The organism is Sulfurovum sp. TSL1, from assembly GCF_019972135.1.
GTDB lineage: Bacteria > Campylobacterota > Campylobacteria > Campylobacterales > Sulfurovaceae > Sulfurovum.
In genome coordinates, this window is record NZ_BPFI01000001.1 from 1 (window position 1) to 230,686 (window position 230,686).

A 230,686-nucleotide genomic window follows, 5' to 3' on the forward strand; every position below is an offset into this window, starting at 1 on the left:
TTTGAAATCAGAATCAGCTTTTTTTCTTCGTGTTAACCCTTAATATCCCTCTTTTTTTGGTAATTTGCAAGTGGCTCTATTTTATAAGGTTTTAAGAATAAATCAATTCGGATATACTCTTAACACTAAAATATATCTATAGTGGAAAAATAAGAATGAAAAAATACTCAGTTTCTATTTATGCATTTTGCATTAATTTATCTGCTTTTTATATTGCTAGTGGACTAACACAAATATTCATAGAAATAATTAATGGCAATGATTTTAATATTATAGAGGCTTTTATTTTTGGTGGTTTAGGAGGATTACTTTTTAATCTTTATACTTTTATACCTATCTTGATAGCTTTGGGTTTAGTTGATTATTATATTTATAAAAAGAAGAATTTACAGCTTTTCATTCCACTTCAAACTATTGTATTTTTGGGTTTGTTAATTTACATGATATATTTTTCAGAACCATTTTGTGTAGTAGAAGAATTTAGAGATCAATGTATTAAAATTAGCGTAGCTGGTATATTGACCTTTATTTCAATATTTAGCATTGCACAATATTTTAAATATTTGTTTTTTGTATTCTCATATCAGAAGTGATCGTATTTATCATACATAATTTACCTAAATTGACCAAAACCTTATAATTTAACATAGTTTATAGCAGTGAAGAAGTCCTTATAAAGTTATATATTTTATAAGGTTTTGAGAATTAGAAATTTTGATATACTCTTTAACGGAGATTATTAATGAATGAAACTGAAATTATCAAAATCATTACTATAATTACTGCACTTATGATTGCCATTATTGGTCATGAAATCATGCATGGTTTGGTTGCTTACAAATACGGTGATAGCACAGCTAAAAATAGAGGTCGTCTCAAAATGAATCCTCTTGTACATATTGATCCTGTAGGAAGCATTTTGGTTCCAGGTATGCTGTTTTTCTCAGGTGCTCCTTTTATATTTGGTTGGGCAAAACCTGTACCAATCAATATTTCAACCGTTATGAGAGATGGTGGTACCAATGCCGCAGTAGCAGTCTCATTAGCGGGGATTACCTACAACTTTGTATTGGCAGCCTTTTGTGCAGCCATCCTTCAACTATTTTCTAATCCAACTTCTGCTACTGAAGTCTTCATCGCACTATTTTTATACCAAAGTGTTGTTATCAATGTATTGCTTGGGGTATTTAACCTGTGGCCAATTCCACCGCTAGATGGAGCAAATGCGATAAGATACATAGCTCAGGGTTTGAAATGGAGAAAATTTGCTATATTCTATGATAAAATATACCCCTATGGAATGCTCATACTGGTAGCCGTACTCTTTACCCCTCTATCAAAGATGATATTTGAACCAGTACAATGGATCGTGAAGTGGTTACTTTAAACTACATAACATCAACAGTTGGTAAATCTTACAAATAGACAAACGCAGAAATCTTATAAATTTATATATTTTATAAGGTTTTTATAGTTTGTTCATTGTTTCTATTTTTTAACATCGTTTTGACATCAAAATCACAAGCTTCTGCATTCCAATTTGATGGGCTGCTTCCATATACACCACCACTTAATGCTTTATTGTATTCAAAATATTTTTTAGTACGTTCTTTCGTATTATAAGTATAATTTTCACTATTTCTAACGCCATTCATAACTTTTATACCCTGATGTTTAAGATACATTCTACAGTCAATTACTCTTGATCCTTTTCGCTCTAGTTTCAATGCATCTGATAAAGAACTAGCTAGTATTTCTTGATCAACTCTAGCAAAAGCCAACATCAATTCAATCTCAATAGGTTTTATATACTTCTTAATTATTTTTCTCTCCACATCATCTCTAACGCCATTATTATTACTATCAATACCAAGAAGTGTAGAGTTATTGATTATAGGGTCTGGTTCAGGTGGTAGAGTGTGTCCATTTATGGTTTCGGAATAAATGTTTGAAGTTAAAAGTAGTAATACTAGTGCAAGTCTTTTCATAGCTGAACCTTTAAGTTTCCATTTTCATCAAAAATGCAATTCATTTTATCCGGTACTATTACATTATCAAAAACCTTACCACTGAATGATGCATTATATCTTTCATAAGCTACACGTCTTTTAATAGTATTAAATTGAATTTTCTTAATTTCTTTTGATGTGGAGGTGTAATAATATTTCACTTTAAACCACTCATAAGTTTTTTCCAAATAATACTCACAGGATAAAGATTTATCAGATAATTTTACATATTTATGTGCTTGACTAATATCTGATATTTGAGTTTGAAGCCTATTAGCCTCTTGTAACATCATCCCTCTTTCAATAGGATGCTTGTATGTCTTATATATCCAACGCTCCACATCATCTCTCACACCATTGTTGTTCGAGTCTATTCCTAACAATGTAGAATTATTGATTTTAGGATCTGGTTCAGGTGGGAGGATGTGTCCGTTTATGGTTTCGGAATAAATGTTTGAAGTTAAGAGTAGTACGAGTGCAAGTCTTTTCATTATCTATCCTCTATTTTATACACTCAATTATATAGAATATTATTCCTTCAAAACTGAAAACCTTATAATCTAACATATTTTATAAGGTTATTCGCTATAGCGATGTTTGCAAGGTATAATTTTGTACCCTTCAATAGAAAACCTTATAAAATGTCCTATATAGGTCTATTTTATGTGGTTATTTGTTTTTTGAAATTACTTTACTACTTTCCATTTATGATTGAGTTTGTTACGTGGATTTATATTGCTTATGGCATAAGTGAGGAGCATTAAATGTAAAGAGTTAAAAAAAAGGGCCCGCACACTCTCGGAAGAGAGTGGTGTATTCAAAACGGGTTTTTGGAGATTACAATGTTTGATTAAAATTTGTATGTTGCGATAAGCTCAAGTGCTTGATTGTCACCTGATCCGTCACCATAATCAGTGTTAGAGTAGATAGCATCCAGAGAGATACAGTTAGTCAGTCCATATCCTAAGATCAAGTCGAACTCAGAACCTTCTTCCCCTGCTACAGTTTCTTCATAGTTTACATAATCTGCAGTCACTGCAAACCCACTAAATTCTGTTGAAGCTTCCACTTTGAAAGCATCACCAATTGCATTAGAACCTAAACTGTTCCACATAGTAGTATAGATAGCATCATTATCTATAAACCCTGCAGGCGCATCTGCAGTATGTACATATGCACCCATGAGGTCAAATCCACCTACTGAACCTGATGCTTTGATACCGTATACATTTGACGCATCACCTACATCCCAATCAGTATTTACATACTGAGCAGCAACATCGATACCTGCAATTTTCATACCTGCATCAGCATAAACCTGAGTATAACTCAAATCATAAGCATCATCTACATTATAGTACCAGATACTGGCATCAAATGCATCGCTATACGCTGCACCGACTGTCCAGTTGTCTCCTTCAAGTTCTTCAAAGTCTACACCGGAGTTCACTCCTCTAAATTCTGTAATGTATGAAGCCGTTAAAGTAACATTAGGGATCGATTTGTTCATCACAGTATATGCTTCATACGAACCTGAAGCTAACAACCAGTCAAATCCGCTTATCTGTGGTGTGAAAAGTAGTTGACGACCGAGTACGAAAGTCGTATCACCATAGGTTGCAGTAATGTTAGCAACGTTCAAGAAAGCACCCGTGTCTTTAGGATTATCTGTCCAATATTCAAAACCACCAAAAGAGATACTTTCATTCATGAGGTTTGAATATCCAACGCCTGATAGGTTACCTATGATACCATCCATGATCTTATGTGACACATCTACAGTGACGGCTGCTGCCAATGAGCTGGTTTCTTTATCAAAAACGCTATTTGCGCCAAAGTTATCATCAGTGTAATAATAAAGTACAGCTTTACTATCGATCGTTGTGTTACTGTTACACGCTGCTGCTTCAACAACCGGTGCTTCTACTACTGGCTCTGCTGGAGCGATGTCTCCACCTGCAAATGCCGAGCTCATAGCTAACGCTGCGACTAAACTCAATTTTGTCCATTTCATATTCATATTATTTCCTTGTGTTATATTTTGGATAATAAAGTGTAACATAGTGTTAACAAAAAATGAACGGGTATGTGATTATTTTTTAATCATTTGAATATATTTTTCCAAACTAAGTAGATAGATCGAATTGATTAAAAATAAGTAGCACTGATGAAAATATATCAAAGAGGATGTTCTTTGAATGAAAGTGTTTTTATTGCTTGATCTATCAGGTTATCTATTGGTTCATTCATACAATCTTTCAAATTATTATGAGGAGATAGTCTAAAGCTATTTAAGGGAGTGACCCGAACACTCTCCGAAGAGAGTGGCGTATTCAAACGGGTTTTTGGAGATTACAATGTTTGATTAAAACTTGTAGTTTACATATAGTTCAAGCTGATTTACATCTTCGTTAGGATCCCAAACAGTACTTTGAGTGTTCGTATAAACAATTCCAGCATCAATAGCATCTGTGAAGTCATATCCTAGAACTACATCGAATTCGTAGCTGTCATTGTCATAATCTGCATAAGAAACTTCAGCAGCGATATCCATGATCGTTGTTGCAGCAGCCACTTTAAATGAATCTATGTCATCACCAAGATATTGGTTAGCTACTGTAGTATTCCATTGGTTAGTGTAAAGGCTGTTCCAACCAACAAATCCTGTACTGTTATCACTTAAGTTGACATATGCTGCACTAAGATCAAATCCTGAGATTGATGTAGATGCCATAATACCGTATGCTGTTGAATCTTCAAAAGTATCAAAGTCCGTATCTACATATTGACCTTCTAGTTTGAACGAACCAAAGTTGTAACCAAGATCAGCATAAACCTGAGTATAAGCACCAGCATCTATGTTATAGTACCATACGCTACCATTGATAGTCTTGTCATCATATGCTGCACCAATGGTCCAGTTGTCTCCATCAAGAGAATCACCGAATTCACCACTGTTGTTAGCTCTGTGTTTAGTTACATATGATCCAACAAGTGCCACGTTCTCTATAGAACTGTTCACTACAGTATAAGCTTCAAATGCACCCGGTGCAAGTAACCAATCATACCCTTGGAGCATTGGTGTACCGAGTAATTGACGACCTGCTACTAAAGTAGTGTCTGCATAGGTTGCTGTTAAGTTCGCTATTTGGAAGAAAGCACCTCTTTTATCACCTCCTTCAAAATATCCCCATGTATCTTGGTTCATCGTATTGATGTATCCAACAGCTGAGAAGTTTGCTGTCAACCAATCAGTAAATGAGTGAGATACATCCAGTGTTGCACCAAAAGCCAATTGTGCTTGGTCCCCGAACATGTCATCCGCTGGAAGGCTATCATCAGTGATATAGTATCCAGTTAATTTACCAGCAATAGTTGTAGCTGAGGCAGCCTTAACGACCGGTGCTTCAACAACTGGTTCTACCGGAGCAATGTCTCCTCCTGCAAAAGATGCGCTAACAGCTAACGCTGCTGCCAAACTTAATTTTGTCCATTTCATGTTTTTCCCCTTGTTTTGAATTTTGGATAAACAAGTGTAACATAAGGATTAACAGAAAATAAATGAGATAGTGATTAATTTTTAACCAATTTATGAGATAGATAGAGAGGCTAAAAGAAAATAAATAGAAATATGATTAATATTTGGTTGATTTGCTAGATAGAGGTATGTTTAAAGAAATCCCTGACATATTCATAGCCGGAATAGAGGGTCAATGCAACAGCAGACCATAAGAGAAGTTCAGCACCGGGCCATTGCATCAGTAAAAAACCTATGGCAACCATTTGGGCGACTGTTTTGACCTTCCCCATCCATGATGCGGCAATATCAAGCCCCTGGCTGACGGCTGACACTCTAAGTCCGGTAATAAAGAGTTCCCGTGTGAGTATAAGGAAGATGGCCCATGGTGAGGCAGACCCAAGCATCATGAGTCCTAAAAAGCCTGCCAGTGTCAGCATCTTGTCTGCCAAAGGGTCAAGGATCTTTCCCATGGTGGTGATCTGGTTAAAGGTACGTGCGATATAGCCATCAAAAAAGTCAGTTGCTGAGGCTACCACAAAGATAAAGGCTGCAAAGTAGTTGAGCCATGAAGGGTGTATACCATGAAAGAGAGAGGCATCCTGGTTGACCAGAAAAAGGAACATCACCGGAGCCAGAAGAAGACGTATGAATGCTAAGATATTTGGAATGTTCAATATTTGTTGTTTTGCCATCATCTTACTCCTGATAATATATGAATCCTCTCGTCACTTTTTTCTTTTTGTACTGCGACAAAAAAGAAAGGAAAGTAACCAAAAAAGAAAAAACGCAAGCGACAAAGACTGATTCAAGTTATTAAAGTACTGACTAGCCTAAATGTATCTTGGACATAAAAGTGTACATTGGATTTTTCTTTTAAGTCTGTATTTCCTATTTTAGCGGAATGTTGTTCCACCATCGACAACAAGTGTTTGACCCGTGATCCATGATGCTTCATCCGTACAGAGGAAATAGACAGAACCGGCAAGGTCTTCTGGACTTCCCATTCTGTTCACTGCTGAGCGTTTAATGGTTTCGGCTTTGACCTCTTCATAGTTTGTAAAGGCTTTTAGTGCATCTGTATCGATTGGTCCGCCGGATACAGCATTGACTCTGATCCCCATTTCTCCCAGTTCAACCGCAGCGTAACGGCTCATCGCTTCAACTGCTGCTTTATTGGTACCGTGACCTGCATAGTTTTCGATGTAGATAAGGTTACCGGTTGAAGAGAGTGTAACGATGGCACCACCGCCTACTTTTTCCATACGTACGGCAGCTTCTTGTGAACCGCGTACAAATGCACCTACAGTTGCAGTATAGATGTTGGTTAAACCTTTACTAGGTCTGAGTTTCATGAATTTCCCATAACCACCTACGACTGAGCGACCGTAGATCATAGCATTAGAGACAAAGAAATCGACTCTGTCAAAATCCTTATCGATCGCTTCAAACAGTGGTTTGAATTCATCAAGTTCTAATATGTTCAGCGGGTATGCTCTTGCCTTAACGCCGTATTTACTCTCCAGGTCCGCAGCAATTGTATCGGCCGCTTCTTTGTTGGAGTTATATGTAAATGCGATATTGACACCGTTTTGAGCAAATTTTTCGGCTACGGCTTTACCGATACCTTTGGTTGCTCCTGTGATGACAAGTGTTTTACCTTTCATTTCTGACATATTACGCTCCTACTATAGTGTATTTTTTCATAATTTCTTCGATCTTTTTCATATTCTTACTGCTTGGGGGAACAAGTGGCAATCTGTATTCGAGTGTATCGATCAGTCCTGCGATGTACATCGCAGCTTTGATGGGGATAGGATTGCTTTCACAGAAAAGCACTTTGTTGATCTCAAAGAGTTTATCATTGATGGTTTTGGCTTTTACAAAGTCACCTTCAAGCGCTGCATGAGCAAGCTCTGCTTTCATATCTGGTAAAAGGTTGGAAGTCACGGAAGTAATTCCCTTTCCTCCGCTTGCCAAAATAGGAAAATCAATAGCATCATCACCTGAGAATACATAGAGATCAGGTATTTTTGCCAAAAGTTCAACCGTTCTTTCTATAGACCCTGTCGCTTCTTTGATACCCATAATGTTCTCAACATCATCATAGAGTCTTTTGACTGTGTCAGGCAAGATATCTACCCCTGTACGTCCTGGTACATTGTAAAGCATGAAAGGTACTTTTACAGCAGAAGCGATCGCTTTATAGTGCTGGTACAGTCCTTCCTGGCTTGGTTTGTTGTAGTAAGGACTCACCGAGAAGATCGCATCAGCACCACACTCTTCTGCATGTTTAGCGATATCAATGGCTTCATGTGTAGCATTGCTGCCTGCACCTGCGAGGACTTTGGTTTCAGTACCCTTACAGACTTCAACAGCTATCTCAATACATCTTTTGTGTTCATCATGACTCAGCGTTGCACTCTCACCTGTCGTTCCTACAGGGCATACCGCATCGATCCCATGGGCTATTTGTCTTTTGATCAGTGTTGCAAAAGTTGCTTCATCCAATGTACCATTTTTAAATGGAGTAATCAGTGCTGTGGTCGCACCCGTAATATAGTTACTCATATCTACTATCCTAGTTTTTTTTCAAGATCACAGTCGTTGAATAATTGTGATCAAAATACTTTTTAGCGGCATCGCTAATATCTTTGAGCGTAATTTTATCTAATTTCTCTTCATATTCAAGTAAAGGCTGTATATTTCCCTTGACAAGGTAGTCTCCGTAGAGCCCTGCCACTGAACTTGAACTCTCCAAAGAGTAGATAAATTCTGCTTTTGTATTGATCTTGACCTTATCAAGTTCGGCTTGTGTGACATCACCGTTTTTGATCTTTTCAAGTTCGGCAAGTATCTCTTTTTCCAACGTTTCCAAAGATGCCTGAGGTGAACACATCGCCATAATGAGGAAAACACCGGGGTCCGCAAGTTCCATGTTGTAGCCATAGACCTGGTTTGCCAGCTGCTTTTCATTCACCAGTGTTTTTTCGAAACGTGAACTCTTTCCGGCACTGAGTATATGGCTGATGGCAGAAAGTACTACCTGATCATCATGTTCATAGTTAGGGATAGCATAGGTGATCGCAAGTGTATCCACCTGATTGCTCTCTTTATGCAGTACGGCCCTTTTGGCACCATCTATTTTAGGTTCGACAGCGGTGACCACCGGGATCTCATGTTTATTTTTAATGTGTCCAAAATATTTTTCTGATTCTTTGAACACTTCTTCCGGTGTGATATCTCCGGCCACGACTAAAATGGCATTGCTTGGCTGATAATAACGATGATAGAAATCTCTGATATCTTCTATTTTCCATGAAAGGATATCTCCCATAAACCCGATAGGAAGCCAATGGTAAGGATGGTAGACAAAATGTGTATTAAAGACCCTGAAGTAAAGGTAACCCATAGGATTGTTATCGGTTCTCAGACGTCTCTCTTCAGCGACCACATCACGCTCTTTTTGGAACTCTTCATCGGTGAGTTTGAGGTTATGCATCAGTTCAGAGAACAAGTCAAGGCTCAGTCCGAGATTCTTACTGGCAGTTTTAATATAATAGTGTGTTTTGTCAAAACCGGTGGCTGCATTATTGACACCTCCGCGACTTTTTACGATCGTGTCAAATTCACCCTCTTTGAGTTTATCTGTAGATTTGAAAGAGAGATGCTCAAGCATATGTGCCATACCGCTTTTACCCATCACTTCGTTTCTGCTTCCTACTTTATAGTAGATATCTGTAGTGATAACACCCGAATCGTTATCCATAGGGATGACAACGATCTGCATCCCGTTGTCCAATGTTTTTGTAAAATGTTCTGGCAATGAATTGGCCATTGATACTCCTGTTGTGATCATAAATCCGATGATAAATGTATAGATAAAGTGCCTGAGGCTTTTGAGGTTCATTTGTAATCTGCTCCGATAGCTTCGCTGATATGTTTATAACCATCTTTTTGTAAGAGTTTAATTAAACCTTCATTGATCTCTTTGATCAGTGCCGGACCTCTGTAGACAAGCATACTGTAAACCTGTATTAAAGATGCACCGGCTTTGATACGTCTGTAAGCTTCTTCTGCAGAATCTATACCTCCTACAGAGATGAGCAGGGTCTTGCCATAGAGTTCTTGACCTATGGCTTTGAAGAGCTGGTACGATTTTTCTGTAAGCAGTGCCCCGGAAATACCGCCGAAGTCTTTGGCATGCGGTGTTAAAGAGTAATCTATCGTTGTATTGGTAGCGATGATCCCAGCAGCACCTGCCTCTACCGCTGCTTTACACAGAAGAATGGCATCTTCAGGTTCCATATCCGGAGCGATTTTAAGCAGCACAGGCTGGGTGGTGATCTCTTTTGACATTTTAAAGATCGCATTGATGAATGCCTCATTTTGCAGATCTCTCAGACCCGGTGTGTTTGGAGATGAGATGTTGATCACGATGTAGTCACCGTAATTTTTAAATGCTTTGAAAAGTATTTCATAGTCATCTAGAGCATCCTCTTCAGAGGTGAGTTTATTCTTCCCGATATTGATGCCCATAGGGTAGTCAAAAAAGTAGAGTTCTTTGAGACGCTGCAGCATATAGTGGCTGCCTTTGTTGTTAAATCCCATGGCATTTTGTATGGAGTTGTCTTCTATGAGTCTGAAGAGCCTTGGTTTAGGGTTTCCGTCTTGCGGTTTTGGTGTCACCGTACCTATCTCAGTAAACCCGAAACCCATGGTAGGCATGGCGGTGATGTATTGGCCGTTTTTGTCAAATCCTGCCCCTAATCCCACAGGATTCTGAAATGTACGTCCGAAGATCTCCTGTTGGAGCATAGGGTGGGTCACAAAGTTCCGGTTTTTCACATAGCGCAGAAGTGCAGGGCAGTGGGCAATAGCTCTAAGCCCAAAACCGGCAAGACTGTGTGCTGTCTCAGGGTCAAGTTTAAAAAGGATTTTTTTGAGATTTTGGTAAGAAAAAAGTGACAAAGGAGACTCCATAGTTATAGTGGGCTTATTATAGCAAAATAATCAAAAAAAGTAATGTAAAGAGAGGCTGGCACCCTGCATCGTATCGAGTGGATCAAGACCTGATACTTTATAGTAATGATAGGAAAGATCTACATCGATCGTTGCTGTGGCATAGATCAGGAATCCGAAATTCCCTCCATAATAAACCCCGTCATTATCTAAAGAAGCGTCCTCATCATAGTGAAGGTATCCGACAGTGGCACCAAGATAAGGTCTCAGTTTTGGGGTTTCAAAGAGTTCATCAAGCAGTATTTTATCTATTTCTATTGCAAAAGTTTGAAGATCATTATTGCCAGAGAGTGTAAACACAGTACGCCAATCCATGGTTTGTTTACCATAGCGAAAGCCTACAAGCGTTTCATTCTGGCTGGATGTCCGGTCCAGTGATTTCACATCTATGGAATGCGTGGCCAGGGTGGCTCCTATGAAAGGAAATTGTTCACTCTCCTGCTGTGCAGACAGGAAAGTACATAAAAAAGTAAAGAGGAGGGTGAATCGTAGCATATTATAAACTCCTGGATAATTTTTGATAGGTCGAACACTCTTGCAGCAAGCTTTGATGTGAACCCCTGCAGATGATCTCTCCCTTTTGAAATACCAAGATGGTATCGGCATCTTCTATGGTGCTTAATCTATGTGCGACAGTAAAGGTGATCATCTCTGATTTTAGTTCATGTAAGGCTTGTTGTATCAGGGCTTCACTTTTGTTATCCAGTGCAGAGGTCGCCTCATCCAGTATGAGGATATCCGGGTTCTTATAGAGTGCACGTGCCAGAGCGATACGCTGTCTTTGCCCTCCGGAAAGGTTGTCTCCGCTTTCAGATAAAAGTGTGTGTATCCCGTCATCTAATTTGCTGATGAACTCCATAGCATGTGCTTTCTCCAGTGCCTCGACCACACGCGCTTCATCTATCTCTTCACCGTAAGCCACATTGGCAGCGATGGAGTCGTTAAAGATGTAGATACGCTGTGTCACATAGGCTATCTTTTTATGTAACGAAGTGAGTGTGAAATCTTTGTTCTCTGTGCCGTTGATAAAGATCTTTCCTGAACTTGGGTCATAAAAACGTACCAACAGGTTGACCAGTGAACTTTTACCCGCACCACTGTCACCTACCAATGCAATGGATTCACCTTTTTGGGCTTGAAGGGTGATATCCTTTAATGCCGGAATATCATCGTAATGGAGTGAAACATTTTCTAACGTGATCGTTTCAATAGGGTCTAAAAGTTCATTCCCCCCTGATGTGATGTAAGGTTTTGTATCAAGCAGTTCCTGCATACGTGTATTGGCAGTGATGGCATCTTGAGCTTGATTGTAAAGGCTTGAAATACGTTTTATGGGATTGTAAAGCATAAAAAGTGCCGTAGCAAAAGCAAAGAAAGCACCCACCGTCATATGTCCATCAATCACCTCTTTCCCTCCGATATAAATCACAGCACCGATGGCGACAGAACCTAAAATTTCCATGACTGGAGAAGTGAGAGCATTGGTCCTGATCTGTTTCATAATAAACTTAAAAACATTTTGGTTCTCAATAGAAAAACGTGCATGTTCATATGGTTGAGATGAATGAGATTTAATCACCTCAATGTTAGATAAGATCTCTCCCAATCGCGAAGTCATATCTGCAGTACTCTCTTGAGAAAGTTTGGAGTATTTACGCATTTTTTTAGCAAGTTTTGATAGTGGGAAAAGGGCGATTGGCATGATGACCAGAAAATAAAAGGCAAGCTTGGGACTTTGATAAATAACATACCCTGTGAGCGCGACAATGGTTAAACCTTCCCTTATGAGATCAGGAATAATTTGAGCCACTAAGGATTGTATACGTGATATATCATTGGTTACACGAGAGAGTATCTCTCCAGTATGAATCTTTTTAAAAAATGTCATATCCAGATAGGTGAGATGTAATACCAGTGTATCCCGCAGTTTCCTTACGACATCCTGGCCGATATATGACGTATAGTAGGTTTGTATATATTTACCTATACCCTGAAGCATAAAAACACCAACCAAAAGAAAAGGCATGAGGGTAAGCATTTCTACATCTTTGTTAATGAAGACATCATCCAGTACAGGCTTGATAAGGTGTGCACTCCCTGCAGTTCCCGCTGCAACGGCGATCATCCCCAGTATGGCAAAGAAAAATTGTCTTTTGTAGCCTGAAAGATAGGGGAGATACTGTCTGAGAAGGTCTCTCATTACGCTTTTTCCCAAAGTGTGCCATCAGGCGTATCCATGATCGATATTCCCAAGGCTGTCAGTGCATCACGGATGGCATCGGAACGTTCAAAGTTCTTCTCTTTTTTTGCTTCACTACGTTCAGAGAGCAGTGTTTCTATCTGTGTTTTAAGGGCTTCATCCACACCGATCTGGAAGTAAGAGAAAGGCTCTTTGCTACCAAAACCAAGCAGTGTATCGATAAATTCAATGTTCGCCAGTGTCTCTTTTTTAAGGGCTTTATTTTGCGGGTTTGTATCAAGGTCTTCATTGGCAGCAGCCACCATTTCATCTATCACGGCTAGAGCGATGGAGATATTCAGGTCATCGCCCATCGCATCAAGCAGTGCCTTTTTGAAGCTTTTGTTGACTGCAGAAGCTTTGCCCGGACTGACACGTTTTTTCAGTCTGTAGAGCTTGTCAAGTCTTTTTTTTGCGGTCAGTAGATCTTCTTCGTTAAAATTAAAGTCATTTCTGTAGTGTACCGAGTTGAGATAGTAGCGCAGGACTTCTCCGTCATAGACTTTGAGTGCATCCTTGAGAAAAAAACTGTTTCCTAACGACTTACTCATCTTTTCTCCGTCGATCTGTACAAAACCGTTATGCATCCAGTATTTTGCCAGTTCATGTCCTGTGGCACAGCGGCTCTGGGCAGCTTCATTTTCATGGTGGGGGAAAAGCAGGTCAGCACCGCCAGCATGAATGTCTAGACTGAACTCCTGTGTCCCATGTGCATGCGCAAAGTGTTTTTCTATCATCGCTGAACACTCTATATGCCAGCCCGGACGGCCTGAAGAGAAAGGTGCATCAAAACAGATGTCTTCGTCTCCTTTACATGCTTTCCAAAGGGCAAAGTCTTTGGGGTTTCTTTTTTCAGATGTATGTGCTACACGGCTCTGGTTGTCTTCATCTTCACCTACCTGGTGTGATATCTCTCCATAGTGCGCATCTTTACTGGTATCAAAGTAGACATCACCCGAGGAGATGACATAGGCGATATCTTTGTCGATAAGGGTTTGTATCATGTTCTCTATCGCCTGCAGGGACTCTGTGGCTTTTGGTTCGATATCAGGACGCTGTATACCGAGTGCTGCCATCTCTTCAAGGTAACGGTCAATGTAAAAAGCGGTAAGCTCTTCCATACTTTTACCCGTCTCTTCTACCTTTTTGATGATCTTGTCATCGATGTCGGTAAAGTTCTTCCCCAGAGTGACGTTGTAGCCAAGTGCTTTGAGTGTACGGGAAAGAAGGTCAAAGGAGAGGCTGCTTCGCGCGTGGCCTAAATGCGCATCATCATATACCGTAGGTCCGCAGACATAAATGCTTGCTTCACCTTTACGGATGGGTTCAAAAGGAAGTTTGGTTTTTTGTACGCTGTCATAGATGTGCATAATAATCGATGGGCCTTTAATATATGTAGTGTTGTGATTATAGCTAAAAGTTAATTAGAAGAGATTACGAGCATGATTTTGTACCGAATGATTCATGTATATTATTTTGTGGCAGTTGTAAAGGTTAACACATAATTAACACAACACCTATAAACTCTCATCATTAAAAAGAACAAGGGAAGATATGAAAATCAAATATTCACTCATGACACTACTGGCTTTATCGTCAATCAATGCGGAAGAGATAAGTCTAGAAGCGGTAAGTGTTACAGCAACAAAGATCGCAACACCAACAAAGGATGTATCGCAGTCGATTGCTGTTGTAGATGAACAAACGATAGAAGACAAGAATATACTCAATATCCAAGAAGCTATAGAAAATATACCAGGGGTGAATGCTGAATCATCAACGAATTCACCAAGTCCTAGACTGATCATCAGGGGAGCAGGACTCAAGGCGAGGTATGGTGTGAGAGAGATCATGGTGATGAAAGATGGTGTGCCACTCACAGATCCGGATTCATTTACTAGATTTGACTTTATCGATATGCAGGATGTATCGAGTATAGAGGTGCAAAAAGGACCGGGTTCTATCAACGCGGCAAATACAACTGGTGGAGTCATCCAACTCATCACAAAATCTGTCTTTGAAGGTGGAGAAGACAGGATCAAAATCGGTGTGGGCGATGACGGTCAAAAAAATGTCAATCTAAAAGTCCGTGGCCAACTCGGTGAGAAGGATTTTGCTTCTTTGACTTTTTCAAAGCGCGCTATTGACAATACCTGGAGAGACCACAATGATTTTGATGCGACTCAAGTGAGTTTGAAGCATGGTCATATCTTTGAGGATGAGTCAACTTTAGAAACAGAGTTTTCCTATACAGAATCAAATATGAATATCCCAACCGATATGAACGCTTCTGAATTTGCAACTTTCCAAGAAACAGGTGAGCAGCATAATACAAGTTCCCAATGGCAGCACAGTGCCAGAGATTCTAAAATCTTTGCTATCAATACCAAATATGAAAAAGAGATCGGTAATGTATTATTGAAACCAAGATTTTATTTTAATACATGGGATCATTTTCACCCAGTAACGGGTCTGATCAATGATGCTGATGACAATAGTGTTTATGGAACTGATTTAGAACTTAATTATGGTCATGAGGCATTTGGCAGGGAAGCAACCTTGGTTGCCGGTGTAACCTATAAAGCAGATATCACTAATGATGCTAAGAAGTATCAATATGCTGATATTGATTATGAGACTTCTATGGTCTATAATCCAGCTACTCATCAAATGGAAGCAGTCAGTGTGATAGGACAGACAACTTCAAATGATAAAGGTGTTTTGGCTCAGACAGAAGACAGTACAACGATTCTTTACGGTACGTATCTGATGGAAACATTTTCGCCTACAGAAGAAATAAGGATAGACGTAAGTACAAGAATTGATAAACTCAGTTTTGATATTGATGGATTTAAAGATTCTGAATATGACTATGCTACAGGGAATTATGTTGATGTGACAGGAGAGGATAGTATTATTAATGTAGATGAAGACTATACCTTATTTTCTGCGAAGCTTGGAGCTATATATAGGTTAACAAATACGACAAATGCCTATGCAAGTATCGCAACAGCGAATCAAGCACCTACTGGAAGTGAAATCGATGCTGCATTAGAACAAGGTATTACACTTGATAAAAGTACAAATATGAACTATGAGATCGGTCTTAAGACAAGAACAGAAAATCTGTCACTAGACTTGGCAATCTATCAAAATAATGTGGATGATGAGATCGTTCAAACAGTTGTTGATGAGAGAATAGTGTATGACAATGCTGGTAAAACGAAAAAGAAAGGTATAGAGTTAAATACTGTCTACAGAGTTTCAGATATCTTGGATATAGGTGGCTCATATGCTTATAGTAATTTTAAATTTGATGAATATTCTGAAAAAGTAAGGGGAAGCTTGGTTTCAAGAAATGGTAATTATTTGCCTTATATTCCTAAAAATCAATATTCGCTTTTTGCAGCACTTAGAATGGAAAATGGATTTAAAGCAAGAGTGACGACAAAGGGTTGGGGAAGTTACTATATGGACAATGCCAATACCGAAAAGTATGAGGGGTATGACTTTGTTACTGATCTAATGTTGGGTTATGAACTCGAGGCACATAATATACAGTTGAATGTAAGAAATCTAACCAATGCATATTATGCAATGCAGGCCTCAAAAGACGTATACGATAATGTATCTTACAAAGCAGCAGCACCACGTAGTTTCATGGTGACCTATAGCTATCAATTTTAAAGGGAGTATAGATGGTAGAGTTTAAAGAAACTAGAGACAGAAACGATATCTACGGTATACCCGTATTAGGATTTTTATTTAAAAATCAAACATTTTTGATGGCTTTGAAACTCTCTGTTCTTGCTCTCTTTATCTATGGTATTTATATGGGGTTTTCTGCCCCGGGTAGAGAAAACATTTTTACGACATATCTTTTTTGGGGTTTGTTCTGGTCACTGTTTATAGTGGTTACCCTGTCTACCTTTGGTAGAATATTCTGCGGTATCTGTCCCCATGGATTTTTAGGAAAATATATCACCAAGTTCGGTCTTAAAAAAGAGATGCCAAACTTTTTGAAAAATAGATTTATAGGTATTTTCATTTTGTTTTTTGGATGGTGGGGTATTTATTATGCTGCACCGGAATTTTGGAAATTACCTCTAGCTACAGCCTGGCTTTTTACTTCACTCACATTGATCGCTTTTGTGACGTATTATCTTTATAAAGATATGAGTTACTGTAAATATATCTGTCCTATCGGGACGTTAACTAAAGCGTATGCCAAAGTTTCCTTTACAGAGTTGGGTACTTATAAAGAAGATTGTAACAGTTGTAAAACATTGGATTGTGCAGTAGCATGTACATATCATTTAAGACCGTTTGCATTTGACAATAAAAACTCTATGGATGACTGTACGTTGTGCATGGATTGCAGCAGTGCCTGTGATTCTGTGGCATTCAGGTTTACGAAACCTTCAAAAACCCTGTTTGAAAAGTTCAAATTCAGCAAAGCTGAGGTGTGGGCAATGCTACTCATCACGGCAGCCATTTCCATCACAATGAACTTTCATCATGCTTTGGGCCGTTCTGCTATCGCTGATACATTCATCTGGTCACGAACAGCAGCGTTCGCACAACACTATATAGATTTTGGAACACTGGATGCAGTGGGGATATTTGCTTTTATCTATGCAACGGTACTTTCAATCGCTATTGTAGTTATGGGTATGTTTGCAGCTTCGAAGGTGTTAAAAGCGCCATTTGAAAAAACGTTTTACACTTTAGGTTATGCATTCGCACCTATTTTCCTTATCGGTGGTCTGGCACATTTGATTCATAGTTTCTTCACGCATCACTATGCAGATATAGCCAATGGATTTATTTACGGGTTTGGTTTGAATGCTGCTGCGGTTGAAAATTTGGCTTCTAGAAGAGATGCATGGCTCAATATCTTCAATGTGATTCCTTATATCGCAGTAATTTGGGGATATTTGATCCTTGCAAAAAGAATAAAACCTTTTAAAGCAAGTAAAATAAAGAAGACCATAGCATTTGTATTTGCTTCTTCTCTGATCACTCTGTTTTTGTCAATCAATGTCTATAAGGTATACGTATTTAAAACGTATGGCATGGCAAAAACGGGTCACCATGGCGGCCATGGAACCCATAATGGCCCCAAATCTGTAAAGGCAGAAACATCTCCAATGAAATGTACAGCCGGTAAATGCGGTGCAAGCATGAAAAATCAATAGGTGTATCATTATATGATTTAAAATACCAGTGACAACAAAAATTAAAAGCTAAAGATTCTCTTCTTTGGCTTGAAAATAATCTAACGTAACAAATCAAGTAGTTGGAGATTGATACTATATAGCAAGACTGAGAATATCAGTAAGCCTACAAGCCAATAAAGTGATCTTTTTGATCGGATGATCTCCATAAACTTATCTGTGCCCACCTCTTTTACAGTCAGTATAAAAAGCACCCATCCCCCGATACTTCCTGCTAATGCAAGACCTGAAGCACCTAGATGATGCATCAGTATCAGTGAGAATGTTACAGAAGTGATAAGAGAGTAGACAGCGATCTTGGCTGCCTTGCGATGTCTATGTGAAGCATAGAGGAAAAGAGAAAAGAGTTTTGCCAGTCCGAAAGGAAGTAGACCCACCATGTACATTTGAAGTACACTGACAGTCTCCAGTGTCTGCATTTCTGTAAATTTACCTCTCTCAAAAAGCAGCCATACGATAGGTTCGGCCAGTAAGATACCGCCAATCATTGCACCACCCAATAAAAATGCAAGTAACCAAAAGGCTTGATTGAGGTTTTTATAGGCTTCTGTTTCATTGTTGTTTTTCAGTGCTTTAGAAACAGCAGGGAAAAGAACGGTAGCTGTAGCGATGGCAATAATGGCAAGCGGAAGCTGAAAAACACGGTTGGCATAAAAGAGGTAAGAGACGGAGCCCGTCATGAGGAACGTTGCCAAAAGCGTGTCTATAAAAGCAGAGATCTGAGGTGTGGAGTTCCCGAGTATTCCAGGTAAGAACAGAGATTGAAAATGTCTTTTTTCTTCATCGACATCTTTGCTGTTCCTGTATTTCCATCCGCCTAAAAGGATCTTGTGCAGATTTAGATTATGCAGGGTAAGCACATGCGCTATGATCTGTAGTCCTCCACCGATGAGTACAGCAAAACTGAGTGCATATGCCACGGTTTTTGGATCTTCTTTCATATAGATGTAGAGTGCTGCGATCATCGAGATATTGAGCAAGGCCGTTGACAGAGCAGTGGTAGCAAAATGGTTCTTGTATTGTAAGAGGGTAGCTAGAAATGTCACGATGAAGATCAGGTCCAAATACCAAAAATTAATGGCAGTCAAAGGTGCGGTTTTTGCTATAAGTTCTTCACCCCATCCTAATGCTAAAAGTTTAGTAATAGGTTCAGGGAAAAAGGTGATGAGTAGGGAGAATGCCATCAAAAAAAGAAGAAACCGCAAAAAGATAGCCGTAGCAAAAACGCCTTTATGTCTGCTCGCCACAAAAGAGGGCATAAAAGCTTGTGTAAATGCACCTTCTGCAAAGATACGGCGAAAAAGATTAGGGAGTTTGAAGGCGACAAAGAACATATCACTCCACATGGAAGCACCTAGAGCAGAAGCCATAAGGACATCACGCCCAAGACCGGTCATACGTGAAACCAGGATACCGAAACTGTTGGTGAAGATGGATTTAAGTCGCATGGGTCTCTTTAATGTTAAATTGCAGGTATTTTAGCGTAAGTAGGTATAATCTTAAGAACAAACACAGAAGAGCGGGAAGAAGATAAATGTATAGTTATTATTATGCAGATCCTTCTTTTTGAAAGTACAAAGGGTAATGATGTTGTCACTATCTCCTGATCCCTTTTATTTAAGTAAAACCATAATAACTATTCTTTATAATGCCTTCATTGTCTGGAGTTATTATGCATCTTAATTATCGTATTGTTTTTATCATCACTTTCTTGCTGTTCACACTTTCAGTCAGTATGTCCCTTATAAACTACACTGTAACACTTCAATTAACACAAAAACAATTAAGAGATAGCTCTCTGCCACTTACAGTCGATAATATATATACAGAGATTCAAAAGCATATTATTGAACCAAACCTTGTGGCATCCATGATGGCCCATGATACCTTTTTAAAAGATTGGCTTATCAATAAAGAAGATGACACAAATAAAATTACAAAATATTTAGAAACAATTAAAAACAAATATAATATGTTTACAACATTTCTGGTATCCGAAAGAACAAAAAACTATTATAGTTCAAAAGGCTTGGTTGAACAAATCAAAGAAGAAAATAGAGATAATGCCTGGTATTTTTCCTTCAAGGAAATTCCATCTGATCATGAAATAAATCTCGATTTCAATAAACATATCGGTGATTCCCTGGTCATGTTCATTAACCATAAAATATTTGATGAAGAGTATCATATAATAGGTGCTACAGGCATTGGATTAAGAATATCCTATATCAATGATATGCTGAAATATTTTCGGAAACAATACAATTTCAATGTTTATTTCATTAATGAAGAGGGCAAGGTTGTTCTCTGTGAGGATAAAGTCAACGCATTAAAACACATTAAAGATATCCCTGAGTTATATGCACTTAAAGATGACCTTACTACAAAAGAGAAGAAGATCATTGATTATACGAAAGCAGGTGAAGATTATCTGCTCAATGTAAAATATATTCCCGAACTGGACTTGTATTTGATCGTTGAGGCAAAGCTTTCCTATTTTATTGAAGATGTAACAAAAACTTTTTATTTTAATCTCATAGGTTCAATACTTGTGAGTATTTTAATTGCCTTAATGATATTGATAACCATCAGAAAGTATCATAGAAAATTAGAGTATCTTGCAGCTAAGGATACACTGACGGGTCTACCTAATCGTCGTTCTTTTAATAAAAAGTTCCATCATTTTTTCTTGTTGCATAAACGAAATTCAAATCCTATGGCTTTACTGTTTTTAGACTTAGATGACTTCAAGACTATCAACGATACACTCGGACATCAAATTGGTGATGAGGTACTGAAACGTGTTGCAGATATTATCAAACAAAATATCAGAAAAACTGATCTCGTGGCGCGATGGGGAGGTGAAGAGTTTATTATTTCGTTCATTGATTCGAATATGAAAGAAGCCGAAGCCATTGCAGAGAAACTGAGAACACAGATTGAAACAGATATCCTTTTACATCAAATAACCAATCAAACAGTTACCGCCAGCTTTGGACTAACAAATGTTAACGTAGATGATACCATTGATACAATACTTAAACGTGCAGATAATGCACTATACAAAGCCAAGGCTTCTGGAAAAAATAAAATTATATTATCTTGATTCGAATTATAGCGATCAAAGAAGATAGTATCAGCTTGACATCTTTTGAGCCATCCGCAGGTCACATTTAAACGTTTTGACCTCTGACACCGTGAAGAAAGATCTCTATGGTCTCATCGACGATCTGTTCAGCCTGACATTCTCCGTAAAGATAACTTTCAATGAAACCATCCGAAAGTTTTTTGAAAAGGATCGCCAGATGTTTATGGTTCGTGTTTTCGGAAGGGACAAGCATACGAAGCTGCCGGACCAGATACTGATAGATATCCTCAACCACACGATGGTTTGAGATCTCCAATTTATGGAAAAAATAGGGATCGTTCGTGATCGGCTCGTCGCGATGGTGCTCGGTTTGAATGAATTGGGCGTATTTGAAGGTCAGATAAATTTTGAGGTTTTCGAGCGGATCGCTGTCCTCGTGTGCTTTGAGATTGGCAAGAAATATTTCCATCTTTAAGATCAGATATTCGACATAAAGATCTTCTTTCGAACCGAAGAGATTATAAATCGTCCCTACCGATGTTTCAAGTTCTTTGGCCAAATCAGATATTTTAAAATGTTTATATCCTGTCTCGTCAAAATACCGGGCTGCCGCGTTAAGATAGAGCTCTTTTTTGACACGATTCAGCTCTTCATTGATAACCTGTTTCAAATTCTTTCCTGTTTTTTTTAGCAAATCATATCGGAAAAATGTTCTATTCTCAATTAAAAATAACTATATTTATTATTTTGAACTTAATTCAATATTAAGAATACTTCACTACAATTCCGAAACTGAAAAAAAAATTTCTGTAAAGGATGGCCCCGCTGATGCTCCGATCACTTAAAGACTCACTCGAACCCAAACTGATCACGCTATGGCGTATCAGAGGGTATTCCAGATCCGATTTTTATGCCGATCTCATCGCGGGACTTGTGGTTGCGATCGTTGCGCTTCCTCTGGCGATGGCGATCGCTATCGCATCCAACCTTCCACCGGAGAGAGGGCTGTTCACTGCTATTGTTGCCGGATTTATCATATCAGTGCATGGAGGCAGCCGTTATCAGATAGGGGGACCGACAGCTGCATTTATTGTCACGGTGGCAACAGTTGCCATGGAACACGGATATGAAGGATTGGTGTTGGCGACCATCATGGCAGGGATCATTTTGATGATCATGGCCCTGGTTCGTGCAGGAGAATTGATCAAATTTATCCCCTATCCTGTGATCGTCGGATTTACCTCCGGCATTGCTCTTCTCATCGCTTTTTCTCAACTACGGGATTTTTTTGGGCTTGAGGTAGAGAGCATACCTCCCGATTTTATCCATAAATTCATGGTGTATCTTGCACACTTAGATGAAATGAATATCTATGCGGTTATCGTTGCATTGACATCGATCGCCATCATCCTCTTAGTGAAAAAGTATATTCCGAAAATACCCGGACCGATCATCGTTGTTGTTCTTGCGGCTTTAGCCGTATGGATGTTCCATTTGCCTATTGAAACGATTGAGAGCCGTTTTGGTTCCATACCTTCCATGCTTCCTGCACCGACATGGCCGGATATATCGTTTGAAAAAGTGCGTCAACTACTGCCTGATGCGATCACCATTGCGACACTTGCTGCCATTGAATCGCTTCTTTCGGCCGTAGTTGCGGATGGTATGACAGGGACCCATCACAAATCAAATGCTGAGCTGTTCGGGCAGGGTACAGCCAACATCGCTTCAGGATTTTTTGGAGGGCTTCCGGCTACGGGAGCGATCGCCCGGACTGCTACCAATATCAAAGCGGGAGCACGCACACCTATGGCGGGGATTATGCATGCATTTTGGCTTTTTATATTTATGCTTTTTCTCGCACCGCTTATTATCAAGATTCCACTTGCTGCTTTGGCTGCAATATTGATAATCGTGGCATGGAATATGTCCGAAATAAAACATATCAAAGAGATCATGAAAGCACCGCGAAGCGATCGCATTATTTTGATCGTTACGTTTGCATTGACCGTACTGGTCGATCTGAATTTCGCCATCCAGGCCGGTATCGCGTTGGCCTCGATCCTCTTTATCGATTCAATGATGAAAACAACTCATATCCATGTAGTGGAAAATGAAGAAGAAGATCCGGATTCCATTGCACGAAAAATTCTTCCTCAAGGTGTCGAAGCGTATGAAATTGAGGGACCGCTCTTTTTCGGTGTTGCCGAAAAGTTCATTGATACCCTAAGCCTCTTTGAACACCCTCCGAAAGTGTTTATATTGCGGATGCGGCATGTTCCGCTCATCGATGCGGCAGGACTCCATGCACTTGAAATTTTGCATGAACGTCTTGCAAAACAGCAGACGGTTCTCGTCCTTTCCGGCGTACGTCCGAAAGTTCGTACCCATATTGTTGAGGCGAGTTTGAACAAGCTCATCGGAGATGAAAACATTGTTGAACATATCAATAAGGCGATCATAAGAGCCTCTCAGATCATAAAGGGATCTCAAACAGATGTTGAGGGAGGCATTCGATCAAGCGATTACTAAAATATCAAAAAAACCCATTAAGAAGGAGAGACCATGCTTGAAATTAGATGGCATAGCCGTGCCGGGCAAGGTGCAGTTACAGGCGCTAAAGGTTTAGCGGAGGTGGTAGCGACCACAGGTAAAGATGTGCAGGCATTTGCATTTTATGGTTCTGCAAAGCGGGGAGCAGCCATGACGGCATATAACCGCGTGGATGACAAAGTCATCTTAAACCACGAAAAATTTATGGAACCTGACTATGTGCTTGTCATTGATCCGGCACTGGTTTATGCAACGGATATCACTGCGAATGAAAAAGAGAATACAGTGTACATTGTAACGACACATTTAAGCACCCGGGAGCTTGTTGAATCCCAGTCAAAACTGTTAGGGAAAAAAGTCTTCACGGTGGATTGTATCAAGATCTCTCAGGAGACGATCGGAAAAGCGATCCCCAATACACCGATGCTTGGTGCATTGATGAAGATATCGGGGATGTATGATATTGAGTTTTTTAAAGAGAGCATGGCAAAGGTGCTTAAAAAACTTCCTCAGAAAATAGTCGATGCCAATATGATAGCCATTCAACGTGCATATGACGAAGTAAAATAAGGAGAAAACATGCAAGAAAATGGATGGAACACATTCGAGATCGGCACCATACTCAGACCATTTGAAGGGCCAACACCGGATGTGACGGCCATACAGCCTGAGGATCGTTCCTATTCGAAATCCAATTCGTTTAGTGTAAGTGTAGCTGATTGGCGTATCGAGAAGCCTTTGTTCAACAAAGAGCATTGTATCGATTGTCAATTTTGCTGGATCTACTGTCCTGATATGTCGATCATTTCCCGTGATAAAAAGATGATCGGTATTGACTTTGATCACTGCAAAGGATGCGGTATCTGTGTGGAGGTTTGTCCCACCACGCCTAAAGCGCTGCTGATGTTCCCGGAACAAAAAGACGAAGAGACGGCATTGTCTGAATGGCCTGAAAAAGATAAAAAAGAACCAAAGGAGATCTAATGGCTGAACTATTCGAATTACGCGATATGGAAGTATGGGATGGTAATATGGCAGCAAGCCATGCATTGCGCCAGGCACAAGTGGATGTGGTTGCGGCGTATCCCATCACCCCATCAACGCCGATCGTAGAAAATTATGCAAACTTCATGGCAAACGGTTATATTGACGGTGAATATGTCATGGCTGAATCCGAGCATGGTGCGATGTCCTGCTGTATCGGTGCATCCGCAGCCGGCGGACGTGTTGCTACAGCAACGAGTTCACAAGGATTCGCTTTAATGCTGGAAACCCTGTATTCTGCATCCGGGATGCGGCTCCCGATCGTACTCAATGTCGTCAACCGTGCTATCGGTGCGCCGCTCAACGTGAACGGAGACCACTCGGATATGTACATGGGTCGCGACAGCGGCTGGATCCAGATCGATTGCTATAATCCGCAAGATGTGTATGATATGAATCTTGTCGCGTTCCGCGTTTCAGAGGATCATGATATTCGCCTTCCGGCGATGGTGCACCAGGACGGCTTTATGACATCCCATACGGCACAGAGGGTAAAAACACTTGCAGATGATGTAGCGTATGACTTCATCGGTGAATTTAAACCGATGAACGATATGCTGGACCTGGATCATCCTGTCACGCATGGGGTTCAGACCGAAGAGGATTGGCACTTTGAGCACAAAGCCCGTCAGCATCACGCTCTGATGAGCGCTGTTCTGCCTAAGATCCAAGAGGCATTTGATGCGCTGAAAGCATTGACCGGACGTCAATACAACATCGTAGAAAGCTACAATATGGACGATGCCGAGATAGCGATCGTTTGTATGGGGACGTCCGTAGAAACTGCCGAAGAGGTTTCGAATGAGCTTCGCACCCAGGGGATCAAGGCCGGTGTCGTCGGTATCCGTGTTTTCCGTCCCTTCCCGCTTGAACAGATCGCCGATGCACTTAAAGGCTGCAAGGCGATCGCTACGCTTGACCGATCCAGTCCAAACGGTACGGTCGGCGCACTCTATAATGAACTCGCGGGGGCGTTGTTCAATACAGGTACCCAAGCGGTACTGACCAACTACATTTATGGTCTTGGAGGACGTGATTTGACAAAATCCAGTTTGCATTCAATATACCGTGACCTTCAGGAAAATGCGGAGGCCGGGTGTCCAACGACTCCATTACAGCAATTCAGTGGTCTTCGCGGACCGAAACTTTCGTTTTTTTAAGGAGTAAGTATGTTTCAAGCGAAAACAAAAAATCTCAAAAATTTTTCGACATCAGCAGAGCGTTTTGAAGGAGCGAATCTTCTTTGTCCCGGATGCGCCCACTCTATTATTGTCCGTGAAGTATTGAATGCGACCAATGACAATTTGATCCTTGGAGCATCAACAGGATGTCTTGAAGTGTGTACCGCCGTGTATCCGCATACTTCATGGGATGCTTCCTGGATCCATATCGGATTCGAAAATGGTTCCTCTGCCGTGGCAGGCGCTGAAGCGATGTACAAGGCGCTGAAGAACAAAGGGCGACTGAAACAGCCGGACCGCACTCCGAAGTTTGTCGCGTTCGGTGGAGACGGCGCAACGTATGACATCGGTTTTCAGTGGATCTCCGGATGTTTTGAACGTGGGCACGATATGATGTATATCTGTCTGGATAATGAAGTGTATGCAAACACCGGTGGACAGCGCTCCTCTTCAACACCGATCGGTGCGTCGGCAACAACGACTCCTGCCGGACGCATAAGCTACGGTGAAAAACAAAACAAAAAAGATATGATGGCGATCATGGCGGCGCACGGCGCACCGTATGTGGCACAGGTCGCTCCGAACAAATGGAAAGATATGGTCGCCAAGATCCAAAAAGGGTTTGCGACCGAGGGCCCTGTCTTCATCAATGCGATGTCTGCATGTACCACCGAGTGGAAATTTGCCCCGGAAGATACCATCGCTATCTCTGATCTGGCAACCGATTCGTTGGTTTTCCCGCTGTATGAGATCATTGAGGGAACCAAACTCAATATTACCTACCGCCCGAAAAATGTGATTCCTGTACGTGATTACCTCGGTGCGCAAGGGCGCTTCAAGCATCTTTTCACCAAGCAGTACGAGCATCTTATCGACGAGTGGCAGGCACGTGTTGATGCACAATGGGAACATCTCCAACGTCGTGAAGAAGCCTGTCTTTAATTAATCAGAGATCAAGTCGTCATCCTTCTTTACGGAGGGTGGCTATAGTGCCTTCTTCCAGGCTCTCGCAAAATGACAACTCATTTCCTACCTCTCCACCATACTATACACAGCCCGTTTTGATATGCCCGGTGTTTTAGCAATGTTGCTGTCACTCGCGGTGCTAAATGGGCATGTATGAAATACTACGAAACTGATGTCATTTAACGTATTGAAATATCCACAAAAAAAGAGTTCCGAGACCTATTCTTTTCATGATTCCACTTGCGTTCTGCATGGGCATTTTTACATATTTTTTACAGATTTTTACTATACTCAAGGAATCATGAAAAACAAGATTACAGTATTAAAACAGGAAATTTCGAAGCAGGTTATAGGCCATAAAGAGATGATAGATGCTCTGTTGATCGGTTTGTTTACGAATGGTCATATACTTTTAGAAGGTGTGCCAGGTCTTGCGAAGACAACAGCTGTCAATGCTGTATCCAAGAGCTTGAATTTGAACTTTAAAAGAGTCCAGTTCACCCCGGACCTACTTCCTTCTGATATTATCGGTGCAGAGATCTATGATGTAAGATCCGGAAATTTCAAAATCAAACACGGGCCTGTTTTTACCAACCTTCTTCTTGCAGATGAGATCAACCGAGCCCCTGCAAAAGTCCAGTCGGCACTTCTTGAAGTCATGCAGGAACGTCAAGTCACCATCGGGGATGAGAGTTTTGCGATAGAAGATCCTTTTTTAGTGCTTGCAACACAAAACCCGATCGAGCAAGAGGGTGCCTATACACTGCCAGAAGCCCAACTGGACCGATTTATGTTTAAGATCATCGTTGGCTACAATAGTGAGGCAGAAGAGTACGAGATAGCAGAAAAAGCGGCCAATGCAACTTTTGAGAAGGTCAATGCTGTATTGAGTGTGGATGAACTCAATAGTATCAAAGAAGAGGTAAAGCATGTCTATATCGATGATGAACTCAAAGCCTATATCGTCAAACTGATTTTTGCTACACGAGAGCCTCTGAAATACGGGGTAGGGTCTATTGCCGATTATATTCAGTTCGGGGCAAGTCCCAGAGCTACGATCGATATGATGAAAGCGGTTAAAGCCAGAGCCTATTTACGGGGAAACGAGTTTGTATCGCCTATTGATATTGCTTTAACGATCAAAGATGTATTGAGACACAGGATCGTTCTCAGTTATGAAGCTATGGCTGAAGGTATGAGCAGTGATGATGTCATACAAAAAGTCTTGGAAACAATTCCTGTCCCCTAAGTATGGATGCATGCATGCTCACGAAGCTTCTCTCCTCAAATAAACAGCTTGCATTAATGCTTATCAAGGCACAAAAAGAAGTCTTTAGTAAGATCGTTGGCGAGAACAATTCGAGGCATCAGGGTGCGGGGTATGACTTTGTAGAGCTGCGCGAATATGAGAGCGGTGATGACATTAAACATATGGATTGGATCATAAGCTCAAAAATGGGGAAGCCCTATGTAAAGGTATTTCATCAGCCAAGAGAGCTGAATGTTTCTATCGTCCCTATCTTGTCCGGATCGGTTCATTTTGGAACGAAATTTTTAAAACATCAGCTGATCAATGAAGTCTGTGCCCTCATTGCTTACAGCTGTGTCAGACAGAATGACCCTTTTGAGAGTTTCATCTGCAATGATGATGTGGTACTGAACACAAAAAAAACAAAACAGCTCTTTGGAGTGAGAACCTTGGCAGAAAAAATTGCCAACTATGATGTGCTCGAAAAAAATGTTGACTGGAAACTCATTTCGAAAAAACTCTTTACACAGCTGAGGCAAAGATCTCTTGTCTTTTTGATCGGAGACTTTTTTGACACGAAAGAGCTGGACCTAAGAGCCTTTTCGATGAAGCATGAGGTAGTTGTGATCATTGTTCGAGACAGATTTGAAGAAGCGCCTGCACTGCTTGGAGATATCAATATAACAGATCCTTCTACAGGGCAAAGTGCTTTACTAAACCTCAATGAAAAAGCTGTAAAGAGTATTCAGGCAAAGGTCTTTGAAGAGGATCAACTTCTGTATCAAAAACTGAAAAAGTCGGGGATCAGATTTATCAAGATCTATACAGATGAAAATCCGGCAGAAAAAATCCTGGATGTAATGAACCGCCAATGACAAATCTCGTAATTCATGATATCTTTCCTCCTGTAGATGTTCCTGACAACTCTGCATATATATTTTTTTCACTTCTGTTCGCAGGTGTTTTAAGTACAAGTTTTGTTGTATACGTCCTGTATAAAAAGTTTAAGGTACACAAAAATCGAAGAGTAAAGAAATATATAGAAATACTGCACAATTGTGATTTTAAAAATGTAAAACAGAGTGCTTACCAGATAAGCTATTACGGTCATCTCCTGGCCAAAACAGATCAAGAAAAAGCTGCACTAAAAGAGATTGTCTCGGAGCTTTCACTGCATCAATACAAAAAAGAAATGCCTGAAATTTCAGAAGAAGTGATAGAGCAGTTTCAGCTATTTTTAATAACGGTAGAGCATAGGTATGTTTGAGCATTTTTCTTTTGAGCACCCCTATTTTTTACTGTTGATATTACTGTTTATTATCGCGTCCAGATATTTTAATCCTGTGCCTACATCATATTATATGCCACACTTCTCTCAGATCTTACCTCACGCATCCACAAAGAAGTACTTGAAGCGTATCTTGAAGTGGGTCATACTGATCTTTGCGATCATAGCCCTCAGCACGCCCGTCATCAACAGGGGTACGAAGAGCATCAAAGAAGAGGGTATCGATATCGTTTTAAGCCTTGATACAAGCGGTTCCATGAGCCTCATCGGTTTAAATGAGCAAAACTATGAACAAAACAGATGGGAAGTTGTTAGCGAGGTTGTGAAAGATTTTATCTCTACACGAGAGAATGACAGGATCGGACTCGTTGTTTTTGGTGATACAACCACCGTAGCCTCTCCCTTAAGCTATGACAGTGAAGCCCAGATGCATATCATAGAAGAGACCGATATCGGGGTAGTTGGTAAAAGTACGGCATTGATCGACAGTATCGTCACCTCTATAAGCCTTTTAAAAAAGAGTCAAAGCAGATCTAAAGTGGTCATACTTTTGAGTGATGGGGATGATACGGCAAGTCAAGTGCCTCTGTCTGTAGCGCTGAAACTAGCGAAAAAATATCAGATCAAGATATACACGGTCTCCATCGGTGAAAGCAACAATAATATGCTTCAAGTCATTTCAAATGAAAATGGAGCCCAAAGCTTTGTAGCGACCAATAAAGAAGATCTGGCCCAGGTTTATGAAACGATCAACTCGCTTGAGCGCAGCAATACGGAACATAGTAAGGTGAAGATCGTCGAGCACCTCTATTTTTATTTTTTAGGTGTTTCACTGGTTTCTGGACTGCTGCTTTTACTCTTTGTACGAAAAAGTGAGGAGTTTTAAATGTTTTTTTTATATGAACATATGCTTTATGCCTTACTTCTTCCACTGCTCTTTTTGATCTTCTCCTTTAAGCATTGTCAAAACAGTATGCAAAAGCTCTTTTCAAAACCTGTTTTAGATCAATTGAGTGTAAATGCTGAGAGGCTTCAAGGCCCTGTGCGATACAGACTCTTTTTACTGGCTCTGATCTTTTTTATAGGTTCCATTGCCCGTCCGGTCATAGACGAAAAAAATACCTTCAAAACGCAGGCGCTGACTTCTGTGGTCATTGCACTGGATGTCTCCAAGTCTATGCACCTGACCGATATCTATCCAAGCCGATTCATGTTTGCAAGAGAGAAGCTCAAAAAACTCATTTCCAAGAGTAATGATATGCGTATGGGCATACTCTTCTTCGCTAGAAATGCATATATGGCTTATCCTGTAAGCGAAGATATACCGGCCCTGGAGTATATGCTTGATCATTTAAGCAAGGACCAAAAGTTTGAAGACAATTCAAATATTTTTGCAGCTATCGAAGCCGGAAACCAAATGTTACAAGATGCCAAGGCTAAAAATATGATTCTGCTAAGCGATGGGGGTAACAGCGATGATGTCTCAGAAGAGATTCACTATCTAAAAGAAAACGGTATAACCCTCTATGCCATAGGTACGGCGACTGAAAAGGGTGTTTCCCTTTCAGAAAAGAACGCTTCGAAGTCCACATTGAACCCTATACTCAAAGCGTTGGCGCTTGAAAGCAGAGGCAGCTATGAGGATTTTTCCTGGAGTGAAAATGATATAAACGCCATCCTCTCTCACATCAGAAAAGATTCCCAAAAAGAAAAGGAGAATGCCCATCAGTTCAAGCAGTATACAGAACTTTTTTCTTATCCTCTTGCTTTGGGGTTATTACTTCTCTTTTTCGTTTTTTCATCTCCCTTGAGAATGAATAAAAAGGTTCCTTTTTTGCTCACGTTTATCGTAGTGAGCCTGTGCATACCGCATACAAAACTGCAGGCGGGTGTATTGGATTTTATGACGTTACATAAGGCCAAAAATTTGTATGATGCACAACAATATGACCAGTCTGCAACACTATACAAAACAGTGGTGAAAAACGCTGAGGGGTATTATAACCTTGCCAATGCACTTTATCAGGCGCATCATTATCAAGAAGCCATTGCCATGTATCAAAAGAGTCTATCCAAAAAGAGTGCCATGAAGGCAAAGATATTGCACAATATAGGCAACTGCTATGTCCAGATGGATGCATTGGAATTGGCTAAAAGATACTATGAAGAAGCCCTTAAATCCGCACAGAACCCTTTAACCAAAGAGAATCTTGAATATGTGGATAAACTCCTGCGTGAGAAAAAGAAAAAGAAGCAAAAGAAAAAACCAAAGAGAGCATGTGTGGGTGTAAGTAAAGTCGTGGATCACCTGGAACTTGAAAGATCTTCCAGTTCAACGTATGAGATAGAGGCTGAGGATCTTGTCCTCTCAGAAGAAGAGCGCTGGATGAAACTTCTGGAGAAAAAACAGGTGCCGATCTTTTTGCACAAGATAGAAACAGAAAGGATGAGCCATCATGTTGAACAAGCTTGGTAAAACCTTCCTTTTTCTTATAGTGATGCTTCCACTCAGCGCTTCAGTAGAAATGCATGCACCTGATCATGTTATGGAGGGTGAAGCACTGCACTTTCAGATCATTGCCAGGGGGTTTAACGTCAAGATCCCTCCCATTAAAAGTATAGAAGGATACAGTGTCGAGAACACAGAAACTTCTGAAGAAACCATTATTCTCAATACGCGCAGAGCCAGCAAGGTCACTAAAACGTACAGGATCTTTCCTAAAAAAAGTATCACCATCCCTGCATTTACGATAGAGGTAGACCAAAAAGATGAAAAAACAAAAAACAAAAAGATAAGACTACAGAAGATCACCAAAACGATCTCTGATCATTTTGATCTGCAGATGCACTTGAATAAGAGAGATGCCTATAGTGGAGAAGAGGTTGTATTAACCGTGATATTTGCCTATAAAAACGTAGAAGATTACAGCTTGCCTGAGGTCACTTTCCCAGGTTTACTGCTTAAAGAATTAAGCAGTAAAACATGGATAAGAGCAGATGGATACAGTGTTGAAGAGATACGATATACTTTGAGACCACAAACAGAGGGGAAGCTGACACTGAGCCCTTTAAAGGCAGAGGCGGAAGTACGTAAAGGTGGGGATATACAAAGAGTTTCTATCTATTCCAATGAACTCTTGCTCAATGTCAAGGCGCTGCCTAAAGGCGTTTCACTATTCGGTGCGTATCAACTCGATACACGTGTCGATACACAAAGAGTGAACGCTGGTGAAGCTGTGGAACTGATACTGACTATTGAGGGGAGCGGTAATCTTGATACACTTGATGACCTGGACTTGGATATTCCCGGTACCACTCTCTATGTGAAATCGGTGCAAAAACACCAAGAGAAGAGTACCGGTGTCTATAGAAAAGTATTTGAGATTATTTCAGACAAAAACTATACGATACCTGCCATTACACTGAGTTATTTCGATCAAGAGAGCCAGAGAAAAAAAACCATACAAAGCAAAGCGTTTGACGTTGAGGTCATAGAGTCACATAGAGCTAAAAATAACTCCAAAGCTAAGCCGGCCAAAGATGAAGTTTCCAAGAAAATGGCCAATGCAACAGAGAGGATAACAGACATGGAAAGAGTCATATATTTTTTAATAGGCGTTTTAAGCAGTATAGTGTTCATGCTCGTCTATAGACAATTTAAAAACAAAACAGAGCTTAAAAAGCAACCGGAACTTGTTCATGAGCTCAAACAGATAAAAACACAGGACGCTTTATTTAAAAAAATTGTCCCTTACGTTGGTAGAGACAGGCACTTAGACAGATTGATCTATCAGTTAGAGGGGAAAGAAACAGCAAATTTCAAAGAGATTAAAAAAAAGATCATTCAAAAGGTTCAAGTGATTCTCTGCTAGACCGATCTCCCTGAAACATATAAAAACGTTCACGAACACCGTGTTAGAAACTATGTCAATTGTGCAGGTATGGATGGTGTCATATAGATTTATTGTATCAATTATATGACAAAATGACATATTTTATTATAGAAGGTAAAACACTTGATATACTTTGACAACTAAATCAACAAGGGTAAACATGATAGTAGGCATAGAAGGTACAGTAGAAAGAAAAGAACCCACTTTTGTTCATCTGAACGTGAACGGACTGATCTATGAAGTGATGGTATCTATCAATACATCAAACGCTATAACAGACAAGAAAGTCAAACTTTTTGTGACACAGGTCATCCGTGAAGATGCCAATCTTCTTTTTGGATTTATGGAGAACAATGAAAAAAAGATGTTTGACACGGTTTTGAAGATAAACGGAGTAGGGCCTAAAGTAGGACTGGCTATCTGTTCGACCTTTACACCCAGTACTTTTGCAAAAGTGGTTGCTTCCAAAGATGTCAGCATGCTCAAGCGAGTGCCAGGCATAGGACCTAAGGCAGCGGGGCGTATCCTGGTTGAATTGGCTGATTTTATAGTGGATAGTCATGAAGAGAGTGAGAACAGCGGAGCTTTTAATGAAGCAACGATGGCCCTTGAAAGTCTAGGCTTTAAAAAAGATGCCATTCAAAAGGCACTGCATGGGTGTAGCGGAGATACAAGCACACTGGTAAAAGAAGGATTGAAAAAGCTACAGAGATTGTAAAGAGATCTTTACGTTCTTTTAAATATCAAATCTTTGATATTGTGTCCTGTTTCTTCTGCTACGACAGAACATTTTATGACAAAAAGAAAATAGATCGGACGTGTGGCCACATGATAAAGACTTTCAAAGTTCCCCATACCTTTTGAGAGTACGATATCTGCACGATCAAAGATCTCTTTGGAGACACTGTTGGCTTCTTCAAGATCATAGCCCGGTGTTTGAACGCCTGTATCGACAATGTGGGCACAATCTTTAAGCAGTTGGCCCTCTTTGTAGGTGACATCATTGATGATGGGATTACCTCTGACAAAGTAATGCACAGTGATATCATACAGCTTTTTAATGGTCTCTATCAGGAGTTTATCAAAAATGTGTTCTCCGACATTATCGCCGATGAGCACCATCTCTTTGGCATGTTGTAACTCTTCCATGAACTTCAAAGTATCATCGATAGCAAAGGGTTTATGTAAATGATATTGGATCATGTCGTCCAGATCGAACCGTTCCTGTGATCCAAAATCAATGACATTTCCGATGACGGCCATTTTGAGCGCATCGGGAATGGTGTGTATGAAAGAGGTATCTATGTTTAATGCCTGTTTGGTAGCATATGCTTTTGCGAGGGCTACGGGATCTTTTTTACCCGTGACATCAGAGATAGCCTGGTAAATATCCTTCGCGATCTGTGGAGGGCTACTTGACATCGTATGCTCCATCAGAACCTGTGCGGTTCTGTCAAATACTTTTTTGCTCGTGGCATCATCAAGCTTCAAAAGTTTAGTCACTCTGAGGGCTTGATCGAACAAACAGGATAGGCAATCAGGTTTAATGTTCACGATGAATGTCCTTTCATGTAATACTTTATACTATTGTAGCATGAAAGATTTGTGATTAATAAAACTCTTCTCCCAGAGGAAAATAAAATGAGCTTGTATTGCGACTATTGGACATTTTCCTTCCATCGGTTAAGATGGTGTGAATATAAATAACTTGCACTCTGGTAATAGGCGATAGTATCCAATTCATCTTTCTCAGATATAGTCTCCATCTCTTTATATTTTACATTTTTCAGACCCTGATCAAGAATATGGTATTGATGAATGGTCTTATCCGGTTCGAGTACAAAAAGATCTTTATTTTTCACTAGACCCAATCTTTGATAATTTCCAATAAAAGCCCTTTCCTGAAAATTTGGATCCAAGATATTATTCCCATAAAATTCACTCTTGTAGTTCCACTTCATCATTGAAAAAAGTGTAGGCATGGTATCTATCTGTGAGGAGAGTTTACTAATGACCTTTGGTTTGATAATATCCGGTGCATAAACGATAAGAGGAATTTTATAGCGCCAGAGCGGTAGTGCATTTTTCCCTGCACTTCCTCCATTGTGGTCGGCAACGATGACAAAGATCGTATTGTTGAACCATGGTTTTGTTTTGGCTTTTTCCAAGAAATCATGAATAGCATAATCCGTATATTTTACACCGCCATCTCTTCCCGTATGCGAAGGTATATCTATCTTGCCGTCCGGATAGGTGTAGGGTCTATGGTTTGAAGTGGTCATGATAAAGTTAAAGAATGGTTTATTGGCTTGATAGGATTTATCGGATTCTTTCATCGCTTTGTCAAACAGATCTTCATCACAAACACCCCAAACATTCGCAAAACTGATCTCTTCTTCCTTGAAATCCATTCGATCGATCACATTAAATCCGTTATGGGAGAAGAAGTCGTTCATATTGTCAAAATACCCATGACCGGCATAGATAAATTTATTGTCATAGCCTTTTTCTTTAAAGACAAATCCTGTGGAGAACATATCATGGTTGTCCGGTCGCTTCACAATACTTCTTCCCGGTGTAGGAGGGATAGAAAGGGTAACGGCTTCCATGCCTCTTACAGTTCGTGTACCTGTGGCATAGAGATTATTGAAAAAAAGTGATTTTTGCGCTAATTTGTCTAGATGAGGCGTGAGGTTCCGATCGTCACCAAAAGCACCCATATATTCTGCACTGAGACTCTCTACCATCACTAGCATCACATTATATTTGAGTTCAGTAGTATCTGTATTGTGTACCAATTCTAGATGTTTGTCATTAAAGTGTTCCAAGCTATCCAAATCTTTCATGACAACATTGGTATCTTTGGTTTTATAGAACTCATCATAGTCCAATGTATTGTTTCTAAATGCAGAGAAGAGTGAGTAAAATCCATTTTTGGCCAGTTCATTATTGTATTGGTTGTTGGATACATTAGAGAGGTTTTGTGCTTCCAAAACATTAAAAAACAATATCGGAAGAAGTAAAAACGGTACACCTCTCTTGGCCCTTTGAAGCAAGGTATGATGCCCGCCAAATGTTTTAGTAATAAACGTACTTTTTTTAAGTATAAAGTAAAATACGATACTGTTTATCACTAAAATAACCGTGACCAAGAGCGGTATAGGATAAGATTCCAGGATATTGTGTATCACCTCATGGGTATAGACCAAATAATCAACAGCGATAAAGTTAAATCTCTTCCCAAACTCTTCCCAGAAAAACCACTCCGAAACAGCATTGAAGATCAACAGGTACATGGCTGCAAAAAAGAATGAGAGGAAAATAAGTTTATGTATTTTCGTGTTGAACACTTTATTTGGGATGACAATAAGATAGATCACCAAAGGGATTATATAATAGAAAGAAGCTGCCAGATCATAAAATAATCCTACTCCATAGAGTTTGAGCAGAGAGATGAACCCTATATCTACTTCTATAAAATCTGTCAAAAGCAGAACAGTTCTGGTAATAAAACTGACCGTAACAAATATGCTGATCATTAATAGCAGGAATGAAAAACGATTTTGATCTGTGTTGGAAAGGGGCATCGGAGACCTTCTTTAGATATATAGATGAGGTATATTAACTTAGAATAGTTAACAAATAAAGAATAAGAAACAATGAGAGATGATTTTTTGCTTGTACAGTACGTTTTTATATATTTTGGGAAGTTTCATTCACATTTTTTGATACTACCGTACAAAAATATGAATGAGTGTGGTTTAATGCACGGTTCCGCAGAAGTTTGCATCACAGCCATTGACCGCACCGGAAAATTTGGAGTTGTCAATAAAGAATTTCAAAAGACGCTTTTTACGCTTCTGGAAAAGTGAATTTTTGAGACTGGCAAGTGCTTCTGGTTTCTCTTTATGTATTTTTTCAAGTTTCCCGGGAGTCTCAAAATAGAAATCCCAGTCGTCCTCATCTATCTGTTTAGCCATATAGAATGGTGTACCGTGACAGGAGGTACACAGTTTCTGTACAGTACGGAATGCCTTTGTATCATACTTTTCTGCACTGTATGAGAGAGAAGTGATAGCGGAAATAAGAAATGTAAGAGCGACGATTTTTTGCATAAAAAGACCTTTTTTATGCGTATTGTAATATCTGTCTGTGTACTGTCTGTGTAGTTGTGAGTATATATGGTATGAATAGGATATAATACGCTCCATGGATCATAATATCATCATTATAGGGGGAGGGGCGAGTGCACTGATGCTTGCAGCTCTACTGCCTAAAAATACGGCTACCATCATAGAGTCCAACCCAAAGCCGGGCGCGAAGATACTGGTCTCCGGCGGAGGTAAATGCAACATTACCAATAGTCGTATGGGAACAGAGTATTTCCTTGGTGATACAAATTTTGTACAGGAACCCTTAAAAAAATTTAATGAAAAAGCACTGTTACGATGGCTTGAGAGACAGAACCTGTATCCCGTACTGAGAAAAGAGACACAGTATTTTTGTAAAGACTCAGCGAAAGAGTTGTTGGATATTTTTTTAAAAGAGAGCAAGAAACAGACACTTTGTATGTCTGAGAAAGTGCTGGAAGTCACAAAATGTGATGAGATCTTCTATGTCAAGACGGACAAAAGAACACATACGGCAAAAGCAGTAGTGGTCGCTTCGGGCGGATTGAGTTACCCCAAGATCGGTGCAAGCAGTATAGGGTACGAGATCGCAGAATCATTTGGACATACTATAGTAAGAACGGCACCTGCTCTGGTAGGCTTTACGGTTCAAAAGGAACAGTTCTTTTTTAAAGAACTTTCCGGAGTTTCGACCGATGTGAACATACATGTAGGGGATCATGTGTGTGAAGGGGCTCTGCTTTTTGCTCATAAAGGGTTGAGCGGTCCAGCCGTACTGGATGCTTCTCTTTATTGGGAGAAAGGGAAGATAGAGATCGATTTTTTACCTCATTTTTCCTGGAAAAAGGTACAGGGAAGTAAAAAACAGATCTCTTCATTGTTACCTATGCCAAAGCGTGTCACCAAAGCATTTTTGCTACAATTCCAGCTCGAAGATAAACCTTTCAATCAGTATACAAAAGAAGAAGTGGAAATCCTTCAAACGTTAAGTCGTTACAGTCTTGCTCCTGCAGGAACCTTCGGTTATGCCAAAGCGGAGGTGACCAGGGGCGGCGTGGAGACATCTGAAGTGGACAGCCGCACCATGATGAGTAGAAAAGAAGAGCGGCTTTACTTTATAGGTGAAGTCCTGGATGTCACAGGGAGACTTGGAGGGTACAATTTTCAATGGGCCTTTTCAAGTGCATACAGTTGTGCTAAACAACTATCTGCCGGGGTATAGTAGGATACCTAAGCATGGTTGTGACACAAATATGACACGATTATTATATATTGTTTTTTGAATGTAAATGGAGGGGATTTAGAATGAAAAAAATGATGCTGCTGATACTTTCAGGAATATCAGCGATTGTATTGACCGGATGTGGTGTGGAAGCACCGGATGCAGAGGGGTGGCGACAGGCTCAAAAAGAGGAGTTCTTGAAGATACTGGAGACGGACAAATATGCTTCCATCTGTAACCAGCAGGCGCTTTACGAGCAGGTCAAAGAGAGTGAAAACTCCAAACTGATGACCAAGTTACTTGTATCTTATACCAGAAACCTTGCCAATGGCTGTATAGATCTGGAGAGTTTCAATGCATCTCAGGAGAAAAGGGTAGAGCAGAAGGTCGCGACCTACTATGAAACATACCTGCAGGAGGTCAAAGCATCGGACATCATGAGGAAGCTTAAAGCGGGACAGAGTATAGAAGAGATATTAAAACCTTATGTGCCTGAATATGCGCAGTTTTTTGATCTTCAAAAAAGATATAGGCTTTTGGGAGGGGATAAAAACACTTCGAAAAAAACACTTCGTAAAATGCGTCTGAACCTGGAAAGATTGAAACTGATGAAGCCGGGTCTCGGAGACAATTATGCCTTGGTCAATATACCTGAGTATACGGTCCGTGTGATCGATACCAATGGTACTGCAATGACAATGGCGGTAGTGGTAGGTCAACAAAAAATGCAAACACCTGTCTTTTCTGCTGATCTCTCTTATGTGACACTGAATCCTCAATGGGGTGTTCCTGACAGTATCGCCAGAAAGGAAGTGATCCCCAAACTCTTAGAAGATCCAAACTATTTGGTAAGCCACAATATGGTCATACGTAAATCCTATGATCTCAATACGCCGGAGGTAAGTCAGGATTCTGTAGATTGGAAATCCTACCTGTTAGAGGAAAAGGATAAAAAAGAGATGACGTATAAATTCATAGAAGTCCCTTCAAAGAAAAACGGTCTGGGACGTGTGAAGTTCATTTTCCCGAACAAACACTCTGTCTATATGCATGATACACAAGCTAAAAATCTCTTTAAACGTAAAGTCCGTACCTACAGCCATGGATGTGTAAGACTTGAGAAACCGGTGGCACTCTTAGAGCATATTTCAAAGCACTATACTTCAAAAAGTACCGATGAGGTCAAAGAGTGGTATGATTCCTTGGAAACGCACCATATGAGCCTTCGTAAGAAGTTGCCTGTACACACGGCATACTTGACCACGTATGTGAACGAATGTGGGGAGCTGTTGGTATTTAACGATATATATGGCTTTGACAAGTCACAAAAACTTAACTTCTAAAAAAGAAAGGATGACAAGATATAGCTGATTTTAGCCGACATCTTTTGTCATCTCTTTCCTGCTCGTTTACATTTTAGCTTCTTCAAAGTAATCCAGAGCATTTTGGTTTATTAATATTTATCTTAATTTATTTGTCTTTTTTATTTCAATAATTTAAGTTTTTTTGATACAATGAAGAATGAGCTGGAGGTGTGATTGAGATGCAAACGATTATAGCATCTCAATCATAGTAATTTTTTGTGCTGATCATTGAAATGATGAGCGATATAATTCTAGGAGAAATAATCATGGAAAAACTATATCAAGAGAAACTGGAAGAACTTGTATTGCTTCTGAATGATCCAGATGAAACTGTACTGATAAAAGAAGTGAAAGAGAAATTGGAAAACCTTCTAGCACTAGTGAAGCATCCAGAAAAAATTGAAAAAGAAAAACAAGCAAATAACAAAAAGCTGGAAAAAGTGGTAGCACTCGTGCATAATGCAATGGCCAACCCGGACCTTGAGCTTGAATATTGCATACCTGAAGAATCAGCTACACCAGAGCCTTATAGTGTCGCTGAGGATCCTTATATACATGTGAAGTATGCGTCTGGCGGGACACATATCATGAACCAAAATGTACGTATCGGGCCACAGTATCTATCCAAGGCACCAGATGATATAGCAACCCTTGTTACTTTTCATATCAAACAGTTTATTGAAGAGATCGATGCCACTGAGTACGGTGTACAGTAAGAGTTTATTCTAGAGTACAGACTATAGGTATCTATAGTCTATCTCTTTAATACGTACAGATTTAAACAATAAGACTTCTAAAGATACCCTCCCTATAGATTAAAATCATTCAATTCAAAATGCACAATGAAACATGCTATTCCAAAGAGATACACTATAATAAACAGACATTCATACCGGCTCTTTAGTAAGAAGATATTAAGGTGCGTTTAACATGAATAAAATTAGAATCTTTAAAAGATTAAAAATTCATAGAAAGAGGATTATCATGCGTATATCAAAACTTTTTTTATCTGTCATCTTAAGTATCTTGCTGCTGACTCAGACTTCATGGGCACAGATGGCTTCCACAGAGGCACTTTTTGAGCAGCAGGTAACAGTATCTCCAAAAGAGAAAGTGATGCAGTTCACTGCACGTGACGATGTCGCCAGAATATTGGAACAGATGGATGTTGATCCGCAAATGATCCAAAAGAGAGTTGCATCAATGACGGATGAAGAGGCATCACAGATCGCCCATAAGATCGACACAATGCCGGCTGGAAGCAGTGCAGTGGGTTCATTGATCGGTGCAGTGGTTTTTGTTTTTGTGCTTTTGGTGATCACGGATATTCTAGGGTTTACAAAAGTATTTGACTTTACCCGTTCTGTCCGTTAATGTGAGATCAAACAGCTATCTCTCCTTACTGTTTGTATGCGCTGCTTGGATATTACTGAGCGGTTGTACACCCAAAGAGCCTTCGCCTTTGGGTAAGTACCATACTTCTTCAACTATAAAAGTTCCTTTTGTATCCCCGCGTTCTGATCTTTGCGGTTCTACATCCATTGAAATGGTCTCCTCATATTGGCAGACCAGAACATCTTATGTCCCCCGTCTGTCACGGAATGAACTGGATAAACGGACATTGATCCCTGCAAAAGGCGGTACGCTTCAGCTAGAACTTGTCTCTACTGCACGGGCCAATGGTCTACTTGTCTACCCTTTGGAACCGACATTGGATGCACTTCTTACAGAATTGGAAAAACAACATCCTGTCATCGTACTGGTGAACCGTGGTTACTCATGGCACCCGCTCTGGCATTATGCACCTGTGACAGGATATGATAAAGAAAAGCAAACCATTTTGATGCATTTTTCAGATCAGCCGGATGAAGCAATGCCTCTCTCTACCTTTACGGCACTCTGGAAACGGAGCGGTAACTGGGGGGTTGTGCTCCTGCCGCCCGGCCAGCTGCCTGCATCAGCTTCAGCGAAACTGTTTTTGCGTGCTGCCTATGATCTTGAAAAAACAGGCATGAGGGATGAGGCCATCATCGCTTACAGATCTGCACTGCTGCGTTGGCCAAAAAATGCCGATACCTATTTTGCACTGGCCAATGCCTATTATCATTCTCATCAGTTCACTAAAGCGGAACAGAGCTACCATAAGCTTCTGTCTCTTGAACCGACGCATACCATGGCACTGAACAATTTGTCTGACCTTCTATGCAGAATGGGCAGACCAAAAGAGGCTTTGAAAGTGATCAGAAAGGCTGAGACAGAGGATGATGGAATGCAAGCCATTCTAAGATCCACACGAAAAGAGATCTCTAAAGGGTGTGTTCCTCAAAATTAAAACAGATACTATGATCTATCTGAAGCCAATGAATAGTAGCTTTATGTTAGAATAAATCAATTTTTTAAGAACGGTGAAATATGGCATCTAAAGAGATACGCTACAAGGAACAGACTTTTAAACTGGCTTATGAATTAATGAACCCTTCACAGGATGAGGTACTGCTTGTACTTCATGGATGGGGAAGCAACAAAGAGATCATGAAACAGGCTTTTGGTACTACTTTGCCCGACTACAAACATATCTATCTGGATATGCCGGGCTTTGGGAAAAGTACCAATGAGATGATCCTGACTACCGCTGACTATGCACATATCGTACAACTTTTTTTAGATGCTTTAGGTGTGAAGGCTACCATAGCTATGGGACACTCTTTTGGAGGGAAAGTCGCTACACTATTGAACACGCCTTGCCTGGTACTTCTCTCTTCAGCAGGTATCGTAACGGTGAAGCCATGGTCTGTCAAAGTGAAGATCGCAACCTTTAAACTTCTCAAGCCATTGGGTATGAAGAAGATTCGTGAACTTTTTGTGGCCCCTGATGTACAGGGTATGAGTCATGAAATGTACGAGACCTTTAAAAATGTCGTGGATGAGGATTTTGAAGCAGAGTTTGCCAAAAGCCAAAGCAAAGCACTTTGTTTTTGGGGGAAAGAAGATACAGCTACACCGCTTTATACAGGGGAGAAGATCGCAGGACTCATAGAGAACAGTGTTTTCTACCCTTTGGATGGAGACCATTATTTCTTCTTGACACACAAAGATCTTATCGCTAAAGCGATCACTGAACACTGTAAGGAAATGACAAAATGATACTACTGAATTCTATTTTTTACGCACTTTTCATCGTAGCGATAGGCTACTATTTTATTACCAACCTGCAGTGGTACAGCTATAAGCTCAACCGTGTATTGTTCCATCATACGAAAACATGGTGGCACTTTGTTTATTTCCTGGTACCGTTCGCACTGTATGCGTTTGTGGATGGTATGGGGAATTACGGTTTTGTCGTGGTCATTGCCTATTTGGCACTGCTGTTCCGGTGGTATAGAGGACTGGACAAATCTTTGGTGTTCACAGGAAGAGTGAAGCGTTTTTATACGGCGCTGATTCTTTTTGCGCTTTTCATCGCTGTAGTATTCAAACATTTTGCCGTGATCTTGCCGCTCTTTTTGGCGTATTTTGTTTCCATGCTCATTGAAAAGATGCTTTTTAACGGATTTAAAGTGAAAGCACAGAGGAAGATAGAAGCGATGGAAGATCTTATCATCGTGGGTATTACTGCCAGTTACGGGAAGACAAGCATCAAAAACTATGTGGAACATTTACTCCAAGCCAAATACAAAACCTATGCCACACCGCGTTCTGTCAACACACTTGGCGGTATCATGAAAGATATTAATGATGATCTTCCTGCCGATACTGAGGTCTATGTGGTTGAGATGGGTGCAAGGGGTGAAGGGGATATCGGTGAGATCAGCACTTTTGTGAACCCTCATTATGTGGTAGTGGGCAAGATAGGCCCTGCACATATAGAATACTTTAAAACAATGGAAAATATCCGTAACACAAAGATGGAGATACTCAAAACTGAGAGGCTCAAAAAGGCGTGGATACATGAAAGTGCCAGAGTCAAACCGGAGTCAAATGTACATACTTTCGGTACGAAAGAGAACTTGGATATAAGAACCAAAGAGGCTGCTCCGGAGTATATCGTAGAAGATGTACAGGCAACATTGGACAGTACAAGCTTTACACTGGATGGCGTAAAATACTCTGCAAGTATTCTGGGAGCATTCAATGCGATGAATTTGGCAGCGGCAGTACTTGTGGCCAAAGAACTGGGACTTAGTGATGCACAGATACAAGAAGGCCTTGCTACACTGAAAGCTGTGGATCATAGACTGCAGCGTATCGATGCCGGGGGGAAAGTGATCCTCGATGACAGTTTCAACGGAAACATCGACGGTATGATGGCTTCCTTTGATCTGGCAAGTACCTACGAAGGGCGTAAAGTGGTGATCACCCCGGGGCTTGTGGAAGTGGATGATGATCTGAATGTACAAGTGGCGCAAAGAGCCAATGAAGTGTTTGATGTCGTAGTGGTGACAGGAGATTTGAACTATGCGATATTTAAAGCGTATGTAGAGTCTGACAAGTTAGTGAAACTTGCTACCAAGGGTGAGATGGAAGCGATGCTTGTAGAACAAACACGCCCGGGAGACCTGATACTCTTTGCAAATGATGCACCGAGTTTCGTCTAAACGATCAGGAGCTCATCCATTTTAAAAAGAGTTCATGACTTGCGCTCTTTATAAGGATGCCTTCTACACCATTTTGCTTTGCTTTGGTGACAGTAAAACCTTCTTTTACAGTCTTGTGTAATCGTGTGCGCACATAGCGGTGTATGGACTGTCTGCATTCACTGGGTGTTGTAGAAATGTTTGAAAAGATACGTGTATCAGTGCTTCTTTTTAATTCACCCGAGATAGGGTTGCATCCGTCAAAGCCGCCCAATTTCATGTGCTTTGCATCAAAATCCAAAATGGCTCTTGCTTGTCGTACCTCTTTACCATCCATGGTACGTAGGTGCCAGTTTCCATTAAGGTCATCGAGGTCAAGCGTCTTTGTTTGGGCTGTGAGATAACTGGTACATAATGATACCAATAGTGTAGACATAAGTGTTTTCTTATAAACCATTTATAACTCCCCATATTATATAGTATAATGGAATTTTACATTGAAATGATTAACGGAGTATGTATGAGAACGATTTTATATTTTATTTTAGTCTTATCGCTGGTGCAGTCGACACTTTTTGCTACAGAGATCAAGCTCACAGAGAAACAGGCCAATTATATCGCCCAAAAAGTATGGCAGAATGAAGGTGCAGGGCTTGACAAGTATCTGGTGCATTGGAATGAGGGTGAAGCGTTTGCCTCTGTAGGGATAGGACACTTTATCTGGTTCTCTAAAGGGCATACAGAACGTTTCAGAGAGGTTTTCCCTATGGTACTGTCCTTTATGGAAGAGAGGGGTGTGGAGATGCCTGATTGGCTTGATTCCAAAACACCCCTGCCGTGGGATACCAAAGAAGCATTTTACGAGGCTAAAAGGTCACAGAGTCAAACGTATGTAGAGTTGTTCACGTTCTTGAAACATACCATGCCGGAACAGGCAGCGTTTATGGCACATCGTTTAAGTGAAGCACTGCCCCAAATGCTGGAGACCATAGAAAACCCTGAAAAGAAAGAACGTATCAAAGAACGGTTTAATGAGGTGATGCACAATGAAGACGGCTCGGTCAACGAAAGAGGACTCTATGTCCTTTTGGACTATACCAACTTCAAAGGTGAAGGGACACTCAAGAGTGAACGTTACAAGGGTGAGGGATGGGGACTCCTTCAGGTGCTTGAACATATGGACCCGGATGAACCGAACAGATTGAAAGCGTTTGCCGAGTCCGCCAAAGCCATGTTAAGCAGACGTATCAAAAACTCTCCTCCTGCACGCGGTGAAGAGCGCTGGCGAAAAGGGTGGAATGTACGGCTGGATACCTATTGGAAATAGTTTAGAGTTCGATGGTATGCTTTTTGAATTTGTGCAGTTTTTTTTGGGCTTTATGCAGTAACTTCTTTTGCTTCTTTGATGTTTTACCCAGGAGTCTCTTTTCAAGTTCCCGGCTGTGCGCTATACTTTTCTTCTTAGAGTTAAAGTAATCATGTAGCAGTTTGTTCTGATTCACCATATCATTGAAATCTCCAAGTATGGTTTGCAGTTTTTTACCCTTTTCGATCATCTTTTCGATCTTTTTCTCACCAAAGATATGTTGGAACTCTTCAAGGAGATAACGAAATTTTTTGAGTGATATCCTGATCTTATGCAGTTTTTTCTCACTAAAGTTCTTTTCCAAATCATCGATTCTTTGTATGATCTTCAGGTGTAGATCTTTGATCACCTTTTTTGCGGTTTTTTTTATGGTACCGATCTCATTCTCAGAAGTACGAAGGGTTTCACTCTGCAGAGCATCTTGGTACTTATGAACAAAATCTTCAAACATTTTTCCTCTCAAGATCTCTTCTATGATATGCTGTTCATGCGTTTGCTGTGCTTTAATGTCTTCTTGAATGACATCATGGTTTGTATCTACTTCTTTTAAACGTTCTTTGATGACATCAAGATCACGTTTTCGGTTCGTCTGTGTTGCAAGATCACTTAGGTTTTGATAGAAGTATGCAAGTTGGTCTTGGGGAAATAGAAAGCTGAATTCTTTTAAAAAAGCTCTGGATTTTCTGATATTGACTCTCAGCTGATGCAGGTCTTCTTCCTCATCATGTAAGAGGATACGTTCTTTATAAAAGAGTATAGAGAGAAGAAATTTGTATAGGATGAGACGGAGTGCATCAATGGGAGATAGATTAGGAATAAAATAAGCATCAAGTTCATTCATGTTTTTTGTCTCAAGTGTTTTAAAGACGGAATCATCAAGCAGATGCTTGGTTTCTCTTGCTTTCATGTGTTTTCCTGAGTAAGCTTTTATGGTTTTAATTTAAATACAGAAGGGTCTTCAAACCCTATAAATATATTATAACTGGGCCCATGCTCTCCGGAGATCTGATATTCATGTTTACAATCCATGCCGAGGTTGTTTGCATAGGATGCTATAAGGTCAACGACCTCTTTTTTTTTCGTAATGAATTTAATCACTTTGTCACCCTCATATCCTAAGAAACTCTCAATATAATCGATATCCAGTTCGATTGCGTACTTAATCATGCTCTTCATATTTGGCTGTAACATAGCAATCCTTTTTGATCAATTGTATCATAATTTATCAGAGATACATTTTACTTTAGGGAGCGGACGAGAGAGATATATGATGTCAAGCAACCCCTCATCACAAAAAAGATAAAATTTAAAAAAATATTCAAAAGAGACACTTTATATGTACCTTCAATCTTCCTACTATCTGGATCGTATCTCTAAATATGCAGGATCTAGTGCAGCATTCCTGGTGATTCTTCTTTCTTTGCTGGTAGCTTACGATGCAGCGATGCGTTACCTCTTTTCAGAAGGTTCGATAGCGCTTCAGGAGGTAGAATGGCATCTTTTTGATATGATATTCCTACTGGGGTTGACGTATGCGCTCAAACATGACAAACATGTCAGAGTGGACATTTTTTTTGAGCGTTATTCCAAAGAGAGCAGGGATATTGTACAGATACTTTCCATGCTCTTTCTGGTGATCCCTTTTTCTCTGGTTTTTTTGTCTGATGCTGTGGAGATGCTGATACAGAGCTATCTCCAGCATGAGATATCCAGTGACCCTGGCGGGTTGACACATCGTTACCTGATCAAAGGGGTCTTGGTGCTCTCTTTTATACTGCTTATACTGCAGGCACTCAGTGAAGTACTGAAAGCCTTTGGCAGACTGGAGAGTAAAAAAACATTCCTGCGTATTTTAGGGATCGTTATGCTACTTGGCGGACTTGTCTATGCCGCGGATCACTATGATATGGCCTATTGGGTTGACCCTATAGTGTTAATGTTCGCTTTGACACTGTTCTTGCTCATGGCTGGTTTTCAGGTCGCTTTTGTATTTGCCGGGGTGGCACTGCTTTTTGCTACGATCTCCAATGAAGTAGGGTTGGGCGTACTTGAGATGCTGCCTTACAGAACCTACGGCATCATGGGTAATGCGACATTGATGGCTGTGCCGCTTTTCATCTTTATGGGATTGATACTGGAAAGATCCAAGATGGCAGAAGGCCTGTTACTCTCTATGGGTAAACTTTTTGGCTCGATCAGAGGCGGTTTGGCTATCTCTGTAGTGTTGGTGGGAGCGATACTCGCTGCCAGTACAGGGATCGTCGGTGCATCTGTGGTCATGATGAGTCTCATCGCACTTCCTTTGATGCTTAAACATCACTACTCTCCGGCATTGGCTTCCGGATCCATTGCTGCGAGCGGTACACTTGGACAGCTTATCCCCCCATCTATCATTCTCATCATTCTGGGTGATCAGATGCATTTGTCTGTGGGTGACCTGTTCCGTGCAGCTGTAGTGCCGGGGCTTTTACTGATCGGTCTGTATATCCTCTATATCCTTTTCATCTCATACCTGAACAAAGAGATCGCACCGGCGATTGTCTTAGAGGAAGCATATGGTGAAGTGTGTAGAGAAGCATTTAAAGAGATCATCCCTCCTCTATTGCTCATAGGTGTCGTGCTGGGTTCCATCTTCACCGGTATTGCATCCCCTTCCGAATCGGCTGCTATAGGTGTTTTAGGTGCAATCCTTCTGGCGTGGGGTAAAAAGAACTTCTCGTATGAAACACTTCGCTATACAGCGATAGAGACGGTCAAACTCACCGCGATGATCTTCATGATACTCATCGGAGCCACAGCTTTTTCACTGGTCTTTAACGAACTGGGCGGCGGAGATATGGCGATGGCATTTTTTTCATCTGATGGGGTATTGGGAGACATGGATGATACATGGATGTTCATTCTTATTGCCATGCTGGTTATTTTCCTACTGGGATTCTTTATCGATTTCATTGAGATCGCTTTTGTGGTGGTACCTATTTTGGTACCTATCGTGGCATCTTTGGGTATAGACCCTGTGTGGTTTGCCATACTCATAGCGATGAACCTGCAGGCATCGTTTCTGACACCTCCATTTGGGTTTGCACTTTTTTACCTTAAGGGTGCTGCTGGTAACAAAGTAAGTACCGGAGCCATATACAAGGGTGTCATACCGTTTATAGGATTACAGCTTTTGGCACTGCTGATCATCATCTTGTATCCCGATCTGATCTATCTGTTCGGGAAGTAGATCTGTGGGTGAAAATACAATATTTGGTGAAATATTGTATTTAGGGCTAGAGCCATTTTTTCTTTTTAAAGTATACCAGTGATACAACAGTAATAGTAATGAATACTATCCATAATGTAGGATAGGCCCAGTGCCATTTGAGTTCGGGCATATATTCAAAATTCATTCCATAGATGCCCGCAAGGAAAGTCAAAGGAATGAAAATGGAGGCAAATACAGTCAGTACCTTCATGACTTCATTCATTTTATTACTAACGCTGGATATGTAAATGTCTAATAATCCCGAAAGTATATCCCTGTAGGATTCGATGGATTCTGTGATACGAATGGCATGGTCAGATACATCTCTGAGGTATATATGTGTTTTTTCCTGTATCAGATCACTATCACTGCGGAGCATACTTGCCATCACCTCTCTCAAAGGAGATGTGTTTTTTCTTATATGAATGATCTCTCTTTTAATTTTCTGTATCATGTTGAGTGTATTGATGGTTGATTCGGAATTCAATAGATCATCTTCAATGGACGTAATGACATCATCTAGATCATCGATTAAAATAAAATTCTGGTCAACAATGGTATCTAAAATGGCATAGGCAAGATAATCAGACTGTGCATCTCTGAAACGGCTTTTAGTAGTTTTAATACGTTGTATGACAGGTTGAAAGATATCATCTATTTTCTCTTTAAAGATGAAAACAAAATTTTTGAGGATCAATAGACTTATTTGTTCATAATTGACAGTAAACTCCTCATCCTCTGACAATAGGCATTTGAGCACAATATACAGGTAATTATCATATTCTTCAAACTTAGGCCTTTGATGTGTGTTTAAAACATCTTCCAGAACGAGTTGGTGTATGTCAAACATGCTTCCGATCTTTTCAACAATATCTACATTTGACAGTCCTTCAATGATGACCAAAGTCATCGTATCACTCTCTTTATATTTCAGAATTTCATCGACAGATTCAATGTGTTTCTCTTCCACCTCCTCTTTACTGTAATCAACGATCGTCATTTTGGTTTCTATAGTGTGAACATTACCGACATGAATAAGTGAACCAGGAGGCAGACCTAACTTTTCTGATGCATAGTTTAAAGACTCATACATTGATTCCTACTTTCAAAAGAGATTTTAATGCTTTTACGGCCGTTATGATATATTTTACTTGGATTACTCTTAAGTGGAACTATGAAAGTGTCAGTAGTTATGGTTTTATATTTTGAATAGAAATCGATTTCGGTCATAAGTGATTTATGGGTATGATAATCGTGTAATAAATGAGAAGGGTTAATATGACACCTAGGGAATCGATTAAAATACTGGAAGATAGAATGAATGCGGCTGTGCTGGGACAGGAGCATATTGTTTCAAGACTGATCATGGGCCTGCTTGCTGATGGCAATATACTTGTAGAAGGATTGCCGGGACTGGCAAAGACCAGAGCTGTACGTGCGATGGCAGATGCAATAGAAGGTAAATTTTCACGCATTCAGTTCACGCCTGACCTTCTTCCCTCTGATGTGATAGGTACCCAACTGTTACAGGAAGAGAATGGCAAACAGACATTCCATTTTCATCCGGGGCCAATCTTTGGAAACATCATCTTGGCAGATGAGATCAACCGTGCACCGGCCAAAATCCAATCGGCCATGCTTGAAGCAATGGAAGAACGACAGGTGACCGTGGCAGGAAAAACCTATAAACTGCCTGAACTTTTTATCGTGATGGCCACACAGAATCCTTTGGAGCAGGAGGGAACCTTCCCTTTATCCGAAGCACAGAAAGACCGTTTTTTCATGCATGTGAAGATCGATTATGCGAAGATGGATGCAGAGTTTGAAATGATCAAAATGATACAAGAAGAGCGGTTTAACGCCCCTGCACCCCATGCAAAGATCTCTCAGGAGATGATCTTTGCTGCACGCCGTGAGGTGGCACAGGTGAAATTTAGTGATGCGCTTGGGCATTATATGGTAGAGTTGGTCTTTGCAACACGTTATCCGCTCAGGTACAGTAAACAACTCGAAGTGATGATCGATGTGGGGGTAAGCCCGCGTGCGACGTTGGCACTGACACAGTGCGCGCAGGCCAATGCATGGATGTATGGCAGAGATGAAATGACAGTCCAAGATGTAAAAGCTGTCATCCATGATGTCTTTCATCATCGTCTGGTCATCAGTGAACATGCCCTTCAGAATAAACGAACGCCAGAAGGGATCATAGATATTATCTTAGAACAGGTTCCGTTCCCAACGCGTTAGGTAAAGAGCCGACTGAAAAACGACCCTCTGCCTGCGGGTACCCATGCTTTCTTTGGTCAGAGACAAATATCTTATCCTGCTCTTGGTTTCCAACGGTTGGGTAGCAGTTCGTCCAGGGTCATATAGTCCTTTTCTGAGAGATAGACTTTGGTATGGATATTCTTTGCATCGACCTGAAATAACAATTCTCTGCATCGTCCACATGGCGGTCTGATAGAGTCTGAACTTACAGCAACGATCATTTCGATCTGTGTCTCTCTGTGCTTCAGCATTTCTGCAATCGCCGAGTGTTCGGCACAAAACCCGATGCCACAGGCTATATCAATATTAATACCTGTGTAGATATTCCCCTGGCTTGTCAACAGTGCAGCAGCAACGGATCCTGCAGAATAATGCTCGCTACTTAGTGTATATTCACCGAGTATTTTGTGCGCTTCTTCAATCAATTTTCTTACGCTCACACCATCCCTTTGTCTGTGTAGTTTTTATTTTGTCAGTATATCCAAATATTCGTACGATTTGAAAAAAGAAGAAAATAGAGTTCTTACAGTAAAATACAAACATGGAAAAAGATATAAAAATAGAACTTAAACATACTACGGTGGAAAATCTCAAAAGTTTTTCAGAGATACTGGGAAAAGACATCAACACCATGCTTGAAGAGGCATTGGAAGAGTACTTTGAGTCTCAGCAGCAGAAGCTTATGGAGAAAAACCTCTTTGATGAGAATGCTATGACGAACCTGGACTTCGATGAATTCTGGGATGACCTGGACATTTAGGTGAAAGAAGCACTCAGTAAAGCTTTAGGCCAGGATGTGAAACGTTTGGACCTGCTGCAGCAAGGTCAGATCGGAAGCATATACATCGCCAGTGTAGTAGATCAAAGGTATGTAGTCAAGCATTCTGAAGAGACAGAAAAGCTGGCCATAGAAGCGCGTATGCTTGAGGATCTCTATGAAGCTAAGATCCGTGTACCTCGTGTGATCATCTCCAAAGGACCTTTTTTAGTACTTGAACAGATTGAAACCATTGCTCAGGACAAATCTGCTCAGGAGGTAGAAGCTGCAAAGCTTTTAAGCAGACTGCACTCTGTCACCAATGAAAATCGTATGTATGGCTACTATTACGACACGACCATCGGCCCGTTTACCCAAAAAAATGAGCAAACCCAATACAATTGGACACTTTTCCTGGGACAGATGCGTATCATGCCCATGGCACGACACTGTTATGATATGGGGAAATTACCAAAACAGGTGGTCGACCGACTGGAAGCATTGTGTCGTGACCTCTACAAGCGGATCGATATACGTACCATTTCCCCTTCATTGCTGCATGGAGATGTCTGGAGCGGGAATGTGCTATTTGAAAGAGAGGGGGCTTGTCTGATAGACCCTGCTATCTACTATGGGGACAAAGAGATGGAACTGGCTTTCATACTGCTTTTTGGTACCTTTGGAGAGACGTTTTTTAATACCTATCGGGAACACCATCCTCTCAGCGATGATTTTTATGAAAGCAAGGTACCGCTTTATCAGATCTATCCGATTTTGGTGCATGTGGCATTGTATGGCGGCAGCTATCTAGCAGAACTTGAAGGCATACTCAAAAGGTTGAAGATATGACGAGACGGAAGATAAAATCTACCCTCAAAGAGATCACTATAGCCCTGGTACTTTTGTTTATAGTGAGTCAACTCATCAGTTATATTCGTGCACCTGATCTGGGGTCAAGCCAGTTGCCACAGATTGAAGCAACACTTGTAGATGGCAGTACTTTTATCGTTAAGAAGGGGGAACCGTTACTTATCCACTTTTGGGCTATTTCCTGTCCGGTCTGTAAACTTGAAGCACCCAATATAGAAACGGTATCCAAAGAGCATGAAGTGTTGACTATTGCTGTCAATTCAGGAAGTAATGAAAATATACAAGCGTATATGCAAGAGCATGGATTGCATTTTAAAGTGCTCAATGATACAGAGGGTTTTTGGTCAAAGGCATTTAAAATAGAGGTATTCCCAACAACATTCATTTATGATGCAAAAGGTAAGTTGAGGTTTACAGAAGTCGGCTACACGACAACTGCAGGATTGTTAGCCCGGTTGGAATGGGCAGAATAAGAGAAATACACTACATTATCTTTACTGATGAGCGTTTGTATGTACTTTAGTATAGGAGCGTTCCTCTCCCTTATCAGCGAAGGTATCCACTCTCAAAAAGCATTACCTGTTTAAGTAAATCATACTATAATTTTGACCATGATGTTATAGCCTATATAAGGAAGCAGATGGAACTTTCATCAAAACTGACACTGGAAATGTTAGGTAAACCTTTTTTGCTCGAGAAGCGTATAGAACTGCTCCATGCCATAGAAAAGTATGGCTCGATCTCTAAAGCGGCGAAGGCTGTACCGATGAGTTATAAAAGTGCATGGGAAGCAGTGGATACGATGAACTCTCTTTCCCCGCAGCCGATCGTCTGTAGAGAGACAGGCGGAAAAGATGGTGGCGGTACGACCATTACTGCCTATGGCAAAAGGCTTTTATCAAATTATGCACTGCTTAAAGAAGAACATGATCGTTTTTTAAAAAGGTTATCAGAGGCAACAGATATCCAAAGCGGTGCATTTGAGACCATTGAAAGACTTGCCCTGCAAATCTCTGCACGCAATCAAATACAAGCTGAGGTTGTGTCTGTGGAATCTGAAAATGTGAATGCAAAAATACGCCTAAAGATGAAAAGTGGGCAAGAACTGGTATCTGTCATTACCAAAGAAGCAGTAGAGAACTTGCAGATTGAAAAGCATCAAACGGTTACAGCGATATTTAAATCCAGTACAGTACTACTCTCACGGGACAACGATGCAAAGCGAGCAGAAAATAGACTGAAAGGTACGGTCACAACCATAGACAAAGATATAGAAAATGCCAAGGTAGTCATGGATATAGGCAATCATGACAGTATCGTTTCAGTGATGCCTGTAAGTGTTTTGGAAGGGATGGAAATTCATGAAGGCAGTGTCGTGACGGCTATGATAAAAGCAAATGATGTGATGTTAGGAAGATAAAAATAAGTGAGATATGATCAGTATGGACGATGCGCAGGGTTCTACTGCACCTATCATGCATAGGGAGGAGCAAGTTGTTCTTATGCAGCTCCCCGGATGATCCTCTCCTCAAAATAGGTTTGAAAGAGATGGTTCAAAGCTTCAAGGTCTATAGGTTTTGAAAGGTAACTATCCATACCGGCACTCATATATTTTTCTCTATCTCCCGCAAGTGCATTGGCAGTCAATGCAACGATCGGAATATGTGCTTTATGGTTTTTCCTTTCATAGCTGATGATCTGACCTGTTGCTTCCATACCACCCATGACAGGCATTTCGATATCCATGAATATCAAGTCATACTCATTTTTCATACGCTGTTCAAGTGCCTCTTGTCCATTATTCGCGATGGTGACCTCTATACCGAGTCGACCGAGTACATTGAGTATCAGCTTTTGGTTGATCTTATTATCTTCTGCAACCAGCACATGTACATTTTTAAAGGCAAGATTCTCTTTCTTCTCTGAACTATCCTCTTTATCATTCAGCATTCGAAGTGTTTTTGTAAAGTTCACAGGCTTATAGAGTATCTTATCTATTCGTGATGTGTATCGCTTGAGATTTTTTTTCTGGTCTCCTGTGGATATCACAATGATCTTTGTATCAAGGTCAAGGAACGGTTGAAGTTCGTCATCTCTCTGACGGAATTTATGGTCAATAAAAAGAATATCAGGGAGTTGAGAGGTACCTTTTAATGCCAAGAGTGATTCATCGGTATAACGCTTGATAGTGGCTCCGGTGTAAGCGATATAGGTTTCAAGGTTTTTATTGATATAGTACTCTGTATCGAGATGTGAATTAAGAATACCAACGGTGCAGGCACTCATATCCTCTACTTCTCTTTGTACCGCGCTCTTAGGTTTTTTCAGTGTCAGGGTGAAATAGAAGGTAGAGCCTTCATCTTTGACACTTCGAATGCTCAGTTTCCCTCCCATATGGTCTATGAATTTACCTGATATAGAGAGTCCCAGACCCGTACCTCCGTACTGTCTGCTTGTACTGACATCTGCTTGTGAAAATGCCTCAAATATTTTTCCCTGTTGCTCCTTGGTAAGACCGATACCTGTATCAGACACTTCAAAATTGACGTTTACTTTATCCTCATCCTCAAAGAGCTTTTTGATCGATACACTTACTTCACCGTTTGTAGAAGTGAATTTAATGGCATTACTGACAAGGTTCACGATGACCTGAGAGATCTTCGTAGGATCCCCTATCAGCAGTGTAGGCAGTGTCGGATCCAAAAAGATGTTAAAGTCAATATGGTTTTCAGCCGCTTTGGCCGCATAGGATTCAACCGCTGATTCAAAGGTATCTACCGGATCGAATTCTATGGCTTCGAGTTCTATTTTCTGTGCTTTGATCTTGGAGAGATCAAGAATATCATTGACGATGGTCAGAAGATTGTCGGAACTCTTCTCTATCACTGAAATAAATTCAGCTTGTTCCTCTGAAACATCTGTCTCTTTGAGTAATTGTGTAAATCCAAGAATACCGTTGAGAGGGGTACGTATCTCATGGGACATACTGGCAAGAAAGAGGTCTTTGGTCTGATTCCCGTCTTTAATGGTCTTGAGCAAAAAACGATAGATATGATCCACCTTACCGTTACGGATCAATCTATGAAGCTCATTTTGTTGGTTTTCATTCAGTACCAGTTTGATATCTCTTAAGGTCTCCTCGGAGATCTGTGTATCATTTTCTATCTTGGAAACTAAACTGAAAAGTTTAAGCAGTACAAGCAATAAGATAACTGTTGCCCCTCCATACCATGCCAGAATCTCTCCGTGTTGCGTGACGGTTTCTTTATTGATCGCTTGGATCTGATGACGCAGTAGGGATTGTACTTTGTTGAAATAATCCATTTTTATATCTATCTGGTTTGACCAACCAAGAGGGGAGACTGAGTATCTTCCTGATCTTGATTCATAGGAGATCATGTCGCGTGCTTCAGACATGATAGTGTTGAACTTTTCCACAGAAAGCAGTTCGCTGAGTTTTAAGGCTACGGCACTGTCTGCAAGGGTATAAAACTGGGGTAAGGTATCTTTGTGTATCAATTGCTCCCAAAATTCTCTCTCTTTATCACTTATGCTTCTGGATCCAAGTAAGATAGAAGAGATCAGTATATGTTCCTGTACAGTGTTCTCCTTCAGTGCCGTATACTTTTGGTACATCATCAGATAACTTTTCTTTTCCTCAGACCTTTCTGCAGCAGTAACTTCCTGCACTATCTGGAACAATGGATTAAAGACCTTATCATGGTAGATCTCGCTAGCGTTATCATGTAAATCATCTACATCTCGACGCACCAGTTCTAACGCTTCAGTAGCCTGCTTGATATAGGTACGATAGCGTGTAAACTGATCGTCCTGTTTGGTAAATGCATCAAACTCCAATAGATATTGATCGGTCTTCAACCTTGACTCTTTGAGTTTTTTTAAGTCTTCTTTGTTCTGTGTGACCAGGTAGGTAGCACTCTGTACTCTTTCCTCTATCATATGTTTCATAACTGACTCAAAATGTTTTACAAACGAAGAAACCTCCGCACTGTTCTGTGCCGTTGCATATCTTTGATAAGAGAGATAGGTATAATACGATGTCACTCCTGATATCCCTATAAGGATAAGTATAAGCAGAGTGAGTATTAATTTGTTTTTCAATATCTTCATGTTAATCCTTTTAGCAGCTTCTGCTACGATAAAGTGTTCGTGGTATGAGTATCAATAAAGAGGATTGAGATATAGGTTTGATGGTATTTCTGAGACTATGATTCATAGAAGACCCCTTTATTATTCTTTAAAAGTATTGAAGCATAAAGTGTAGATAGAATTACGTAGAATAGTCCATAGGTATATTCTATTGTGTAGTCTGGCGATCTTTTTTATAAAGACCCATGACTTTCTGCCCTTGTTTCACAACAAGTTTAGCTTTTCAATCTTTTTACCTTCATGGATTATACTCAGTAAAGATTTAAAAAGAGTTATAAGTGATCATTTTAATTTGTGATTGAAATCATTCAGTAGAGAAGATGTCAAATAAAACCATATAGTTTGTCAGTAAAGATCGGGGTTGAAATGATTTAGACCGTGTATAGTAGTGCTTTTATGGGCTACATTAAAACAAATAGAGTAAAATGTCGATACTGATAGAGCAAAGGAAAAAAATGAGCATAGATAGAGTATTGATGGATAGAAGCGGAGGGAAATGTGAGTTGTGCGGTTCTGAAGAGGGACTTACGGCTTACGTAGTGGCACCAAAAGATGAGGCTATTGTGATCTGTAGTACCTGTGCAGCCTCCATAGATGATCCGACAAAGGATGAAAAACATTGGAACTGTCTGCATGACAGTATGTGGAGTACTGAGCCTGCAGTACAGGTCGTGGCATTCAGACTTTTGACTCAACTGGGTGCACAGGACCAGCTTGACATGATGTATCTTGAGGAGGATGTAAAAGCATGGGCAGAGGAAGGTTTAGCCACTGAAGCACAAGAACCTACACGTGATGCCAATGGTACGATCTTGCAAGAGGGTGATTCTGTGAGCATCATCAAAGACCTTCCGGTAAAAGGTGCAGGTTTTACCGCTAAGCAGGGAACGACTGTGAAAAATATCCGCATGGTACCGGGTGACCCTACCCATATACAAGGTCGTGTGAACGGGACAATGATCTTTATCATTTCGGCATTTTTAAAGAAACTGTAGTATTTTTTGTTGATATCACTATAAGTTACATAACAAACCAATAATTTAAGACGTTCAATAAGGATACACCATGATGAGGATCATTAACTATTTTATAGAGAATAAAAGTCTTAATTATGTATTGCTCATTTTTATCCTTTTTTTAGGCATAAACTCTTATTACAATATCCCCAAAGAACTTTTCCCTGAAATCGCCTTGGATAAGATCGCGATCAGGGGTGCTTATGCAGGTGCCAGTGCTGACAATCTTGATAAAATGGCAGTGCGTGATATCGAAGATGAACTGGGCAACATACAGGGGATAGAGAAGATCGAGACCGTGATCAAATCAGGTACTTTTTCTATCGTTCTTGATCTCAATGATGGCGCAGACAAAATAGATGCTCTCAATAAAGCCAAAGATGCCATCGCACGCAGCCGACAATATCTTCCTTCGGATATGACCGAACCAACGGCAGAGCTGCTGATGCACAACCGGCCGCTTATCAGACTTTCTCTCTCCTCTGAGCATATGACCAAAGGCCAATTGATAGAAACGGCCAAAGAGGTAAAATCCAAAATTGCCAGAAATCCTTATGTCAGTGAAGTACAGATCTACGGTGATGCAGATCAGGAGGTTTCCGTACAGATCAATGAAGAGGCTGTAAGAGCCTATGGTTTGGACCCGGCTACGCTGATCGATGCCATCTCAAAAACCTCTTATATCTATCCCATAGGGGATATCAAGCAAAGTGGCAATTATATTTTCCTCTCTACAGTACACGGTAAAGACAACAAAGAAGAGTGGGAATCAGCACTGATTAAAATAGGAGAGAAGCAGGTGAGGCTCGGTGATGTTGCCCAGGTCGACATCACTTACCCTCAAGATACAACACTTTCGACGTTTAATGGACGGAACAACATTACCTTGGTCATCTCAAAAGGGCCTGAGGGAAATGCGATACATATTTCCAGAGACCTGCAAACCTATGCCAAAGAACAACTCTCCAAAGAGTTCCCGGATGTCTATTTTGATTTTTACCAGGACAGCTCAAAACCCGTCGAAGACCGGCTCAATACGGTCATATCCAACCTGATGTTTGGACTGGTTCTGGTATTCCTCTCTATGGCATTGCTGATCAATGTGCGTATCGCATCTATTGTGGCGATGGGTATCCCTATCTCTTTTGCCATAGGGATCATGTTCCTTTACTTTACGGGGTACTCTATCAATATTGTTTCCCTGCTTGGAGGGCTGATCGTCATCGGTATCGTGGTAGATGATGCGATCGTTGTTTCTGAGAACATCCAGCGTCATCTCAATGAGGGTATGGAGAGAAAAGAGGCTGTCTATCAAGGACTCAAAGAGATGGTATTACCTGTAACTTTGGCAACATTGACAACCATCGCTGCTTTTCTTCCTCTGTTCATGCTCACCGGAGAGATCAAAAACTTCATTATTCTTATTCCTATTACCGTGATCATGATCCTTTTGGGATCTCTTCTTGAAAGTTTTTTCTTTCTACCCTTACATGCGGACGAGTTTCTCAAAAAGCAGAAGAACTTTATCAATTGGGAACCCCTGCAGGAAAAGTATGAAGCGTTACTGCATCTTGTGATCCGTTTTAAATATATCTTTTTATTTACTTTTGTCATAGTAATACCTATTTTGACCGTACTCACGATCAAGATGCTCAATTTTCAGTTTTTCCCTGGTTTTGATGGTAACTATCTCTATATTACAGGGAAAAGCAATATGGATACGACCATTGAAGAGACAGATAAGATAGCCAAAGAGTTGGAAAAGTATGTACTTTCAAAAAAAGAGACCTACGCACTTAAATCCACTTCTACCGTTGTAGGGTACAGAAGGTCTCTTGCCGGTGCAGATGAAAATGGAGACAATATGCTCTATATCACGATGGAGCTTTATGATATGGAGCCTCAAAGTTTCATTGATGCCTATATCAATCCTATTTTGAATTTTAGTTTTATGTTCAACGATCCTGAAAAGATCAGAAAGAAACATACCTATGACCTTGCACAGGATCTGCGAAAAGAGATCGCTCCTATGATGAAAAAGTATCAGCTTGAAGAGCTTGGAGTCCTTGAAGACAAACCCGGCCTGATCAAAAATGACATAGAGATCAACCTTTCGGGCAAAGACGCTGAACAGATCGTAGACGCCATGACAAGGATTGAAGAGGAGCTTTCAGCCATTCCGTATGTGAAAGATGTAGGGAACAATGCACAGCTTGGAAAGATGGAGTACAAGTTGCGTATCAATGCCTATGGTGAACAATTGGGCATGAGTGAAGTAGGCATAGCACAGACCCTTTCGGGCTATTTTCTTGACAGCCGCAAAGCGATGACCTTTAGTCAGAACGGTGTCATGGAGATCAGAACAAAATCCATAGTGAAGGATGCTGAAAAAACCTTAATGAACTTTATGATCCCTACACCATCTGGAAGCGTGGTAAAATTGACCGATGTTGTGGATATCGAAAAGGTCCAGGCGTATGAAAAGATCGAAAAAAGAGATGGCAATACAGTCAAGTCTGTCTTTGCGAACATAGATAAGAAAAAGACGACGGCTGTGGATGTGCTTAAGAAGATCAGGCCTTTGCTTGATACGATCCGGGATGAAGGCATTGATGTCAGTCTTTTGGGAGAACAGGAAAAGAACCAGCAATTTAAAAATGATATGATACGCTCTTTGATCATCGCAGTCTTTTTGATCTTGATCACACTGCTTTTTATCTTTCCTAAGGTCCGTTATGCATTGATGGTCATGTCGGTCATACCTTTCAGTTTACTGGGTGCACTGGTAGGGCACATGCTGATCGGGATCAACCTTTCCATGCCTTCGGTCATAGGTATGTTGGGGCTCGCCGGGGTTGTGATCAATGACGGTATCATTATGCTTGATTTCCTGCATGGCACGCATAATGCAGAGACATTCTATGAAAGGGCAAAGCTAAGGCTCCGTCCCATTTTGATCACTTCGATCACTACATTCCTTGGACTCTTTACCCTGATCTTTTATGCAACAGGACAGGCAGTGATCCTTCAGCCTATTGCTATCTCGATAGGATTTGGTCTGATCTGGGGTACGGTCTTGAACCTCGTTTACCTGCCGTCATTATATGCCGTGGTCAATAAGATCCAACCGGTAAGAGAGAGTTAGAGTGTTTTTGGCTCCGTCTCTTCTTTTGTAAATTCATTTTGTTTTTTTTGGGATTCCTTGTTTTTGATATGCAGGTCCATTTGTGGGAAAGGTATCTCAATATGGTGTTTGTTGAGCGTTGCATAAATGAATTTCAAGAAATCTGATTTTGTCCCCGAAGGTTTCAGGGTTGATTGTCCTCTGACCCAGACAATAAGTTCGTAATCTACTGAACTTGATCCCATAGCGGTCATCCAGATCAGAGTAGGATATTTAGCATTTTTTTTCACATAATTGATATCACTGCTTCTCAGCTCTTCCAGGATCACTTTTTCCACTTTGTCATTGCTGGTTCCATACGCAACAGAGAAGGGGATATGTATACGTCTGATATCATTCTCCAACGTCCAGTTGATGACATTGTTTTGGATAAAAGAGGAGTTGGGGATGACGACATCAATGTTGTCATTGGTCGTAACGGTGGTTGAACGCATTCTCATATCACTGACCGTACCCCGGATGGTATCTGATATCTCTATATAATCTCCCAAACGGATAGTACGTTCAAACATCAAAATGATACCCGCCGCAAAATTGGAAACAAGTGTTTGGAGACCAAAACCGATACCGATAGAAAGTGCCCCTGCAACCAGTCCAAGATTGGAAAGATCCAATCCGATACTTTTCAGTGCAAACAATAATGTGATAAATACAAGAATATAATAGCCGGCATTGGAGATCGCTTTTGCGGATGAAATTGAGATCTTTTCACGCTGTGTAGCGAGATTAAGGATCTTCCGTTTGTAGAATGCAGCGATCATAAATCCAAAAATTATGATCAAAATGACTTTGAGAATATCGAGGGTTGAAATACCCCTTTCATTAAAGACAAAAAGGGCTTCTGTGAGCTTGCCATAGGTGAAATCATAGATACTTTCAGCACTCTGCTCTACATTGGAGAGTGCCAGTGCCACATTGCCAGCCACTTCTTGGAATACTGTTTTGAGAATAGTGCGCTTGATTGTATAGTAGTCAATGAGGTCCGGTGTGAGTCTCTGCAATGCTTCTGTATCCGAATTGAAAAGGTCGAGGGCTTTTTGGGTCTCTTTTTTTTGTAGATAAGCCAGAGAAAGCATGAGGGTTTGATCGATCTTTGTGGTGATGAGACTCATCATATCCATATCGTTGCGAAGAAATTTTTTACTTAATGCATCAGAGATCGTTTCACGAACGATCAGTTCACGTTCTTTTGACAGTTTGAGTGCAACGGCTTCCTGTTCTACGGGAGAAAATTTTGCATTGATCCGGGTGAGTTTTTTTTCGAGAGCCGGAATATCAAAGATAACCTGGTCCAGTTTCTGTTTGAAGCGCTCTTCTCCCTGGATCAGTAATTTCTCATAGGCTTGTATCGTTTGTTTCTGATGGTCTCCTTTAAGCTTATAAAATGCATACTGCAACTGGTATAGCAGCAGGTTTCTTTTATCTTCAACGGTAATGTCATTGATGCTTTTTTTCAAATAATGACGTTTGGATTGCATAGCAGATTGTTCTTTTTTTAACGTATCGATCGTTGCATACATATCGGTAAGTGCATTAAGATAGGATTCATAGTTTTCACTGCTGATATTTTCATCATCAGGCAGAAGTGAATCTGGCATAGGATCTACCTTCAGGGTAAAGGAGAGCATATTTTCAAGTTTTCCCAAGATCATACGCTCAGTAGCGATGCGTTCTGTATCTTCTTTTGTTTGATTCTGCTCTGATGTTTGTGCCGTTTCAATACGCTTTGCGATCTCTTTATAATAGTTTATGGTATTGTTGCCGTCATAGAGTTTTGTATCTATTTCAGCAGAGCACAAAGAGAGAGATAGAGACAACAGTAGTAGGAATGATTTCATGGAAATGTCACTTTTTTTCAGATTATAACATATCTGTGACGGGAAGATTCATCGAATCATCTTCTCTTTATAAATGAGATGTAAAAGGTCAAGAAGTATGCTTTATGATAGTATACTCATAGACATATCATTTTGAGGAGTTTACATGTACGACATTCTTTATATCGGCGGTGGTCTGAACTATGCAGGGGCCATTGTGGCTTCGAAAGAGGGGTTTAAAGTGGCGCTGGTCGAAACTTCACTGGGGCATTTGGGTGGTACCTGTCTGTATGAAGGGTGTATCCCTTCTAAAATGTTCTTGCATCATGCCAATACCGTACGTCAAAGTAAAGAGAGTGTGTTTACAGGGAAACTCGTACTGGATATGCCGACACTGACAGCCCAAAAAGATGAGCTCATCGCCAGTGCATCCGAATCCATAAGGGCACAATGCAAAGATGTGGAGCTGATCGAAGGTAAAGGCAAGCTCATCGCACCGCACAAAGTGGAGGTGGAAGGGAAGATCTATGAAGCAGAGCATATTGTCATAGGGACAGGGTCTTCTCCTTTCATACCAGAAGGTATAGCGTATGACGGAAAGGCGATCATCACCAGCACAGAGCTGCTTGATCTGCAGAAACTGCCTGACAATATAGCCATCTACGGGGTTGGTGCCATCGGTTTGGAGATGGCCAGTTTCTTTGCATCTGCAGGTGTAGAGGTGACACTACTCTCCCGTCATGAAAGGCTCTTGGGCCATGCACATCCGATGATACAAGAGGCCATGGCCAAAGAGCTTGAAAAGCAGGGGATCACCTATCTGACTGGCCATGCCGTTTCCAAAGCTGAAGCTACAAACAGAGGCGTACATATCACTTTTGAGAATGGCACATCGGGCGAGTATGAGCAGATGCTTGTTGCTACCGGACGTCAGCCCAATACGGATGTGGTCGCAACCGATGAGATCGCTGTAAAGAGAGGGATAGAGACAGATGATTTTTTTCAAACGAGTCTAAAAAAACATTTTGCGATCGGTGACTGTAACGGAAAAATACAACTGGCCCATGCGGCAAGAGCCCAAGCTTTGAACGTGACGATGCGGATCATGGGCAAAAAACCACAGAAACTGAACCTTGATCATGTGGTAAGGTTCATACATACCTTGCCTATGAGTTATGCAACCGTGGGACAAAACAGACAGAGACTCGAAGAAAAAGGCATAGAGTTTCAAGAGAGTAGCGTCATGCTGAGCCAATTTAAACCTGCTGCATTCCACCAGGCGGGGAACGGTGTAATGGTCGTCTATGCAGATACGTCAGGGCTCATACTGGGTGCAGAGATCTTTGCCCCTAATGCCGAAGAGCTCATTCCACCTGTGGCTATGGCCCTTGCAGGCGGGATGACGGTTTCGATGGCACAGCAGACCATTATGGCGCATCCTACGTTTTCTGAAGCACTCGAAAGGAGTTATTTCAGAATAGGATGAAAAAGCAAAGCATTACAACCCCTTCATCACAATTTCAAAGAGGTAGTCCACTTCATGATCTTCCAGGAACACTGTTTTTTTACTCTTAAAAAAGTCCAGTACTTTTTTGGTAGGCAGTGCAGGTGTGTAGATACATACCGGGTGTGCCGGGATGAACGACTGCATGAGGGCGATCTCTTCTTCTATACGGGTTTCACAGATATAGCAGTGTTCATCATGATGCAGTCTGCCTTCATGTTCGAGCAGTGTGATGTAAGATTCACAGACGATACGTTTAGGATTCTGTTTATCCCATTTTTTGGCTGCAGAGAGAAGAAGATCGAAGTAAAATGAGTCTATCTCTTCTGCATCTTTGAGATGCGGTTCAAAGCGTTTGATAAAATTGTGCCAGATCAGAAGTCTGTTTTTGTCAAAGAGCCAGGGAAAGCCCATATGTGAGAGTGAGCGCAGTCTGGGAAGAAAACTGCCCCCTTCACCTTCCACTTCGAAATCTATCAGGTTGCCAAGCTGTAAAATGGAGTGTCGTGCACCAAAAAAACGGTAATAGGTTCTTACTTCCGTAGGACTCAGCACAAGTGCTATGGTGTCTTCATTTTTTGCTTTTCTGACAGACAGTATAAAACCTTTGATGGTAATTCCTTTAATTTTTTGCCTAAATTATAGGCAAAAGCATGTTAAAATATCCAAATATCGCCCTTTGTAGGGTAGAGTTGGTAAACTAAGCTTAACAACCTTTTGGCTATAATCCCTCCAATTACGAGGAGCACTGTATGATGCTCCGATGATATTATTTTTAAGGTTGGTATTATGCAAGATTTATTTACTTCTTTTAAGGATAACTGTGGATTTGGGCTTTTAGCATCTATCGACAATACTCCGTCACACAAAAACTTAGAAGATGCCATTACTTCATTATCACGTATGATGCATAGAGGGGCTATTGCAGCAGATGGTAAGACAGGAGACGGTTCAGGTCTTTTGCTTTCTCTTCCTAAATCATTTTTCAACAAAGAAGCAGTAGCTCATGGAGTAGAATTACCTGAGACGTATGCGGTAGCGATGGTTTTTTCAAACAATGAAACAGATTTTGATGTGATCACCAGAGTATGTGAGAACAATGACCTTAAAGTGCTTTATACGCGTACAGTACCTGTAGATAGCAATGCACTGGGTGAACAGGCACTTATATCACTTCCTCGGATCAAACAAGTATTTGTTGCACCTGAATCTGCTGTGGCTGCAAATAGATTTGAGGCATTGGTCTATCTTTCCCGTAAAGAGATAGAAGCTGAGCTCATAGAAGACCCAACCTTCTACATTCCATCATTTTCAACATCAGTGATCTCTTACAAGGGACTGGTGATGCCTACGCACATTAAAGAGTTTTATAAAGATCTTGACAATAAAGATTTTGAAATTTCATTTTGTCTTTTCCACCAACGTTTCTCGACCAATACACTTCCTCAGTGGAAGCTGGCACAGCCTTTCAGAATGATAGCTCACAACGGTGAGATCAACTCTGTCACTGCCAACAGATTTAACGTGGCAGCAAAAATGGCTGCAGTCAAATCAGAGGTGTTTACGGATGAAGAGATGACAAGACTTACGAATGTCATACAAAATGATATGAGTGACTCGGCAAGTTTAGATAACTTCATGGAGTTTTTGCGTGTGAATGGTGTAGACTTTTTTAAAGCAGCACGTTCTTTGATCCCTGCACCTTGGCATAATGCACCACATATGGATTCTGATCTTAGAGCATTTTATGAGTATGCAAGTACCTGTTTTGAACCTTGGGACGGACCTGCAGCGGTCAGTATGACAGATGGACGTTATATTGGTTGTGTTTTAGACAGAAACGGATTGAGACCTTCAAAATATATCAGAACCAAAGACAACAGACTGCTTATCTCTTCTGAGTATGGTGTACTGCAGATCCCTGAAGAGGATATTGCTGAAAGAGGAAGACTTCAGTCGGGTGAAATGATGGGGATAGATCTCAAGCACGGAAAAGTACTTAAAACCGGTGACATCGATGACTATATCAAAGCGGCCTATCCTTATAACAAATGGCTGAATCAAAATATGAGTTATCTGCAGGAGCATGTACCCAATACTGAAGTGCCGAAATCTTCGATCGAGTATGGCAATATGGAAGAGAGACAGCGTTACTTTAATTATACGCTTGAAGTACTCAGAGAAGTGATCAAACCTATGATCGCTGAAGGCAAAGAGACAACAGGTGCCATGGGTGACGATACTCCTATCGCAGCTTTCTCAACAGAACAGCGAAATTTTACGGATTTCTTCAAACAAAAATTTGCACAGGTTACCAATCCTCCTATCGACCCGATCCGTGAAAAAACGGTTATGAGCCTCAATACAGGTTTTGGTGAAGTCAGAAACGTGCTTGCAGATGATGCAGAACATGCAAAGAGATTGAAAACAGTACTTCCAATGATGTCTGCGGAAAAATTTCATATTCTTCAGGAGTTTGGAGATGAGGACAATGAGAAGTACGATCCTGCTTACAAAGTAGGAAAATATGATACAACTTATACGACAGACCTCAAAGCGAGTCTGGATACCCTTGTTCAAAAGGTTATCACAGATGTCAGAGACAACGGTATAAGAACTATTATCCTGGATGACAGAAACCTTGATCAAGATACTAAAGTCATTCCAATGCTTATGGTGATAGGACGTTTGAGTCAAGAACTTTTAAATGCAAAACTCAGACACTTGACCAGTATGGTGGCTGCCACAGGTGAAGTATTTGACCCACACTCTGCAGCAACCATGATCGCATTTGGTGCAGCGGCTATCTTCCCTTATCTACTTTACTATACAGTAGCGGAGCTTCATGAAGGTGATGAAGATATTCAAGTAGTTCTTAAAAGATTCAGAAGAGCGATGGGTGCAGGACTGATGAAGATCATGTCAAAGATGGGGATCTCAACACTCTCTTCTTACCGAAACTCAAGACTCTTTGATGTGATCGGGTTGAGTCAAGAAATTGTACAAGATTGTTTTAGCGGTACAAAAGGACTTTTACCTGGTCTTGACTATGCAGATATCGATGCACGTCTTACGGCTAATCATCAACGTGCTTTTACTTCTGATTTTGAAGGTCAGAAAAATGTACTCTACAAAGGCGGATACTATAAATATAAAAAAGGTGAAGAGTTCCATGACTTCTCACGTCCGACCATCGCTGCGATGCAAAAAGCCTCAGAAAGCGGCAAAGCTGAAGATTATGCAGAGGTAAAGAAGCTTGTCAATGGTCGTGACAAAAAATTCATACGTGATTTCTATGAACTAAAAAGTGACAGGGAACCGATCAGCATCGATGAAGTAGAGCCGCTCAGTGAGATATTTAAACGTTTCTCAACCGCTGCAATGTCTATGGGGTCTATTTCTCAAGAGGCACATGAGACACTTGCTGTTGCTATGAACACTATCGGTGGTAAATCCAACTCAGGTGAGGGAGGAGAGTCCCCTTCCCGTTATGGTACAGAGAAGAACTCTGCCATTAAACAAGTGGCATCAGGACGTTTTGGTGTAACACCGGAGTACTTAAGATCTGCGACAGAACTTCAGATCAAAGTGGCACAGGGAGCAAAGCCGGGTGAAGGCGGACAGCTTCCGGGAAGCAAAGTAAGCCCGCTGATCGCGGAACTTAGATTTACAAAGCCGGGGGTGACATTGATTTCACCACCGCCTCACCATGACATTTATTCTATTGAAGATCTGGCACAGCTTATTTTTGATTTGAAACAGGTCAATCCGAATGCAAAAGTGGCAGTAAAACTTGTTTCTACTGCCGGTGTAGGGACCATTGCCGCAGGTGTTGCAAAAGCCTATGCAGATAAGATTATTATTTCTGGTAGTGATGGTGGTACAGGTGCTGCACCTATTGGTTCTATCAGGTTTGCAGGTAACCCTTGGGAGCTTGGACTGATAGAGGCGCATAATGCACTCAAAGCTAACAACCTGAGAGGTCAAGTAACAGTTGAGACAGACGGTGGACTCAAAACCGGACTGGATGTTGTAAAGGCAGCGATACTCGGTGCTGAACAGTATGCATTTGGTACAGGCGCCTTGGTCCTTGTCGGGTGTATTATGCTAAGAGTATGTCACCTTAATACCTGTGGTGTAGGTGTAGCTACACAGGATGAACACTTACGTAAACGATTTACGGGTAATGTGCAAAAGGTGATTAATTACTTTACGCTTATGGCGGAAGAAGTGAGAGAGATCCTTGCAGAACTTGGATATCGATCTCTTGAAGAGATTATTGGGCAAAATCACTTACTTGAAGTCATAGATGATGCATTTGCCAAGAAGTTTAACTTTGAAGAGTTACTATATAAACTTGATGGCGTCAATACATGCCAAGTGCCGTTTAACGAACCATATGATCAGAATGAATTTGAAAAAGAGATCATTGAAGAGCTTAGAGCAACGATCGAAGATCCATCTACGCCTATCGTGATCAATAGAAAGATCACAAACCTGAACAGAAGTTTTGCTACAAGAATTTCTGGTGAGATAGCTGCAATTCACGGAAATGCAGGATTACCTGATGGTACGATCACGCTTAATATGAAAGGTACCACAGGACAATCTCTCGGTGCATTCATGTCTAAGGGTATCAATATTAATGTTGATGGTGCCGGTAATGACTATATCGGTAAAGGTATGAACGGCGGTCAAATCGTTATTAGTGCTGATAATGCGGGTAGTGAATTTGCACTTGGCGGTAACACTTGTCTGTACGGTGCAACGGGCGGAACACTGTATGTGCATGGTAAAGTAGGTGAACGTTTTGGTGTTCGTAACTCCGGTGCTACAACAGTGGTAGAAGGTACAGGAGACCACCCTTGTGAATATATGACAGGCGGTACAGCGGTCATTCTTGGAAAAACTGGTGTGAACTTCGGTGCAGGTATGACAGGTGGTAAAGCATTTGTCTATGATACCGAAGGCGGGTTCTATGAAAAAGTGAATCTGGAGCTTGTTGAACCGCTCCGTATCGATACGGATGAATGGGATACTGAAATGTTTGAGCTGAAAGCGCTTCTTAAAGATTATGCAGAAAAAACAGGATCCAAGAGAGCAGCACACATTTTAGAGAATTTCAGAACTGAGATCAGAAAGTTCTGGATGGTTGCACCAAGAGGTGTAAAACCAACAATAGCAGCCGAAAAAAGAGGCGAGTAAAATAAAAGTATGACTGACTTTATCAAAGCCTGCATCAAAGCTAACGAAGAGATAGCAAGTGCATGCAAAGACGGCTTTGATACTTCCTGGTTTGAAAAGACCGAAGTGGGTGCAGGTGGTGACGTGAGTTCTAAACTTGATCTTTTTGCCGAAGAGATATTTGTAAAGCACTTAAGTGTTTTTGGACAGATAGAGTCTGAAGAGAGCGGTATCATAGGTGAGGGTGAAGAACAGATCATCATAGATCCCATAGACGGCTCGGCCAATGCTCTTTCCCTTTTTCCCTTTTACGGTACCTCTGTTGCAAAAGTGAACGCTGAAGGTATTTTGGATGCTGCAGTGGTCTGTAATCTTGCCAACAGGGATATCTTTTTCAAGTCTTCTACGAGTCAAGTACAACAGGGCAAACTTTTTTCAGATACATTTCATGACCCGCATAGCAGTGAAAAGGCTGAAATAGGACTTTTTGAAAAGGCATATGCCAACCCGGGGTTGGTTGCATTATTGGACCAAGAGAAGTTGAAGTTCAGATCTCCTGGGGCTATAGCCCTCTCATTGGCGTATGCCCATACGGTGAGTTATGTACTTTTTATGGGGGAGTTTCGAATTTACGATTTTGCCGCAGGTTTAGCACTTTGTGAAGGCTTAGAAGTAATTGTTGAGGCGGATTATGTTATAGTATCGAAAGAAAAAAGCATAGCCAAGAAAATAGAATCATTAATAGATCAATTATAGGCATGCAGGAGTAAGAATGTTTGGAAATATTTTTAAAAAAGCCTCAACAGGATCAACACAAGAGACACTGAACCAGTGGATCAAATGTCCAAAATGTACCTCTTTGATGTATTATAAAGAGGTAGAAGCCAAGCAAAATGTATGTCCTAAATGTAACCATCACTTCCGAATCTCTGCTGAAAAGCGTATAGCCTCTATTGTGGATGAAGGATCTTTTGTAGAATATGACGCTACTTTGGCACCTGTTGACCCCTTAAAGTTCTCAGATAAAAAGACGTACAAAAAACGTATAGAAGAAGCCAAAGCGCAAACGGGTAAAACCTCTTCTGTTATGAGCGGTTCTTGTACGATCGGCGGTCAGCCCGTTGAGATCGCTGTATTCGATTTCTCATTTATGGGCGGTAGTTTAGGTTCAGTTGAAGGTGAAAAGATCGTCCGCGGTATCAACAGAGCGATAGAAAAAGAGTGTGGATTTATCATCGTTTCTGCTTCAGGTGGTGCACGTATGCAAGAGAGTACCTACTCGCTGCTTCAAATGAGTAAAACCTCCGCAGCACTTAACAGACTGCACCAGAAAGGTTTGCCTTTTATCTCTATTTTGACAGACCCTACGATGGGTGGTGTCTCTGCATCTTTTGCTATGCTGGGTGATATCATTATGGCCGAACCGGGTGCGCTTATAGGATTTGCAGGTCAAAGGGTGATCAAACAAACTGTAGGTGTGGATCTTCCTGAAGGTTTCCAGCGTTCAGAATTCCTGCTCGAACACGGACTCATCGATATGATCGTAGATCGTCCTGACATGCATCAAACACTTTCTGACCTGTTCAAACTTTTTAACAAGAGGGCAAGTTAAAATACACGTATGATCTATGCACTGGTTGACAAAGAGACACTTAAGCAAAGGGGTGTCTCTTTACAAATACTTCTTCAACATATCTCTACCTTCCCCAATATACCTATACTGCAATACCGTAATAAATGGGCCACACTGGAAGAAAAAAAAGAAGATATGGAGATCATCCGGGCACACTATAATGGGATACTCATCATCAATGATACCATTGAACTGATCGATTATGCGGACGGCTTACATCTCGGACAAGAAGATCTTCGGGAGTACAGTCATGATCTGAAAGAAGCCGTAAAGCTGGTACGTCAAAAGATAGGGACAAAGATCCTGGGACTCTCAACACATGATAAAGAAGAGATACTGGAGGCAAATACTCTGGACCTTGACTATATAGGTTTAGGGGCCTACAGGGCCACGGCGACGAAAACTGAAGCCAATGTCGGAGGAGAAACACTCCTTGAGGCCGCTACATACTCCAAACATCCGGTGGGTATCATAGGCGGTGTACGTATGGATGATAGCTTTGAGACGCCTATCGTCTATAAAGTAATAGGAAGCGGACTCTACAACGGCTTAAAGTAATGGGCGAGAAATTTTTTTTCAAAGAGATACTTTTGGGTGTGCTTAATGTAAAGAAGAGAGCCTCCTAACCTAGTTAGTGATATAATGCATTAAAAAAAGAAGTGAGAAGTAGACTATGGCAGAAAAAGATGAGAATTATGCATTTCCATGGGGATTTCATTTAGGAGATCTACACAAAGGAAATGAGACTATTCCTTTATATACGCTCAGCAGTGACGGCGGATTTTGCCTCTTGTATGATCATGCCTCTGAAGCAAAAGCTGACAAGCTACTGGAGAGTCTTTGTTTGGAATTGCTCTCTACCATGCCCCATGAGAGTTTAAAGGTCGATCTTTTTGATTTTGGTAGAAAGAAGTTCTATAATCTTTCGCCCTTACAGTATGTTCAGCTCTATAGAACTGCATATGATACTAAGATGATGTCAGCACTTTTTGAGGAGCTTGAAGAGACCGTTATCTCCCGTCATAAAGAGTTACTGTGCTGCAACAGACCTACCATCAATGAACATAATCAAAAATCTAAACTGAAAAAGATGTATCATCTGGTATTGATCAATTTGGAAAACTTCCCTACTGAAGAACTCGAATTAAGAAGAATCAAAAATTTTGTGGAATCAGCTGTCCAGGCGGGTGTCTATATCATTGCATTTGGGAATCAAAAGATAGAAGAGAATGAAAGTCAAACCATACAGACCATTTTGGAGCATTTTAAGAAGCTAAGAGTCACAGAAGGCGAGTTTGACATTACCAAAGAGATCTTTGAATTTGTTGAACTTCTGGAAGATCATGATTTTAAGTCACTGGATCTTGATAAAGGTTCTCTCATGCAGAAAACTCTTACCAATGCAGACATTGAAGGTCTCATCAACCCCGAGAATATCAAACTAGAAGAGAATACAAAAGTCAAATAACAGGTTTCTTTGTGTCGGTTGATAGATACTGATACAAAGAGATAATAGATAAATGAGCTTTAAAACAGGAGTAGCGTAACGATGGGTGATGAAGAGCTTTTAACTATTGAAGATGACAAGAATCGAAAACTGTTTTATCGTTTCACACCTGCAGCTTTAATTTCAAATTTTGTGCCCTTGATCGTTATCCTGGATGAGGAAACAACACACTTTGAACACAAGATGTGGAATGTACTCACACCCCTGGGGCATTTCGGATCTGAAAACAAAGATCTCCTACAAACGCTTATAGAGCAAATCGCCGAAGAGTATGAATGTGAAGACCATATCTATCTATATGGAAGGGGAATGGACGGCTATGGGGCTATTTTGCACGGTATTTTATGCGGGGCCAATGCGGTCTATGCACATGCACCTCGCATAAGACTAGAAGAGACAAAGGGTGCAGATACACTCTCTCAAGAAAATGATCTAACCAATTTTTTAAATGCTACCGATACGTTTCCTGTTTTTTACCTGCGTGAGGATGAAAATGATCCGGAAGATGAAACAGCATATTTTGCAGATGCCTGTAAAAAACATGGGATCAAAGTGTATCTGGACTTTTGTCCAAAGTCAGAAGATGAAACACAGGTCATCAAAGAGGTTTTAGGTTTCTTTGAACGGATGGCTTCTGAAGGATAATGAGGACTCTTAATGAATAATGATGTAGACTTCTACAAAAAAGGATCTTTATGGATATGAGTATGCACATGGAACCGATCAATCTAGTGAAGTCATTGAACGGTACCTATAAACAGGCTGATAAAGAGATGGTCGTAGAGCTACTTAACGCCTATAAGGAAAAGAATAACTGTAGCTATAAACATGCATACGATATGATGGTTGAGGGAAATCCATCCTACTCTGCATACACCGCATGGAGACGTAAGTTAGCATCCGGCCAAGCCCTATAAACATGTCTTGACGATCTTCTCTCCAAGGCTGTTCGCCGCTTGGTGCATCTCCCACCAGTATGCAAGCTCACGTGCCTCATTTGACTCTTTGTTGTTCATTATTTTCTCGAAAGTGTCACTATCTAAACCTTCGATCTCTGCAGACAACTGTGCCACACAGTCAACAAGAAAGTCATAATCATACGAGTTTGCACACTCTTGTACCTCTTCTGGCACCTTTTTCCCTTGTGATACGAGTAGATAAACATATAGCTGACAGTTCCTGCGCAATCGTAGTTCTTTGTTAGAGGGATTCATGATCTGCTATCCTTTTTAAACATTTAAATGATCTATTTTTTGTTACTTTACCCTAGTAATGTTAAAGTTGCTTGAAGAGATTTGAAAACAGTTATTTTTTGATGATCAAGAAGAGTTCTTGAAATTCTCTTTATTACTTTAAAACCTTATGAAGTTATATATTTTATGAGGTTTCTAAACTATATGTATCTTTCAGCCTATTTCTTCTATACATTGATATAATTTGACTAAAACACTCAAATTAAATTTTTTCGTTAGAATAAAAAAACAAATATACAAGTAGGAGTAATAATGCCATTTTTTGACCCTTTAGAAAGACAGCTACGCTCAGTGATCCAATGGGATACAGATCATGAAGATGCATTGTTTTATAGGTGGAGCAGTAATGGTGATGAGATAAAGAATGCATCAAAGCTTATCGTAGGCCCCACACAAGGATGTATTCTTGTCTATGAAGGAAAGATCAGAGCTGTATTTGACAAAGAAGGGCTCTTTAATATCAAAACAGACAATATTCCCTTTATTACAACGCTTAAAAAAGTCATGCAATTCTTTGAGAGTGAGCATAAAGCAGAATTTTACTTCTATAAAAAAAATATCATTACTGATCAGAAATGGGGAACTGTAGCACCTGTTAAATACATCGATCCTGTTTATGACTTCCCTGTAGAGCTTATTGCTTTTGGTAATTACAGTATGCAGATCAAAGATCCTAGAAGTTTCTTTGTCTCTATTGTAGGAGAGCAGGAATACTTCGGCATAGAGGATCTCAGAAAGATCATCAATGCCAGAATCGTTCATCCAATGAGTGATACCTTTGCTGAATCAAAAGTGTCATATAATCATATAGATGAACAAAGAGAAGAGTTGGGTGATGCACTTAGAGAAAAATTGGATAAAGAGTTCGATAAGCTGGGTTTTCATCTTTCAGACTTCAGGATTGAGGGAACTGAATTTGATGAAAATACCAGAGATAGAGTCGGAAAGATAGCAGATACAAAAGCAACGCATTTTGCTGCAAAATCAGTGGGTGTAAGTTATCAGGATATGAGAAAACTGGATTCCCTTGAAGCAGCTTCAAAGAATGAAGGCGGGGCTGCAGGTGTATTTCTCGGAGCTGGTGCAGGTGAGGCATTGTCTCCAGAACTTAGAAAACCTTTTCAGGAATCTGAAGCAAAGCAGTCAGTAACCCAAAGACTTCAGCATCTAAAAGAGATCTTTGATAATGAGCTTATCACAGAAGAGGAGTATACAAAGAAGAAACAGTCTCTTTTGGATGAAGTATAGATGAAATGTAAATTTTGTTCAGCCCCATTACCTAAAAAAGGTCCTATCTGTGATTATTGTGGTCAACGAAACCCTCTAAACCTAAGAGCCCTTTCAAAAGTTGATATTGAAGATAAGAGTGAAGATCATAATTGTCCAGTTTGTGATGTTGCCTTTGACAATATTAATATAGGAAAAAGAGAGAGAATCGTTGTCAAAAGATGTAATGACTGTGATGGTGTATTCATTACTGAGGATATTCTAGAACACCTTATCAAAAGAGAAGCAATCTTGAGAGTTGAAGTGGATCACAGAGTCCTTCGTTTTGTACAGGATAATCCCAGACAGAAACAAGAATCGGTCATCAGATACAAACGGTGTCCTGTCTGCGAGAATATGATGCAGAGGATCAACTACAGGTCTGTGAGTGGTGTGATAGTTGATAGATGCCTTAGACATGGAGTTTGGCTTGATGGAGGCGAACTTAAGCAGCTTTTTGAGTGGAAAAAAGCAGGAGGATCTTCAAAAAAAAGTGAAGTTTCGAGAAATAATCAATCATCCAATAGGGGATATATTTATGAAGAATCTAGAATATCTTCATATTTTGATCCATTAGGTGATTTTTTTAATTGGTTACAAGGCGGGTAAATTTCTGTAGATACTATTGTCTTACAACCTTATAAAATGTGCCATAGAGGAGATTTTATAATGAAAACTGTTAAAATAAAAATCCTAACTCTATAGTATTGATAAAGTAATAATCTACTACAAGCTATGGTATCATTTATAAAGAGAAGACATTTACATTGAGGTAAAGTGACGATGAACTTTGAACAATTAGATACTTACTTACGATCAAAACAGGGTGTGACCTTTGATTACCCTTTTGATGAAAAAGTACGGGTGTATCGCATCGCTGACAAAATGTTTGCTTTAACTTCAGAAGAGAAACCTGTCTCGGTGAATCTCAAATGTGATCCGATCTATGCGTTGGAGCTTCGTTCACTCTATGAAGGTATCATCGCGGGTTACCATATGAATAAAAAGCATTGGAACACCGTGACGGTGGAGGATTCCGATGTCGATGATGAAACAGTGAAAGAACTGATAGACCACTCCTATGAGCTGGTGTATGAGAAATTGACCAAAAAACAAAAAGCTTTACTGGGGTAAAGATGAATACGATCAGCATACAATACTTTCAGACACCTGCGGGAGAAATGATCTTAGGGGCCTATGACAATAAACTCTGTATGGCTGACTGGCGATACAGAAAGGGCAGGGAGACTATAGATAAAAGGCTGCAAAAGGGCCTTGATGCCATGTTTGTCGAAGAGGAGAGTGAGGTGCTGGATTTGGCCAAAGAGGAGCTCGAAGCCTATTTTAAAGGCTTACGTCAAACATTTGATATTCCTTTGCTGTTGGTCGGTACAGCGTTTCAAAAGGCTGTCTGGCAGGAACTGCTTCAGATTCCTTTTGGCACCACTGTATTTTATAAGGAACTGTCTCAAAATATGGGCAAAACGACGGCAGTAAGAGCTGTAGCTTCCGCAGTAGGTGCCAATGCGCTCTCTTTTTTCATACCTTGTCATCGTGTTATCGGGTCTGATGCTACTTTGAGAGGTTATGCCGGTGGTTTGGAAGCAAAGAAAAAGCTATTGGGACATGAACAAAATATCTTTACGATATAATCATTTTATAGTTTAAAGTAGGTAAACATGGAAAAGAAAAACTTTTTTGAATCTGTCTATGAGAATGTAGACCATGATGATCTCTCGTCCATCCCCTGGGCGACACTTGCACCCAACGTCTATTTGGAAAAACACTTAACTCTGCAAGGGCCTGTTTCAGGTAAAAAAGCTCTGGTGATCGGCTGCGGTTTAGGCGATGATGCACTGATCCTGGAAAAGCATGGCTATGAAGTAGAAGCCTTGGATATCTCTCCCTCAGCAATAGACCTGGCGAAGAAGAGACATCCTGAAAGCAAGGTCGATTTTCATGTAGGCGATATCTATAATATGCCTGAATCTTCTGTCGGTAAATATGATTTTGTCTATGAAGGGTTGACCATTCAGTCTTTACCTCCTTCAGACAGAGAAAAATTGGTGGGTATCATCGTTTCGCTTGTGGCCAAAGAGGGAGAATTGTTCGTCTATGCACATGCACAGGATGATACAGATAATTATGGCGGACCGCCATGGCCATTGTATGCAGATGAATTTACGCTTTTTGAAAAAGAAGGGATGGAACAGGTCTATCTTGATAAAGAAACAGAAAGTAAACCCGTAGCACCCTATAAATGTTGTGCACTTTACAGAAAATAGGATAGCGTATGTCGATCCAAAAGATCATTCTCATTCTCTTAATTGCAGTGTTGAGTTTGACCACCGACAGTGCAACAAAACTCTATGATATGGTGATGCATTATGAACGTTATACTGCAGGGTTAGAGAAAAAATGTATCACTTTGGATTTTGGAAAGATGGTCTACCTTGAAAATCATGTCAAAAGTGATGAAACACTGCTGTTTGTTCACGGTTTTGGCGGGAACAAGGATACTTGGAACAGACTGATCGAAGCATTGGATGAGAAGTATCATGTCATAGTGGTCGACCTTCCCGGACATGGGGAGAGTATTTCAGAAAAGACGTTGGGATATACGATGTCGGAGCAGGCAGAAAGATTATACAAATTTGTAGAAGCTAAGGATCTGAAAGGCTTTTATCTCTTTGGACACTCTATGGGAGGGGCCATTGCATTACGCTATACGGGTAGTCACGAAGAAACGCTAAAGGCGCTCATCCTCATAGATGCTATGGGTCTTGAAAAAACAAAAAGTGATGGTGTGAAACTTGTAGAAAGATCCGATAAAAATCCACTTTATGATGTCTGTACGGAAGAGAGACTGGAAACACTTTTACGCTACTCTTTGTACAAGCCTCCCTATATTCCGGATATCATTAAAGAGGCACTGCTTCAAGAGAAGTGTCAAAGACGTGATCTGGAAAAAATACTCTATGAAGATATGTATAAAGATGTCTGCTGTTTCAATGATCTTGCAAAAAGGATCCATATCCCAACCCTTATACTATGGGGAGAGAAAGACAGGATGACACACATAGACAATGCAACCTTGTTTCATGACACCATTAAGAACAGTCAGTTGGTCACATTTAAAGAGATAGGACACGTACCGATACTTGAAGACCCTGAAAGAACGGCTGATGCGGTTGAGAGCTTCATTCAAGAAATGAAGAAGTAGTCAGGGGAAAAAGGGTGCGATAATTTTATCAAAAAGATAATACATCCTTCCTAAGAGGTAACTCTCTACATGTGTTTCTTAGTCTTAGAAGTAGCTATAGCAGTAAGTGGATCGTCTGGCCAGTAGTGTTTTTTGTATTTGCCTCTTAATTCTTTTTTTACTTCTTCGTAAGTGTTTTTCCAAAAGTTCTCCAGGTCTTGTGTGACTTGCATGGGGCGTGAGGCCGGAGAGAGCAGGTGGATCATCAGTTTAACTTTCCCACCCAGTACAGTAGGTGTGCTTTGGGTTCCAAACATTTCTTGGAGTCGTACCGCTAAGACGGGTTGTGCTATGTTAGTGTAATCTATGGCAATGTTTGAACCACTGGCTACTTTTAACTTAGTAGGTGCCAGAGTGTCCAAAAGTTGCGTCTGTTCAAAACTCATTTGGCCCAAAAGTATGTTGTAAAAGTCTAAATTTTGACATGCCCTGAGTGTAGTGATACCTGAGAGGTAAGGGGCTAACCATTTATCCATATTTGCTAAAAGATGTTCGTCTGAAAAGTCTGGAAATTCCATTTGGTGTGCATTGACAAAGTTTACTCTTTGTCTAAGCAGGAGGGCTTCTTTGCTCCAGTTTAGAGCATTTAATCCCAACGCTTCCAAGGCTTCAAGCAGTACATCCAGTATTTCTTCGTTTGAGGTGTTCATGCGTTGTGTTTCGCGTAAAAGTATGGCACCTAAACGATGCACTCTACGCACTTCAACTCTTTGCTGTTCCTCGTTCCAATCGACCTCGTCACTTTGTTGTATCTGTACTTGAAGATGTGCTTCTATTTGTGTTTGTGTGAGCTCTATGGCTTTATAGATGGTGGCATCTTTACTGCGGGCATCCAAATCAGATATCACTAAAAAACGTGCATGAAAAAGTGCATCACTTTTATGCAATGATGCACCTTTTGCATTAGAGAGCAGGTAGCTGTGGTTTTTTTCATAACGTTGTTTTGCTATGCGATCAGGGTAGGCAAAGGCCATGAGTATGCCAAGCATCTCTAGATCTATGGTTTCTTTTTGTACTTTTTCTATGCGTTTGGCATTGGCAAGTAGGTACTGGCATTGTTTGAGGTTGATACATTGCGTATCTACAGCTACTTTTTGCGCAACATCATGCAGTACAGAGACACGTTCACGCATGTCTGATGAACCAAAAGCATTACGGTAGATGTCTTTTTCTGAAACCAAAACTGCTAACAGGGAGGCTTCATACGCAAGGCCCAGTGTTTGAGCCTTCAGCATCATGTGTGCCAGTCTTGGATGGAGTCCATAACGACTCATCGCTATACCATGCGGCGTAATCTCTCCTTTTTCATCCAGTGCACCTAGCTGTTGCAGAAGCTTCTTGGCATGGTTTACAGCAGAGCTCGGAGGGTTGTCCATCCATGAAAGCGCATCTATCTCATCATTTCCCCAACGTGCCAGCTCTAAAACCATTTGGCTAAGGTCAGCCAAGAGTATCTCAGGGACATCGTGTTTTAAAAGTATCTTGGACTTGTGCCAAAGATGATAGGCTTTTCCTTCAGACAAACGCCCCGCGCGTCCTGCTCTTTGGGTGGCAGAATCTTGGGAGATAAAGTGACTTTCAAGTTTGTTCATCCCCGAAAACGGGTTGAAGATGGAGACATTTTGAAGCCCGGAGTCCACCACTACGGTAATGCCTTCTATGGTCAAAGAGGTTTGAGCAATGTTGGTACTAAGTACCACCTTTCTGAAGCCTTTAGGTGGTGCATTTATGGCTCTGTCCTGTGCTTCTTTACTAAGGTTACCATAGAGTGTTGAGACAAAAACATCTTTGGGTTTGGTTGTGTTTAGAAGCTTTTCTACAGCTTTTATCTCTCTTACACCTGCTAAAAAAACGAGTATATTCCCTTCTTCTTTTTGTAATATACTGTGTAGAAGCGAATGTACGAAAGAGGGTAGCTCTTTTTTGTTTGGTTGAGGTGTATGGGTCGGTAGATAGATGCTATCTACAGGAAAAGAACGTCCCTCACTTTGTACAATGGGGGCGTGATCCATGAGTTCTGAAATGGCAGAAGTATTCAGTGTTGCAGACATGATGAGTATCTTCAGGTCTTCTCGTAGTATGGACTGAGACTCAAGTGCTAAAGCCAAAGACAAGTCCGCATGTAAAGAACGTTCATGAAACTCATCGAAGATGATGAGAGCCACATCTTCCAAGCTGGGGTCATGTTGTAGTTTACGGGTTAATATACCCTCTGTAATGATGAGTATCTGTGTCTCTTGACTCTGTACAGATTCCATCTTTATCTGATAGCCGATGCGTTGACCTACTTTTTCACCTAGAAGTTCAGCCATACGGGCAGCAGAAGATCGCACTGCCAAACGACGAGGCTCCAACATAATGATCTTCTTACCCTTTAGCCAAGGTTCCTCTAACAGTGCTAAAGGAAGTGCCGTTGTTTTCCCTGCACCTGGTGGTGCCTGGAGTACTAAACGGTTGTTGTTTAGAAGTTTCTCTTTAACCTCGGGTATGACTTGGGTGATGGGTAGGGTTTTCATGTCAGGATTATACCTTAACCCGGGTTATGCAATAGATATACATTATTGCATCGAGGGTATTTATGAGAAAATCACTGATAGCCGGGGTATGAGTGTAGTGACATTTTCATAAGATGCTCTTGGATATTTGCACCCATGAGCTATAATACTTTTATGAAACAAAAAACAGCACTAGAGATACTAAAATCAGGCAAAAATGTATTTATCACCGGTTCAGCGGGGACAGGGAAGACCTATCTTCTTAATCTCTATACACAGTACTTAAAAGAGCGCAGGGTTTACCCCACCATTGTCGCACCCACTGGTATAGCAGCATCGCATTTGGGTGGTCAGACGATACATTCATTTTTCGCTTTGGGTATACGTGACAGTATAGATGAGGGGTATGTAGATTTTTTGTTGGAGAAAAAGTACCTCAAAACACGTTTTTCTAAACTCAAACTTCTTATCATTGATGAAGTTTCTATGATCTCACCAGAGATATTTTCTTCTATGGATCTGATACTGCGTGGTTTCAAGGGTACAGATGCTCCTTTTGGTGGGGTACAAGTAGTGATCTCTGGGGACTTTTTTCAGTTACCGCCTGTCTCAAAAGTACCTAAAGAGAAGCGTTTTGCATGGCAGTCTCCTGCATGGAAAGCACTCGACCTACATACCTGTTACCTGGAAGAAAAGTTTAGACAAGATGATGACAGACTCATCGGCATACTTGATGACATACGTTCCGGTGAAATCTCCGCCTCATCGGAAGCACTACTGGCAAGCAGACATGAAAAAGAACTGAGCACTGCTACACCTACCAAACTCTACACCCATAATGTAGATGTAGATCGTATAAATAAAGAGGAACTAGAGAAGCTGGAGGGTGAGCCTAAACTGTTTGTATGTGATCATAAAGGAAGTGAAAAGAACATAGAGAAGATCTTTAAATCCTCTTTGGTTTTAGAAGAGTTGGCGCTTAAAAAGGGTGCGGTTGTCATCTTCATAAAAAACAATGCAGAAGAGGGCTATGTCAATGGTACCACCGGAACAGTGCAAAGCTTCAGCCCCATAGATAACATGCCCATTGTACGAACGACAGAAGGGAAGAAAATTAAGTTGGAGCCAGAAGACTGGTCACTTGAGAACGATAGTGGCAAGATCACAGCGACTGTCTCACAAGTACCTTTGCGTTTGGCATGGGCCATCACCATCCATAAGTCACAAGGTATGACACTTGATGCTGCGGAGATAGACTTGAGTAAAACATTTGAGACAGGACAGGGGTATGTGGCACTTTCACGGATCAAGAACATCGAAGGTTTACGGCTTATGGGCTTAAACCCTATGGCCTTGCGGGTAGACCCTCTCATTTTGCATATAGATGAGCGCATTAAAATGGCATCGAAGAAGGCCAGTGATAGCATAGAAGCATTGACAAGAGAGAGCTTGGAAAACCTTTTTGAAAGTCATATCTCAAAGCTTGGCGGCATGGTAAGTAAAGAAAAGATAGACGAAGAGATACAAAACATCAAAGAGGGTAAACCCTCACACTCAGCCTATGTCACACCTACATATATGAAGACAAAACATCTCATAGCAAAGTCAGATACGCTCATAAAACTGGCACAAAATAGAGGTTTGGGTAAAAGTACCATCGTGCAGCATCTCGCACGTATAAAAGAAGAAACCCCTGAGATAGATCTGGACAAATACAAACCTAAAGATGGCATCTTTGAACGTGTAGATGATGCAGTGTTAAAGCTAAAAACGAAGCACTTAAAAGAGAACTTTTCAGAAGATGGCAAGCTGCGTTTAAAGCCACTATTTGAAGCACTAGATGGCGATGTGAATTATGATGACTTACGGGTTTGCATGTTGTTCTTGGCATAAATGATGACTTTTTCCAAACAGATACTGGACTTTTACTTCACGATGCGAAATGATATGCCTTTGCCTAATGGGGTAGAGACCATCTACCCGTTTGACAATGTAGAAACAAAAAGAGTGATGGAAACATTTTTTAACAAATACTATGATGATACTAGACCCCGCACCTATCTTGTCGGCATAAATCCCGGCAGACTTGGTTCTGGAATTACAGGCATTGGGTTTGCAGATGCGTACCATTTGGATAACTACTGTGACATAGCCAGCAGCTTTGACAAGCGTGTAGAGATATCTGCAGCGTTTATGTTCGAAGTGATTGAAGCATATGGCGGGGTAGAGAAATTCTATAAAGATTTTTTCTTTACAACGGTTATGCCCTTAGGACTTCTGAAAAATGACAAAAATTATAACTACTATGATGACCTACAAACACAAACGGCCTTAGAACCTTTTATAGAAGAGACCTTACTGAAGCAGCTCTCATTCCCTCAGGCAAAACCAAACATCATCTGTGTAGGACAAGGGAAAAATCTCAAATACCTCAAAGCCTTTAACGACAAGCATCACTGTTTTAACAGCATAGAAGTTGTGCCTCATCCTCGTTGGGTGATGCAGTATAGACGTAAGGAGAAACAGAAGTATATAGATACTTATTTAGAGGCTTTCGAGAGCATGATGAAAATGGGTTAATAGTGCCTAATGACCATTTAGATGAGGCTCTCAGCCCACAAACTGAGCTCAACTCTGGAAAGTTGGCTGCTTATACGGTTGACTTCCTGGCCTTTTTTAAAGGCGATGATGGTAGGAAGCGCACTCACTCCATACTCTTTGGCGACCTTCTGGTATGTATCGGCATTTATTTTGAGAAATCTCACTTTTAATCCAAAACCCAGAGCCGCATCTTCATAATCATCATACATTGCCATACAAGGGCCACAAGTGGATGAATAAAAATCAACTAGCACTGCTATGTCATTTTCAATGATATGGGTCGTACAGCTCTCATCAGTTACTTCAACCGGAAAGGGGTCATCTAGATCTACTTGACATTCTGAACAGGGAATTGACTCATTCCTAACTTCACTTTTAACGGTGTTGACACTGTTGCACTCAGGGCATACGATTTTGAGAGTTTCCATGATTGACCTTTGGATAAAATATGTAGGAAGTATACACTTTTCTTAGCAAAATCAGGGTCAGGTAACGAAAACCTACATTTAAATGTGATTATACATCTTGATTAAACCCTGTTGCAGCTTCTTTTTGCTGTTCTTGCCTAGTAGTGATGATAATAAGAAAATGATGTTATCATTCCGTAAGTTAAGGTGCTGCAAAATAGGGAGTCTTCTATATTTGGTTTTCCCTCTATTTTATGCATACCTTATAACCCTAAAGTATGATTATTTTGTTTAGATAATGTAATGATCAAAAGGAAACACTTTATGTATACCGTACAAATGGAAAAAGAATGTGAATGTTTAAAAAAAAGTGAATACTCGAATATTCATACGTTTAAAACACAGCAGGATGCATATAATTATGCCAATATCGTCGCTGAACTTATGAATGAAGAGTTTTGTGGTAAACATACTTTCTATTCACAAAGAGCTGAAGGTGATAACTTTGTCATTAGAGTGGCCATCAATGCTACTTATGTCTCTGGTTGTAGTACTGGCGTTAGTTGTGATGTGGGTTGTGGCTCTACTGATGATTGGACTCTTGAGTCTACAGATAACGTCAATAATAGCTGTGGTACTGGTTGTGGCTGCGCTTAAAAGAAAGTGTTTCAACCTCATGCAATGTTATGGCTAAAAGTAGTTTAGATTAATAGTTAAAATATATAGGAGTAAATATGGCACTCACTAAAGAAGAAAAAAACAGAGAAGCGATCAATTCTTTTTTAAAGAATAATGACATCGACCCCAACACTGCTATGGGTTATGATAATAAACTTGAAACAAGATATTATGTTGGCGATAGTAGAAAGTTTGCAGAAGAAACAAGAATAGGGTTTAACATTGTTGGTACAAGCGATATTAATGTAACTTTTTATGAGATAAATGATATTGAGTTTGAAACAGCATTTAAGATCACAGAACAGATGTTTAGTTATGACGAAGTCAATGAGACCTTAACAATTACTGGGGATACTTCTAAAAAGCATAATGGACCGTATAAAATTATTATTAGCAGTATCTATCTGGATCTCTCTTAAAAAATAAAAAGAGGATAGGCCGGATTATTCTACTATCAAAGAAAAGTTAATTCGCAAACTACTTGTGCATGATCACTTTTAAGTAAAGAACCATCTTTGTTTTCTTGCAGATGCTCATCTAGGACAGTATAGTCAGTCACCTCTGCAATCTTATTTTCATTCTTTTTATGAAAATCATTTGAGATAAAAATGTAGTCCAATACATTTCCTTTTCCCAGAAAATAACTCGTAGCCTTTCTTTTTACTTCTTTTGCTTCTGGGTGTGGGTTATACACCTCTGGTGTGTACTCATAACTTGCATCATGCAAGAGAAGAGCTTCCTTGCTTTTATCATCATAGTATTTGTGATTTGTTAATGCATCAATGGTCAGTGAAAACTCTTTATCATTTAGGTCACACATCAAAACGGTGGGTTGATTTTTGCATTTTTGTATATCATAAAAAAGTGAAGATACCTCGCATAACCTTTGTTTTAAAGATTTGGAATAGTTACCTTCTAACGCTTTTGATACCTGTTCCTTTTTATGCTCTAATGTATGGCTCTCATTAAATACGTATTCAAATTCATTGAGTCTATTTGATTTTAAATGACATACATACACTAAAAGTTCTTTTTTGTCAGGAAGTGTTATCGTTGCCTTTATGGGGACTCTGGAAAATTTGAAAGGGTCTTTATCGTCCTTTCCAAAGTGATACTTATCAATGCTGGGTTGATGTACTTCTACTGCTTGTATGTTTGATATTGGGTATTTTGAGGCAATGGCAACGGTAGTCGTAACATATTTATATCGGTTATTTGTACTTAATTTTGCCGTATCAACAATTTTAAAATATGTAAAACCCAAGTCTTTAACAAGATGTCTTAAAGCCTTTCTTGAAAATACTTCTTGAAACCCGATGATATCACAATCCATTTTTAGAATTTGATGCTTTATCCATGTGGTTTTTTCAACCCATTGCCGCGCATTGAATTTATCTTTTTTTGTATACCAGGAGTAGGGAGGCTCTACAAATTGAAAAAGGTTAAATGTACCTAGTCTTATTTTCATGACGGAAATTATAAAACTCTCTTATCTAAAATAAAATCTACTATAACATGTATAAAAGTCTGTATAGTTTGATTTGCATCAACACGGAAGGTTGCCAGCTCTTTATAGGTATCCATACGCTCGGCAAACAACGCCTTAGCCCTGGATTCATCTTGAAGTAAAGGTCGTTTATCGCGTTCCTTTGCCGGTAAGCGGTTTAATATAACATCAAAGTCAGCATCTAGATACACAATAAGTGACTTCTCTGGTATAGCACTATGTATAGGCAGTCCGCCACCTGTAGCGATCACTTGACCCTTCTGTTGTGTGAGTGCATCAATACATTTTTGTTCAAGACCGCGAAAATACGCTTCACCTTTGTTTTCAAAAATCTCAGAAACACTACTCTTTTGCTCCGCTTCAATCCTACCATCAACATCTACAAATTTTTTCTGTAGTTGCCTTGCAAGAATTTTACCCACAGCAGTTTTACCGCTTCCCATAAAGCCTATTAAAACGATGTTATCGTAGACCAATCTGTACCCCTTTTACTATTTTCATAAGCGTGACTATACTGTAATACTCTTTATGTGGTATGAGTGATTGAACCCACTTGCCATACACTCCCTCAAGATGATGGGAGTGAGAAGATGTATTCATTATTTCACTACGTGATAACCCCTTAACTCTCCACAGGTTTCGTGATCAAGTACCCACCTGCAAGTACAGGGATAATGCCTAAGACTTGACGAAGTTCTGGCACTTCATGGAGGTAGAAGTAGGCAAAGATAAGTGTCATCATAGGGACCAGTCCCAGCATGGCAGAAAGTTTGGTGATGGTTGTACGGTGTAATGCTTCTATCCACATGATCTTTGAAACGACATAGATCAAAATGCCGATAAAAAGTAAAGAAGGCAGAGCCGATACAAAGGCATCGTATTGTACCGCAGGTTCAAAAGCCCATGCCATAAGGGCTATAAAAGGCAGACCCACGAATGTTCTAAAACCTAAAATGGTCTCTGAAGAACAAAATTCGCGTGCTCTTTTTTGGTAGAGATTGGCAAAAGGTGCAATGGCAGCGGCAACCAATATCAGCAGATCACCTTTATTGAGTGTAAGTTCATCAGGAATGAGGATGATGAGCGCTCCAATCCCCATAATAAAAGCGCCCCATACATGCAAGGTATGCATCTTCTCTTTCCCCAAGATATTAAAGTAGAGGTAAGAGAAAAGCAGCTGCAGGAATATAATGACCGCCATATTCCCTGCAGTCGTGTAACGCATTCCAATGAAAACAAGTGCAAAGAGTGAAGTGATCCAAAAGCTTGTAAGCAACAGATCTTTGTAAGCTGCTCTGTTCTTAAGCTCTTTAAATCTATCTCGTTTGAACATGATCACGATAAAAAAGGCTAAAGCGATGAGAAGAGAGTAGGTATAGGTATGCAGTGCCCCTATATAAGAGATGGCGACGATAGAGAATATCGGAAACCAGGACTCAAGCAGGGAAAGACCGACCATGAGTATTTCACCTTCTCTTTCCTTTGTCATCTGTTACCTTTGCTTTTTAGTGTATTGTATCTAAAGTCTACTATACGTAATGTACAACCTATCATATTAAACGACTCTTTGGACCTCCGGGTTTTGTCTTCATTGGTCCTGATGGTAAAGAGATCAAAGATGCAAAGTTTTACGGATATCAAGAACCTGAAGAATTTTATGATACATTAGATCTGATAGCAGAGTAAAAAGGCTTCAAAAGCGTCAAATGTACACCTCTCTTTCCAAATGTTTTGGAAAGAGAGGTATTGTTGCCAAGTGACTGTGCATTTTAGTTATAATTTTTCAAATAAGAATAAAGGACAGATCATGATGGAAGAATCATTAAATGTTTTGGGTGAACCCTTGGAGCCTTGCAGTCTGAAGCCTCTAACCGGCTTTCACAGAGATGGACATTGCAATACAGGTGATCATAATCCTGCGGTACATGCAGTGTGTATCTATGCAACAGAGGAATTCTTGGAATACTCTAAAGAAGTGGGAAATGATCTCTCTACACCGATACCGGAGTACAATTTTGCAGGGGTGAAACCTGGTCAAAGCTGGTGTCTTGGCGGTCATAGTTTTGTCAAAGCGCATCTAGATGGAAAGGCACCGCATATCTTCATCCATGCGACACATAAAAAAATGCTTGAATTGATCGATCTGGAAACTTTGAAACAATATGCTATAGATCTATAGTATTCTATTCAAATTCTATGATAATGGATTTGGAGAAAAATAATATCTATCTGTCCCGTACGCTTTTCCTCTTGCTGAGAAGAATGACTTTCTGTTGAACACAAGAAAAGTTAGCGTACGGTCTTTACAGTGACAGTTACATAGTGCTTCACAGAGAAGGAAGACTAAATATAGCCGCCCACTTAAAGGAAGTTTTACTAGAAATGATTTCGTAGTTCTCTGTGTGCAAAACGTGATAAGTACGTTGGTCTATGCGTGTCACCTGGATTTCCAGATTTTCACTTAGTCGTCGCATTTCTGCGATGCCTCCGTAACTCTTACCAAGTCTGAGACATGAAGACCTCTTACCTATCTCCTAAACTTTAGGAATTTGTCACTGATTGATAGTAACAAATTTGTGTGCACTCTATGTGTAGTTCATAGTGTTAATCGATGAATAAATCCTGTTCACCTTTTTTAGGCATTCTACAACTCTCCATCTTTCCAAAGATCCTATAACGGTATGCAGCGATAAAGTCATAGATGGAGTCTCTTATAACCCTGGGAATGAGGTAAAACAGATTTGTAACTATCCATATGCCTCCCAAGGACCTGAGTATTCTAAGAATGGCAGTGGATCTGTAGTAGAGCGTACCGTTTTCATAAAAAACGATACTGTCTATGTTCGGTTCCAAGGTCAATCTCTTTGCAAATTCACCTTGCAGGGAGGTATAGTGAAATATTTTTTGCGTATCTATGCGTATCAGTGTATCTACGGATTTGTTACAGAAACCACAGACACCGTCAAAGATGATGACTCTTTGTTTCTCTTCAGTGTTAAACCATCTTGGATCAAACGTAAAGAGGTGTATCATCATGACGCCAAATGTCAGGTCCGGGAAATCAACGATGGTTAAGATACCCAGATGCATTGCCATGATCATAAACCATGCGATGATCCGTGTCTTTGAAAAAATGACTAAAAGAGCAAACCCTATCTCAAGTACAAGTGCTGACCATGTAAGTATTTGTCTAAAGAGTTCAGGTGTTGAAAGTAACAGGTCACGTATAAAATAGTCTCTGGCCAAAGGGTTATTGAGCAGGTGCGTGATCGCAGAACCGTCCATCCAGCTGGGTGCCATCGCTTTATCAATTCCGCTGATGGTGTAAGAAATACCGACGATGACCCATGCACCCCAGTAAAGCACGGGTGGCATAGCCCATGATCCATCTTCTTTCTCCACACCCCATCCTTCGCCTTTCGGGATGAGTGCAAGGGCTAAGAGCAACCAACCGACCATGGGTAGTCCGGGGTTCAGTATGAGGTTGTTCTGGTGAAAAAGACAAGCCCATCCATACCATAAAAGCAGTGCAGAGGTACGTCTGAAAAAGCCTATCATGATACAAAAAGAAAGCAGCGCCATCACAGAGACAAAAAGAGTGACTGACATTGTATCATCAAAGAGGTAGAGTATGTTCGGAAACGTTCCATAGGTCAGGTTGAACCTGACATCAGATATCAACCCTGAACTGCTCCATATCTCTGCGGCAACAGGTATGAGATAGAGAAAATGGATAAGCAGGTAAAGCCCGAAAATCACTCTAAAGATAGCAAACTGATACGCAGGATAATAGAGATCTGAAGATTTACCTGTCATTTTCTTCTCCTATGGGTAAAACGTAGTGTTTGTTCTCATCTTTTGTTTTACTGTGAAGCTCCAGAGAGGCGTTTTTGATCTCACCCAAATGAAAGGCTTTGGAGAGGACTCCGGGGTGTATAAACGCATAGTCCAACACTGAACCTACAAGTTCTTTAGGGAGTATAGGACCATAAGAGATGGCTGCTCCAAGGACATTTCTATAGTTATACGGTTTATCCAGCCGCGCATAGAGTTCAGGGGTTATCTTGATACGCTCTATCTTGTTGTCCTTTTCATAGACCAAAGTAAAATCCAGGGCAAACGTCTCCAAAAAACCTTTTTGCTGGGTAAAGACGATGGGCAGGGGCGACGCTACTGTGATGAGTCCCAGGTTCTTGATGGTTTTGTTCCCTGTGATATGTCCTAAAGATTGCAGCAGCCCTATGCCTACAAGTAAGATAGAGAGTATTTTCAGTTTCATTTTTTACCCTTTCTATAAGGGTTATTGACATTTTTAAATCCCAGGATCCTGATAAACTCTCTCTCTTTTGTATCAAAAAACCCACAGGCATCTTCTTCTCTTTCTTTAGGGTTCTCATAGGTACCAAATACCATATCCCACAAAGGCAGGTCTGAAAAGTTGTTGTAGTGTACCCCTTCTTTATGGTGTATCTTATGCATTTCGGGACGTTGAAAAATGTACCCTATCCAGTGAGGTGTTTTGATGTTCATATGGTAAACGTATTCTCCTATGGAGCTGTAGAGTATCGTCCATGCCACCGCTTCCACATTCAGTCCTAAGAGCAGGTAAGAGATGCTTCCCATCAGTAAAGAGTTGAGAATGATCTCAAGGGGATGTTTATAAAAAGAGGTGATCGTCTCCAACCTCGATGCACTGTGGTGAAGCTGATGAAACAGCACCCACAACACATAAGAGTCATGACGTACCCTGTGCCACCAGTAAAACACAAAAGTAATGACCAAATACGCCATAAATCCCAATATGAAATCAGGATAGCCCTCTATGACATAAGGTTGATGTGTCTTAAACCACACATCCCATGTAGCCATACCCAAAATGACGATCCCAAATTGCATCAGGTTGATCACAACCACCCTGGACCACCACCCTTCGACCAAAGGCAAGACTCTGTCGGGGAAGATACGTTCAAGTATGATCAGTATAAGACCCAGTATAATAATTGTTGTAAGCATTTGCATTTTCTCATCCTTTATTTTGTATCGCTAAGCGATTCCGCCAACTTCTTAGCTCCCTTAAAATCAGCCTTACCCGTACCGAGCTTAGGTAACGCTTCCACTTTGAAGTACTCTGATGGTACAAAAAGAGGGTTCATTTCAATGTCTTTGATCTTCTCTTTCAATGCGTCCAATTCCATCTCCCCCTCAAGCAAAAGCACGAGCTTCTCACCTTTCTTAGCATCAGGCAGGGCAGCAATGGCTATCTGGTCATTTTCCCCCAGTACCTTAATTATTTCACCCTCGACAAGCCCCAGGCTTACCATCTCTCCGGCGACTTTGGCAAAACGGCTGTAGCGGTCGACGATGGTGAGGAAACCGTCTTCATCCAAACGGCCTTTATCTCCCGTGACATACCAGCGTATACCGTCTATCTCTTTGATGACCGAGGCTGTTTTTTCAGGGTCACCGATGTAGCCTTTCATGATCTGTGTTCCGCCGATGAGTATCATGCCTTCTTCACCGGTTTTCAGTGTTTCAAAACTCTCAGGATCTACGATACGAAATGTGGAACCAGGCAGCGGCAGACCAACGGTACCTATTTTTTGACCGACCTGTGGTTTCCATGAGTCCAGCATGAGTACATCAGGCATATTGACTGAAGCTACAGGGGTAGTCTCTGTCGCACCGTACCCTTCATAGATGTCAAGTCCGAACTTCTTTTTAAACTCATCACGTATCTCATTGGGCAGTTTCTCTGCACCGGCAACTACCATACGTATATTTTTGAACATGAGTGGTGTAAGCTTCCGGTTCCTTGTGTAGAGTCTAAGGAATGTAGCCGTTGCCAACAGGATGGTCGCCTCATATTTCGCTGCCATTTTCCCTATGCCAAAACCATCCGTAGGATCAGGATGTGATGCTACCGGTATACCTTCGATCAACGGTAATAGGGTAGTGACGGTCAAACCAAAAGAGTGGAAGATAGGCAGTGTACCAAGCATCACATCGCTATCTGTAGGGTTCAGCAGGGTTGCTGTCTGCTTGATGTTACCCATGATGTTTCTGTGGCTTAACGCTATACCTTTTGGTGTACCTTCTGACCCTGATGAAAAGAGAATGGCTGCCGTGTCATCAAGCTTTGCATTTTTTATAAACAGCGCACTGAGCAGCCATGCAGGTAAAGTTTTCACCACTATCCACATCAAAAGACTTTTTGTTTTGCTTAGATTCCCTTTGATCTCTTCAAGATAGATGACTTCTACATGTTTAAGTACCTCGGTCATATCAAAGCCTTTGGCTTTGAGTTTAGTGATAAACTGTTTTGAAGCGACAACTTTTGTGATATCGGCGATCTTCAGTGCATGAAGCAGGCTATCCGCACCGGCTGAGTAATTGAGGTTTACGACCGTTTTCCCCAGTGTAAGCAAAGCCATATTCCCCATAGAGCCCCCTGCAGATGTAGGTAAGAGCAAACCTATGTTTTGACTTTCTTTTAGTTTTGGTTTGAGTGCAGCAGCCATCATGAGCGTTGCTGTGATGAACCTCTCTCCACTGAGTTCCACACCTGTAGAATCAGCGATACAGAGGCTTGAACCGACATTTTTAGCAGAGCGTATCCATGCTTTTTGTAATACGGGTAAAGACTCTGCATAATGCTGCCAGCTTTGAACAGAGAGATCAAATACGGATTTTTTTACTTCCGAAGCCGTGGAGTGAATATCTATAGGCTCTGCAAAACTCACAGAGATGTCTCGACTTTTGTTACGTTTCATCTTGTTGGATGCGTAAGAGAAGTTGTCTTCCCAGAGCCCTCTGAGATAAAAAGGTATGATCACTGCATCTTCTACCTCTTTGGTTGCCATTTCAAACCCTCTTTGAAATGTGCCCAAGTGTCCGTTACGCGAGAGATGCCCCTCCGGAAAAAGTGCTACAGTTTCGCCGCGGTTCAGTGCTTCGGTCACTTTCACAAGAGCACTCTTACTTCCCCTGCTGGAGATAGGTATCACCCCAAAAAAGTCTAAAAACGGTTTGAGGTACCACTTTTCATAGTAAGATCTTTCCATCACAAAACGTATCTGTTTTGGGTATGCCATCTGTAAGACAGCCCAGTCTAAAAATGAAATGTGGTTCCCTAAAAGCAGTATGCCTTTATCCGCTTTTATATGGTTCAGTCCATCCACGTGTAATGTGTACTTAAAGCTTATAAGCATACGAACCATATAACGGATGAGTGACTGCGGCAGCTTGATAAACGTATAGACCATACCCAAAAAAGCGATAGTAGAGATGATATAAAACAGCCCTATGGCAGAGAATTGGAAGTACCCAAAAACGGCAGTTAAAACCAAAAACAGGAACATACTCACATTTTGCATGAAGTTATTGCCTGCAAGTACTTTACCCAGTATTTTGTGAGGTGATGCAAACTGGATCATGGCATTGAGCGGAACAATGAAGAGGCCTGAAAAGAACCCAAAAGATAAAAGTGCCATACCTAATGCCCATAAAGAAGTAAGAGATGGGATCATATAGAGTGAAAGTGCCACGCCCAAACTGCCAAGAGGTATGATACCCGTCTCTATGTAGTTCTTACTCACACGTCCTGCAAACATGGAACCCAGTATCATACCGATACCGGCGAGTGCCAATAAACTTTGTGCCGTGATCGTATTGGTGATGCCCAGTGTGCTTTTTAGATATTCACCGAATATGGCTAAAACCACTTGCGAAACACCCCACAGAATAGAGAGCCCGATAATACTTAACCAGATCGTTTGTTTTTGTCTTAAGAGAGAAATATTACTTTTTAAATAAGAGAGGTTCTTATACTCTTTGGGTTCAAAGGTCATACTTTCATCGATATCGACAGCCTTGAACGTACGTACCAGTCGTCTGGCCAATAGGTACTCTACGGTACTGGCACCTATAAGCAAGTAGCCTACAGGTGCAATGTATCTAAGTATCTCCGAAGGGATGATACTGGCATCCTGAAGTAAACGTTCAAAGAAAATAGAATAGATCACTGCTCCAGCAAGGATAGAAGAGATAGTGACAGCCTGTACTACTGCATTTGCCTCGGCTAGATGTGCATTGCCTGTCATCTCTTTGATGAGTCCATACTTTGCCGGGGAATAGATGGCACTTTGTGCCGCCAGGATAAAAGTTAAAATAAATGCTATCCAGAACCAACCCATATAATAAGAGATCAGTATCAGTGTAGTGATACCCATGGCTGCCATGGCTGCATACTCTATGACCATCGTTTTAGGATATTTGTCAGCGATAAAACCTGCCGGGGAGAAGAGGAAGATAAAAGGCAGAAGGATCAAAGCATTGACTATGGCAGTGAGAATGATGAGTTCCGGACCTTCATAGGCTTTAAAGATGGTGTTCTGCAAGATGATCTTGTGTCCCAAGTCTGTCATGGCATTGAGCAGTATGATCAGAATATAGGGTGTAAACCCGGCTATTTTAAAAAGTGATTTCATTTGCTTGCCTTTGAGATATTTTTTTTATGTGCCTGAACGGTGTGCATGTTAAAAATGTAAGGTTTGAGTGTCAGTATCAGATCAAAAAGAAGTTCATAGCGTGCATTGTGCGATTCTTCATCTTCTTTGAGCAGGGCAGCACCTATGCCATTCTCTTTTTCGGCAAGTTCCTTGGCATGCTCTACATACGCATCAAGAAGAGCGAAGTCAAGACCGAGATCACTTGCCCTCTCTAGGATCTCAGCTATCTCTACCTCTTTGGATGAGAAACCTTTGGCTCTTTCAAACAGGTAACCTTTTTTCTGATATGCTTTGAGTTTTTTCTCATCCATGGTAACAAGTTTTAAAAAATCTTGTTTGGAATACCATTGATTCTCTTTTCCTCCGGAGATCAGTTCTAAAGAACGCACCATCATCTCAAAACTTCCATCAAAATCAAAATGGTTCTCTTTAAACAGGTTTTTGATCTCGGCTATGGAGTATGAAAAGTTGTGTTGCAAGTATTTGATGAACTTGATGATCTGTATACAGCTTTCATCATAGAGATGTACATTTGGTTTAGGTTTAGAAGGTTGAGGTAGTAACCCCTCTTTAACATAATAAAGTATGGTTGATTTACTCTCCTTCGTTTGGAGAGAAAGGTCTTTCATCTTGAGGGACATGACTGATCCTTTGGTTTGAATGAGTATAGTATAGTGTAATTTATAAAAAGTGTCAAGTGTCACTCTACACTTTTAACTATTGTATCATTTTTATGAATTACAAAGGTCTGTTTTCACTAAAGATCTTCCTGTACGATCTCTTCAAGACAAGTCAGTTCATAGACCCATTGGTGCAGGTCAAGCATATCTTCGTAGATCTTGAAATTCCTCTCGATGATCACTTCGGAGTGGAAGGTCGCATCAGGCGGGAAGGTCGTATAGGCATACATCGCACCATAGAGGTAGAGATAGGCATAGGTATCCTCTTTGACCAGCCCCACAGGGTAACGTTTGAATTGGGGTTCAGGTACCGTATAGCCTTTTCTTTTAAGTGCTTCCAAAATGTGATGCAGGCTTTCTCGCTTTGCATCGTTTTTTATGTATGCTCTGTATTTGGCAAGGAGGGGTGCTTTAAAATTACGTATACCCGTAGCGACAAAGACTTCAAAAGGGTCATAATGCATATAAAAGGAACTGCTTTGCATACGATGCGTCGCACCCTGCCAAAATATGATACCTATACGTTCTTTGATAGGGTCAAGCCTGTGAAACCTGGCATCACGATAGATACGGAAGAGGGACTTGTTGATCTTGGGTATGGCGTGGATATGGGGCACAAGTATCTGCAGATGTTCACCCATCTCTTCCACATACGCTTTATTGGGTGATACGATGTACTTCTCATACTCCTCTTTATGCGCCTCAAGCCACTCTTTGGAATTGTTGATGATGATGTTGCTGAGGAAGGTCAGTCCTTCTTTGGGAAATCCGGTAAAAGACATCATATACCTTTTATTTTTTGCCAGATGAGACCCAGTACTTCATGAAATACGATACGGGACTTTTCAAGTGCGTCAGAGGAAAATAAATCAGTATAGTTAGGGTGTTGTATCCTTCCCAAATGGTTCGTGGGTGCCGGGATAGGCTCTAATCCCTCATTTTTGAAGAACTGTACGGCTCTTGCCATATGAGAGGCTGAGGTGACCAAGATAAATGGCGTATCATCCAGTAATGCTTTTGCAGCTATGGCTTCCTCTTCTGTATCTCTTGGTTCGGGACGAAGTATGATCTTTTCTTTTTTTACACCTAAGGCCAGCGCCAATTTTTTTTGCATAGCAGCATGGGTAGTAGGATCAAATGATCCTCTTCCCCCTGAAACAATGATACTGGCTTCTTCGTGTAGTTGATGGTAAAGGCGTATACCTTCAGTTAAGCGAACAACTGATGTTTCAACGATCTGAGAGGTGATGGGCAAACTTTCATCCGTATGATGTCTCCCACCCAGCACATAAATATATTTGACATTCTCAGGTGCCTTATGAAGTGTCGGAATTTTTGACTCAAGACTATATAAAAGCGTATTGGCAAACGGTGGATAGGAAAAGAGAAAGAACCATATCATACTCAATGCAAGCATGAATTTTGCCGGTTTGGTTTTGTTTCTGTAGAGTAACAGTAAAGCCAAAACGATGAAAAACACCCCAAGCGGAAGGGGCATTAAAAACATGGAGATAAATTTTTTGAGAAAAAAATCCATTATTTACTCTACGATCCTTGTTTCATCCGCTCCAAGTTCCATGACCTTCCAAGGCAACCCCTGCTTGTTCATCTCTTCCATAAACGGATCAGGGTCAAGCTGTTCGAGGTTAAAGACACCTTTACCTTCCCACTTGCCTTCGAGCATCAGTTTCGCTCCGATCATGGCAGGTACACCCGTTGTATAGCTTACTCCCTGGCTCATTACCTCTGCATAACACTCTTCATGGTCACTGACCTGGTAAATGTAGATACTTCTCTCTTTACCGTCTTTGATACCTTTGGCAAAGATACCGATGTTCGTTTTTCCTTTGGTACGCGGTCCAAGACTTGCAGGGTCCGGAAGCAGTGTAGCAAGGAATTCCATAGGAACGATCTTCATACCTTTGTGTTCGACTTCCTTGATCCCCAGCATACCCACATTTTCCAGACACTTCATATGTGTCAGGTAACTTTGTCCGAACGTCATGAAAAATCTGATACGTTTCAGCCCTTTGATATGTTTGACCAATGACTCCATCTCTTCATGGTATAGCAGGTAACTGTCTTTTGGTCCCACTTCCGGGTAATCCCATACTTGCATGATCTCCATCGGCTCTGTCTCTATCCACTCCCCTTGTCCATTATCATTTTTTTGCCAGTAGCGACCCTTTGCTGAGACTTCGCGAAGATTGATCTCAGGGTTGAAGTTGGTAGCAAAAGGATACCCATGGTCACCTGCATTACAGTCAAGAATGTCAATGGTATGGATCTCATCGAAATAGTGTTTCTGTGCATAGGCACAAAATACATTCGTCGCTCCAGGGTCAAAACCGGAACCCAGAAGTCCCATGATGTTCGCTTTTCTAAACTCTTCATCTCTGGCCCACTGCTCTTTGTACTCAAATTTAGCCGTATCTGGATGTTCATAGTTTGCCGTATCTAGGTAATCTACCTGCATCTCCTCACAGGCATCCATAATGGTGAGGTCCTGGTAGGGAAGTGCCACATTGATGACAATACTTGCACCCGTAGCAGCAATGAGTTCTTTCAGTTCAGGTATGGAATCTGCATCGACCGCCCGTGTCTGTATCTCTACACCTGTTTTTTCTTTGACATTTGCAGCGATGGCATCACACTTGCTGAGCGTGCGGCTGGCCAACGTGATATTGCCAAAGGTATCAGCATTCATGGCACACTTGAAAGCCACAACATTTCCGACGCCACCGGCACCGATGATAAGGGTATTTTTAGACATGGGAACTCCTAGTATAGTTATTTGGTTATTTTATCACAAATAGTAGTGATTTATGACATAACTAAGCCCAAATAGCAACGGCATAAACAAAAGTGTACTCAGCAGGATAAGGGACGTGACATCTTTAGGTCTGCAGTTATAGAGTGAGGCGAGATTGATGTTGGCAACAGCCAGAGGCACCATCATTTCCATAAAGATCACACCCTGTACAAAAAGCGGTAAATCTGTCAAAGAGAGTATGAGAGCCGTCGCCAACGGAACCATAATGAATTTTTGGCCTATGGTCCCTATAAAGAGCTTTGGATGGAGTTCTTTGATACAGATACCCTGCAGGAATGTTCCCAGTAAAAAAAGTTGCAGAACGATACCGGCATAGGCACCCATTTTGAAAAATTCAATGATCTCCGTACTGAGAGGCACTTCATAAATATTGATGAGTATCGCTACGATGGAAGCCGGGATAATAGGGATCCTGATGATGTTCAAAAGTGACTCTCTGATACTGAATGAACCGCGTGAGTAGATGTAGACCCCGATGATATAGACGACAAATACATTGGCGATGTTGATCAGGGTCGTATAGATGACAGAGGCTTCTCCAAAGAGGGCGATACCCAACGGGATACCGATGTTCCCTGTATTTCCTACAAATCCGGCAATGGAAAAGATGGCCCTTTCTTTGGGATCGCTGAAAAGTACTTTTCCCAGCAGGATGGTCGGAAAGAGCAGCAGAAGGATAATGGCAAGATAGATCAGAGGGACATAAAGATGCTCACTCTGCAGTCTGGCTGTACTAAACCCCCAGATGGTGACAAAGGGCTGCAAAAAGTAGACAGACATCAAAGTGAGTGTTTTGGGATTCATCTCTTCCTTGAAGATACGTTTGGCCATATAGCCCAAAAGTATGAAGACATAGACAAAGAGTATGCTCATAAGTGTTTCAATCATGAGAAGGATTATAACTTATTTTGGGTATGATTCTTTAATAAACTATTTAGGATTTTTTATGGATTTTTCTTCTTTGGAGACCTGGGGTTACTTGGCTATTGCATTTTTTGCATTCGGCGGTTCACTCTTTATTGTTGCTGCAGCAGGTGTTTTTTCATTTATGGGCAATATGGACTTGGGCATAGCATTGTCTGTGGCTACGGTATCAAACTTTTTAGGGGATATCTTTCTTTTTTATCTGGGGAAATACCAGAAAAAAGAGATACAGCCTTACTTTGCGAAACATAAACGTAAAATAGCCCTTGCAACACTGATCATGCGCAAGTACGGCGTATGGGCCATTTTTATACAGAAGTTTCTTTATGGTATCAAAACCCTTGTACCACTCTCTATGGCGCTTGCCAAATATGACTTTAAAAAGTTTGCGTTCTATAATGTATTTGCCTCTATTGTGTTTGTGCTGACGATAGGACTGAGTGCGTATTATTCGAGTGAGGCTATCATTACTGTGTTTGAATATATTAAACTGAACCCATGGATAGCACCGGTGATCTTGTTTAGTATTATAGGTGTTTTGTGGTTTGCTATGGAGAATATGACCAAGAAGAAAAAGTAGTTTAAAGTGAAATGTAGACCAAGATATGTTCTAGGTCTACCACAGTAAAAAGCATTTTACTTTTTACTCTTTACAAACTTTTCGATACGTCTGATACCTTCACGGATCGTTGTGATGTCTGTAGCAAAGGAGAATCTAAAGTAACCTTCTGATCCGAAACCTATGCCGGGAACAACAGCAACACCGGTAGACTGAAGCAGCTCTTTACAGAACTCTATAGAGTCATTTGAGATATCTTTGATATTGACGAAGAGATAAAATGCACCTTGGGGTTTAAGGACAGAGAGACCGTCAATGTCGTTAAAGAGTTTGACTGCCTCTTCTGCTCTTCCCTCAAACGCTCTTCTCATTTGTTCTATTTCACTGTCGACTTCACCAAGCAGGGCAGGGATAGCTGCTTTTTGTGTAATAGAGTTGATGTTTGAGGTACTTTGGCTTTGAAGCTTGTTCATGGCAGCTATGAGCTCTTTGTTCGGTGTCGCCAGGTATCCAAAACGCCATCCTGTCATCGCCACAGATTTGCTCAGACCATTCACGGTCACCGTTCTTTGGTACATATCTTCACTGATACTTGCCGCGGCTACAAAGTCAATGTCATAGACAAGCTTCTCATACATTTCATCACTGACCACCATGATATCCGTACCTTCTAGTACCGCTGCAAGTGCTTCGAGTTCTTCTTTGGAATAAACTGAACCCGTAGGGTTTGACGGAGAAGTCAATATGACCATTTTTGTTTTAGGTGTAATGGCAGCGCTGAGCTGATCAGCGGTCATTTTGAATCCGCTGATCTCATTGGTCTCTGCAATGACAGGTACCGCGCTTGCATATTTGACCAATTCAGGATAGGTGACCCAATAGGGTGAAGGAATGATGACCTCGTCACCTTCATTCAGTACTGCTTGAAAAAGATTAAAAAGAGACTGTTTTGCACCATTGCTTACGATAATGTCTGAAGGTGCGTAGTCAAGGTTGTTGTCTCTTTTCAGTTTGGCTGCTACGGCTTCTAAAAGCTCTGGTATACCCGGTACTGCAGTGTATTGTGTAAACCCGTCATTGATCGCTTTGATAGCCTCATCTTTGATACGTTGCGGTGTCCCAAAATCCGGTTCACCCGCAGAGAAAGAAAGAATATCTTTTCCCTGTGCTTTTAAATCACGAGCAAGCGAAGAGATGGCTATAGTAAGAGAGGGAGAGAGTGTTTGTATACGGTCTGAAAGCATATGAAAACCTTTGATTATAAATTGGATAATTGTAGCAAAAAATGCGTTAAAAAAAGCCGTTGATTTTTCTAATCCATAGAGTGGATAAAGTTATCATAAAGTGCATCGAGCTCATGGTCTTTTTCTTTAATATGTGCATTATCCCCGGTTTCAATCGCTGTTTCAAGCACTGCAAGACGTTTGAGAAGATATTGAAATATCTCTTTATTGATATCCGGGATTTTATCGTGACTGAGCGGTGTTTTATCGAATCCGCGTTTAAGGACACGTGCAGGAATACCTACGGCAGTCGAATCGGCCGGTACATTTTTTACCACAACAGAGTTCGCACCGACCTTGGAGTTGGCCCCAATGGTGATGTTTCCGAGTACTTTGGCTCCCGCACCGATGACTGCACCATTTTCTATCGTCGGGTGTCTTTTACCTTTTGTAAGGCTGACCCCGCCAAGTGTGACCTGTTGATAGATGATGACATCATCGCCGATGACCGCTGTTTCTCCGATCACAACCCCCACACCATGGTCAATGAAAACCCTGCGGCCGATGGTTGCAGCGGGATGTATATCTATCACTGTTAAAAACTGTCCGATTGCAGAGATGAGCCGCGGAAGGAACCTTAGCCCTTTTTTGTAAAGCGGGTGTGCCAAACGATAAAAAAAAAGTGCCCATAGTCCGGGGTAGTTAAAAAAGAGTTCAAAGGTAGAGTGCAGGGCAGGGTCATTTCTTTTTACATTGAGAAAATCTTCTTTGATAAGACTAAATGGATTCAATTTTAACGCTCCTCGTCAATGGCTTGTATCGTCTTAAGATAGCTGTTTTCACTTAAATAAAGGTAAAGTTTTCCTAGAAGTTCACGTTTTTCTTCATTGTTCAAAAGAACAGATTCTTCTATATTGTATTTGAGTACTTTATCTATGAGATAGGTATCATAATCCAGATCATCTAAAACATCCATAATGTTCTGTGCTTCGATCAAATTATCAATGGTATATTTCCCCTCTGCATCAAAGTTGATCACTGCTTCAGTAGGGTGGGTAAAGAGGTTATGTTTCATACCCAGGACCTCTTGATACGCGCCTGTAAGGAAAAAAGCTAAAAAGTACTCTTCTGTATCCACATCGATATCATGCAGGTAGAGTGGAAGATCACGGTTAAAGCCTATCTCCCCATCACTGTCACAGGTGATATCCCAAATGCTTGCCGGATTGGTCGGTTTGATATCCAAACGGTCCAAAGGCATGATGGGAAAGTGCTGCGCCAGACCCCAAAAGTCAGGCAGTGACTGGAAAGCGGAGAAATTGACAAGGTACTTTTCCTGTATACGGTCCTGCAGTTTTTTGAGTTCATCACTGTCTTCATTCTTGAGCAGTGCGATAGATTTTTTGATGATAAGGTTGACAAGTATCTCTGTATTGGAACGGTCTTCAAGGTCAATGTAGCCTAGATCAAAGAGCGTCAGCAGGCTTTCCATATGATCAAGTGCATCATGCAGGTACTCTCTCGCACGTGCACGGCTTAAAGAGTTATAAAGGTCATAGAGTTCTTCTACCAGTGGAGGGTTGACCTCTTTGAGACGCAGTCCTTTCTCTGTATATTCCTGGGAGAAGAGTTCAAGTACAGGTGCAACAAGCACCGAGTGAGACGCGGCGATATATCGTCCAGACTCGGTAAAGATATCCGGTTCTTCCACACCTTTTCGTTTGGAAATATCCTGCATAAGGAACACCACATCATTGGCAAATTCCCGTAGAGAATAGTTTCTCTCCTGTTTATCCTCATGTTGGCTGTATTCAACAGCAAGGCCTCCACCGAGATTGATCGCCCCAAGTGCATCTGCCCCGCGTTTTTTGAGATCTGCATAAATATTTCCGGCTTCCCTCAATGCTTTTTTAAGTGGAGCGATGTCTCCCATCTGTGAACCTATATGAAAATGGATCATCCAGAGATAGTCTAAAAGCGCATGCTGTTTCAGCATTTCATAGGCCTCAAGAAGCTCGGTGGAAGTAAGACCGAATTTAGAACCGTATCCTCCGCTTTTTGCCCAGATACCTATGCCTGAACTGTGAAGACGTATACGTACACCGATCTTAGGTGAGATAGGTGTTTCTACATCCTCATTAAACTCTTTGTTGACCTGGATGATCGTCTCCAACTCTGTTAAACCTTCTATGGTCACGGTGATGTTGTGCCCCATCTTTGCTGCGATGAAACAGAGTGATATCATCTCTTTGTCTTTAAAACCATTCACCGTGATAGGTGCACCCAGAGGGGTTTTGGTCATAGCAATAATCAGTTCGGCTTTACTTCCCGCCTCAAGGCCGTAGTTGTAATTTTTGGAAACATCCATCAGTGCATGCACAAAATTTGGAAATTGATTGACCTTGAGAGGAAAAACAGCTTGAAAATTTCCTTTGTATTTAAATTCCTGTTTGGCTTTTTCAAAAGTTTTAAAGAGTGTAGATATCTGTTTCTCCAGGAGATGAGGAAAACGCAGAAGAAGAGGCCCTTTATAGCCTTTATCACGGATCTCCTGTGTGATGGAAAGCAATGATGGCTTAGAGGCATGATTGATATTGATAGTATCACCCTGAATGATAAAGTTGTCATCACCCCAAATGTCTAACCCAAAATTTTTCATAGTAGTGCCTTGTTGTTTTATTATGATAATTATAGCCAAACTTAATCTAATCTTACCTATAATATTTCTTATGATGAAACAATTCTTAACCTACGAAGCCGACCGGGATCACCTTACGCTTGTCTCTACAGGAGATTGGATGCTTGGCACGGTACTTCAGATAGAAAAGGAACTGCTCCAGGTCCCTACTGATAAAAAGATCGTTTGGGATGTTTCGGGTATCAGTGATTTTGACAGTGCAGGGGTACTGCTTTTTATAGACTATTATGAACGATTTCAAAAAGAGACAGAGGTGGAGATCGTAGGGTATACAGAGAATCAAAAAGATATGTATACGCTGCTTCATAGAGATATCCCGGAGATCGAAGCACCAAGAAAACAAGGTATGCTGGAAAACCTGGGTAGAAGAAGCTATGAGGTATGGGATCAAATAAAGAGTTTCATTACTTTTTTAGGGCATCTTTTTTATGCCATGTTCCATACATTCGTCAAACCTAAAGATATACGTTTTAAAGAGACCATCTACCATATCCATCAATCAGGCTTCAATGCCCTGATCATCATCGCTTTAACATCATTTTTAGTAGGGATGGTCATCTCCTATCAGGGGTCTGTTCAGTTAGCCAAGTTCGGCGCAGATATTTTTATCGTAGATACGGTCGCGATATCCATTACCAGGGAGTTGGGACCTATGATCACAGCTATTGTGATCGCAGGACGCAGCGGTTCTGCCTACACGGCTGAAATAGGGGCGATGAAAATCACAGAAGAGATAGCCGCCATGCGTACGATGGGCTTTGATCCTTATACTTTCCTGGTACTTCCGCGTATCTTTGCTTTAATGGTAGCACTGCCATTGTTGATCTTCTTCGCGGATCTTATAGGTATCCTGGGTGGTATGGTCGCTGCGAGTATGCAGCTGGATATTTCTATGGGATTGTTCACCCAAAGGCTTTATGAGGTGTTGGAAGTGAAACACTATCTACTCGGTATGATGAAGGGACCGGTCTTTGCATTTCTCATCGCTGCGGTAGGATGCTTTAGAGGATTTCAGGTCTCTTATAATACTGAGAGTGTGGGACTTCATACAACCGCGTCAGTGGTGAACTCGATCTTTTTAGTGATCGCATTTGATGCCCTTTTCTCAGTGATATTTACGGAGCTTGGGCTATGAATAACGTCATTCAGGTAAAAGATGTCATCACGAGATTTGGTGAAAGAACGGTGCATGATGGGGTGAGTCTTCATATCGATGAAAATGAGATCTATGCGATCTTGGGTCAAAGCGGTTCAGGAAAATCGGTACTCATGAAAGAGATGATCATGCTGCTGGAACCCAGTGCAGGTGAGATAACCGTTTTGGGTAAATCACTAAGCCGTATAGGTTTTAAAGAGGCACAGGCATTACGCAGTGACTGGGGTGTGCTTTTTCAGTTCGGAGCACTCTACTCCTCTTTGACGGTCGCGGAAAATATAGAGGTACAGCTTAAGGAGTATACGGATATCTCAAAAGAGATGAGAGATAAACTGGTACGATCCAAGCTGGCACTTGTGGGATTGGACCCTCATGTAGGCAGTCTGTATCCTTCCGAACTCAGTGGCGGGATGGTGAAACGTGCAGCACTTGCAAGGGCATTGGCGATGGAGCCAAAGCTCCTTTTTTTAGATGAACCGACCTCCGGTCTGGATCCCATAGGTGCACGAAATTTTGATGCACTGATCGTGGAGCTGCGTGATCTCTTAGGTATCACGGTTGTAATGATCACACATGACCTTGAGAGCATTTTCAGTATCGTGGACAGGCTGGCCGTTTTGGCAGATCAGCATGTGGTTGCAGAGGGATCACTGGAAAATGTGTTACAATCACAACATCCCTTTGTAGAAGAATTCTTTAAGAATGAATACATCAAAGAGAGATTCAAAGAGAAGGTTAAAGATGTATAGCAGAGTCAATTATACCATTGTGGGTATCTTCGTAGTACTTTTTGGTGCAGGAATGGTATGGTTTGCTTTTTGGCTTGCCAAGGTTGATCTGCAAGAAGAATTTGACATCTATAAACTCGAAATGCATGAATCTGTTGCAGGTCTCTCTATAGATTCCAATGTCAAATTACGTGGTGTGGATATCGGCAGTGTCAGTGCCATACAAATTGATCCTCAAGATATAGAAACCGTTGAAGTATTCGTCAAAATAAAAAAAGGGATACCCATCAAAGAAGATATGGTAGCGCATACAGCGATGTTCGGTGTGACCGGACTTTTGTCCATAGAGATCGAAGGTGGTACGAACGGAGCTAAAACCTTGGAGCCTACAGATGACTATATCCCGATAATTAAGACAAAAACCTCCTTTCTCACACAGTTGGCAGGTGACATTGGCGGAGCAAGCGGAAAGATCGAAGCGCTTTTAGTACAGAGCCAGAAACTGCTTTCGGATGATAACATTGAAACGTTGGGTGAGATCCTTGATAATATAGAACAAATGACAGCCAAAGGTGGAGAACTGGAAGAAAAGGTCATATTGACACTGGATGAATTCAGGGTATCTCTGGCAAATATGAATGGGGAGTTCAAAAAGATACAGCAGGATTTTGCAGAAATTAAACAGGTTTCTGTGCCTACCATCGACAAATTAATGGAAACAAGTAAGAATTTCAATCGTATGACACTCAAAGTTGAAAATACGATAGAGAGAGGGGATTATAATCTCAAACAGATCTTTGAACCTATGCTTATAGAGATACGCATATTGACAAATCAACTCACTGCGATGTCAAAGCAGCTTGAACAAAACCCTAGTGAGTTGCTTTTTAAATCCAGATCATTAAGAAAGGGACCGGGAGAATGAGAAGAAGTACACTGACCCATATCGTGGCTATGATGATAGCAACAGGATTGATAGGGTGCAGTAAAGCACCTGTCCTCAACGTCTATAGTCTTAATGTTCCTGAGGTGCATACAGAGACTGCCGGTCACTATAAAGATAAAAGCATCAAAGTGACATTCCCGCAAAGTATCAAAGAACCGTTGTCTGAAAAAATGCACTTTTCCTATACCGCCAATGATAGAGGAGCCTACCAAAATTCCCAGTGGTCCAATAACATGAGCAGGATCTTGCAAGGTACATTCATAGAAGTCTTGGATCACAGCAGACTTTTCAAAGTGGTACTTTCAGATATGTCAACCCTTGAAGAGAACTATAGACTGGAAAGTAATATTTTTGATTTTGAACACCAGGTACGAGGCAGAGACTCTTATGCCGTGGTCTCCATACAATTTACCCTCATCGATGCAGACAGGGGCAGACTGGTAAAAAGTAAAAGATTTTCTTACAAAGAACCTACACCAACGACAGATGCCAAAGGTTATGCGAACGCAACCAATAGAGTGATCGCCAAACTCAGTCAAGATCTCTTGAAATGGCTTAAATAATATTGATATATCTCATGTATTTTATTGAGGGCAAAAGTGAAAAATTTGAAAAGTATCAGGAAATTTGATTAAAAACCACTTTTTATGCAGTAAAAATTGTTTATTTAAGTAAATAGTCATTAGTATTTATGATATTAATTATTTGATAGTATTCAAAAAAAGGAAAAACAGATGAAAAAAGCATTAGTGGCAGCTGCACTTTCAGCACACCTGACAACACAACTTTTTGCCGGAGGGGATATCGCTCCTGTTGAGGTAAATGAACCCGTTTTAGAAGAAGTATCGCATGCACAAGGAGATCATGAAGAGTCGAAGTTCTATGTGGTAGTAGCGGGTATGACGCTACTGGGAGATGAGATCCGACACGGTGAGGCCCTTCTTGACGGTAATGATGAATATGGCTACGGTTTTGGTATCGATATAGGGTACAGACTGGGTAATGGATTTGCACTTGAGTATGACTATACCTATGGAAGAAATACGGTGTATGAGATCACTGCAGATGAAAAGATAAAAGCTAGATCGACATACCACACATCCGCACTGGACATTGTCTACACGTATGAAGCGACACATAAGCTGGGTATTTTCGGTAAAGTAGGATATGAGTTCGAGTGGGAAAAGATCTCAGAACTTGACATCGATGAGAGAGAAGATGATTTTGTATTTGGTGCAGGTATTGAATATGCACTCAATACAAAGTATAAACTGCTCGCTGAGTATGAACATTCACTGATAGAAGGACCACACGGTGACGCTATCCTTGCAGGTATCATGTATAACTTCTAACCCTTAAAAATGGATACGAAACCTATGGGTTTCGTATCATCATTTAGAGTTCATTGATAGCAATGACCCGCTCTTCTTTACTTTCAAGATCTTTTATCCATACGGTACCATTTTTCAGTTCATCTTCACCGATGAGAACAGCATATTTGGCATTGGATTTATCTACACCTTTCATATGGCTTTTGAAGCCTTTTGAGCTGTATTCAACTGTGACTTTATCCGTAAGACGTTTTTTTGTTGCAAGTTTGAGCAGTGATGGGATGGCATCTGGAATCATCGCACCCATATAGTAACCCTCAGCCTCTTTTTCAGGCATTTTCACAAGTTCCATAATACGCTCGATACCTAGAGCAAATCCTACTGCAGGAGTCGGTTTTCCATCTAGGAACTCAACAAGCCTGTCATAACGTCCACCACCTGCGATAGCACTTTGTGCACCGATCTCACTGCTTACAAATTCAAATGCTGTTTTTGAGTAGTAGTCCAAACCTCTTACAAGATTGTCATTCACTGTGTATTGAATACCTTCTTGATCGAGCAGCTCTTTAAGCTTTTTAAAGTCAGGGTCACACGCTTCACAAAGGTAGTCTTTAAGTTTAGGAGACTCTACAAGCAATGTTTGACATTTATCATTTTTACAGTCAAGTACACGGATAGGGTTGGTTCCTATTCTTCTGTTACAATCTTCACAAAGTTCCTCTTTGATTTCAGTGAACGAGTTCACCAGCGTCTCTTTATACTTTGGCATACATATTTTACAACCAAGTGAATTGATCTGCAGTTCATAGCCGATACCGAGTGCATCGAAGATCTGTGCGATCATGGTGATGATAGTAAAATCTTCATAGACAGATGCTTCACCGAAGCTCTCACATCCGAACTGGTGAAACTCTCTGAGCCTTCCTTTTTGCGGTTTTTCATAACGGAACATCGGGCCGTAATAGTAGAATTTTTGTTTGACCGGTTGGCGGTCAAGCTTTGCAGAGATAAAGGCGCGAACCACACCTGCTGTACCTTCAGGACGCATACAGACATCATTTTCACCTTTATCGGTGAACTGGTACATCTCCTTTCCTACGATATCAGAGCTTTCTCCTACAGAACGCTTAAAGAGTGCGGTCTCCTCAAGAATAGGCGTTTCGATATATCCATAGCCGTAACGCTTTGCAATACTTGAAGCAGTGTTGATGATATGTTCAAAACGTTCGCTCTCTTCAAAAGTGAGGTCTTTCATTCCACGTAGCGGGTTGATCATAGTGTGTTCCTTAAATAGTCTGTTATTTGTGTGTGTATGGTTTCTATCTCTTCTGTCGCATCGACAAAAAGATGGGGGATACCCAGTTTGAGGATACTCTGTTTCATATGTTCTTGTACCTTTAAAAGATATTTCAAGCCCCTGAGTTCAATGCCATCCAGAGATTTCACAGAAGTGCGCTCTTCCAGTGTCTTCATATCGGTCAAGAACAGGATGACCTTGTCCGGGAAATGGCCTTCAAGTGCAAAGCGGTTGAGACTGACAAGTTCATCAAAATCAAAATCACCGTTTGCCAGAGCATACCCTATGCCGGAGAGAAATCCCCTGTCAGAGATGATGACCTTATGTTGATTTGGCAAGATCACTTCCCGGTAATGTTCCGCTCTGTCTGCCAGGAAGAGCAAAAGTTCCGCACGTTTGGAGGTCAATGAATCAGAAAGGAGTATCTCTCTGGCCTTTTGACCGAATGCAGTACCGCCGGGTTCATGTGTGACTATGATCTCAGGGTGTTTCTGTGAGATCAGTTCGATCTGTGTACTCTTTCCACACGTGTCTATGCCTTCAAAAAGTACATACATTAAAGGACACACTTTATGAGTTTAAATGCTTCAGCAGGCACAAGATGTGCTATCTTTCCATCGAAGTTTAGAATGGAACGCACCACAGATGAACTGACAAAAGCATGCTCCAGGCTCGGCATCAGATAAACGGTCTCCAACTCTTTTTTCAAAGAAGCATTCGCATATCCCATCTGAAGTTCATACTCGAAGTCACTGACGGCTCTAAGACCTCTTACAAGGATATTCGCTTCTAACTCATCTGAAAGATCCACAAGCAAACCCCGAAATCCTATGACTTTTACTGTAGGAAAGTTTTTCGTGGCAGCTTTGACCATATTGATGCGTTGTTCAAGTGTGAACATCGGTTTTTTGGCCTCTGAGTCTGCTACGGCGACGATGATCTCATCAAACATGTGAGATGCCCGGCTGATAATATCTATATGTCCATTGGTTATAGGGTCAAACGTTCCGGGGTATATTGCACGTCTATTTTCACTCATGTTCACTCCATCTTTCATATAGATTATTGTCAATACCTAACACATCATACCACTTTCCAATGATAAACTTTTCCATATCTTCCAGAGAAGATGATTCAGAATAGTATCCCATTACAGGCGGTGCGATGATGACTCCCAGTGTGGCTAATTTTTGCATATTCTCCAACGCTATGGCAGAAAAAGGTAACTCTCTGGGTGCTAGGAGCAGTTTTTTCTGCTCTTTTATCGCTACCGCAGCAACACGTGTGGCAAGGTTATCACTGATCCCGCAGGCCACCTTTGCTAAGGTATTCATACTGCAAGGGATGATCGCTGTTGCATCCACTCTAAACGAACCCGAAGAGACAGACGCTGCGATATTCTCACTGGAGTGTAAAGTGACATTTTTATTTTCAAAAGACTCTACAGTGAGGGCGTTATCGGAAACGATCACGTGGACATCGATGTGCTCAGGTAAAAAGTCAACAAACTTCTTACCCAGCTGAACACCACTTGCACCGGTAATTGCCACAACGAGTTTCATGCTATGCCTTATGTTTTATAAAAGGGATTATAGCAAAAGAAATTAAGAGTTGGGATTTGGTTGAAAGATCACATATGTATGGAGCGGGCGAACGGGTTCGAACCGTCGACCCCAACCTTGGCAAGGTTATGCTCTACCACTGAGCTACGCCCGCATATTGATCATGTGTATAAATTAGTTTGTTAAAGTGGAGCGGGCGAAGGGATTCGAACCCTCGACAGCCTGCTTGGAAGGCAGGAACTCTAGCCACTGAGCTACGCCCGCATATTTTATAAAAATACGGACATATTATAGCAAACGACTGTTATATGTAGCTTATTGGGCTATAATATGATTCTCCTAAAAGAAAAATAATTAAACTTTCTGGCAGTACAGGAGAGCATTGAAATACAATTCTCTTCTCTTTGAAAAAATCAATCTTTAGGCACATAAACCAACACATCACATGGAGATGTGTTTAAGATATATGAAGCAACGCTCCCCAATAGTGCTTGAAGTCCTGCAGTGCCCTGTGAACCTATAACTACAAGATCGAAAGAGTTTTTTTCTATGTATTGAAGTATTACTTTTTTACTATCTAGCTTTCCATCAATCACTTTTCCTTTTTCAGCAGAGACCTCTTTTATGAAATCCTTCATGTTTTTTTTAGCACAAACTTTCGCCAATCTATTATAGTGTGAAAAATCATATCCAACTACAGTGTAGGGACCTTCGATATAGATTGTTTCGGAGGCATGAATTGCACTTATTTTTGCTTTTGGAAAAATATTTTTTGCAAACAGGACACTCTGTTTTGATTGGATTTCAAAATCTGTTGGAGCTAAAATATTTTGATAGTCGCCTTTGACACGCTTCTTGACAATTAAAACCGGTAAATTGCTTTGATGTGCTACTTTTTGTGCGGTTGTCCCCAGTAAACGTTTTCTGTCTTTTGAGTTACTGTGTGCCCCGATAATAATCATATCTGCTTTATGTGATTTTGCTGCATAAAGTATCACATCGTCGGCATCACCTTCTTTTACAGAGACTGAACATGTTATCTTGCCATCTGTATTCAACCTTTTTATCTTTTTTTCTATCTTTTTTTTGATACCGCTCTTATCGATAGATATTTCACCTGTATCAAAATAGTTTGGCATAGCCAACCAAGGTATTTGTACAGCTTGAACAACAAACAACTGCGCCTTATTTTCTTTTGCCAGCATAAATGCTCTTTTTAAAACATTATTTGATCTTTCAAAAACATCTATTCCTACAACAATTCTTTTTAGCTTTTTCATCATATACCTTTTTTTTCTACTTTATATTTTGTTATACGCTTTTCATAACATTACAGTGGCCAGACCCATAGTATCGTAGGTACACTTATCCCTATTACAATGATTTCCAGGAGTATTCCCAAGCGCCAGTAATCGCCAAATTGAAAGCCGCTTGGCCCAAGGATAAGGGTATTGTTCTGGTGGCCGATAGGTGTCAAAAAAGCAGACGAAGCTCCCACTGCTACAGCCATTAAAAAGGCATCGGCATTTACCTCAAGTTGCGCAGCGGTACTGATTGCAATGGGGCACATTATCGCTGCGGTGGCAGCATTGTTGGCCAGGTCAGAAAGAAACATTGTAACCACTAGCAGTGTTATCAGCCCAAAAATAGCATCCCCTTGTGTCACCTTATCCAACAAAAAATGTGCAATCATGTCAGCCGTACCGGTAGAGGCGATAGCACCGGCGACCGGGAGCATTGCCGCTAACAACACAATCACTGGCCAATCGATAGCTGTATAAACTGATCTAAGCGGCACGATGTGCAGCACGATATAGGCAAACATTGCGATGGCGAACAACACGGGCACGGGGAATAGACCTAATGCTGCAGCGCCAATTGTAACAGCCATGATAAACGCGGCAGTAAAAGCCTGTCCTTTTTTGGGAACCCGTATATCACGCGGAGCAAGCGGCAGACAGCCGAATGAGGAGGAAAAACTAGCAATCGCCTCAGGTGTGCCTTGCATAAGCAGCACATCACCAGCCTTGATGGGAATAGACCTTAAGCGTTGAATCGAACGATGACCCTCTCGCGATATAGCCAAGAGGCTAATACCGTAGCTGGCTCGCAAGTCAAGAGTTAAGGCCGAGCGGCCGATCAAAATTGCGTTTGGTTTTACTACCAGTTCTTGGATCACCACCTCTGACGATTTTTGCCTGTCATTATCGCTTTTCTCATTATTAACCTCACTGATTGTTCCCGACTCAGTTTCCAGCGGCTCCGCCTTTCCTTCGGTGTCACCCTTCCGAGCATCCTCTGACACTAACTCCTCTTCCAGTTTGAGACCCAGGCTTGTAAGCGCGGATGATAATGACTTTGGTTCGACTTCAACAACCAGGATGTCGCCTTCCTTTAATACCCGCCAAGGATTTGGTGCAGAAATATGGACGTCTTGGCGTATCATGCTGACAATCTGGGCATCGGCTTCATCCAACATTTGTTCAGCCTCATACAGGTGCTTATTCACTGCTTTACTGCCTTCAACAATACGAACTTCACTAAGGTATTTAGCACTGTCAAAACTGTCGGTATCTGCCTGTTTTCGCGTGGGTACCAATCGCCAGCCGATAAAGCCGACGAAAATAATGCCAAAGACAGCAACAGCAAGGCCGACAGGAGTGAAATCAAACATACTGAAGCTCTCCATTCCCGTGCTCGCTCGAAACTCGGAAACGATCAGGTTGGTCGGCGTCCCGATGAGTGTGGTCATGCCACCCAGAATTGAGCCAAAGGCCAGTGGCATAAGAATTTTACCAGGCGGCAGGTTCTGCTTGGCAGCCATCTGAATAGCCAGAGGCATCAGCACTGCTAAAGCACCAACATTGTTCATAAAAGCTGAAAGCAGGGCGGCCAAACTGATGAGTGCAAAAATGCTAACAGTTGGTCCTGCCGATGTTGGAATGAATCGCTGGGATAGTATATCCATCGCACCGGAGTTCAACAGGCCATAACCGAGCACGAGCACACAGGCCACTGTAATTACCGCCGGGTGAGCAAACCCGGAAAAAGCTTCATTGCCAGGCACCAGACCCGTGACTACACAAACCAGCAAAGCGCCCAAGGCAACCAGGTCATGGCGCCAACGCCCCCAAAGGAACATGACCATAGTTGCAAATAGCACAGTAATAATTATAACTTGATCGCTTGTCATATAAAATCTCTTTTATTCATTAAAAGTGTTGTGATCAGCAGAGTACTATCCCAGCTCTTTACATTCTTTAACGTGCGTATAACTATTTAATAGTGTAACATAATAATGTTCCACTATTACTATATTTTATATTATCAGTATATCGAATATGTAATGCTATTTCTTAAAAATATACCAATTTTCTATACAATTTTTAACTTTTCCCATCATCTTAAGCCAGTCGTGATTCAAATTACTGAGTATATAATCTTCGGCATGAGGTACAGTACATTCAGAGCAGTCTTGGTGCATTTGTGCATCTGTAAAAGATCGTTTTCCGCGTTTTGTGTTTAAACTCGGGTAATCATTTTGACAGCTGTTTGACGGTACTATTTATACAATTGGGTATCGGAGTACGCTACTTTACACAGTAGATTTTATGCAAGAAAACTCAATAGTTCGAGAAAATCCCTATATTACGTCTCTTAGTTTATTTCTTAAAGGGAAAAGTCTGAGAACAGATATGTAGATAACCATAGATAAGATAGTGTTAGGGTGGAAATATATTTTTTATTTTGTCTTGTTTGAAGGTATATCGTGGTTTTAAGAGATTGTGGTACCGCAGGTCGGATTCGAACCGACACGCCCGAAGGCAGAAGATTTTGAGTCTACCAAGTCTACCAGTTCCATCACTGCGGCATAGGTACATTGTAAAATGTAGATGGGATTTTACTCCTAGGGAGCTTAAAGAAGGGTTAGTAGACGACAAATAAAATCTTATAAAATGTGTATCCATAGTCCAATCAAACCATTAGATTTATCTTAACAGAGTAAAATGGAGTATAAAGCAACGCTTGGAGATGTACAGTGATGAAAAAAGTATTGGTGATCGGTGGAGGTTATGGTGGTCTCAGAGCTATCGAAACGCTCTCTAAATATCCGGATATCGATATCACGCTGATCGATAAAAACCCCTACCATTATTTACAAACCGAGGCGTACGGTTATATTGCAGGTCAATTTGATATGCATGACATTGCGATCGACCTGTATAACTGGTGTGAAGGATTTAAAGAGAGGGTAGCGTTCATCCATAAAGAGGTTACTTCGATCGATTTTGAGCGCAAAAGCGTACATTTGGATGGGAGAGATCTCTTTTATGATTATCTCATCATCGCTACAGGTGCACAAACAAACTTCCTTTCATGTATCGAAGGACTGATAGAGTACAGTCATGGTGTGAAAAATCTGGAAAGAGCACACAATTTCAGAATAAAGTTTGAAAACCTTATCTACAAAAAATTGCAGCATCAAGAGGGTGCTATAGATGGTGAACTGAATATTGTTGTGGGAGGAGCAGGACTCAGCGGTGTAGAAGTGGCTGCCGAGATGGCGTATGTGCTCGAGAATTACAGTAAAACGATCGGAGATACAGCAAAAGAGATACATATCTATCTTATCGATGCGAGTGATACCATACTTCCCGGTATGGGGCAATACAGTATTGACAATACAAAGAAGAGATTGGAAGCACTGGGTGTCAAGATCCTCACAAGTACGTTTATCCACACGGTTGATACTACACATGTACACTTTAAAAATGGCGAAAAACTCCCCTACAGTTTCATGATCTTTACGGGTGGGATCAAAGCATCATCACTCACTGATACGATCGAGAATGAGAAAAACCGTATCAATCAGCTCATTGCCAGCCCGGAGCTTAACGTGCAAGGCAAAAAAGAGGTCTTTGCCATAGGTGATTGTGTGGAGATCAGAGACGCAGAAGGTAACATTTTGCCTCCCACCGCACAAATTGCCGAAAAAAGTGCAGAGTATGTGGCCAAAACCATCAGACAAAGAATGGACGGTGTGCCATCTCAGCCTTTTGATGCGGGTGTTTCGGGTGTATTTATCGCCTTGGGCGGTAAGTATGCGGTAGGTGAAATGTTCCAGTATATCAAAGTGAAAGGGTATATTGCGTATGTCGTTAAAAAAGCGATCACACATGCATATTATCTGGGGCTGCGTTTGCGTATCAATACAGGATTTAAAAATCGTATCCGGTAGAGGTCGTTTATATAGAAGATCAAAACGTATTTAGCGCTGCAATAAAATATGTCAATTTGACCCTTCTTTATAGGGTTTTATTTTAATTTGTTATAATATCTTCATTATTTAATATTAATTTAGGATTTACATTGAAAATCACAATTATTGTCACGGCTATACTTTTTATCTATGCTGCATTTTCTACTATCTTCCATGAAACAGCATTGGTGGGTGATATCGGGAAAAAAATAGGAGATACCAATCTCTATCTGTTTGGCTACCTTGCGTATATCAATTTTTTTGTTCTATTTTATCCTCTTTACAAACTTTACAGTGATGCCCGTGTAAGAAAAAATATCGATTTTTATTTAGGATGGATACTCTTTTTTATCTCATTGATACTCTTTAGCGCCTTGGTACTGGAGGGTCAAGAGAGAGGTTTCATAGGTACACAGATCGTGGAATTCCTCTACCCGCTCATCGGAAAAGCGGGGCTCTGGCTCTTTTGGTTGATGATCATGGCACTCTCTTTGGTGTTCATTATCGATGATGACTTTGACTTCTCCAGATTTAAGATGAACAGACCTGAGGCTTCACTCTCTTTTAGATGGGTAGGAAGCACTTTTTCTGTATTGGGAAAAGTATTAAAAAAGATATTTACAAACCCTTTTGCTTCACCTTCTCTTGAAGATGAAATGATGCCTGTACTGGATGCTGCTGAAGAAAATCCTAAGAGAACACGCGTGAAAAGAAAGCCTGATGCAAAAAAAGTTGTAACTAAAACAGAAGCAGAGACAGTGCAGGCACTGGATGAATCGGATGATCCTGTGCTCAATGAAATACTCGAACTTGAACATGAGATGGAAATGCATATTTCTGCAGAAAAAAGGGCTGCAGGTAAGTCCCATGTAGAGTTCATCAATGAGTTGGAAGAAAACTCTAAACTCATGGAGCAGATAGATAAAGGGCAAGTCGTCAAACCTAAAAATTTCAAACTGCCTAAGCTGGATTTTTTACAAAAAGCACCTAAAACGACAAAAAAGGTCAATGAGGCAGAAATTGACAGAAAGATAGAAGAGCTGCTCGCAAAACTGCAGCAATTTAACGTAGATGGGGATGTCGTACGTACCTACAGCGGTCCTTTGGTCACAACCTTTGAGTTCAAACCTGCACCCAATGTCAAAGTTTCTAAGATCTTAAACCTCCAGGATGACCTTGCAATGGCACTTTCGGCGGAAACGATACGTATACAGGCACCGATACCCGGACGTGATGTTGTGGGGATAGAGATACCAAACGAAACGGTAGATACGATCTACCTTCGTGAGATACTTGAGAGTGATCTCTTTAAAAACTCCAGTTCTCCTTTAACGGTAGCTTTAGGTAAAGATATCGTAGGTAAACCGTTCATTACAGACATTAAAAAACTTCCGCACCTGCTCATAGCAGGAACCACGGGTTCGGGTAAATCCGTAGGTATCAATGCGATGATCCTCTCTTTGCTTTACAGGAATGATCCTGATCAGTTGAAACTGATGCTTATTGACCCCAAGATGCTGGAGTTTTCGATCTATAATGATATACCGCATTTGATCACACCGGTCATCACTGAACCTAAAAAGGCCATCGCAGCCCTTGCCAATATGGTAGGAGAGATGGAGCGGCGTTATAAACTGATGGCAGAGAACCGTACAAAAAATATAGACAACTACAATGAGAAAGTAAAAGCTGACGGTTCTGCAGAGCCTTTCCCTTTCGTTGTGATCGTCATAGATGAGCTGGCCGACTTGATGATGAACGGCGGTAAGGAGGTAGAGTATTCTATTGCAAGACTTGCGCAGATGGCAAGAGCGAGCGGGATACACCTTATCGTAGCGACACAGAGGCCAAGTGTGGATGTCGTGACAGGACTCATCAAAGCCAATCTCCCCTCTAGACTGAGTTACCGTGTGGGACAACGTATAGACTCAAAAGTGATCTTGGATGCCATGGGAGCAGAGAGTCTGCTTGGACGTGGTGACGGCCTCTTCACGCCTCCTGGTGCGACAGGACTGGTACGTTTACATGCCCCATGGAATAAAGAAGAAGAGATAGAAGAGATCGTTGAGTTCCTTAAAGCACAGCGTACGCCGGAATATGATGAAAGCTATCTTGTGGCAGGGGGAGTCAGCGCAAGTGAAGGAGAAGAGGGCGATATGGAACTTGATCCTCTCTATGAAGATGCGAAGGCAGTCGTATTGACAGACAAAAAAACCTCTATCTCCTACCTGCAGCGAAAACTTCAGATAGGATATAACCGTTCTGCAAACATTATAGAACAGCTGGAAGCAATGGGCGTATTGAGTGCACCAAACGCAAAAGGTAACAGAGAAATCGTCTAATTTTATCCTTGAAGCTAAAAAGAGACTTAAATGGTCTCTTTTCATGTAACCATACGATACAAATAAATTATCTGATTCATATCTTCCTCTTATAGAACACTAAATCTGCTATTTTTTTGTTAATATACAGCACAAAAATTACACAGGAGACCATAATGGCCTTATTAGAAGAGTATAAAGCACATACGGCTGAGCGTGCTGAGTTAGGTGTTCCGCCACTCGCACTTACAGCTGATCAAACGGCACAGCTTGTTGAATTATTAAAAGCAAGCCCGATCGCTGATGTCGATTACGCAATGGATATGTTCCAAAATAAAGTACCTGCGGGTGTAGATGATGCCGCTTACGTAAAAGCAGCATTCCTAAACGATATCGTACAAGGTAATGCAACTTGTGATGCTATCGATGCAGTAAAAGCATGTGAGATCCTCGGATCTATGCTAGGTGGATTCAATGTGACTCCACTTGTTGAAGCACTTAAGATCGGTGGTGAAGTGACAGATGCAGCTGCTGAGCAACTTAAAAATACTATCCTTGTATATGATGCATTTAACGATGTGAAAGCAATGATGGATGCAGGTAATGCAAAAGCAAAAGAGATCGTAGAGTCTTGGGCAAATGCAGAGTGGTTCTACAACAAGCCAGAGATGGAAAAAGAGATCACACTGACAGTTTATAAGATCCCTGGTGAAACAAACACTGATGACCTTTCTCCGGCGTCAGAAGCATTTACAAGAGCAGATATCCCGCTTCACGCAAACTCATTCCTCGTGAACAGAATGGAGAATCCGCTTGAGACTATGGATGAGCTTAGAAAGAAAGGTAACCCGCTAGCATACGTTGGTGATGTTGTAGGTACAGGTTCTTCAAGAAAATCAGGTATCAACTCTGTTCAATGGCACATGGGTACAGATATTCCTGGGATCCCAGGAAAAAGAACCGGTGGTGTAGTTATCGGTGGTATCATTGCCCCGATCTTCTTCAATACTGCAGAAGATTCAGGATGTATACCAATTCAAGCACCGGTAGGTGAATTAGAGACCGGTGATGTGATCACACTTAAGCCTTTTGACGGTGTGATCGAGAAAAACGGTGCAGTTGTATCTGAATTCAAACTTGAGCCAAATACGCTTCCAGACGAGATGAGAGCTGGTGGACGTGTACCACTTATTATCGGTAAAGGTCTTACGGCTAAAGCTAGAGAAGCGCTTGGTCTTGGTGCATCAGATGCATTCATGGCACCTGAGCAACCGGCTGACAACGGTAAAGGGTTTACCCTTGCTCAAAAGATGGTTGGTAAAGCATGTGGACTTGAAGGTGTAAAACCAGGTGTTTACTGTGAGCCGGTTTGTACCACTGTCGGTTCTCAAGATACAACTGGAGCAATGACAAGAGATGAAGTAAAAGACCTTGCAGCACTTAGTTTTGGTGCGGACTTTGTTCTTCAGTCATTCTGTCACACATCTGCATACCCTAAACCAGCAGATATCAAGTTACACCACACACTTCCACAGTTTATGACTGAGAGAAAAGGGTTCACACTTAGACCAGGTGACGGTGTTATCCACTCATGGCTGAACAGAATGTGTCTTCCAGATACAGTTGGTACTGGTGCGGATTCACACACAAGATTCCCGATCGGTATCTCATTCCCGGCAGGTTCTGGACTTGTTGCGTTTGCAGCGGTAACAGGTATGATGCCACTTACTATGCCTGAGTCTGTACTTGTAAGATTTACAGGTGAAATGCAACCAGGTATCACGCTTAGAGATATGGTTAATGCTATTCCTTACCAAGCGATCAAAGACGGTCTTTTGACGGTTGAAAAAGCTGGTAAGAAAAACATCTTCTCAGGACGTGTACTTGAGATCGAAGGTCTTGAGCAACTTAAGTGTGAGCAGGCATTTGAGCTTTCTGATGCGTCTGCTGAGCGTTCAGCTGCTGCTTGTACAGTGAAGCTTGACAAAGAGCCTATCATTGAGTACCTAGAGTCTAACATTGCATTGATCGAAGAGTTGATCGCTCAAGGTTACGAAGATAAAGCGACACTTGAAAGACGTGCGCAAAAAATGAGAGACTGGATCGCTAATCCAGTGTTATTGGATGCAGATGCAGATGCTGATTATGCAGCAGTGATCGAGATCAACATGTCTGAGATCAAAGAGCCGATCGTAGCATGTCCAAACGATCCGGATGATGTTAAAACACTTTCTGAAGTACATGCAGCAGGTCTAAGAACAGATATCGATGAAGTATTCGTTGGTTCTTGTATGACAAACATCGGTCTTTTCAGAGCGAATGCAGAAGTACTTAGAGGCGAAGGTCAAGTAGATACTAAACTTTGGATCTGTCCTCCAACAAAAATGGATGAGAAGACATTGACAGAAGAGGGGTACTACTCAGTCTTCGGAATGGCTGGAGCACGTATCGAGCCTCCAGGATGTTCTCTATGTATGGGTAACCAGGCAGCTGTGAAGCAAAATGCATGGGTATTCTCTACATCAACAAGAAACTTCGACAACAGACTTGGTAAAGGTTCTCAAGTATACCTTGGTTCTGCTGAACTTGCTGCGGTGGTTGCACTGAAAGGTAAGATCCCGACAGCTGAAGAGTACTTGGAAATAGTTTCAAATAAGATCAAGCCGGAAATGACTGATAGTATCTACAAATACCTAAACTTCAACAAGGTTTCTAAAGCAGACCTTGAAGCGATGGTTGAGTAGTCAACTTCACGATTCTCTTCACTTTCCTACCTTTTACAGGTAGGAAACTTACACTCTACATTTTATAGCCACCTCTTTATTTCTCTCAAATGTCAGGTACTTGTGATATCCACAATATTTTATTAACTTATTATATAATTAAAATTAATGTTATATTATTTTTGTTACAATGAAATGAGTCAAAAATCATAATACAAAGGATTGAAAATGGGTATGTTAATGATTGCGATCGCTATAGGTTACTTTGGCAGTATTCTTGCTTTTCTTATCATGGAAGAGATGTCGTTAAAAGACTCTGATTTTTCTGATATTAAGGACGCTTTTACAAAAGAGCTTAGTTTGGATGAAAGTTTATCAAAATACGGTACCGTTAAATATATGGCCATGTATGTTGCTGTGGTAAGTATTATTGGATTGGTTGTCTCTACACAGATCCTTATACCAAGCGGTTTTGGTTTAGGATTTAACATGGCCTATGTGTTTTTACCATCTCTGATCGGATCTCTGATTATTTTATTGGTCAAATGGAGATTTCAACCTCTGCTAAAACTCATTTCTTCATTTATGTTCGGCGCAGGATATATAGGTGCTTCTGCATTTGCTGTGGCTGCTTCACATCTTTTTTTGACTTAAAATGATTTAAAGATATCCTCGAATACTTCGGGGATACGACAAGGTTTTCCTTCCTCTACATAGACCAATACCACTTCCATGCTAAAGAGTTTCACCTCTTCTTTCCATACTTCCTGTAAGAGTACCAAAGATGAACGCTTCCTCGTCAAGATCTTTGTTGTGACCTCGAGTATATCTCCCAGTACAGCAGTGGCTAAAAAACCGGCTTTAATGTCACGTACCACAAACCCGCTCTGATCGCCCAGTGTAGGTTTCATTCCTCTTTGAAAAAAGATCTCTGAGCGGGCACGTTCACAATACTTGATGTAATTCGTATGGTAGACGATGCCACCGGCATCGGTATCTTCGTAATAGACCCGTACCTTCATACTAAAACTCAATATCTATTTCTTTTGATCTTTGAACATGGAGTAAGACATTTGCAAAAGCATATTGATCCACCTCCTCTATACCATCATGTTGATATCCCAATAAAAAGTCAACTCCGTCTAATTCAATGTCTTTAATTTTTTTGAGGTGTACAACGTAGACCAGTAGATCAGCCAGATCACTCACCGGGATTATTTCCCGAAAATTCTTACCGAATTCATCGATATACTCCTCACATATATCTTCATTGGACATCAAAAGTATCCAAAGTATGATATTGTCTATCTTTTGGGGCGCGTTGACTTTGTTTAAAAAGCTATTGTATATCTCTTTGTTTTGAGATATTTCATCAAGCTGTTCATTCGCCTGTCCGATCAAGAAATTGATTCTTTCTTCACTGAGTTTATTATTTCTATAGTCATCCAGTACTGACTCTGCAATTTGAAGTGTATGCATTCTCTCTCTTTTTATTTGATATGTAATTATTGCAGGATATTCTGAAAATTCCTAAAAGATAAGAAAACAAGGAGTTTAAAACCCTTTAATGATCACTGTTTTTCATGCCTATCATGCTCATAAACCTTCCGGAGCACCCTTGCTCTTTCCTGTAAGAGAAAAACCGCTCTACATTGCATGCCGTACACACATGGCTCATCTCGATGTTCTCTTCTTGAAGCCCTGCATCCAAGAGCTGTTGTCTGTTGATAAAAGGCAAGTCCAGCATAAATTTTTCACCTACAGGGGTGAACCCTTTGGGAATATCAAAAAAATGCTCTGCAACCTCTTCTCCTACTTCATAACAGCAACGTCCTATGGACGGTGCGACACCTGCAATGATCTCTTTTGGGTCACAGCCATACATTTCTGTCATCCTCTGCACCGTTTTAGATACGATCTGTGCTTTGGTGCCTTTCCATCCCGCATGCACAGCGGCGACCACTTCTTTTTTCTTGTCATAGAGGAGTATGGGAACACAGTCTGCAGTCAGTATAGTGAGCACGACTCCTTTCACGTCTGTGATCAGGGCATCACAGTTTTCTATGGCATCGGAAAGACTCTCCCACCCCTTGGTCTCTTTTTGGGTAATAAGCTTGATGTTGTCACTGTGGGTTTGATCGGCAACGATGTAATGCATAGGTTCGCTGCTTTGGAGCAGGTGGGAGAGTCTGTTTCTGTTGGCTATGATGTTTTCAGGATCTTCACCGGTATGTAAAGCAAGACTGAAAGCATAAGGAAGATCATTTGACTTTGTGGTCACTGCATGGAGCAGGGAAGGGGATCTTTTAAAGTGCGTAAATGTGAAAAATTCCAGCATGATGCTACCTTATATCCTTTTTGATATAATACCCTAAAAATAGAGGGAAACTCTAATAATAGGATCTTGCATGGAATCTTGGTTGGACTTTGATAAACGTATCTTTAAACATTTTTCCTACCTTCTCATGTTACAGATCCTGCCACTTCTTGTGATCTCATCGTATCTGGTGAATGAGATCAACCCGTATCTGTTCACAAAACAGATGGTCTATTACTTCATTGCAGGTATTGCTTTTCTTGTCTCTGCTTTTATCCCATGGAGACAGATCATTTGGTGGTTCGTACCTATTTTCTATCTGGGTAACCTGGGGCTGCTTATCGCTGTGGAATTTGTAGGAAAGACGATCCTGGGTGCACAAAGATGGATCGAGATCCCCGGCATAGGCATCACCATCCAGCCTTCAGAGTTCATTAAAGTCAGTGTGATCATGATGCTTGGGTACCTTATAGGCAGAAACCCACCAGGTGAAAAAGGGTATGGCATATTAAACTTTATCAAACTTTCCATCGTGATCGTCATTCCTTTTTTACTCATCGCCAAAGAACCGGACCTCGGTACGGCACTGGTATTGCTTATTACCGGGTATGGCGTTTTATTTGTCGTAGGGATCAACTGGAAGATATGGGTTTCTATCGTCATCATTCTCGGGTTCAGTGCACCGCTGCTTTACAGTCAGTTGAAGCCCTATCAAAAAAAGCGTGTGACGGACTTTATAGGGAAACCAAGTTACCATGTCAGACAGGCACTGATCGCCATTGGTTCAGGTGGTGTTGAAGGGAAAAGCAAAGAAGAGGCAACACAGACACAACTGAAGTTCCTTCCGGTCTCTTCGACGGATTTTATCTTTGCTTACCTGGGGGAAAGATTCGGGTTTAAAGGGATGATCACTGTCATCGTGCTTTATATGTTACTCATCTTTAATCTGCTCTATATTTCAGCCAAGCATGCCAACGATTATCTGATCAAGGCATTTGCCTCCGGATTGGCATTTTTGTTCTTTGTGTATATGGGTGTCAATATCTATATGGTTATCGGTCTGGCCCCTGTAGTAGGGCTCCCTCTGCCTATGTTCAGCCATGGAGGGACCTCGTTTATCATATTTTCTGTAATTTTTGGGATTTTGCAAAATTTAATTGCATTTAAAGACTACAGTAGATATAATTCTGACGCGAAAATCAGTATGATTTCCAAAGACCAGCCATAGCGCTCTTACGGGTCGGTAGCTCAGTTGGTTAGAGCACTCGGCTCATAACCGAGTGGTCGGGAGTTCGAGTCTCCCCCGACCCACCACTATATAAATCCCAGCACATCGTTATTTAAGAAGCCTACCAATTATTTAAATAGAATCCTATAATTCTTTAGGTGTCCATTTAGGTGTCGCTTTTGACTAATTTCAATTATCGCTTCTAAAGAAAATGACAAACTTACATAGATATTTAAGTAATTGTAATGTTACGTTGATTACCAGTATTTAGGGTCTGTATTAAAATTAGTATTTTTAACTTTTCTTAGTTCTTCAAAAATATCATTTAATTCATCGAAAATATTTATAGATATTTCATTAAATATAGGTAGTGCAAAATTCATTTTCATACCACTTTGCCAATTTTGCCATGTATCTTTTCTTATTCGTCCTTGTTTACGTAAATATATCTGTTCATTGCAGAAATCCATGTAATTATATATTTCATTATATACTTTGTCTTTTTCTATTTCTGTCAATTCAGCACCAATTAGGGCATTATAAGGAATGGCTCTAATAATTTCACGGTATTCTTTTGATATTGAATCTTCGAATGTAGTAATTGATTGTGAGGTGTTTTTCCATATTTGAGTCATGGCAACAATTACACCACCCATGATACCATAAGGAGCTAGAAACGCATATGCTTTTAAAAATTCTATCATTTTATATTTTCCTCATTACTATAGCGACATTAGACGCATTAAAAATTTGCTGGCGTTATCAAAGTTAGACTTCTGATTGGCTAGTTCATATTGCCATTTCTCACCATGAAATAGATTATTTCTCAAACGAAAAACAATACCTAAACAACCAATTAACTTTGTTTTTTCTGATAGAGTGTCACTACATAATGATTCAGTTATTTCAGGTGGATTTCCACTTCTACCAATGTGCAGTTTTTGAAATTTATCATTTAAACTTCCTTCTACATAATAGCGATCTATTAGATATGGAAGATACTCATCTAGTCCACAATTTGATAATTGATTTGCTTCTGTTAGTTCATCTGCATATTCTCTAATTTTTCTCATATTGCAGTAACCGCTTAATTTTTCACCTTCAAACATACTCCATAGTAATGTAAAATCATATATAGAGTTTTGTTCATCAGTATCTAAATTTGTAAATGTAGGAACTCTTGCAGATAACCATTCTTTAGTCTCAGGACTCATATTCATATTCCTTGTACACGATTATTTATTGTGTAAAACGTATGTCCCTATATTATGTCTGTATCTTTCTGAGAATATGGTAATGAAAGATATTATTTATAATGAATGACCCTTATGGGGGGGTAATAGTATAGAATCAGGTGTGGGAATACCCATCTCTAAATATCTTAACTGAAAATAGAAAAAAGTTTCTTTAGTGCAAAATTTTAGAAGCAAAAATGATGCATTGTAATTAGTCTTAAAATAAGTGAGTATATAGGGGGAGAATAATAGAATAATAAAACAATTAGTCAAGACTGAAAGAAGAGGGATATGAAACAAAGTAAACGGTACTCTGATTATTTAGATTCAAAAAGAAATATAAGAAAAGAAAAAAACATTTCACCAAAAATTAAAAAATTTAAAGATTATGTAGAAATAATAAAATTTTACTTACCTATAATTCTTATAGTTCCACCACTAATTGGTGGAATGTGGCAAACGCTTGAATTAGCTAATATGTCATTATCATTTATCAGATTTTTTTCTACTACACAGTTATTACCGGATGGTATTTTAGTATTATATATATTACTAGTATTTTTTATAAGTTACAAACTATCTAATAAACTTAGACCTGATAAAATAAATCTTCAAGATAAAGTATTTATACTTACTAATACTGATCTAACAGATGAAGAGATTAGTAAAAAAATACCTATAGCTCAGGAAAACAAACATTTACTTATTTATTTTTTCTTTCTAAATTTCATTTTTGGTTTTTTTAGTTACGGAATATACCCTGAAGTAGAAAAAAATGTTTCTATGTTTATATTAACAGTTTGGTTAACGGTTTCTTTTATGTTTCTTAAATCAATTTTTGAAACACTCTTTGCAATTTATTTTCTTTATCCTAAACCTATCAATAGTTTTGTAGAAAAAATAACAAATAGGGACAAGAAAGAAAAGTATAAAAATAAAACGATAGATCATATTTTAGTAATAATTTTTATATTGGTTTTTTTTACTACGATAGGCTTAGTTACTAAAGCAATATCGGTTTTTCATCACAATTCTATTTTACCAAATGACTTAAAAAATACTACTAATATTCAAGATAAACTAGAAAACAATGATTACAATAAAAGTAAAATTTTATATCTAAATGACAAGTTTATTTTTATAGAACATACTCAGCATGATAAAAATACTTCGATTGAAGTAATTAAGTTTGATAAACTTTTTGAAGAACTGAATAATAAGTAGATTTGGTGAGTAAAGACTGAATAGAAAAAAGTTCAATAAGTGAAATAAATTCTGTAATGGATTGTCCTATTTTGGCTACAATTAAGTATCTAAAAAAGGATGGTGATATGGTAGTTCCATATAATGAAGAAGGTTATACTCTTTTTAGTATTTCTACTGCTGAAATGAATGAGTCTATAAGTAGGTATCAGAGTAAACTGTTGTTTCAACATCATACAAAAAAGTTTTACCATTTAGTGGATAGATTAACTCGTTCCCACGTTGCACGTGGGAATGCATATGAAAACACAAACTACCAAAAACACTCAATATCTAAAAGTCCAACTGCCCCTTCATACAGCACTAGAACTAGAGTAACACCAATATGATGGATCATTTCCACAGCCAGTACACGAATCTTTTTACTATACTAAAGAGAAGTGACATATGTGGTTGAATAGGGTGGGTAACTCTACCATTGGTACACTTGTTTTATGTTTCATCTGATATAGTGCAGAATAAAGATGAAGATTACTCTGTGCAACTCGATGATATAGTAAAATGGTTGTTGTAATTTTCAAATATATGTACGTTTTTTAAATAAGGAAGATCTATGAATTCAACAAATAAAACCTCTGTAGAGGTAAAGACGCTAGACGATCTTGCGGCGTTGGCAGATTATTCACTCATGGAGACGCTAAGCGCTGATCCTGAAGCTACTGCAGACGGTGTTGACCACGCTCCGCGACAAGTCTTCAGCGGACATTTTGTCCCTGTAAAGCCCACACCGATCGAAAACCCTGTGTACATCGCACACAGTGAGAACTTCTTTCGTGAACTTGGCTTTGATGATAGTTTGGCAACATCAGAGGATTTTATGCGGATGTTCTCCGGCGATACTTCAAGGCTGCCAGAGCCACTTAAAAAGTTTGGTTGGGCGACAGGCTATGCACTTTCCATCTACGGGTCGGAGTACTACGAGCAGTGTCCATTTCGTACGGGCAACGGGTATGGTGACGGTCGAGCCGTTTCCATCTTTGAGGGAGTCATCAACGGAAAGCGCTGGGAGATGCAGCTGAAAGGTGGCGGTAGAACGCCATACTGCCGGGGTGCTGACGGTCGTGCCGTCTTGCGTTCAAGTATCCGTGAGTTTTTAGCACAAGAGCATATGCATGCGCTGGGCGTACCGACATCACGCTCTTTGACTCTCTACACCTCAAAAACAGAGAAGGTCAAGCGTCCATGGTTTACAAAAGGATCGTACTCAAGAGACCCCGAAGTGATGATCGATGAGGCCGTGGCTATCACCACCCGGGTTGCACCTTCGTTTATAAGGGTGGGTCAACTTGAACTTTTCGGTCGCCGTGCTCGTAAAAATGAGCATCCAAAAGCGATGGAGGAGCTTGAGACAATGGTGCTGCACTTGATCGATCGTGAGTATAGTGAGGTCATCGATGCGCATCTGCCTACGCAGGAAAAAGTACTTGTACTTGCACGCGAGTTTCGAAAACGCCTCACCTCGCTGGTGGCAAACTGGATACGCGTGGGCTACTGCCAGGGGAATTTCAACAGCGACAACTGTGCCGCAGGCGGCTTCACCCTTGATTACGGACCATTTGGGTTTATAGATATGTTTGACCCGAGATATCAGCCGTGGACGGGTGGCGGCGTGCACTTTTCATTTCTCAATCAACCTCAAGCTGCCGAGCGTAACTTTCATATGTTCTGCATGGCGTTAAAACCGCTACTGGAGTCAGATCAGGATGCTCTGGACCAGTTGGATGAGATAAGACAGGGCTTCCCTAAAGTCATGCAGGGGGAAATGATCAAGATGTGGGCTTCCAAGCTTGGACTACAAACGTTTAATGCCGCACTCTTCAATGAACTTGTCACGCTTATGGTAGAAACCTCTGTTGACTACACGATCTTCTTTCGCGAGCTCTCTACGGTACCGGAGGATATCGCTCCGCTGACTAAAAGCTTTTACGGGGACGCAGTACTCAATGAAAAGATCTTAAACAGATGGACAGAGTGGCTGGAGAAATGGAGATCACTTGTCCATACGACAAACTCTGCGGACATCAATGCTACTTCGGCTGAATCCCGTGAAAAGCTTTCTAACCAAATGAAAAGTATAAACCCAAAATACACCTTGCGAGAGTGGTTCCTTGTCCCTGCCTATAAACAAGCTACCAATGGAGACTATACCCTTATTAAAGAGTTACAGGAAGTGATGACACACCCCTATGCCGAGCAATCTAAAGCAATAGAGGAGAAATACTACAGAGAAAAGCCTTCCGAGTTCTTTGAAATCGCCGGTATATCCCATGTTACCTGTTCATCGTGATCTTCGATGGACTATTGCATGAGTCCAGTGTCTGTGTCTCAAGGTATGGAATGAGACTAAGCGTTACTGATACGAAATGCTTTTGGGCTTTGCCCCATTTTCAGTTTAAAGAATTTGGTAAACTGGGAGGCATCCTGAAAGTTGAGGGTCAGGGCAATCTCATAGATCGTTTTGTCTGTAAAAACCAAAAGATACTCGGCTTCCTTAATAATGCGCTTGTGGATGAAATGTAACGCACTTTTTCCCAGTTTTTCTTTGACCGTTTCACTCAAATATTTTGGGGTCAGGTCTAATAAGGATGCATAATCACTGACATGTTTCATACTTTTGAAATGCTCTTCGAGCAGAGAGAGAAACTGGCTGCAGATGACATCAGCTCTTGTTTTATGTGTATCATTTTTTATTTCCAGTTTCTCTCTTTTTAAGATCAGGAGCAGCTGATTTAATAGATATTTTGCATAGAGATATTTATCTTCATTGTCCTTTTTCAGTTCACTTTCGATCTCTTCAAAGATATCTTTGACTTTCGTAAAGAGTGAGGGCTCCAGATCAACACTTTCAAGATGTCTGTTGTGGAAAGACAAAAGCTCTGTCTCTTGGGAGAAATACTTTTCAAACAGAATGACATAATATTCTGTCTTGTCAAATGTATCTTTAAAGGAGTGGATGCTCTCTGGCGGCAGAAGGTGCAAAGAGTGTGCATTGATCGTATATTCGAACTGATTGACATACCGGATGGAACCACCTGTTAAACAAAAGACCATCGTATAAAAATCACATCGAACGGGTACACCCTCTTTTTTCTGGCTATTACTCTGGAGTATGACAATGTCATGGGGTCGGAAATCATTGGAGAGAACGTTCATACCGAATTTCGGTTCTTTCACATGTATTTGATTATAAAGTTCCAGTGTTTGAGACATTGACAAGAGTTCCATGCTAACCTCTGACTATACATTTTTTACTATTTTAATACAAATATTCTCTTTTTACGTATTTTTATCCATAAATTTGAAAAAAACTCTATATTATACCTGTATATTGGCGGTTTATTTTTTTATAATAGGTAAAATTGACAATTAATAAGCGTTTTTACTCTTACAAAAACATTTCATATCCGTTACAATCATGGCAATAAATTAGCATGAAAGGACGTATGATGTCAAAAAAGAATGTATTGATCACAGGCGGAGCAAGAGGAATTGGAGCTGCAACTGCAAAGGCACTGGCGGCGAATGGCCATAGAGTATTTATCAACTATGTCAACAGTACCCAAGTGGCGAATGACTTGGCGACAGAGATCAACAGTGAAGGTGGAGAAGCCTATACGATTCAAGCCGATGTCAGGGACGAATCTCAGATCAAAGCAATGTTTGAAGAAGTGAAGAACCAACATGGCGGGGTTGATATCCTTGTTTCCAATGCCAATATGAATTTTACGCCAAAGCCTTTTGTCGAACAGACCTGGGGTGAATTTTCACAAAAACTTAATGATGAAATGCGTGCATCTTATCTTTGTGCACAGTTTGCAGCAGCTTCCATGGTAGAAAAGAAGTTTGGTCGTCTGATCTTTATCTCCAGTACGCTCTCAGAGAGCCCAATGCCTAGTTTCATTGCCCATGGTTCTGCCAAAGGCGCACTTGATTCTTTCAGTAAGTATCTGGCACAAGAGTTAGGCGCGTATGGGATCACTTCCAATATCGTAGCACCCGGACTGGTATTAACCGATGCAACCGCAGGCGCTCCTGATGAATTTAAAGAGTTTATTCGGTCCACGACACCAACACAGACCATTTCAAACCCTGAGGATGTTGCCAATGCAGTGAGTTTCTTGGCAAGAGAAGAGAGTGGACAGATCACCGGGAGCTATCTGCCTGTCAGTGGTGGGGCCTATCTTTCGTAGAGATTCCTGGGAAAACCATTTTTCATCATGCAGGGTGTCAGTATAGACTGAAACTTATGACATAACATATATCAAAGGAGAACCATTTTATGAGAATGGATATAAGAAATCTTTTCGTCACTACTTTAATTCTGTGTGCCTCTTCTGCTGCGTTACTGGCAGAAGCACCCAAACCAACGCAGAAGATGGCTTTGCCAAAAGTCGACGTCTTTAATGTACGTCTCACTGCAGAGCTTCCCCTTGAACTGGAATATCCCGCACGGCTTAAGAGTGTACAAAGCGCTATGGTCGTTGCCCGTGTGACAGGTGTACTTGAGCAGAAGCATTACACCGAAGGGGCCTATGTCGAAAAAGGTACGCTTCTGTACAGCATCGAACCGGATATCTATCAAGCGGTGGTCCATGAACGCAAAGCGGAACATGCCGTTGCAAAGGCAGTTTTTATCAATGCGGAACGTGATTGGAAACGTGTGAAAGGACTTTTTAAAGACAATGCATTGAGCAGGAAAGAGTATGATGCGGCTTTAGCCGTTTTTGAACGTTCTAAAGCAGAACTTGCGTCTGCGAAGGCCCAACTGGAATCCGCCGAGATAGACTTGGGATATACAGAAGTAGAAGCACCTTTTAGTGGCATTATCGGGAAGAAAGAAACGGATATAGGCAATGTGGTTGAACCGGGTACGCCATTGGTAAGTATTACCCAGACCGATCCGGTATATGCTGAATTTTCCATTCCCGACACAGACTTTTTCAAGATCAACAAGGTACTTGGCAATGGCCGCTGGGCTGAGGATGGAGAGTTAAACGTTTCTATCAGTGTCGACGGGATCACTGCGGGGGGAACCATCAATTATATCGCTCCGGAAATTAATGAAAAAACAGCCAGTATCGAAGCGCGTGCGGCATTTGGCAACAGTCACAGATCTCTGATGCCTGGAGGTTTCGGACGATTGAAGATCATGGGCCTTAAACGCACCAACGTGCTGATGGTACCGCAAAAAGCAGTACTGCAAAACCCTAAGGGCACCATCGTGTTCATCTTGGAGAAGGGAAAAGTGGCTGTACGTCCTGTAACATTGAATGGGACTGAAGGTGAAAACTATATCGTTGAGGGGCCTCTTAAAGCCGGTGATCAGGTGATCGTCAACAATTTCTTCCACATCAAGCCCGGTATGGACGTTGCTGTGGATAAAACGATCAATGCCGACGGGGAATAAATATGCTGTCAAAGTTTTTTATTAGCCGTCCTATCTTCGCATCTGTTCTGTCGATCATCGTTCTGCTCTCGGGTATGATCGCGATCAAGGGATTGCCTATCCAGGAGTACCCAAGTATCGTTCCTCCGCAGATCACTGTAGAGGCGACCTATCCGGGTGCGGATGCAGAGACACTGGCCAAGACTGTAGCTGCACCGCTTGAAGAAGCGATCAACGGTGCCAAAAACATGATCTACATGACATCAACGGCATCGCCGAGCGGTATCCTCAGAATGAGCGTTACTTTCGAGACAGGGACCAATCCTGCGGATGCCAATGTGGATGTCAGTAACCGTGTCCAGGTCGCTTTGAACAAACTGCCAGAAGCCGTGCGTCGGCAGGGAGTGAGTATCCGCGAACGCTCTCCTGACATGCTGCGTGTGATCGCTTTTACCTCTGAGGGACGGAAGCATGATTCGCTATGGCTCAACAACTACACATTGATCAACGTACTTGATGATATCAAGCGTATCAGCGGGGTGGGTGACGCTTTTCTTTTCGGAAGCAAAGAGTATGCCATCCGTGTCTGGATAAAACCTGATGCGCTCGCTGCCTATGATCTGACCGTCAATGACATTATCAGTGCGATATCTTCGCAAAACGTGCAGATCGGGGCAGGGCAGATCGGTGATAAACCTTCAGCAGACAAACAGGTCTTCACCTATACGGTGACAACAGAGGGACGTCTCCAAACCACAGAGGAGTTCGGCAATATCATCATCCGCTCCAATCCGGACGGGTCTGCACTGCACCTGAAGGATGTTGCAGGGGTGGAACTGGGAGCAGAACGGTATATGCTCAACGCGATCTATAACAAGGAACCTATGGCAGTAGCCGGGATCTTTTTGGCCCCTGGCGCCAATGCGCTGGAGGTCTCTGAAGCCCTGGACAAGGTACTTGAAAAAGCCGCTGAGAAATATCCTGAAGATATGCGCCAACACACCTTATATGATACGACGAAGTTCGTCAAGGCTTCTATCGAAGAAGTACTAAAAACCTTGGCCGAAGCGATCTTTCTGGTCATCGTGATCATCTACTTTTTTCTGGGGAACTTCCGGGCGACGATCATCCCGGTACTGGCGATACCTGTTTCCATCGTCGGTGCTTTTGCAGGACTCTATATCGCAGGCTACTCCATTAATCTTCTGACGCTTTTTGCGTTGATCCTGGCCATCGGACTGGTAGTGGATGATGCCATCGTCGTGATCGAAAACGTCGAGCGTATCCTCCGTGAACGTGAAGGCATCACGGTCAAAGAAGCGACCATCGAAGCGATGCGTGAAATCACCGGTCCGGTCATTGCCATCGTTCTGGTACTCTCGGCCGTATTTATCCCGACTGCATTAGTGGGAGGCTTTAGCGGACTGATGTACCAGCAGTTTGCGATGACGATCGTGATCTCCGTTGTGATCTCCGGTATCGTTGCATTGACACTCACTCCGGCATTGTGTGCAGTCTTCTTGCGTGAAGATGAAAGCGAACCCTTCTGGTTGGTGCGCAAGTTCAACGCCTTTTTCGAACGGATCACCCGTGGGTTTACCGCTGGAGTACGTAAGGTATTGCGTTATGCCATGTTGAATGTTCTGATCTTCGGTGTCATGATCGGTGCGGCGGTCTGGACCTTGCAGAAGCTTCCCACCAGCCTTGTTCCAGGAGAGGACAAAGGGGTGATCATGGTGCTTTCTTACCTGATGCCGGGCGCTTCACTTGAACGCACGACCGAAGTGATGCATGAGGTGACCGATACGATCGCCAAACACCCTGATACAGCCGACTTTGGAGGTATGGCCGGGATCGATCTGGTGACCTTTGCCTTCAAATCCGATGCGGGTATCGGATTTACGCACCTCAAGGACTGGTCAGAGCGTCCGGGTGCACAGCAAAGTGCTGATGCGATCTCGGGCGCTTTGATGGGACAGCTCTCTCAGAACAAAGAAGCGTTTGTACTTGCGGTAAATCCCCCTCCGATCCGTGGTATGAGTACAACGGGCGGCTTTGAGATGTATGTACAGGACAGAACCGGAGGAGATATAGCGAAGCTCGACGGTTATATTAAAGAGATCGTTCAAAAAGCCAACGCACGGCCTGAGCTTAGTATGGTGCGGTCAACCCTTCAAACGGGAGTACCGCAGTACCGTCTGACGATCGACCGTGACAAGGCAAAGGCATACGGTGTGGAGATCGACGATATTTATACGACTTTGGGAACGACGTTCGGTACCGGTTATGTCAATGATTTCAACCTCTACGGTCGGGTCTACCATGTCAATGTCCAGGTCGACTCGAAGTTTCGTGACAATGTCGAGGATTACCGTTATATCTTCGTACGGTCCGACACAGGAGATATGATACCCGTCAGTTCTCTGATCAAAGCTGAACGTATTGTCGGTCCAAGCGTGATCCAACGGTTCAATATGTTCACGGCCGGCCAAATTTCCGGGCAGCCTTCACCGGGCTACAGTTCCGGGGACGCCATGCGTGTCATCCAGGAGGTGTCGGAAGAGGTGCTTCCCGAGGGATATACGACAGCGTGGGCCGGTACAGCCTATCAGGAACAGAAAGTCGCCGAAAAAGGCAATAATACCTTTGTCTTTGCGATCCTCTTCACTTTCCTGGTCCTTGCGGCCCTGTATGAGAGCTGGACGATACCGTTTTCAGTCCTGATGACCGTACCTTTTGCTCTTTTGGGAGCAGCACTGGGTGTGATGATGCGGGGACTTGAGAATGATATCTATTTCCAGGTCGGGCTTATTACACTGGTCGGGCTTGCGGCGAAAAACGCCATTCTTATCGTCGAGTTTGCCCAGCAGAAATTGCGTGAAGGGATGTCGCTTTATGATGCGACCGTTGCAGGAGCACGGATCCGTTTCAGACCGATCGTGATGACCTCTTTGGCATTTATCGGTGGTACTTTACCTTTGGCACTGAGTAGCGGAGCCGGAGCCAACAGCCGACATATCATCGGTACGACTGTGGTCAGCGGTATGGTTGTTCTGACCATTGTTGCGGTGTTCTTTATACCGCTCTTCTACTATTTGATCATGCGAGGGAAAGAGAGATTTTCCAAGAAAGGAGTGGCAGATGAAAACTAATATTGCCCTTTCTCTAGCTGTGGGCATGCTGCTGGGAGGCTGTTCTATGGCTCCGGAACTTGAAGTCAAGAATCCTGAGCTGCCAAAAAACATGCACACGTCATCTGAGAAGATAGATAAGCAATGGTGGCGGGGATTTAATGACCCGACATTGAACAGAGTGATCGATGATGCACTGGAACAAAGTGATGACCTGAAACTTGCCATGGCCAATGTCAGTCTGGCCAAAGCAACTTTGGGATTGGCGAATGCAGAACGTTACCCGGATATCACGGGATCTGCAGATGCCTATCGTCAACGTACCAGTGCCGAGAGCCTTTCACCTTTCTCAGGTGTCACCTACAATAATTTTGGACTCTCTTCGACCATTGGATATGAATTTGATTTCTGGGGTAAGTTTGCCAATGCTGAAAAAGGGGCATGGTCGCGTTTACTGGCCAGTGAAGCAGATAAAGAGACCGCACGTATCAGTCTGGTTTCCGGGGTTGCAGAACTCTATATCCAGCAGATCGCTCTGAAACAGAAAATGACGCTGCTTGAAGAGATGGTCAAAGCATACAAAGAGAGCTATGAGTATAGAAAGCGTGAGTTCCGTCATGGCCAGATCAATGAATTGGTCGTCGGGCAGTCCCATGCACTTTATGCCAATGCGCAAGTGACACTTGCCTCCCTTAAAAAAGCTGCAGCATTAAATGAAAATGCCTTGGCATTGACGATCGGTTATGCCCCGAAACAGCAGTTTGAAGGACAGATCGATGTTCCACTTCAATTACCTGAGGTACAAAAGGTACCAGCAGGGATCGGTTCGGAGTTATTGCAGCGCCGTCCGGATATCCTCGCTGCCGAAGAGCGCTTGCGTGCCGCCAATGCAGATATCGGCGTGGTAAAAGCGAACTATTTCCCCTCTATCTCATTGACCAGTACGGCAGGTTTGCAAAGTATTGAGTTGGACAAGCTGTTGACGTCATCCGCCAAAACCTGGGGAGTCGGCCCTTCGTTGAATCTCCCTCTGCTGGATTTTGGTCGTGTGAAACGTTCGGTGCAGCGTACCGAAGCAGAAAAAGAGATCGCCATGATCACGTATACCAAAACAGTGAAAAAAGCATTTACCGAGGTCTATGATGCATTGGCCCAGATCAAACATTCACAGGTACAGATTGCGGCACAAAATCGGGAGGTCAAAGCACTGAAGCAGGTACTTGAACTTTCCGAGAAACAGTTCAAAAGCGGCTACGGGATATATTTGGATCTCTTGACCGCCAAACGGGAGCTACTGAGTACACGTATAGCAATGATCGATCTGAATGCTGAATTGATCGTCAACCAGATCGTCCTTTTTAAAGCACTTGGCGGAGGTTGGAAACGGACACAGCGTCTACCCTGATAGCTGCCGTTTCATGGCACAGAAGAGGAAGCATTCTACAAAGATCTTTGTAGTGCAAGTGCTTCTTTAGAGCCATTAAATCCCTTTAATGTCTAATTTATATACAATATGTTTACGCTAAGCATTAAATTTCTGATTATAATTGCGCATGGACACTTTATTATTAGCAATTTTTGCAACGATTTTTATTGCAACACTACTCAATATCATTTTCAAAAAACAGAATATTTCGCATATTCTCGGATATATCTTTACGGGTACCATCATAAGTTATCTTTTTGATTTTAACTCACTGAAAATCGATTCTCTGGAATTGGTAGGGGAGTTCGGTATCGTCTTTTTAATGTTCACTATCGGTCTGGAACTCAGTTTTGAGAAGATCAAAAAAATGAAAGAGACCTTGCTCATTAATGGTGCCTTGCAACTTTTTTTAAGTGCACTCTTCTTTTTTCCTTTGGCCTTTTATGCGTTTCATTTAGATGTTACAGGTTCTATTATCATCGCGCTGGCATTCTCTTTATCTTCAACGGCGATCGTGCTTCCGTATCTGAAAGAGTCTAAAGATATCTATACGCCGTATGGGAAAAAATCGGTCGGTATTTTGATCTTTCAAGACATATCGGTCATCCCTATTTTGCTGCTCATCACCTTTTTATCCTACGGGGCATCCGGAACCGATATCTCCATTATGGAGGTCATGCTCAAAACGGTGTTGGCATTGGTTTTCATCGTGCTGTTTATTCGCTATGTCGGTGATAAGATCGTTGATACGATGCTGAAGTTCGCAGCAAGAACACAACTCGAAGAGATCTTTCTTGGCGCTATTTTTACCATTGTACTGGGTATGGCAGTTTTGATGCATTCCATAGGCTTTACATACTCCCTGGGAGCCTTTATAGCCGGTGTTCTGATCGCCGATACGAAATACGCCATTAAAGTAGAATCGGATATCCTGAGCTATAAGGATCTGCTTTTAAGTGTCTTCTTTTTCAGTGTGGGAACAAAAATCGATATCGTCTATCTCTTTTCCAATCTTCATACGGTTTTCTTGATTTTCGCCTTGGTTTCGCTGGTAAAGATGGGGGTGATCTATCTGATCATAAAGAGAAAGGGAGATACCAATACCTCTATGAAAACAGCGCTTGCTTTGGCGCAGATAGGAGGTTTTTCTTTTGTTATATTTGATCTGGCTTCGGTCAATCATCTGATCACACAGGATATGGCAAATTTTTTATTTTTAATCACCTTCGTATCCATGATCGTCACCCCGTTCGTACTGAACAATATCTATAAACTCTCTTCCTATTTTGAAAAAGAGTTTTATGAATCTGACGTGATCACCCCGATCGATAAAAAAAATCATATTATCATCGTGGGATTTGGTACCCTGGGAAGAGCCGTTGCCAAAGAGCTTTATGCAAAAAACATTGATTTTATTATCATTTCGGACAATTTACAACATGTCTTGTTGGCAAGAAGAATTAATTTCCTTGCATATTTCGGACACCTGAACAAACGCCCCGTTATGGAGTCACTGAAGGTTGAAGAGAGTTCGGGGATTATTATTACTATGCAGGATGAACACACCAAAGATCTTATCAGCCAAGCCGTCATGGAGTACTACAGTGATGCAAATATCATTATAAAAGTCGATACCGATGAAGAGAGACACCACTTCCAGGTGATGCGTAACATTGATTTTGTTGACTCGAACCATGAGTTATCCTCACGTCTTGTGGAGCTTTCATTAAAACATCACAAATAGTCCTCCAATAAGACACTACATAGTGTTCTGACGGTAAAGAGGGTGGATTTTATGATGGGTCCATCCTTGGAAAGACACTGCAAATTTATGTTCTTTGTATGCCAATCGCTTATGATTTTATGAGATTACAGATAAATTATGCTAGTATCACACAAAATTAGTATGATTTATGTAAAAAAGGATAAAAGATGACAAGTGGAAAAGTATTATCATTATATATCACTATGCCAGATATGATGCGTTCAGGTCACCGTATGAGAGTTGAAGACATAGAGTGTGACGAAAATGGTATCATGGGAAGCAGAGACTATGAAAATGGAACCGAACATACGATGGTGTTGGTTTCAAAAAAGAGTTATGACATCATAGAAGAAGCAGAACTTGTTTTTGAACGGGGTCTTTTAATGGAAGACATTTATGTCGATGTAGACCTCTATCATCTGAAAAAAGGATCTATCATTGAGATAGGCGAAATGATCTTTGAAGTGACTGGGGCGTGTGAAGATTATCGGTATCTTTATGCCTTTGCACCCGAGCTTCCTGAACTTATTCAAGGAAACCGTGGTCTTTTTATTACCCCAATAGAGTACGGAAGAATCGAAGTTGGTGATGAAGTAAACGTGATAAAAGAGGCCTAATATGAAAAAAATAGGTATCGGTATAGACTACAGCAACATCTGTAAAGACTATAATACTTCCTATTTGGATCGAGATAATAAAGACCCTGCAACCACGAAATGTATGAAACAAGTACTTACTTGGACTCAGGGTTTTTTATCTGAACTTTTAGAGCACTTTGGTTATACCATACATCATCTGCATTCTGTTACGCCAGTAAAGATAGAGGATGTCGCTTCAAAAAGATTTCTTTTTTACTCTTTGGAGAAAGAGATCACGCTGCAAAGCTATGTGATACAAAAAGCGTATGTGGAATATGGATCTTTGAGTGCCTGGGAGTTGGAAAGCGAGGAGGGCATACTAATACAGAATGAAGAAGATGGGGGAGGGATATTTCTCTATTTCAATGAAAACTCCAGTGAACATCAATGGATCCTCGATAAGCTCAAAGCGTTCTCTTTAGATGAAGTTCCCTTTCATGCAAAGTAAAAAAGATGCAATGGTGAGATAATATATTTATTTTTTATTATAAGTTATAATTATTATTACCATGAAGAATTCTGCTGATAATCCACCTTTTTTAGAGAAGTTCTTATCATTTTTGTGCATACTTCTGTTTTATTATGATACAATTAAAATAGTTGATTTGATAGATATCTCGAAGAAAAACATACTATCAGATCTTTAGGCTTTTCATTGAAAATGATCAGCAATATTACTTTAGGAGAAAATGTAATGAAAGTAATTAAAGAAAAACTGGAAGAAATTGTAGCACTGATGAACGATCCGGAAGCAACGGTATCGGAAAAAGAAGTGAAAGAGAAACTTGAATCAGTGATGTCTCTTCTGAATAATCCTGAAAAAATTGAAATGAGCGAAAAAGAAACCAAAGAAAAATTAGAAGAGATCGTAGCACTTGTGAACAATGTGATGGTAGACCCGGATATCGATATTGAATATTGTATACCTGATGTAGCGACAACATTAGACACTTGTGATGTTTCCGGAGATCCGTATATCTTGGTGACATATATTGTGAGTGACTATGCAAGACCGACACGTAAGATCCGTTTATCCGGTTCAAATATGCAAAATACACCAAAAGTAATAGCTGACCTGATTACTTTCTCTATTGAACAATTTAAAAGTGAGATAGACACTGTAGAGATTAGATGAAGCTCCCTTTCATGCAAGGTAAAAAAATGAAATGGTGAGATAAGATATTTCTTTATTCGTCATCATCATTCATCTTAATCCCCTCATGAAACGTTTTGCTGATAATTCCCCTTTTTTAGAGGAATTTTTGTCATTTTTTGTCGCATACTTCTGTTTTATTATGATACAATTATCATAAGGGGTTTGGTAGATATCCCTTAAGAAAAAGATACTATCATATCTTCATGCTTTTCATTGAAAATGATCAGCTAACTTATTTTAGGAGAAAATTGTTATGAAAGAAATTAAAGAAAAATTGGAAGAAATTGTAGCACTGATGAACGATCCGGAAGCAACGGTAATGGAAAAAGAAGTGAAAGAGAAACTTGAATCAGTGATGTCTCTTCTGAATAATCCTGAAGAAATTGAAATGAATGAAAAAGAAACCAAAGCGAAACTCGAAGAGATTGTTGCACTTGTGAATAATGTGATGGTAGACCCGGATATCGATATTGAATATTGTATACCTGATGTAGCGACAACAGCAGAAAGTTGTGATGTTACAGGAGATCCTTATATTTTAGCGACTTATGTTGTGAGCGAATACACTAGACCAACACGTAAGATACGTTTATCCGGTTCAAACATGCAAAACACACCAAGAGTGATAGCTGATCTGGTTACTTTCTCTATTGAACAATTTAAAAGTGAGATAGACTCTGTAGAGATGGGTTAAACCCTCTCTTGAAAGAAGATTTTATCTAGGCTAAAAAAGTTTTATCTTTAGCCTGAAAATTTACTGCCTATTTAACAATTTCATGGAATTGTTCATAGACCCTTTTGACGTATTTTGGTTTCAGACCTGTAGTTTTGATCTCTGCAAGCTCTTGTTTAATATGCTCCTGTGTAATGGCGATGAGATTTTCCCATCTTTTTACCAAAAAGTTTCTTATATCTGCTTCAAAATCACCGTTATACTCAGGATATGCAGCATTTAATTTCTCTACAATATCAGCAAACTCTGTCTCTTTAATCATCTCTAACTGCTCTTTTGGATGTGTTTTTTCGACATCTACAAGGTGTGCCCAGCCAGTTTCTACTATGACCTTTAACTCTTGTGCATAATCTCTCTCTTCGTTCGGAAACTTTTGGATCAATGCTGCAGCGATATCTTTGAGTGCATTGGAATTGACGATCTCTAACTCTTCTTCAAACCCTTTTAGGTTTGCTTCATACTCTGCTGCATCTTCATACATTTTTGCGATCTCAGCATTTTTACTGTTCACTTTATCGTTTTTTTTGGGAACAGTATTATCTTTCGCTGCATCTGCATGCGCAGCTTTAAGTTCTTCCATTTGTAATTCTAAATAGAGCTTTTCTTTCTTTTCAGCCATCGTATCAATACCCCATAATGATTTTTTTGTATTCTAGCATTAGTTGTTTAATTATTAATTAAACACCCGACCTCAGGAATAAGATAAACAATAAACAGGCTTTATATTGCCTCATTTAGGCTCTAAGACATCGATATAAATGTAAGTTCAAACCTATTTAATAAATTGCAGAGAAAAAAAATGATAAAATACACAAAAAATAAAAGGAAGATATCATGTCCAATACACTAATTCACAATGAAGATGAATGTAAATATGAATACCATATAGATGACCATGTAGCCTATATTACATATGAGGATCAAAATGGGAACATGCTTTTGACAGAGACCCAGGTACCAGATGCGTTGGCAGGACAAGGTCTTGCTAAGACGCTTTTGGAAGATGTACTTGAAGAGATCAGAAAAGCAAATAAAAAAGCTGTAGCTAAATGTTCATATATAGAAAAATATCAAGAAAAAAACCCAGAAAAAAGTGATCTGTTTGCATAGATCTATCCAATTGAATAAGTCTAAAGAGATTTAGATTTATTCACTACCATATCCTTCATATATCGGATATGCTCAACAACAATAGTTGAATCTTTCTATCATACCTCTATTACCACATGGTAAAACATAACATTGCTTACTATATATAAGTGAGAAGAGTATAACCATTAAACGATGCAGATTTCACTATTTGCTTTATTTTATACATGACTTTTATCAGTTTTTCCTATGATTTATGCAACATTTAGTAACTATTTGACTGATATCTGCAACATTTAGTAACTATTTGACATAAGTCTATCGTATAATAGGGGTCTTGTCTTCTATATTTAAATTATATTCGATACTATTAGACACAAATTCATGTTTTTCAAAGATGTGAAGGTACCTAGTTGTACTTTCTATTTGAGAACTTTATATCTACTGATAATGAATTTTAAATGTTAAATACACTGGAATTTAAAAATGTTTTAATACACTTTAGTGTATTTTTCAAAACTTCATACATATAAGGAGTCAACTATGACGAAAATCGTAACAGAAGGTCCTGCTGGGTATATGCCACAGTCAGCACCGGCAATGGGGGTAGAGCTTGCGCCAGAAGGTTCAGCTTTGCTTTATGGTAATGTTGTCACACCTGAAGAGGCAATGAGAGATGCTGCTAGAGCACTACTCACAAGAGACAACCCAACAATCTTCCCTGGTCCACAAGTTTTATGGGACTGGAAAGATGATGTTGCGGAAAAAGCTGCAGCAATTTTAGATCTTGCATCTGAGATTCCAAACTGTAAAATCATTCCAATGCCAGATTACAGACCAAAATATCCGAAGATCGATGTTAAGGCTGAAATCAATCCAAATCACCCAAATCTAACAATCTTGGATAACAGAATCAAAGCTTGTGTTTTTGTCGGTGTGCATTGTCACTATGCAAATCTTTCTCTTAGAATGATCCGTGCAGGTACTGATTGTTATACAACTGCATTATGTGCTTATATGGGACATGAAGAAGCAATGGCATCAATTAGAGATCTCCATGCATCAGACATTCAAAAGTTCAAAGAGATAGTAATTGAAGAAAGAAACAAATTAGGCATTGAGTGGGAAACTACTCTACCACCTGAAAATCCGTCTTTAGAAAAAGAAGATTACAGTACATTATCACCGGCTGATTATGGCGAGTATAGAAGTCTCATCATGACCAAAAAAGGTGAGCATGTTACTGAAGTCGAATAAAGGAGAAAATCAATGGATGCAAGTCAAAGACCACAATTAGAAAAGAAAAAAGCAGATATAAACTATATATTAAAAGAGGCTCCAAGAGAGCAGCACTTTATTACAGGTGCACAGGCGATGGCGGAAGCTGTTAAAAGAGCAAACGTTGATATGGCGATTGCTTATCCTATTACACCACAGTCAGAGGTAATGCACCTTGTTGGTGATATTTATGCACAAGGTCACATTAAAGAGTACTATAGAGCTGAAGAAGAGCTTGGTACTATGTCAGCGATCGCTGGTGCTGCAAGAGCAGGTGTTCGTCTATTTACGGCAACATCAGGACCGGGACTTCTTAGAGGTCTAGAGGCAATCGTATCATGGTCTGGACACAGAGTTCCAGCTGTACTTGGTATCTTGACTCGTGTTGTAAACGCACCGTTGTCAATTCAACCGGATAACATCGAAATGGCATACATGATGCACTGTGGTGCTGTAATGCTACATGCTGAAAACCAGCAAGATACATTCGACTATACATTGGCAGCATTTGCTATCACTGAAAAAGTTGATGTATATATTCCAGTAGCTGTTGCAACAGAAGGTTTCTTCGTAACACACGCTAAGGGTTATGTTGATATGACAGCTGATGATATTTGTCTGAACGACTTTGATCCAGTTGCAGCGCCGGTTCCAGCTATGGATAACGAAACTCCACCAGCAAGAATTCAGCGTGATGCTCCAGTTCAAAAGTCAAACTTCATGTCTTACTTGATTCACTCAGTATGGCAACAAGAGATCTGGGATTCAAATCAACGTGCGATGAAATATATCTATGAATACCTTGGTGGACCAATCGAAGTTCAAAACCCTGAAGCTGATGTATTTGTTCTTGGTTCTGGTTGTGCAGCAGCACAATGTAGAGAAGCGCACAGATATGCTCAAGAAGATGGATTAAGTGTTGGTTTCATTAAAGTAAAAGCGATCAGACCATTCCCAACTGAAGAGATCAGAGATGCATTAAAGAATGCAAAATCTGTAATCGTTCCAGAACACAACATTATTGGTTGGTTATGTAAAGAAGTTAAAGCAGCTATTCCAAACGGTGGAATTGTTGTAGAGGGTCCAAGAGTATACGGTGGTATGACACTTCCAGTGGAATTGATCATGAAAGAAATTCATACTGCTCTTGGTCTAGAGTACGATCTAAAACTATAAAAAGGGGATAAAATGAGCTTAAAATATATAACTCCGGCAGAGAGATTTAAAAAATATTTACCAAAAGATTATGTTGAGTTAGTTGACTACGGTCCGTTTGGAAAAACTCAAGATGAAGCTGGTCCAGGAAATATGGGACAGTTCAAAGAGTTAATGGAAGAGCACCCAATGTGTTCTGGTTGTTGGATGGCGTATTTCATTAGATTGATCTTCGCTTCATTACCACAACCTGAAGAGACTGTAACATTAGGTACAGCTGGATGTGGTCGTTTGGCTATTTCTCAAGCAGCTGTTCCATTCATCTATGGTAACTACGGTGACCAAAATGCTATGGCTTCTGGTCTTACACGTGCTTTCAGATTACGTTTCCCTGAGAAACACAAAGATGTTATCACTATCGCTGGTGACGGTGGTACTATGGATATCGGTTTCTCTATGACTATGCACTCATGGATCCGTGGTGAAAAATTCACAACGATCATGCTTGACAACGAAGTTTATGGAAACACTGGTGGACAAGAGTCTGGTATGTCTCCTAAAGGTGCTATCCTTAAGATGGCTCCACTCGGTAAAAAAGGTGAGAAAATGCCTGCAACAGCATTGGCGCAAGCTGCTGGTTGTGTGTATACAGTAAGACTTTCTCCAACAAACATCAAGAAAGCTGCAAAAGTTATCAGAAGAGCGATCTTTGTTGCTAGAGAAGTTGGTCCTACCTTTGTTCATGCATATACTTCATGTAACATTGAGTACTCTATCCCTACTGAAGATGTATTTGCTGATGCAAAAGAGAAAGAGAAAACAAGATTCCAATTCGAAGAGTACATGACTGATGAAGCTAAAGCGGTTATTGATCGTGTAGAAGCTGAAGAAAAAGCAGCTAAAAGAGCTAAAAAAGCAGAGGTGGTTTAATATGGCTGAGCAACAGAAAAGAGAACGATATAATATTAGAATTTCAGGACTAGGTGGGCAGGGTGTTGTAACGACTGCTCACATCCTTGGTTCTACTATGGATAACGCAGGTAAGTTCGCTTCATTGGTACCATTCTTTGGTTCTGAAAAAAGAATGGCACCTGTTGAAGCATATGTACGTGCTTCTAATCAACCGATTTATGAAGTGGGTGAAGTTGTTTACCCTGATATTATTATGATCTACCACTCACAAGTTATTACACATGGTAAATCATATACAATGCCTTTCTATACAGGTCTAAAGCCGAACAGTTTGATCATTATCAACACGGATCATGATGTGCTTAATGAAGATGACATTAAAGTTCTTGAAGATCTTAATGCAACAGTTGTACAATTTGATGCAACAGCATTGGCACTACAAATTGCAGGTACTGAACTTGCGACGAACATGGCGATGATGGGTATGCTTCTTGGTCTTACAAAACTTGTATCAACTGAGAACATTGAAGCAGCGGTAAAAGAAAGATTCTTAGGAACTTCATTTGTTTCTTCTGGTGGTACAGCAATGCTGGATTCTGCTATTGAGAAAAAGTTTAAGAAAAAAGAAGAGTTACTTCAAAAGAATATGGATGTTATCAATAAAACTTTTGAGATGGCAGACTCTGTAGACATCAGTGGATCTGAACTAATAGTCAGATTTGACATATAAGGAAGGGAAATAAATGTATTATGTAGCAAAAGTAGATGCAGATAAATGCGCTGAATATAAATGTAACACGTGTACTCTATATTGTCCAGAAGCGAATACGCTTATGTTTGATAAAGATAGAAACACATCATGGGTAGATGAAAACAGATGTAAAGGATGTGCACTTTGTGTATACGTTTGTTCTGACATGCTTGATAGAAATTGTATTACAATGGAAATGGCTGGTCACGAAGAGTAAGCATTTCAAACCCATTGGTCACCCTCTTGGGTGGCTAAGCTAAGTGATCTCTCTGATCATCTAGTTATACTATCAATCCAAACCTTCATATAAAATCTTAAACAGTAAAATCAAATTTAAACCGCTATCTATCGTCTCAATTGTAGTTAAATGGTTTCACATGTTAATTTTAGACAATAATGCTAAAATTACGCAATTAAAACCGAAAGGATTGTAGTGAAAGTTACAGTAGAAAAAGTAGATGATATAAACTACATTATAAGTGGTTCAGTTAAAAATAGCGTGATCGAAGAGAAAGTCGCTAAACTTAAAGAAGAAGCAGCAAACGCACCCAAAGACGAAAAGTCGACAGATGAAAATATCGAGCAAAATGCCGCGGGACAAGTATTTCAAGACTTCATTAATGCAGGAATAAAAGAAGGAAATTTAGAGGTTGAGAAGATTTTGGGTCAACCTGGACTTAAAAAATATGAGCAACAAGATGATAGTATTTATTTTGAAGTAGAAGTAGCTGTCAGCCCTGAGATCAATGTGGATGACATTGATTTCGATGAGATCGCACCTAATTACACAAAACCTACAGCAAGTCCTGAAGCTGTAGAAGCAAAACTTGCAGAGTTCGCTCAACAACAAGCGCCATTTACCAAGCTTGAAAATCCAAAGCCGATTGAAATCGGTGATGTTGCTGTGATCGATTTTACAGGGTATATAGATGATAAACCTTTTGAAGGCGGAAGTGCTGAGAAGTTCAATATCAAAGTAGGGTCGAACAAGTTTATACCAGGATTTGAAGAGCAGCTTGTTGGTATGGAATATGGGGAAGAAAGAGATGTGATCGTCACTTTCCCAGAAAATTATTCTGCAGACGATCTGGCAGGTAAAGAAGCCAAATTTGTTGTAAAACTGCATGAGATCCAAGAGCAGAAACCGGTAACGATAGATGACGCTTTTGCACAAAAAGTATTAAACAATAACTCAGCCACGGTTGAGACACTGAAAAAACAATTCTCAGAACAAGTCACAGCTGAAGAGCTGTCTCAAATTTATATGCGTGATCTTAAGCCAAAGATGGTAAAAGCTTTACTTGAAAAATTTGACTTTACTTTACCAAACAACATAGTAGAGACAGAAATAGATGCAAAGGTCCGTGAAAAGACTAGAGGATTCACTGAAGAGCAACATCAATCCTATGTTGAAGATAAGGAAAAATTTAAAGAGCTTAGAGAATCTGTACGTGAAGAGGCAAGACAAAGTATCAAGTTGTCACTTATTGTTGAAGCCTTAGCTAAAAGAGAAGGTATTGATGTCCATGAACAAGAGGTGATCGCTGCACTGGGTTACCAGGCTACAATGACCGGTCAAGATCCACAGGCACTACTAAAATACTACCAAGATAACAACTTGATGACAGCAGCTAAAATGGGACTCACTGAAGATAAACTTTTCGGTCATATACTCGGGTTCCATAAAGCATAAGTAAGCCTTGCTGAGTCATGAATAAAACGGATGAACTCTGGGTTCACTCACTTTGGAAATGGGCAGATGAAAATGCGGTCCCTGATCTACAATGGATAGCTCACGATTCATATCTGAAGGGTGGTTACTTTAAAGGATTACCAAGAAGCAAAGAAGCGTTACTGAACTTAACAGAGCTAAACCTTCTTGGTATGCAACTTAGTGACCTGCCTGCAGAAATAGGAAATTTGATACACTTAAAGAGGCTCTACCTTTTAGGGAATCAGCTTACTCAATTGCCGTCTGAGATAGGTAAACTTGTGAACTTGGAAGAACTTTATGTTCCAGGCAACCGATTAAGCTGCCTGCCAAGAGAGATAAGGGCTTTAAGACACCTAAAGCTTCTTCTTCTTCAAGAGAATCAACTAAGAACCCTGCCAAAAGAGATTGGAGATCTTCTAAACTTGAGAACCTTGGAACTCGGAGGGAACCAGTTGACATTTTTACCCGAAGAGATAGGAAAACTTACCAAGTTAAGCAAATTAACGCTTTGGAAAAACAAGCTTACAAAACTGCCAGACGAGATCGTGCATCTTGTAAACCTGACAGAGTTGGATTGTATTTACAATAAATTAGCGTTGACAAAAGCACATGTTGAGTGGCTAGAGGCCTTACTCATCAAAGAGTGTTCAGTGAATGTGTAACGCTGAATCGTTATACATGTAAATACACTTGTAGTATAGTTTAGCTATACTCTCAGCATTAATATTAGGAGAGACAATGCCTTATGATTCAGTTGACAGACCTTCCGTAGAGAGAATGGTACGTGAGTTTTATACTGACGTACTTCAAGATGATATCCTAGGTCCTATCTTCATCAAATCTCTGGGGAATGATCTGAAAAACGGTAAATGGCATGAACACCTTAATACCCTATACAATTTTTGGATGCAGATGATGACAGGCGAGTCTCCGTATCAGGGACACCCTTTTCCTCCGCATGCATTTCTAGGACCGCTCTACCGTGAAACCTTTGAACGTTGGTTAGAACTTTTTCATGAGACGGTCTATCGGCTCTTTGTGCCTGAGATTGCTGACAAGTTTTATAGAAAAGCGGATATCTTGGCAGAACAGTTCATGGATAACCTCGGTATTAATGATGAAGACGAGGATGACGATTACTAAAAAAAGTATGGGTAAAGTGTTTAGAAAAGTTTAACAAGGAGATGAGATGAGTGAACAGTCAAAAATATTGGCAGAGTTGCAGGAGATCATTATGACCATTTTAAAAAATGGATCTGCCTCAGAGGCAGAAGGTCAGAGGATCGACGAACTTGAAGCCTTGCTGCATGAGCAAAAGTGTTATAAAGCGATCGATCATGAAGTATATGAGTATCAAGGAGAAGAGATAGCTGCTCTCTTTGCCACAGGCCACACTATGGAAGCCATAGAGAAAATGTGTGAGTGTGAAATCACACCTGAGGATTTTTTTGGGTTTATAGCCTATCATGATGAAGATGAAGAGTATGTGGATCTCTTTACCGATGCATTTATCGCAGAGGTAGAAAAGATCTATGAATCAAAGTGCCACTCCTAGTAGCAATAGTGTAAAGTTAAAGAGATTTTATTTTTTACGTTTTCTCTCTCATTAATGAAGAGAGAAAAAGCTATTTTGCGTTCTTGGCCTGTATCACTGGATTTTTCATTACAGCTGCGCGTACATCTTCATTTTCATCTATCATTAATAGATCCAATATCTCAGACGGGGTATTTGGATTCACTGCAAGAGAGGATCGCACATTTTCATCTTCATGTTTACTGAGTCTGTTTAATAACTCTACGGGGGTATTTGGATTTCCTGCGATCCAATAGGAAAGATCACTATCCTGGCTTAGTTCAATTAAAGTCTCTGCAGGTGTATTCAAATGTTCTGCAACAAACTGTCTGACCAGAGGGATCTCATCTTGACTTAGTTTCACTAATGTTTCTGCTGATGTATTGATATGTGCAGCGACACGCACGCGGACAAATGGATTCTCATCTTGGCTTAATTGATCTAACATCTCTGAAGATGTGTTTTCATCTTGTAATTGTGTTAATGCATCTGTATTCATTATGGTTGTTACCTTTATCGTTTTTCATCTTTTTTTGCATGAATTATTTGGATGCATTGTAGCTTTTATATCTTAAATATTAAAGCTCGTAGCATGCCTTTGATGTTTGAAATAGGGTTTTAAGTGAATTTACAATATGATGGCCTAGAAAAGTCCCAAAGGAATACACAGAGTAATGGATACAACGATCGATATACACTTTCATGTAACAGAAGAACAACAAGAGACGATAGCGTTCAGAGCATCAGAAAATGGTTTTGATGATATTACTGCGTATCTAAAAGTGGTCGCACTCAAAACACAGGCATTTACGCTGACACCTGCAGGTTCATCAACCGGGAAAGCATCTGTAGAACTTGGATTTAAGGTCACAGAGATACAAAAAACAAAAATAGAAGAGAATATGAAAGAGAGCGGTTGTGAAGACCTTGCAAGCTATCTCAGATATGTTGCATTGCATGCAGTGGTCACAGCAGTCGTAGAAGTACGCTCAACAGGAAGCCTGGATGCAATGTTAGCACGTATCTCCAAAGCAAAGGGAAACGGCTAGTTTTCACGCCAGTGACCTGATATCCATAATTAAGATAGAAAAGCTACAATTCACTTAATTTATCATAGAGATCAAATAGATCTAAACAAATAAGAGTAAAAAGATGACAGAAACAGAAGCATTAGTCAAAGCAAATATTGAAAAATACAAGAAACTAGATAAAGGTGAGTGGGATGATGAAGCACTTATAGAGGCGCAGAACAATATAGAATTTGTAAAACAATTCAAAGAAGAACTCTCTAAAGAACTTTTTGGACAAGATCAAGCGATCAATGTGGTGGCCAACAGTATGAAAACCACAGTCAAGGATCAAAAAGGACCTAAGGCCACCTATCTTTTTTTAGGACCTCCGGCTACCGGTAAGACCTACCTTGCAGAACTGATGGCAGAACATATACCTAAGTATAAGATCATGAAGTTCGACATGACACAGTACCATCAGCAAAACGGTGGAGAGCTGTATGGATATCCTGCCGGATGGAAAGGGTATGGTGTCGGTCAACTGACTGGTTTTGTACATAGAAACCCCAAGGCGGTTATCGTACTTGATTCATTTGAAAAGTGTGACAATGTCATCCAGAACAACCTTTTCTCCATCTTTGAAGGTGGTAAGATGCGTGATGCATGTGGTTGGGACAAGATCACCGATGAGCCGTGTAATGAAGATCCTGATATCATCTATAACGATGAAAATGCAAACTACCTAGTGGATTTTACAGAGGCGATTTTTATTATTACAACGAGTGTAGGTAAAGAGCTTTACCAAGACTACAGGTTTCAAGATCTGGTTGAGAAAGATTATGTACAAGCTGAATCTATGATCCTTGAAGCGATCAAGAGAGAGAAGAAAAGAGAAAGTAGAAGCGGCGGTATCCAGGAGGCTATCGTACCAGAGCTTGTTTCCAGATTCTCCAAAGCACATATTGTCCTCTTCAATAAGCTGGAGTATGATGCCTTTGAAAAAATATCCAAAAGGGTGTTTTTAGGCTATAAAGATGAGTTCTATGACCAGTATAAGATCGAGTTTGTTGTAGGTAACAACTTTGACAACTTTTTGAAAATTCAGATGCTTAATTTTGCTCCGGAACTGGATGCAAGACGACTTAAAGAGAAAGTGAGTACCTTCTTTTTTAACAGGATCACACAATTCATGCAAGACTCAGATAAGCCGATCATGTATTTCAAGCAGATCAAAGTATCTCTCTCCAAAGAGTCTGTAGCATTTTTAAAGGAACGGGTACTCCCACTGATTGAAAATGAAACACTCGTAAGGGAAATGTTCAGAAAAAATACGACCCTTGATGTCAATGATAGCATCATGGAGAAGCATGGCATCATTACCTATAAGGTCAACGCTTGTAAATTTTCACAAGTAGTAAGGATCAAAGACTTTAGCGAAGATGGTCTGGTCTTTGATATCCCTAATGTTTCTTTTAATGATATTGCGGGCCATCATAAGGCAAAGCAGAGATTGAGAGAGGTCATTAACTTTTTTAAAGAGCCAAAACTCCTGGAAAGTTTTAAGATCGTACCACCAAAGGGTATGCTATTGTATGGACCTCCGGGTACAGGAAAAACGATGCTGGCAAAAGCCTTTGCCAAAGAGGCGGAACTTCCTTTTATCTCAACTACTGGACTTGAACTGCTCCAACCTGAAAAGACCAAATCGATCTTTACCAGGGCAAAAGCGTATGCACCTGCGATCATCTTCATTGACGAAATCGATACCCTCGGAAGACGTGATGGAGAAAATGGTCGAGAAGTACCTATTAATAAACTCTTATCAGAGATGGATGGTTTTGCAGGGAGAAAAGGTGAAGATATCTTTGTGATCGCTGCAACCAACTACAAAGAAAATATCGATCCGGCCATTATCAGACCGGGAAGGGTAGAGATCCATATAGAGATCAATAATCTTGATAAAGATGCAAGACAGTACTTTCTGGAGAAAGTGATCAATGAAAAGCCTACAATCGGCACATTTGACATGAAAAAACTGCTGATGTATACCACAGGATTTACAGGTTCTCAACTTGAAATGCTGGGGAAAGAAGCTTCATACTACTGTCTACGTCATGGTTTGCCTGCGATCACTCAGGATATTCTCATTGATCAGATCAATACGATCAAATACGGTGAGAGACAATCTTACCTCTCTCTTGAACAGATGTTTGAAGAGACAGCGATCTATGAAGCGGGACGTGCGGTCATCTCTAAGGTCTTAATGCCTCATATTCATATAGAGCATGTAAGCATTACGCCTAAAGACAATAATGAGCATTTCATTTCACATAATTACAGTGATGTGCAAGAGAACATGACTGTCAAAGATTTTAAAGACAAAATCTGTGTATCACTGGCGGGAAGAGCAGCTCAGATCAAACAGTTCGGGGATGTAGAAGGTATGGATTCTGGTGCTTCAAATGACCTACAGCAGGCCACGCGTGATGCCTACGTGGCTATTGCACATTATGGAATGGATAAAGAGGTCGGGTATATCAATATCAATGGTGTGATGGATGCACAACAAAAATCTGTTTCCAATAAAGATACAGAACACTATCATGAGAAAATAGACTCAGCACTTGAACGCTGGATGGCTGAAGGTGAACAGAGAGTGGTTGATCTAGTCAATAAGCATTGGAGTACGATAGAAAAACTCTCTAAAATACTTCTTAAAAAAGAGATCATTTATGCAGATGAACTGGATGAGATTCTAACTAGATAACATTTTATGATCGTAGGTAAGTCTTGATTACTATCTAGGCTTGGCTATGTTTCTCTATGTTATGTTTTATATATATTGACATTTTACAACCCTCACACATCTTTAATATACTCTTTTTAGAACATTCCATTTAACCTATTGTAATATACATATTAAATATATTGAGAAGCAAAGAAAGCTTTTTTTGAGCTAAAAAAGTATAAAATATTATTATTATAATAATAAGGTTAGTTAATATATGAAAAAGAACGTGGTATGTTAAAAGATCAACTCGAAAAAGAGCTTAATATAGCCAATGCCCAAATAGAAGAATTGGAATTGACGACTTATGTTGTTGCACCAGAAAATACTCTAAGTGACATAATATCTTTCGAGAACGCTAGTGAAGATGAACTCAATCAAAGAAAACTAAAACGTGTTTATATGAAAAAAAGAAAAATCCTTTTCTTCAAAGAAGAGATGAAAAATAATATTTCATTTTTGTGTCATCTATGTGGGAAAGAGATTGATTTAGAACGTCTTCTTATTATGTCTAGAGCAAGGCTTTGTAAAACTTGTGCAAATGGTTCTTAATCATACAATTTCTTTTTTATATATTATCAAGCCTTTACACCATAAAATTTATTCAAAAAGCGAGTGAAGATTTAATATTTCACTATCGTCCAAAACTATATCAAAACTCTCTAAATCACTTTGCATATGTTCTATGTTTGTTGTCCCTGTCAAAGGTGTGATACCGGTTTGATGAAGATAGGCAAAAAATAGTTGAATGACATTTTTGTTATATTTTTTACTTAGCTCAACAAGCTCTGTACTTTGAAGTATATGAGGATTTGCCGTGAGCGTCCAGAAACTTTGGTAGATGATATTGTGTGTTTTGCAAAAGTGACGTATCTCTTTATCATAACCGCTGCCTGCATAAAACCTGTTTTGAACCACTGAGGGTTTTATCTTAGCCATTTTATAAAGATCTTGCAGAGTATGAAGGTCATAGATGTTTGAAATACCAAGCTGTTTTACTTCGCCTCTTTGAGCTATCTCTTCCATCGCTCTCCATACTGTTTCAAGGTCTTTAAAAGAAGAGAGCGGAGAGTGCAGAAGCAGTGAGTCGATATAATCCGTCTGAAGGTTTTCCTTTGAGACCTCAAAGGATTCTGCAACTTGAGTACTTAGATCGGCCTTTTTAGCATAAGGGACGTTGAGAGGGTCCTGTCCTGCAAGTGGGGTAAATTTGGTCTGTAAAAAAATATCTTCACGCCTAAAACCCTCTTGTGCCATCGCAGCAAGAGCTTCTCCCACACCTGCTTCATTATAATGCTTGGGCTGACAGGCCGTATCAATACCCTTGAATCCTGCTTTTATTGCTTGGATCACAAGTTCTTTAGTACGCTCTTTTTTCCAGGCGGTACCGTAGATAAGCGTAAGATTGTGTGTATACATTTTCTACCTTTTGCTTTCTAAGAACTTGTTCATTGTACCATTTACAACAGAAAATTTTATATTTTGATACTAATAGTTCTAATTAACCAACGTTCGGAGCAGTTTGTGCATCCCATTTTGAGATATGCTGCGTGTACCACTTCTTAAAATCTTTTTCCAAAAAACCTTGTAGCTCTTTTGGCCCTTTCAGTACTTCCCATCGTTTATGAAACTTTTCCAATTTTTTTCTTATGAGATCATGATCGCTTTTGTGCATCTGCATATCAGAGTAGGCACTTTGCTCCATCATATCTTCTTCTGTTTTAAAGTGGGTTTCAATTTCCGTTAAAAATCCAGGGAAAAGTTCATCCACTTTTTCTACATCTTTGGCTTTCACCGCATCATAAAAGGCATTGATCACTTCCATCTCATCTTCATGCAGCATATTCATCATGGCATTTGCCACTTGTTGTACATCTTGTTGTTGAATTAGCATTTTATCTCCATACACTTGGTTTATAAAAAAGATTATAGCTACAAAAGTTTATAGTTACTGAAAGATAGCAATATGTTTCAATATTTAAAGTCTAAATGAGGATATAAAAATGTGAGATACGATAGATTAAGATTACACTTCTTCAATCAAGCATACTAGATCAAAACCTTCTTTTTTCGCTTTTTCTTCGATCATTTCTGCTTTGGTTTGCGCTATTTCAAACATATACCCGCCACAAAACCCTTCACCATTGGTTACGATCTCATGGGCAATAGCTTCTGCTTCTTCCTGATCTTTATGAAACACTTCTTTGAGCATTGTCATACAAAATTCCCATGAAACATACTTATCATTGATGATTGAAACAAGGCAGAACTTAGGTGTATCGAACTCTGTTTTCAAGTAAGCTTTGAGTGTTTTGGGCTTTTTAATCGTTACTGGCATACTGTTCCTAACTGCTCTAGATAATTTATCGTTTACTATTATACCCAAAAAACCTATAGGTTACTTCGAAGGGGGTGTGATGCTATCTATTGGATACAGCAGATAGAGAGGAGAGAAGTGTTCCGGTTTTTGATAAATCCTGCTATAATTCCATTTCAAAAAAACATCTTATTAGCGTGAGTGTTTACAGACGGTTTGTATACAAGGATCAAGCATAGAACTTCAAAGCAGTATTAACAGAGCTAACCTTAGGATCTTAATGACGATATTTTATGAGAAAGCGTTAGAAGATGAAGTGTTGGCCCCTTTTTTTATAGATGAGATCGGTGAGGATCTAAGCAGTGAGGATTGGTTTGAACACATAGATCTTTTAGCAGATTTCTGGCTGGCTAAAATACTGGGAGAAAACACGTATTATGGCAATTTTGTGGGTGCACATGTCAAGATGCCTCATTTAAAAAGAGAAACATTTACGAGATGGCTGGAACTTTTCTCAGTGACGGCTGATGAAGTATATGTAGCTGATATCGCTGATGCGTTCAAGAAAAAAGGAGAGCAGTTCGCTAAACAGTTTCTCAACACGAGGAAAAAGATTTAGATCACTCTCTTCATACATGATATATTTTGAATTAAAGGAAAAGAATGAGTAGAGATAAAAAATGGGATTTGCTTTTCATCCAGGATGAGAGATCGATGTTCGATACAGAGACTAAAATGTTCGAATCATTGTTTAACCGGGTCGATAAAGTTTTAGGAAAGGAAGAGGCATTAAGACTTATCGATGCAAACCACTATGATATTGTACTTAGTGATCTTAGTGTTGAACCTGAGGGTGTAGGCCTTTTAAAACAGATCAAGGACATGAAATCCGAACAGACCATATTTGCCCTCGTTTCACCCAAAGATACAGATAAGCTTTTTGGGATCGCCGATCTGGGGATCAATGCCTTTGAATTGACACCAGAGTACTTTGATCAGGCCCTGGAGCAAATTGCAATATTCGATCCCTCTGTACAGCAATAACATTCATTCCATTGTGAAGATAAGGCTCAAGTTTTTAACTTGAGCCTATCATGTATTATCTGCAACCACACCTGCAACCGTGTATTTTTACTTGGTCTTCTTTAAAAATTTCGCGCCAGATCTCTAAATCGGACTCCATTAGTTTTGAGCTATCTCTATGTGATGGATTCATCAATGTATCATTAACATCTATCAACTCTTTGTTCATCTTATTGAGCTCAGGCCATACTTCTCCGGTCAGTGTTAAATCTAATTTACTCATCTTTAATCCTTTCTTAATAGTTCTAAAATATAGCATAGCATATTATTCTTTATTAAAAATTATATCGTTTGTTTATAGCTGAATATCTGCTGCCATTCTACTGGTACATGTCATCAACCCAAACAACTTGATACCCTACAAACTTCTATCAAAGGGTATAAGTAAGTCTTCTTTCGCTAAGATGTCACATTTAGATAAAGGCAAAAAATGGAACAGATAAATAGCTTGTTAGAGAAATATAATCACTTTAAAGATGCTCAGATCCGCTCAATTCAAACACTATCAGATACCTCAAAAGTCGTTACTCTTGTAGTACAGGATGATGATGGTGAAGATCTTCATACGATCAGTATAGAGTTTAAAGATATTAAAGAATCAAAAATACTGCAAAACAGCGTACTTGCTTTTATGGATATGGGGAGTGGCATTAGCATAGTCAAAGAACATGATCTCTATGGTTTTGCATTAGGAAGCGGTACTGCTATGTTACATGTGCATAATGCACCGATGTACATTATAGCTTCAGATATCAGTATTGAAGAAAAATAAAAGAGGGTGAAGAGGAGAGACCTCTACCCGGTGATGAAGAGTGCTGCTTCTGCATAGATATACCTTCAAATAAGCGAAGCGGCTATGAACAGCCGCATGAACCGCCACTCTCAGTGCTGCAGCTTCCTGCACTGCTTGTTCCGCATGATCCGCCTGCATTAGGGTTCTCAGATACTCTGATTACAAACATGTTATCAGCAGTCTTTTGTGCAAAGAACAGGTGTTTTGTACAAAAATCCTCATTCATGAATTCTGCTACGATATTTGAATAATTGTATGCATCTTGCTGATTATCAAATGTTTTTTCACTTGCATATTCACTTCTTTTAAAACATCCACATTCGTGTTCCATTTGTACTGTATACATAAACTTTTTTCCTTTTGGTCATTTATTTACGGGAGTATAGTTAGTAAAACTTTAAATAAGATAAAATTACTCCTAAAAGTAATATTCATTAGAAATGTTGCTTGATTTTCAAGATACTTTAGATGATGTGTTCAAGTATGGGATGATTTTGTATGGGCAAGATGGAATTTGGAGATCGTTATATATGGTGATCTCAATGATGTAAAATCGGTTTTAAGGTACGTTCAAGGCAGATTCATGATCTAGCCTTGATTGAAAGCATAAGGGTTTATTGAGGGATGGGGCTTAATTACCTCCATCGCCTTTTGGAGCGGATTTACTAGCGTCAAACCCAATGGTAACACCACTTTTATTTACCAGCGTATTCGCATCTTCAATATCATCATCGTCCTCATCATCAGGTCTCACACTGCTATGAATGACTATTTTGTCACCATAATCTACGGCTTCAAAAAAGTGTGTCATACAAAACTGCTGATTCATAAGGCACTCCAAAACACGTGCTTTGTTATACATATCTTCTCTTGATTCGAATGTCATAGTTTTTTCAAACCCGCTCTTTTTAAAGCAGCTACACTCTTTTTCAATCTCTAGGGTATACATACTATTTCCTTTTTTTATACTATTTATAAGAGGTTTATATCATTTAAAACTTAAGATGCCATAAAAAGAGAGCTATGAAAGCTCTTTGATGACTTTAAAATCACCTGACTCATAGGAGTAGACTTTCTTAGCCTCTTTATCAATGATCACCGGACGTATCCACTCATTTAAAATAAACTCTTTGGCTATAGAGTTTTCGACAGCTTTTCCTACTTTTTCCAAAGGTGCTTCCATAAATGTCAGCAGTCTTACCGGTTCATGATAGGCTTCACCTTCCAACTGGACTGATTGTGTAGGAAGACCGATCTTTAGATCACTGTAATTACCATTATAAACACCGACTTTTGCCACCACATTGTGATAGACCTTAGAACCAGCACCATAAATGGCATTATCTACCGTAGAAAAATAGTGCTCCATATTGATCCATTCACCTACGATGAGCGGCCCGTCAAAGATACGCGTGAGGATATCGGCATTGTCATTATCTACACGCCAGTCATAAGAGTGCATAAAGAACCTATTGTGTAAATTGACATGTTTGGTTGTACTTCGAGGTCCTGCAAAGGCCCCCATATTACCTGCCAGTCCCCATTCAGGTCTAGGCTCGGACCAGTCCATCGATTTGATCATCACATCTTCTTGTGTATGTGTATACGGAAGCGCCTTTATTCTTTCTTCTCTGGACATTTGTGATGCTTTGTTAAAGTCATGCATGATCTGGAAAAATTTGGGCATCTCTTCCGCTGTGAGGATATCTGTATCATAGTATTTGATCTCATCCGTGGTAGTGATGTGCATCCCTGGTATGAATTTTGTACTGTCAGGAATGACAATGCCTTTTTCTTTCAGTGCTTCACGTACCTCTTTGGTATTGGCTATCATACAAAGTGCTCTTGTGTTTGGAAGAGAGATGTTCCCTCCGCATGCACCACAATCCAGTGCTGATTCAAATGGATTGTTGTCAGAGATACTTCCGTGCCCGATGATCGTGACAAATTGAGGAAAATCATCCACTTGACCTATCATTGTCAGGTAGTTATGAAGATAGTGCACTTTCTCTTCAAGTGTGAACCCGACCATGGAGAGCTTGTGTTTTTGGAAGGTATAGTCCTCTTCTGTGATCTTGTACTCATTTTTGAGTTTTTCTACGAGTTCATCGGACAACGCTGTCTTTAATTCCTTACCTAAAACAAGGTGATCTCTGATCGCCTGGATCTCTTCTGTTGAATACTCTTTTGGGCCGTTGCCCGACAAGACTTCACTGATGATGTGTGTATGAAGTTTATTGACATACATCTCTATCTCTTCGGGTGAAAGCTTATCCAGTGTATAGGTCGTTTTTGGTTTTTGAGGTTTGAGCTTTGAAAAAAGCTTCTGTGTTCTTCTCGGTGAAAACGTTTTTCCAAAAAGGTTGATACCGAAGATCCATCCGATCGCCTCAACCATAATATAGGGTGTATATGGGTTGTTCTTGAGATCACTGAGTACTTTTTTGGTCGTTTTGTTCATCCCTTTTTTGGAACTGTAATCTTCATAAAGCTCTTTTGGAATTTCAAATACTATATTTCCCGCTTTTACGATCGCCGGAGATAAAAAGAGTTCATGCGATTTATCAAACTCTACAAATGCGATCGGAAGACCCAAAAAGCCGCCGGCACCATAGGTTTCGTATGGACCAGAACTTTCGATCTGTCTTCGAATCACTTCAGATCTTACATCCAAACAGAATGTAGCAGACGCTACCGCTTTTTCATTTTCTTCCTGTGGTACAGTGGTGAACTCATCGACATAACAGCGGATATAACTGTCTTCAAGTGATTTCAGCCAGACATATCCTTCTTCTTCTCTCAGTGTCTCCATGATCTTCGCAAGTTCCGTAAGCGGTATATCTGTGTTGCCAAGATGATCACTCGCAAGATGTACTTGTTTTGCATCCAGTTGAAGTACGTATTGTGTATAGCTTTCCAGGATCTCATCATAGTTCTGCTGATCTTCCATCGCATCGATGAATTTTCCGGGTAAGCTCCCTTTATACTTAAGTATTTTGAGTAGAACATAAGCACTGTTGTCCTGAATATAATTCGCTAGTTCTTGATAGTTACTGATCTTTCTGTTCTTCAGATACTTCAGTTCATAGTAGAACCTGATCGCCAAATAATCCATTAAGGATGAAGGGTACTGCTGTTGCGAATAATAGTTAGGATCTTCGGAACGATATTTGATAAATCCTGCCCAACCATGAAGTTTAAGAATGTGCTTAAGAAGGTTTCTTTCTATATCTTCCTCTGCAACCTGCAGCTTTTCAAGCGCCTCTTTCACAAAGGTCTCAGAATCATTGGCATAGTCAAGGTTCTCATAGAGTTTAAACGTTTCAAACATACCGAGATCTCTATTGGACATCGTGAGTGTCGTCTGCTCTTCATCTAAGAAACGTGAGACGTATTCGATCACTTCTTTTTCTATCAACTCTTTATCATCCCTGTCAAAAAGGATGTCATTGATCTCATATAGCGTCATGTGCTTTGTAAGTTTTCTGCGCCATTTCTCTTTGTTATGATAGAAGAATTTTTCATCCAGATATGCCAAAAGTTCTTCATCGATCTTGTGTTCTGTGATCGATGCAGGGCTTCTGAAACTGTTCCATTTCGGGTTGACTTCCAGGAGACATTTTTCAGCCAGATCGTAATATTCTGCCAGGCCGTCGATCTCGAGAATTTTTTCCAGATTGGATCTCAGAATGTCAGGATCGATCTTCCCTTCCTCATAGAGTTTCAGATAGTATGATGACTCCATATAGACTCTACCGCCAAAAATACTTTGGGCTTTATCGAGTCCCTCTTTGAAGTTAAGATGTTCAAATCCTTTCAATGGATTATGATGAATGAATGAACCGATAGGCCAATAGTGCGGAACAGTATTTTTAACGGCATTCAGTTTTTCTAATATACTCATGCGATAGCCCCTTTAAATCCAATGATACTTAAACCAAGTAGTGCGATTATAATCATAAAATGCATGATCTTCTCTTTTGATGTCAGATCCACATAATGCAGATTGGTATTCGGTGTGCCAAATACAGTCTTTGGCATCACTCTCATAGCCACCAAGAAGTTACCAAAAAATACTACCACAACCACGATATACCATAGCAGTGTCGTTTCCTCTTTGATCATATTGCTCAGTAAAAAGAGTGCATTGGGAAATGGTGGATAGAGTGCCAGGGTGATCAAATAGACGGTTAAAAAAGCACCTACATACGGCGTGGCCAAGGTTGTACCGCTGATACCATGATAATTGGCACTTCCATAGTACTTGTCATAGTGTTTTGCTATGGAGTATACACCTGCAAGCGTGATCAATAGGGAGAGACTGTAAAGTACACCTTGCTCCCGTATAAACAACATGAAAAACGGTGCATTGATAAAGAGTAAATAGTAACCAAACTTATAAAAATTGGTTGTTTTTGTTGCCTTATAGATAGAAAATATCGCACTCAGCAATGCAAGGATCACCAACAGACCAGAGTATTGAGCCTCTACGAATGAAGCGATCACAATGGCACAAAGCAGTAAAAAACCGCTGATCAAAAAGATCTTTTCGCTGTTCAGTTTTTGAGACCTCTCTAAAACGAGATAATAAGGTACGCCTGCAGCTAATAAGAATAAAATAATGTTCATTAACATACTCAACCCTTCTTGAAAATTTTAATGTATTTGATAAAGAAGTCAGAGACGTAGGCCTCTTTTGCCAAGAGTTTATAAAATAACCATCTTGATCTTTTTGGCCTCTCACTTTTTTGTATATGTACGAAGTGTTGCTTATACATAAACAGCCACCCTATGATCATAATAGCAGCCAATGCAACCATTGACATGATGATGGTGACATTGAGTGTTGCCGCACCATAGAAAAGCAGAGCATGCTCACCATAGATAAAATGTTCCAATGCCAATCCGATAAACTCGTAAGTAAACAGGATAATGATAAAAGAACTCACAAGTGCCAAGATCACTTTGATCGAGTCGGACCTTGAAACCTTAAAGAAGGACAAGAAGAGCTGGGTACCTGTCAGCCAACCAAATGCCAAGATCACGATCGCTGCGTTAAACTCAAAGAACTCTTCACTAAGCACCATTTTCACTCCGATGAATATTAGAAGCGGCAGGATGGTAAAGAGTGCAATAAGATTGAACGTTTTGTTACTTTTATGCTCTGTTTTTTCTTCCCAGAACAACTTGTAAGAAAGACGTTGTGGAATGTTAGGATCATGTCTTGCATAACGTATCAGTCCGCCTGACTCCAAAAAGAGTGTTGCCTTAAAGATACCGTGTACCATAAGGTGATAGATAGCCAGACTGAATGCACCAAGACCGACCTCCATGATCATATATCCCATTTGTCCCGCTGTGGAGTAACCAAGTGAACGTTTGATGTCCGGTACTACCAGCATTAACACTGATGCAAAAATAGCAGTAAAGAGTCCTATCACAAATGCAATATTCAATACGGCCGGTGTCAGTAGAAGCAAGAAAGCCAATTTATTGAGCAAAATACCTCCAACATTGACCACACCCGCATGCATTAAAGCCGACACAGGGGTAGGAGCTTCAGAGGTATAAGGCAGCCAGATATGAAAGGGCACGATCGCAGATTTCATCATGGCAGCCACTAAGAAAAGTAACCCGATCACAAAAATCGTGGGATTCTCCACAGGGTTTTTAGACATCTCCAGCCATGTTTGACTCAGTTGTCCCAAATCTACACTGCCGAACGTCTGATAGGTCAATATCACGGCAAGTATAAAGAGCAGATCGGCCGCTTTATGGATCAGCATGGTCCAACTACCGTTTTTTACCGCACTTTTTGATGCAACATTAAAGGATACCAAGAGGTACAGACTGATACTCATAAGCTGCCAGGCAAGCGCAAGGATCACAAGGTTATTACTCATGACCAGCATATAGATGGCAGAGAAGATAAAATTCAAAAGGATAAAAAACCTTTTGTATCCCGGTTCATCCCACATATATTTTGTAGCATATTTACGGATCACAAGACCTAAGATCGCTACATAAGGCACGAGTATGGCAGAGAGTTCATTGAAAACAAATAAACCGCCAAGTCCATGTATGGGTTCATCGGTAGTGATCACATGATAGGTCCCATAAAGCCCTAACAATGCGATCATGCTTGACAACATAATACTCACTTTTGGAATGTGTTCCTTTTTGCTAACAAAAATGAGTATAAATGCTATAACAAGCGGTATACCTGGAATAAGCAATATAATTTTTTCCACTAAAAACTCCTATGATTCACTAAATTATTTCGTAAAAAATTCTGTTTACTGGGTTTACACCCCACCCATGCTTTATGGTGAGAAGACTAAATCCAAATATATTTGAACAAAGAAGGTTTTCAAAACCACCTTCTAAAACCTTAGCCATTATAGATGATTTTTTTAAAATATACTCTTTATTAAAAACAAACTTGTATTAAAATATAAATTTAACAGTATATTGTTACTATTTCACAATTTGACATTGATATCACTTATGAACCAATTGTATAACGTTTATCATAGAACCGCTTTTCCCTACTAAAGATATCAAAGACCATAGGTCATAAAATAAAGAAAGAATAGATAGAGATATAGAGTATATTTTCACCCTATATAATGTAATAGGGAAAATCTCCTTATAGAGAAATAGATCCATAAATATAATCCAATAATGTGATAATAATAAATAATTACATATTATATTGCTTATATTTTCTATAAATTATAAGATAAGTCAAAGGTTTTTACAGTAAACTCCCATTTGAAAACATATGAATGAAGTTGATAAAGAATTTATCATAAATATGACCTGTATATAAATATTACTAATATATAATATTAAGGTTTTTTTGTGTAAAGTTTATTTGAAGTTCCATTTGCAATCTATTGGTTATGATGATTGAATGTAATCATTCTAATGCATAGATATATGTTTAAACATCATGGAGTAAAGGAGTTAAAATGTATTATGTAGCAAAAGTCGATGCAGACAAATGTGCTGAATATAAATGTAACACGTGTACACTATATTGTCCAGAAGCGAATACGCTTATGTTCGATAAAGACAGAAACACATCTTGGGTAGATGAAAATAGATGTAAAGGGTGTGCACTTTGTGTGTACGTTTGTTCTGATATGCTAGATCGTAATTGTATTACGATGGAAATGGCTGGTCACGAAGAATAGGTCTAGATTCTAGATTTAATTTAAATTTTTAATTAGGAGAAGTTATGGCAAACCAAGGTCCTGCGTATTATTCACCGTATCCTGCGGCTACGTATGAAGGTGTAATCACACCACCAGAAGGAAAAGCACTTTTGTTGGAAGATGTGGTTGATGAAGAAATTGCAATGAGAGAAATTGCAAGAGTGATGTTGACAAGTGAAAATGCAACTATTTTCCCTGGTCCACAAGTATTATATGGTTGGAATGAAGAAGCTAAGAAGAAAGCTACTCTTATCAAAGAGATGGCAGAGGTTCTTAACGCTAAAATGATTCCAATGTATGATTACAGACCAAAGTATCCAAAAATTGATGCTGAAGTTGAGATCAACCCAAATCACCCGAACTTAACAATTTGGCATAATAACATCAAAGCAGCAATTTTCATTGGTGTACACTGTCACTATGCGAATGTCGCATTAAAAATTGTAAGAGCAGAGACAGATTGTTATACGATCGCGATCTGTGGTTTGTCAGGGCATGAAGATGCAATGGCTACATTAAGAGACCAGCACTCTCACGAACTTGAAAAATTCATCAAGATCGCTAAAGAAGTTAAAGCTGAGCTTGGAAAATAGGTAGGAGATTATAATGAGTAAAATAACTGATATGACAGCAACACACAACTGGTCTGGACAGAAACTAGTTTCAACAGACTATATGCTTTTTGAAGCTCCTAGAACTAAACACTTTATGACAGGTTCTGAGGTTGTAAAAGAAGCGGTTAAACGTGCAACAGTAGATGCATCGGTTTCATATCCAATTACACCACAATCTGAAGCAGCTCACCTTATCGGTGAACTTTGGGCTGAAGGTTATGTTGGTGTTTATTTCCGTGGTGAAAATGAATTTGGTGTAATGTCTGAAGTTGCAGGTTGTTCAATGGCCGGTGCCAGAACAATTACAACTACTTCAGGTCCTGGTACACTTAGAGCAATGGAAAACTTTGCACAGTGGTCAGGTACAAGAGCTCCAATGCAGCTTATCCTAATGGCACGTGGTATTAACTCCCCACTTACTATTCAACCAGACAACTTGGAAGTACAATATCTTCTAGAAACTGGATGTATGATCTGGTATGCAGAAAATGTTCAAGAACTATTTGATATGTCACTAGCAGCATTTACAGTTGCTGAAAAACCTGATGTCCATGTACCGATCATTACAGCAGTAGACGGATTCTTTGTATCTCACACTCGTGAGGCAGTTATGTTGCCAGAGGATGATATCGCTCTTCAGCCATATAATCCATATGCAGCGCCACTACCTCCGATCGACTCTGAGATGCCTCCAGGACGTTTCCTGAGAGATCCATTTGTAATGAAGTCTAACTATATCTCTTATGCTACACATGCATCTTGGCAGTGGGAGATCAGATCAGCAGTTGAAAGATCTAAACCATATGCAAGACATTACTTAAACGGTCTAGTACATGTTACAGGTACAGAAGATGCAGAGATCGCATTTGTTACTTGTGGTACGGCTTCTAACCAAGCGAAAGAGGCAGAGAGAGAATTAAACAAATTGGGTGTTAAGAGTAAAGTAATTAAATTAAGAACTATTAGACCTTTCCCTGAAGATGAGCTTCTTGAAGCGCTAGAGGGTGTAAAACATGTATTCGTACCTGAATTCAACGTTGTTGGTTGGTTATCAAATGAAGTAAAAGCTAAACTTTATGGAAAATCTGATGCTAACATTGTTGGTGCACCAAGAGTTGCTGGTGGTATGAGTATGCCTGCAGAAGCGATCATTAAAGAAGTGATGGAAAATATTAACCCTGGAAAAGGAGCATAACATGTCACATGATATATATAAAATCAATCCTGAATTTAGAGAGATCATGCCTAAAGAGATCATTGAGCTTGAAGAAAATGCTACATGGGCTAAAAATATGGATAAGCCACGTGGTATTAAAGAGCTTCCGGATACAAAAGAGTTACTTGAAGAACACTCACTATGTGCCGGATGTCCAGAGGCAGCTGCATTAAGATATGTACTCTCTGCATTGCCTAAGCCTGAGGATACAATCATTGTAAACTCAACAGGTTGTACATCTTTAATGTTCCCACATATTGCACTTCATACAGTACACTCACTCTTTGGTAACCAAAATGCTGTTGCATCTGGTATCAAAAGAGTATTGGACTGGAGATTCCCGGACACACAAAAAGATGTGGTTGTTCTAGCAGGTGACGGTGCGACTGTTGATATCGGTCTTGACTATACACTTCAATCGTTCTTTAGACAAGAAAAGATCACAACGATCTGTTTTGATAACGAAGTATATGCAAACACAGGTGGTCAAGAGTCAGGTATGACGGCTAAAGGTCAAGTATTTAAAATGGCACCAACTGGTAAAAAGTTTGACAAGGTACCAATGTGGGAGCTTGCTAAAACTTCTGGTTGTCACTACTCTGTAAACATGACTGCTTCTGCGCCAAAAGCAGTAGCTAAAGCAGTAAGAGAAGCGATTTTGGTTGCAAGAGAGATCGGACCAACTTATATCAACCTTTATACACCATGTATCCTTGAGATCGGTCTAAGTGCAAACGAAGGTCTTGGTGAGATGAAAGATCAAGATAAAGACAGATTTGCATCTTATAAACATGTTTCACCAGAAGCAGAAGAATACTTGAAAAAATGTAAAGCAGAAGGACTTTTATAATGGCAAAAGATTCAATTAAAATCAGAATGCCCGCTCTAGGTGGGCAAGGGGCGGTTACTGCTGCCCATATTGCAGCAACTGCAGCGGATACAGAAGGTTACTACGCGGTATCTAACCCATTCTTTGGTGCTGAAAAACGTATGGCTCCATCTGAGAGTTATGTAAGAATAGGTACTGTGCCTATCTATGATAGAGGGGAAGTTATCTATCCTGATATCGTTATGATCTATCACCCACAAGTTATTACTATGGGTAAATCATATACTATGCCTTTTTACGCTGGTATCAAAGAGAATGGTCTTGTTATCATCAACTCTGATATAGATCTTTTAACTGATGAAGATAAAAAAACATTAGATGACTTGAATGTAAAAGTTCTTACTAGAGACTTTACGCAATTTGCTATCGACCAGGCAGGTACTGAACTTGCTACAAACATGGCAATGTTGGGTGCACTTTTTGGTGCTCTAGGTACTGTTAGCAAACCTGCTATTGAAGAAGGTATTAAAGACAGATTCCTTAAGAAATATACAGCTTCTGGTGGTACAGCTACACTTGACTCTGTTATTGAGAAAAAGTTCAAAAAGAAAATGGACCTGATCCAGAAAAACCTTGACACTGCATCTGCAGCATTCGACTTGACTGCTGAATGGTGTAAAGAAGTAGGTTTCGAACAAATGTTGGAAGCTCCAAGCAAATAATACCAAATACAACAACTGTACTTTTGTACAGTTGTTACTTTAACACTACATACGATACATTACGTATTAAGAAACTCCACTCAATTTCAATTTAATTTTTAAGGTACACAGACATGATACAATCATTTATACTTACGGGATTTTTAGGTGTTGGTAAAACCACCATGCTCACAAATACAGTCAAAGAACATTTTACTGATAAAAAAGTAGCTATTATTGTAAATGAATTTGGTGATATTGGCGTAGATGGAAATATATTGAAGAATGTACACAGTGAAGTACTTGAAATTTCAGAAGGGTGTATCTGTTGTCAATTGGCCCAAGAGTTTGAAAGCGGTGTGATCGAGATCATGAACAAATATAATCCTGAGATCATATTTGTTGAGACTTCAGGGGCATCTGAGCCTTTTCCAATCTTTTTATCGCTTCAAAACCTGGGTATCTCTGTTGAGGGGGTTATTTGTGTGGTCGATGCAAAAAACTTTGATTCCTATAAAGAGAATTCAACGGCTAAATATCAAATTGGCGGTTCTAATATCATCCTCCTGAATAAGACCGATCTTGTGAATGAAGATGAATTGGAAGCTGTCAAGCAAGATGTCATTGAGATCAAAGAAAAGTACAATATCAAAAACACGCTTACAGGCAAAAAGATATTCAATCACTATGTGATCAATTATGCCCAGCAGGGTATTGTCCATAAAGAAGTCTTTGAAGGTGTCTATAAGGTCGATGAGATCATCGGAATGGCGAAAGAGTATGAACACCTTGATCATACGACACAAGATTCTATCACCCAAAAAGTGGTTTATCTTAAAGATGATGTTACATTTTCCGATGTCGATGAAGTGTTAAAAACGCTTCCAAAAAGTATTTACAGGGTCAAAGGTGTCGTAAGAACCAAAGATGTTCCCAACCCTATCGTGATAAATTACTCATTCGGTAATGTCTCCTTTGAAGAGTTAGAGAACTATACTGAACGATCTATTATGATATTTATCGGTGAAGCCATAGATAATGATGTTAATCTGTTATGTGAAAAATTTGATTTTTTAAACCTGCCTAGATTTAGAATGGCCAAATAGCTTACGGTAGATCATTCTTCGTATACATTTGGCAGATTCTGCCAAAAGTATACGTAAATTCCCCTCAATACAGTCTCGTTCCCACGTTTTCAATCTAACTGTTTTTGGATATTCATACGGAACACCGGTTTGTAATTTGTGTCATAATACGCTAGAATGAGCGATACATTACATATTTGGAGTCACTATGGACCTTTTGCCTGTTATAGCATTCTCTCTTATTATTTTGTTTGTCGTAGTAGGTGGATATGTCTTTATGTTTCTTCATGTGATGAGATCTGATCCGAGAGAATTGGAGTTTAGAAGAGATGTGGGGCAAGACGGAAGACTGGTACCGCATACTTACAAAGAATAAATCATCCATAGATGAATTAATTTAGAAAGGAATAGGTCATGAAATATGTTTTAAAACTCTCTCTTTTTATGACGGCACTCTTGTTCATGCAGGGGTGTGCAACACATCAGAATTTTGTCAACAAGTATAATGCCTGGGTCGGACAGGATATCAATGATCTTATTAAGAAAATAGGATATCCGGACACTACCTATATACTGCCAAATAAGAATAAAGTCTATGTGTATGAAAGATCCAGGATCTACAGTTATCCTTCAATGTCCATGGGGTATGGACATTGGCCATATTATCATGGTGGTTACGGTATGTTTGGTTATGGTACAGATGTTGTTCAACGAACCTGCAAACTCTATCTTGAGACCAACAAACACGGCATCATTGTCCAGTGGGGTTCAAGGGGCAATGCCTGTGTCTCCAACTAGTAGAACGATCTTGAAATTGATAGAGCAGGCAGCACTGTATGTTTGAGATCGCAGAGTATATCGGTATTATCGCTTTTGCAAGTTCCGGTTTTTTTGTGGCTACACGGAATCAGCTTGATTTTCTGGGTACTTTGATCTCTGTGTTTCTTACTGCCCTGGGTGGAGGGATCATCAGAGATGTCGTTGTGGATAAAATGCCTTATACCTTTACCCACAATATACCTGCACTCACCATTCTTATCGTCATGATCTTACTGATCGTCTTTAGATTCAACACAAGAGACAGTATAGAGAACAAATCATTTTTTATCCTGAGCGACTCGATAGGGCTTATCTCTTTTAGCATTACGGGTGCACTCATAGCCATAGAAGCAGGGCTTAATCTTACAGGTGTTTTGGCTTTAGCCTTTGTAACGGCAGTTGGAGGAGGGATCATCAGGGATGTCATCATCAATGAGATCCCTTTTGTACTGAAAACAGGATTTTATGGAACGATCGCACTTCTGATAGGCCTGACGCTCTATGTGTTGGATCTTTACGAATTGATCTCTTATTATACGATGATCATGGTGTTTATAGCGGGGATAGTGCTCAGGCTGGTCGCATACTACAAAAAATGGGCCATCCCGATGATCTAAGTTTATTTTAGGAAATATATTTCTGTAGATACGTGTTAAGCTCTTTTTTCTCTATTTCACTCATAGCACGGACCGGAATCACATTGAATTGACGGGGATTGGTATAAAGAAGGTAAAACCTCTCGTCATTTTTCCACTGGGAAAATGCACGCCACGGAATGGCAGCATGGTGACGCTTCTTATCTAATTTGATACCTTTTCCCGAAATATGCAGTGTGACCTCATTTGGCAGAGTCGTGCTTTTTTGATACACATTTTTGGCCTGATACGCAGAAAGCACACGTACAAAAAGCATATAAAAAGAGATAGAAAAAAATGCAGCGATAGTGTTGGTCATGATCTCACGGGTATTGGAAAAGTCAGTTCCGACGATCACAATGAGGGTAGCCAACATGACATAGATAGCCAGTATGAAGGTTCTTTTCCCTTTTTTATGATGTAAATTGACTGCCTGCAGGTATTCCTCTTGTGTGAGCTGGTAGGTGATATTCATGGTTTGCCTTAGGATGATGTGATGGCATTATACAATGATTACATATATAGTACACAGTGCGCCTGATATGATACAGAATTCAGGTGAAAGGAGCTGACATGCTATACAAGGTCAAAGCGAAGATAGATAAACTGCAAATGAAGGCCTTTTTTACGGCACTCACAGATGGTAGCATCGCAGATGTAGAGCCTGAGGGGTTGTATATCGTCAATGCAATGCAAAGGGCATTGATGACAGGTCCTGAAACACTGGAATGGTATCAGAGATGTCACTGTGAGACACCGCTGAAGCATGAAAAAGAAATGGTCTATGATAAATACCTCAATGACATTGAAACCACTTTGGTTTATGAAGAAAAAAATGATATAAAAGGAAAATCATTCTGGGATCATTTAGAGGAGAGCTTTTTTGACGACTCATATAGCTACTGAAAGACTTTATACAGCGGAGCATGGCTGGCTGAAAAGCAGGTTCCATTTTTCATTTGCCGAATATTATGATCGTGATCATATGCATTATGGTGTACTGCGTGTGATGAATGATGACATTATCCAACCCCATACAGGTTTTGGTACACATCCACACGAAGATATGGAGATCATCACGTATGTGATACGCGGAGAACTGACACATCAGGACAGCATGGGAAATAAAGAGAGTTTGGGACGCGGATCTGTGCAGTATCTCAGTGCAGGTACGGGTATCACACACTCTGAAAAAAATGAAGGTGATGCAGAAGTGCATCTCATACAAACGTGGATACTCCCACACACTAAAGGACTTCAACCCCAGTATGGTTCAAAAGTCTTTGACCCGGAAACACGTCATAATCAGTGGCTGCATCTTATAGCGCCGGAAGGTACACCTGACATTATCAATATCTATCAGGATGCAAACATGTATGTTTCGGAGTTGGATCAAAACAGAACGATTACCTTTGAACTGGGCAAAAATAGACAGCTCTATGTGAAACTGATGGAAGGTGACGCCAAGATCAACGGGTTGGACTTTAAAGGGGGAGATGCGGCCGAGGTTTCAGATGAAGATCTGCATGTTGAAGCTCTGAGCGATGTACATATACTTTTAGTGGAGATGAAAAAAGCATAGCAGGCTTACATCCCAAAGAGATATAACCACAAATAAGAGACCTGTCAGCCGGTGATAAAATTTCTTTCCAGTGTATCTTTGAAGCGTTTGAGCTCAGTATCTACATCCAGATTCTCTTTAAATACATCATGTATCGCATACGTTTCCAGCGGTGCTGCACCGCAAAACTGAAAGAGTTTATGTGTGGCAATATTTGCTTCATCCAAAGAGAGACCGTCAAAGAAACCCTCCTTGTTGTCAAATTCACTTTCCGGACAGTTATAGGTGAGACTTAGCATATATTTTTTTCCTTGCATCAGTCCTCCGCTGCCATACTTTTTAGAAGGGTCATCTTTGCTTCTACCGTCACTGACATAGGTGACTGTATTCATACCTGCAGAGAAAACTTCATCGATGTATTTTTTAGTGATCCAGGGCACACCCATCCAAAAAACAGGGTACTGGAACAGAATATAATCCGCCCAGGCAAGTTTATCAAGCTCATCCTGGACATCATAGGCCCCTTCAACCATACTCTCTTTCACATGGAACCCATGTTGGGTAAAAAAATCGCCGGCAGTGTCTACAAAGAGTTTGGTTAGCCTCCCTTCTGCAATCTTGTCATATCTTTGATGTCCGTTGATAATCAGTACATTCTTCATCGTGCGGTCCTTCTATTTTTGTGTGAAATTCTTCATCATCTCTTGCATCTGCAGTATTTGTTCAGGGGTCATTTGTGGCATTGGTGAGGGCTCGCCCTGCTGCATCGTCTTGATAGGAAAATCAGGTAATTTAAGATCTTCATCAGAGACAGAAACATTCATCTGAATATCCGTAGCTTCTATGCTATGTGTCAGGCCCATCATATGGGTTATCGATCTCAGGATGATCCCTTTGTGGAGCCAGAGCTTTATCTGTTGTGTTTCCCATATTTCACAATCATAGCCAAACAAAGTCTCCTCACCGGTTTTTGTACCGCCCATGGAAAGTATCGTCTCTTTTGTATTTTTGGCAAGGTCTTTATATTCAGACTGCATTAAACTCTTGGAATCATACAGATGAATGCTCTTTTGTTCATAATCTACGATATAGACGTTATCATGGTCGATCTTTGTGGTTTGGCGGCTATGTGCCTCTTTTCCCATGATAACGGATCTTGTTCTCTCGTCATGCAGTTCTACCTTGCCCCACTCTTTAAAGAGTGTTTTGCTTTTGCCCTCTGTTTGGGTTTGTATCCCCATGACATTGCCACTGCTTTTGGTAGCATATTCAATGATAGCTGACTGGATCTGATAACGTTTTGTCTCTGCATCAAGGGTGCTGGTAGCCACTACAAGCACAAATAATAGACCCCATAGTTTCATCTGCTTCATCCTGTCTCCTTTTTATCATTATAACTTATTCTGTCACATTTTTTAAGAAAAATAATCTTAGACCAGGGATACCATTTTCAGAAAGAAACGGAACAGATCTCTTTGTACAGAAAATCATTTTATTCCCTGTTTTAACTCTCTCTCATGATGGTTGGTTACAATGGCGGTATGAAGAAAAAGAAATTAGTGATCATCGGTGCAGGGCTTAGCGGACTCTTTAGTGCCGTATTGCTTCAAGAGAGGTATGATGTGACGATCCTGGAAGCACGTGATCGTACAGGTGGACGTATCATGGGGATAGAGGGGCATGATATGGGACCATCGTGGGTTTGGTCCCATCAAAAAAACATTTTAAATCTGATAGAGACTTTGGGTCTGGTACTTTTTTCACAACATACAGAGGGACTTGCCACCTATGATGCACCTGAGGGGGTACAACACTTCAGACCTTCCCAAACACACCCTTCATTCCGTATTCAAGGCGGTATCAGTCAAATGGTCAAAGCGCTGGAAAAGAGACTTGAAAACCCTGTACATCTTCATGAAAAGGTATGCTCTTTAACACAGACAAATGAAGTGATCATGGTTCAAACTGCAGATAAAACATATGAAGCAGAGAAGGTGATCTCGACGCTACCTCCGCGTTTAGCTCTAGAAAGCATAGAATATTCGCCTGTATTACCCGAAGCATTGCATGAGAAGCTGCAGAAGATACCTACATGGATGGGGTATGCTGCCAAGTGTGTGATAGTGTACCCTGATGCATTTTGGAGAGAAGAGGGCTTAAGCGGTTTTGCCATTTCGCACCTGGGACCTTTGAGTGAGATACATGATGCCTGCACACAAGACAAAGCAGCACTTTTCGGTTTTGTGCACAGCCATGCAAAGTATGAAAACCTGGAAGCCGAGATCATACATCAACTCACACGACTGTATGGAAGCAAAGCTGCCCATCCGTCCAACTTTTATCTTGTAGATTGGAAGAAAGAGCCTTATACTTCAACATCTCTTGATGCTATGCCTCTGCGTGAGCATCCCAAGTATGGATTCAGTGCAACAACCTTTGGCGGTCGGCTGATCTTTTCGGGTACAGAGAGTGCCTATAGAGAAGGCGGATATCTGGACGGGGCTGTCACTGCAGCGCTTGATCTAGTGAAACACTTTTAGTATAGTACGTATCGGTAATTATACTTTCATCACAAGCAGTCTGCCAAAGGCATCAAGGTTTTTTAACTCTTGAGCAGGATTCTCTTTCACATCCAAATAGACGAGCTCAGGCAATAATGCCAGGGGTTCGATGTTTTGTATATGATTGGTATGGGCAACCACTTTTTTGAGTGTCGTGAGGTGACCCAGAGGTGTGATATCAGCTATGAGGTTGTCCTGGATAAAAATGAATTTCATTTTTTCATTGGATATCAAAGGGCTGAGGTCAGAGATCTTATTATGGGAAAGCGACAGTTTATGCAATTTTGTCAGTGATGAAAGCAGTCTGATATCCGTAATATGGTTATGGGAGAGTGAAAGGCGTTCAAGCCAAGTGAGTGCAGCTATCTCTGAAGGAATTTCCGTGAGTCCAAGACCACTGAGATCCAGGTATTTGAGTTTCTTTTTCTTACATAAAGCTATTTTTTCTAAAGCTTGCTTGTGCATTATGTGATCCTGTTTTATTTACTGGAGAGATAATAGCATATTTTTTAAGAGGAGTGATAGTAAAACAGAAGGAAGTGATGTCGATACCTTTTAGCCAAACTAAAGCGATGCCAAAGTAGTATGAAAATCGATACAACCGTACTTTTTTGATGGTGGTATGGAGAAAAGAAATTCAAACATTTATCGCAGCACTTAGAAGGAAATAATGATGATAGATATAAACAAACCATGCATAAAAAAATGTTGTCTCAATGAAGATGAGGTCTGTCTAGGGTGTTTTCGTACTTTTGAGGATATGTGTCAATGGAACAAAGCAAATATAGAAGAAAAAACGCAGATGCTCAAAGTAGCACAGAGAAGAAAAAAAGAACATATACTTAAGCATGCATCCTTACAAAAACCTCGTTCTTAAAGTTTGTTTTTTATCCACTTTTTTATCATCATCAATTCATCTTCGGCAATAGTATGGTCTTTATCATAACTCTTAAATGTGATGTCAAACCCGCCATTTTGTAATGTTTCAATTTGTGCTTTTGAGGTATTAAATGGGAGTATACCATCATAAGTCCCATGCGTACATAACCAGTTTGAACTGTTGACATTCGGGTTCATCTCTTGTAAAAGCGTGTCGGCATCGTAGATATACCCGCTTACTGCGATGTACCCTGCAAGCACTTTGGCATATCTGGCTCCAAATTCAAAGGTCAGTAATGCCCCTTGGGAAAAGCCGAACAAAAAGCTTTCATGTGCGTTGAACTCTTCTTCAAACAGTGTATCAAAGATCTCTGTGAGTATGGCCCTTGAATGTGTAATACCTTCCAATTGGTTGGGCGGCAGATCATACCATGAGAAGCCTCCGTAATAGCTATAGGGAGCATTCAGAAGAAGATAGTTCATATCGTCCATGTTGAGGTAAGGCGGCAAGAAGGTAAAGCCACGAGCTGAATCCCCACGGCCATGCAGAATGACCATAAGCTTTTTAGAAGGCACATTGGAAGGGATAAAGATATTGTTCAGAGGCAAATGTTTATTTCTTGGCATTTTGGGGTTTCCTCCATTGAATTGTTGATTCCTGTCATGGTGTAGTATACTGAGTTTATATTATAATATGCGTTTTATGGTATGATGCTGCCTCCTATGGATCACGCTCAACGGTGATCGAGAGACAAAGAGAGGATTTAAGGTTAAGAGGATGAAGTGTTATTGTAAAAGCGGATTGGATTTTTCAGAATGTTGTGAACCTATTTTAAGGGTACAAAAGCCGGCAACTACTGCCCTTAGTCTTATGCGCTCACGTTACAGTGCCTACTGTCTGGGTGATGTGAACTATCTTCAGGCAACAACACATGATCACACATGGAGTGATGAAGAACTTAAATTTATACAGGATTGGGCAGATAACAGTGTGTGGCAGCATTTGGAGATCATCGACTTTAGTGATGATATCGTGGAGTTTAAAGCCTATTATATCTTCGATCATGTACAGCATGTCCATCATGAAAGGTCCACGTTTATCAAAATAAACGATATGTACAAATATGTCGATGGTGAGATCTATGAAGACAAAGTAAAATTTACCAACAACCAAAAATGTATCTGTGGAAGCGGATTGAAGTATAAACGCTGCTGTCTGCCAAGATTGAGAAAATAAAGGGTCATTCTCTAAAAAAATGTCAATATTTTGCAGTCACTCTTCGATCAGATCATATTATCTATCATAGAGGTCTGTTTAAATACGCAGACTTCTGTATTTTAACTTCAAATGATGTTAGCGCCTTTCGCATTTCAAATTACTTTCAAGATAGCTCAGTACAATCCCGGATGCTAAAAAAATTATTTATTCTTACCGGGTTATGTATCGTTGTGAATCCGTTCATCGTGCTGACCGTAGTGTCTTTTTTTTACCTCACAAAACAACAGTAAGACCCATTTTATAATTTTCTTATACTATACCAGTAAGAGAATATCGTTATTGGTTAAGTTATAAGATCATCTATGGAAAAGGATTGATATGCATCATTTTGTAGTACGTTTTTTGAAGTTCATAGTGTTGATAGGTATGGTTGGAAGTGTCATGTACGCGAAAGAAGCAGTTGTACCTGAAGCATTTGTCAAAAGTGCTGCAGATTTGATAGAAAAGAGCTGTAATAACCGATTTAGATGTACAATCGTGAAGATTACATTCCTTTGAATCAATCTTCACTTTCCACTTCTTTGAAATAAAAGATTTTGAGCGATCTAGAGCGTTTTAACAGCTAGTCCTCATCATCTTCTTCTTCACCAAATGTTGCTACAAGGCCTTTCATGAATTCTTTTGTTTCACTCTCTGATAATTTGGCATCAGGATGAGCAATCACATAGAACCAAGGTGGCATTTCACCTTTTTCAAACGTTTCTTTAGCTTCATTCCCCTCATTCTTTTTTTGGACACCCCACATGGAGACATTAAAGTGTTCCCGTCCTTCTTCTACATCATATTGGTTTAACCAAGATATCGGAGCGATATTGCTGTACCAAGGCCATTTTGTTTCATGACTATGACAATCAGCGCAAGCACGAACAAACAACTCTTTTGTTTTGGGACTGTCCCATACAGGCTCCGCAACTACCGGTGGATTAGAATGGTCTTTACCGTAGGGTATAAATTGTATGGCTATTGCTACTAGTATAACAATGCCCAAGATTTTATATTTCATATGCATCTCCTAGTTATGAAAGGAAGAAAATACCCTTCTTCTGTATTTAAAGTATATCATAACCTACAATGCTTTTTCAAGAATTCCTTTTAGCATTACCTTTATCCTACTAGAGAAAGGGTGATAAGCCCTCCGAAATACAGGACAAGTAAAACCACACTTTCCAAACCGATGTTCCCTGGGCCGTGGCGTTCTCGATATATCAGTCCCATAAGCAATACACCGGTCATTAGCATTGAGTTGGCAAGCCAGAACTGCTCAGCACTTGAGATATCAGCATAGATCGGTCCTTCCCGGTAAGCGATATCGGATGCGGCAATAAAAAGTGTGTCAAATGCATTGCCGCCGATAATGTCTCCCACTGCCAGGTTTAGGGCACCCATACGTACTGCTGTAATGGCGACTACGAGTTCAGGAATAGATGTCGAGACAGCTGTAAATATACCACCGACGATTCCATGAGGCAGACCTGCCTTTTCTCCAAGAGGTATAGCCAGCTGCGCAAGTGACCAACCTGCCAAAGCAACGATTGTTCCGTAGATCGTAAAGCGTATCCAGAGTTCTTGAAGGTATCGGCCATGACGACGACCTTGGTCTTCTGATTCTGATGAAGTATCTTTTGTCTTTCTTGGAAGCCACATCGGGGTTTCGTGTGTACGAGCCAGAAGATGTACCCCAAATATGTATATGATGATCAGAACAATGGTAGCCGGATGCACACCGAAGATACTGATCGTGGGGACTGATAGCGCTAATGCATGTATGGCCAACAGTGTAAGAAGGAAGGCGGACATAAAGAGATTTTCGGCTGATGCAGCTGCATGTTCAAGGTTTGCACGTCTATATGTTATGTCTGCCAGAGCAAGAAATGCAGTTTGCGCAGCAATGCCTCCCAATCCATTACTCACTGCCAGCTCTGCATAGCCTGAAGCCGCAGCGGAGACAGAGGTTGTAATACCTGACAAGGATGTGGATGCACCAATAAAGACTGCACCCATCAGTACTTCACCCAGGCCGGTGCTTTGAGCAAGATCACGGGCTGTTTTGGTCATCTTGATACCGAACCATCCGATAATGAGTGTAACGATTATAAAGGCGGAAACGATCCATGGCAACGGCCAACTACCAAAATCTGTCAACTTATTCTCCTGCGATAATGTGAGATATTCTCTTTAGGTATGAAGATGAATCATCACAAGAGATCTATTCTTTAGTCTCTTTGATCACTTCAAATGCATCGATAGGCTCTTCAAATGCGATGAAGAGGACACATGGCTCCTCACCTTTTTCACAATAGGCAGTATGTGGACGTTTGGACGGACCATAGGCATACATCCCTTTTGTAAGCAGTTCACTCTCCTGATTGTCATAGGTCACCGTCATCTTCCCCGCTACCAGTATCATCCGTTCTGCTGAAGTATGCCAATGATGCGGGATAGCATAATCCGCGGGGACTTTAAAGAAAATATCCAGGTTCTCTTTGGCAGGATCGCCATGAAGTACTGCAATCTGGCATGCTTCACCGAGAAATGCAGGACAGGGGCCCCACTCAAGGGATTTATCATTATATGAAAAGGCAAGTGCTTTATCACTTTCTACTACTTCACTGATACACAGTGATGACAAAACAGACAAACCTAACAGTATTTTTCCCAACATGATAACTCTCCATTTATTTCTATGATTCACAGTACACAATCTACACATAATTTGTAGGTAAAAGTAAAATTGAACTTATAAAACTGAAGATTTTATTACCATCAATTTCTCCTTACTCATCTCTTCCATGGAATAAGAGATGCCACCCCGTCCCAAACCTGATGCTTTAGCCCCGCCAAACGGCATCCAGTCAACCCTGAATGCCGTATGGTCATTTACCATCACCGTAGTGCCGTTGAGACGCTTAACCGCCAGCAAGGCTGTGTCAATATTTTTAGTAAATACTGCCGCTTGAAAAGAGTACTCAAGGCTATTGGCGTCTTTAAAAGCATCTTCAATATCACTATAGGGGTAAATACAGACAACCGGACCAAAAATCTCTGAGGTACTTACCTTGGCATCCTGCGGCGGATCTAAAAGTACTGTGGGTTCAAAACAGCTTTCAGAAATACGTTGACCTCCGCAAAGTACTTTTGCTCCTCCCGAAATCGCCTCATTGACCCAAGACTCTATTCGGTTGACTTCTTGGTGTGAAATAAGTGGCCCCACCTCTGTTTTGGGATCCAGAGGATCACCCACAATCAGCTTTTGCGCTGCCTGTGCTAATTTGAAACCCACTTCATCACAAATATCTTCATGCACATAGATACGTTGCACGGAGACACAGACTTGGCCTGCATGATAAAATCCACCTTTGGCCAAAGCGGGGATCAATGCTTCCATATCGGCATCGGCTTCAACGATAACAGGTGCGACACCTCCATGTTCAAGGCCCACACGGGTACCTGGAGAGACTTTTGAGTTCAGGTACCATCCAACAGCACCTGAACCAATAAAGGTCAAATAGTCTATTTTGGGGCTTGTAGCGAGATACTGCGCTGCTTCTCTGGGACAGATCACTACTTGACACCACGCTTCAGGCAATCCTGCTTCATATAAAATTTTGACAAAATTAATGGCGGACATAGGTGTAGACTCTGAAGGCTTAATTATTACAGGCGATCCCACTGCTATAGCCGGAACGGTTTGATGTACAGCAAGATTTAAAGGATGGTTAAATGCTGAAATTGCGGCAACCACGCCAATAGGCTCTTTCATAGTATAGGCCATACGATTCACAGAACTTTCTGTATGACCCATGGCTATCTCTTTCCCCTCAAAAACACCCATATGTTCAATAGCAAGCTTTACACCATTGATGGCACGTTCTACTTCAACTTTTGAATCCATATAGGGTTTACCGCCTTCACTGGCTGCGATAAGAGTGAGTTCCTCTATACGGCTGCGCATGATCTCAACCGTTTTCTCTAAAATAGCGATACGTTCATATTTAGGCAACCACATCTCCTGGCTTTCATACACTTTTCTGGCACGATCCAAAGCCAGGTCAATATCTTGCTCATTTGAAAGGGGTATCTCATCCAATACCTTTCCGTTAAATGGTGACTTTACTTTAATGCTGTTCATACTACCCACTCCTAAAATTATTGATCTATTCTATGGTTTACGGCTTATGCCAAACACGTTTTATTTTTGAGTAACTCATTTAAAATGGCATGGTTTAAACTATAGTCTACTGCCAGATCGATCAGATGTACACCTTTACGGTCGATCACCTCATTTAAAATGGAACCGAATTCATCGCAGGAGGCCGGTCTATAGCCCATGGCACCATAGGCTTTGGCATATTGGACAAAGTCCGGGTTTTTGAAATCCAATCCAAAATGATCAAATCCCATCCCTTCCTGTTTCCATTTGATCATACCGTAGGCACTGTCATTTAAAATGATGATGACAAGATCTAACTTCAGCCGTACTGCAGTTTCCAACTCCTGGGAATTCATCATAAAACCACCGTCTCCACACACAGAGATCACTTTTTTATCGGGATGAACGATCTTGGCAGCCATCGCAGAAGCCAGACCTGCACCCATAGTGGCCAATGCATTATCGAGTAAAAGTGTATGCGGTAAAAAACATTTATAATTACGTGCGAACCATATCTTGTAGATACCGTTGTCCAACGTCAAAATGCCATCTTTGGGGAGGACATCCCTAATGTCTTTGAGCGCTCTTTGCGGTAAGATCGGAAATCTTTCATCTTTGAAATATTTGACAATATGTGTCTGTGATTCTTCTTTGATGCGCATAAAGTATGTAAAATCCCAATGTGCCTGCTTTTGCGCAAGTTCTGTCAAAGCATTTAAATTACAAGCCACATCTCCGGTCACATCAAGCTGAGGGAAGTAGGTATCATCCACATTGGAAGGAGAAAAATTGATATGGATGACCTTTGTACCTCCCTCTTTCATAAAAAATGGCGGTTTTTCGACGATATCATGTCCTACATTGATGATCAGGTCCGCCCTGTCTATCGCACAATGGAGATAATCGGTATCAGAGAGTGCTGCGGTTCCAAGGTATAAAGGATGGAACTCACTCACCACGCCTTTTCCCATTTGGGTCATAAAAAACGGTATACCGAGTTTGTCTATAAAATCTTTCATCGCAGAACCGATGCACCTTCGATTTGCTCCGGCTCCAATGAGGACCAGCGGCATTTTTGCCTCGTATAACATCTTTAAGGCATTTTGTAGACTTTCTTTTCTGGCAACCGGATAATAGGTTTTACGGACAGGGAACAGTTGCTCATCCACTTCTTCTCTTGCAATATCTTCAGGCAGTTCAATATGTACGGCACCGGGTCTCTCCTGTGAAGCCAGTTTAAAACTTTGACGTACCACGGCAGCTATGTTGTTACCATTGACCACTTGTTTTGTATATTTTGTAATGGGTTCCATCATGTGCACCACATCGATGATCTGAAAACGCCCCTGTTTGCTTTTTTTGATCGGTTTCTGACCCGTGATCATCAGCATGGGGATACCTCCCAGGTTGGCATATGCTGCCGGTGTCACAAGATTGGTCGCACCGGGTCCCAAAGTAGCCAAACATACACCGACTTTCCCCGTTAATCTTCCATAGGTTGCAGCCATAAAGCCTGCGCCCTGTTCATGACGGGTCAAAATAAATTGAATACTGGAGTTCTGCAAGGAGTTTAAAAGGTCCAAGTTTTCCTCACCGGGAATTCCGAATATATATTCAACACCTTCATTTTCCAATGCTTTTATAAATAGGTCTGATGCTTTCATTACGTATGATCCTTGCCACTTTCATCAAAGATTTTTTATTTTCTCTTTTCTCATTATGAAAGATTCTATTTGGAATAGTATAAAACGAATGTGTGTATTAGGTGTGGACTATAGATTATTCTCCCTATGTAAATAGCAGGTTAAACTTGAAATAAAATCTTTTTTTAGCGTGTTAGGGGTGCGTTTAGAAGCTTATCTATGCAATAATTAGTATGAATTTTATGAAAGAAAGCAGGGTATTGTGTTTAAGAGGATCTTTTTAAAACATATGCAAGAGATTGGCGGTGAAACCGAAGAGATAGGCCGTTTCTTTGACATACTGAAACAGCTGATACGTACCCCTTCTGTGGTAGGTGCGGAACACTCTTTTTTTCTTTACCTGAAAAGAGAACTGGAAGAGAGAGGGATCACTGCTACGCTTTATGAAGGCTTACTTGTGGCAGAAGGCTCTGAACCTGATGCGGGTATGATCTCTGCACATATTGACCGTCATGGTCTTATCTGTACCGGTCCCAATGAATTCCAGTATGCTGCGTTCACAGCACAGAACAGAGGGGATCTGACAGGGGACTCTGTGGCTGAAAAAACCTATAAAGACATCATGGGACGTTTTATGAACCAGCGTGTACAAGCCTATGATCCATGGTCCGGGGCCTACCTCGGTCTGGGAGAGATAGACAGTGCCTATATGTGCGAACGCAGATTGAACCTTCTTTTCAAGGTCAAAGGGCTGGAACATTTGAATGCCGGTACACCTGTAGCCTATGTGGATACACTGACCTATGAGGATGGGTATCTCTCTGCACAACTGGATAACGTACTGAGTGCTGCGATCATTGTTTTTTTATATGAGAGGGGATACCAGGGACGCGCTTTTTTTACGGCCCAAGAAGAGGTAGGAAAAAGCTGGCGCTATTTACTTGAGTGGTTCAGAGGACATGATCTCTCAACCGATTCTTTACTGGTACTTGATACCAGTCCCTATCCGGGGAGGGTCGCTGCTGAAGCACAGCACATCGTGTTGAGGAACAAAGATGCGAATGCCACCTTTGTCTCACCATTGACCAAGCAGATTGAATCCATTTGTGATGAATTCTCGATAAAATACGGATACAAAGATGCCTTTATAGAGGAGCTTAACAGAGAGTTCCTCTCTCAAGGGAAGCCCCTTTATTCTCTGGGAAGTACGGAGATGGGACGCTTGGCAAAAGCGAGTGACGGCTCCATACAGGGAACCACATTTCAGCTTCCTACGACGGGGTATCATACGACGGCAGAAACAGTTTCTCTGGAATCCATTGAGAAGGCACTGAAAATATTGCAAACACTTTATTTGAAAGTATAAAGAAAAGGAAAGAAGATGGAAGTAATAGGATATATAGAAAGAGTGGATCTTCCCGGACTGGAACTTTTTGCTTTGGATGCCAAGATCGATACAGGCGCGGACTCTTGTTCTATGCACTGTGACGACATTGAAGTAGAGGGTGAGAAAGTTATTTTTACCCTGCATGATGAAGTGCATCCTGCCTATCATGGTAAAAGGCTTACGCTGCCCATATCTAAGATCAAAAATGTGAAAAGTTCCAATGGCAGCATTGAAGAGAGAGTATTCGTCAAATCAATGTTGAAATTAGGTTGTAAAACATATGAAGCAGAGATCTCACTCACCAATCGAGAAAATATGAAGTATCCTATGCTTATAGGAAGACGTTTCCTATCACATCACTATTTGATAGATGTTTCTCATAAATATATTACAAAGGAAAAATAATGACCGTTTACATACTTTCTAGAAATACAACACTCTATTCAACACAAAGATTGATAGAGGCAGCTGAGGCAAAAGGATGGAATGTACGTGTCATAGATTATCTGATGTGTACGATCGAGATCGTGAAGGGAGAATTGTTAGTGGTTTACGATGGTGAACTACTGCCGGTACCTGATGCGATCATCCCTCGTATTGGTGCAAGCCGTACCTTTTACGGAACAGCAATGGTACGTCACTTTGAAATGATGGGAGCCTTCAGTGTCGCAGGAAACCTTGCGATCGCAAGATCCAGAGACAAACTGAGAAGTCTTCAGGTTTTATCTATTCATGATGTGGATATGCCAAAAACGGTGTTCGCATCCAATAAAGCCAACGCCAAAGATGTGATCAAACTCATCGGAGGGACACCGTTGGTGCTTAAGATCCTTGAAGGAACACAAGGAGTCGGTGTAGTACTTGCGGAGACACAAAAAGCAGCACAATCGGTCTTGGATGCTTTTTATGGCATGGACGTCAGTCTTTTGGTTCAGGAGTTTATCAAAGAGGCTGGTGGTGCCGATATCCGTGCATTCGTCATCAACGGCCAAGTGGTCGGTGCAATGAAACGCCAAGGGGCAGAAGGTGATTTCCGCTCTAACCTTCATCAGGGGGGCAGTGCTTCCGCACATAAACTGAGCCGTAAGGAAAAATCTACGGCCATCGCTGCTGCCAAGGCAATGGGACTGGGTGTGTGCGGTGTAGATATGATCCCTTCAGATCGTGGTCCACTGGTGATGGAGGTGAACTCATCTCCTGGACTTGAAGGTATTGAGAAAGCGACCAATGCAAATATCGCAGGGAAGATCATGGATTATATTGAAGCCAGCCTCAAACCTACGGATAATAAAAAACCACCTCGTCGCAGGAAAGACAATATTGGGGCATAAATGAGACACAATCCTTTTATCTTGGGCGGTGAGGAGATACCCAGAGGCACACAAAGACGTGTAGAGATAGAGTTGCCAAGTTTTTACGGTACACCTACGTCTCTTACGGCCTATGTGATACGTGGCAAAAAAGCGGGTCCTACGGTTTTCATCAGTGCAGCGATCCATGGAGACGAACTCAATGGTATAGAGATCATTCGTCGTCTTCGTCAGCTGCATCTGCTCACGAAACTCAAAGGTACATTGATACTCGTGCCTATCGTGAACATTTACGGCGCTATCAACCTTTCGAGGTATTTGCCTGACAGACGTGACCTGAACAGAAGTTTCCCGGGTCATTCCACGGGAGCACTTGCCTCACGTCTGGCAAAGACCTTTTTTGATGAGATCGTATCCAAATGCGATCTGGGGATCGACCTGCATACGGCGAGTATCCATAAGGACAATCTTCCCCAGGTGCGTACCAATATCAACAATGAACATACGTTGAGCCTTGCCTATGCATTCGAAGCACCGGTGATACTGCATTCGGAGTTAAGGGACGGATCTTTGCGTGCTGTGGCACAAGACAGAGGGATACCTATACTGCTGTATGAGGCAGGAGAAGCATTGAGACTGGATGAAAAGTCGATAAAGATCGGTGTCAAAGGCATTATTAATGTACTCAGAGCCAACGAGATGTTACCGGTGCGAGTCAAAAAAAGCAGTCGTATCAAGCCTGTCCTGACAAAAAACAGCAAATGGATACGTGCGCACGAAAGTGGTATGATACAAACCATGAAACAATTAGGTACTGTAGTGGAAGAGGGTGATATCATTGCACGTATTCATTCACTGTTTGATGATCAAAGCTATGAAGTGACAGCACCTTTTGATGGTATTATCATAGGGAAAACTCAAATTCCTCTTATTCATGAGGGAGATGCAGCTTTTCATATCGCAGCACTGAAAGATATTCAAATCGCTGAAGAGCGCATGGAGCCTTTCCATCAGGATGAGACACTGATGGAAATTCCAATAGTAGATGAGAGGATCGTATAAAAATGACTATATTGAGACTTAGGAATGTGAGATGCATGAAGAAATCATAGAAAAACTGCGTAAAGAGAATGCGCTTTTACGCCAAACTCATACGGAAGCCGATATATATTATACCAGGATGAAAGAGTTGGAGATATATCAGGCGCAATTGGTCAAACTGCTTACGCATATAGAAGAAAAGTCCCAGAAGGTGATCGTACTCTTTGAAGGAAGAGATGCGGCAGGGAAAGGAAGTCTTATAGGCAGTATAGCCCAGTACCTGAATCCAAAGCACTGCCGTTCCGTGGCCCTTGGTAAACCTACGGATGAGGAGAGATCGCAATGGTATTTCCAAAAATATATCAAGCATTTCCCACGTGGGGGAGAGTTGGTACTTTTTGATCGCAGCTGGTATAATCGTGCCATGGTTGAACCGGTCTTTGGATTTTGTACCCAGAATGAGTATGAACTTTTTTTAGACACGGTGACCAACTTTGAAGATTCCTTTACGAGGCATGATACACGTTTGATCAAGATCTATCTGAGTGTTTCAAAAGAGATACAAAATGAACGTTTTGAAAAACGCCGGACCGATCCTTTGAGACAATGGAAACTGAGTGAAATAGATATGCAGGCACAGGCCATGTGGAATGAGTTCACGCATAAAAAGAGAATTATGCTCGAACGCACACATACACCCGAGTCTCCATGGCATATCATTCGTTCAAATGATAAACATAAAGCACGTATTGAAGCGATGAAGCTGATATTGAGAGAACTTGATTTTAAAGAACAGGATTCCACAGTTGATCTGAAAGCAGATGAGAATATTCTGGTCTCTGTCGAGGCTGAAATATTAGGTTGACAGTATGATCTGAAATGATATCTGAAAGGTAAAATCATGGCACATGTAGAACATCTGGTCGATACACTGCATCTGGAAGATTTGGATAACAGTCATCATCCTTCTATTTTTGATGAAAATGATGAATATGATATGCTTATTGTACGTCTTCCTGTCATTACTGAGAAGCTTGAAGCGGTCTCGTTGGGGTTTATTATTACGAAGGATACCAGTTATCTCTTCAATGCCAAAAAGGGTAGACTAGAAGCGTTGGAGAGTCGATTTGAAGGGCCGCATCAAAAAATAGATACCATGCTGGACCATTTACTTAAATCCTTTCACACCTATCAGGATCAGATCTCTGACATGGAAGAGACACTCTATGAAGGTACGGTAAAAACGAACTTTATGACACAGTGGCTCACTTTAAAAAGAGATATTTTACGGGTAGAACGTATCATGCACCGTACTTCAGCTGTCATGCAGGATATGATCCAGTATTATGAGACGGATGGGAGTTTTCCCTTGAACCATTATATAGATATTCACGAGCACTGTGAACGTATTTTACGCTCTGCAACACTGCAGCTTTCAAAACTGGATTATCTCTATAATTTTTACAATACACGTACCAATGAAAAAATGAATCGTCTCATTTTTCTTCTTACTATTATTTCAGCGGTTTTTCTTCCGCTTAATCTGATCGTTGGCTTTTTTGGTATGAATACGAGCGGTCTGCCATTCACAGAGGGTTCGAGTGGTACATTCAGCGTGATAGTGGGGTTGGTTTTCCTGGTGCTCACTACTTCATTAGGCGTGTTTGTGTGGAGACGTAAAATCGAGTATTCAGAATAAGTGACAGGAGTATCCTGTTGCAGGGTACACTACAGCCTTGAGGGCTGTATTGTAGTAGACACAAGAAACAGACTATTTACGTATCTGTCCGCTGCCGTAAATTTTAAATTTATAGGTGGTAAGCCCCTCTATCCCCATCGGTCCTCTGGCATGGAGTTTGTTGGTACTGATCCCCACTTCTGCACCAAATCCAAATGCGCCTCCATCTGTAAAGCGTGTCGAAGCATTGACATAGACCGCTGCAGCATCGATGGCATTCAAAAACAGTTCAGCCGTCGTGATATTTTCTGTGATAATGGCTTCAGAATGCCCCGAAGAAAATCTCACAATGTGTTCAATGGCACCTTCGACGCCATCTACGACCTTGATATTTAAAATATTCGCCAAATACTCCGTATCATAATCCTCATCGGTTGCATGTGCTACTTCTATGATATTTTGTGTTCTACTGTCACCTTTGAGCTCAGTGTGTGCTTTATCAAATGCAGCTTTGAGTTGAGGTAAGGCATTCTCTGCTATCGCAGCATCAACCAAGAGTGTCTCCATAGAATTACATACACCGGGACGTTGTACTTTTGCATTGAGTGCGATGGCTATGGCATTGTCCAGTTTTGCATCTTTGTCGATGTAGGTATGGCACTGTCCTTTATCGTGTTTAACCACAGCGACAGTCGCATTTTCAGAGACATGCTTGATGAGTCCTGCCCCACCTCTTGGGATGATAAGATCCACATATTTGTCCATCTTGATAAGTTTGTCGACCCCCGCTCTTGATGCATCCGGGATGAGTGAGATCAAGGCGCGCGGAAGATTGTTCGCTTCTAAGACATCTTGAAGTATCTTTGCGATCTCTTCATTGGAGTTCTGCGCTTCTTTTCCCCCTTTGAGTACACAGACATTGGAGCTTTTAAAACAGAGTGCTGCAGTGTCTGAAGTGACATTGGGACGAGACTCGTAAATGATCCCTATCACACCGATAGGGATAGAAACCTTTTGCATATTTAATCCATCTTCAGTGATCCATCCATCCAAGATACGGCCTACAGGGTCTTTCAATGCTGCTATTTCTTCTATGGCTGTTGCCATAGCATCGATGCGGCTCTCATCTAACAAAAGCCTGTCCATCAGTGCAGAAGAGAGATTGCTCTTTTCTCCCTCTTCCATATCTTTTTTGTTTTGAGCGACTAGGTTACTGCTGTTATCTCTCAGTGCCTGGGCCATTTCATTCAGTATTCGGTTTTTTTCACGTCCACTGATGGTGGCCAGAACCCTGCTTGAACTTTTGGCTTCTTTTAAAAAATCTTCCATGCTTATGCCTTTATGTAGCTGCAGCAGTAATCTGTCACCGTTTTGATCTTCAGATCAAAAGATGAGTTGGCCGGAACATTAAAGCTTTCAGGTGTATGCAGTGTTCTGAATTCTGTTTCACCTGGAAGTCTGATCTCCAATTCTCCACTCATCATCTCCATGATCTCTGCTTCATTCGTGTCAAATGTATATTCACCCGGCTGCATCACACCCAAGGTCTGTCTCTCTCCATTGGGTAAAAAAATAGTTCTGCTGACCACTTTCCCATCGAAATATACATTGGCTTCTTTGATCATCGATATGTTTTCTAGTTTTGTCATTTTAATTTCCTTGTTTGTTAGTTTTTTTCTTTAAGTTCTTTGGCTTTTGCATAGGCATCACTGACCGCTTCCATCATCCCGTTACGTACGTTACAACGCTCCAATGCTGCATATCCGGCAGCAGTGGTTCCTCCCGGGCTCATCACACCGTCTTTGATGATCGCCGGGTTCTCATGTGCAAGGAGGGATGCAAATCCTTCAAATAGACCTTGTACCAGTACCTGGGCATCCGCACGCTTCAGTCCCTGATTGACCGCACCATCGGCCAGACTCTCAGCGATCAGAGCCAGGTATGCAGGTCCGCTGCCTGCGACACCTGTTGCGATATCCAGCTCGTTTTCGCTGTTGAGCCATAAACTCCTGCCAATAGAATTAAAGATACCTAATGCACTCTCTTTTAGTTCTTCATCTCCTGTGATCGTTGTCATAGATTTAAGATGACTCGCACCCAAGTTCGGCATCGTTCTGATATATTTTTTTGCTTTGATCTGTGCGCTGAGACTCTCTATGGACGTACCTGCCAAAACGGAATAAACAGCTTCTGCTTCACCCGTCAATTTGGGAGCCAGATCGGGAAGAGAGTAGGGTTTGACACACAGTACTATATGTTTACCAGACATATCTTCTTTTTCTTCCATCACTTTGGTCGAAACTTGGGGGATCTGTTCTTGAAGCGCTTGCAAAGAGTGTTTATTCCTTCCAAGCACCTCTATCTCATATTTTTCTACTAACCCCTCGATCAGCGCTTTAGCCATATTGCCATTGCCAATAAATGTTAGCTTCATTATTTCTCTTTCTTCTCTTTTTTCGTTGTGAACAGCGTCCCTTTATTATGGACACCCTCTATTAAAAACTCTCTAGCCGCTGTCAGATCATACCCATTGCATAAAAACATCTCTCTTTTTTTACCGATAATATAATCAGCTGCTTTGAGTTTGGTCACGATGCCGCCAGTCGCAAACTGTGAGTTCGGCGTATGCTCCTGTGCGAGTTCTTCTTTTTTGATCTCCGTGACCACTTTTCTGATCTTTGCATTTGGATTTTCTTTGGGGTTATCATCATAATAACCATCAATGTCACTGAGGATCACAAGCAGATCAGCACCGGTATAATAGGTGATATGAGCAGAGAGTTGGTCATTATCCCCAAAAAGTTGATCCGGTGTTGTGGAGATATCATTCTCATTGACTATAGGTAAAATATCATTTTTCAGTGTTCTGTCTATAATGTCCTGAAAGATCTTTGTATGTACTCTTGAATCAAAATCCTCTTCTGTTAAAAGTATCTGGGAAATAGGCACATCATATATATCAAACTTGTTTTTATAAGAGCTCATAAGGATAGGCTGTCCGACAGAGGCTAAAACTTTTTTGCTTGTGGGAACACTTCGGTTTAATTTAACTGCTGTATAGCCTGCAGCGACTGCTCCTGACGTCACAAGAATGACCTCATATTTTTTTCTGGCTTCAGCAATTAAAGAGGCCAGGTTCAGCATCCTCTCTTTTGCAATTGTTGTTGTCTCTGTCAAGACACTGCTTCCTACTTTGATCACTATCCTTTTCACTTTTTTATTCCTTTTTTTATTTATTATTATGGTTTTTACTCTTATTGTACTGAAAGATTGACCATTTTGTAAAATTTTTATGTTTTTAAAGATCTATTGTAAGCATCTTTATGGGTTATTATTCATCTTTTAATCGACTTTGCACTTCATCAAACTTCTTAGCGATAGAATCCGGGTTCGGTGCTCCATATCGACTAAAGAACAGGATGGCTATCCATGAAAAAACAAACCCGGGGAGCAATTCGAATATTTCAAATATCCCGCCCTGAAGCTCTTTCCAGACTATGACAGTCAGAGCACCCACTACCATACCTGCTATGGCACCGAACTTCGTGATGTTACGACTATAGAGACTCAATATGATAAGCGGCCCGAAAGCCGCACCGAATCCTGCCCAGGCATACGATACAAGTTTAAGTACACTGGAGTTCTCATCTGCAGATAGATACCATGCGATAAGAGCGATCAGGATCACTGTGGCACGCCCGATCCAGACAAGTTCTTTGTCACTGGCCTCTTTATGTATGATCGCATGGTATACATCTCTTGTCAATACAGAAGAAGATACAAGCAGTTGTGAGTCGATCGTACTCATAATGGCCGCAAGTATCGCCGCAAGTAAAAAACCTGCGATCCAAGGATTAAAAACAAGCTGTGAGAGTATGATAAAGATCTTTTCACTGTCAGCCAGATCGATGCCGTTCGCTGCAACATAGGCAAACCCGAAAAAACCGACGCTCAAAGAACCCAGAATGGATAAGATCATCCAGCTCATTCCGATGGTTTTGGCTTTATGTGTTTCATTTTCATCTCTGATCGACATAAATCTCACAAGAATATGAGGTTGTCCAAAATAGCCCAGTCCCCATGCAAGCAATGATATCACAGAGATAAGCGAGGCACCACTGACCAGGTTGAGATGTGATGGCTCTATAGATTCTATCGCTGTGACGGCACTTGTGATCCCGCCAAGTTCAGAAACTACCACAATGGGTGTGATCACAAGAGCCAGCATCATCAAAATACCCTGAATAAAATCTGTCCAGCTTACGGCATTGTACCCTCCCAGGAAAGTATAGGAGACTATTACAAAACTTCCTATAAGCAGTGCATCTGAATAGGCGATGTTGAAGGTTGCCTCAAAAAGTTTCGCTCCCCCCACAAGCCCGGATGAAGTATACAGCGTATAAAAGATCAAGATCACGACTGCAGTGACCACCCTGAGCATATGCCCCTTGTCTTCAAAACGGTTTGCCAGATAATCCGGGATCGTAATGGAATCATTGAGATGATGCGTATAGACTCTAAGCGGCTTTGCCACATAGTGCCAATTGAGATAGGCACCTGTGATAAGCCCCACTGCGATCCAACTGCCGACTATCCCGTCACTGTACATCATACCCGGAAGCCCAAGAAGCAGCCATCCGCTCATATCTGATGCACCGGCACTCAGCGCAGTCACACTAGGGTTGAGACCGCGTCCTCCTAAAACATAGTCACTCAGATCATTGGTTTTAAAATAAAAATAGAACCCTATTGCCAGCATCACCAGCATATAACCTATAAATGAGATGATAATCTCTATTTGCATATTTAAATCTCCTCGAATTTGATACTTTGTATACCAAGATTTCCGTATCTGTGGTAAGAGTTTGAGATACTCTGCTCTATGAAGTAGTGCATGAGTTCCAGTCTGCCGTGCGATACAAAGTTCTCACTGGCTATATAGATCGCTTTATCGGCGATCGCATTGTAGATATTCTGGCTTACATTGTCCGGATGCAGGAATCTTACTCTTTGTACTTCGGGTATTTTTCCGATCAGTGCATCTTCATCATCTCGGGCAAAACTGTCCTCCTGCCCGATAAAAGAGTTCTGTTTGGACTCAAGCCAGATCAGTTCGGCTTTACGGGATCTTTCCGGTATAGAGATATGAAGCTGCGCACCTATCATCTTGACGGCCATGATCGTTGTCAGAATCTCATCAAGCGCATCATTCTCTTCGATCCTGAGAAGTACACTTTTCACAGGAAGATAACGGATAATATTGCTCTCACCCCTGATATGCGCATAGTCATGCTCTTTTAAAAACTCAACTTCGTACCAGTGTGTAAAGTGACACATATGTCTCAGTGCCGCTTCACACTCATCATTAAATACCGTATCTCTTGTGAGGAGCACTCTCATTTGATCTAAAAACCGGCTTGAACATGATTCATAAAGATTGGTCTCTTGATAGGTAAGATTCATAAACTGACTGACATAGTTAAATCCGCCTGCTTTTTTACCGCTTCCTATGGCAGATTTTCTCATGCCGCCAAAAGGCTGACGTGTGACTATCGCACCTGTCGTGACACGATTGATATAGAGGTTTCCTGCAATGATATGTTCTTTCCAGTAATCCTGTTCTCTTTTATCCAAAGATTCTATACCGGAGGTCAAACCGTAACCGGTGGCATTGACTATATCGATGGCATCATCCAGATCTTCTGCACACATGACACTGAGAACCGGACCGAAAAGCTCATTCATATGACAGAAATCATCTCTTTTGGTTCCCCATCTGACTGACGGCGTAAGCATGTACGGATTACCTTTGTCAGCGAAACCTGGTTTGACCAGCCACGCTTCACCCTCATCAAGATAGGTGAGTGCTTTTTTAAGTTCTCCTGAGGGAAGATTTGACAAAGTTCCGATCCGGTTGGAAAAATCCCAAACAGAGCCCGTTTGAAGCGATTCGACCGCTTCTTTGATCGTCTGCTTGAACGCTTCATCTTCAAATAGCTCCTTTTCAAGTACCAGCAGTGAGGTGGCTGAACACTTTTGTCCTGAGTTGTGAAAGGCAGATACGATCACATTTTTAATCGCCTGATCACGATCGGCCAAAGCAGTGACGATCGTCGCATCTTTACCACCGGTCTCAGCACTCAGTGCTATATCCGGACGGGATTTAATGATGCTGTAAGCCGTCTTCTCACCCCCTGTAAAGATGGTAAAATCGATATCTCTGCTAGGGATCATATGCTCTCCTACTACAGAACCGCGACCCGGGATGAACTGCAGTGTGTTTTTACTGATGCCTGCATCCCAAAAACACTGACACAACCGATACCCGCAAAGGATAGAGTCTTCCGCCGGTTTTAATATGACTGTATTTCCTGCGGCTAGAGATGCGGCGACCCCACCCACCGGAATAGCGATAGGAAAGTTCCACGGGCTGATAACCAGACCCACCCCTTTGCCTGTTGCTTCCACACCTGTAAGGGCCGATATCTTTGCCACGCTGTAAGGGTAAAAGTTTGCAAAGTCTATCGCTTCACTGACCTCTACGTCCGTTTCGGTAAAGACTTTACCCACTTCTGCAGCAGCCACACCTATAAGGTCCGCTCTTGCGACTCTTATCTCATGGGCTACATCCATCAGGATCTCTTGTCTTTGTTCCACTGTCAGCTTTCTCCAGCCATCCGGGTCTTCTTTTGCTGTTGCAATGGCTCTTTTCATATCTTCGGGTGTCGCTTCAGCATAGCGTCCTGCCAGTTTCTTCTCATGGTACTGGCTTTTGTCTATCACATCCACATGCAGATCTCTTTGAACGATCTCTCCGCCTACGACCGGATAGGCGTTGAATCCGCCCATTTCCCCGATGTTCTGCCACTTATCACGGATCTTTTCTGCCCACTCTCTGTTTGGCTCCAAGACAAAGTCGGTATCTGGCTCATTCTCAAAATGGTAGCGTTTCACATCAATTGTTTCTTTGACGATCTCCCTGTTTCTGTCTTGTGTTCTGTAAGGCTCCTGATCCACAGTGGGCATAAGTGCAAGCGCATCATCATAGCTTTTAACCAATATATCCCATGCCGGGGTATCGACCTCAAGGCCAAAACTGTGTCGTAAAAAGTTCTGTTCGGCAGTGTTTTCATCAAATCTTCTGACCAGATAGGCTATGGCATTGGTAAAGGTCTCTTTTGTCGCAGTCGGCGCATACAGGATCACATTCAAGCCTTGGTCTTTGAGTACCTGGTAGGCTGCTTCACTCATCCCTTCAAGCATTTCTGCAGTGACATATTTTTCTACTTTTCTCTCTTTTGCCAAAAGCATTGCCAGTGCATGGTCAAACAGATTGTGCGAAGCGACACCGGTATGTACATAAGGTGCCACTTCCGGGTCAAGTAAAAAGTTCATCGCTATTTTATAGTTTGCATCCGTTTCTGCTTTGGAGGAGTAGGTGACATTCGGCCAGCCCCTGAGAGATGCTTCTGTCAGTTCCATCTCTTGGTTCGCACCTTTGACGATACGGATCTTGATAGGCGCACCCCCGCTTTGCACTCTTTTTTTAGCCCAAGCGTATAGCTCTTTGATATGTATCATAGCATCGGGCAGATAGGTCTGGATCACGATGCCGGCATGAAGGTTCTTGTACGCATCCATTTCTAAAACGGTTTTGAATGAATCAATGGTCATCTGTATATCTCTGTACTCTTCCATATCAAGATTGACAAACTTATGGTGTACATTGCCGTCTTTATCCAGATAGGTGTTTTCCATGGCTGCACTGTAGACCTTTTTTAACTGTTCGGATATGTGACGAATATTGTTCTCATAGGCATGCGGGATGATCTGTGAAAAAAGGTTCGATATTTTAATAGAGAGATAATCCACATCAGGATTTTGCAAGAGTTTGATATATTTTCCCACTCTTTTGTCCGCTTCTTCTCTGCTTAGAACGATCTCTCCGATCACATTGATGTTGACCCTGGTACCCTCTTTTTTTCTTTTGTGTATATGCTTTGAGAGCACAGGGTCTTCTCCCTGGATAACAATGGCACTGATATCGTTTCTGAGATATTTGACAAAAAGAGGAATGGAGATGGAGGTAAGATAGATACCGACATCGCGAAAGAGCCAGATCAGGATCTGCTCAAACTGAGAAAAGAAGTCTGTGCTTTTGTATTTTTCAAAGATGTACTCCAATTGATCAGCAACCCTGTCGGGGTTGCTGGAGCGAAAGCTTTGGTCCAATAATTCGATAAGAAAAATTTTGTTGACCGGGTTTTTCAGCATTTTTAACATCATATCGTGAAAATCCTGCTCCTGACCCTTGCGTGAAACCTGTATCTTCTTTTGCCATTGATAGGCAACTTCTTTTACATCCTGTGCTATGTTTTCTGGTATAGTCAAGTCGTTTCCCTCTCTTTTGATATCATTACGATAGCATTAATAGACCTACATTGTAACGTATCTATAGCATTTATGCGAACTTTTACAGTCTGGTATTTTCTCCAAAGACTACCTTTTGATGCGATATACTCAGGTTATCTGCATTGCCAAGGAGCTTAAAAAATCGAATTTCTCTTCTCTAGACAGAGCTAAACAGTTTTTTAGATAAATAAATTTTATTTTTAATTTCCATATAATTGTGTATATTTTGAACATATAGTATGTTAAATATTTACACCAAGTTGGTATCATTTTAACATATTTAAATTACTCATGACTTAAATAAAATGTCATAACATATAATATAAGTATGCTGTTTAATTCTAAGTAGTGTAAAATATGACAAAGAAAATAAGGGGAAACATTGGCATTGGTAGATAATAAAAAAGATATATTGCCATTGAGCAGTATTGCAGAACTCCTGACCACAAAAATAAGAACCCTGAAGATGTACGAAGAGAAAGGTTTGCTTCCTCCTAAAGAGGAGAATAAAAAGCTCTATTCTATAGATGATGTCAAACTGATTGCTTTTACGCACTATTTGGCCAGTGTTAAAAAAATCAATGCAAACGGTATCAAATATATATTGGAAATGCTTCACAGCAATATGGATGAACAGAACAGAGAAACCTTTTTAACCCTGGTTGAAAAAAAGATGGAACAACTATCGGGTATCGACATCAAAGATGTGGAGACGATGTAGGGCCATAATGAACCGCGTTTTATTTTGGATAGGGGACCACTCTAAAGAGAGTGGCTAAAGCAGGGTACTTATTTACTTTATAAACTCAACGACTTCATCAAAAGGAAGTCTCAGCTGTGTGGATTGTGCATTGAGCCTATAGCCAAACGGTACGATCACAGCGACCTGGTACTTGCTTGTATCAAGCCCTAAGACCTCTTCGACATTTTCTTTTTCAAAACCCTCTATAGGACAGGAATCTATCCCTATAAAAGCAGCCGCAGTCATCATGTTCCCTAAAGCGATGTAGCTTTGTTTGGATGTCCATGCATAGATGTTCTCATCAGAACTCAGTGTTTTTTCCAAGTGTTTGGCATAGATATCCATATAAAAATCCAATTGTTCTTGAGGCATTTCACGTCGCATAAATCTCTTTTTGGGCATACCGCTCTCTACTTTAACATTTTCTATACCGGCAAGTACAATGACCAGGTGTGAACAGGAAGTGACCTGCACCTGACCCCAGCAGAAAGGTCTTAGTTTCGCTTTTAGATCTTCATTGGTGATGACAAGGAACTTCCATGCCTCCATACCAAAGGAAGAGGGTGACTTTCTTCCTGCTTCCAGGATGTAATGCATCTCTTCATCACTGATCTTTTTGGTTTCATCAAATATTTTGCAGGCGTGCCTGAAATCCATTGCTTTGGTAAAATCATTTTGCATTGTTTATCCTTTTTTTATCTAGGGTGATAGGCTATCATATATGTCATAGGGTGTCAAGATGTATCTTGAAAAAGATAAATAATATTCTAATGTAAATTACCCTATGATACATAAAAAACAAGGAGAAAAGATGCGATATATTTGGATAGTCATGATCATAGGTTCACTTTTACAGGCTGAGAGTTTTACGTTGGAAAGCGAGACACTCCAAGGACAGATGGTGAAAGCTCAGGAGTTTGATGGTTTTGGATGTAACGGAAAAAATATCTCCCCGGAACTGCACTGGGATCACGCACCAAAGGGTACAAAAAGTTTTGCTGTCACCGTGTATGATCCTGACGCACCGACAGGCAGCGGATGGTGGCACTGGTTGATCGTGAACATTCCGGTTGATACCCATAAGATAGCAGCAGATGCTTCAGCGAAAAAAACACTGCCAAAAGGTGCGCTGGAAACCACGACTGATTATGGGCATGCAGGTTTTGGCGGAGCCTGTCCTCCACAGGGAGACAAAGCACACCGTTATATCTTTACCGTACATGCACTGGATGTTGAGAGTTTACCTGTCAATGCGGAGAGCAAAAGTGCGGTGGTAGGCTTTATGATCAACAAACATACGATCCAAAAAGCGTCAATGATCTCTTATTATCAAAGAGATTAAGTTTTTGTGGTCTCTTCATCTATCCATTGAAGGTACTCCGGATTTGCACCTGAGAGGGGTACCATGATGATCTCAGGCAGATCATAGGTATGCAGGTGCCCGATCTCTGTTTGAATCGTTTCAAAGAGCGATCTTTTGGTTTTCATCTGAAGGCGTATCTCTTCAGAGTGTATGATCTTTTCTTGCCAGTGATACGCACTTTGTATGGTGGTAGACTGTACGCAGGCAACCAGTTTCTTTTCCAAGAGAACCTGAGTGATGAGATCGGCATTTTCTTTTGTATCAGTGGTGGTAGCGATGATACCGTAATCAGAGGCTTCCATGTTTTACCTTTTCCATAAAATCTTCTACACAGTGTGAGATCATCGTATAGACTTTGTCAAATCCTTCAAAGCCATCAAAGAAGTAAGGGTCAGGGACATCTTCCCCCATATAGTCTCCAAAATCACCTATAAGATAGACGTGTTCAAATCCGAAAGCTTCCAGATCTGCTTTATTTTGCCGGTCCATGGCTATCACATATTTAAATAGCGAAATATCTTCTTTGGAAACAGGGCGAGAGCGTTGTTGAGAGATGTCGATATGATATCTGTTCGCGATCTCGATAGAGTGTTGACAGGGTGTTTCACCCTTGTGCCAATCACTTGTCCCGGCCGAATCGATGAAAAGTTCGAGTTTGTTAGTGTTGACGATACGCTCTGCAACACCATGGGCCAGAGGACTGCGACAGATGTTTCCTAAGCATACAAATAATATACGATCCATAGTTCCCCTTTTATTTCTATAGTGTACAATACCAAAAATATTATGAAAGATACAGCTAAAATGAAAGAGTATTCGTATGAAGATCAATGTAATCATTATTGATAAAAAAGGGAAAGATAACTTATATGCCGGGTTGATAGAGCATTATAAGAAGATAGCGAAACCTTTTGCAAAAGTGGAGATCATCGAAGTTTTTGACAAAGAGATAGCCAAAGCTCAGGATATCTCAGCGGAAGCTGCTCAAAAATCATACACCAAGGCATTAGAAAAGTATTTGGATTCAGGTATAAATATAGCGCTGGATCCTTCATCTAAAGAAGTAGACAGTCATGAATTTGCAAATTTGCTTAAGGATAGCGTTCAGATAAATCTCTTTATTGGCGGTGCATACGGCTTTGAGAGGGATTTTTTAACTAAATGTAATAATGCAATATCATTTGGTAAAATTACGCTGTCACATAAACTTGTGAAAGTTGTATTGATGGAACAGATCTTTAGAGGTTTGACCATTAATCATAATCACCCATATCATAAATAGGAAAACATGAAATGTTAACAGAAACAGAGTTAAATGAATTTCAAAACAAATTACTGGACAGAAGAGTTCAGATAGAAAAGAACCTTAGAGGTACAAGCCTTGAATTAGAGGGAATGAGAGAACTTGAGTTGAATGATGAAGGTGATTTTGCCGCTGCCTCAGCAGAAGCTGTGATAGATAGTGCAATTTTAGTACAACAGCGTAAAGAATTAAACGAAATTGAACTTGCTTTAGATAAAATAAAGGGAGGAGTTTTCGGTATATGTGAAATGTGTGAGGAAGCTATAGGCAGACGACGTCTAGAAGTGAAGAACTTTGCACGTTTTTGTATCACATGTCGTGAGATCAACGAAAAAGCGACCAAATAGATTTTCTATATTTAATGCAACAGCTTAGGTGAACTCTCTGATAAAGGGAATAGAGTGTTTACGTAGATATATAGCTTCATTCTATTTGCGTCGCTTACACAATAAGGGGATAAAATGAGACTTGCTCTGTATATTTTTGTTACTTTTGCACTTATGGCAGTGATCGCTGCGTTTACCTATACGGTGAATCCGGACCATTACGCGATAGAGTTGATGGGGATTACTTTTAATTTCCCTGTAGCGGTATGGATGGTTCTGCCTATGCTGCTTTTATTGATCTTTACCTTGCTGCATATGCTTATTTATGGTTTAAAAAATTATTTTATACTCAAAAAATGGCAAAAAGATGCCAGTACTTTAGAAGACGCATTGTACTGGTCACTGATCAATGAGCCAAAAGAACAAAAGTATGGATTGGATGCAGTGAGAAGCTCTGCATCACTTTTAGGCAAAGCATCCCTAATCATTACTGATACGATGGAAGGTTTAACACCAAGACTCACACGTGTAGTCAATATCTTACAGAAAATAAAAAATGGTGAGTATGTTGACTTTAAAGAAGAAAAAATGAGTAAGGTCTTTCATGCAAATAACCCGATCTTGACACAGAACAATCTGAACCGTCTTCAATCTGATGAGAAATTCATTGAAGAGGTACTAAAGTCTACATCAGAATACTCTGAGGTCGTAAAGGCAGAAGCACTTGACCGTTTTGCCCGTAAAGAGAACTTTGTAAAAGCCCGAAAATATGTTAAGGTCTTTGATACGAAAAGCTTTTTCACCATGCTTGAGAGAGTGACTGAAGAAAATAAACTTGAACTGACACCAGAGATAGTTTCAGAATTTGTACAGGTACTTGATATGGGATGTCAAGATTTTATCAAAATCGCTTCGGTGACGAAGAAATATTTTAATCCAGATGAGAACCTGGCACTCTTCAGAAGTTATCAGATTGAAAACCCTAAGGCACAAAATGCCTATCTTTATCTTTTGTTTGAATATGAGTTGTTGGAGCAAGTCGCAATCTACTTGAGCGAACAGGAAGAGAATGAATTTATAAAGTTCAGAGCACTTTGGGAATTAAAACAAGAACATACCAAATATACATTAGAAGATATTATCGATATACAAACCATTTGTAATGAAACTAGATTTTACTAAACCCCTTTACGTCTTAGCCCCTCTTGCGGGCTTTACCGATCTCCCTTTTCGTTCCGTAGTGAAGAAATTTGGTGTTGACCTGACCATTTCAGAAATGATAAGTTCCAATGCATTGGTCCACAATTCCAAGAAAACATTTCGTATGCTGGAGAAAAGCCCTATAGAGGACCCCTATGCTATCCAGATAGCGGGTTCTGACCTGGATGTCATTAAGCGTGCAGTTGAAATCATCAATGAGATAGACGGTATTACGGCGATAGATCTCAATTGCGGCTGTCCCGCACCAAAGGTAGTGAACAACCTTCAGGGGTCCTCGTTACTTACAGATCTGCCTCAAATGGGTAAAGTGATCGAAACGATCAAAAAATACTCCAACAAAGAATATACTTCAGTCAAATTCCGTTTGGGGTTTAACGAAAAGAACCATGAAGAGATAGCACGTATATGCGAAGGGTCCGGAGCAGACTACATCGCTGTACACGGAAGAACAAGAGCAGGAAGATACAAGGCTGCTGTGGATTATGATGCAATAGCACAGGTCAAGCAGACCGTATCCATACCGGTCATTGCCAACGGCGATATAGACTCTCCTGCCAAAGCGAAATGGGTACTGGAACATACAGGTGCAGATGGCATCATGATAGGACGTGCAGCAGTAGGTAAACCATGGATATTTAAACAGATCAAAGAGGGTATGGAAGAACCCACTTCCGAACTCATTAAAGAAGTTGTTCTGGAACATTTTGACCAGATGATCAAACATTATGACAAGTATGGAGCGATCATTTTTAGAAAAAATCTTCACTCCTACTCTAAAGCGGGTTACCAAGGCGCTTCTGCATTTAGAAATGATGTCAACGGCATAGAAGATCCCGAAGAGATGAGAGCAGTAATAGAAGCATTTTTTTCTCAGCCTCTGATTTCTGCACCTTGATAATCATTCAATCATTTTTGTATTAAATTTCTCATATTTTTTCATCAACTTGACTAAAAAACACCGTCAATATGTGTTGTTTTTTATCTAAACGGGCTTTACACATTGTTTCTATTTAATATACTTATAATATACTATAATTTTAATTTTGTATATAGTTTCTCTATGATGGAGAATATGGAAGTAAGAGCCATTTTACAGCGTATCGGTACTGGAGGCAAAGATGGGGGAAAGTAAATCTTATCAGAAACTGCTAAAAGCTCCTTACCATCTTATTGCTATTATGACTTTAATAGTTATTTTCATTATAAGCATGGCTCTTTATCGATTATATTCAGTTGGATTTGAAGAGCAAAAAAACCGTTTAACAGAACTTGTCCAAAGCAAGGCTGTCATGATAAATATACTGGCAGAATATACGATACATGGTCATCAGGAAAAGGAAAAAAAAGATATAGAAAAAGAAGTTTTATCAACGCTAATGTCTGCACATAAAAAATTTAAAGGCTTTGGTAAAACAGGAGAATTTACACTGGCCAAGCTTGATAAAGATAATATACATTTTTTACTTAGTCATAGACATGGTGCAGTTGATGATATGAAGTCTGTATCTAAAAAAAACTCCAATTTAGCAGAGCCTATGCGACATGCATTAAGTGGTAAATCAGGATATATAGTGGGATCAGATTATCGTGGTGCTACGGTATTGGCAGCATATACACCTATTAAGATGCTCGACTGGGGCGTAGTTGCCAAAATTGACCTCTCGGAAATTCAGGCTCCATATATTCAAGAGGCAATATATGGGTTCATTGGAAGTATTATATTGATTATGCTTGGAAGTCTCTCTGTGATACGGTTTATTCAGCCGCTTACAGATGAGATAGAGAGTAGTAGACAATACAATCGTATGTTATTCAATAAATCTCTAGTAGGATTTTCGCTTACAGATATAAACGGAAAAATAATTGATGCCAATCCGGCTTTCTTGGAATTGCTTGGTTACACGAAAGAAGAACTTGTAAATTTAAGCTATTGGGATATTACGCCTGAGAAATACAAACCTCAAGTAGATCAACAGTTAAAAAAACTTTTGAAAAAAAGTGCTTATGGTCCTTACGAAAAGAAGTATGTACATAAAGATGGGCATCTATTGGATGTGCGTTTATCTGGATGTATATTAAAAAAAGATGGAAAAAGTTTTATTTGGTCAAGTATTGAAAATATCACGGAACAAAAAAAGAGTGATAAGTCTATAAAAGAAGCTTCTCTTGTTTTTGGGCATACCCATGAAGGAATTATGATAACAGATGCTGATGCTCACATTACTAGAGTCAATAGTATGTTTACAGAGATCACCGGCTTTACTTTTGAGGAGATAAAAGGTAAAAACCCAAGAGTTTTACAATCTGGAAGCCACGATAAACAGTTTTACAAAAATATATGGGAACAAATAATCAATACTGGTTCATGGTATGGAGAAATTAATAACAGACGTAAAAACGGTGAATATTTTACTTCACTGCAAAGTATCACAGCTGTTAAAAATAAAGATGGATCAGTCAGCGGATATGTCTCTGTATTTTCAGATATAAGTGAACGTAAAAACTATGAAAAGAAATTAGCCCATATGGCAATGCATGATGGATTAACATCTTTACCAAATAGAATGCATTTTCAGAATAATCTTAATCAAGCTATTCATATTGCTAAACGTCATAAGTATAAAATTGCTGTACTTTTTTTGGATCTGAACAAGTTTAAAGAGATTAATGATACATTGGGACATGAAGCAGGTGATCAGCTCTTAAAAGAAACAGCAAAGCGTTTAAAAGAGTGTATTAGAGAAGAGGATACTGTAGCCAGACTTGGGGGAGATGAATTTGCAATCCTATTGCCTGAAATTAAAAACAGTGAAGATGCACTCAATATTGTTAGAAAAATATTAGACAAAACCAGTGAACAATTTTCTATAGGAAAAAAAACCATCATGCCATCAATGAGTATTGGAATCAGTATATATCCTGATCATGGTGAAGATGGTGATACTCTTCTGAAACTTGCAGATAAGGCAATGTATAGTGCCAAACAAAAAGAAAAAGATAGATATGAATTTTATAATCAGAATAAAAATTATTGAAAACCACCACTGCGTAGAAATGATGTGAACCGCATAGAAGATCCAAAATATGAGAGCAGTGACAGAAGCATTTTTTTTCTCAGACTCTTTTGCATGAATTTGATAGATAGTCAAGTATCTGTATGTGTCGTTAGTATATTTTAACTATAGCTAAATTAGTGTAAACATAGAGAAAGATGTTATACTTCCAACTTAATTTTTGGAGCAGTGGAAATGATAATAGAACTCATACTTGTTGGTATCTTTATTGGAAGTATGTCAGGTTTTTTTGGTATAGGTGGCGGTATGATTCTTGTACCTATACTTTTGGTACTTGGCTTTGACACGAAAGATGCTATTGGTATTTCCATCATTCAAATGGTATTCAGCTCTATTTATGGCTCCTATTTAAATCACAAGAAAGGGTCTCTCATCATCGGTGAAGGGATCTTTGTCGGATTCGGCGGCTTTATAGGTGGATACATTGGTGGATATGTCACACAGTATATCTCAGATACGGTGCTACAGTTTCTCTTTCTAGGCTTATTGATATTTGCACTTTTCAGACTTTTTTTCTCTCAACATCATGAGGATGAGGAAAAGACTAAAACACTGAATAAAGCATTACTATTCGGGATTGGGCTGGGTATTGGTATCTTCTCTATTACATTAGGTATCGGAGGATCCATTATTCTTACTCCGCTATTAGTGGGATTATTACATTACCCTATAAAAAAAGCAGTGAGTGCAGGGTTGTTTTTTGTGGTTTTCTCTTCCGTCGCGGGAATGATCAGCCGACTCAGCACTGGAACCATAGACTTTAACAATGGTTTCATAGTCGCGGTATCTTCACTGGCAGGTGTGGCATTGGGTATCTGGCTTAAAGATCATGTCACCTCCAAAAATCATAAGATGGCACTTTTAGCACTTTATATGTTTGCTTTGGTTATCTTAATAAAAAAAATGTGGTTTTAATACCTAGGATAAAAGAATGAAGAATGATATGATAAAAGTCTATGGCGCAAAAGAAAATAACTTAAAAAATATAAATATAGACATCCCTAAAAATAAATTGGTCGTAGTGACCGGTATCTCTGGAAGTGGTAAGTCCACTTTGGCCTTTTCCACCTTATATGCGGAAGGTCAAAGACGTTATATCGAGTCACTCTCCTCGTATGCACGACAGTTTTTGGGACGCGTAGGAAAACCCGATGTAGATAAGATCGAGGGGTTGACACCTGCGATTGCCATAGACCAGAAAACGACATCTAAAAACCCGCGTTCTACGGTTGGAACGATCACGGAGATCTACGACTACCTGAGACTGCTTTTTTCCCGTGTAGGTGAGCAGCATTGTCATGAGTGCGGAAAGCCTATCTCTTCGATGTCCGCTTCTGACATTATAGAAGAGGTTTTGAAACTGCCTGATGGGGCAAAACTTGTGATCATGGCTCCACTGGTCAAAGAGAAAAAGGGTACCTTCGCAGATATGCTGGAGTCCCTCCGCCATAAAGGATACGTTCGTGCGATGATCGATGGTGTCATGGTTCGTCTCGATGACGAGATAGAGCTTTCCAAAACAAAAAAACACACCATTAAAGTGGTCATTGACAGAGTGGTTGTCAAAGAGGAGAGCCGTGACCGTATAGGGCAGGATGTGGAAAAAGCGCTCAAAGAGAGCTACGGTGAGATGGAGATAGAAGTACTCAACTATGAAGAGTTGGAACTCGATAGACAGCATATTCACTACTCTGAGCACCTGGCCTGTTTTGACTGTAAACTAAGTTTCGAGCCTTTGGAACCCGTCAGTTTTTCTTTTAACTCACCTAAGGGTGCGTGTCCAGCCTGTGACGGCCTTGGGATCCGTTATGCGATAGATCTTAAGAAAGTCATAGACTCTGGGCTGAGTATTGACAAGGGTGCCGTGAAGATCATGTATGGTTTTAACAAGAGTTATTATACCAAATTCCTCAATGCATTCTGTGAACAAAATGACATAGACATCCACCTCCCTTATGGTGAACTGGAACCACACCAGCAAAAAGCCATACTCTACGGAAATGGAAGTACGGTCGATTTTGTATGGAAACGCCATAATCTCAAACGTGAGTGGCCTGGTGTGGTCAAATTCGCACATGATATGTTCAAAGAGGAGAAAGACCTTTCTGAATATATGACCGAAAAGGTGTGCGACAAATGTCATGGACATAGACTCAGACCCCGCTCTTTAGCGGTAAAGATAGAGGGAAAAAATATCGCAGATATCATCGATATGCCTATCGAAAGATCCTATGCCTATTTCGCAGATGAAAAGAGTTTTTCCCACTTGAATGAGCAGCAGAAGATGATAGCAGAATCTATACTTAAAGAGTTGTATGAAAGACTCTATTTCCTGTATGATGTGGGGCTTGGCTATATTACCCTGAGCCGTGATGCAAGAAGTATCTCGGGTGGTGAAGCACAACGTATACGTATCGCATCCCAGATAGGTTCCGGACTGACGGGCGTTATGTATGTACTGGATGAACCAAGCATTGGACTGCATGAGCGTGATACGATGAAGCTCATACGTACACTGAACTCTCTGCGTGACAAAGGAAATTCAGTGATCGTTGTCGAACATGATAAAGAGACCATCCATGCAGCAGACTATATTATAGATATCGGTCCTGGAGCAGGAGCTTATGGCGGTGAAGTGGTATTTGCCGGTGATGCAAAGAAGTTGGCCAAAGCCAAGACCCTGACTGCAGACTATATGTATGGAAAGAAAGATATCTCCTATTCGCATGACAAGCCTCAAAATGAGTGGTTGGAGATCAAAAATGTGACGATCAATAATATTGAAAAACTTGATGCGAAGATCCCATTACAAAATTTTGTATGTATCACGGGTGTCAGCGGGAGCGGTAAGAGTTCATTGATCCTTCAAACGTTATTGCCTGTGGCAAGAGAGATACTCAACCATGCCAAAAAGGTCAATAAAGTCGATGGTGTAGAGATCACAGGACTGGACAAACTGGATAAAGTGATCTATCTGGATCAAAGCCCGATAGGAAGAACACCTCGTTCAAATCCTGCAACCTATACAGGCATCATGGACGAGATCCGTAAACTTTTCGCTCAAACCAAAGAGGCAGAACTTCGGGGGTACAAGATAGGGCGTTTTTCCTTCAACGTCAAAGGCGGACGCTGTGAGAAGTGCCAGGGAGACGGACAGATCAAGATAGAGATGCACTTTTTACCTGATGTTCTGGTCACTTGTGATGCCTGTGACGGGACACGATACAATGCTCAGACACGTGAAGTGCTGTATAAGGGGAAGTCTATCTCAGATGTACTTGGTATGAGTGTCAGTGAAGCCCTGGAATTCTTTAAAGCGATTCCGGCTATTGCTACCAAGCTTAAGACATTGGGGGATGTTGGTCTTGGCTATATTACACTGGGACAAAATGCCACCACACTTTCAGGAGGAGAGGCGCAGCGTATCAAGCTGAGTAAAGAGCTGAGCCGTAAAGATACGGGTCAAACCCTCTATGTATTGGATGAGCCTACGACGGGGCTTCACTTTGCGGATGTGGACAGACTTACAGGTGTAGTGCACCACCTGGTGGATTTGGGTAATTCAGTGGTCGTCATCGAACACAATCTGGATATGATCAAAAATGCAGATTACATTATAGACATGGGACCTGAAGGGGGAAATAAAGGCGGGATGATCATCGCTACAGGATCACCTGAAGAGGTGGCAAAAGAGTATAAAAAAACAGGGTCTTATACCGGTGAGTATTTGGCTAAAGAATTGGAAGGGAAAACAGTATGAAAACGATCACGATCATAGACACATTCGGATTTTTCTTTCGTTCCTATTTTGCACTTCCTCCTCTGCGTAACTCGGAGGGATTCCCCACAGGTCTATTGACCGGTTTTGCCAACCTTGTGGACTCTTTACATCGTGACCACAGTACCGATTACCTGGTGTTTGCTCTGGATGCAAAAGGCAGAACATTCAGGAATGATCTCTATCCGGACTACAAAGCCCACCGTGAGGCTGCACCGGATGATCTTCTCAAGCAGCTCCCTGTTGCTATCGAGTGGATAGAACAAATGGGGTTTGCCAACCTTTCTCGTGATGGATTTGAAGCAGATGATGTCATCACGACGGTCACAAAATTTGCCAGAGAAAAAGGGTTGAAAGTACGTATCGTGTCGCATGATAAAGATCTCTATCAGATGATCGATGACGGCGTGGTGGTCATGTATGATTCTGTTAAAAAACAGGAAGTGGATGAACAGGCGTGTGTGGATAAATTTGGCGTACGCCCTAAGGACTTTATCAACTTTCAAGCCATACTGGGGGACAGTTCTGACAATATCCCCGGTGTCAAAGGTATAGGGAAAGTAGGTGCAGCAAAACTGATCAATGAGTATTATACACTCGAAGCGATCTATGACGACATTGAAAACTGCGGTACGCCGCGTATACAGAAACTGCTTTTGGAAAATAAAGAGAATGCTTTCATGTCTCGTGAACTGGTGACCATGCGGACTGATGTCTTTAAAGAGCTGGATGTAGAGAGTTTTGTCTTTGAAGACAAGAACTATCTTTCATGCCTGCTCGAAGAGTTTGAAAAGTATGAGATGAAGCAAGCCATCAAAAAGGCAAAAGTTGGGCTTGAAGAGACGGATTGTCCTGTAGTGGAAAAACCAAAGAGTGCAGCACTTAGTTTTGAAGCGGTCACGTTAGACAGTAAAGAGAAGTTGAACAGTGTGATCGATAGTATAGAGAAAGATGCGATCGTCGCTTTTGATACGGAAACCACTGGGCTGGATACCAAAACAGCAAACATGGTAGGGTTCAGCTTCTGTTTTGATGCGCAAAAAGCCTATTATGTTCCTGTGGGTCATAATTACCTGGGTGTAGAAGCGCAAGTAGATCTCCAAGATGCGATCAGTGCACTGAAAAAGCTCATGACATTTCAGGTCGTGGGACAAAATCTAAAATTTGACTTTTCGCTACTCTATAACCGGTTTGAGATCGAGCCGGTCATACCCCATGCCGATACTATGATCATGGCATGGCTTTCCAATCCCGGAACCAAAGTGGGGCTTGACACACTTGCCAAGACCTATTTTAAGTATGAGATGAAGCCCTTTAAAGAGATGGTAAAGAAAGGTGAGGACTTTTCCGCTGTAGACATCGAGGACGCTACGTTTTATGCGGCTGAAGATGCCTGGATGACCTATCTGCTCTATGGTGCCATCAAAAAGAAAATGGAACTCTCTTCACTGACGCATCTTCTGAAAGAAGCTAAAAATGTAGAGTATCCGTTTATGAATGTACTGATACGTATGGAAAATCTGGGTATCAAGATCGATCCTTCCAAACTGGAAGCGCTCCAGAAAAAGCTCAGTGAAGATCTGGCCACGCTCACTTCTGAGATCTACGCACTCAGCGGTTCTGAGTTCAACATCAAATCCACACAACAGTTAGGTGTCGTACTCTTTCAGCAGCTCGGACTCAAAGGCGGGAAGAGAACCAAAACAGGATACAGTACCAATGAAGCAGTCCTGAGTGCACTGGTAGGGGAGCATCCTATTATTGAGAAGATCCTGGAGTACCGTGAATACCAGAAGATACTCTCTACCTATGTAGAGCCTTTACTGAAATTGGCAAAGGCGGATGAAGCCTCCCGTATCTACACCTCTTTTGGTCAAACAGGTACAGCGACAGGGCGTTTGAGTTCACGTGATCCTAACCTGCAGAACATCCCTGTGCGTTCAGCACTCGGGCGTTCGGTAAGAGAAGCTTTTGTGGCTAAAGAGGGGTATAAACTGGTCAGTATCGACTACTCCCAGATAGAACTCCGACTGCTTGCACACTTTTCCAAAGATGCCGCTCTAATGGATGCCTTCAATCAGGGAACGGATATTCACCTGGCGACCGCCATCAAACTGTTCGGAGAAGGGGAAGCCAAAGAAAAACGTAACTTGGCAAAATCGGTGAACTTTGGGCTTCTTTACGGTATGGGACCCAAAAAACTCTCTGAGGATGTCGGTATCCCGCAAGCAGAAGCCAAGGAGATCATCAAGAACTATTTTGCATCATTCCCCACAGTGAAAAGCTTTCTTGAAGGGATCCAGGAACGTGTCAAGATAGACGGTTATGTGGAAACCATACTGAAAAGAAGACGTATCTTTGACTATGAAAATGCCAACGGCATGCAAAAAGCAGCCTACATGCGTGAATCGGTCAATACCGTTTTCCAAGGAAGTGCCGCTGACCTGATCAAACTCTCTATGAATCAGATAGATACGATGATACGGGAAGAGAAGCTGGATGCCTTTATGCTTTTACAGATACACGATGAACTCATCTTTGAAGTGAAGGAAGAAAAAGTAGAAGAGATCTCTCAACGTTTTGTCCATACGATGGAGAATATCTTGGAGTTGGATGTGCCATTGGAGTGTTCAGTCAGTGTAGGCGACAGCTGGGGAGAGTTAAAATAACATGATGCAATCATACTTTGATGAGAATTTTGTACGGTTGCCTCGAGGCTCTTTTCTTATGGGTTCTGATGACGTACTTGCCAAAGAGAGAGAAAAACCTGTACATGAAGTACATATCAACTATGAGATCGCTATGGCCAAGCGACAGGTGACCGTGGAAGAGTATATGCTCTTTGCACAGGCCACAGGTGCAGAAGTACCTGAAGAGAGGCATGAACATCTTGGTTTGGATGTACCTGTAAGACGTGTGCGTTATCATGATGCCAAGGCGTATTGTGCATGGAAAACACAAAGAGAGGGTGTGACCTACCGTCTTCCTACCGAAGCTGAATGGGAATATGCCTGCCGGGCGGGAAGTACCGGAAAGTACTGTTACGGTGATGATGAGAGAGATTTTGGTGCGTATGCCTGGTATGCGGACAACGCTGAAGGTGTGACCCATGATGTCGGTACCAAAAAACCCAATGCATGGGGACTGTATGATATGCACGGAAATGTGTGGGAATGGTGTGCAGACTGGTACAGTGAAACCTATGACAATACACCTACAGACGGATCAGCCTATAAAGTACCCAATGAGAAGGGCAGGGTTCTGCGTGGCGGTTCCTGGAACGGGAGTGCTGAGAACAGTCGTTGTTCTTCACGTATCAATTTGGGTTCTGGCGGACGCAACTATTTTATAGGATTTCGTGTAGTGATAGAACTATAGTTTCGGTCTCTTAATGCAACAATAACCATATATGGCTCTAATAATAAGAGTAAAATTATATTAATTAACAAATGGTTAACAAACATCCGTTATAATCTTTTTACTTAATTGACAAGGGGATATAAGAGATGAAGTATATTTTTTCCATGAAAATGGCTGTGTTTATGTTGTTTGCTTTCGGTGCGCTGATCGGTACTGCAACATTTATTGAAAATGATTATGGTACGCAAACGGCAAAAGCACTGATCTACAAAACACAATGGTTTGAAGTGTTTTTGGGCTATTTTATCGCTATACTCATCTACAATATCATCAAATATAAAAGCTACAAAACAAAACCTGCTGTTTTTCTTTTCCACTTCTCTTTCCTCGTTATCGCGATGGGTGCAGTTGTTACACGTTACATAGGCTATGAAGGTATCATGCACATACGTGAAGGTGAAGCAAGCCATACCATGGTTTCAGATGCTAAGGTACTACAACTCCATGCTACAGAGGGTGAGAAGAGCGCTACGCTTGAAAAAGAGCTTTACTTCTCGACGATGACGGAGAATACGTTAACCGAGAGTTTAAATGTCGGAGATAAAAAAGTAACAGTCGAACTTCTCAAGTATATGCCAACAGCCCAAGAAAAAGCGGTACCGTCTGAAAAAGGAAAAAAACTTTTAGAACTTAAGATCTCAACAGGTCAAAAAGGTGAGATCTACTATATCGCCAAAGGTGAAAGAAAGGATTTTGGCGGTTTTTATCTGGGATATGATATCGAACCTACGACCGATAAACCTACATTCCTTATCAAGGAAGATGGTGCAGGGTATAAAGTAGATTTTCCTTTTCTACTGCAAACACTCAACATGAACGATAGAAGCTCTGGGGAATTAAAAGCAGGAGAAAATGAGTTTAAGAACAGAATGTTGTATAGATTCGGATCCAATGCGATCGTTTTGAAAGATGTACATGAAAAAGCGATCGTGGAGTTGGAGTCTCACGATCTTAAAACGAAGAAAGGTCAAGCAGAGTACATACAATGGAAAGTCAGTGTAGGGGATAAAAGCAAGATCATTACCACACGCCCATATCAGGGGCAAATGGGAAAAATAAAGCAGATGGATCTCAATGGCGTACACATCGATATGCGTGTCGGGGCAAAACTGATCGACCTGCCGTTTTCCATCAAACTTGAAAACTTTGAGCTGGAACGTTATCCGGGTTCTATGACACCTGCATCATACTCCAGTGACGTCGTACTGATAGACAAAGAACAGAATATCAATATGCCGTATAAAATCTATATGAACCATGTGCTTGACCATAGAAACTACCGTTTCTTCCAGTCTTCCTATGACCAGGATGAAAAAGGTACAGTACTCTCTGTGAACCACGATCCGGGAACTTTGCCTACCTACATCGGGTATATCCTGCTGACGATCGGAATGATATGGTCACTCTTCGCACCTAGCGGAAGATTTCAAAAGCTACTTAAGGGAGCAAGAAAACTACAGACATCTGCAGCAGCAGTGGCTTATGTGGCACTGTTGGCACTGAATCCGCAGAACTTGAATGCCGCAGCACCGACCGTTGATGATGAAATGCTAAAAACGATGAAGTCCTATGATGCTGATCATGCAAAGAATTTTGGGAAATTAGCAGTACAGGACCATCAGGGACGTATGAAACCTATGGATACGGTTGCCCATGATGTGATCGCTAAGATCACAGGAAGATCACTTCTTTTTGATCTGGAACCTACACAAATGCTGCTGGGAATGATCATGCAGCCGGACCTGTACCAGAATGTGCCGATGATCAAAGTCGGGCACAAAAAGATCGCGGTAACACTGGGGCTGCCTGAGGATACAAAATATGCAAGATTTACAGATTTCTTTTCAGAGGAAGATAACAGCTATAAGATCTTTTCAGCAGTGACAGAGGCCAGTCAAAAGAAGCCACTGGAAAAATCACAGTATGATAAAGAACTCATTAAGATAGATGAAAGGGTCAATGTTGCATTTATGGCATACCAGGGGTCACTCTTACGTATTTTCCCAAAACCAGATGATGCCAATAACAAATGGATGGCACCTCTGGATGCGATCAAAGCATTTCCTAAAGAGCAGGCTGATGCTGTCAGAATGAGTATTGCCGCCTATTTCCAAATGGTAGCACAGGGGCTTAAAACAGGTGATTGGTCAAGAGCAGATCTTGCACTTACAGGGATACGTCAGTATCAGGAAAAATACGGATCTGCAGTGATACCGAGTAAAACACATATAGATATGGAGATCAAATACAATAAATTCGGTCTGTTTGGCAAGCTTGTGCCACTCTATCTTTTATTGGGTATCGTACTTCTGATCTTTGCATTTATCAATGTACTTAAACCTGCATTCTCTATGAAATGGATCATGCGTATAGCATTGGCCATTCTTATCGTCGGATTTTTTCTGCACATTGTGGGATTGGGTATCAGATGGTATATTTCAGGACATGCACCTTGGTCCAATGCCTATGAATCCATCGTATTCATAGCTGCATCTACTGTATTGGCAGGTATTATCCTGGCCAGACGTTCTCCTTTTGCTTTGGCAGGTACGGCAATCTTGGCAGGTGTGACGATGGGAGTAGCCCATATGAACTTCATCAATCCGGAGATCACCAACCTTGTACCGGTGCTTAAGTCTTACTGGCTCATGATACATGTGGCAACCATTATCTCGGGTGACGGTTTCTTTGGATTGGGTTCTATCTTATCTCTTTTAGTTCTGATACTCTATATCATGCGGGGTAAGAATGGCAATGAAAATATAGACCGCTCGATCAAAGAGTTGACAAACCTTTCGGAAATGGGACTGATCATAGGTCTCTTCTTACTGACCATAGGTAACTTTCTTGGTGGTGTCTGGGCCAATGAAAGCTGGGGGCGTTACTGGGGCTGGGATCCTAAAGAGACTTGGGCAGCTGTGACGATACTCATCTATGCAACCGTCTTGCACTTAAGATTCATCCCGGCATTGAAGTCAAACTTCATCTATAATGTCACTGCCACATGGGCATACTCTACAGTATTGATGACCTACTTTGGTGTAAACTATTATCTCTCAGGTCTACACTCTTATGCAGCCGGCGATCCGGTGCCTATTCCTATGTGGGTCTATTATGCCGTTGCAGGATTGTTTGTATTGACAGTTCTGGCTGCCAGAAATAGAAAGTTAAGCTAACTTCTAGCCATATAATGTCACTACGATACGGCGGCTCCCGCCGTGATCTCTGTGTTCTCCAAGATAGATCCCCTGCCACGTACCAAGATTCATTCTGCCATTTGTGATAGGGATGGTCAATGCACTTCCAAGCATGGAAGCTTTGATGTGTGCAGGCATATCATCTGCACCTTCGTACGTGTGGATATAGTAGGGCTTGTCATCAGCAATGTCAGTATAAAAGTTTTCCATATCCTCACGTACAGTCGGATCGGCATTCTCATTGATGCTCAGAGATGCACTGGTGTGTTGGATAAAAAGGTGTAAAAGTCCGGTCTCAACAGAGGGCATGGAAAGCAGTGCTTTTTCTATCTCATAGGTAATGAGGTGAAAACCTCTGGACTTTGGTGATAGTGTGATCGTCTCTTGATATACAGCCATAGTGAAGTATACACTATTTCACTCTTTTTTTATACTTATCCCATGCGATGAAGGCATTGACTGATACTTTTCAGAGAATTTTCTTCTTCTTTGTATTATAATTTATGATCTTATTACATAAAAAGGACAAACATGTTAGAAGAGTTTAAAAAGTTTCTGATCAATGGAAATATGGTAGATATGGCAGTGGGCTTTATCTTTGGTGGGGCTTTTGCGACAGTGGTGAAGTCAATGGTAGCTAATGTAGTGATGCCTCCGGTCGGACTGCTTATGGGACGGGTGGATTTTTCCCAACTCTTTATTGCACTTGACGGGAACACTTATGAAAGCATGGCTGCATTGGATAAAGCAGGTGCACCGGCTATCAAATACGGTATGTTCATCAACGATGTGATCTCATTTGTGATCCTGGGATTGGTTGTATTTATGTTCATCAAAGCGTATAACAGACTCAAAGAGCCTGAAGTGTCTAAGTCCCCTACAACAAAAGTATGTAGTGAATGTGCTGAGACTATCCCGGTTGCGGCTAAAAAATGCGGACACTGCGGGAATACGGACGTTTAATGTATATTTCATAAGGGCAAGACAATGCCTTGTCTTTATGATTCTGAACTTAAGCATAAAATGCTGATCTCTAACATAATCTCCACTACTTCAAGTAAGTATGCCGTTTGATACTTCTAATATATTGTTATTTGCATGAGGTTTTAGGTCTACGTTGACATATTTTGATAATTTTAATGTATACTCTATTTATGCATAATTTTTTATTATGAAATCACTTACATCATTGCCGATATCACATATGCCAAAGGATCATGACATGTCTACTTATCCAAATCAAGCTCAATATGAACAGTTGAAACAGTATTTGGATGACTCCAAAGTTGATACTGTCAATATTGAATATCAACAGTTTCTTGATGCGGGGAGCAAACTCTATCTTATTATTCTTGGAAATATCATTATTGGTTTGCTCGCACTGGTTTTACTATGGAGTGATGTACCAGGTATCATACTCACAGGATGGATAGTGCTACTTTGTATTTCTATTTTGATGAGAATTCTGCTGTTGTTGAATTATCAAAAAATAGAGATGGGGACATTAGGCCGTTGGAAAGGCTATTTCATTACTTCATCTTTTTTCTCCGGTGTCATTTGGGGTATTGGGGGGCTTTTAATTGAAATATATATGGAGGAGATGCATCACGGGCTTGAAGTGTTCATTCTCGGTGGAATGGCAGTTGCTGCTATTCCTTCAAACACGCCAATACGCTGGAACTACCCGGCATTTATTGTACCGATGCTTTCTATAGTGACCATTTATTTCTTTTTACAAAACGATATCTCCCACTTTCTCCTGGCTATAATGACTATTTCCTTCATGATAATTATGAGTATTTTTTCAGTGAATTTCAGACAACTTCAGTTTGATAAGGATATCTTGATCTCATTAGCTAAACAGGCTCTGGATCAATTGTATAGTTCTGAACAACGTTTGAAAGACATAGCATCCAGTATGGGGGAAGGGTTGTTTGTTGTGGATGGTAATGGAAAATTGCGTATGCTGAATCCGGCAGGGGAACGACTGTTGGGGTGGAGTTTTGATGAATTGAAAAAGGTAGATATGCATCATGAAATTCACCATCATGTAGCAGACACATCTAATGATTGTCTTGTTAAAAAAGCGTATCTATATGGGGAATCCTGTCATTCGGATGAGGACTTTTTTAAACGTAAGAACGGTGAGATATTTCCTGTTTCCTTGACAGCTACTCCTATTCTTACTGAAGAGGGAAGAAGTGGAGCGGTCATTGTTTTTAGAGATATTACGGTGCAAAAAAAGATGCAAGAAGAGTTGACTTCTTTGGCACTTCATGATGCGTTGACAGGATTGTATAATCGTGGAAGCTTTGATGAAAAATTGGAAAATGAACTCAAACGTTCTCAACGTTATCATAGAAATATATCTCTGATGATGCTTGATATAGATTTTTTCAAAAAAGTTAACGATACCTACGGTCATCAGGCCGGTGATGAAATATTGAAAAGTGTTGCAGAAATTATCTCGGATTCAGTACGAAACAGTGATTACACTGCACGCTATGGTGGTGAAGAGTTTGTTGTGATATTGCCTGAGACCGCAGCAGAGGAAGCCATTGAATTGGCTGAAAGAATACGAATGATCATCAAAGAAAAAGAGTTTAAAGTATCTGAAAACGATACGATCCATTTAACGATAAGTATAGGCATAGGAAGTGGTTTACAAGGGATATCAGCAGAGCATTTAATCAAGGCTGCGGACACTGCGGTATATGAGGCAAAAGAGCATGGACGTAATCAAGTGAGATATAGTGAAATAGTTAAATAATTCAAAGGATATTACTATTTGATGGGCTCAATATGACATAAAAATGACCAAACTCTATTATATAAAATATTAAACTGTTTTAGTTAGATGCCAAAAGTTATGAATAAAAAACTATTATTTATGATAAGCCGTAAAACATCTATTCTTCTTTCAACGGGAAATAATTGTGATTGTTTTTATTTCAGCTATGCTTATATCCATCAGGAAAAAATGTATAATCAAAAATATATATGGTAATCAGTTTCTATCCGCTAAATGTACCTTAGATATTTCTATACAAATAGAAAGAATCAAAGCACTTATAACAAAGATATATAGTGAATGTGCTCAAGTTTTAATGAAAAACCTATAAAGTTATATATCTTTTATAAGGTTTATATTTTAGGCTGATTGCTTTTTACTCTCTTCGATCGCCAGTAAAACACCATCCCAAAACTTTATTCTGGCTTTGATGGCAAGGAGTGCAGCTTCTTCGGCTTCTGCAATTTTTTCTTCATCTCCTTCACATAACAGGTCCAGCATACGTAAAGACATGGGTCCGTGATGATCTCCGTCAAGTTCTATATGACGATCCAGATAATAGTGAAATACTGCTGCTTCTTCTCGTGAAATTTGCATTTTATCAAGCAGTGCACGGAACATTTCGGGGATAATATGTTCTCTACCCAAAGCAAAGGCCGCAGCGATCACATGAGGTTTATCGCTGTGGATGAAGTCAAATGTTGTTTCCATGAATGTTTTGGCAGGAGAGGGTATTTCAATGGTGTTTAGTGCAGTTTCCAAAGAGTCTGATGTGACTTTGTCTATAAACGCGTTAATACGTGCACTGCTTCCTTTTTTTACCTCTTCCATGGCCGATCTGTAAAGATTAAAATGACTGGTGTAAGTGGGGGTGCCATCTTCTAAAGGTATACCCTCATCTGATTCTTCTTCGAGCACAATGTCATTGATAAAACGCTGTACCTGTGCATCACCTTGAGGAAGCCATGGTGTGCGTGCCGGTGCAATCTCGTTTTGCAGGTATTTAACCAAGGACATAAAATCCCAAACCGAATAGATATGATGTTGCATGAAGATCGTGAGATCATCCATATCTGTAACTGCTGCATACACCGGGTGGGTGGCAAGCTCTTTTCTTAGGCGTTTTACATTGTCAAGTGGGAAAGTTGTCATAGGTTATACTCTTTGTTTTTTTCTTAAAAGTAGTCTAACCAAAATATATAAATTTTGCTAGTCTTATCCCAAAGTCACAGCATACGTGAAGGATATGCTACTTTAAGACTCGAAAATTACTTAATGATCCTTTTTATCGCTTCAGAGCAAACGGTCAGACCGACAGCCCCAGTAACAGCTACACACGAACCTTTCTCTTTACACTTATCTTCTTCGGGAGAAAATACGACAGTAAAGTTTCGGTCAAATTTGACTTTTTTGAGTTCGTTGCGTATTTTTCTTGCAAGTGCATCACCATGGGTTTTCCAAATGGAAGTGACTTCGATCTTGTTGGTATCGTAACGTTTGGCTGAACCCAGTGCCATGATGAGCTTTTTGTAACATTTTTTGGCTACTTCTATCTTGACCTTGGTCGTATCTGCAGCATCTATGACAATGTCATAAGGTTCAAAATCAAATTCTTTGACCCAGGCTACGGTCATATGTTGATGGATGGTCTTGATACCGGGGTAGAGATCTTTCAAGCGGTCCACTTTTATCATTCCTACAGCTTCTGAGCCTATCTGTCTGTTCTGGTTGGTCTCATCATAGACATCATAGTCCAAGATCGTAATGTCACTGACACCTGAACGGTAGAGACAGTCAAGTGCATAAGAACCTACACCGCCAACACCCAGAATAAGGATCTTTGCTTCTTGTAACTTTTCAAAGTCCTCATCTCCAAAGAGCATACGGCAACGTTGGAATCTCATAGCCACGCATCCAAAGAATGGATATCGTCATAGCTTGTCATGTCCAGTTGTACAGGCGTGATAGAAACATACCCATCGTTGATCGCTTCAAAATCCGTGACATGACCTTGTGTTTCCATCCAGCCTAAAGCAGGCAGACCTATCCAGTAGTACTCTTTACCCCGTGGGTTATGATGCACTTCGGCATGATGTGTATAGAGACGGTTTCCTGCACGTGTCACTTTGAAACCTTTACATTCGGAGCTTGGGATAGAGGGAATGTTGACATTTAAAAATCTGCGAGAAGGCAGGGGAAACTCATCGGCAAATATTTTTTTAACAAGGGTGACAATACTCTCTTTTGCAAGCTCATACCCAAGTTCATTAATGCTTGCACCACGATCTCTGTAGACCTGTGAGACGGCAATCGCAGGAATACCTTGAAGTACGGCTTCCATTGCACCGGATGCTGTACCGGAGTATGTAATGTCTTCACCCATATTTGCACCTATATTGATACCTGAGATGACTATATCAGGCCGTTTCTCTTTCGTAAAAACCTTATTGAGTGCGAGAAACACACAGTCCGTAGGTGTCCCGTCATCCAGCTTGTAAAAATCCTCTTCGATCTCTACAAAATTGAGAGGTCTGGTCAATGTCAGTGAGTGTCCGCATGCTGATTTCTCTGTGGTGGGTGCTACAACGATGACATGACCCAAAGGTTTGAGTGCTTCAACCAGTGCCAAAAGTCCTTCAGATTCGAATCCGTCATCATTGGTGACTAATATTTGTTTCATACTACATACTTTATTGGATTATTTTACCGCTATTATAACCTTTTTGGTATAATACCTACAATTATAAATCAATTCATGATAAAAAAAGGACCATGCGTGCAAAAAGAGCCGATGTTAAAAGTAACGTACAACAAACTTTCAGAAGAACTTGAACAGTTGAAATCTGTAGAGAGAGGCACTATAGCCAAAGTGATAGATGAAGCAAGAGAACTCGGTGATCTTAAGGAAAATGCGGAGTATCATGCTGCCAAAGACAAACAAGGTTTGATGGAAGCACGTATTGCAGAACTCACAGATATCGTAGGCCGTGCACAGGTTGTTGATCCTTCTACATTAGCTCATACCAGAGTGAGTTTTGGATCAACCGTAGAATTGACAGATCAAGATACAGGTGAAGAGATACACTATACTATAGTGGGGGGTACAGAATCAAACCCTGCTAAAGGCTTGATCTCTTTTCAGTCTCCTATGGCTCGTGCACTGATAGGAAAAGAGGAGGGGGATGAAGTTTCTCTTGTACTTCCTAGCGGTAAAAAAACATATGATATCGAAGAGATCTCTTATAAAGAGATCAACCTTGATTAAGAAGGTAGAGATATGGTAAAAGTCGGTGTTGTAGGAGCCAGTGGATATACAGGGCTGGAACTGGTGAAAATGTTGGTGACCCATAATGGGTTTCAGCTGACCTATCTTGCCACAACCCAGGGAGATACGATGATAGAAACACTGCATCCCTCTCTGGTAGATGTAATCAGTTTGCCTGTAGAAAAGGCAGATGTAGCCTCTGTGGCTGAACGCTGTGAACTTGTTTTTCTTGCCCTTCCTCACAAAGCCTCTATGGGCTTTGCAAAAGCGCTTTTGGATAAAGGGGTAAAAGTCGTTGATCTCTCTGCTGATTATCGTTTAGAGCTTGATACGTATGAAGCACACTACTGTGCTCATGAAGATAAAGAGCATTTAGGTGATGCTACCTATGCACTGATCGAATACTATAGAGAAGAGTTGAAGGGAACGAACCTTGCTGCCGGACCAGGCTGTTATCCTACTGCAACACTGCTTGGTATTTTACCGTTCATACCGTATCTTGATACTTCTGCGCCTCTTTTTGTCGATGCAAAGTCCGGTGTGAGCGGTGCAGGTAAAACATTGAGTGAGACTGCACATTTTGTGACGATCAACGATAATATCTTTGCCTACAATCCACTTAAACACCGTCATGCACCCGAAATCGCAGAGAAGATAGAGAAGGTACACGGTGCTAAAATAAATGTCAATTTTGTGCCTCATCTTATCCCTGCGACACGGGGTGAGTTGGTCTCTGTTTATGCAACGTTAAAAGAAGATATTGATCCGCTTGAAGTGTTGAAAAAACATTATACGAATGACCCGTTCATCCGCATCAGAGAGACACCGGTCGATATTAAAAGTACGGCGGGGACACATTTTTGTGACATCTTTGCAGCCAAAAACGGCAATGCACTTTTTGTCTCTTCTGCCATAGACAACCTCTTGCGTGGTGCAAGTTCTCAGGCACTTGTGGCTGCGAACCTGATGTGCGGATATGATGAAGGTATGGGGATACCAACGATCGCCTATATCCCATAGAAATTATTATTTTATTATAGTTTAGATTTCTTTCCTACTTTTCTAGAAAAGTAGGCAAAAGTCGTCACGGTTCTCGAATCGCTTCGCTTGCAAGGGCGTTCACCGTGACAAGAAAGAGCGATGATTGGAGAATAGATGTTTGAGATCAAAGAGCAGGCAATTTTTATTGCCGACTCACATTACCCTCATCATGGAGATGAATTTTTAGTTTTACTGAAGAAGCTGGAGGGCGGAGAAGTGCAAACGCCTCAGCTCTTTTTGATGGGTGACAACTTTGATCTGCTCTTTGGACATAATGACTACATACAGACTTTTTCAAAAGAAGCCATAGTTCTTTTACAGACGCTTTCACAAAAACTTGACATACACTACTTTGAAGGAAACCATGATTTTTGCCTCAAAGATGTTTTCCCTGATATCCATGTGTACAGTAGAGAAGAACAGCCTGTAATGTTTCATCTGGACGAAAAAAAGATTGCGGTCTCTCATGGTGACAAATATGCTACAGGATTTGGTTATGATCTCTATTGTCAAATTTTACGTAATGAAAAGACACTGAGGATCCTGAAACCTTTTGAAAAGGCTATCATCGATCATCGTATGAAAAAGTTGTCAAAAAAACATATCTGTTTTCACTTTGAGGGCTTTGAAAAAAGGGTGGAAGAGATATTGGCACACTACAGTGAAGCAGACCTTGTGATCGAAGGCCATTTTCATCAGTGTAAGACCGTAGGTAAATATATCTCGTTGCCCTCATTGGCATGCCAGGGTATGGTAGGTGTCATAGAAGAGGGAGACATGCACTTTAAGACACTTTAATGGTTTATATTGCACTTTTTACTGTGGCCTTTCTCTCTGCTACACTGCTTCCGTTGGGAAGTGAAGGATTACTTCTTTACGATATCTCTCAAAACAACTCACTGATACTCTTATGGATCTTTGCAACACTGGGCAATACACTAGGATCTATGGTGAACTATTGGTTAGGTTTGAAAGGTGAAACCTACCTTGAAAAAAAAGGACACCTTTCAGCCGATAAAATGAAAAAAGCAAGAGGTTTTTTTGACAGGTATGGAGGTTGGACCCTCCTGTTGTCATGGATGCCCATTATCGGGGACCCGTTGACTTTTATCGCGGGGGTTCTACGCTATCAATTCAAGTGGTTTGCGACTATTGTAGCGGTAGCTAAAGGAACACGTTATGCCATCGTCATCTTTTTAGCAAGCAGTTTGTCTGTATAGAAAGAACCGAACGGGATCAGTGACAAGATGGAATAGAGTGCCGTCTCTTTAAAAGTAAATCCAGTTTCTTTTTTTGCTTCAATGATCTGGTAGATGAAAGCAAACACAAGCAGACCATGCAGCATACCTACGACTTTCGTGGCAATGGGATAGCCAAAACTATATTTCATTGGCATAGCGATGAAGATCAGGATGATAAATGATATTCCTTCTATTTTGTTGACCCAACGAAACTTTTGTAATTCAGACATATCGTCTCCTAATTAATATTTTTGTGAGTATATCAGAAGAAGTTTAACAATAATCGTTTTTAAGCTATAATGATTTATCTACAGAAAAAGGGATAAGATGAAAAATGAAGAGAGAAATGTCCAAAACATACCGGAGTATGATTTTGATATCATAGAAATGATCAAAACAGGTTTTAATCGTATAGAAGGTGTCAAAGGAATATTCTTAGCTGCCTTTGTTGTCTATGTTGTTATTGCTGTGGTCGTACAGGTCATATTGGGTACTTTTTTTCCTTCTCCGCCACCGCCTGCAGAACCCAATTATCTGAACCAGATGATCGTTACTATCTTAAGTTACCCGATACTTATGCCGCTTATCGTAGGCGTTATCATGCTTGCCATCCGTTATTCACGCGGAGAGCGTCTGGCGTTTCAATCCATATTTCATTACTATCACCTTACGGGTAGGCTGTCATTGGCTGCGCTGTTCATCTATATTATGACGGTGATAGGTTTTGTATTGCTTATTATTCCTGGGATCTATCTGAGTGTTGCGTACATTTTTACACTGCCGCTTATTGCCGATAAAGGAATGGATATCTGGGAGGCAATGGAGACTTCGCGAAAAGCTGTCACGAAACACTGGTTCAAAGTGTTTGGTCTCTTTTTGTTGCTCAGTATCATCATGACACTGGGTGCATTGGCACTGGGAATCGGCCTTATCTGGGCAGTCCCATTGTTATTTGTGACACTGTATGGATTACTTTATCCCCTGATCTTTGACGGGGTAGAGATCTAAGCGCTGGAACCCTGTTTGAGGCATAAGGATTTTGCAGGGTGTGATCAGCCTATCAGCTGACTACACAGATCAAAACGATTGTGCGTCATCAAATGCACTTTTCCATGGATATCCATCATTTCATCAAAGATGCGTTTCGAAAGTGCAAATCCTACTTCCTGTTCTCTCTCTTCTCCGTCCATCGCTGCAAGGTTCATTTCGTCTATAATGTCTTTCGGTACAGAGATACCGGGGACTTTGTCATCAATGAAGTTGGCTGTTTTGGCCCTTACGATAGGGAACTGGCCCAAGACAAGCTGGGCTTCTTTTGCAGTATCTCGTATGCTCAACGCCTTGGCTTCTTCAAAAAGTGCTAAGAGCTCTTTGGCATTCTCCAGGGTATATACCGGCTGGGTGATGATGGCACGTGCACCGTAATTGAGTTTCTTGATCATACGTTTTTTCAGGCTGTTCATATCTTTCGCGGTCGCATTGCTCACAGCAAACGGATAGATGGGTTTAGGTGCGGGGTTTAACGGCTTATTACTGTAGTCGACCCCTTTGTTGAGGTGGTAGATGATACTCAAAAGCAGGGTTGAGTCACGCTCCAAGACACCTTTCACCTCAGGTTGGTCTGAAAATTTTGCAGGATCTCCGGTCAGTGCGAGTATGCAGCGCAAATCAAAGTCATTGGCTCCAAGAAGCGTGGACTGCAGAGAGAGCTTGTTTTTGTCTCTCATACTCATTGTGGCTATGACAGGCTTTCCAAATGTCTGCTGTACCTTTATGGCAGAGAGTACACCTGACATCTTGAGTTTTGCCAAAGGATTGTCTGTACATGAAAACCCTGTGACCTTGTTTTGCAGATCGTGTTTTTGAATGTCAGCGATGATCCCATCTATGGACGCTCCGTGAGGAGGGTTAATCTCAACCGTGATGAATTTCTTATCGTTACATAGAATGTCGCAAAATTTTTCAAACATGAATATACTCTTTATAGTTATAGTTTAATTAGTTATAATTCTACCTAAATAATGCATAGAGGGTTATTACACAATGACCAAAGCATAATATATTAACAAATATTAATTAGGGATTATGATGAGTAAACTAGCCGTATTTGACTTTGATTCAACACTGATGGATGGCGAGACCATCGACTTTTTGGCTGAACCACTTGGACTTGAAAAGTCTGTAGCAGAGATCACTGAAAGAGCGATGGCAGGGGAGTTGGATTTTTTCAAGTCTCTTGTAGCCAGAGTCTCACTTATAGAAGGTTTGGAAGAAGAGAGAGTAAATGCTATCTGTTCAGAACTTCCTATGATGCCTGGTGCGTTTGAAGTGGTGGCTGGTCTTAAAGAGCGTGGTTATACGGTAGTTTGTTTCTCCGGTGGCTTTAGAAATGCTACAAAGCCTGCTTGTGAGAAACTAGGCATTGACGCAGACTTCTCAAACTTCTTACATTCTGAAAGAGGCATACTTACCGGACAGGTTGGTGGAGAGATGATGCATTCTGATGCCAAAGGTGAAATGATCATACGACTACAAAATCTTTTGGGTGTAAACAGAAAAGATACACTTGTCGTAGGTGACGGGGCCAATGATCTCAGTATGTTCGCCCATGCAGATACACGTGTGGCATTTTGTGCAAAACCTGTACTGAAAAAGGCTGCAACCCATTGTGTAGAGGAGAAAGACCTCACCCAAATACTTCAGATAGTAGACGCGCTGTAATGCAAGACAACAGTTGTAGTATCAAAGGCATTGTACGACAACTGTTCGACCATAGAAAAGCTGTCCTATTAGGGAATGTTCTCGCACTGCTTTCTACGCTGCTTGTGGTTATTATCCCGCTTTTTATCCCTATCCTGGTAGATGAACTTTTATTGGGACAGGATCATGGATTCATTGCCTGGATATCTGCACATCTCTTCACTTCGGACACCAAAGGGTATGTACTCTTTGTATTAGCTCTTATTATCTTTCTTCGTGTTTCCAGTGTACTGCTCAGTATTATGCAAAGTAGAATATTTACGATCATATCAAAAAATATTACATACAAGATGAGAGCATCTTTACTCAATCACCTCAGAGATGTTTCACTCAAAGAGTATGAGACGATGCGTGTCGGAGCAGTGACCTCCAAACTGGTCACGGATGTAGAGACGATAGACGGATTTGTAAGCAGTACCATCTCTAAATTCATTATTGCTTCTTTTGTACTTCTTTTTTCCGCAGTGGTACTCTTGTGGATTCATTGGCAGCTTGCCCTGTTCATTCTTATTACAAACCCCATTGTTGTCTTCTTTACTGCAAAACTGGCACGAAATATCGGTAAGCTCAAAAAAGAGGAAAACAAAGCGGTGGAACTCTTTCAGTCCGCACTGAATGAAACGTTGGAGCTTTTTCATCAGATCCGTGCGGCAAACAAAGAAGCGTACTTCTTTGACAAGAGTGAAGTAAAGGCCAGGGAACTGAAAGAACACGCTATCGCATACGGCTATAAAAGTGAAGTAGCGATGAAGTACTCTTATCTGGTATTTCTGAGCGGCTATGAGGTCTTCAGGGCAGTGAGTATCCTGGCTGTAGCATACTCTGATCTCTCTGTGGGGTTGATGCTCGCTATTTTTTCATACCTGTGGGTGATGGTAACACCTACACAGGACATTATTAATTTTCAGTATGCACTCTCTACGGCCAAGGCAGCCTGTGCACGTATAAACAGTATCTATGTAATGGAACAGGAACCGCAAAGAGAAGAATCACACGATCCTTTTGCTTCTCAACAGGCTATTGACATAGAGGTGAAGGATCTTTCGTTCGCCTACCAGAAAAATAAAAGAATATTAACTAATATCAATATGCATATCCCAAGAGGTTCAAAGGTCGCAATTGTCGGTGCCAGCGGCTCTGGAAAAACGACACTGGCTAACATACTTGTAGGTTTCTACCCTTTGGAGGAGGGAGAGGTTATCTATGGGGGAGTATCCAACAAAGTACTGAAACTTTCCACGATAAGAGAAAATATTCATCTCATCTTGCAACATCCTAAACTCTTTAATGATACAATGCTGTTCAATCTAACTCTGGGCAAATCGTACAGTGCGGATGCAGTGCAAAAAGCACTCGATATCGCACAGCTTACCAATGTCATAGAGCGTTTAGATCTGGGACTTGATACGCTGGTCGGGAAAGACGGTATCAAGCTCAGTGGAGGGCAGCGACAAAGAGTAGCAATAGCAAGGATGATCTTGGCTGATCCCAAAGTGGTGATCTTTGATGAATCAACCTCGGCTTTAGATATTCATACAGAAGTGAAACTGTTTGATGCACTGCATGACTTTTTGTCCCAAAAGACAGTGATCACCATCGCACACAGGCTCAGTACCATCAAAAGTGCAGAGTTCATTTATGTGTTGGAAGATGGTGAAGTAGTTGATAGTGGTACACCCAAGGCACTATTGGCAAAAGACGAGAGTTATTTTTCCAGCATGGTTTAAAAAAGGTATACATTGGATATTTTTCAAGCGATAATCATAGGTATTATCGAAGGTTTTACAGAGTTTCTGCCCATTTCATCAACAGGGCATATGATAGTCGCCAGCAAATTCCTGGGTGTGTCCCAGGATGCGTTGACCAAAGCGTATGAAGTCATTATCCAGTTTGCTGCGATCATGGCTGTGATGCTTATCTATAAAGAAAAGTTCACCTTCAAAAAAATAGCACTTTGGCAAAAACTTTTTGTTGCTTTTTTACCTTTGGCCATCGTCGGCTACCTCTTCAAAGATCAGATCAAAACACTTTTTACTGTTGAAGTTGTAGCATGGATGTTCATCATCGGTGGGCTTATTTTTCTGCTATTGGAATATTTTTACAAAGAAAAAGAGTGGCATGTCTCTGACGTGGAAGCGGTCAGTTACACACAGGCACTATGGGTAGGTATCGCCCAGATATTTTCACTCATTCCCGGTACAAGCAGAGCAGGGGCCACCATTGTGGGTGGTTTATTGGTAGGTATGGACAGAAAAGCATCTGCAGAGTTCTCTTTTTTACTTGCTATCCCGGTCATGGCAGCGGTGACAGGGTATGACTTACTGAAACACTATCAGGATTTTGCAGATGCCAACTGGGGAGCATTTCTTGCCGGATTCCTTACAGCATTTATCGTGGCCTATCTGACGATCAAGCTTTTTCTGGCATTTATTCAACGTTTTACATTTGTAGCGTTCGGTATCTATAGAATAGTATTTGGAGTGATTTTGCTAATGATGATATGACATTGACCTGCATATGACGATTGAATTTATAGAACCTCCTGCGGGAGTTTCGCTTAAGTTCAAAAAAGATCTTTTGGACATGAATGAGGGTGTACCTCATATTTTAAAGGTAAATAATGAAATTTAATGAATTTGATTTTCATGCTGATCTGGCAAAGGGTGTGAAAATAGCGGGCTTTAAAGAGCCTAGTCCTATCCAGAAGATGGCTATTCCTATCATTATGAATGGTAGTGATATGGTAGGTCAAGCCCATACGGGTACAGGGAAGACAGCAGCGTTTGGTCTGCCTATCATGGATAAACTTGCCAAAGGTGAGATAGAGAGAGCCTTGGTCATCACACCTACAAGAGAGTTGGCTACACAGGTCGCTGATGAACTCTACCATTTAGGACGTTTTGCAGGTATCAGAACATTGACCGTCTATGGCGGTGTAGGATATGGACGTCAGATAGCGCTGATACATAAAGGTGTACAGATCGTTGTAGCGACGCCAGGACGACTTAAAGATCTTTACAGAAAAGGAAAGATCGATGTTTTGAACCCGGAGATCGTTGTTCTCGATGAAGCAGATGAAATGCTTGATATGGGTTTCCTAGAAGAGATCAAAGAGATATTCGAGTACATTCCCCAGAACAGGCAAACACTGCTTTTCTCTGCAACGATGCCTGAACCGATCAAAGAGTTGGCAAACAATATCCTCTATCAACCGGAGTATATCTCTGTGGTAGGTGATGAAGAGACTACAAACAATATCATTGACCAACGTTATTACGTGATCCATGAAAACCAGAGAGATGAAGCGATCGTAAAACTGCTTGAAACAGAAAAGACCAATAAATGTATCATCTTCTGCCGTATGAAAAGGGAAGTGGACAGACTGACCGAACATTTACAGGCATTAGGATTTAATGCCAGCGGTTTACACGGTGACCTGGAACAGATGGACAGGGAAGTGGTCATTAAAGCCTACAGAAGAGGCGAAACGAAGATCATGGTGGCTACAGATGTTGCTGCACGTGGCTTGGATGTGAAAGATGTCACGCATGTTTTTAATTACCATATACCTTTTGATCCGCAAAGTTATGTACACCGTATAGGTCGTACAGGGCGTGCAGGAAGAAGTGGTCAGGCCATCACTTTGGTGACGACTGAAGAGTTTAAAGAACTTCAACGTATCCAAAAAGAAGTAGGTGCAGAGATGCGTTTGGCCACCATCCAGGGTGGCTCTGGACTGGATGATGCAAGTTGTGAATATTTGGCTGAACAGATCAGAAATATACCGGTACATAAGGATGCGGAAGCATTGTTAGCCTGTATGAGTGAAATGGATAAAGAGGTCCTTTTAACCAAACTGCTCTCACGTGTGCTGGAAGCAGAACAGCACAACATAGGCACACAAATAGGTTTCGATCAAAATACGGTAGATGAGATGCTACAAGAGTATGTAGAGGAACAAAAAGTTACGCGAAATAACAATCGTAGAAAAAAGAGAAGATAATTCTTTTTTTTTACCTAATAGCAAGCAAAACTGTTTTAAAATCTGTAAACTTATAAAGTGAGGTTAATCACATGGAAATAA

The 230,686-nt window shown here is 40.8% G+C and carries 226 protein-coding genes, 4 tRNA genes and 1 riboswitch (1 of these 231 cut by a window edge); of the genes, 135 read left to right on the top strand and 95 right to left on the bottom strand.

The window, feature by feature from the left end; translation table 11 throughout:
- Positions 1-155: 155 nt before the first annotated feature.
- Together LDM98_RS00005 and LDM98_RS00010 are read left to right on the top strand one after the other, a co-directional pair.
- Positions 156-593, top strand: a complete 438-nt coding sequence (locus LDM98_RS00005; RefSeq protein ID WP_223897018.1) for a hypothetical protein — start codon at positions 156-158, stop codon at positions 591-593.
- A 149-nt stretch (positions 594-742) separates the two neighbouring features.
- Entirely contained in the window at positions 743-1,387 is a 645-nt protein-coding gene (locus LDM98_RS00010; RefSeq protein WP_223897020.1) for a site-2 protease family protein, read from the top strand.
- 70 nt (positions 1,388-1,457) lie between these two features.
- Here LDM98_RS00010 and LDM98_RS00015 read toward each other — a convergent pair whose 3' ends face one another.
- The 12 genes from LDM98_RS00015 to cysS form a co-directional block, all read right to left on the bottom strand.
- Positions 1,458-1,988: a hypothetical protein gene (locus LDM98_RS00015; RefSeq protein WP_223897022.1), complete on the bottom strand. Its 531-nt coding sequence runs from the start codon at positions 1,986-1,988 to the stop codon at positions 1,458-1,460.
- Complete coding sequence (locus tag LDM98_RS00020; protein ID WP_223897023.1) at positions 1,985-2,500, bottom strand: hypothetical protein; 516 nt, start codon at positions 2,498-2,500, stop codon at positions 1,985-1,987. Before LDM98_RS00020 ends, LDM98_RS00015 begins: the two co-directional genes overlap by 4 nt.
- Before the next feature lie 359 nt (positions 2,501-2,859).
- Positions 2,860-4,029, bottom strand: a complete 1,170-nt coding sequence (locus LDM98_RS00025; protein WP_223897025.1) for a hypothetical protein — start codon at positions 4,027-4,029, stop codon at positions 2,860-2,862.
- Positions 4,030-4,374: 345 nt separating this feature from the next.
- The gene (locus tag LDM98_RS00030; protein ID WP_223897027.1) at positions 4,375-5,508 is read right to left on the bottom strand and encodes a hypothetical protein; all 1,134 of its coding nucleotides are present in this window, start codon (positions 5,506-5,508) and stop codon (positions 4,375-4,377) included.
- A 155-nt stretch (positions 5,509-5,663) separates the two neighbouring features.
- Positions 5,664-6,221 (bottom strand): CDP-diacylglycerol--glycerol-3-phosphate 3-phosphatidyltransferase, encoded by a 558-nt coding sequence (gene pgsA / locus LDM98_RS00035; protein WP_223897029.1) that lies wholly within the window; start codon positions 6,219-6,221, stop codon positions 5,664-5,666.
- A 201-nt stretch (positions 6,222-6,422) separates the two neighbouring features.
- Positions 6,423-7,202 carry an enoyl-ACP reductase gene (locus LDM98_RS00040; RefSeq protein ID WP_223897030.1) on the bottom strand — a complete coding sequence of 260 codons (780 nt, stop codon included), beginning with the start codon at positions 7,200-7,202 and terminating at the stop codon, positions 6,423-6,425.
- A 1-nt stretch (position 7,203) separates the two neighbouring features.
- Positions 7,204-8,097 carry a 4-hydroxy-tetrahydrodipicolinate synthase gene (gene dapA, locus LDM98_RS00045; RefSeq protein WP_223897031.1) on the bottom strand — a complete coding sequence of 298 codons (894 nt, stop codon included), beginning with the start codon at positions 8,095-8,097 and terminating at the stop codon, positions 7,204-7,206.
- Positions 8,098-8,107: 10 nt separating this feature from the next.
- Positions 8,108-9,364, bottom strand: coding sequence for a pitrilysin family protein (locus tag LDM98_RS00050; protein ID WP_223899048.1), 1,257 nt, complete (start codon positions 9,362-9,364; stop codon positions 8,108-8,110).
- Between the two features lie 68 nt (positions 9,365-9,432).
- Positions 9,433-10,497 (bottom strand): quinone-dependent dihydroorotate dehydrogenase, encoded by a 1,065-nt coding sequence (locus LDM98_RS00055; RefSeq protein WP_223897032.1) that lies wholly within the window; start codon positions 10,495-10,497, stop codon positions 9,433-9,435.
- Positions 10,498-10,539: 42 nt separating this feature from the next.
- Positions 10,540-11,043: a hypothetical protein gene (locus LDM98_RS00060; RefSeq protein WP_223897033.1), complete on the bottom strand. Its 504-nt coding sequence runs from the start codon at positions 11,041-11,043 to the stop codon at positions 10,540-10,542.
- Between the two features lies 1 nt (position 11,044).
- Positions 11,045-12,748 carry an ABC transporter ATP-binding protein gene (locus LDM98_RS00065; protein WP_223897035.1) on the bottom strand — a complete coding sequence of 568 codons (1,704 nt, stop codon included), beginning with the start codon at positions 12,746-12,748 and terminating at the stop codon, positions 11,045-11,047.
- On the bottom strand, positions 12,748-14,157 hold the full coding sequence (gene cysS / locus LDM98_RS00070) for a cysteine--tRNA ligase (protein WP_223897037.1): 1,410 nt from the start codon (positions 14,155-14,157) through the stop codon (positions 12,748-12,750). Before cysS ends, LDM98_RS00065 begins: the two co-directional genes overlap by 1 nt.
- 184 nt (positions 14,158-14,341) lie before the next feature.
- On the opposite strand from cysS, the gene LDM98_RS00075 reads away from it, so the two are divergent.
- Both LDM98_RS00075 and LDM98_RS00080 read left to right on the top strand, forming a co-directional pair.
- Positions 14,342-16,474: a TonB-dependent receptor gene (locus LDM98_RS00075; RefSeq protein WP_223897039.1), complete on the top strand. Its 2,133-nt coding sequence runs from the start codon at positions 14,342-14,344 to the stop codon at positions 16,472-16,474.
- 11 nt (positions 16,475-16,485) lie between these two features.
- Complete coding sequence (locus LDM98_RS00080; RefSeq protein ID WP_223897040.1) at positions 16,486-17,985, top strand: 4Fe-4S binding protein; 1,500 nt, start codon at positions 16,486-16,488, stop codon at positions 17,983-17,985.
- Between the two features lie 80 nt (positions 17,986-18,065).
- Here the strand turns inward: LDM98_RS00080 and murJ are convergent, their stop codons facing one another.
- Positions 18,066-19,472 carry a murein biosynthesis integral membrane protein MurJ gene (gene murJ / locus LDM98_RS00085; RefSeq protein ID WP_223897041.1) on the bottom strand — a complete coding sequence of 469 codons (1,407 nt, stop codon included), beginning with the start codon at positions 19,470-19,472 and terminating at the stop codon, positions 18,066-18,068.
- A 224-nt stretch (positions 19,473-19,696) separates the two neighbouring features.
- On the opposite strand from murJ, the gene LDM98_RS00090 reads away from it, so the two are divergent.
- Positions 19,697-21,130 carry a sensor domain-containing diguanylate cyclase gene (locus LDM98_RS00090; RefSeq protein WP_223897043.1) on the top strand — a complete coding sequence of 478 codons (1,434 nt, stop codon included), beginning with the start codon at positions 19,697-19,699 and terminating at the stop codon, positions 21,128-21,130.
- A gap of 67 nt (positions 21,131-21,197) precedes the next feature.
- Here LDM98_RS00090 and LDM98_RS00095 read toward each other — a convergent pair whose 3' ends face one another.
- On the bottom strand, positions 21,198-21,782 hold the full coding sequence (locus LDM98_RS00095; protein ID WP_223897045.1) for a TetR/AcrR family transcriptional regulator: 585 nt from the start codon (positions 21,780-21,782) through the stop codon (positions 21,198-21,200).
- Between the two features lie 158 nt (positions 21,783-21,940).
- On the opposite strand from LDM98_RS00095, the gene LDM98_RS00100 reads away from it, so the two are divergent.
- The 12 genes from LDM98_RS00100 to ruvA all read left to right on the top strand — a co-directional run bounded on the left by LDM98_RS00100 (position 21,941) and on the right by ruvA (position 34,004).
- Entirely contained in the window at positions 21,941-23,644 is a 1,704-nt protein-coding gene (locus LDM98_RS00100) for a SulP family inorganic anion transporter (protein ID WP_223897047.1), read from the top strand.
- Between the two features lie 33 nt (positions 23,645-23,677).
- Positions 23,678-24,235 carry a pyruvate flavodoxin oxidoreductase subunit gamma gene (locus LDM98_RS00105; RefSeq protein ID WP_223897049.1) on the top strand — a complete coding sequence of 186 codons (558 nt, stop codon included), beginning with the start codon at positions 23,678-23,680 and terminating at the stop codon, positions 24,233-24,235.
- 9 nt (positions 24,236-24,244) lie between these two features.
- Positions 24,245-24,649, top strand: coding sequence for a 4Fe-4S dicluster-binding protein (locus LDM98_RS00110; protein WP_223897051.1), 405 nt, complete (start codon positions 24,245-24,247; stop codon positions 24,647-24,649).
- Positions 24,649-25,869, top strand: coding sequence for a 2-oxoacid:ferredoxin oxidoreductase subunit alpha (locus LDM98_RS00115; protein ID WP_223897054.1), 1,221 nt, complete (start codon positions 24,649-24,651; stop codon positions 25,867-25,869). Before LDM98_RS00110 ends, LDM98_RS00115 begins: the two co-directional genes overlap by 1 nt.
- Positions 25,870-25,878: 9 nt before the next feature.
- Positions 25,879-26,832 (top strand): thiamine pyrophosphate-dependent enzyme, encoded by a 954-nt coding sequence (locus tag LDM98_RS00120; RefSeq protein WP_223897056.1) that lies wholly within the window; start codon positions 25,879-25,881, stop codon positions 26,830-26,832.
- Between the two features lie 325 nt (positions 26,833-27,157).
- Positions 27,158-28,105, top strand: a complete 948-nt coding sequence (locus tag LDM98_RS00125) for a MoxR family ATPase (RefSeq protein ID WP_223897058.1) — start codon at positions 27,158-27,160, stop codon at positions 28,103-28,105.
- Positions 28,106-28,119: 14 nt separating this feature from the next.
- Positions 28,120-28,980 carry a DUF58 domain-containing protein gene (locus LDM98_RS00130; RefSeq protein WP_223897060.1) on the top strand — a complete coding sequence of 287 codons (861 nt, stop codon included), beginning with the start codon at positions 28,120-28,122 and terminating at the stop codon, positions 28,978-28,980.
- Positions 28,977-29,372: a hypothetical protein gene (locus LDM98_RS00135; RefSeq protein WP_223897061.1), complete on the top strand. Its 396-nt coding sequence runs from the start codon at positions 28,977-28,979 to the stop codon at positions 29,370-29,372. The genes LDM98_RS00130 and LDM98_RS00135 overlap by 4 nt, the downstream gene beginning before the upstream one ends.
- 94 nt (positions 29,373-29,466) lie before the next feature.
- On the top strand, positions 29,467-30,279 hold the full coding sequence (locus LDM98_RS00140) for a VWA domain-containing protein (RefSeq protein ID WP_223897063.1): 813 nt from the start codon (positions 29,467-29,469) through the stop codon (positions 30,277-30,279).
- Positions 30,280-31,869, top strand: coding sequence for a VWA domain-containing protein (locus tag LDM98_RS00145; protein ID WP_223897065.1), 1,590 nt, complete (start codon positions 30,280-30,282; stop codon positions 31,867-31,869).
- Entirely contained in the window at positions 31,850-33,265 is a 1,416-nt protein-coding gene (locus LDM98_RS00150) for a BatD family protein (protein ID WP_223897067.1), read from the top strand. Before LDM98_RS00145 ends, LDM98_RS00150 begins: the two co-directional genes overlap by 20 nt.
- Positions 33,266-33,446: 181 nt before the next feature.
- Positions 33,447-34,004: a Holliday junction branch migration protein RuvA gene (gene ruvA / locus LDM98_RS00155; protein WP_223897069.1), complete on the top strand. Its 558-nt coding sequence runs from the start codon at positions 33,447-33,449 to the stop codon at positions 34,002-34,004.
- A gap of 8 nt (positions 34,005-34,012) precedes the next feature.
- Here the strand turns inward: ruvA and LDM98_RS00160 are convergent, their stop codons facing one another.
- The 3 genes from LDM98_RS00160 to LDM98_RS00170 all read right to left on the bottom strand — a co-directional run bounded on the left by LDM98_RS00160 (position 34,013) and on the right by LDM98_RS00170 (position 37,401).
- Positions 34,013-34,840 carry a DUF89 domain-containing protein gene (locus LDM98_RS00160; protein ID WP_223897071.1) on the bottom strand — a complete coding sequence of 276 codons (828 nt, stop codon included), beginning with the start codon at positions 34,838-34,840 and terminating at the stop codon, positions 34,013-34,015.
- Positions 34,841-34,944: 104 nt separating this feature from the next.
- The gene (locus tag LDM98_RS00165) at positions 34,945-36,873 is read right to left on the bottom strand and encodes an LTA synthase family protein (RefSeq protein WP_223897073.1); all 1,929 of its coding nucleotides are present in this window, start codon (positions 36,871-36,873) and stop codon (positions 34,945-34,947) included.
- 174 nt (positions 36,874-37,047) lie between these two features.
- Positions 37,048-37,401, bottom strand: coding sequence for a hypothetical protein (locus LDM98_RS00170; protein ID WP_223897075.1), 354 nt, complete (start codon positions 37,399-37,401; stop codon positions 37,048-37,050).
- Positions 37,402-37,495: 94 nt separating this feature from the next.
- Here LDM98_RS00170 and LDM98_RS00175 point away from each other — a divergent pair, with 94 nt between their 5' ends.
- The 4 genes from LDM98_RS00175 (at position 37,496) to LDM98_RS00190 (ending at position 41,376) form a co-directional block, all read left to right on the top strand.
- Positions 37,496-38,638 (top strand): aminoacetone oxidase family FAD-binding enzyme, encoded by a 1,143-nt coding sequence (locus tag LDM98_RS00175; RefSeq protein ID WP_223897077.1) that lies wholly within the window; start codon positions 37,496-37,498, stop codon positions 38,636-38,638.
- An 83-nt stretch (positions 38,639-38,721) separates the two neighbouring features.
- Positions 38,722-39,981, top strand: a complete 1,260-nt coding sequence (locus LDM98_RS00180; RefSeq protein ID WP_223897079.1) for a L,D-transpeptidase family protein — start codon at positions 38,722-38,724, stop codon at positions 39,979-39,981.
- Between the two features lie 287 nt (positions 39,982-40,268).
- Complete coding sequence (locus LDM98_RS00185; RefSeq protein WP_223897080.1) at positions 40,269-40,718, top strand: hypothetical protein; 450 nt, start codon at positions 40,269-40,271, stop codon at positions 40,716-40,718.
- A gap of 268 nt (positions 40,719-40,986) precedes the next feature.
- Entirely contained in the window at positions 40,987-41,376 is a 390-nt protein-coding gene (locus LDM98_RS00190; protein WP_223897081.1) for a PA2779 family protein, read from the top strand.
- 15 nt (positions 41,377-41,391) lie between these two features.
- Here the strand turns inward: LDM98_RS00190 and LDM98_RS00195 are convergent, their stop codons facing one another.
- Entirely contained in the window at positions 41,392-41,544 is a 153-nt protein-coding gene (locus tag LDM98_RS00195; protein WP_223899076.1) for a hypothetical protein, read from the bottom strand.
- A gap of 4 nt (positions 41,545-41,548) precedes the next feature.
- On the opposite strand from LDM98_RS00195, the gene LDM98_RS00200 reads away from it, so the two are divergent.
- The 3 genes from LDM98_RS00200 to LDM98_RS00210 all read left to right on the top strand — a co-directional run bounded on the left by LDM98_RS00200 (position 41,549) and on the right by LDM98_RS00210 (position 44,597).
- On the top strand, positions 41,549-42,334 hold the full coding sequence (locus LDM98_RS00200) for a PA2778 family cysteine peptidase (RefSeq protein WP_238480208.1): 786 nt from the start codon (positions 41,549-41,551) through the stop codon (positions 42,332-42,334).
- Positions 42,335-42,414: 80 nt separating this feature from the next.
- The gene (locus tag LDM98_RS00205) at positions 42,415-43,146 is read left to right on the top strand and encodes an alpha/beta fold hydrolase (protein WP_223897082.1); all 732 of its coding nucleotides are present in this window, start codon (positions 42,415-42,417) and stop codon (positions 43,144-43,146) included.
- Positions 43,143-44,597, top strand: coding sequence for a UDP-N-acetylmuramoyl-tripeptide--D-alanyl-D-alanine ligase (locus LDM98_RS00210; RefSeq protein WP_223897083.1), 1,455 nt, complete (start codon positions 43,143-43,145; stop codon positions 44,595-44,597). The genes LDM98_RS00205 and LDM98_RS00210 overlap by 4 nt, the downstream gene beginning before the upstream one ends.
- A gap of 4 nt (positions 44,598-44,601) precedes the next feature.
- On the opposite strand, the gene LDM98_RS00215 is transcribed toward LDM98_RS00210, so the two are convergent.
- Complete coding sequence (locus tag LDM98_RS00215) at positions 44,602-45,033, bottom strand: META domain-containing protein (RefSeq protein WP_223897084.1); 432 nt, start codon at positions 45,031-45,033, stop codon at positions 44,602-44,604.
- 63 nt (positions 45,034-45,096) lie between these two features.
- Here LDM98_RS00215 and LDM98_RS00220 point away from each other — a divergent pair, with 63 nt between their 5' ends.
- On the top strand, positions 45,097-45,903 hold the full coding sequence (locus LDM98_RS00220) for a hypothetical protein (RefSeq protein ID WP_223897085.1): 807 nt from the start codon (positions 45,097-45,099) through the stop codon (positions 45,901-45,903).
- 1 nt (position 45,904) lies between these two features.
- Here LDM98_RS00220 and LDM98_RS00225 read toward each other — a convergent pair whose 3' ends face one another.
- On the bottom strand, positions 45,905-46,849 hold the full coding sequence (locus LDM98_RS00225; protein WP_223897087.1) for a CHAD domain-containing protein: 945 nt from the start codon (positions 46,847-46,849) through the stop codon (positions 45,905-45,907).
- Positions 46,850-46,869: 20 nt separating this feature from the next.
- Positions 46,870-47,133 carry a hypothetical protein gene (locus LDM98_RS00230; protein ID WP_223897089.1) on the bottom strand — a complete coding sequence of 88 codons (264 nt, stop codon included), beginning with the start codon at positions 47,131-47,133 and terminating at the stop codon, positions 46,870-46,872.
- A 145-nt stretch (positions 47,134-47,278) separates the two neighbouring features.
- Here LDM98_RS00230 and LDM98_RS00240 point away from each other — a divergent pair, with 145 nt between their 5' ends.
- Positions 47,279-49,171 (top strand): TRAP transporter large permease subunit, encoded by a 1,893-nt coding sequence (locus LDM98_RS00240; protein WP_308443038.1) that lies wholly within the window; start codon positions 47,279-47,281, stop codon positions 49,169-49,171.
- A gap of 46 nt (positions 49,172-49,217) precedes the next feature.
- Here LDM98_RS00240 and corA read toward each other — a convergent pair whose 3' ends face one another.
- Positions 49,218-50,285: a magnesium/cobalt transporter CorA gene (corA, locus tag LDM98_RS00245; RefSeq protein ID WP_223897091.1), complete on the bottom strand. Its 1,068-nt coding sequence runs from the start codon at positions 50,283-50,285 to the stop codon at positions 49,218-49,220.
- A gap of 185 nt (positions 50,286-50,470) precedes the next feature.
- Here corA and LDM98_RS00250 point away from each other — a divergent pair, with 185 nt between their 5' ends.
- Entirely contained in the window at positions 50,471-51,439 is a 969-nt protein-coding gene (locus LDM98_RS00250; protein ID WP_223897093.1) for a MoxR family ATPase, read from the top strand.
- Between the two features lie 71 nt (positions 51,440-51,510).
- Here the strand turns inward: LDM98_RS00250 and LDM98_RS00255 are convergent, their stop codons facing one another.
- Positions 51,511-51,900: a cytidine deaminase gene (locus LDM98_RS00255; RefSeq protein ID WP_223897095.1), complete on the bottom strand. Its 390-nt coding sequence runs from the start codon at positions 51,898-51,900 to the stop codon at positions 51,511-51,513.
- Between the two features lie 101 nt (positions 51,901-52,001).
- Between LDM98_RS00255 and LDM98_RS00260 the strand changes: the two genes are divergently transcribed.
- The 4 genes from LDM98_RS00260 (at position 52,002) to LDM98_RS00275 (ending at position 54,507) form a co-directional block, all read left to right on the top strand.
- Positions 52,002-52,220: a hypothetical protein gene (locus LDM98_RS00260; RefSeq protein ID WP_223897096.1), complete on the top strand. Its 219-nt coding sequence runs from the start codon at positions 52,002-52,004 to the stop codon at positions 52,218-52,220.
- Positions 52,221-53,066: a fructosamine kinase family protein gene (locus LDM98_RS00265; RefSeq protein ID WP_223897099.1), complete on the top strand. Its 846-nt coding sequence runs from the start codon at positions 52,221-52,223 to the stop codon at positions 53,064-53,066.
- The gene (locus LDM98_RS00270) at positions 53,063-53,560 is read left to right on the top strand and encodes a protein disulfide oxidoreductase (RefSeq protein ID WP_223897102.1); all 498 of its coding nucleotides are present in this window, start codon (positions 53,063-53,065) and stop codon (positions 53,558-53,560) included. Before LDM98_RS00265 ends, LDM98_RS00270 begins: the two co-directional genes overlap by 4 nt.
- A 167-nt stretch (positions 53,561-53,727) precedes the next feature.
- On the top strand, positions 53,728-54,507 hold the full coding sequence (locus LDM98_RS00275) for a TOBE domain-containing protein (RefSeq protein ID WP_223897103.1): 780 nt from the start codon (positions 53,728-53,730) through the stop codon (positions 54,505-54,507).
- 80 nt (positions 54,508-54,587) lie between these two features.
- Here the strand turns inward: LDM98_RS00275 and LDM98_RS00280 are convergent, their stop codons facing one another.
- Entirely contained in the window at positions 54,588-57,218 is a 2,631-nt protein-coding gene (locus LDM98_RS00280) for an ATP-binding protein (protein ID WP_223897104.1), read from the bottom strand.
- A gap of 190 nt (positions 57,219-57,408) precedes the next feature.
- A riboswitch (cyclic di-GMP riboswitch) is annotated at positions 57,409-57,487 on the bottom strand.
- A 225-nt stretch (positions 57,488-57,712) separates the two neighbouring features.
- Between LDM98_RS00280 and LDM98_RS00285 the strand changes: the two genes are divergently transcribed.
- Positions 57,713-58,252: an alkylphosphonate utilization protein gene (locus LDM98_RS00285; RefSeq protein WP_223897105.1), complete on the top strand. Its 540-nt coding sequence runs from the start codon at positions 57,713-57,715 to the stop codon at positions 58,250-58,252.
- A 70-nt stretch (positions 58,253-58,322) separates the two neighbouring features.
- Positions 58,323-61,418 carry an efflux RND transporter permease subunit gene (locus tag LDM98_RS00290; RefSeq protein WP_223897106.1) on the top strand — a complete coding sequence of 1,032 codons (3,096 nt, stop codon included), beginning with the start codon at positions 58,323-58,325 and terminating at the stop codon, positions 61,416-61,418.
- Here LDM98_RS00290 and LDM98_RS00295 read toward each other — a convergent pair.
- The gene (locus tag LDM98_RS00295) at positions 61,415-63,295 is read right to left on the bottom strand and encodes a mechanosensitive ion channel family protein (RefSeq protein ID WP_223897108.1); all 1,881 of its coding nucleotides are present in this window, start codon (positions 63,293-63,295) and stop codon (positions 61,415-61,417) included. The two genes, LDM98_RS00290 and LDM98_RS00295, sit on opposite strands and share 4 nt — an antisense overlap.
- A 145-nt stretch (positions 63,296-63,440) precedes the next feature.
- Between LDM98_RS00295 and LDM98_RS00300 the strand changes: the two genes are divergently transcribed.
- Positions 63,441-64,760, top strand: coding sequence for an NAD(P)/FAD-dependent oxidoreductase (locus tag LDM98_RS00300; protein WP_223897109.1), 1,320 nt, complete (start codon positions 63,441-63,443; stop codon positions 64,758-64,760).
- A gap of 12 nt (positions 64,761-64,772) precedes the next feature.
- Here LDM98_RS00300 and recO read toward each other — a convergent pair whose 3' ends face one another.
- Complete coding sequence (gene recO, locus LDM98_RS00305; RefSeq protein ID WP_308443042.1) at positions 64,773-65,405, bottom strand: recombination protein RecO; 633 nt, start codon at positions 65,403-65,405, stop codon at positions 64,773-64,775.
- Positions 65,406-65,567: 162 nt separating this feature from the next.
- On the opposite strand from recO, the gene gltB reads away from it, so the two are divergent.
- From gltB to LDM98_RS00340, 7 genes are all read left to right on the top strand, one after another.
- Positions 65,568-69,983, top strand: coding sequence for a glutamate synthase large subunit (gene gltB / locus LDM98_RS00310; RefSeq protein ID WP_223897111.1), 4,416 nt, complete (start codon positions 65,568-65,570; stop codon positions 69,981-69,983).
- A 9-nt stretch (positions 69,984-69,992) separates the two neighbouring features.
- Positions 69,993-70,718: an inositol monophosphatase family protein gene (locus LDM98_RS00315; RefSeq protein WP_223897114.1), complete on the top strand. Its 726-nt coding sequence runs from the start codon at positions 69,993-69,995 to the stop codon at positions 70,716-70,718.
- Between the two features lie 16 nt (positions 70,719-70,734).
- A complete protein-coding gene (gene accD / locus LDM98_RS00320) occupies positions 70,735-71,574 on the top strand; it encodes an acetyl-CoA carboxylase, carboxyltransferase subunit beta (RefSeq protein ID WP_223897116.1) in 840 nt (279 codons plus the stop codon).
- Positions 71,575-71,583: 9 nt separating this feature from the next.
- Positions 71,584-72,153 (top strand): thiamine phosphate synthase, encoded by a 570-nt coding sequence (locus LDM98_RS00325; protein ID WP_223897118.1) that lies wholly within the window; start codon positions 71,584-71,586, stop codon positions 72,151-72,153.
- A gap of 115 nt (positions 72,154-72,268) precedes the next feature.
- The gene (locus LDM98_RS00330; RefSeq protein WP_223897119.1) at positions 72,269-73,063 is read left to right on the top strand and encodes a hypothetical protein; all 795 of its coding nucleotides are present in this window, start codon (positions 72,269-72,271) and stop codon (positions 73,061-73,063) included.
- 81 nt (positions 73,064-73,144) lie between these two features.
- A complete protein-coding gene (locus LDM98_RS00335) occupies positions 73,145-73,747 on the top strand; it encodes a hypothetical protein (RefSeq protein WP_223897122.1) in 603 nt (200 codons plus the stop codon).
- A gap of 50 nt (positions 73,748-73,797) precedes the next feature.
- Positions 73,798-74,019 carry a hypothetical protein gene (locus LDM98_RS00340; protein WP_223897123.1) on the top strand — a complete coding sequence of 74 codons (222 nt, stop codon included), beginning with the start codon at positions 73,798-73,800 and terminating at the stop codon, positions 74,017-74,019.
- Here LDM98_RS00340 and LDM98_RS00345 read toward each other — a convergent pair.
- A complete protein-coding gene (locus LDM98_RS00345; RefSeq protein ID WP_223897125.1) occupies positions 74,014-74,235 on the bottom strand; it encodes a hypothetical protein in 222 nt (73 codons plus the stop codon). The two genes, LDM98_RS00340 and LDM98_RS00345, sit on opposite strands and share 6 nt — an antisense overlap.
- A 372-nt stretch (positions 74,236-74,607) precedes the next feature.
- Here LDM98_RS00345 and LDM98_RS00350 point away from each other — a divergent pair, with 372 nt between their 5' ends.
- The 6 genes from LDM98_RS00350 (at position 74,608) to LDM98_RS00375 (ending at position 78,844) form a co-directional block, all read left to right on the top strand.
- A complete protein-coding gene (locus LDM98_RS00350) occupies positions 74,608-75,603 on the top strand; it encodes an SPFH domain-containing protein (RefSeq protein ID WP_223897127.1) in 996 nt (331 codons plus the stop codon).
- Complete coding sequence (locus tag LDM98_RS00355) at positions 75,604-76,230, top strand: zf-TFIIB domain-containing protein (protein WP_223897129.1); 627 nt, start codon at positions 75,604-75,606, stop codon at positions 76,228-76,230.
- A 174-nt stretch (positions 76,231-76,404) separates the two neighbouring features.
- Positions 76,405-76,755 (top strand): MmcQ/YjbR family DNA-binding protein, encoded by a 351-nt coding sequence (locus tag LDM98_RS00360; RefSeq protein ID WP_223897130.1) that lies wholly within the window; start codon positions 76,405-76,407, stop codon positions 76,753-76,755.
- 2 nt (positions 76,756-76,757) lie between these two features.
- Positions 76,758-77,273 (top strand): methylated-DNA--[protein]-cysteine S-methyltransferase, encoded by a 516-nt coding sequence (locus tag LDM98_RS00365; protein WP_223897132.1) that lies wholly within the window; start codon positions 76,758-76,760, stop codon positions 77,271-77,273.
- Between the two features lie 27 nt (positions 77,274-77,300).
- Entirely contained in the window at positions 77,301-77,906 is a 606-nt protein-coding gene (locus tag LDM98_RS00370) for a bifunctional 2-polyprenyl-6-hydroxyphenol methylase/3-demethylubiquinol 3-O-methyltransferase UbiG (protein ID WP_223897133.1), read from the top strand.
- A gap of 8 nt (positions 77,907-77,914) precedes the next feature.
- Positions 77,915-78,844 (top strand): alpha/beta fold hydrolase, encoded by a 930-nt coding sequence (locus LDM98_RS00375; protein WP_223897134.1) that lies wholly within the window; start codon positions 77,915-77,917, stop codon positions 78,842-78,844.
- A gap of 65 nt (positions 78,845-78,909) precedes the next feature.
- Here LDM98_RS00375 and hrpB read toward each other — a convergent pair whose 3' ends face one another.
- Positions 78,910-81,399: an ATP-dependent helicase HrpB gene (gene hrpB, locus LDM98_RS00380; RefSeq protein ID WP_223897135.1), complete on the bottom strand. Its 2,490-nt coding sequence runs from the start codon at positions 81,397-81,399 to the stop codon at positions 78,910-78,912.
- Positions 81,400-81,552: 153 nt separating this feature from the next.
- Here hrpB and LDM98_RS00385 point away from each other — a divergent pair, with 153 nt between their 5' ends.
- A complete protein-coding gene (locus LDM98_RS00385; RefSeq protein ID WP_223897136.1) occupies positions 81,553-83,271 on the top strand; it encodes an AAA family ATPase in 1,719 nt (572 codons plus the stop codon).
- A gap of 3 nt (positions 83,272-83,274) precedes the next feature.
- Complete coding sequence (locus LDM98_RS00390) at positions 83,275-83,958, top strand: uracil-DNA glycosylase family protein (RefSeq protein WP_223897137.1); 684 nt, start codon at positions 83,275-83,277, stop codon at positions 83,956-83,958.
- Positions 83,959-83,975: 17 nt separating this feature from the next.
- On the opposite strand, the gene LDM98_RS00395 is transcribed toward LDM98_RS00390, so the two are convergent.
- Positions 83,976-84,407: a co-chaperone YbbN gene (locus LDM98_RS00395; RefSeq protein ID WP_223897138.1), complete on the bottom strand. Its 432-nt coding sequence runs from the start codon at positions 84,405-84,407 to the stop codon at positions 83,976-83,978.
- 303 nt (positions 84,408-84,710) lie between these two features.
- On the opposite strand from LDM98_RS00395, the gene LDM98_RS00400 reads away from it, so the two are divergent.
- Both LDM98_RS00400 and LDM98_RS00405 read left to right on the top strand, forming a co-directional pair.
- Positions 84,711-85,043: a hypothetical protein gene (locus LDM98_RS00400; protein ID WP_223897140.1), complete on the top strand. Its 333-nt coding sequence runs from the start codon at positions 84,711-84,713 to the stop codon at positions 85,041-85,043.
- A 77-nt stretch (positions 85,044-85,120) separates the two neighbouring features.
- Positions 85,121-85,483, top strand: a complete 363-nt coding sequence (locus LDM98_RS00405; RefSeq protein ID WP_223897141.1) for a hypothetical protein — start codon at positions 85,121-85,123, stop codon at positions 85,481-85,483.
- Positions 85,484-85,518: 35 nt separating this feature from the next.
- Here LDM98_RS00405 and LDM98_RS00410 read toward each other — a convergent pair whose 3' ends face one another.
- From LDM98_RS00410 to LDM98_RS00420, 3 genes are all read right to left on the bottom strand, one after another.
- Positions 85,519-86,532: an endonuclease/exonuclease/phosphatase family protein gene (locus tag LDM98_RS00410; protein WP_223897142.1), complete on the bottom strand. Its 1,014-nt coding sequence runs from the start codon at positions 86,530-86,532 to the stop codon at positions 85,519-85,521.
- A gap of 8 nt (positions 86,533-86,540) precedes the next feature.
- On the bottom strand, positions 86,541-87,047 hold the full coding sequence (locus LDM98_RS00415; protein WP_223897143.1) for a shikimate kinase: 507 nt from the start codon (positions 87,045-87,047) through the stop codon (positions 86,541-86,543).
- Between the two features lie 146 nt (positions 87,048-87,193).
- Positions 87,194-88,060, bottom strand: coding sequence for a DMT family transporter (locus LDM98_RS00420; RefSeq protein ID WP_223897144.1), 867 nt, complete (start codon positions 88,058-88,060; stop codon positions 87,194-87,196).
- A gap of 318 nt (positions 88,061-88,378) precedes the next feature.
- Here LDM98_RS00420 and LDM98_RS00425 point away from each other — a divergent pair, with 318 nt between their 5' ends.
- Positions 88,379-88,750 (top strand): DUF2237 family protein, encoded by a 372-nt coding sequence (locus LDM98_RS00425; RefSeq protein WP_223897145.1) that lies wholly within the window; start codon positions 88,379-88,381, stop codon positions 88,748-88,750.
- A 425-nt stretch (positions 88,751-89,175) separates the two neighbouring features.
- On the opposite strand, the gene LDM98_RS00430 is transcribed toward LDM98_RS00425, so the two are convergent.
- From LDM98_RS00430 to LDM98_RS00470, 9 genes are all read right to left on the bottom strand, one after another.
- Positions 89,176-90,387, bottom strand: a complete 1,212-nt coding sequence (locus LDM98_RS00430; RefSeq protein WP_223897146.1) for a DCC1-like thiol-disulfide oxidoreductase family protein — start codon at positions 90,385-90,387, stop codon at positions 89,176-89,178.
- Entirely contained in the window at positions 90,377-90,850 is a 474-nt protein-coding gene (locus LDM98_RS00435; RefSeq protein WP_223897147.1) for a hypothetical protein, read from the bottom strand. Before LDM98_RS00435 ends, LDM98_RS00430 begins: the two co-directional genes overlap by 11 nt.
- On the bottom strand, positions 90,847-91,590 hold the full coding sequence (locus tag LDM98_RS00440; RefSeq protein ID WP_223897149.1) for a sterol desaturase family protein: 744 nt from the start codon (positions 91,588-91,590) through the stop codon (positions 90,847-90,849). The genes LDM98_RS00435 and LDM98_RS00440 overlap by 4 nt, the downstream gene beginning before the upstream one ends.
- Positions 91,591-91,601: 11 nt before the next feature.
- Positions 91,602-95,057 carry an acyl-[ACP]--phospholipid O-acyltransferase gene (locus LDM98_RS00445; RefSeq protein WP_223897151.1) on the bottom strand — a complete coding sequence of 1,152 codons (3,456 nt, stop codon included), beginning with the start codon at positions 95,055-95,057 and terminating at the stop codon, positions 91,602-91,604.
- Positions 95,054-95,719: a MerR family transcriptional regulator gene (locus tag LDM98_RS00450; RefSeq protein ID WP_223897153.1), complete on the bottom strand. Its 666-nt coding sequence runs from the start codon at positions 95,717-95,719 to the stop codon at positions 95,054-95,056. Before LDM98_RS00450 ends, LDM98_RS00445 begins: the two co-directional genes overlap by 4 nt.
- A gap of 116 nt (positions 95,720-95,835) precedes the next feature.
- Positions 95,836-96,540: a TIGR02453 family protein gene (locus LDM98_RS00455; protein WP_223897155.1), complete on the bottom strand. Its 705-nt coding sequence runs from the start codon at positions 96,538-96,540 to the stop codon at positions 95,836-95,838.
- On the bottom strand, positions 96,540-97,295 hold the full coding sequence (locus LDM98_RS00460) for an ElyC/SanA/YdcF family protein (RefSeq protein WP_223897157.1): 756 nt from the start codon (positions 97,293-97,295) through the stop codon (positions 96,540-96,542). Before LDM98_RS00460 ends, LDM98_RS00455 begins: the two co-directional genes overlap by 1 nt.
- A 3-nt stretch (positions 97,296-97,298) precedes the next feature.
- Positions 97,299-98,531: a saccharopine dehydrogenase family protein gene (locus tag LDM98_RS00465; protein ID WP_223897159.1), complete on the bottom strand. Its 1,233-nt coding sequence runs from the start codon at positions 98,529-98,531 to the stop codon at positions 97,299-97,301.
- 33 nt (positions 98,532-98,564) lie between these two features.
- On the bottom strand, positions 98,565-99,479 hold the full coding sequence (locus LDM98_RS00470; RefSeq protein WP_223897161.1) for an AEC family transporter: 915 nt from the start codon (positions 99,477-99,479) through the stop codon (positions 98,565-98,567).
- Positions 99,480-99,537: 58 nt separating this feature from the next.
- Here LDM98_RS00470 and LDM98_RS00475 point away from each other — a divergent pair, with 58 nt between their 5' ends.
- Complete coding sequence (locus LDM98_RS00475) at positions 99,538-100,095, top strand: DedA family protein (protein ID WP_223897163.1); 558 nt, start codon at positions 99,538-99,540, stop codon at positions 100,093-100,095.
- Between the two features lie 56 nt (positions 100,096-100,151).
- Here the strand turns inward: LDM98_RS00475 and LDM98_RS00480 are convergent, their stop codons facing one another.
- From LDM98_RS00480 to speA, 3 genes are all read right to left on the bottom strand, one after another.
- Positions 100,152-101,318 (bottom strand): pyridoxal phosphate-dependent aminotransferase, encoded by a 1,167-nt coding sequence (locus tag LDM98_RS00480; RefSeq protein ID WP_223897165.1) that lies wholly within the window; start codon positions 101,316-101,318, stop codon positions 100,152-100,154.
- 68 nt (positions 101,319-101,386) lie between these two features.
- Positions 101,387-102,088, bottom strand: coding sequence for a serine O-acetyltransferase (gene cysE, locus LDM98_RS00485; RefSeq protein WP_223897167.1), 702 nt, complete (start codon positions 102,086-102,088; stop codon positions 101,387-101,389).
- 2 nt (positions 102,089-102,090) lie between these two features.
- A complete protein-coding gene (gene speA, locus LDM98_RS00490) occupies positions 102,091-103,956 on the bottom strand; it encodes a biosynthetic arginine decarboxylase (protein ID WP_223897169.1) in 1,866 nt (621 codons plus the stop codon).
- A gap of 73 nt (positions 103,957-104,029) precedes the next feature.
- Between speA and LDM98_RS00495 the strand changes: the two genes are divergently transcribed.
- From LDM98_RS00495 to LDM98_RS00515, 5 genes are all read left to right on the top strand, one after another.
- The gene (locus tag LDM98_RS00495; protein WP_223897170.1) at positions 104,030-105,130 is read left to right on the top strand and encodes an ABC transporter permease; all 1,101 of its coding nucleotides are present in this window, start codon (positions 104,030-104,032) and stop codon (positions 105,128-105,130) included.
- Positions 105,127-105,900, top strand: coding sequence for an ABC transporter ATP-binding protein (locus LDM98_RS00500; protein ID WP_223897171.1), 774 nt, complete (start codon positions 105,127-105,129; stop codon positions 105,898-105,900). Before LDM98_RS00495 ends, LDM98_RS00500 begins: the two co-directional genes overlap by 4 nt.
- Positions 105,893-106,804 carry an MlaD family protein gene (locus LDM98_RS00505; RefSeq protein WP_223897172.1) on the top strand — a complete coding sequence of 304 codons (912 nt, stop codon included), beginning with the start codon at positions 105,893-105,895 and terminating at the stop codon, positions 106,802-106,804. Before LDM98_RS00500 ends, LDM98_RS00505 begins: the two co-directional genes overlap by 8 nt.
- Positions 106,801-107,388 (top strand): ABC-type transport auxiliary lipoprotein family protein, encoded by a 588-nt coding sequence (locus LDM98_RS00510; RefSeq protein WP_223897173.1) that lies wholly within the window; start codon positions 106,801-106,803, stop codon positions 107,386-107,388. Before LDM98_RS00505 ends, LDM98_RS00510 begins: the two co-directional genes overlap by 4 nt.
- A gap of 171 nt (positions 107,389-107,559) precedes the next feature.
- Positions 107,560-108,177, top strand: a complete 618-nt coding sequence (locus LDM98_RS00515) for a porin family protein (protein ID WP_223897174.1) — start codon at positions 107,560-107,562, stop codon at positions 108,175-108,177.
- A 43-nt stretch (positions 108,178-108,220) separates the two neighbouring features.
- Here LDM98_RS00515 and hisS read toward each other — a convergent pair whose 3' ends face one another.
- From hisS to LDM98_RS00560, 9 genes are all read right to left on the bottom strand, one after another.
- Positions 108,221-109,432: a histidine--tRNA ligase gene (gene hisS, locus LDM98_RS00520; protein WP_223897175.1), complete on the bottom strand. Its 1,212-nt coding sequence runs from the start codon at positions 109,430-109,432 to the stop codon at positions 108,221-108,223.
- Positions 109,429-110,010, bottom strand: coding sequence for a dTMP kinase (gene tmk / locus LDM98_RS00525; RefSeq protein WP_223897177.1), 582 nt, complete (start codon positions 110,008-110,010; stop codon positions 109,429-109,431). Before tmk ends, hisS begins: the two co-directional genes overlap by 4 nt.
- Entirely contained in the window at positions 110,010-110,492 is a 483-nt protein-coding gene (gene coaD / locus LDM98_RS00530) for a pantetheine-phosphate adenylyltransferase (RefSeq protein WP_223897179.1), read from the bottom strand. Before coaD ends, tmk begins: the two co-directional genes overlap by 1 nt.
- Positions 110,485-111,015 (bottom strand): UbiX family flavin prenyltransferase, encoded by a 531-nt coding sequence (locus LDM98_RS00535; RefSeq protein ID WP_223897181.1) that lies wholly within the window; start codon positions 111,013-111,015, stop codon positions 110,485-110,487. Before LDM98_RS00535 ends, coaD begins: the two co-directional genes overlap by 8 nt.
- 79 nt (positions 111,016-111,094) lie before the next feature.
- A tRNA-Gly gene (locus LDM98_RS00540) sits at positions 111,095-111,169 on the bottom strand.
- Positions 111,170-111,203: 34 nt separating this feature from the next.
- Positions 111,204-111,279 (bottom strand) — tRNA-Gly (locus LDM98_RS00545).
- A 149-nt stretch (positions 111,280-111,428) separates the two neighbouring features.
- Positions 111,429-112,295, bottom strand: a complete 867-nt coding sequence (locus LDM98_RS00550) for a universal stress protein (protein WP_223897183.1) — start codon at positions 112,293-112,295, stop codon at positions 111,429-111,431.
- Positions 112,296-112,345: 50 nt separating this feature from the next.
- A complete protein-coding gene (locus tag LDM98_RS00555) occupies positions 112,346-114,208 on the bottom strand; it encodes an SLC13 family permease (protein WP_223897185.1) in 1,863 nt (620 codons plus the stop codon).
- A gap of 593 nt (positions 114,209-114,801) precedes the next feature.
- Positions 114,802-114,886, bottom strand: a tRNA-Leu gene (locus tag LDM98_RS00560).
- Between the two features lie 171 nt (positions 114,887-115,057).
- Here LDM98_RS00560 and LDM98_RS00565 point away from each other — a divergent pair.
- The 4 genes from LDM98_RS00565 to LDM98_RS00580 all read left to right on the top strand — a co-directional run bounded on the left by LDM98_RS00565 (position 115,058) and on the right by LDM98_RS00580 (position 121,973).
- Positions 115,058-116,254, top strand: a complete 1,197-nt coding sequence (locus LDM98_RS00565) for an NAD(P)/FAD-dependent oxidoreductase (protein ID WP_223897187.1) — start codon at positions 115,058-115,060, stop codon at positions 116,252-116,254.
- Between the two features lie 131 nt (positions 116,255-116,385).
- Positions 116,386-118,617, top strand: a complete 2,232-nt coding sequence (locus tag LDM98_RS00570) for a DNA translocase FtsK (RefSeq protein ID WP_223897189.1) — start codon at positions 116,386-116,388, stop codon at positions 118,615-118,617.
- Positions 118,618-118,772: 155 nt separating this feature from the next.
- The gene (gene acnB / locus LDM98_RS00575; protein ID WP_223897191.1) at positions 118,773-121,340 is read left to right on the top strand and encodes a bifunctional aconitate hydratase 2/2-methylisocitrate dehydratase; all 2,568 of its coding nucleotides are present in this window, start codon (positions 118,773-118,775) and stop codon (positions 121,338-121,340) included.
- Between the two features lie 207 nt (positions 121,341-121,547).
- Entirely contained in the window at positions 121,548-121,973 is a 426-nt protein-coding gene (locus tag LDM98_RS00580; RefSeq protein ID WP_223897194.1) for a hypothetical protein, read from the top strand.
- Here LDM98_RS00580 and LDM98_RS00585 read toward each other — a convergent pair.
- From LDM98_RS00585 to pgeF, 3 genes are all read right to left on the bottom strand, one after another.
- Positions 121,970-122,353 (bottom strand): YbgC/FadM family acyl-CoA thioesterase, encoded by a 384-nt coding sequence (locus LDM98_RS00585; RefSeq protein ID WP_308443039.1) that lies wholly within the window; start codon positions 122,351-122,353, stop codon positions 121,970-121,972. The two genes, LDM98_RS00580 and LDM98_RS00585, sit on opposite strands and share 4 nt — an antisense overlap.
- Positions 122,343-122,798, bottom strand: coding sequence for a hypothetical protein (locus tag LDM98_RS00590; protein WP_223897196.1), 456 nt, complete (start codon positions 122,796-122,798; stop codon positions 122,343-122,345). The genes LDM98_RS00585 and LDM98_RS00590 overlap by 11 nt, the downstream gene beginning before the upstream one ends.
- An 85-nt stretch (positions 122,799-122,883) precedes the next feature.
- Entirely contained in the window at positions 122,884-123,657 is a 774-nt protein-coding gene (gene pgeF, locus LDM98_RS00595; protein WP_223897198.1) for a peptidoglycan editing factor PgeF, read from the bottom strand.
- Positions 123,658-123,727: 70 nt separating this feature from the next.
- On the opposite strand from pgeF, the gene LDM98_RS00600 reads away from it, so the two are divergent.
- Complete coding sequence (locus LDM98_RS00600; protein ID WP_223897200.1) at positions 123,728-124,864, top strand: FtsW/RodA/SpoVE family cell cycle protein; 1,137 nt, start codon at positions 123,728-123,730, stop codon at positions 124,862-124,864.
- Positions 124,865-124,873: 9 nt separating this feature from the next.
- Positions 124,874-124,950, top strand: a tRNA-Met gene (locus LDM98_RS00605).
- Between the two features lie 171 nt (positions 124,951-125,121).
- Here LDM98_RS00605 and LDM98_RS00610 read toward each other — a convergent pair.
- Together LDM98_RS00610 and LDM98_RS00615 are read right to left on the bottom strand one after the other, a co-directional pair.
- Positions 125,122-125,568: a hypothetical protein gene (locus LDM98_RS00610; protein ID WP_223897202.1), complete on the bottom strand. Its 447-nt coding sequence runs from the start codon at positions 125,566-125,568 to the stop codon at positions 125,122-125,124.
- Positions 125,569-125,586: 18 nt separating this feature from the next.
- Positions 125,587-126,078, bottom strand: coding sequence for a hypothetical protein (locus LDM98_RS00615; RefSeq protein ID WP_223897203.1), 492 nt, complete (start codon positions 126,076-126,078; stop codon positions 125,587-125,589).
- A gap of 312 nt (positions 126,079-126,390) precedes the next feature.
- On the opposite strand from LDM98_RS00615, the gene LDM98_RS00620 reads away from it, so the two are divergent.
- Together LDM98_RS00620 and LDM98_RS00625 are read left to right on the top strand one after the other, a co-directional pair.
- Positions 126,391-127,323 (top strand): hypothetical protein, encoded by a 933-nt coding sequence (locus LDM98_RS00620; protein WP_223897206.1) that lies wholly within the window; start codon positions 126,391-126,393, stop codon positions 127,321-127,323.
- 592 nt (positions 127,324-127,915) lie between these two features.
- On the top strand, positions 127,916-129,649 hold the full coding sequence (locus tag LDM98_RS00625; protein ID WP_223897207.1) for a YdiU family protein: 1,734 nt from the start codon (positions 127,916-127,918) through the stop codon (positions 129,647-129,649).
- Positions 129,650-129,705: 56 nt separating this feature from the next.
- Here LDM98_RS00625 and LDM98_RS00630 read toward each other — a convergent pair whose 3' ends face one another.
- Positions 129,706-130,587, bottom strand: coding sequence for an AraC family transcriptional regulator (locus LDM98_RS00630; RefSeq protein ID WP_223897208.1), 882 nt, complete (start codon positions 130,585-130,587; stop codon positions 129,706-129,708).
- Positions 130,588-130,808: 221 nt separating this feature from the next.
- Between LDM98_RS00630 and LDM98_RS00635 the strand changes: the two genes are divergently transcribed.
- The 9 genes from LDM98_RS00635 to LDM98_RS00675 all read left to right on the top strand — a co-directional run bounded on the left by LDM98_RS00635 (position 130,809) and on the right by LDM98_RS00675 (position 141,558).
- Complete coding sequence (locus tag LDM98_RS00635) at positions 130,809-131,552, top strand: SDR family oxidoreductase (RefSeq protein WP_223897209.1); 744 nt, start codon at positions 130,809-130,811, stop codon at positions 131,550-131,552.
- 89 nt (positions 131,553-131,641) lie between these two features.
- Entirely contained in the window at positions 131,642-132,769 is a 1,128-nt protein-coding gene (locus LDM98_RS00640) for an efflux RND transporter periplasmic adaptor subunit (RefSeq protein ID WP_223897210.1), read from the top strand.
- 2 nt (positions 132,770-132,771) lie between these two features.
- Positions 132,772-135,900 carry an efflux RND transporter permease subunit gene (locus LDM98_RS00645; protein ID WP_223897212.1) on the top strand — a complete coding sequence of 1,043 codons (3,129 nt, stop codon included), beginning with the start codon at positions 132,772-132,774 and terminating at the stop codon, positions 135,898-135,900.
- Positions 135,890-137,284, top strand: a complete 1,395-nt coding sequence (locus LDM98_RS00650; protein ID WP_223897214.1) for an efflux transporter outer membrane subunit — start codon at positions 135,890-135,892, stop codon at positions 137,282-137,284. The genes LDM98_RS00645 and LDM98_RS00650 overlap by 11 nt, the downstream gene beginning before the upstream one ends.
- 148 nt (positions 137,285-137,432) lie before the next feature.
- The gene (locus LDM98_RS00655; protein ID WP_223897216.1) at positions 137,433-139,049 is read left to right on the top strand and encodes a cation:proton antiporter; all 1,617 of its coding nucleotides are present in this window, start codon (positions 137,433-137,435) and stop codon (positions 139,047-139,049) included.
- A gap of 188 nt (positions 139,050-139,237) precedes the next feature.
- Positions 139,238-139,687, top strand: a complete 450-nt coding sequence (locus tag LDM98_RS00660; protein WP_223897218.1) for a hypothetical protein — start codon at positions 139,238-139,240, stop codon at positions 139,685-139,687.
- A 1-nt stretch (position 139,688) separates the two neighbouring features.
- A complete protein-coding gene (locus LDM98_RS00665; RefSeq protein WP_223897221.1) occupies positions 139,689-140,156 on the top strand; it encodes a hypothetical protein in 468 nt (155 codons plus the stop codon).
- 246 nt (positions 140,157-140,402) lie between these two features.
- Positions 140,403-140,843: a hypothetical protein gene (locus tag LDM98_RS00670; protein ID WP_223897223.1), complete on the top strand. Its 441-nt coding sequence runs from the start codon at positions 140,403-140,405 to the stop codon at positions 140,841-140,843.
- Positions 140,844-141,117: 274 nt separating this feature from the next.
- Positions 141,118-141,558, top strand: coding sequence for a hypothetical protein (locus LDM98_RS00675; protein WP_223897225.1), 441 nt, complete (start codon positions 141,118-141,120; stop codon positions 141,556-141,558).
- Positions 141,559-141,625: 67 nt separating this feature from the next.
- On the opposite strand, the gene LDM98_RS00680 is transcribed toward LDM98_RS00675, so the two are convergent.
- Positions 141,626-142,216: a hypothetical protein gene (locus tag LDM98_RS00680; protein ID WP_223897227.1), complete on the bottom strand. Its 591-nt coding sequence runs from the start codon at positions 142,214-142,216 to the stop codon at positions 141,626-141,628.
- Positions 142,217-142,431: 215 nt separating this feature from the next.
- Between LDM98_RS00680 and LDM98_RS00685 the strand changes: the two genes are divergently transcribed.
- From LDM98_RS00685 to LDM98_RS00730, 10 genes are all read left to right on the top strand, one after another.
- Complete coding sequence (locus LDM98_RS00685) at positions 142,432-142,707, top strand: GNAT family N-acetyltransferase (protein ID WP_223897228.1); 276 nt, start codon at positions 142,432-142,434, stop codon at positions 142,705-142,707.
- Positions 142,708-143,229: 522 nt separating this feature from the next.
- A complete protein-coding gene (locus tag LDM98_RS00690; protein WP_223897231.1) occupies positions 143,230-143,943 on the top strand; it encodes a carbon monoxide dehydrogenase beta subunit family protein in 714 nt (237 codons plus the stop codon).
- Between the two features lie 12 nt (positions 143,944-143,955).
- Positions 143,956-145,140 (top strand): transketolase C-terminal domain-containing protein, encoded by a 1,185-nt coding sequence (locus LDM98_RS00695; RefSeq protein ID WP_223897234.1) that lies wholly within the window; start codon positions 143,956-143,958, stop codon positions 145,138-145,140.
- A 12-nt stretch (positions 145,141-145,152) separates the two neighbouring features.
- Positions 145,153-146,049, top strand: coding sequence for a thiamine pyrophosphate-dependent enzyme (locus LDM98_RS00700; protein WP_008242032.1), 897 nt, complete (start codon positions 145,153-145,155; stop codon positions 146,047-146,049).
- Position 146,050: 1 nt separating this feature from the next.
- Positions 146,051-146,761, top strand: a complete 711-nt coding sequence (locus LDM98_RS00705) for a 2-oxoacid:acceptor oxidoreductase family protein (protein WP_223897236.1) — start codon at positions 146,051-146,053, stop codon at positions 146,759-146,761.
- A 13-nt stretch (positions 146,762-146,774) separates the two neighbouring features.
- On the top strand, positions 146,775-146,999 hold the full coding sequence (locus LDM98_RS00710; RefSeq protein ID WP_008242080.1) for a 4Fe-4S dicluster domain-containing protein: 225 nt from the start codon (positions 146,775-146,777) through the stop codon (positions 146,997-146,999).
- A gap of 216 nt (positions 147,000-147,215) precedes the next feature.
- Positions 147,216-148,475: a trigger factor gene (gene tig, locus LDM98_RS00715; RefSeq protein WP_223897238.1), complete on the top strand. Its 1,260-nt coding sequence runs from the start codon at positions 147,216-147,218 to the stop codon at positions 148,473-148,475.
- A gap of 17 nt (positions 148,476-148,492) precedes the next feature.
- Positions 148,493-149,158: a leucine-rich repeat domain-containing protein gene (locus LDM98_RS00720; RefSeq protein WP_223897239.1), complete on the top strand. Its 666-nt coding sequence runs from the start codon at positions 148,493-148,495 to the stop codon at positions 149,156-149,158.
- Positions 149,159-149,234: 76 nt separating this feature from the next.
- On the top strand, positions 149,235-149,639 hold the full coding sequence (locus LDM98_RS00725) for a group III truncated hemoglobin (RefSeq protein ID WP_223897240.1): 405 nt from the start codon (positions 149,235-149,237) through the stop codon (positions 149,637-149,639).
- A gap of 46 nt (positions 149,640-149,685) precedes the next feature.
- Positions 149,686-150,051: a hypothetical protein gene (locus tag LDM98_RS00730; RefSeq protein WP_223897241.1), complete on the top strand. Its 366-nt coding sequence runs from the start codon at positions 149,686-149,688 to the stop codon at positions 150,049-150,051.
- A gap of 70 nt (positions 150,052-150,121) precedes the next feature.
- Here LDM98_RS00730 and LDM98_RS00735 read toward each other — a convergent pair whose 3' ends face one another.
- Entirely contained in the window at positions 150,122-150,568 is a 447-nt protein-coding gene (locus LDM98_RS00735) for a hypothetical protein (protein ID WP_223897242.1), read from the bottom strand.
- Positions 150,569-150,743: 175 nt separating this feature from the next.
- On the opposite strand from LDM98_RS00735, the gene LDM98_RS00740 reads away from it, so the two are divergent.
- The 3 genes from LDM98_RS00740 (at position 150,744) to LDM98_RS00750 (ending at position 154,419) form a co-directional block, all read left to right on the top strand.
- Positions 150,744-151,118 carry a hypothetical protein gene (locus LDM98_RS00740; RefSeq protein ID WP_223897243.1) on the top strand — a complete coding sequence of 125 codons (375 nt, stop codon included), beginning with the start codon at positions 150,744-150,746 and terminating at the stop codon, positions 151,116-151,118.
- Between the two features lie 103 nt (positions 151,119-151,221).
- Positions 151,222-153,846 carry an AAA family ATPase gene (locus LDM98_RS00745; protein ID WP_223897244.1) on the top strand — a complete coding sequence of 875 codons (2,625 nt, stop codon included), beginning with the start codon at positions 151,222-151,224 and terminating at the stop codon, positions 153,844-153,846.
- 255 nt (positions 153,847-154,101) lie between these two features.
- Positions 154,102-154,419: a TraR/DksA C4-type zinc finger protein gene (locus LDM98_RS00750; RefSeq protein WP_223897247.1), complete on the top strand. Its 318-nt coding sequence runs from the start codon at positions 154,102-154,104 to the stop codon at positions 154,417-154,419.
- A gap of 48 nt (positions 154,420-154,467) precedes the next feature.
- Here the strand turns inward: LDM98_RS00750 and LDM98_RS00755 are convergent, their stop codons facing one another.
- The 3 genes from LDM98_RS00755 to LDM98_RS00765 form a co-directional block, all read right to left on the bottom strand.
- Positions 154,468-155,286: an aldo/keto reductase gene (locus tag LDM98_RS00755; protein ID WP_223897249.1), complete on the bottom strand. Its 819-nt coding sequence runs from the start codon at positions 155,284-155,286 to the stop codon at positions 154,468-154,470.
- Positions 155,287-155,368: 82 nt separating this feature from the next.
- Positions 155,369-155,761 carry a hemerythrin family protein gene (locus LDM98_RS00760; protein WP_223897251.1) on the bottom strand — a complete coding sequence of 131 codons (393 nt, stop codon included), beginning with the start codon at positions 155,759-155,761 and terminating at the stop codon, positions 155,369-155,371.
- 132 nt (positions 155,762-155,893) lie between these two features.
- Positions 155,894-156,205, bottom strand: coding sequence for an ATP-dependent Clp protease adaptor ClpS (locus LDM98_RS00765; protein WP_223897253.1), 312 nt, complete (start codon positions 156,203-156,205; stop codon positions 155,894-155,896).
- A gap of 259 nt (positions 156,206-156,464) precedes the next feature.
- Between LDM98_RS00765 and LDM98_RS00770 the strand changes: the two genes are divergently transcribed.
- Together LDM98_RS00770 and LDM98_RS00775 are read left to right on the top strand one after the other, a co-directional pair.
- On the top strand, positions 156,465-156,803 hold the full coding sequence (locus LDM98_RS00770) for a group III truncated hemoglobin (protein ID WP_223897255.1): 339 nt from the start codon (positions 156,465-156,467) through the stop codon (positions 156,801-156,803).
- A 44-nt stretch (positions 156,804-156,847) separates the two neighbouring features.
- Positions 156,848-157,228 carry a hypothetical protein gene (locus LDM98_RS00775; RefSeq protein ID WP_223897257.1) on the top strand — a complete coding sequence of 127 codons (381 nt, stop codon included), beginning with the start codon at positions 156,848-156,850 and terminating at the stop codon, positions 157,226-157,228.
- Between the two features lie 55 nt (positions 157,229-157,283).
- Here LDM98_RS00775 and LDM98_RS00780 read toward each other — a convergent pair whose 3' ends face one another.
- Positions 157,284-157,490: a hypothetical protein gene (locus LDM98_RS00780; protein WP_223897259.1), complete on the bottom strand. Its 207-nt coding sequence runs from the start codon at positions 157,488-157,490 to the stop codon at positions 157,284-157,286.
- A 207-nt stretch (positions 157,491-157,697) separates the two neighbouring features.
- Between LDM98_RS00780 and LDM98_RS00785 the strand changes: the two genes are divergently transcribed.
- A complete protein-coding gene (locus tag LDM98_RS00785; protein WP_223897261.1) occupies positions 157,698-158,039 on the top strand; it encodes a hypothetical protein in 342 nt (113 codons plus the stop codon).
- 82 nt (positions 158,040-158,121) lie between these two features.
- Here the strand turns inward: LDM98_RS00785 and LDM98_RS00790 are convergent, their stop codons facing one another.
- From LDM98_RS00790 to LDM98_RS00810, 5 genes are all read right to left on the bottom strand, one after another.
- A complete protein-coding gene (locus tag LDM98_RS00790; RefSeq protein WP_223897262.1) occupies positions 158,122-158,406 on the bottom strand; it encodes a hypothetical protein in 285 nt (94 codons plus the stop codon).
- A gap of 285 nt (positions 158,407-158,691) precedes the next feature.
- Positions 158,692-159,009 (bottom strand): hypothetical protein, encoded by a 318-nt coding sequence (locus tag LDM98_RS00795; RefSeq protein WP_223897264.1) that lies wholly within the window; start codon positions 159,007-159,009, stop codon positions 158,692-158,694.
- A gap of 72 nt (positions 159,010-159,081) precedes the next feature.
- On the bottom strand, positions 159,082-161,964 hold the full coding sequence (locus tag LDM98_RS00800; RefSeq protein WP_223897266.1) for a DUF2309 domain-containing protein: 2,883 nt from the start codon (positions 161,962-161,964) through the stop codon (positions 159,082-159,084).
- Positions 161,961-162,695 carry a hypothetical protein gene (locus tag LDM98_RS00805; protein ID WP_223897268.1) on the bottom strand — a complete coding sequence of 245 codons (735 nt, stop codon included), beginning with the start codon at positions 162,693-162,695 and terminating at the stop codon, positions 161,961-161,963. Before LDM98_RS00805 ends, LDM98_RS00800 begins: the two co-directional genes overlap by 4 nt.
- 2 nt (positions 162,696-162,697) lie before the next feature.
- Positions 162,698-164,311 (bottom strand): proton-conducting transporter membrane subunit, encoded by a 1,614-nt coding sequence (locus tag LDM98_RS00810; RefSeq protein ID WP_223897270.1) that lies wholly within the window; start codon positions 164,309-164,311, stop codon positions 162,698-162,700.
- 992 nt (positions 164,312-165,303) lie between these two features.
- On the opposite strand from LDM98_RS00810, the gene LDM98_RS00815 reads away from it, so the two are divergent.
- From LDM98_RS00815 to LDM98_RS00850, 8 genes are all read left to right on the top strand, one after another.
- Positions 165,304-165,873, top strand: a complete 570-nt coding sequence (locus LDM98_RS00815; RefSeq protein ID WP_223897272.1) for a carbon monoxide dehydrogenase beta subunit family protein — start codon at positions 165,304-165,306, stop codon at positions 165,871-165,873.
- 13 nt (positions 165,874-165,886) lie between these two features.
- Positions 165,887-167,089 carry a transketolase C-terminal domain-containing protein gene (locus tag LDM98_RS00820; RefSeq protein ID WP_223897275.1) on the top strand — a complete coding sequence of 401 codons (1,203 nt, stop codon included), beginning with the start codon at positions 165,887-165,889 and terminating at the stop codon, positions 167,087-167,089.
- 1 nt (position 167,090) lies between these two features.
- Positions 167,091-167,960 carry a thiamine pyrophosphate-dependent enzyme gene (locus LDM98_RS00825; RefSeq protein ID WP_223897276.1) on the top strand — a complete coding sequence of 290 codons (870 nt, stop codon included), beginning with the start codon at positions 167,091-167,093 and terminating at the stop codon, positions 167,958-167,960.
- Positions 167,960-168,661 carry a 2-oxoacid:acceptor oxidoreductase family protein gene (locus tag LDM98_RS00830; RefSeq protein ID WP_223897277.1) on the top strand — a complete coding sequence of 234 codons (702 nt, stop codon included), beginning with the start codon at positions 167,960-167,962 and terminating at the stop codon, positions 168,659-168,661. Before LDM98_RS00825 ends, LDM98_RS00830 begins: the two co-directional genes overlap by 1 nt.
- Before the next feature lie 113 nt (positions 168,662-168,774).
- Positions 168,775-169,746, top strand: coding sequence for a GTP-binding protein (locus tag LDM98_RS00835; RefSeq protein WP_223897278.1), 972 nt, complete (start codon positions 168,775-168,777; stop codon positions 169,744-169,746).
- A 187-nt stretch (positions 169,747-169,933) separates the two neighbouring features.
- A complete protein-coding gene (locus LDM98_RS00840) occupies positions 169,934-170,101 on the top strand; it encodes a hypothetical protein (protein WP_223897279.1) in 168 nt (55 codons plus the stop codon).
- A gap of 38 nt (positions 170,102-170,139) precedes the next feature.
- A complete protein-coding gene (locus LDM98_RS00845) occupies positions 170,140-170,523 on the top strand; it encodes a hypothetical protein (protein ID WP_223897280.1) in 384 nt (127 codons plus the stop codon).
- A gap of 38 nt (positions 170,524-170,561) precedes the next feature.
- Positions 170,562-171,161, top strand: coding sequence for a trimeric intracellular cation channel family protein (locus tag LDM98_RS00850; RefSeq protein WP_223897281.1), 600 nt, complete (start codon positions 170,562-170,564; stop codon positions 171,159-171,161).
- 7 nt (positions 171,162-171,168) lie between these two features.
- Here the strand turns inward: LDM98_RS00850 and LDM98_RS00855 are convergent, their stop codons facing one another.
- Positions 171,169-171,654, bottom strand: coding sequence for a YcxB family protein (locus LDM98_RS00855; protein WP_223897282.1), 486 nt, complete (start codon positions 171,652-171,654; stop codon positions 171,169-171,171).
- Positions 171,655-171,752: 98 nt separating this feature from the next.
- On the opposite strand from LDM98_RS00855, the gene LDM98_RS00860 reads away from it, so the two are divergent.
- Positions 171,753-172,085: a hypothetical protein gene (locus LDM98_RS00860; RefSeq protein ID WP_223897284.1), complete on the top strand. Its 333-nt coding sequence runs from the start codon at positions 171,753-171,755 to the stop codon at positions 172,083-172,085.
- A complete protein-coding gene (locus tag LDM98_RS00865; RefSeq protein WP_223897286.1) occupies positions 172,063-172,761 on the top strand; it encodes a pirin family protein in 699 nt (232 codons plus the stop codon). Before LDM98_RS00860 ends, LDM98_RS00865 begins: the two co-directional genes overlap by 23 nt.
- Positions 172,762-172,805: 44 nt before the next feature.
- Here LDM98_RS00865 and LDM98_RS00870 read toward each other — a convergent pair whose 3' ends face one another.
- The gene (locus tag LDM98_RS00870; RefSeq protein WP_223897288.1) at positions 172,806-173,402 is read right to left on the bottom strand and encodes an NAD(P)H-dependent oxidoreductase; all 597 of its coding nucleotides are present in this window, start codon (positions 173,400-173,402) and stop codon (positions 172,806-172,808) included.
- A gap of 12 nt (positions 173,403-173,414) precedes the next feature.
- Positions 173,415-174,113: a DUF4412 domain-containing protein gene (locus tag LDM98_RS00875; RefSeq protein WP_223897290.1), complete on the bottom strand. Its 699-nt coding sequence runs from the start codon at positions 174,111-174,113 to the stop codon at positions 173,415-173,417.
- 168 nt (positions 174,114-174,281) lie between these two features.
- Here LDM98_RS00875 and LDM98_RS00880 point away from each other — a divergent pair, with 168 nt between their 5' ends.
- The gene (locus LDM98_RS00880; protein ID WP_223897292.1) at positions 174,282-175,280 is read left to right on the top strand and encodes an FAD-dependent oxidoreductase; all 999 of its coding nucleotides are present in this window, start codon (positions 174,282-174,284) and stop codon (positions 175,278-175,280) included.
- Between the two features lie 18 nt (positions 175,281-175,298).
- Here the strand turns inward: LDM98_RS00880 and LDM98_RS00885 are convergent, their stop codons facing one another.
- Complete coding sequence (locus LDM98_RS00885; protein ID WP_223897294.1) at positions 175,299-175,766, bottom strand: leucine-rich repeat domain-containing protein; 468 nt, start codon at positions 175,764-175,766, stop codon at positions 175,299-175,301.
- A 208-nt stretch (positions 175,767-175,974) separates the two neighbouring features.
- Here LDM98_RS00885 and LDM98_RS00890 point away from each other — a divergent pair, with 208 nt between their 5' ends.
- Complete coding sequence (locus tag LDM98_RS00890; RefSeq protein ID WP_223897296.1) at positions 175,975-176,178, top strand: DUF1289 domain-containing protein; 204 nt, start codon at positions 175,975-175,977, stop codon at positions 176,176-176,178.
- Here the strand turns inward: LDM98_RS00890 and LDM98_RS00895 are convergent.
- Complete coding sequence (locus LDM98_RS00895) at positions 176,175-176,807, bottom strand: alpha/beta hydrolase (protein WP_223897298.1); 633 nt, start codon at positions 176,805-176,807, stop codon at positions 176,175-176,177. The genes LDM98_RS00890 and LDM98_RS00895 overlap by 4 nt on opposite strands.
- A 151-nt stretch (positions 176,808-176,958) precedes the next feature.
- Here LDM98_RS00895 and LDM98_RS00900 point away from each other — a divergent pair, with 151 nt between their 5' ends.
- Positions 176,959-177,417: a YchJ family protein gene (locus tag LDM98_RS00900; RefSeq protein ID WP_223897300.1), complete on the top strand. Its 459-nt coding sequence runs from the start codon at positions 176,959-176,961 to the stop codon at positions 177,415-177,417.
- Between the two features lie 360 nt (positions 177,418-177,777).
- Positions 177,778-177,957 carry a hypothetical protein gene (locus LDM98_RS00905; RefSeq protein ID WP_223897302.1) on the top strand — a complete coding sequence of 60 codons (180 nt, stop codon included), beginning with the start codon at positions 177,778-177,780 and terminating at the stop codon, positions 177,955-177,957.
- A 64-nt stretch (positions 177,958-178,021) separates the two neighbouring features.
- Here the strand turns inward: LDM98_RS00905 and LDM98_RS00910 are convergent, their stop codons facing one another.
- The 5 genes from LDM98_RS00910 to LDM98_RS00930 form a co-directional block, all read right to left on the bottom strand.
- Complete coding sequence (locus LDM98_RS00910; protein WP_223897304.1) at positions 178,022-178,462, bottom strand: heme-binding domain-containing protein; 441 nt, start codon at positions 178,460-178,462, stop codon at positions 178,022-178,024.
- A 101-nt stretch (positions 178,463-178,563) separates the two neighbouring features.
- Positions 178,564-179,601: a sodium:calcium antiporter gene (locus LDM98_RS00915; protein WP_223897306.1), complete on the bottom strand. Its 1,038-nt coding sequence runs from the start codon at positions 179,599-179,601 to the stop codon at positions 178,564-178,566.
- A 64-nt stretch (positions 179,602-179,665) separates the two neighbouring features.
- Positions 179,666-180,121, bottom strand: coding sequence for a cupin domain-containing protein (locus tag LDM98_RS00920; RefSeq protein WP_223897309.1), 456 nt, complete (start codon positions 180,119-180,121; stop codon positions 179,666-179,668).
- A 75-nt stretch (positions 180,122-180,196) separates the two neighbouring features.
- Positions 180,197-181,588 carry an aldehyde dehydrogenase family protein gene (locus LDM98_RS00925; RefSeq protein WP_223897311.1) on the bottom strand — a complete coding sequence of 464 codons (1,392 nt, stop codon included), beginning with the start codon at positions 181,586-181,588 and terminating at the stop codon, positions 180,197-180,199.
- 44 nt (positions 181,589-181,632) lie between these two features.
- Positions 181,633-183,273, bottom strand: coding sequence for an acetolactate synthase large subunit (locus tag LDM98_RS00930; protein WP_223897313.1), 1,641 nt, complete (start codon positions 183,271-183,273; stop codon positions 181,633-181,635).
- A gap of 268 nt (positions 183,274-183,541) precedes the next feature.
- On the opposite strand from LDM98_RS00930, the gene LDM98_RS00935 reads away from it, so the two are divergent.
- Genes LDM98_RS00935 through LDM98_RS00960 form a run of 6 tightly spaced genes read left to right on the top strand, consistent with a single transcriptional unit; the run spans position 183,542 to position 188,689 of the window.
- Positions 183,542-184,618, top strand: coding sequence for a peptidase M42 (locus LDM98_RS00935; RefSeq protein ID WP_223897315.1), 1,077 nt, complete (start codon positions 183,542-183,544; stop codon positions 184,616-184,618).
- A gap of 15 nt (positions 184,619-184,633) precedes the next feature.
- The gene (locus LDM98_RS00940; protein ID WP_223897317.1) at positions 184,634-185,044 is read left to right on the top strand and encodes a RimK/LysX family protein; all 411 of its coding nucleotides are present in this window, start codon (positions 184,634-184,636) and stop codon (positions 185,042-185,044) included.
- Entirely contained in the window at positions 185,044-185,970 is a 927-nt protein-coding gene (gene rimK, locus LDM98_RS00945) for a 30S ribosomal protein S6--L-glutamate ligase (protein ID WP_223897319.1), read from the top strand. Before LDM98_RS00940 ends, rimK begins: the two co-directional genes overlap by 1 nt.
- Positions 185,971-187,011 (top strand): succinylglutamate desuccinylase/aspartoacylase family protein, encoded by a 1,041-nt coding sequence (locus LDM98_RS00950; protein ID WP_223897320.1) that lies wholly within the window; start codon positions 185,971-185,973, stop codon positions 187,009-187,011.
- Between the two features lie 31 nt (positions 187,012-187,042).
- Positions 187,043-187,855: a polyphosphate kinase 2 gene (gene ppk2 / locus LDM98_RS00955; protein ID WP_223897322.1), complete on the top strand. Its 813-nt coding sequence runs from the start codon at positions 187,043-187,045 to the stop codon at positions 187,853-187,855.
- Positions 187,856-187,891: 36 nt separating this feature from the next.
- Positions 187,892-188,689, top strand: coding sequence for a CorA family divalent cation transporter (locus tag LDM98_RS00960; RefSeq protein ID WP_223897324.1), 798 nt, complete (start codon positions 187,892-187,894; stop codon positions 188,687-188,689).
- A gap of 72 nt (positions 188,690-188,761) precedes the next feature.
- Here LDM98_RS00960 and LDM98_RS00965 read toward each other — a convergent pair whose 3' ends face one another.
- The 6 genes from LDM98_RS00965 to LDM98_RS00990 form a co-directional block, all read right to left on the bottom strand.
- Complete coding sequence (locus tag LDM98_RS00965; RefSeq protein ID WP_223897326.1) at positions 188,762-189,997, bottom strand: glutamate-5-semialdehyde dehydrogenase; 1,236 nt, start codon at positions 189,995-189,997, stop codon at positions 188,762-188,764.
- Positions 189,998-189,999: 2 nt separating this feature from the next.
- Positions 190,000-190,317 (bottom strand): pyrimidine/purine nucleoside phosphorylase, encoded by a 318-nt coding sequence (locus tag LDM98_RS00970; protein ID WP_223897328.1) that lies wholly within the window; start codon positions 190,315-190,317, stop codon positions 190,000-190,002.
- A 17-nt stretch (positions 190,318-190,334) separates the two neighbouring features.
- Positions 190,335-191,102, bottom strand: coding sequence for a pyrroline-5-carboxylate reductase (locus tag LDM98_RS00975; RefSeq protein WP_223897330.1), 768 nt, complete (start codon positions 191,100-191,102; stop codon positions 190,335-190,337).
- Entirely contained in the window at positions 191,102-191,881 is a 780-nt protein-coding gene (gene proB, locus LDM98_RS00980) for a glutamate 5-kinase (protein WP_223897331.1), read from the bottom strand. The genes LDM98_RS00975 and proB overlap by 1 nt, the downstream gene beginning before the upstream one ends.
- 118 nt (positions 191,882-191,999) lie before the next feature.
- A complete protein-coding gene (gene putP, locus LDM98_RS00985; RefSeq protein WP_223897332.1) occupies positions 192,000-193,472 on the bottom strand; it encodes a sodium/proline symporter PutP in 1,473 nt (490 codons plus the stop codon).
- A gap of 2 nt (positions 193,473-193,474) precedes the next feature.
- Positions 193,475-197,059 (bottom strand): bifunctional proline dehydrogenase/L-glutamate gamma-semialdehyde dehydrogenase, encoded by a 3,585-nt coding sequence (locus LDM98_RS00990; protein WP_223897333.1) that lies wholly within the window; start codon positions 197,057-197,059, stop codon positions 193,475-193,477.
- 403 nt (positions 197,060-197,462) lie between these two features.
- On the opposite strand from LDM98_RS00990, the gene LDM98_RS00995 reads away from it, so the two are divergent.
- On the top strand, positions 197,463-197,801 hold the full coding sequence (locus LDM98_RS00995) for a MerR family transcriptional regulator (protein ID WP_223897334.1): 339 nt from the start codon (positions 197,463-197,465) through the stop codon (positions 197,799-197,801).
- A gap of 72 nt (positions 197,802-197,873) precedes the next feature.
- On the opposite strand, the gene LDM98_RS01000 is transcribed toward LDM98_RS00995, so the two are convergent.
- Positions 197,874-198,503 (bottom strand): NAD(P)H-dependent oxidoreductase, encoded by a 630-nt coding sequence (locus LDM98_RS01000; protein ID WP_223897335.1) that lies wholly within the window; start codon positions 198,501-198,503, stop codon positions 197,874-197,876.
- A 130-nt stretch (positions 198,504-198,633) separates the two neighbouring features.
- Between LDM98_RS01000 and LDM98_RS01005 the strand changes: the two genes are divergently transcribed.
- On the top strand, positions 198,634-199,164 hold the full coding sequence (locus tag LDM98_RS01005; RefSeq protein WP_223897338.1) for a YbhB/YbcL family Raf kinase inhibitor-like protein: 531 nt from the start codon (positions 198,634-198,636) through the stop codon (positions 199,162-199,164).
- Here the strand turns inward: LDM98_RS01005 and cutA are convergent.
- Together cutA and LDM98_RS01015 are read right to left on the bottom strand one after the other, a co-directional pair.
- Positions 199,161-199,487 (bottom strand): divalent-cation tolerance protein CutA, encoded by a 327-nt coding sequence (gene cutA / locus LDM98_RS01010; RefSeq protein ID WP_223897340.1) that lies wholly within the window; start codon positions 199,485-199,487, stop codon positions 199,161-199,163. The genes LDM98_RS01005 and cutA overlap by 4 nt on opposite strands.
- A complete protein-coding gene (locus LDM98_RS01015; protein ID WP_223897342.1) occupies positions 199,474-199,929 on the bottom strand; it encodes a low molecular weight protein-tyrosine-phosphatase in 456 nt (151 codons plus the stop codon). Before LDM98_RS01015 ends, cutA begins: the two co-directional genes overlap by 14 nt.
- 76 nt (positions 199,930-200,005) lie before the next feature.
- On the opposite strand from LDM98_RS01015, the gene LDM98_RS01020 reads away from it, so the two are divergent.
- The 10 genes from LDM98_RS01020 to ccsA all read left to right on the top strand — a co-directional run bounded on the left by LDM98_RS01020 (position 200,006) and on the right by ccsA (position 215,483).
- On the top strand, positions 200,006-200,467 hold the full coding sequence (locus tag LDM98_RS01020; RefSeq protein ID WP_223897343.1) for a 23S rRNA (pseudouridine(1915)-N(3))-methyltransferase RlmH: 462 nt from the start codon (positions 200,006-200,008) through the stop codon (positions 200,465-200,467).
- Positions 200,468-200,478: 11 nt separating this feature from the next.
- Positions 200,479-200,835, top strand: a complete 357-nt coding sequence (gene dksA, locus LDM98_RS01025) for an RNA polymerase-binding protein DksA (protein WP_223897344.1) — start codon at positions 200,479-200,481, stop codon at positions 200,833-200,835.
- 114 nt (positions 200,836-200,949) lie between these two features.
- Positions 200,950-201,996 (top strand): hypothetical protein, encoded by a 1,047-nt coding sequence (locus tag LDM98_RS01030; RefSeq protein WP_223897345.1) that lies wholly within the window; start codon positions 200,950-200,952, stop codon positions 201,994-201,996.
- On the top strand, positions 201,977-202,930 hold the full coding sequence (locus tag LDM98_RS01035) for a tRNA-dihydrouridine synthase (RefSeq protein WP_223897346.1): 954 nt from the start codon (positions 201,977-201,979) through the stop codon (positions 202,928-202,930). The genes LDM98_RS01030 and LDM98_RS01035 overlap by 20 nt, the downstream gene beginning before the upstream one ends.
- Before the next feature lie 223 nt (positions 202,931-203,153).
- Complete coding sequence (locus LDM98_RS01040; protein WP_223897347.1) at positions 203,154-205,070, top strand: diguanylate cyclase domain-containing protein; 1,917 nt, start codon at positions 203,154-203,156, stop codon at positions 205,068-205,070.
- A gap of 213 nt (positions 205,071-205,283) precedes the next feature.
- Positions 205,284-206,024: a sulfite exporter TauE/SafE family protein gene (locus LDM98_RS01045; protein ID WP_223897349.1), complete on the top strand. Its 741-nt coding sequence runs from the start codon at positions 205,284-205,286 to the stop codon at positions 206,022-206,024.
- A 16-nt stretch (positions 206,025-206,040) separates the two neighbouring features.
- On the top strand, positions 206,041-208,869 hold the full coding sequence (gene uvrA, locus LDM98_RS01050) for an excinuclease ABC subunit UvrA (protein WP_223897350.1): 2,829 nt from the start codon (positions 206,041-206,043) through the stop codon (positions 208,867-208,869).
- Positions 208,866-211,556, top strand: a complete 2,691-nt coding sequence (polA, locus tag LDM98_RS01055; RefSeq protein ID WP_223897352.1) for a DNA polymerase I — start codon at positions 208,866-208,868, stop codon at positions 211,554-211,556. The genes uvrA and polA overlap by 4 nt, the downstream gene beginning before the upstream one ends.
- 4 nt (positions 211,557-211,560) lie before the next feature.
- Complete coding sequence (locus LDM98_RS01060) at positions 211,561-212,265, top strand: SUMF1/EgtB/PvdO family nonheme iron enzyme (protein WP_223897354.1); 705 nt, start codon at positions 211,561-211,563, stop codon at positions 212,263-212,265.
- Positions 212,266-212,393: 128 nt separating this feature from the next.
- On the top strand, positions 212,394-215,483 hold the full coding sequence (ccsA, locus tag LDM98_RS01065) for a cytochrome c biogenesis protein CcsA (RefSeq protein ID WP_223897357.1): 3,090 nt from the start codon (positions 212,394-212,396) through the stop codon (positions 215,481-215,483).
- A 3-nt stretch (positions 215,484-215,486) separates the two neighbouring features.
- Here the strand turns inward: ccsA and LDM98_RS01070 are convergent, their stop codons facing one another.
- Positions 215,487-215,903, bottom strand: coding sequence for a secondary thiamine-phosphate synthase enzyme YjbQ (locus LDM98_RS01070; RefSeq protein ID WP_223897359.1), 417 nt, complete (start codon positions 215,901-215,903; stop codon positions 215,487-215,489).
- Between the two features lie 132 nt (positions 215,904-216,035).
- Here LDM98_RS01070 and mscL point away from each other — a divergent pair, with 132 nt between their 5' ends.
- Together mscL and LDM98_RS01080 are read left to right on the top strand one after the other, a co-directional pair.
- Complete coding sequence (mscL, locus tag LDM98_RS01075) at positions 216,036-216,467, top strand: large conductance mechanosensitive channel protein MscL (protein WP_223897361.1); 432 nt, start codon at positions 216,036-216,038, stop codon at positions 216,465-216,467.
- A 259-nt stretch (positions 216,468-216,726) separates the two neighbouring features.
- The gene (locus LDM98_RS01080; RefSeq protein WP_223897363.1) at positions 216,727-218,274 is read left to right on the top strand and encodes a diguanylate cyclase; all 1,548 of its coding nucleotides are present in this window, start codon (positions 216,727-216,729) and stop codon (positions 218,272-218,274) included.
- 381 nt (positions 218,275-218,655) lie between these two features.
- Here the strand turns inward: LDM98_RS01080 and LDM98_RS01085 are convergent, their stop codons facing one another.
- The 3 genes from LDM98_RS01085 to surE all read right to left on the bottom strand — a co-directional run bounded on the left by LDM98_RS01085 (position 218,656) and on the right by surE (position 220,975).
- The gene (locus tag LDM98_RS01085; RefSeq protein ID WP_223897365.1) at positions 218,656-219,447 is read right to left on the bottom strand and encodes a DUF3050 domain-containing protein; all 792 of its coding nucleotides are present in this window, start codon (positions 219,445-219,447) and stop codon (positions 218,656-218,658) included.
- 116 nt (positions 219,448-219,563) lie between these two features.
- On the bottom strand, positions 219,564-220,199 hold the full coding sequence (locus LDM98_RS01090; RefSeq protein ID WP_223897367.1) for a ThiF family adenylyltransferase: 636 nt from the start codon (positions 220,197-220,199) through the stop codon (positions 219,564-219,566).
- Positions 220,196-220,975, bottom strand: a complete 780-nt coding sequence (gene surE / locus LDM98_RS01095) for a 5'/3'-nucleotidase SurE (protein WP_223897369.1) — start codon at positions 220,973-220,975, stop codon at positions 220,196-220,198. Before surE ends, LDM98_RS01090 begins: the two co-directional genes overlap by 4 nt.
- Positions 220,976-221,071: 96 nt before the next feature.
- Here surE and greA point away from each other — a divergent pair, with 96 nt between their 5' ends.
- From greA to LDM98_RS01115, 4 genes are all read left to right on the top strand, one after another.
- Positions 221,072-221,560, top strand: coding sequence for a transcription elongation factor GreA (greA, locus tag LDM98_RS01100; protein ID WP_223897371.1), 489 nt, complete (start codon positions 221,072-221,074; stop codon positions 221,558-221,560).
- A 12-nt stretch (positions 221,561-221,572) separates the two neighbouring features.
- Positions 221,573-222,580, top strand: coding sequence for an N-acetyl-gamma-glutamyl-phosphate reductase (argC, locus tag LDM98_RS01105; RefSeq protein WP_223897373.1), 1,008 nt, complete (start codon positions 221,573-221,575; stop codon positions 222,578-222,580).
- A 135-nt stretch (positions 222,581-222,715) separates the two neighbouring features.
- The gene (locus LDM98_RS01110; RefSeq protein ID WP_223897375.1) at positions 222,716-223,399 is read left to right on the top strand and encodes a UDP-2,3-diacylglucosamine diphosphatase; all 684 of its coding nucleotides are present in this window, start codon (positions 222,716-222,718) and stop codon (positions 223,397-223,399) included.
- Complete coding sequence (locus LDM98_RS01115; protein ID WP_223897376.1) at positions 223,399-223,821, top strand: YqaA family protein; 423 nt, start codon at positions 223,399-223,401, stop codon at positions 223,819-223,821. The genes LDM98_RS01110 and LDM98_RS01115 overlap by 1 nt, the downstream gene beginning before the upstream one ends.
- Here LDM98_RS01115 and LDM98_RS01120 read toward each other — a convergent pair.
- Positions 223,779-224,072 (bottom strand): DUF3817 domain-containing protein, encoded by a 294-nt coding sequence (locus LDM98_RS01120; protein ID WP_223897378.1) that lies wholly within the window; start codon positions 224,070-224,072, stop codon positions 223,779-223,781. The genes LDM98_RS01115 and LDM98_RS01120 overlap by 43 nt on opposite strands.
- A 97-nt stretch (positions 224,073-224,169) precedes the next feature.
- On the opposite strand from LDM98_RS01120, the gene LDM98_RS01125 reads away from it, so the two are divergent.
- Positions 224,170-224,850, top strand: a complete 681-nt coding sequence (locus LDM98_RS01125) for a DUF975 family protein (protein WP_223897380.1) — start codon at positions 224,170-224,172, stop codon at positions 224,848-224,850.
- Between the two features lie 44 nt (positions 224,851-224,894).
- Here the strand turns inward: LDM98_RS01125 and LDM98_RS01130 are convergent, their stop codons facing one another.
- Complete coding sequence (locus LDM98_RS01130; protein WP_223897382.1) at positions 224,895-225,812, bottom strand: methylenetetrahydrofolate reductase; 918 nt, start codon at positions 225,810-225,812, stop codon at positions 224,895-224,897.
- A 118-nt stretch (positions 225,813-225,930) separates the two neighbouring features.
- Here LDM98_RS01130 and serB point away from each other — a divergent pair, with 118 nt between their 5' ends.
- The 5 genes from serB to LDM98_RS01155 form a co-directional block, all read left to right on the top strand.
- A complete protein-coding gene (gene serB, locus LDM98_RS01135) occupies positions 225,931-226,563 on the top strand; it encodes a phosphoserine phosphatase SerB (RefSeq protein ID WP_223897384.1) in 633 nt (210 codons plus the stop codon).
- The gene (locus LDM98_RS01140) at positions 226,563-228,329 is read left to right on the top strand and encodes an ABC transporter ATP-binding protein (protein ID WP_223897385.1); all 1,767 of its coding nucleotides are present in this window, start codon (positions 226,563-226,565) and stop codon (positions 228,327-228,329) included. Before serB ends, LDM98_RS01140 begins: the two co-directional genes overlap by 1 nt.
- Positions 228,330-228,341: 12 nt before the next feature.
- Positions 228,342-229,106 (top strand): undecaprenyl-diphosphate phosphatase, encoded by a 765-nt coding sequence (locus LDM98_RS01145; protein ID WP_223897388.1) that lies wholly within the window; start codon positions 228,342-228,344, stop codon positions 229,104-229,106.
- A 116-nt stretch (positions 229,107-229,222) separates the two neighbouring features.
- Positions 229,223-230,605: a DEAD/DEAH box helicase gene (locus LDM98_RS01150; RefSeq protein WP_223897390.1), complete on the top strand. Its 1,383-nt coding sequence runs from the start codon at positions 229,223-229,225 to the stop codon at positions 230,603-230,605.
- Positions 230,606-230,676: 71 nt separating this feature from the next.
- Positions 230,677-230,686 carry the 5' portion of an OadG family protein gene (locus tag LDM98_RS01155; protein WP_223897392.1) on the top strand. 236 nt of this gene lie beyond the right edge of the window, so only the first 10 of its 246 coding nucleotides appear in the window; its start codon is at positions 230,677-230,679; the stop codon falls past the right edge of the window.

Excerpts from the sequence above, each read along its gene's own strand:
- LDM98_RS00005 (WP_223897018.1), top strand. The coding sequence starts at position 156 with ATGAAAAAATACTCAGTTTCTATTTATGCATTTTGCATTAATTTATCT.
- LDM98_RS00010 (WP_223897020.1), top strand. The coding sequence starts at position 743 with ATGAATGAAACTGAAATTATCAAAATCATTACTATAATTACTGCACTT.
- LDM98_RS00015 (WP_223897022.1), bottom strand. The coding sequence starts at position 1,988 with ATGAAAAGACTTGCACTAGTATTACTACTTTTAACTTCAAACATTTAT.
- LDM98_RS00020 (WP_223897023.1), bottom strand. The coding sequence starts at position 2,500 with ATGAAAAGACTTGCACTCGTACTACTCTTAACTTCAAACATTTATTCC.
- LDM98_RS00025 (WP_223897025.1), bottom strand. The coding sequence starts at position 4,029 with ATGAATATGAAATGGACAAAATTGAGTTTAGTCGCAGCGTTAGCTATG.
- LDM98_RS00030 (WP_223897027.1), bottom strand. The coding sequence starts at position 5,508 with ATGAAATGGACAAAATTAAGTTTGGCAGCAGCGTTAGCTGTTAGCGCA.
- pgsA (WP_223897029.1), bottom strand. The coding sequence starts at position 6,221 with ATGGCAAAACAACAAATATTGAACATTCCAAATATCTTAGCATTCATA.
- LDM98_RS00040 (WP_223897030.1), bottom strand. The coding sequence starts at position 7,202 with ATGTCAGAAATGAAAGGTAAAACACTTGTCATCACAGGAGCAACCAAA.
- dapA (WP_223897031.1), bottom strand. The coding sequence starts at position 8,097 with ATGAGTAACTATATTACGGGTGCGACCACAGCACTGATTACTCCATTT.
- LDM98_RS00050 (WP_223899048.1), bottom strand. The coding sequence starts at position 9,364 with ATGGCCAATTCATTGCCAGAACATTTTACAAAAACATTGGACAACGGG.
- LDM98_RS00060 (WP_223897033.1), bottom strand. The coding sequence starts at position 11,043 with ATGCTACGATTCACCCTCCTCTTTACTTTTTTATGTACTTTCCTGTCT.
- LDM98_RS00065 (WP_223897035.1), bottom strand. The coding sequence starts at position 12,748 with ATGAGAGACCTTCTCAGACAGTATCTCCCCTATCTTTCAGGCTACAAA.
- cysS (WP_223897037.1), bottom strand. The coding sequence starts at position 14,157 with ATGCACATCTATGACAGCGTACAAAAAACCAAACTTCCTTTTGAACCC.
- LDM98_RS00075 (WP_223897039.1), top strand. The coding sequence starts at position 14,342 with ATGAAAATCAAATATTCACTCATGACACTACTGGCTTTATCGTCAATC.
- LDM98_RS00080 (WP_223897040.1), top strand. The coding sequence starts at position 16,486 with ATGGTAGAGTTTAAAGAAACTAGAGACAGAAACGATATCTACGGTATA.
- murJ (WP_223897041.1), bottom strand. The coding sequence starts at position 19,472 with ATGCGACTTAAATCCATCTTCACCAACAGTTTCGGTATCCTGGTTTCA.
- LDM98_RS00090 (WP_223897043.1), top strand. The coding sequence starts at position 19,697 with ATGCATCTTAATTATCGTATTGTTTTTATCATCACTTTCTTGCTGTTC.
- LDM98_RS00100 (WP_223897047.1), top strand. The coding sequence starts at position 21,941 with ATGCTCCGATCACTTAAAGACTCACTCGAACCCAAACTGATCACGCTA.
- LDM98_RS00105 (WP_223897049.1), top strand. The coding sequence starts at position 23,678 with ATGCTTGAAATTAGATGGCATAGCCGTGCCGGGCAAGGTGCAGTTACA.
- LDM98_RS00110 (WP_223897051.1), top strand. The coding sequence starts at position 24,245 with ATGCAAGAAAATGGATGGAACACATTCGAGATCGGCACCATACTCAGA.
- LDM98_RS00115 (WP_223897054.1), top strand. The coding sequence starts at position 24,649 with ATGGCTGAACTATTCGAATTACGCGATATGGAAGTATGGGATGGTAAT.
- LDM98_RS00120 (WP_223897056.1), top strand. The coding sequence starts at position 25,879 with ATGTTTCAAGCGAAAACAAAAAATCTCAAAAATTTTTCGACATCAGCA.
- LDM98_RS00125 (WP_223897058.1), top strand. The coding sequence starts at position 27,158 with ATGAAAAACAAGATTACAGTATTAAAACAGGAAATTTCGAAGCAGGTT.
- LDM98_RS00130 (WP_223897060.1), top strand. The coding sequence starts at position 28,120 with ATGCTCACGAAGCTTCTCTCCTCAAATAAACAGCTTGCATTAATGCTT.
- LDM98_RS00135 (WP_223897061.1), top strand. The coding sequence starts at position 28,977 with ATGACAAATCTCGTAATTCATGATATCTTTCCTCCTGTAGATGTTCCT.
- LDM98_RS00140 (WP_223897063.1), top strand. The coding sequence starts at position 29,467 with ATGCCACACTTCTCTCAGATCTTACCTCACGCATCCACAAAGAAGTAC.
- LDM98_RS00145 (WP_223897065.1), top strand. The coding sequence starts at position 30,280 with ATGTTTTTTTTATATGAACATATGCTTTATGCCTTACTTCTTCCACTG.
- LDM98_RS00150 (WP_223897067.1), top strand. The coding sequence starts at position 31,850 with ATGTTGAACAAGCTTGGTAAAACCTTCCTTTTTCTTATAGTGATGCTT.
- ruvA (WP_223897069.1), top strand. The coding sequence starts at position 33,447 with ATGATAGTAGGCATAGAAGGTACAGTAGAAAGAAAAGAACCCACTTTT.
- LDM98_RS00165 (WP_223897073.1), bottom strand. The coding sequence starts at position 36,873 with ATGCCCCTTTCCAACACAGATCAAAATCGTTTTTCATTCCTGCTATTA.
- LDM98_RS00170 (WP_223897075.1), bottom strand. The coding sequence starts at position 37,401 with ATGCAAAAAATCGTCGCTCTTACATTTCTTATTTCCGCTATCACTTCT.
- LDM98_RS00175 (WP_223897077.1), top strand. The coding sequence starts at position 37,496 with ATGGATCATAATATCATCATTATAGGGGGAGGGGCGAGTGCACTGATG.
- LDM98_RS00180 (WP_223897079.1), top strand. The coding sequence starts at position 38,722 with ATGAAAAAAATGATGCTGCTGATACTTTCAGGAATATCAGCGATTGTA.
- LDM98_RS00185 (WP_223897080.1), top strand. The coding sequence starts at position 40,269 with ATGGAAAAACTATATCAAGAGAAACTGGAAGAACTTGTATTGCTTCTG.
- LDM98_RS00190 (WP_223897081.1), top strand. The coding sequence starts at position 40,987 with ATGCGTATATCAAAACTTTTTTTATCTGTCATCTTAAGTATCTTGCTG.
- LDM98_RS00195 (WP_223899076.1), bottom strand. The coding sequence starts at position 41,544 with ATGGATGTAGAACCGCAAAGATCAGAACGCGGGGATACAAAAGGAACT.
- LDM98_RS00200 (WP_238480208.1), top strand. The coding sequence starts at position 41,549 with ATGGTCTCCTCATATTGGCAGACCAGAACATCTTATGTCCCCCGTCTG.
- LDM98_RS00205 (WP_223897082.1), top strand. The coding sequence starts at position 42,415 with ATGGCATCTAAAGAGATACGCTACAAGGAACAGACTTTTAAACTGGCT.
- LDM98_RS00210 (WP_223897083.1), top strand. The coding sequence starts at position 43,143 with ATGATACTACTGAATTCTATTTTTTACGCACTTTTCATCGTAGCGATA.
- LDM98_RS00215 (WP_223897084.1), bottom strand. The coding sequence starts at position 45,033 with ATGGTTTATAAGAAAACACTTATGTCTACACTATTGGTATCATTATGT.
- LDM98_RS00220 (WP_223897085.1), top strand. The coding sequence starts at position 45,097 with ATGAGAACGATTTTATATTTTATTTTAGTCTTATCGCTGGTGCAGTCG.
- LDM98_RS00225 (WP_223897087.1), bottom strand. The coding sequence starts at position 46,849 with ATGAAAGCAAGAGAAACCAAGCATCTGCTTGATGATTCCGTCTTTAAA.
- LDM98_RS00230 (WP_223897089.1), bottom strand. The coding sequence starts at position 47,133 with ATGTTACAGCCAAATATGAAGAGCATGATTAAGTACGCAATCGAACTG.
- LDM98_RS00240 (WP_308443038.1), top strand. The coding sequence starts at position 47,279 with ATGTACCTTCAATCTTCCTACTATCTGGATCGTATCTCTAAATATGCA.
- corA (WP_223897091.1), bottom strand. The coding sequence starts at position 50,285 with ATGTATGAGTCTTTAAACTATGCATCAGAAAAGTTAGGTCTGCCTCCT.
- LDM98_RS00250 (WP_223897093.1), top strand. The coding sequence starts at position 50,471 with ATGACACCTAGGGAATCGATTAAAATACTGGAAGATAGAATGAATGCG.
- LDM98_RS00260 (WP_223897096.1), top strand. The coding sequence starts at position 52,002 with ATGGAAAAAGATATAAAAATAGAACTTAAACATACTACGGTGGAAAAT.
- LDM98_RS00270 (WP_223897102.1), top strand. The coding sequence starts at position 53,063 with ATGACGAGACGGAAGATAAAATCTACCCTCAAAGAGATCACTATAGCC.
- LDM98_RS00275 (WP_223897103.1), top strand. The coding sequence starts at position 53,728 with ATGGAACTTTCATCAAAACTGACACTGGAAATGTTAGGTAAACCTTTT.
- LDM98_RS00280 (WP_223897104.1), bottom strand. The coding sequence starts at position 57,218 with ATGAAGATATTGAAAAACAAATTAATACTCACTCTGCTTATACTTATC.
- LDM98_RS00285 (WP_223897105.1), top strand. The coding sequence starts at position 57,713 with ATGAGCATAGATAGAGTATTGATGGATAGAAGCGGAGGGAAATGTGAG.
- LDM98_RS00290 (WP_223897106.1), top strand. The coding sequence starts at position 58,323 with ATGATGAGGATCATTAACTATTTTATAGAGAATAAAAGTCTTAATTAT.
- LDM98_RS00295 (WP_223897108.1), bottom strand. The coding sequence starts at position 63,295 with ATGAAATCATTCCTACTACTGTTGTCTCTATCTCTCTCTTTGTGCTCT.
- LDM98_RS00300 (WP_223897109.1), top strand. The coding sequence starts at position 63,441 with ATGTACGACATTCTTTATATCGGCGGTGGTCTGAACTATGCAGGGGCC.
- gltB (WP_223897111.1), top strand. The coding sequence starts at position 65,568 with ATGCAAGATTTATTTACTTCTTTTAAGGATAACTGTGGATTTGGGCTT.
- LDM98_RS00315 (WP_223897114.1), top strand. The coding sequence starts at position 69,993 with ATGACTGACTTTATCAAAGCCTGCATCAAAGCTAACGAAGAGATAGCA.
- accD (WP_223897116.1), top strand. The coding sequence starts at position 70,735 with ATGTTTGGAAATATTTTTAAAAAAGCCTCAACAGGATCAACACAAGAG.
- LDM98_RS00325 (WP_223897118.1), top strand. The coding sequence starts at position 71,584 with ATGATCTATGCACTGGTTGACAAAGAGACACTTAAGCAAAGGGGTGTC.
- LDM98_RS00330 (WP_223897119.1), top strand. The coding sequence starts at position 72,269 with ATGGCAGAAAAAGATGAGAATTATGCATTTCCATGGGGATTTCATTTA.
- LDM98_RS00335 (WP_223897122.1), top strand. The coding sequence starts at position 73,145 with ATGGGTGATGAAGAGCTTTTAACTATTGAAGATGACAAGAATCGAAAA.
- LDM98_RS00340 (WP_223897123.1), top strand. The coding sequence starts at position 73,798 with ATGGATATGAGTATGCACATGGAACCGATCAATCTAGTGAAGTCATTG.
- LDM98_RS00350 (WP_223897127.1), top strand. The coding sequence starts at position 74,608 with ATGCCATTTTTTGACCCTTTAGAAAGACAGCTACGCTCAGTGATCCAA.
- LDM98_RS00355 (WP_223897129.1), top strand. The coding sequence starts at position 75,604 with ATGAAATGTAAATTTTGTTCAGCCCCATTACCTAAAAAAGGTCCTATC.
- LDM98_RS00360 (WP_223897130.1), top strand. The coding sequence starts at position 76,405 with ATGAACTTTGAACAATTAGATACTTACTTACGATCAAAACAGGGTGTG.
- LDM98_RS00365 (WP_223897132.1), top strand. The coding sequence starts at position 76,758 with ATGAATACGATCAGCATACAATACTTTCAGACACCTGCGGGAGAAATG.
- LDM98_RS00370 (WP_223897133.1), top strand. The coding sequence starts at position 77,301 with ATGGAAAAGAAAAACTTTTTTGAATCTGTCTATGAGAATGTAGACCAT.
- LDM98_RS00375 (WP_223897134.1), top strand. The coding sequence starts at position 77,915 with ATGTCGATCCAAAAGATCATTCTCATTCTCTTAATTGCAGTGTTGAGT.
- hrpB (WP_223897135.1), bottom strand. The coding sequence starts at position 81,399 with ATGAAAACCCTACCCATCACCCAAGTCATACCCGAGGTTAAAGAGAAA.
- LDM98_RS00385 (WP_223897136.1), top strand. The coding sequence starts at position 81,553 with ATGAAACAAAAAACAGCACTAGAGATACTAAAATCAGGCAAAAATGTA.
- LDM98_RS00390 (WP_223897137.1), top strand. The coding sequence starts at position 83,275 with ATGACTTTTTCCAAACAGATACTGGACTTTTACTTCACGATGCGAAAT.
- LDM98_RS00395 (WP_223897138.1), bottom strand. The coding sequence starts at position 84,407 with ATGGAAACTCTCAAAATCGTATGCCCTGAGTGCAACAGTGTCAACACC.
- LDM98_RS00400 (WP_223897140.1), top strand. The coding sequence starts at position 84,711 with ATGTATACCGTACAAATGGAAAAAGAATGTGAATGTTTAAAAAAAAGT.
- LDM98_RS00405 (WP_223897141.1), top strand. The coding sequence starts at position 85,121 with ATGGCACTCACTAAAGAAGAAAAAAACAGAGAAGCGATCAATTCTTTT.
- LDM98_RS00410 (WP_223897142.1), bottom strand. The coding sequence starts at position 86,532 with ATGAAAATAAGACTAGGTACATTTAACCTTTTTCAATTTGTAGAGCCT.
- LDM98_RS00420 (WP_223897144.1), bottom strand. The coding sequence starts at position 88,060 with ATGACAAAGGAAAGAGAAGGTGAAATACTCATGGTCGGTCTTTCCCTG.
- LDM98_RS00425 (WP_223897145.1), top strand. The coding sequence starts at position 88,379 with ATGATGGAAGAATCATTAAATGTTTTGGGTGAACCCTTGGAGCCTTGC.
- LDM98_RS00430 (WP_223897146.1), bottom strand. The coding sequence starts at position 90,387 with ATGACAGGTAAATCTTCAGATCTCTATTATCCTGCGTATCAGTTTGCT.
- LDM98_RS00435 (WP_223897147.1), bottom strand. The coding sequence starts at position 90,850 with ATGAAACTGAAAATACTCTCTATCTTACTTGTAGGCATAGGGCTGCTG.
- LDM98_RS00440 (WP_223897149.1), bottom strand. The coding sequence starts at position 91,590 with ATGCAAATGCTTACAACAATTATTATACTGGGTCTTATACTGATCATA.
- LDM98_RS00445 (WP_223897151.1), bottom strand. The coding sequence starts at position 95,057 with ATGAAATCACTTTTTAAAATAGCCGGGTTTACACCCTATATTCTGATC.
- LDM98_RS00450 (WP_223897153.1), bottom strand. The coding sequence starts at position 95,719 with ATGTCCCTCAAGATGAAAGACCTTTCTCTCCAAACGAAGGAGAGTAAA.
- LDM98_RS00455 (WP_223897155.1), bottom strand. The coding sequence starts at position 96,540 with ATGTCTTTTACCGGATTTCCCAAAGAAGGACTGACCTTCCTCAGCAAC.
- LDM98_RS00460 (WP_223897157.1), bottom strand. The coding sequence starts at position 97,295 with ATGGATTTTTTTCTCAAAAAATTTATCTCCATGTTTTTAATGCCCCTT.
- LDM98_RS00465 (WP_223897159.1), bottom strand. The coding sequence starts at position 98,531 with ATGTCTAAAAATACCCTTATCATCGGTGCCGGTGGCGTCGGAAATGTT.
- LDM98_RS00470 (WP_223897161.1), bottom strand. The coding sequence starts at position 99,479 with ATGATTGAAACACTTATGAGCATACTCTTTGTCTATGTCTTCATACTT.
- LDM98_RS00475 (WP_223897163.1), top strand. The coding sequence starts at position 99,538 with ATGGATTTTTCTTCTTTGGAGACCTGGGGTTACTTGGCTATTGCATTT.
- LDM98_RS00480 (WP_223897165.1), bottom strand. The coding sequence starts at position 101,318 with ATGCTTTCAGACCGTATACAAACACTCTCTCCCTCTCTTACTATAGCC.
- speA (WP_223897169.1), bottom strand. The coding sequence starts at position 103,956 with ATGAAAAATTTTGGGTTAGACATTTGGGGTGATGACAACTTTATCATT.
- LDM98_RS00495 (WP_223897170.1), top strand. The coding sequence starts at position 104,030 with ATGAAACAATTCTTAACCTACGAAGCCGACCGGGATCACCTTACGCTT.
- LDM98_RS00500 (WP_223897171.1), top strand. The coding sequence starts at position 105,127 with ATGAATAACGTCATTCAGGTAAAAGATGTCATCACGAGATTTGGTGAA.
- LDM98_RS00505 (WP_223897172.1), top strand. The coding sequence starts at position 105,893 with ATGTATAGCAGAGTCAATTATACCATTGTGGGTATCTTCGTAGTACTT.
- LDM98_RS00510 (WP_223897173.1), top strand. The coding sequence starts at position 106,801 with ATGAGAAGAAGTACACTGACCCATATCGTGGCTATGATGATAGCAACA.
- LDM98_RS00515 (WP_223897174.1), top strand. The coding sequence starts at position 107,560 with ATGAAAAAAGCATTAGTGGCAGCTGCACTTTCAGCACACCTGACAACA.
- hisS (WP_223897175.1), bottom strand. The coding sequence starts at position 109,432 with ATGATCAACCCGCTACGTGGAATGAAAGACCTCACTTTTGAAGAGAGC.
- tmk (WP_223897177.1), bottom strand. The coding sequence starts at position 110,010 with ATGTATGTACTTTTTGAAGGCATAGACACGTGTGGAAAGAGTACACAG.
- coaD (WP_223897179.1), bottom strand. The coding sequence starts at position 110,492 with ATGAGTGAAAATAGACGTGCAATATACCCCGGAACGTTTGACCCTATA.
- LDM98_RS00535 (WP_223897181.1), bottom strand. The coding sequence starts at position 111,015 with ATGAAACTCGTTGTGGCAATTACCGGTGCAAGTGGTGTTCAGCTGGGT.
- LDM98_RS00550 (WP_223897183.1), bottom strand. The coding sequence starts at position 112,295 with ATGAAAAAGCTAAAAAGAATTGTTGTAGGAATAGATGTTTTTGAAAGA.
- LDM98_RS00555 (WP_223897185.1), bottom strand. The coding sequence starts at position 114,208 with ATGACAAGCGATCAAGTTATAATTATTACTGTGCTATTTGCAACTATG.
- LDM98_RS00565 (WP_223897187.1), top strand. The coding sequence starts at position 115,058 with ATGAAAAAAGTATTGGTGATCGGTGGAGGTTATGGTGGTCTCAGAGCT.
- acnB (WP_223897191.1), top strand. The coding sequence starts at position 118,773 with ATGGCCTTATTAGAAGAGTATAAAGCACATACGGCTGAGCGTGCTGAG.
- LDM98_RS00580 (WP_223897194.1), top strand. The coding sequence starts at position 121,548 with ATGGGTATGTTAATGATTGCGATCGCTATAGGTTACTTTGGCAGTATT.
- LDM98_RS00590 (WP_223897196.1), bottom strand. The coding sequence starts at position 122,798 with ATGCATACACTTCAAATTGCAGAGTCAGTACTGGATGACTATAGAAAT.
- pgeF (WP_223897198.1), bottom strand. The coding sequence starts at position 123,657 with ATGCTGGAATTTTTCACATTTACGCACTTTAAAAGATCCCCTTCCCTG.
- LDM98_RS00600 (WP_223897200.1), top strand. The coding sequence starts at position 123,728 with ATGGAATCTTGGTTGGACTTTGATAAACGTATCTTTAAACATTTTTCC.
- LDM98_RS00610 (WP_223897202.1), bottom strand. The coding sequence starts at position 125,568 with ATGATAGAATTTTTAAAAGCATATGCGTTTCTAGCTCCTTATGGTATC.
- LDM98_RS00615 (WP_223897203.1), bottom strand. The coding sequence starts at position 126,078 with ATGAGTCCTGAGACTAAAGAATGGTTATCTGCAAGAGTTCCTACATTT.
- LDM98_RS00620 (WP_223897206.1), top strand. The coding sequence starts at position 126,391 with ATGAAACAAAGTAAACGGTACTCTGATTATTTAGATTCAAAAAGAAAT.
- LDM98_RS00625 (WP_223897207.1), top strand. The coding sequence starts at position 127,916 with ATGAATTCAACAAATAAAACCTCTGTAGAGGTAAAGACGCTAGACGAT.
- LDM98_RS00630 (WP_223897208.1), bottom strand. The coding sequence starts at position 130,587 with ATGGAACTCTTGTCAATGTCTCAAACACTGGAACTTTATAATCAAATA.
- LDM98_RS00635 (WP_223897209.1), top strand. The coding sequence starts at position 130,809 with ATGTCAAAAAAGAATGTATTGATCACAGGCGGAGCAAGAGGAATTGGA.
- LDM98_RS00640 (WP_223897210.1), top strand. The coding sequence starts at position 131,642 with ATGAGAATGGATATAAGAAATCTTTTCGTCACTACTTTAATTCTGTGT.
- LDM98_RS00645 (WP_223897212.1), top strand. The coding sequence starts at position 132,772 with ATGCTGTCAAAGTTTTTTATTAGCCGTCCTATCTTCGCATCTGTTCTG.
- LDM98_RS00650 (WP_223897214.1), top strand. The coding sequence starts at position 135,890 with ATGAAAACTAATATTGCCCTTTCTCTAGCTGTGGGCATGCTGCTGGGA.
- LDM98_RS00655 (WP_223897216.1), top strand. The coding sequence starts at position 137,433 with ATGGACACTTTATTATTAGCAATTTTTGCAACGATTTTTATTGCAACA.
- LDM98_RS00660 (WP_223897218.1), top strand. The coding sequence starts at position 139,238 with ATGACAAGTGGAAAAGTATTATCATTATATATCACTATGCCAGATATG.
- LDM98_RS00665 (WP_223897221.1), top strand. The coding sequence starts at position 139,689 with ATGAAAAAAATAGGTATCGGTATAGACTACAGCAACATCTGTAAAGAC.
- LDM98_RS00670 (WP_223897223.1), top strand. The coding sequence starts at position 140,403 with ATGAAAGTAATTAAAGAAAAACTGGAAGAAATTGTAGCACTGATGAAC.
- LDM98_RS00675 (WP_223897225.1), top strand. The coding sequence starts at position 141,118 with ATGAAAGAAATTAAAGAAAAATTGGAAGAAATTGTAGCACTGATGAAC.
- LDM98_RS00680 (WP_223897227.1), bottom strand. The coding sequence starts at position 142,216 with ATGGCTGAAAAGAAAGAAAAGCTCTATTTAGAATTACAAATGGAAGAA.
- LDM98_RS00685 (WP_223897228.1), top strand. The coding sequence starts at position 142,432 with ATGTCCAATACACTAATTCACAATGAAGATGAATGTAAATATGAATAC.
- LDM98_RS00690 (WP_223897231.1), top strand. The coding sequence starts at position 143,230 with ATGACGAAAATCGTAACAGAAGGTCCTGCTGGGTATATGCCACAGTCA.
- LDM98_RS00695 (WP_223897234.1), top strand. The coding sequence starts at position 143,956 with ATGGATGCAAGTCAAAGACCACAATTAGAAAAGAAAAAAGCAGATATA.
- LDM98_RS00700 (WP_008242032.1), top strand. The coding sequence starts at position 145,153 with ATGAGCTTAAAATATATAACTCCGGCAGAGAGATTTAAAAAATATTTA.
- LDM98_RS00705 (WP_223897236.1), top strand. The coding sequence starts at position 146,051 with ATGGCTGAGCAACAGAAAAGAGAACGATATAATATTAGAATTTCAGGA.
- LDM98_RS00710 (WP_008242080.1), top strand. The coding sequence starts at position 146,775 with ATGTATTATGTAGCAAAAGTAGATGCAGATAAATGCGCTGAATATAAA.
- LDM98_RS00720 (WP_223897239.1), top strand. The coding sequence starts at position 148,493 with ATGAATAAAACGGATGAACTCTGGGTTCACTCACTTTGGAAATGGGCA.
- LDM98_RS00725 (WP_223897240.1), top strand. The coding sequence starts at position 149,235 with ATGCCTTATGATTCAGTTGACAGACCTTCCGTAGAGAGAATGGTACGT.
- LDM98_RS00730 (WP_223897241.1), top strand. The coding sequence starts at position 149,686 with ATGAGTGAACAGTCAAAAATATTGGCAGAGTTGCAGGAGATCATTATG.
- LDM98_RS00735 (WP_223897242.1), bottom strand. The coding sequence starts at position 150,568 with ATGAATACAGATGCATTAACACAATTACAAGATGAAAACACATCTTCA.
- LDM98_RS00740 (WP_223897243.1), top strand. The coding sequence starts at position 150,744 with ATGGATACAACGATCGATATACACTTTCATGTAACAGAAGAACAACAA.
- LDM98_RS00745 (WP_223897244.1), top strand. The coding sequence starts at position 151,222 with ATGACAGAAACAGAAGCATTAGTCAAAGCAAATATTGAAAAATACAAG.
- LDM98_RS00750 (WP_223897247.1), top strand. The coding sequence starts at position 154,102 with ATGTTAAAAGATCAACTCGAAAAAGAGCTTAATATAGCCAATGCCCAA.
- LDM98_RS00755 (WP_223897249.1), bottom strand. The coding sequence starts at position 155,286 with ATGTATACACACAATCTTACGCTTATCTACGGTACCGCCTGGAAAAAA.
- LDM98_RS00760 (WP_223897251.1), bottom strand. The coding sequence starts at position 155,761 with ATGCTAATTCAACAACAAGATGTACAACAAGTGGCAAATGCCATGATG.
- LDM98_RS00765 (WP_223897253.1), bottom strand. The coding sequence starts at position 156,205 with ATGCCAGTAACGATTAAAAAGCCCAAAACACTCAAAGCTTACTTGAAA.
- LDM98_RS00770 (WP_223897255.1), top strand. The coding sequence starts at position 156,465 with ATGACGATATTTTATGAGAAAGCGTTAGAAGATGAAGTGTTGGCCCCT.
- LDM98_RS00775 (WP_223897257.1), top strand. The coding sequence starts at position 156,848 with ATGAGTAGAGATAAAAAATGGGATTTGCTTTTCATCCAGGATGAGAGA.
- LDM98_RS00780 (WP_223897259.1), bottom strand. The coding sequence starts at position 157,490 with ATGAGTAAATTAGATTTAACACTGACCGGAGAAGTATGGCCTGAGCTC.
- LDM98_RS00785 (WP_223897261.1), top strand. The coding sequence starts at position 157,698 with ATGGAACAGATAAATAGCTTGTTAGAGAAATATAATCACTTTAAAGAT.
- LDM98_RS00790 (WP_223897262.1), bottom strand. The coding sequence starts at position 158,406 with ATGTATACAGTACAAATGGAACACGAATGTGGATGTTTTAAAAGAAGT.
- LDM98_RS00795 (WP_223897264.1), bottom strand. The coding sequence starts at position 159,009 with ATGTATACCCTAGAGATTGAAAAAGAGTGTAGCTGCTTTAAAAAGAGC.
- LDM98_RS00800 (WP_223897266.1), bottom strand. The coding sequence starts at position 161,964 with ATGAGTATATTAGAAAAACTGAATGCCGTTAAAAATACTGTTCCGCAC.
- LDM98_RS00805 (WP_223897268.1), bottom strand. The coding sequence starts at position 162,695 with ATGTTAATGAACATTATTTTATTCTTATTAGCTGCAGGCGTACCTTAT.
- LDM98_RS00815 (WP_223897272.1), top strand. The coding sequence starts at position 165,304 with ATGGCAAACCAAGGTCCTGCGTATTATTCACCGTATCCTGCGGCTACG.
- LDM98_RS00820 (WP_223897275.1), top strand. The coding sequence starts at position 165,887 with ATGAGTAAAATAACTGATATGACAGCAACACACAACTGGTCTGGACAG.
- LDM98_RS00825 (WP_223897276.1), top strand. The coding sequence starts at position 167,091 with ATGTCACATGATATATATAAAATCAATCCTGAATTTAGAGAGATCATG.
- LDM98_RS00830 (WP_223897277.1), top strand. The coding sequence starts at position 167,960 with ATGGCAAAAGATTCAATTAAAATCAGAATGCCCGCTCTAGGTGGGCAA.
- LDM98_RS00835 (WP_223897278.1), top strand. The coding sequence starts at position 168,775 with ATGATACAATCATTTATACTTACGGGATTTTTAGGTGTTGGTAAAACC.
- LDM98_RS00840 (WP_223897279.1), top strand. The coding sequence starts at position 169,934 with ATGGACCTTTTGCCTGTTATAGCATTCTCTCTTATTATTTTGTTTGTC.
- LDM98_RS00845 (WP_223897280.1), top strand. The coding sequence starts at position 170,140 with ATGAAATATGTTTTAAAACTCTCTCTTTTTATGACGGCACTCTTGTTC.
- LDM98_RS00850 (WP_223897281.1), top strand. The coding sequence starts at position 170,562 with ATGTTTGAGATCGCAGAGTATATCGGTATTATCGCTTTTGCAAGTTCC.
- LDM98_RS00855 (WP_223897282.1), bottom strand. The coding sequence starts at position 171,654 with ATGAATATCACCTACCAGCTCACACAAGAGGAATACCTGCAGGCAGTC.
- LDM98_RS00860 (WP_223897284.1), top strand. The coding sequence starts at position 171,753 with ATGCTATACAAGGTCAAAGCGAAGATAGATAAACTGCAAATGAAGGCC.
- LDM98_RS00870 (WP_223897288.1), bottom strand. The coding sequence starts at position 173,402 with ATGAAGAATGTACTGATTATCAACGGACATCAAAGATATGACAAGATT.
- LDM98_RS00875 (WP_223897290.1), bottom strand. The coding sequence starts at position 174,113 with ATGAAGCAGATGAAACTATGGGGTCTATTATTTGTGCTTGTAGTGGCT.
- LDM98_RS00880 (WP_223897292.1), top strand. The coding sequence starts at position 174,282 with ATGAAGAAAAAGAAATTAGTGATCATCGGTGCAGGGCTTAGCGGACTC.
- LDM98_RS00885 (WP_223897294.1), bottom strand. The coding sequence starts at position 175,766 with ATGCACAAGCAAGCTTTAGAAAAAATAGCTTTATGTAAGAAAAAGAAA.
- LDM98_RS00890 (WP_223897296.1), top strand. The coding sequence starts at position 175,975 with ATGATAGATATAAACAAACCATGCATAAAAAAATGTTGTCTCAATGAA.
- LDM98_RS00895 (WP_223897298.1), bottom strand. The coding sequence starts at position 176,807 with ATGCCAAGAAATAAACATTTGCCTCTGAACAATATCTTTATCCCTTCC.
- LDM98_RS00900 (WP_223897300.1), top strand. The coding sequence starts at position 176,959 with ATGAAGTGTTATTGTAAAAGCGGATTGGATTTTTCAGAATGTTGTGAA.
- LDM98_RS00905 (WP_223897302.1), top strand. The coding sequence starts at position 177,778 with ATGCATCATTTTGTAGTACGTTTTTTGAAGTTCATAGTGTTGATAGGT.
- LDM98_RS00910 (WP_223897304.1), bottom strand. The coding sequence starts at position 178,462 with ATGAAATATAAAATCTTGGGCATTGTTATACTAGTAGCAATAGCCATA.
- LDM98_RS00920 (WP_223897309.1), bottom strand. The coding sequence starts at position 180,121 with ATGTTGGGAAAAATACTGTTAGGTTTGTCTGTTTTGTCATCACTGTGT.
- LDM98_RS00925 (WP_223897311.1), bottom strand. The coding sequence starts at position 181,588 with ATGAACAGCATTAAAGTAAAGTCACCATTTAACGGAAAGGTATTGGAT.
- LDM98_RS00930 (WP_223897313.1), bottom strand. The coding sequence starts at position 183,273 with ATGAAAGCATCAGACCTATTTATAAAAGCATTGGAAAATGAAGGTGTT.
- LDM98_RS00935 (WP_223897315.1), top strand. The coding sequence starts at position 183,542 with ATGCAAGAGATTGGCGGTGAAACCGAAGAGATAGGCCGTTTCTTTGAC.
- LDM98_RS00940 (WP_223897317.1), top strand. The coding sequence starts at position 184,634 with ATGGAAGTAATAGGATATATAGAAAGAGTGGATCTTCCCGGACTGGAA.
- rimK (WP_223897319.1), top strand. The coding sequence starts at position 185,044 with ATGACCGTTTACATACTTTCTAGAAATACAACACTCTATTCAACACAA.
- LDM98_RS00950 (WP_223897320.1), top strand. The coding sequence starts at position 185,971 with ATGAGACACAATCCTTTTATCTTGGGCGGTGAGGAGATACCCAGAGGC.
- ppk2 (WP_223897322.1), top strand. The coding sequence starts at position 187,043 with ATGCATGAAGAAATCATAGAAAAACTGCGTAAAGAGAATGCGCTTTTA.
- LDM98_RS00960 (WP_223897324.1), top strand. The coding sequence starts at position 187,892 with ATGGCACATGTAGAACATCTGGTCGATACACTGCATCTGGAAGATTTG.
- LDM98_RS00965 (WP_223897326.1), bottom strand. The coding sequence starts at position 189,997 with ATGGAAGATTTTTTAAAAGAAGCCAAAAGTTCAAGCAGGGTTCTGGCC.
- LDM98_RS00970 (WP_223897328.1), bottom strand. The coding sequence starts at position 190,317 with ATGACAAAACTAGAAAACATATCGATGATCAAAGAAGCCAATGTATAT.
- LDM98_RS00975 (WP_223897330.1), bottom strand. The coding sequence starts at position 191,102 with ATGAAGCTAACATTTATTGGCAATGGCAATATGGCTAAAGCGCTGATC.
- putP (WP_223897332.1), bottom strand. The coding sequence starts at position 193,472 with ATGCAAATAGAGATTATCATCTCATTTATAGGTTATATGCTGGTGATG.
- LDM98_RS01000 (WP_223897335.1), bottom strand. The coding sequence starts at position 198,503 with ATGCAAAATGATTTTACCAAAGCAATGGATTTCAGGCACGCCTGCAAA.
- LDM98_RS01005 (WP_223897338.1), top strand. The coding sequence starts at position 198,634 with ATGCGATATATTTGGATAGTCATGATCATAGGTTCACTTTTACAGGCT.
- cutA (WP_223897340.1), bottom strand. The coding sequence starts at position 199,487 with ATGGAAGCCTCTGATTACGGTATCATCGCTACCACCACTGATACAAAA.
- LDM98_RS01015 (WP_223897342.1), bottom strand. The coding sequence starts at position 199,929 with ATGGATCGTATATTATTTGTATGCTTAGGAAACATCTGTCGCAGTCCT.
- LDM98_RS01020 (WP_223897343.1), top strand. The coding sequence starts at position 200,006 with ATGAAGATCAATGTAATCATTATTGATAAAAAAGGGAAAGATAACTTA.
- dksA (WP_223897344.1), top strand. The coding sequence starts at position 200,479 with ATGTTAACAGAAACAGAGTTAAATGAATTTCAAAACAAATTACTGGAC.
- LDM98_RS01030 (WP_223897345.1), top strand. The coding sequence starts at position 200,950 with ATGAGACTTGCTCTGTATATTTTTGTTACTTTTGCACTTATGGCAGTG.
- LDM98_RS01035 (WP_223897346.1), top strand. The coding sequence starts at position 201,977 with ATGAAACTAGATTTTACTAAACCCCTTTACGTCTTAGCCCCTCTTGCG.
- LDM98_RS01040 (WP_223897347.1), top strand. The coding sequence starts at position 203,154 with ATGGGGGAAAGTAAATCTTATCAGAAACTGCTAAAAGCTCCTTACCAT.
- LDM98_RS01045 (WP_223897349.1), top strand. The coding sequence starts at position 205,284 with ATGATAATAGAACTCATACTTGTTGGTATCTTTATTGGAAGTATGTCA.
- uvrA (WP_223897350.1), top strand. The coding sequence starts at position 206,041 with ATGAAGAATGATATGATAAAAGTCTATGGCGCAAAAGAAAATAACTTA.
- polA (WP_223897352.1), top strand. The coding sequence starts at position 208,866 with ATGAAAACGATCACGATCATAGACACATTCGGATTTTTCTTTCGTTCC.
- LDM98_RS01060 (WP_223897354.1), top strand. The coding sequence starts at position 211,561 with ATGCAATCATACTTTGATGAGAATTTTGTACGGTTGCCTCGAGGCTCT.
- ccsA (WP_223897357.1), top strand. The coding sequence starts at position 212,394 with ATGAAGTATATTTTTTCCATGAAAATGGCTGTGTTTATGTTGTTTGCT.
- LDM98_RS01070 (WP_223897359.1), bottom strand. The coding sequence starts at position 215,903 with ATGGCTGTATATCAAGAGACGATCACACTATCACCAAAGTCCAGAGGT.
- mscL (WP_223897361.1), top strand. The coding sequence starts at position 216,036 with ATGTTAGAAGAGTTTAAAAAGTTTCTGATCAATGGAAATATGGTAGAT.
- LDM98_RS01080 (WP_223897363.1), top strand. The coding sequence starts at position 216,727 with ATGTCTACTTATCCAAATCAAGCTCAATATGAACAGTTGAAACAGTAT.
- LDM98_RS01085 (WP_223897365.1), bottom strand. The coding sequence starts at position 219,447 with ATGACAACTTTCCCACTTGACAATGTAAAACGCCTAAGAAAAGAGCTT.
- LDM98_RS01090 (WP_223897367.1), bottom strand. The coding sequence starts at position 220,199 with ATGAGATTCCAACGTTGCCGTATGCTCTTTGGAGATGAGGACTTTGAA.
- surE (WP_223897369.1), bottom strand. The coding sequence starts at position 220,975 with ATGAAACAAATATTAGTCACCAATGATGACGGATTCGAATCTGAAGGA.
- argC (WP_223897373.1), top strand. The coding sequence starts at position 221,573 with ATGGTAAAAGTCGGTGTTGTAGGAGCCAGTGGATATACAGGGCTGGAA.
- LDM98_RS01110 (WP_223897375.1), top strand. The coding sequence starts at position 222,716 with ATGTTTGAGATCAAAGAGCAGGCAATTTTTATTGCCGACTCACATTAC.
- LDM98_RS01115 (WP_223897376.1), top strand. The coding sequence starts at position 223,399 with ATGGTTTATATTGCACTTTTTACTGTGGCCTTTCTCTCTGCTACACTG.
- LDM98_RS01120 (WP_223897378.1), bottom strand. The coding sequence starts at position 224,072 with ATGTCTGAATTACAAAAGTTTCGTTGGGTCAACAAAATAGAAGGAATA.
- LDM98_RS01125 (WP_223897380.1), top strand. The coding sequence starts at position 224,170 with ATGAAAAATGAAGAGAGAAATGTCCAAAACATACCGGAGTATGATTTT.
- LDM98_RS01130 (WP_223897382.1), bottom strand. The coding sequence starts at position 225,812 with ATGTTTGAAAAATTTTGCGACATTCTATGTAACGATAAGAAATTCATC.
- serB (WP_223897384.1), top strand. The coding sequence starts at position 225,931 with ATGAGTAAACTAGCCGTATTTGACTTTGATTCAACACTGATGGATGGC.
- LDM98_RS01140 (WP_223897385.1), top strand. The coding sequence starts at position 226,563 with ATGCAAGACAACAGTTGTAGTATCAAAGGCATTGTACGACAACTGTTC.
- LDM98_RS01150 (WP_223897390.1), top strand. The coding sequence starts at position 229,223 with ATGAAATTTAATGAATTTGATTTTCATGCTGATCTGGCAAAGGGTGTG.